At 40.2% G+C, this 230,686-nt stretch carries 223 protein-coding genes, 2 tRNA genes, 1 other RNA gene and 7 pseudogenes (2 of these 233 only partly in view); 112 read left to right on the forward strand and 121 right to left on the reverse strand.

Annotated elements, in window-relative coordinates; all coding sequences use genetic code 11:
- A protein-coding gene (locus P3L56_RS17235) for a PAAR domain-containing protein (protein WP_131680186.1) crosses the window boundary here: on the forward strand, nt 1-178 show its 3' portion. The gene continues 86 nt to the left of window position 1, outside the view; the window shows 178 of its 264 coding nt (coding positions 87-264); the start codon falls outside the window, past its left edge; its stop codon occupies nt 176-178.
- Nucleotides 175-1,299: a hypothetical protein gene (locus P3L56_RS17240; protein WP_048606201.1), complete on the forward strand. Its 1,125-nt coding sequence runs from the start codon at nt 175-177 to the stop codon at nt 1,297-1,299. The genes P3L56_RS17235 and P3L56_RS17240 overlap by 4 nt, the downstream gene beginning before the upstream one ends.
- Before the next feature lie 341 nt (nt 1,300-1,640).
- Here the strand turns inward: P3L56_RS17240 and P3L56_RS17245 are convergent.
- Nucleotides 1,641-1,717, reverse strand: a tRNA-Ile gene (locus tag P3L56_RS17245).
- A gap of 361 nt (nt 1,718-2,078) precedes the next feature.
- Here P3L56_RS17245 and P3L56_RS17250 point away from each other — a divergent pair.
- On the forward strand, nt 2,079-3,149 hold the full coding sequence (locus P3L56_RS17250; protein WP_233102470.1) for a dihydrodipicolinate reductase: 1,071 nt from the start codon (nt 2,079-2,081) through the stop codon (nt 3,147-3,149).
- Nucleotides 3,150-3,209: 60 nt separating this feature from the next.
- Here the strand turns inward: P3L56_RS17250 and P3L56_RS17255 are convergent, their stop codons facing one another.
- Nucleotides 3,210-3,806 (reverse strand): GNAT family N-acetyltransferase, encoded by a 597-nt coding sequence (locus P3L56_RS17255; RefSeq protein WP_042846161.1) that lies wholly within the window; start codon nt 3,804-3,806, stop codon nt 3,210-3,212.
- A 242-nt stretch (nt 3,807-4,048) separates the two neighbouring features.
- Here P3L56_RS17255 and P3L56_RS17260 point away from each other — a divergent pair, with 242 nt between their 5' ends.
- The 3 genes from P3L56_RS17260 to P3L56_RS17270 all read left to right on the forward strand — a co-directional run bounded on the left by P3L56_RS17260 (nt 4,049) and on the right by P3L56_RS17270 (nt 7,688).
- Entirely contained in the window at nt 4,049-6,070 is a 2,022-nt protein-coding gene (locus tag P3L56_RS17260) for an NADPH-dependent 2,4-dienoyl-CoA reductase (RefSeq protein ID WP_042846162.1), read from the forward strand.
- A 150-nt stretch (nt 6,071-6,220) separates the two neighbouring features.
- Entirely contained in the window at nt 6,221-7,138 is a 918-nt protein-coding gene (folE2, locus tag P3L56_RS17265) for a GTP cyclohydrolase FolE2 (RefSeq protein WP_042846163.1), read from the forward strand.
- The gene (locus P3L56_RS17270) at nt 7,128-7,688 is read left to right on the forward strand and encodes a carbonate dehydratase (RefSeq protein WP_042846165.1); all 561 of its coding nucleotides are present in this window, start codon (nt 7,128-7,130) and stop codon (nt 7,686-7,688) included. Before folE2 ends, P3L56_RS17270 begins: the two co-directional genes overlap by 11 nt.
- Before the next feature lie 77 nt (nt 7,689-7,765).
- Here P3L56_RS17270 and sstT read toward each other — a convergent pair whose 3' ends face one another.
- Together sstT and P3L56_RS17280 are read right to left on the reverse strand one after the other, a co-directional pair.
- Nucleotides 7,766-9,019 carry a serine/threonine transporter SstT gene (sstT, locus tag P3L56_RS17275; protein ID WP_166685146.1) on the reverse strand — a complete coding sequence of 418 codons (1,254 nt, stop codon included), beginning with the start codon at nt 9,017-9,019 and terminating at the stop codon, nt 7,766-7,768.
- 265 nt (nt 9,020-9,284) lie between these two features.
- A complete protein-coding gene (locus P3L56_RS17280) occupies nt 9,285-10,244 on the reverse strand; it encodes a TerC family protein (RefSeq protein WP_042846168.1) in 960 nt (319 codons plus the stop codon).
- Between the two features lie 614 nt (nt 10,245-10,858).
- Here P3L56_RS17280 and P3L56_RS17285 point away from each other — a divergent pair.
- From P3L56_RS17285 to P3L56_RS17305, 5 genes are all read left to right on the forward strand, one after another.
- Nucleotides 10,859-11,527, forward strand: coding sequence for a DedA family protein (locus P3L56_RS17285; RefSeq protein WP_042846170.1), 669 nt, complete (start codon nt 10,859-10,861; stop codon nt 11,525-11,527).
- A 236-nt stretch (nt 11,528-11,763) separates the two neighbouring features.
- Complete coding sequence (locus P3L56_RS17290; protein ID WP_042846171.1) at nt 11,764-12,069, forward strand: YqjD family protein; 306 nt, start codon at nt 11,764-11,766, stop codon at nt 12,067-12,069.
- Between the two features lie 6 nt (nt 12,070-12,075).
- Nucleotides 12,076-12,483: a phage holin family protein gene (locus tag P3L56_RS17295; RefSeq protein ID WP_042846173.1), complete on the forward strand. Its 408-nt coding sequence runs from the start codon at nt 12,076-12,078 to the stop codon at nt 12,481-12,483.
- On the forward strand, nt 12,470-12,769 hold the full coding sequence (locus tag P3L56_RS17300) for a YqjK-like family protein (RefSeq protein WP_042846174.1): 300 nt from the start codon (nt 12,470-12,472) through the stop codon (nt 12,767-12,769). Before P3L56_RS17295 ends, P3L56_RS17300 begins: the two co-directional genes overlap by 14 nt.
- A gap of 255 nt (nt 12,770-13,024) precedes the next feature.
- Nucleotides 13,025-13,420 carry a DoxX family protein gene (locus P3L56_RS17305; RefSeq protein ID WP_129466423.1) on the forward strand — a complete coding sequence of 132 codons (396 nt, stop codon included), beginning with the start codon at nt 13,025-13,027 and terminating at the stop codon, nt 13,418-13,420.
- A gap of 233 nt (nt 13,421-13,653) precedes the next feature.
- Here the strand turns inward: P3L56_RS17305 and P3L56_RS17310 are convergent, their stop codons facing one another.
- The gene (locus tag P3L56_RS17310) at nt 13,654-14,547 is read right to left on the reverse strand and encodes a LysR family transcriptional regulator (RefSeq protein ID WP_042846177.1); all 894 of its coding nucleotides are present in this window, start codon (nt 14,545-14,547) and stop codon (nt 13,654-13,656) included.
- 123 nt (nt 14,548-14,670) lie between these two features.
- Here P3L56_RS17310 and P3L56_RS17315 point away from each other — a divergent pair, with 123 nt between their 5' ends.
- From P3L56_RS17315 to dagF, 10 genes are all read left to right on the forward strand, one after another.
- On the forward strand, nt 14,671-15,378 hold the full coding sequence (locus P3L56_RS17315) for a pirin family protein (protein ID WP_071548610.1): 708 nt from the start codon (nt 14,671-14,673) through the stop codon (nt 15,376-15,378).
- Nucleotides 15,379-15,593: 215 nt separating this feature from the next.
- Nucleotides 15,594-17,531: a BglG family transcription antiterminator gene (locus P3L56_RS17320; protein WP_129466424.1), complete on the forward strand. Its 1,938-nt coding sequence runs from the start codon at nt 15,594-15,596 to the stop codon at nt 17,529-17,531.
- 483 nt (nt 17,532-18,014) lie between these two features.
- On the forward strand, nt 18,015-18,353 hold the full coding sequence (locus P3L56_RS17325) for a transcriptional antiterminator (RefSeq protein ID WP_042846182.1): 339 nt from the start codon (nt 18,015-18,017) through the stop codon (nt 18,351-18,353).
- A gap of 32 nt (nt 18,354-18,385) precedes the next feature.
- Nucleotides 18,386-18,751 carry an SFCGS family glycine-rich protein gene (locus P3L56_RS17330; RefSeq protein WP_042846184.1) on the forward strand — a complete coding sequence of 122 codons (366 nt, stop codon included), beginning with the start codon at nt 18,386-18,388 and terminating at the stop codon, nt 18,749-18,751.
- Complete coding sequence (locus P3L56_RS17335) at nt 18,751-19,047, forward strand: DUF4312 family protein (protein WP_042846186.1); 297 nt, start codon at nt 18,751-18,753, stop codon at nt 19,045-19,047. Before P3L56_RS17330 ends, P3L56_RS17335 begins: the two co-directional genes overlap by 1 nt.
- 26 nt (nt 19,048-19,073) lie before the next feature.
- Nucleotides 19,074-19,865 carry a DUF4311 domain-containing protein gene (locus P3L56_RS17340; RefSeq protein ID WP_042846187.1) on the forward strand — a complete coding sequence of 264 codons (792 nt, stop codon included), beginning with the start codon at nt 19,074-19,076 and terminating at the stop codon, nt 19,863-19,865.
- 2 nt (nt 19,866-19,867) lie between these two features.
- A complete protein-coding gene (locus P3L56_RS17345) occupies nt 19,868-20,518 on the forward strand; it encodes a DUF4310 family protein (RefSeq protein WP_042846188.1) in 651 nt (216 codons plus the stop codon).
- A gap of 218 nt (nt 20,519-20,736) precedes the next feature.
- Complete coding sequence (locus P3L56_RS17350) at nt 20,737-21,876, forward strand: amidohydrolase/deacetylase family metallohydrolase (protein WP_210855543.1); 1,140 nt, start codon at nt 20,737-20,739, stop codon at nt 21,874-21,876.
- Nucleotides 21,860-22,972 carry a DgaE family pyridoxal phosphate-dependent ammonia lyase gene (locus P3L56_RS17355; protein WP_166685147.1) on the forward strand — a complete coding sequence of 371 codons (1,113 nt, stop codon included), beginning with the start codon at nt 21,860-21,862 and terminating at the stop codon, nt 22,970-22,972. Before P3L56_RS17350 ends, P3L56_RS17355 begins: the two co-directional genes overlap by 17 nt.
- Nucleotide 22,973: 1 nt before the next feature.
- The gene (gene dagF, locus P3L56_RS17360) at nt 22,974-23,714 is read left to right on the forward strand and encodes a 2-dehydro-3-deoxy-phosphogluconate aldolase (RefSeq protein ID WP_042846191.1); all 741 of its coding nucleotides are present in this window, start codon (nt 22,974-22,976) and stop codon (nt 23,712-23,714) included.
- Between the two features lie 133 nt (nt 23,715-23,847).
- On the opposite strand, the gene P3L56_RS17365 is transcribed toward dagF, so the two are convergent.
- The 3 genes from P3L56_RS17365 to rsmI all read right to left on the reverse strand — a co-directional run bounded on the left by P3L56_RS17365 (nt 23,848) and on the right by rsmI (nt 26,758).
- On the reverse strand, nt 23,848-24,924 hold the full coding sequence (locus P3L56_RS17365; RefSeq protein ID WP_166685148.1) for a 4Fe-4S binding protein: 1,077 nt from the start codon (nt 24,922-24,924) through the stop codon (nt 23,848-23,850).
- A 492-nt stretch (nt 24,925-25,416) separates the two neighbouring features.
- An RNA gene (gene rnpB / locus P3L56_RS17370) (RNase P RNA component class A) lies at nt 25,417-25,790 on the reverse strand.
- Between the two features lie 95 nt (nt 25,791-25,885).
- Nucleotides 25,886-26,758: a 16S rRNA (cytidine(1402)-2'-O)-methyltransferase gene (rsmI, locus tag P3L56_RS17375; protein ID WP_042846193.1), complete on the reverse strand. Its 873-nt coding sequence runs from the start codon at nt 26,756-26,758 to the stop codon at nt 25,886-25,888.
- 61 nt (nt 26,759-26,819) lie between these two features.
- Between rsmI and P3L56_RS17380 the strand changes: the two genes are divergently transcribed.
- The 4 genes from P3L56_RS17380 (at nt 26,820) to dolP (ending at nt 30,405) form a co-directional block, all read left to right on the forward strand.
- The gene (locus P3L56_RS17380; RefSeq protein ID WP_198860914.1) at nt 26,820-28,526 is read left to right on the forward strand and encodes a penicillin-binding protein activator; all 1,707 of its coding nucleotides are present in this window, start codon (nt 26,820-26,822) and stop codon (nt 28,524-28,526) included.
- 46 nt (nt 28,527-28,572) lie between these two features.
- Complete coding sequence (locus P3L56_RS17385; protein ID WP_042846196.1) at nt 28,573-28,947, forward strand: YraN family protein; 375 nt, start codon at nt 28,573-28,575, stop codon at nt 28,945-28,947.
- 282 nt (nt 28,948-29,229) lie between these two features.
- Nucleotides 29,230-29,820 carry a DnaA initiator-associating protein DiaA gene (diaA, locus tag P3L56_RS17390; RefSeq protein ID WP_004908326.1) on the forward strand — a complete coding sequence of 197 codons (591 nt, stop codon included), beginning with the start codon at nt 29,230-29,232 and terminating at the stop codon, nt 29,818-29,820.
- A gap of 9 nt (nt 29,821-29,829) precedes the next feature.
- Complete coding sequence (gene dolP / locus P3L56_RS17395; RefSeq protein WP_042846198.1) at nt 29,830-30,405, forward strand: division/outer membrane stress-associated lipid-binding lipoprotein; 576 nt, start codon at nt 29,830-29,832, stop codon at nt 30,403-30,405.
- 63 nt (nt 30,406-30,468) lie between these two features.
- Here dolP and mtgA read toward each other — a convergent pair whose 3' ends face one another.
- From mtgA to arcB, 3 genes are all read right to left on the reverse strand, one after another.
- Nucleotides 30,469-31,191 carry a monofunctional biosynthetic peptidoglycan transglycosylase gene (gene mtgA / locus P3L56_RS17400; protein WP_071548612.1) on the reverse strand — a complete coding sequence of 241 codons (723 nt, stop codon included), beginning with the start codon at nt 31,189-31,191 and terminating at the stop codon, nt 30,469-30,471.
- A gap of 8 nt (nt 31,192-31,199) precedes the next feature.
- Entirely contained in the window at nt 31,200-31,850 is a 651-nt protein-coding gene (elbB, locus tag P3L56_RS17405; protein WP_198860915.1) for an isoprenoid biosynthesis glyoxalase ElbB, read from the reverse strand.
- 232 nt (nt 31,851-32,082) lie between these two features.
- The gene (gene arcB, locus P3L56_RS17410) at nt 32,083-34,428 is read right to left on the reverse strand and encodes an aerobic respiration two-component sensor histidine kinase ArcB (RefSeq protein WP_042846202.1); all 2,346 of its coding nucleotides are present in this window, start codon (nt 34,426-34,428) and stop codon (nt 32,083-32,085) included.
- 300 nt (nt 34,429-34,728) lie between these two features.
- Here arcB and P3L56_RS17415 point away from each other — a divergent pair, with 300 nt between their 5' ends.
- The gene (locus P3L56_RS17415) at nt 34,729-36,135 is read left to right on the forward strand and encodes an FAD-dependent oxidoreductase (protein ID WP_042846203.1); all 1,407 of its coding nucleotides are present in this window, start codon (nt 34,729-34,731) and stop codon (nt 36,133-36,135) included.
- 99 nt (nt 36,136-36,234) lie between these two features.
- Here P3L56_RS17415 and sspB read toward each other — a convergent pair whose 3' ends face one another.
- The 5 genes from sspB to zapE all read right to left on the reverse strand — a co-directional run bounded on the left by sspB (nt 36,235) and on the right by zapE (nt 40,210).
- Nucleotides 36,235-36,726 carry a ClpXP protease specificity-enhancing factor gene (gene sspB, locus P3L56_RS17420; protein WP_042846406.1) on the reverse strand — a complete coding sequence of 164 codons (492 nt, stop codon included), beginning with the start codon at nt 36,724-36,726 and terminating at the stop codon, nt 36,235-36,237.
- Between the two features lie 5 nt (nt 36,727-36,731).
- A complete protein-coding gene (gene sspA / locus P3L56_RS17425) occupies nt 36,732-37,385 on the reverse strand; it encodes a stringent starvation protein SspA (protein ID WP_042846204.1) in 654 nt (217 codons plus the stop codon).
- A gap of 537 nt (nt 37,386-37,922) precedes the next feature.
- Nucleotides 37,923-38,315 carry a 30S ribosomal protein S9 gene (gene rpsI / locus P3L56_RS17430; protein ID WP_272686150.1) on the reverse strand — a complete coding sequence of 131 codons (393 nt, stop codon included), beginning with the start codon at nt 38,313-38,315 and terminating at the stop codon, nt 37,923-37,925.
- Between the two features lie 14 nt (nt 38,316-38,329).
- A complete protein-coding gene (gene rplM, locus P3L56_RS17435; RefSeq protein ID WP_004258237.1) occupies nt 38,330-38,758 on the reverse strand; it encodes a 50S ribosomal protein L13 in 429 nt (142 codons plus the stop codon).
- Nucleotides 38,759-39,079: 321 nt separating this feature from the next.
- Complete coding sequence (gene zapE / locus P3L56_RS17440) at nt 39,080-40,210, reverse strand: cell division protein ZapE (protein WP_198860916.1); 1,131 nt, start codon at nt 40,208-40,210, stop codon at nt 39,080-39,082.
- A 341-nt stretch (nt 40,211-40,551) separates the two neighbouring features.
- Here zapE and zapG point away from each other — a divergent pair, with 341 nt between their 5' ends.
- From zapG to degS, 3 genes are all read left to right on the forward strand, one after another.
- Nucleotides 40,552-40,956, forward strand: coding sequence for a Z-ring associated protein ZapG (zapG, locus tag P3L56_RS17445; protein WP_042846206.1), 405 nt, complete (start codon nt 40,552-40,554; stop codon nt 40,954-40,956).
- A gap of 373 nt (nt 40,957-41,329) precedes the next feature.
- Nucleotides 41,330-42,724, forward strand: a complete 1,395-nt coding sequence (locus P3L56_RS17450) for a Do family serine endopeptidase (RefSeq protein WP_042846207.1) — start codon at nt 41,330-41,332, stop codon at nt 42,722-42,724.
- A gap of 116 nt (nt 42,725-42,840) precedes the next feature.
- Nucleotides 42,841-43,905: an outer membrane-stress sensor serine endopeptidase DegS gene (gene degS, locus P3L56_RS17455; protein ID WP_042846208.1), complete on the forward strand. Its 1,065-nt coding sequence runs from the start codon at nt 42,841-42,843 to the stop codon at nt 43,903-43,905.
- Nucleotides 43,906-44,012: 107 nt separating this feature from the next.
- Here degS and murA read toward each other — a convergent pair whose 3' ends face one another.
- From murA to mlaF, 7 genes are all read right to left on the reverse strand, one after another.
- Nucleotides 44,013-45,275 (reverse strand): UDP-N-acetylglucosamine 1-carboxyvinyltransferase, encoded by a 1,263-nt coding sequence (gene murA / locus P3L56_RS17460; protein WP_042846209.1) that lies wholly within the window; start codon nt 45,273-45,275, stop codon nt 44,013-44,015.
- A gap of 52 nt (nt 45,276-45,327) precedes the next feature.
- Nucleotides 45,328-45,582 carry a BolA family iron metabolism protein IbaG gene (gene ibaG, locus P3L56_RS17465; protein WP_042846210.1) on the reverse strand — a complete coding sequence of 85 codons (255 nt, stop codon included), beginning with the start codon at nt 45,580-45,582 and terminating at the stop codon, nt 45,328-45,330.
- 218 nt (nt 45,583-45,800) lie between these two features.
- Nucleotides 45,801-46,091 carry a lipid asymmetry maintenance protein MlaB gene (gene mlaB, locus P3L56_RS17470; RefSeq protein ID WP_042846211.1) on the reverse strand — a complete coding sequence of 97 codons (291 nt, stop codon included), beginning with the start codon at nt 46,089-46,091 and terminating at the stop codon, nt 45,801-45,803.
- Between the two features lies 1 nt (nt 46,092).
- Complete coding sequence (mlaC, locus tag P3L56_RS17475) at nt 46,093-46,722, reverse strand: phospholipid-binding protein MlaC (protein ID WP_042846213.1); 630 nt, start codon at nt 46,720-46,722, stop codon at nt 46,093-46,095.
- A gap of 35 nt (nt 46,723-46,757) precedes the next feature.
- A complete protein-coding gene (gene mlaD / locus P3L56_RS17480; RefSeq protein WP_042846214.1) occupies nt 46,758-47,255 on the reverse strand; it encodes an outer membrane lipid asymmetry maintenance protein MlaD in 498 nt (165 codons plus the stop codon).
- Between the two features lie 3 nt (nt 47,256-47,258).
- Complete coding sequence (gene mlaE, locus P3L56_RS17485) at nt 47,259-48,041, reverse strand: lipid asymmetry maintenance ABC transporter permease subunit MlaE (RefSeq protein ID WP_042846216.1); 783 nt, start codon at nt 48,039-48,041, stop codon at nt 47,259-47,261.
- A gap of 6 nt (nt 48,042-48,047) precedes the next feature.
- The gene (mlaF, locus tag P3L56_RS17490) at nt 48,048-48,851 is read right to left on the reverse strand and encodes a phospholipid ABC transporter ATP-binding protein MlaF (protein WP_042846218.1); all 804 of its coding nucleotides are present in this window, start codon (nt 48,849-48,851) and stop codon (nt 48,048-48,050) included.
- A gap of 477 nt (nt 48,852-49,328) precedes the next feature.
- Between mlaF and kdsD the strand changes: the two genes are divergently transcribed.
- The 11 genes from kdsD (at nt 49,329) to rnk (ending at nt 56,972) form a co-directional block, all read left to right on the forward strand.
- Nucleotides 49,329-50,297 (forward strand): arabinose-5-phosphate isomerase KdsD, encoded by a 969-nt coding sequence (kdsD, locus tag P3L56_RS17495; protein ID WP_042846220.1) that lies wholly within the window; start codon nt 49,329-49,331, stop codon nt 50,295-50,297.
- Nucleotides 50,298-50,311: 14 nt separating this feature from the next.
- A complete protein-coding gene (gene kdsC / locus P3L56_RS17500; RefSeq protein WP_042846222.1) occupies nt 50,312-50,872 on the forward strand; it encodes a 3-deoxy-manno-octulosonate-8-phosphatase KdsC in 561 nt (186 codons plus the stop codon).
- Nucleotides 50,873-50,888: 16 nt separating this feature from the next.
- Nucleotides 50,889-51,464 (forward strand): LPS export ABC transporter periplasmic protein LptC, encoded by a 576-nt coding sequence (gene lptC / locus P3L56_RS17505; protein ID WP_042846223.1) that lies wholly within the window; start codon nt 50,889-50,891, stop codon nt 51,462-51,464.
- 1 nt (nt 51,465) lies between these two features.
- Nucleotides 51,466-52,029, forward strand: a complete 564-nt coding sequence (lptA, locus tag P3L56_RS17510) for a lipopolysaccharide ABC transporter substrate-binding protein LptA (RefSeq protein ID WP_042846225.1) — start codon at nt 51,466-51,468, stop codon at nt 52,027-52,029.
- Between the two features lie 5 nt (nt 52,030-52,034).
- Nucleotides 52,035-52,760, forward strand: coding sequence for an LPS export ABC transporter ATP-binding protein (lptB, locus tag P3L56_RS17515; RefSeq protein WP_042846227.1), 726 nt, complete (start codon nt 52,035-52,037; stop codon nt 52,758-52,760).
- A gap of 43 nt (nt 52,761-52,803) precedes the next feature.
- The gene (rpoN, locus tag P3L56_RS17520) at nt 52,804-54,249 is read left to right on the forward strand and encodes an RNA polymerase factor sigma-54 (protein WP_129466429.1); all 1,446 of its coding nucleotides are present in this window, start codon (nt 52,804-52,806) and stop codon (nt 54,247-54,249) included.
- Between the two features lie 22 nt (nt 54,250-54,271).
- A complete protein-coding gene (gene hpf / locus P3L56_RS17525) occupies nt 54,272-54,559 on the forward strand; it encodes a ribosome hibernation promoting factor (protein ID WP_042846231.1) in 288 nt (95 codons plus the stop codon).
- A gap of 93 nt (nt 54,560-54,652) precedes the next feature.
- Nucleotides 54,653-55,120, forward strand: coding sequence for a PTS IIA-like nitrogen regulatory protein PtsN (ptsN, locus tag P3L56_RS17530; protein WP_042846232.1), 468 nt, complete (start codon nt 54,653-54,655; stop codon nt 55,118-55,120).
- Between the two features lie 117 nt (nt 55,121-55,237).
- Nucleotides 55,238-56,089: an RNase adapter RapZ gene (rapZ, locus tag P3L56_RS17535; RefSeq protein WP_042846233.1), complete on the forward strand. Its 852-nt coding sequence runs from the start codon at nt 55,238-55,240 to the stop codon at nt 56,087-56,089.
- The gene (gene npr / locus P3L56_RS17540) at nt 56,090-56,362 is read left to right on the forward strand and encodes a PTS phosphocarrier protein NPr (RefSeq protein ID WP_042846234.1); all 273 of its coding nucleotides are present in this window, start codon (nt 56,090-56,092) and stop codon (nt 56,360-56,362) included.
- 199 nt (nt 56,363-56,561) lie between these two features.
- Entirely contained in the window at nt 56,562-56,972 is a 411-nt protein-coding gene (gene rnk, locus P3L56_RS17545; RefSeq protein ID WP_042846235.1) for a nucleoside diphosphate kinase regulator, read from the forward strand.
- Between the two features lie 339 nt (nt 56,973-57,311).
- Here rnk and pmbA read toward each other — a convergent pair whose 3' ends face one another.
- Nucleotides 57,312-58,652: a metalloprotease PmbA gene (gene pmbA / locus P3L56_RS17550; RefSeq protein ID WP_210789379.1), complete on the reverse strand. Its 1,341-nt coding sequence runs from the start codon at nt 58,650-58,652 to the stop codon at nt 57,312-57,314.
- Nucleotides 58,653-58,833: 181 nt separating this feature from the next.
- On the opposite strand from pmbA, the gene yjgA reads away from it, so the two are divergent.
- The 4 genes from yjgA to P3L56_RS17570 all read left to right on the forward strand — a co-directional run bounded on the left by yjgA (nt 58,834) and on the right by P3L56_RS17570 (nt 61,775).
- Nucleotides 58,834-59,379 carry a ribosome biogenesis factor YjgA gene (gene yjgA, locus P3L56_RS17555; RefSeq protein ID WP_042846237.1) on the forward strand — a complete coding sequence of 182 codons (546 nt, stop codon included), beginning with the start codon at nt 58,834-58,836 and terminating at the stop codon, nt 59,377-59,379.
- Nucleotides 59,380-59,546: 167 nt separating this feature from the next.
- On the forward strand, nt 59,547-59,780 hold the full coding sequence (locus P3L56_RS17560) for a hypothetical protein (protein WP_042846238.1): 234 nt from the start codon (nt 59,547-59,549) through the stop codon (nt 59,778-59,780).
- Complete coding sequence (locus tag P3L56_RS17565; protein ID WP_198860917.1) at nt 59,777-60,097, forward strand: low molecular weight protein tyrosine phosphatase family protein; 321 nt, start codon at nt 59,777-59,779, stop codon at nt 60,095-60,097. Before P3L56_RS17560 ends, P3L56_RS17565 begins: the two co-directional genes overlap by 4 nt.
- An 88-nt stretch (nt 60,098-60,185) precedes the next feature.
- On the forward strand, nt 60,186-61,775 hold the full coding sequence (locus P3L56_RS17570; protein ID WP_233102471.1) for a hypothetical protein: 1,590 nt from the start codon (nt 60,186-60,188) through the stop codon (nt 61,773-61,775).
- Between the two features lie 45 nt (nt 61,776-61,820).
- On the opposite strand, the gene P3L56_RS17575 is transcribed toward P3L56_RS17570, so the two are convergent.
- From P3L56_RS17575 to P3L56_RS17625, 11 genes are all read right to left on the reverse strand, one after another.
- The gene (locus P3L56_RS17575; RefSeq protein WP_173424814.1) at nt 61,821-62,408 is read right to left on the reverse strand and encodes an RBBP9/YdeN family alpha/beta hydrolase; all 588 of its coding nucleotides are present in this window, start codon (nt 62,406-62,408) and stop codon (nt 61,821-61,823) included.
- 59 nt (nt 62,409-62,467) lie between these two features.
- Nucleotides 62,468-62,755: a barstar family protein gene (locus P3L56_RS17580; protein ID WP_198861465.1), complete on the reverse strand. Its 288-nt coding sequence runs from the start codon at nt 62,753-62,755 to the stop codon at nt 62,468-62,470.
- A gap of 15 nt (nt 62,756-62,770) precedes the next feature.
- The gene (locus P3L56_RS17585; RefSeq protein WP_042846243.1) at nt 62,771-63,259 is read right to left on the reverse strand and encodes a ribonuclease domain-containing protein; all 489 of its coding nucleotides are present in this window, start codon (nt 63,257-63,259) and stop codon (nt 62,771-62,773) included.
- Between the two features lie 101 nt (nt 63,260-63,360).
- Nucleotides 63,361-64,806 carry a metalloprotease TldD gene (tldD, locus tag P3L56_RS17590; RefSeq protein ID WP_071548617.1) on the reverse strand — a complete coding sequence of 482 codons (1,446 nt, stop codon included), beginning with the start codon at nt 64,804-64,806 and terminating at the stop codon, nt 63,361-63,363.
- Between the two features lie 5 nt (nt 64,807-64,811).
- Nucleotides 64,812-65,663 (reverse strand): deaminated glutathione amidase, encoded by an 852-nt coding sequence (nit1, locus tag P3L56_RS17595; RefSeq protein WP_048606184.1) that lies wholly within the window; start codon nt 65,661-65,663, stop codon nt 64,812-64,814.
- Nucleotides 65,663-69,454 carry an AsmA2 domain-containing protein YhdP gene (gene yhdP, locus P3L56_RS17600; RefSeq protein ID WP_198860918.1) on the reverse strand — a complete coding sequence of 1,264 codons (3,792 nt, stop codon included), beginning with the start codon at nt 69,452-69,454 and terminating at the stop codon, nt 65,663-65,665. The genes nit1 and yhdP overlap by 1 nt, the downstream gene beginning before the upstream one ends.
- Nucleotides 69,455-69,478: 24 nt before the next feature.
- Nucleotides 69,479-70,948 carry a ribonuclease G gene (gene rng / locus P3L56_RS17605; protein WP_042846247.1) on the reverse strand — a complete coding sequence of 490 codons (1,470 nt, stop codon included), beginning with the start codon at nt 70,946-70,948 and terminating at the stop codon, nt 69,479-69,481.
- A complete protein-coding gene (locus P3L56_RS17610) occupies nt 70,945-71,532 on the reverse strand; it encodes a Maf family protein (RefSeq protein ID WP_166685155.1) in 588 nt (195 codons plus the stop codon). The genes rng and P3L56_RS17610 overlap by 4 nt, the downstream gene beginning before the upstream one ends.
- Before the next feature lie 36 nt (nt 71,533-71,568).
- Nucleotides 71,569-72,057, reverse strand: coding sequence for a rod shape-determining protein MreD (mreD, locus tag P3L56_RS17615; protein WP_042846252.1), 489 nt, complete (start codon nt 72,055-72,057; stop codon nt 71,569-71,571).
- Nucleotides 72,058-72,094: 37 nt separating this feature from the next.
- On the reverse strand, nt 72,095-73,063 hold the full coding sequence (gene mreC, locus P3L56_RS17620; protein ID WP_042846254.1) for a rod shape-determining protein MreC: 969 nt from the start codon (nt 73,061-73,063) through the stop codon (nt 72,095-72,097).
- Nucleotides 73,064-73,144: 81 nt separating this feature from the next.
- On the reverse strand, nt 73,145-74,188 hold the full coding sequence (locus P3L56_RS17625) for a rod shape-determining protein (protein ID WP_004908213.1): 1,044 nt from the start codon (nt 74,186-74,188) through the stop codon (nt 73,145-73,147).
- A 604-nt stretch (nt 74,189-74,792) separates the two neighbouring features.
- Between P3L56_RS17625 and P3L56_RS17630 the strand changes: the two genes are divergently transcribed.
- From P3L56_RS17630 to accC, 4 genes are all read left to right on the forward strand, one after another.
- Nucleotides 74,793-75,773 carry an oxidoreductase gene (locus tag P3L56_RS17630; protein WP_042846256.1) on the forward strand — a complete coding sequence of 327 codons (981 nt, stop codon included), beginning with the start codon at nt 74,793-74,795 and terminating at the stop codon, nt 75,771-75,773.
- Between the two features lie 233 nt (nt 75,774-76,006).
- A complete protein-coding gene (gene aroQ / locus P3L56_RS17635) occupies nt 76,007-76,471 on the forward strand; it encodes a type II 3-dehydroquinate dehydratase (RefSeq protein WP_042846258.1) in 465 nt (154 codons plus the stop codon).
- A gap of 18 nt (nt 76,472-76,489) precedes the next feature.
- Entirely contained in the window at nt 76,490-76,960 is a 471-nt protein-coding gene (gene accB / locus P3L56_RS17640) for an acetyl-CoA carboxylase biotin carboxyl carrier protein (RefSeq protein WP_129466435.1), read from the forward strand.
- Between the two features lie 12 nt (nt 76,961-76,972).
- Entirely contained in the window at nt 76,973-78,319 is a 1,347-nt protein-coding gene (accC, locus tag P3L56_RS17645; RefSeq protein ID WP_042846261.1) for an acetyl-CoA carboxylase biotin carboxylase subunit, read from the forward strand.
- Between the two features lie 75 nt (nt 78,320-78,394).
- On the opposite strand, the gene P3L56_RS17650 is transcribed toward accC, so the two are convergent.
- The 4 genes from P3L56_RS17650 to P3L56_RS17665 are packed head-to-tail and all read right to left on the reverse strand — an operon-like array spanning nt 78,395 to nt 83,646.
- A complete protein-coding gene (locus P3L56_RS17650) occupies nt 78,395-79,645 on the reverse strand; it encodes an anaerobic sulfatase maturase (protein ID WP_198860919.1) in 1,251 nt (416 codons plus the stop codon).
- Nucleotides 79,646-79,676: 31 nt separating this feature from the next.
- Nucleotides 79,677-80,393 (reverse strand): GntR family transcriptional regulator, encoded by a 717-nt coding sequence (locus tag P3L56_RS17655; RefSeq protein WP_048606178.1) that lies wholly within the window; start codon nt 80,391-80,393, stop codon nt 79,677-79,679.
- 48 nt (nt 80,394-80,441) lie between these two features.
- Nucleotides 80,442-82,211 carry a sulfatase gene (locus tag P3L56_RS17660; protein ID WP_042846263.1) on the reverse strand — a complete coding sequence of 590 codons (1,770 nt, stop codon included), beginning with the start codon at nt 82,209-82,211 and terminating at the stop codon, nt 80,442-80,444.
- 13 nt (nt 82,212-82,224) lie between these two features.
- Entirely contained in the window at nt 82,225-83,646 is a 1,422-nt protein-coding gene (locus P3L56_RS17665; protein WP_042846264.1) for a PTS transporter subunit EIIC, read from the reverse strand.
- A 149-nt stretch (nt 83,647-83,795) separates the two neighbouring features.
- Between P3L56_RS17665 and P3L56_RS17670 the strand changes: the two genes are divergently transcribed.
- From P3L56_RS17670 to P3L56_RS17770, 21 genes are all read left to right on the forward strand, one after another.
- Nucleotides 83,796-84,152, forward strand: a complete 357-nt coding sequence (locus P3L56_RS17670) for a YidH family protein (protein ID WP_042846266.1) — start codon at nt 83,796-83,798, stop codon at nt 84,150-84,152.
- Nucleotides 84,153-84,160: 8 nt separating this feature from the next.
- The gene (locus P3L56_RS17675; RefSeq protein ID WP_042846268.1) at nt 84,161-84,460 is read left to right on the forward strand and encodes a DUF202 domain-containing protein; all 300 of its coding nucleotides are present in this window, start codon (nt 84,161-84,163) and stop codon (nt 84,458-84,460) included.
- Nucleotides 84,461-84,604: 144 nt separating this feature from the next.
- Nucleotides 84,605-84,847 (forward strand): YhdT family protein, encoded by a 243-nt coding sequence (locus P3L56_RS17680; protein WP_042846269.1) that lies wholly within the window; start codon nt 84,605-84,607, stop codon nt 84,845-84,847.
- Complete coding sequence (gene panF / locus P3L56_RS17685) at nt 84,837-86,291, forward strand: sodium/pantothenate symporter (protein ID WP_042846270.1); 1,455 nt, start codon at nt 84,837-84,839, stop codon at nt 86,289-86,291. Before P3L56_RS17680 ends, panF begins: the two co-directional genes overlap by 11 nt.
- Nucleotides 86,292-86,312: 21 nt before the next feature.
- Entirely contained in the window at nt 86,313-87,197 is an 885-nt protein-coding gene (gene prmA / locus P3L56_RS17690) for a 50S ribosomal protein L11 methyltransferase (protein WP_042846272.1), read from the forward strand.
- Between the two features lie 317 nt (nt 87,198-87,514).
- Entirely contained in the window at nt 87,515-88,498 is a 984-nt protein-coding gene (gene dusB / locus P3L56_RS17695; protein WP_004908195.1) for a tRNA dihydrouridine synthase DusB, read from the forward strand.
- 7 nt (nt 88,499-88,505) lie between these two features.
- Complete coding sequence (gene fis / locus P3L56_RS17700; RefSeq protein WP_004258438.1) at nt 88,506-88,802, forward strand: DNA-binding transcriptional regulator Fis; 297 nt, start codon at nt 88,506-88,508, stop codon at nt 88,800-88,802.
- Nucleotides 88,803-90,287: 1,485 nt separating this feature from the next.
- Entirely contained in the window at nt 90,288-90,626 is a 339-nt protein-coding gene (locus P3L56_RS17705; protein ID WP_042846274.1) for a helix-turn-helix domain-containing protein, read from the forward strand.
- A 90-nt stretch (nt 90,627-90,716) separates the two neighbouring features.
- Nucleotides 90,717-91,238, forward strand: coding sequence for a fimbrial protein (locus tag P3L56_RS17710; RefSeq protein WP_042846276.1), 522 nt, complete (start codon nt 90,717-90,719; stop codon nt 91,236-91,238).
- A 65-nt stretch (nt 91,239-91,303) separates the two neighbouring features.
- Entirely contained in the window at nt 91,304-91,831 is a 528-nt protein-coding gene (locus P3L56_RS17715; RefSeq protein WP_155405707.1) for a fimbrial protein, read from the forward strand.
- Nucleotides 91,832-91,901: 70 nt separating this feature from the next.
- Nucleotides 91,902-94,469: an outer membrane usher protein gene (locus tag P3L56_RS17720; RefSeq protein WP_198860920.1), complete on the forward strand. Its 2,568-nt coding sequence runs from the start codon at nt 91,902-91,904 to the stop codon at nt 94,467-94,469.
- Nucleotides 94,470-94,650: 181 nt separating this feature from the next.
- Complete coding sequence (locus tag P3L56_RS17725) at nt 94,651-95,436, forward strand: fimbria/pilus periplasmic chaperone (protein WP_198860921.1); 786 nt, start codon at nt 94,651-94,653, stop codon at nt 95,434-95,436.
- 50 nt (nt 95,437-95,486) lie between these two features.
- A complete protein-coding gene (locus P3L56_RS17730) occupies nt 95,487-96,098 on the forward strand; it encodes a fimbrial protein (protein ID WP_129466439.1) in 612 nt (203 codons plus the stop codon).
- Between the two features lie 16 nt (nt 96,099-96,114).
- Entirely contained in the window at nt 96,115-96,273 is a 159-nt protein-coding gene (locus tag P3L56_RS17735; RefSeq protein WP_247605635.1) for a hypothetical protein, read from the forward strand.
- Nucleotides 96,274-96,283: 10 nt separating this feature from the next.
- On the forward strand, nt 96,284-96,640 hold the full coding sequence (locus P3L56_RS17740; protein ID WP_272670726.1) for a fimbrial protein: 357 nt from the start codon (nt 96,284-96,286) through the stop codon (nt 96,638-96,640).
- A gap of 9 nt (nt 96,641-96,649) precedes the next feature.
- The gene (locus P3L56_RS17745; protein ID WP_129466440.1) at nt 96,650-97,150 is read left to right on the forward strand and encodes a fimbrial protein; all 501 of its coding nucleotides are present in this window, start codon (nt 96,650-96,652) and stop codon (nt 97,148-97,150) included.
- Between the two features lie 10 nt (nt 97,151-97,160).
- Nucleotides 97,161-97,658, forward strand: a complete 498-nt coding sequence (locus P3L56_RS17750; RefSeq protein WP_042846282.1) for a fimbrial protein — start codon at nt 97,161-97,163, stop codon at nt 97,656-97,658.
- Nucleotides 97,659-97,666: 8 nt separating this feature from the next.
- Entirely contained in the window at nt 97,667-98,185 is a 519-nt protein-coding gene (locus P3L56_RS17755) for a fimbrial protein (RefSeq protein ID WP_042846284.1), read from the forward strand.
- A 19-nt stretch (nt 98,186-98,204) separates the two neighbouring features.
- Entirely contained in the window at nt 98,205-98,735 is a 531-nt protein-coding gene (locus P3L56_RS17760) for a fimbrial protein (RefSeq protein ID WP_129466441.1), read from the forward strand.
- Nucleotides 98,736-98,769: 34 nt separating this feature from the next.
- Nucleotides 98,770-99,759: a hypothetical protein gene (locus tag P3L56_RS17765; protein ID WP_181468764.1), complete on the forward strand. Its 990-nt coding sequence runs from the start codon at nt 98,770-98,772 to the stop codon at nt 99,757-99,759.
- A gap of 381 nt (nt 99,760-100,140) precedes the next feature.
- A complete protein-coding gene (locus P3L56_RS17770; protein WP_129466443.1) occupies nt 100,141-100,632 on the forward strand; it encodes a nucleoside deaminase in 492 nt (163 codons plus the stop codon).
- 125 nt (nt 100,633-100,757) lie between these two features.
- On the opposite strand, the gene P3L56_RS17775 is transcribed toward P3L56_RS17770, so the two are convergent.
- The 7 genes from P3L56_RS17775 to P3L56_RS17805 form a co-directional block, all read right to left on the reverse strand.
- Nucleotides 100,758-102,305: a methyl-accepting chemotaxis protein gene (locus tag P3L56_RS17775; protein WP_129466444.1), complete on the reverse strand. Its 1,548-nt coding sequence runs from the start codon at nt 102,303-102,305 to the stop codon at nt 100,758-100,760.
- A gap of 370 nt (nt 102,306-102,675) precedes the next feature.
- Nucleotides 102,676-103,923 carry an aromatic amino acid transporter gene (locus P3L56_RS17780; RefSeq protein ID WP_042846290.1) on the reverse strand — a complete coding sequence of 416 codons (1,248 nt, stop codon included), beginning with the start codon at nt 103,921-103,923 and terminating at the stop codon, nt 102,676-102,678.
- Nucleotides 103,924-103,986: 63 nt separating this feature from the next.
- Nucleotides 103,987-105,390: a tryptophanase gene (locus P3L56_RS17785; protein WP_042846291.1), complete on the reverse strand. Its 1,404-nt coding sequence runs from the start codon at nt 105,388-105,390 to the stop codon at nt 103,987-103,989.
- Nucleotides 105,391-105,933: 543 nt separating this feature from the next.
- Entirely contained in the window at nt 105,934-106,590 is a 657-nt protein-coding gene (locus P3L56_RS17790; RefSeq protein ID WP_042846292.1) for a DUF799 domain-containing protein, read from the reverse strand.
- On the reverse strand, nt 106,587-106,940 hold the full coding sequence (locus tag P3L56_RS17795) for a DUF4810 domain-containing protein (RefSeq protein ID WP_173424815.1): 354 nt from the start codon (nt 106,938-106,940) through the stop codon (nt 106,587-106,589). The genes P3L56_RS17790 and P3L56_RS17795 overlap by 4 nt, the downstream gene beginning before the upstream one ends.
- A 9-nt stretch (nt 106,941-106,949) precedes the next feature.
- A complete protein-coding gene (locus tag P3L56_RS17800; RefSeq protein ID WP_042846294.1) occupies nt 106,950-107,624 on the reverse strand; it encodes a CsgG/HfaB family protein in 675 nt (224 codons plus the stop codon).
- A gap of 428 nt (nt 107,625-108,052) precedes the next feature.
- Nucleotides 108,053-108,367 carry an ArsR/SmtB family transcription factor gene (locus P3L56_RS17805; protein WP_000349485.1) on the reverse strand — a complete coding sequence of 105 codons (315 nt, stop codon included), beginning with the start codon at nt 108,365-108,367 and terminating at the stop codon, nt 108,053-108,055.
- A 111-nt stretch (nt 108,368-108,478) separates the two neighbouring features.
- On the opposite strand from P3L56_RS17805, the gene P3L56_RS17810 reads away from it, so the two are divergent.
- Together P3L56_RS17810 and P3L56_RS17815 are read left to right on the forward strand one after the other, a co-directional pair.
- A complete protein-coding gene (locus tag P3L56_RS17810) occupies nt 108,479-109,513 on the forward strand; it encodes a permease (protein WP_029396327.1) in 1,035 nt (344 codons plus the stop codon).
- Between the two features lie 12 nt (nt 109,514-109,525).
- The gene (locus P3L56_RS17815) at nt 109,526-110,803 is read left to right on the forward strand and encodes an ISL3 family transposase (protein ID WP_000610829.1); all 1,278 of its coding nucleotides are present in this window, start codon (nt 109,526-109,528) and stop codon (nt 110,801-110,803) included.
- 405 nt (nt 110,804-111,208) lie between these two features.
- Here the strand turns inward: P3L56_RS17815 and P3L56_RS17820 are convergent, their stop codons facing one another.
- Both P3L56_RS17820 and P3L56_RS17825 read right to left on the reverse strand, forming a co-directional pair.
- The gene (locus tag P3L56_RS17820; RefSeq protein WP_210831763.1) at nt 111,209-112,339 is read right to left on the reverse strand and encodes a hypothetical protein; all 1,131 of its coding nucleotides are present in this window, start codon (nt 112,337-112,339) and stop codon (nt 111,209-111,211) included.
- Nucleotides 112,336-113,589 carry a hypothetical protein gene (locus tag P3L56_RS17825; RefSeq protein WP_048606127.1) on the reverse strand — a complete coding sequence of 418 codons (1,254 nt, stop codon included), beginning with the start codon at nt 113,587-113,589 and terminating at the stop codon, nt 112,336-112,338. Before P3L56_RS17825 ends, P3L56_RS17820 begins: the two co-directional genes overlap by 4 nt.
- 272 nt (nt 113,590-113,861) lie before the next feature.
- On the opposite strand from P3L56_RS17825, the gene P3L56_RS17830 reads away from it, so the two are divergent.
- Nucleotides 113,862-114,581 (forward strand): UTRA domain-containing protein, encoded by a 720-nt coding sequence (locus P3L56_RS17830; RefSeq protein WP_042846298.1) that lies wholly within the window; start codon nt 113,862-113,864, stop codon nt 114,579-114,581.
- An 85-nt stretch (nt 114,582-114,666) separates the two neighbouring features.
- On the opposite strand, the gene P3L56_RS17835 is transcribed toward P3L56_RS17830, so the two are convergent.
- The 7 genes from P3L56_RS17835 to hutU all read right to left on the reverse strand — a co-directional run bounded on the left by P3L56_RS17835 (nt 114,667) and on the right by hutU (nt 124,002).
- Nucleotides 114,667-116,349 carry an electron transfer flavoprotein-ubiquinone oxidoreductase gene (locus P3L56_RS17835; protein ID WP_210831764.1) on the reverse strand — a complete coding sequence of 561 codons (1,683 nt, stop codon included), beginning with the start codon at nt 116,347-116,349 and terminating at the stop codon, nt 114,667-114,669.
- A gap of 10 nt (nt 116,350-116,359) precedes the next feature.
- Nucleotides 116,360-117,310, reverse strand: a complete 951-nt coding sequence (locus tag P3L56_RS17840) for an electron transfer flavoprotein subunit alpha/FixB family protein (protein WP_048606123.1) — start codon at nt 117,308-117,310, stop codon at nt 116,360-116,362.
- 15 nt (nt 117,311-117,325) lie between these two features.
- Entirely contained in the window at nt 117,326-118,081 is a 756-nt protein-coding gene (locus P3L56_RS17845; protein ID WP_042846303.1) for an electron transfer flavoprotein subunit beta/FixA family protein, read from the reverse strand.
- 161 nt (nt 118,082-118,242) lie between these two features.
- Entirely contained in the window at nt 118,243-119,682 is a 1,440-nt protein-coding gene (locus P3L56_RS17850; RefSeq protein WP_042846304.1) for a purine-cytosine permease family protein, read from the reverse strand.
- A 274-nt stretch (nt 119,683-119,956) separates the two neighbouring features.
- The gene (locus tag P3L56_RS17855) at nt 119,957-121,096 is read right to left on the reverse strand and encodes an acyl-CoA dehydrogenase family protein (protein ID WP_042846305.1); all 1,140 of its coding nucleotides are present in this window, start codon (nt 121,094-121,096) and stop codon (nt 119,957-119,959) included.
- Nucleotides 121,093-122,277, reverse strand: a complete 1,185-nt coding sequence (locus tag P3L56_RS17860; protein ID WP_042846307.1) for a CaiB/BaiF CoA transferase family protein — start codon at nt 122,275-122,277, stop codon at nt 121,093-121,095. Before P3L56_RS17860 ends, P3L56_RS17855 begins: the two co-directional genes overlap by 4 nt.
- Nucleotides 122,278-122,334: 57 nt before the next feature.
- A complete protein-coding gene (hutU, locus tag P3L56_RS17865) occupies nt 122,335-124,002 on the reverse strand; it encodes a urocanate hydratase (protein WP_042846308.1) in 1,668 nt (555 codons plus the stop codon).
- 568 nt (nt 124,003-124,570) lie between these two features.
- On the opposite strand from hutU, the gene P3L56_RS17870 reads away from it, so the two are divergent.
- The gene (locus P3L56_RS17870; RefSeq protein WP_272686297.1) at nt 124,571-125,470 is read left to right on the forward strand and encodes a hypothetical protein; all 900 of its coding nucleotides are present in this window, start codon (nt 124,571-124,573) and stop codon (nt 125,468-125,470) included.
- A gap of 72 nt (nt 125,471-125,542) precedes the next feature.
- On the opposite strand, the gene livF is transcribed toward P3L56_RS17870, so the two are convergent.
- The 5 genes from livF to P3L56_RS17895 form a co-directional block, all read right to left on the reverse strand.
- A complete protein-coding gene (gene livF / locus P3L56_RS17875; protein ID WP_042846311.1) occupies nt 125,543-126,244 on the reverse strand; it encodes a high-affinity branched-chain amino acid ABC transporter ATP-binding protein LivF in 702 nt (233 codons plus the stop codon).
- Nucleotides 126,244-127,023, reverse strand: coding sequence for a high-affinity branched-chain amino acid ABC transporter ATP-binding protein LivG (livG, locus tag P3L56_RS17880; protein ID WP_048606117.1), 780 nt, complete (start codon nt 127,021-127,023; stop codon nt 126,244-126,246). Before livG ends, livF begins: the two co-directional genes overlap by 1 nt.
- Nucleotides 127,020-128,291, reverse strand: coding sequence for a high-affinity branched-chain amino acid ABC transporter permease LivM (locus tag P3L56_RS17885; protein ID WP_042846314.1), 1,272 nt, complete (start codon nt 128,289-128,291; stop codon nt 127,020-127,022). Before P3L56_RS17885 ends, livG begins: the two co-directional genes overlap by 4 nt.
- Nucleotides 128,288-129,214 (reverse strand): high-affinity branched-chain amino acid ABC transporter permease LivH, encoded by a 927-nt coding sequence (gene livH / locus P3L56_RS17890; RefSeq protein ID WP_042846319.1) that lies wholly within the window; start codon nt 129,212-129,214, stop codon nt 128,288-128,290. The genes P3L56_RS17885 and livH overlap by 4 nt, the downstream gene beginning before the upstream one ends.
- Before the next feature lie 102 nt (nt 129,215-129,316).
- Nucleotides 129,317-130,426, reverse strand: coding sequence for a branched-chain amino acid ABC transporter substrate-binding protein (locus P3L56_RS17895; RefSeq protein WP_042846321.1), 1,110 nt, complete (start codon nt 130,424-130,426; stop codon nt 129,317-129,319).
- A 379-nt stretch (nt 130,427-130,805) separates the two neighbouring features.
- Between P3L56_RS17895 and panM the strand changes: the two genes are divergently transcribed.
- Both panM and P3L56_RS17905 read left to right on the forward strand, forming a co-directional pair.
- A complete protein-coding gene (panM, locus tag P3L56_RS17900; protein ID WP_042846322.1) occupies nt 130,806-131,231 on the forward strand; it encodes an aspartate 1-decarboxylase autocleavage activator PanM in 426 nt (141 codons plus the stop codon).
- A complete protein-coding gene (locus P3L56_RS17905; RefSeq protein WP_048606112.1) occupies nt 131,218-131,604 on the forward strand; it encodes a VOC family protein in 387 nt (128 codons plus the stop codon). Before panM ends, P3L56_RS17905 begins: the two co-directional genes overlap by 14 nt.
- 131 nt (nt 131,605-131,735) lie before the next feature.
- Here P3L56_RS17905 and rpoH read toward each other — a convergent pair whose 3' ends face one another.
- The 4 genes from rpoH to ftsY form a co-directional block, all read right to left on the reverse strand.
- Nucleotides 131,736-132,611, reverse strand: a complete 876-nt coding sequence (rpoH, locus tag P3L56_RS17910) for an RNA polymerase sigma factor RpoH (RefSeq protein WP_042846326.1) — start codon at nt 132,609-132,611, stop codon at nt 131,736-131,738.
- A 256-nt stretch (nt 132,612-132,867) separates the two neighbouring features.
- Complete coding sequence (gene ftsX, locus P3L56_RS17915; RefSeq protein WP_042846328.1) at nt 132,868-133,845, reverse strand: permease-like cell division protein FtsX; 978 nt, start codon at nt 133,843-133,845, stop codon at nt 132,868-132,870.
- Complete coding sequence (gene ftsE, locus P3L56_RS17920; RefSeq protein ID WP_042846331.1) at nt 133,838-134,503, reverse strand: cell division ATP-binding protein FtsE; 666 nt, start codon at nt 134,501-134,503, stop codon at nt 133,838-133,840. The genes ftsX and ftsE overlap by 8 nt, the downstream gene beginning before the upstream one ends.
- Before the next feature lie 6 nt (nt 134,504-134,509).
- On the reverse strand, nt 134,510-136,615 hold the full coding sequence (gene ftsY, locus P3L56_RS17925) for a signal recognition particle-docking protein FtsY (RefSeq protein WP_210831614.1): 2,106 nt from the start codon (nt 136,613-136,615) through the stop codon (nt 134,510-134,512).
- A gap of 276 nt (nt 136,616-136,891) precedes the next feature.
- Here ftsY and rsmD point away from each other — a divergent pair, with 276 nt between their 5' ends.
- Nucleotides 136,892-137,473: a 16S rRNA (guanine(966)-N(2))-methyltransferase gene (gene rsmD / locus P3L56_RS17930; protein WP_048606105.1), complete on the forward strand. Its 582-nt coding sequence runs from the start codon at nt 136,892-136,894 to the stop codon at nt 137,471-137,473.
- Between the two features lie 10 nt (nt 137,474-137,483).
- Nucleotides 137,484-137,780: a DUF1145 family protein gene (locus P3L56_RS17935; RefSeq protein ID WP_042846336.1), complete on the forward strand. Its 297-nt coding sequence runs from the start codon at nt 137,484-137,486 to the stop codon at nt 137,778-137,780.
- A 4-nt stretch (nt 137,781-137,784) separates the two neighbouring features.
- Here the strand turns inward: P3L56_RS17935 and P3L56_RS17940 are convergent, their stop codons facing one another.
- Nucleotides 137,785-138,135, reverse strand: coding sequence for a DUF2500 family protein (locus P3L56_RS17940; RefSeq protein WP_042846338.1), 351 nt, complete (start codon nt 138,133-138,135; stop codon nt 137,785-137,787).
- A gap of 120 nt (nt 138,136-138,255) precedes the next feature.
- On the opposite strand from P3L56_RS17940, the gene P3L56_RS17945 reads away from it, so the two are divergent.
- From P3L56_RS17945 to P3L56_RS17955, 3 genes are all read left to right on the forward strand, one after another.
- Entirely contained in the window at nt 138,256-138,885 is a 630-nt protein-coding gene (locus P3L56_RS17945; RefSeq protein WP_042846339.1) for a lysoplasmalogenase, read from the forward strand.
- Between the two features lie 152 nt (nt 138,886-139,037).
- A complete protein-coding gene (locus P3L56_RS17950) occupies nt 139,038-141,410 on the forward strand; it encodes a zinc/cadmium/mercury/lead-transporting ATPase (RefSeq protein ID WP_071548626.1) in 2,373 nt (790 codons plus the stop codon).
- Nucleotides 141,411-141,620: 210 nt separating this feature from the next.
- Complete coding sequence (locus P3L56_RS17955) at nt 141,621-142,580, forward strand: Rpn family recombination-promoting nuclease/putative transposase (protein WP_048606102.1); 960 nt, start codon at nt 141,621-141,623, stop codon at nt 142,578-142,580.
- A 59-nt stretch (nt 142,581-142,639) separates the two neighbouring features.
- Here P3L56_RS17955 and tusA read toward each other — a convergent pair whose 3' ends face one another.
- The gene (gene tusA / locus P3L56_RS17960) at nt 142,640-142,894 is read right to left on the reverse strand and encodes a sulfurtransferase TusA (protein ID WP_042846344.1); all 255 of its coding nucleotides are present in this window, start codon (nt 142,892-142,894) and stop codon (nt 142,640-142,642) included.
- A gap of 168 nt (nt 142,895-143,062) precedes the next feature.
- Between tusA and P3L56_RS17965 the strand changes: the two genes are divergently transcribed.
- Complete coding sequence (locus P3L56_RS17965; protein ID WP_048606101.1) at nt 143,063-143,731, forward strand: 7-cyano-7-deazaguanine/7-aminomethyl-7-deazaguanine transporter; 669 nt, start codon at nt 143,063-143,065, stop codon at nt 143,729-143,731.
- A 318-nt stretch (nt 143,732-144,049) separates the two neighbouring features.
- Here P3L56_RS17965 and glpC read toward each other — a convergent pair whose 3' ends face one another.
- The 3 genes from glpC to glpA are packed head-to-tail and all read right to left on the reverse strand — an operon-like array spanning nt 144,050 to nt 148,183.
- Entirely contained in the window at nt 144,050-145,243 is a 1,194-nt protein-coding gene (gene glpC / locus P3L56_RS17970) for an anaerobic glycerol-3-phosphate dehydrogenase subunit GlpC (RefSeq protein ID WP_048606099.1), read from the reverse strand.
- Entirely contained in the window at nt 145,240-146,535 is a 1,296-nt protein-coding gene (glpB, locus tag P3L56_RS17975; protein WP_272686047.1) for a glycerol-3-phosphate dehydrogenase subunit GlpB, read from the reverse strand. Before glpB ends, glpC begins: the two co-directional genes overlap by 4 nt.
- Nucleotides 146,525-148,183, reverse strand: coding sequence for an anaerobic glycerol-3-phosphate dehydrogenase subunit A (gene glpA / locus P3L56_RS17980; RefSeq protein WP_042846352.1), 1,659 nt, complete (start codon nt 148,181-148,183; stop codon nt 146,525-146,527). The genes glpB and glpA overlap by 11 nt, the downstream gene beginning before the upstream one ends.
- 439 nt (nt 148,184-148,622) lie before the next feature.
- Here glpA and glpT point away from each other — a divergent pair, with 439 nt between their 5' ends.
- Nucleotides 148,623-149,972: a glycerol-3-phosphate transporter gene (gene glpT, locus P3L56_RS17985; protein ID WP_166684949.1), complete on the forward strand. Its 1,350-nt coding sequence runs from the start codon at nt 148,623-148,625 to the stop codon at nt 149,970-149,972.
- 104 nt (nt 149,973-150,076) lie between these two features.
- Nucleotides 150,077-151,144, forward strand: a complete 1,068-nt coding sequence (gene glpQ / locus P3L56_RS17990; protein WP_166684950.1) for a glycerophosphodiester phosphodiesterase — start codon at nt 150,077-150,079, stop codon at nt 151,142-151,144.
- A 67-nt stretch (nt 151,145-151,211) separates the two neighbouring features.
- Here glpQ and epmA read toward each other — a convergent pair whose 3' ends face one another.
- On the reverse strand, nt 151,212-152,189 hold the full coding sequence (gene epmA, locus P3L56_RS17995) for an elongation factor P--(R)-beta-lysine ligase (protein ID WP_042846358.1): 978 nt from the start codon (nt 152,187-152,189) through the stop codon (nt 151,212-151,214).
- Nucleotides 152,190-153,010: 821 nt separating this feature from the next.
- Between epmA and frdA the strand changes: the two genes are divergently transcribed.
- The 5 genes from frdA (at nt 153,011) to P3L56_RS18020 (ending at nt 157,076) form a co-directional block, all read left to right on the forward strand.
- Nucleotides 153,011-154,807, forward strand: coding sequence for a fumarate reductase (quinol) flavoprotein subunit (gene frdA / locus P3L56_RS18000; protein WP_129466454.1), 1,797 nt, complete (start codon nt 153,011-153,013; stop codon nt 154,805-154,807).
- Complete coding sequence (locus P3L56_RS18005; protein ID WP_004258616.1) at nt 154,800-155,534, forward strand: succinate dehydrogenase/fumarate reductase iron-sulfur subunit; 735 nt, start codon at nt 154,800-154,802, stop codon at nt 155,532-155,534. Before frdA ends, P3L56_RS18005 begins: the two co-directional genes overlap by 8 nt.
- 14 nt (nt 155,535-155,548) lie before the next feature.
- Nucleotides 155,549-155,944, forward strand: a complete 396-nt coding sequence (gene frdC, locus P3L56_RS18010) for a fumarate reductase subunit FrdC (protein ID WP_042846360.1) — start codon at nt 155,549-155,551, stop codon at nt 155,942-155,944.
- Nucleotides 155,945-155,959: 15 nt separating this feature from the next.
- A complete protein-coding gene (frdD, locus tag P3L56_RS18015; protein WP_042846361.1) occupies nt 155,960-156,313 on the forward strand; it encodes a fumarate reductase subunit FrdD in 354 nt (117 codons plus the stop codon).
- A 364-nt stretch (nt 156,314-156,677) separates the two neighbouring features.
- Nucleotides 156,678-157,076, forward strand: coding sequence for a hypothetical protein (locus P3L56_RS18020; RefSeq protein ID WP_198860930.1), 399 nt, complete (start codon nt 156,678-156,680; stop codon nt 157,074-157,076).
- A gap of 57 nt (nt 157,077-157,133) precedes the next feature.
- Here P3L56_RS18020 and tetR read toward each other — a convergent pair whose 3' ends face one another.
- Nucleotides 157,134-157,736 (reverse strand): tetracycline resistance transcriptional repressor TetR, encoded by a 603-nt coding sequence (gene tetR / locus P3L56_RS18025; protein ID WP_000113092.1) that lies wholly within the window; start codon nt 157,734-157,736, stop codon nt 157,134-157,136.
- An 80-nt stretch (nt 157,737-157,816) separates the two neighbouring features.
- Here tetR and tet(59) point away from each other — a divergent pair, with 80 nt between their 5' ends.
- From tet(59) to P3L56_RS18050, 5 genes are all read left to right on the forward strand, one after another.
- Nucleotides 157,817-159,019, forward strand: coding sequence for a tetracycline efflux MFS transporter Tet(59) (gene tet(59) / locus P3L56_RS18030; protein ID WP_042846365.1), 1,203 nt, complete (start codon nt 157,817-157,819; stop codon nt 159,017-159,019).
- 79 nt (nt 159,020-159,098) lie between these two features.
- A complete protein-coding gene (locus tag P3L56_RS18035) occupies nt 159,099-159,680 on the forward strand; it encodes a TetR/AcrR family transcriptional regulator (RefSeq protein WP_129466456.1) in 582 nt (193 codons plus the stop codon).
- A gap of 227 nt (nt 159,681-159,907) precedes the next feature.
- A complete protein-coding gene (locus P3L56_RS18040; protein ID WP_166684952.1) occupies nt 159,908-162,055 on the forward strand; it encodes a TonB-dependent siderophore receptor in 2,148 nt (715 codons plus the stop codon).
- An 18-nt stretch (nt 162,056-162,073) separates the two neighbouring features.
- Nucleotides 162,074-163,207, forward strand: a complete 1,134-nt coding sequence (locus P3L56_RS18045) for an ABC transporter substrate-binding protein (RefSeq protein ID WP_080750897.1) — start codon at nt 162,074-162,076, stop codon at nt 163,205-163,207.
- Nucleotides 163,207-164,322: a hypothetical protein gene (locus P3L56_RS18050; protein WP_129466457.1), complete on the forward strand. Its 1,116-nt coding sequence runs from the start codon at nt 163,207-163,209 to the stop codon at nt 164,320-164,322. The genes P3L56_RS18045 and P3L56_RS18050 overlap by 1 nt, the downstream gene beginning before the upstream one ends.
- A 96-nt stretch (nt 164,323-164,418) precedes the next feature.
- Here P3L56_RS18050 and sugE read toward each other — a convergent pair whose 3' ends face one another.
- A complete protein-coding gene (sugE, locus tag P3L56_RS18055) occupies nt 164,419-164,733 on the reverse strand; it encodes a quaternary ammonium compound efflux SMR transporter SugE (RefSeq protein WP_125890504.1) in 315 nt (104 codons plus the stop codon).
- A gap of 268 nt (nt 164,734-165,001) precedes the next feature.
- Here sugE and P3L56_RS18060 point away from each other — a divergent pair, with 268 nt between their 5' ends.
- From P3L56_RS18060 to P3L56_RS18070, 3 genes are all read left to right on the forward strand, one after another.
- Nucleotides 165,002-165,910, forward strand: a complete 909-nt coding sequence (locus P3L56_RS18060) for an EamA family transporter (protein WP_042846373.1) — start codon at nt 165,002-165,004, stop codon at nt 165,908-165,910.
- A 361-nt stretch (nt 165,911-166,271) separates the two neighbouring features.
- Nucleotides 166,272-168,365, forward strand: coding sequence for a pyruvate/proton symporter CstA (cstA, locus tag P3L56_RS18065; RefSeq protein WP_094301223.1), 2,094 nt, complete (start codon nt 166,272-166,274; stop codon nt 168,363-168,365).
- A gap of 121 nt (nt 168,366-168,486) precedes the next feature.
- Nucleotides 168,487-168,684, forward strand: coding sequence for a YbdD/YjiX family protein (locus tag P3L56_RS18070; RefSeq protein WP_004258665.1), 198 nt, complete (start codon nt 168,487-168,489; stop codon nt 168,682-168,684).
- Between the two features lie 84 nt (nt 168,685-168,768).
- Here the strand turns inward: P3L56_RS18070 and efp are convergent, their stop codons facing one another.
- Nucleotides 168,769-169,335 carry an elongation factor P gene (gene efp, locus P3L56_RS18075; protein ID WP_042846375.1) on the reverse strand — a complete coding sequence of 189 codons (567 nt, stop codon included), beginning with the start codon at nt 169,333-169,335 and terminating at the stop codon, nt 168,769-168,771.
- 43 nt (nt 169,336-169,378) lie between these two features.
- Here efp and epmB point away from each other — a divergent pair, with 43 nt between their 5' ends.
- Complete coding sequence (epmB, locus tag P3L56_RS18080; RefSeq protein ID WP_166684954.1) at nt 169,379-170,407, forward strand: EF-P beta-lysylation protein EpmB; 1,029 nt, start codon at nt 169,379-169,381, stop codon at nt 170,405-170,407.
- A 47-nt stretch (nt 170,408-170,454) separates the two neighbouring features.
- On the opposite strand, the gene P3L56_RS18085 is transcribed toward epmB, so the two are convergent.
- The 8 genes and pseudogenes from P3L56_RS18085 to P3L56_RS18120 all read right to left on the reverse strand — a co-directional run bounded on the left by P3L56_RS18085 (nt 170,455) and on the right by P3L56_RS18120 (nt 176,239).
- The gene (locus tag P3L56_RS18085) at nt 170,455-170,799 is read right to left on the reverse strand and encodes a DUF4156 domain-containing protein (protein WP_042846381.1); all 345 of its coding nucleotides are present in this window, start codon (nt 170,797-170,799) and stop codon (nt 170,455-170,457) included.
- 418 nt (nt 170,800-171,217) lie between these two features.
- Nucleotides 171,218-171,397: pseudogene (locus P3L56_RS18090) on the reverse strand (transposase); the annotation flags it as partial.
- Nucleotides 171,398-171,723: 326 nt separating this feature from the next.
- Nucleotides 171,724-171,981 carry a colicin E3-like toxin immunity protein gene (locus P3L56_RS18095; protein ID WP_166696485.1) on the reverse strand — a complete coding sequence of 86 codons (258 nt, stop codon included), beginning with the start codon at nt 171,979-171,981 and terminating at the stop codon, nt 171,724-171,726.
- Between the two features lie 9 nt (nt 171,982-171,990).
- A pseudogene (locus P3L56_RS18100) lies at nt 171,991-172,287 on the reverse strand (colicin E3/pyocin S6 family cytotoxin); the annotation flags it as partial.
- Between the two features lie 89 nt (nt 172,288-172,376).
- A pseudogene (locus P3L56_RS18105) lies at nt 172,377-173,327 on the reverse strand (hypothetical protein); the annotation flags it as partial.
- 244 nt (nt 173,328-173,571) lie between these two features.
- Nucleotides 173,572-175,215: a chaperonin GroEL gene (groL, locus tag P3L56_RS18110; RefSeq protein WP_042846383.1), complete on the reverse strand. Its 1,644-nt coding sequence runs from the start codon at nt 175,213-175,215 to the stop codon at nt 173,572-173,574.
- Between the two features lie 51 nt (nt 175,216-175,266).
- Nucleotides 175,267-175,560, reverse strand: a complete 294-nt coding sequence (locus P3L56_RS18115; RefSeq protein WP_042846384.1) for a co-chaperone GroES — start codon at nt 175,558-175,560, stop codon at nt 175,267-175,269.
- A 163-nt stretch (nt 175,561-175,723) separates the two neighbouring features.
- Complete coding sequence (locus P3L56_RS18120) at nt 175,724-176,239, reverse strand: FxsA family protein (RefSeq protein WP_048606085.1); 516 nt, start codon at nt 176,237-176,239, stop codon at nt 175,724-175,726.
- A 440-nt stretch (nt 176,240-176,679) separates the two neighbouring features.
- On the opposite strand from P3L56_RS18120, the gene aspA reads away from it, so the two are divergent.
- From aspA to P3L56_RS22645, 7 genes and pseudogenes are all read left to right on the forward strand, one after another.
- Nucleotides 176,680-178,104, forward strand: coding sequence for an aspartate ammonia-lyase (gene aspA, locus P3L56_RS18125; protein WP_042846386.1), 1,425 nt, complete (start codon nt 176,680-176,682; stop codon nt 178,102-178,104).
- 144 nt (nt 178,105-178,248) lie between these two features.
- Nucleotides 178,249-179,571, forward strand: coding sequence for an anaerobic C4-dicarboxylate transporter (locus P3L56_RS18130; RefSeq protein WP_048606083.1), 1,323 nt, complete (start codon nt 178,249-178,251; stop codon nt 179,569-179,571).
- Between the two features lie 673 nt (nt 179,572-180,244).
- Nucleotides 180,245-180,538 (forward strand): helix-turn-helix domain-containing protein, encoded by a 294-nt coding sequence (locus P3L56_RS18135; RefSeq protein ID WP_042846388.1) that lies wholly within the window; start codon nt 180,245-180,247, stop codon nt 180,536-180,538.
- Between the two features lie 273 nt (nt 180,539-180,811).
- Complete coding sequence (dicD, locus tag P3L56_RS18140) at nt 180,812-181,384, forward strand: division control transcriptional repressor DicD (protein WP_409076827.1); 573 nt, start codon at nt 180,812-180,814, stop codon at nt 181,382-181,384.
- A 126-nt stretch (nt 181,385-181,510) separates the two neighbouring features.
- A tRNA-Phe gene (locus P3L56_RS18145) sits at nt 181,511-181,586 on the forward strand.
- Nucleotides 181,587-181,775: 189 nt separating this feature from the next.
- Nucleotides 181,776-182,629, forward strand: a pseudogene (locus P3L56_RS18150) (tyrosine-type recombinase/integrase); the annotation flags it as partial.
- A gap of 40 nt (nt 182,630-182,669) precedes the next feature.
- A pseudogene (locus P3L56_RS22645) lies at nt 182,670-182,987 on the forward strand (molybdopterin-guanine dinucleotide biosynthesis protein MobC); the annotation flags it as partial.
- A 298-nt stretch (nt 182,988-183,285) separates the two neighbouring features.
- Here P3L56_RS22645 and P3L56_RS18155 read toward each other — a convergent pair.
- The 3 genes and pseudogenes from P3L56_RS18155 to P3L56_RS18165 all read right to left on the reverse strand — a co-directional run bounded on the left by P3L56_RS18155 (nt 183,286) and on the right by P3L56_RS18165 (nt 186,168).
- On the reverse strand, nt 183,286-184,389 hold the full coding sequence (locus P3L56_RS18155; RefSeq protein WP_198860932.1) for a hypothetical protein: 1,104 nt from the start codon (nt 184,387-184,389) through the stop codon (nt 183,286-183,288).
- A 107-nt stretch (nt 184,390-184,496) separates the two neighbouring features.
- Nucleotides 184,497-184,818 (reverse strand): annotated as a pseudogene (locus P3L56_RS18160) (hypothetical protein).
- 609 nt (nt 184,819-185,427) lie between these two features.
- Nucleotides 185,428-186,168, reverse strand: a complete 741-nt coding sequence (locus tag P3L56_RS18165; protein ID WP_166684963.1) for an SDR family oxidoreductase — start codon at nt 186,166-186,168, stop codon at nt 185,428-185,430.
- Nucleotides 186,169-186,342: 174 nt separating this feature from the next.
- On the opposite strand from P3L56_RS18165, the pseudogene P3L56_RS18170 reads away from it, so the two are divergent.
- Nucleotides 186,343-186,981, forward strand: a pseudogene (locus P3L56_RS18170) (integrase core domain-containing protein); the annotation flags it as partial.
- A 293-nt stretch (nt 186,982-187,274) separates the two neighbouring features.
- Here the strand turns inward: P3L56_RS18170 and P3L56_RS18175 are convergent.
- The 8 genes from P3L56_RS18175 to P3L56_RS18210 all read right to left on the reverse strand — a co-directional run bounded on the left by P3L56_RS18175 (nt 187,275) and on the right by P3L56_RS18210 (nt 194,536).
- Nucleotides 187,275-188,369 carry a hypothetical protein gene (locus P3L56_RS18175; RefSeq protein WP_166684964.1) on the reverse strand — a complete coding sequence of 365 codons (1,095 nt, stop codon included), beginning with the start codon at nt 188,367-188,369 and terminating at the stop codon, nt 187,275-187,277.
- A gap of 31 nt (nt 188,370-188,400) precedes the next feature.
- On the reverse strand, nt 188,401-188,928 hold the full coding sequence (locus P3L56_RS18180) for a fimbrial protein (RefSeq protein ID WP_233102472.1): 528 nt from the start codon (nt 188,926-188,928) through the stop codon (nt 188,401-188,403).
- A gap of 17 nt (nt 188,929-188,945) precedes the next feature.
- Nucleotides 188,946-189,572 carry a fimbrial protein gene (locus tag P3L56_RS18185; protein WP_166684965.1) on the reverse strand — a complete coding sequence of 209 codons (627 nt, stop codon included), beginning with the start codon at nt 189,570-189,572 and terminating at the stop codon, nt 188,946-188,948.
- Between the two features lie 33 nt (nt 189,573-189,605).
- Nucleotides 189,606-190,346 carry a fimbria/pilus periplasmic chaperone gene (locus P3L56_RS18190; RefSeq protein WP_166684966.1) on the reverse strand — a complete coding sequence of 247 codons (741 nt, stop codon included), beginning with the start codon at nt 190,344-190,346 and terminating at the stop codon, nt 189,606-189,608.
- Between the two features lie 69 nt (nt 190,347-190,415).
- Nucleotides 190,416-192,947 carry an outer membrane usher protein gene (locus P3L56_RS18195; RefSeq protein WP_272686046.1) on the reverse strand — a complete coding sequence of 844 codons (2,532 nt, stop codon included), beginning with the start codon at nt 192,945-192,947 and terminating at the stop codon, nt 190,416-190,418.
- A 31-nt stretch (nt 192,948-192,978) separates the two neighbouring features.
- On the reverse strand, nt 192,979-193,509 hold the full coding sequence (locus P3L56_RS18200) for a fimbrial protein (RefSeq protein ID WP_198860934.1): 531 nt from the start codon (nt 193,507-193,509) through the stop codon (nt 192,979-192,981).
- 70 nt (nt 193,510-193,579) lie between these two features.
- Nucleotides 193,580-194,113: a fimbrial protein gene (locus P3L56_RS18205; RefSeq protein WP_198860935.1), complete on the reverse strand. Its 534-nt coding sequence runs from the start codon at nt 194,111-194,113 to the stop codon at nt 193,580-193,582.
- Nucleotides 194,114-194,218: 105 nt separating this feature from the next.
- The gene (locus P3L56_RS18210; RefSeq protein ID WP_210856087.1) at nt 194,219-194,536 is read right to left on the reverse strand and encodes a helix-turn-helix domain-containing protein; all 318 of its coding nucleotides are present in this window, start codon (nt 194,534-194,536) and stop codon (nt 194,219-194,221) included.
- A gap of 1,239 nt (nt 194,537-195,775) precedes the next feature.
- Here P3L56_RS18210 and P3L56_RS18215 point away from each other — a divergent pair.
- Nucleotides 195,776-196,093, forward strand: a complete 318-nt coding sequence (locus P3L56_RS18215) for an MGMT family protein (protein ID WP_042845448.1) — start codon at nt 195,776-195,778, stop codon at nt 196,091-196,093.
- A 147-nt stretch (nt 196,094-196,240) separates the two neighbouring features.
- On the opposite strand, the gene P3L56_RS18220 is transcribed toward P3L56_RS18215, so the two are convergent.
- Entirely contained in the window at nt 196,241-197,812 is a 1,572-nt protein-coding gene (locus P3L56_RS18220; RefSeq protein WP_042845449.1) for an AbgT family transporter, read from the reverse strand.
- A gap of 457 nt (nt 197,813-198,269) precedes the next feature.
- Between P3L56_RS18220 and P3L56_RS18225 the strand changes: the two genes are divergently transcribed.
- Nucleotides 198,270-198,650, forward strand: a complete 381-nt coding sequence (locus P3L56_RS18225) for a DUF1992 domain-containing protein (protein WP_042845917.1) — start codon at nt 198,270-198,272, stop codon at nt 198,648-198,650.
- A 192-nt stretch (nt 198,651-198,842) separates the two neighbouring features.
- Entirely contained in the window at nt 198,843-199,250 is a 408-nt protein-coding gene (locus P3L56_RS18230; protein ID WP_048606024.1) for a DUF2628 domain-containing protein, read from the forward strand.
- A 101-nt stretch (nt 199,251-199,351) separates the two neighbouring features.
- Here the strand turns inward: P3L56_RS18230 and P3L56_RS18235 are convergent, their stop codons facing one another.
- The 18 genes from P3L56_RS18235 to P3L56_RS18320 all read right to left on the reverse strand — a co-directional run bounded on the left by P3L56_RS18235 (nt 199,352) and on the right by P3L56_RS18320 (nt 214,569).
- Nucleotides 199,352-200,053 carry an AraC family transcriptional regulator gene (locus tag P3L56_RS18235; RefSeq protein WP_166684970.1) on the reverse strand — a complete coding sequence of 234 codons (702 nt, stop codon included), beginning with the start codon at nt 200,051-200,053 and terminating at the stop codon, nt 199,352-199,354.
- Between the two features lie 177 nt (nt 200,054-200,230).
- A complete protein-coding gene (locus P3L56_RS18240) occupies nt 200,231-200,566 on the reverse strand; it encodes a tRNA-binding protein (protein WP_042845453.1) in 336 nt (111 codons plus the stop codon).
- A gap of 205 nt (nt 200,567-200,771) precedes the next feature.
- Nucleotides 200,772-201,098 (reverse strand): DMT family transporter, encoded by a 327-nt coding sequence (locus P3L56_RS18245; protein WP_042845455.1) that lies wholly within the window; start codon nt 201,096-201,098, stop codon nt 200,772-200,774.
- 21 nt (nt 201,099-201,119) lie between these two features.
- Nucleotides 201,120-201,536, reverse strand: a complete 417-nt coding sequence (locus P3L56_RS18250) for a DMT family transporter (RefSeq protein WP_042845457.1) — start codon at nt 201,534-201,536, stop codon at nt 201,120-201,122.
- Nucleotides 201,537-201,598: 62 nt separating this feature from the next.
- Entirely contained in the window at nt 201,599-202,261 is a 663-nt protein-coding gene (locus P3L56_RS18255; protein WP_253941463.1) for a hypothetical protein, read from the reverse strand.
- A 41-nt stretch (nt 202,262-202,302) separates the two neighbouring features.
- Entirely contained in the window at nt 202,303-202,947 is a 645-nt protein-coding gene (gene pduL, locus P3L56_RS18260; protein ID WP_048606020.1) for a phosphate propanoyltransferase, read from the reverse strand.
- A complete protein-coding gene (locus P3L56_RS18265; RefSeq protein ID WP_042845463.1) occupies nt 202,944-203,381 on the reverse strand; it encodes a BMC domain-containing protein in 438 nt (145 codons plus the stop codon). Before P3L56_RS18265 ends, pduL begins: the two co-directional genes overlap by 4 nt.
- Nucleotides 203,382-203,402: 21 nt before the next feature.
- Complete coding sequence (cutD, locus tag P3L56_RS18270; protein WP_042845465.1) at nt 203,403-204,353, reverse strand: choline TMA-lyase-activating enzyme; 951 nt, start codon at nt 204,351-204,353, stop codon at nt 203,403-203,405.
- 78 nt (nt 204,354-204,431) lie between these two features.
- Nucleotides 204,432-207,863, reverse strand: a complete 3,432-nt coding sequence (gene cutC / locus P3L56_RS18275) for a choline trimethylamine-lyase (RefSeq protein ID WP_048606016.1) — start codon at nt 207,861-207,863, stop codon at nt 204,432-204,434.
- Nucleotides 207,864-207,920: 57 nt separating this feature from the next.
- On the reverse strand, nt 207,921-209,051 hold the full coding sequence (locus P3L56_RS18280; protein WP_210831790.1) for a 1-propanol dehydrogenase PduQ: 1,131 nt from the start codon (nt 209,049-209,051) through the stop codon (nt 207,921-207,923).
- Nucleotides 209,052-209,058: 7 nt separating this feature from the next.
- Entirely contained in the window at nt 209,059-209,316 is a 258-nt protein-coding gene (locus P3L56_RS18285; RefSeq protein WP_004259057.1) for a EutN/CcmL family microcompartment protein, read from the reverse strand.
- 26 nt (nt 209,317-209,342) lie between these two features.
- Nucleotides 209,343-210,977 carry an acetaldehyde dehydrogenase (acetylating) gene (locus tag P3L56_RS18290; RefSeq protein WP_272686045.1) on the reverse strand — a complete coding sequence of 545 codons (1,635 nt, stop codon included), beginning with the start codon at nt 210,975-210,977 and terminating at the stop codon, nt 209,343-209,345.
- A gap of 68 nt (nt 210,978-211,045) precedes the next feature.
- The gene (locus P3L56_RS18295; protein WP_004259063.1) at nt 211,046-211,324 is read right to left on the reverse strand and encodes a BMC domain-containing protein; all 279 of its coding nucleotides are present in this window, start codon (nt 211,322-211,324) and stop codon (nt 211,046-211,048) included.
- 15 nt (nt 211,325-211,339) lie between these two features.
- Nucleotides 211,340-211,624, reverse strand: a complete 285-nt coding sequence (locus P3L56_RS18300) for a BMC domain-containing protein (RefSeq protein ID WP_042845468.1) — start codon at nt 211,622-211,624, stop codon at nt 211,340-211,342.
- Nucleotides 211,625-211,644: 20 nt separating this feature from the next.
- On the reverse strand, nt 211,645-211,923 hold the full coding sequence (locus tag P3L56_RS18305; protein ID WP_004249182.1) for a BMC domain-containing protein: 279 nt from the start codon (nt 211,921-211,923) through the stop codon (nt 211,645-211,647).
- Between the two features lie 657 nt (nt 211,924-212,580).
- The gene (locus P3L56_RS18310) at nt 212,581-213,099 is read right to left on the reverse strand and encodes a FidL-like protein (RefSeq protein ID WP_042845470.1); all 519 of its coding nucleotides are present in this window, start codon (nt 213,097-213,099) and stop codon (nt 212,581-212,583) included.
- Nucleotides 213,096-213,938, reverse strand: a complete 843-nt coding sequence (locus tag P3L56_RS18315) for a transcriptional regulator (RefSeq protein ID WP_166684972.1) — start codon at nt 213,936-213,938, stop codon at nt 213,096-213,098. The genes P3L56_RS18310 and P3L56_RS18315 overlap by 4 nt, the downstream gene beginning before the upstream one ends.
- Nucleotides 213,939-213,990: 52 nt before the next feature.
- Nucleotides 213,991-214,569 carry a TetR/AcrR family transcriptional regulator gene (locus tag P3L56_RS18320; RefSeq protein ID WP_042845473.1) on the reverse strand — a complete coding sequence of 193 codons (579 nt, stop codon included), beginning with the start codon at nt 214,567-214,569 and terminating at the stop codon, nt 213,991-213,993.
- Between the two features lie 308 nt (nt 214,570-214,877).
- Here P3L56_RS18320 and P3L56_RS18325 point away from each other — a divergent pair, with 308 nt between their 5' ends.
- Nucleotides 214,878-215,438: an NADPH-dependent FMN reductase gene (locus P3L56_RS18325; RefSeq protein WP_042845475.1), complete on the forward strand. Its 561-nt coding sequence runs from the start codon at nt 214,878-214,880 to the stop codon at nt 215,436-215,438.
- An 80-nt stretch (nt 215,439-215,518) separates the two neighbouring features.
- Here P3L56_RS18325 and potD read toward each other — a convergent pair whose 3' ends face one another.
- The 4 genes from potD to potA all read right to left on the reverse strand — a co-directional run bounded on the left by potD (nt 215,519) and on the right by potA (nt 219,477).
- The gene (potD, locus tag P3L56_RS18330; RefSeq protein WP_042845476.1) at nt 215,519-216,568 is read right to left on the reverse strand and encodes a spermidine/putrescine ABC transporter substrate-binding protein PotD; all 1,050 of its coding nucleotides are present in this window, start codon (nt 216,566-216,568) and stop codon (nt 215,519-215,521) included.
- Between the two features lie 167 nt (nt 216,569-216,735).
- Nucleotides 216,736-217,521 (reverse strand): spermidine/putrescine ABC transporter permease PotC, encoded by a 786-nt coding sequence (gene potC / locus P3L56_RS18335; protein WP_042845477.1) that lies wholly within the window; start codon nt 217,519-217,521, stop codon nt 216,736-216,738.
- Nucleotides 217,518-218,381 (reverse strand): spermidine/putrescine ABC transporter permease PotB, encoded by an 864-nt coding sequence (potB, locus tag P3L56_RS18340; protein ID WP_042845478.1) that lies wholly within the window; start codon nt 218,379-218,381, stop codon nt 217,518-217,520. Before potB ends, potC begins: the two co-directional genes overlap by 4 nt.
- Nucleotides 218,368-219,477 (reverse strand): spermidine/putrescine ABC transporter ATP-binding protein PotA, encoded by a 1,110-nt coding sequence (potA, locus tag P3L56_RS18345; protein WP_042845479.1) that lies wholly within the window; start codon nt 219,475-219,477, stop codon nt 218,368-218,370. The genes potB and potA overlap by 14 nt, the downstream gene beginning before the upstream one ends.
- Nucleotides 219,478-220,356: 879 nt before the next feature.
- Here potA and P3L56_RS18350 point away from each other — a divergent pair.
- A complete protein-coding gene (locus P3L56_RS18350; protein WP_272686044.1) occupies nt 220,357-222,003 on the forward strand; it encodes a fumarate hydratase in 1,647 nt (548 codons plus the stop codon).
- Between the two features lie 108 nt (nt 222,004-222,111).
- Here the strand turns inward: P3L56_RS18350 and P3L56_RS18355 are convergent, their stop codons facing one another.
- The 6 genes from P3L56_RS18355 to P3L56_RS18380 form a co-directional block, all read right to left on the reverse strand.
- A complete protein-coding gene (locus P3L56_RS18355; protein ID WP_166684973.1) occupies nt 222,112-223,077 on the reverse strand; it encodes a fimbrial protein in 966 nt (321 codons plus the stop codon).
- A 14-nt stretch (nt 223,078-223,091) separates the two neighbouring features.
- The gene (locus tag P3L56_RS18360) at nt 223,092-223,568 is read right to left on the reverse strand and encodes a fimbrial protein (RefSeq protein WP_226619077.1); all 477 of its coding nucleotides are present in this window, start codon (nt 223,566-223,568) and stop codon (nt 223,092-223,094) included.
- Between the two features lie 85 nt (nt 223,569-223,653).
- The gene (locus tag P3L56_RS18365; protein ID WP_210831895.1) at nt 223,654-224,382 is read right to left on the reverse strand and encodes a molecular chaperone; all 729 of its coding nucleotides are present in this window, start codon (nt 224,380-224,382) and stop codon (nt 223,654-223,656) included.
- Nucleotides 224,383-224,393: 11 nt separating this feature from the next.
- Entirely contained in the window at nt 224,394-226,889 is a 2,496-nt protein-coding gene (locus tag P3L56_RS18370) for a fimbria/pilus outer membrane usher protein (protein ID WP_129466463.1), read from the reverse strand.
- A gap of 82 nt (nt 226,890-226,971) precedes the next feature.
- Nucleotides 226,972-227,529, reverse strand: coding sequence for a fimbrial protein (locus P3L56_RS18375; protein ID WP_042845487.1), 558 nt, complete (start codon nt 227,527-227,529; stop codon nt 226,972-226,974).
- A gap of 237 nt (nt 227,530-227,766) precedes the next feature.
- Nucleotides 227,767-228,009: a helix-turn-helix domain-containing protein gene (locus P3L56_RS18380; RefSeq protein WP_042845488.1), complete on the reverse strand. Its 243-nt coding sequence runs from the start codon at nt 228,007-228,009 to the stop codon at nt 227,767-227,769.
- A gap of 1,275 nt (nt 228,010-229,284) precedes the next feature.
- Between P3L56_RS18380 and P3L56_RS18385 the strand changes: the two genes are divergently transcribed.
- Together P3L56_RS18385 and P3L56_RS18390 are read left to right on the forward strand one after the other, a co-directional pair.
- The gene (locus P3L56_RS18385; protein ID WP_210831805.1) at nt 229,285-230,295 is read left to right on the forward strand and encodes a nitrilase family protein; all 1,011 of its coding nucleotides are present in this window, start codon (nt 229,285-229,287) and stop codon (nt 230,293-230,295) included.
- A gap of 85 nt (nt 230,296-230,380) precedes the next feature.
- On the forward strand, nt 230,381-230,686 hold the 5' end (the start) of the coding sequence (locus tag P3L56_RS18390; RefSeq protein WP_166696478.1) for a LysR family transcriptional regulator. It continues 612 nt past the right edge of the window; 306 of the gene's 918 nt are visible here — the first part of the coding sequence; it begins with the start codon at nt 230,381-230,383; the stop codon falls past the right edge of the window.

Consider the following 230,686-nt stretch of genomic DNA (forward strand, 5'->3'; position numbering starts at 1 on the left):
GATAGCTTTAGTGGGAGATAAAGTCAATTGCCCTAAAAAAGGGCACGGCGTTAATGCGATTTTACCCGGCTCTACGCGCATTACGATATCGGGTCGTCAAGCGGCACTGAATGGTTTTCAAACTGAATGCGGTTGTACGCTCATTGCTAGTCTATCATCGTCTGGCGAACAATCATGATGAACTGGAGAGTCCCACAATTAGAGCACCCGCCTGCCCCCAAGTCTCCTCGATTATTGCTTTGGTTATTCATTATGGTGATTGTTGGTGCAATCGGATTTGGACTGAGTCTTTATTTATCCACAAATGAAATGCTATCACCAACTACTAGCAATACAATGTTGATGATTGTATTCGTCATTTGCCCTACGCTGTTGGTGGGGTTTATTCGATTTTTTATTTATTCACTGGCATCTTATCGCCATCAGCAGTTTACCAATATGTTAGATGACGCCCACAATGAGTGGCGTTATTGGGCGGGTCAGCACATTGGATTATTAACGCATTCACGATTAACTCAAATCGATGAAGAGAAAAAAGAAAGTGTTCCTTTATCTTCATTACCAATCAATAAAGATAATATATTGACACTAAACGCCTTGAAATCGCTTTCTTCATGGAAAAAGCAAGAAATAATAATACAAAAATTGCTTGCACCCATTGCTGAATATTACCATCAACATTCTCTCTCCCAACCTATTACCCTATATTGGCAAGCTGAAGATAATGAGCCTAATTGGCAGGAACTGATTGAGCAGGAAGCTGCTCGCCTATCATTGCCACTTGAATCTGTTGAAATATTACCATACATGTCTCTCAGTGAATGGCTATTGGCAATGTATGAAAACTCCTTTGAACCTAAGTTATACGCTATTTTAGCATTTCAATTAGACTCAACGGCGAGTGAAGAAGCCGCGAGTCTATTACTCGCCCCTCAAGGATTCTACGAGAGTCTAAGAGCACCTATCAAAGCGAAGCTATTACGCCCGATATCCACCGAGGTAAAATCCTTCGATGATGCATTGAAAGCACAATGTGAATTTCAATTACCGGGTCACCAATTAAATTCAGTGTGGCATAGCGGGGTCACAGATAAAAACAAAAGCCAATGTATTGAAAGCTATGTACAACAAGATATTCATTGTCTCTTAAACCAATTTTATGATGCCGATGCCTTTTTCGGTACGAGTGGGATTGCTCGGCATAGCACAATCTTGTCATTGGTCAGCGATAATCACGAAAACCAACTAATTGTATGCCAAGAAAACGATAACTTATTGTTACAACAAGTAATATGTTAATAAATGAATAAGAGGTGCCTGTTATGAGTGATAAAATTATTCATGCCATTGAGTGCTAGGCTAACCACCCTACATGGTTTAGTTCCCACCCTATTGGATGCCAATACAAAAACAAATAAAAGCCAATACATTTATTTGGATCATAATACAGGTATAGTCAACCTATCCAAAAATAAGACTGGCGTTCTGGTAATTTCTAGGGAAGACGAAACGGATCGGATTATGTCTACTGAAGAAGTCAGCGTGGATGTATTGAATTAGATAACTTGAGTCATTCTGACCCAAAATCAGGTAAAAACAAAAAGGAGTTAGATGATTAACACCTAACTCCTTGATAAATTTGGTGGCCCCTACTGGACTTGAACCAGTGACCAATCGATTATGAGTCGACTGCTCTAACCAACTGAGCTAAGGGGCCAAAGTGGAAAGGATTATACGTGCAGTTTTCTCTTAGGTCTAGTGTTTCAAAACTGTATGGCGAAATTGTGTTCAAATCAATCGCATCACTTATAATTCAAAGTGATAGCATCACCAAAAACTATCATTCTTTCATACTTGCCATAAAGCCTCGTTTATTTTGTCATTTTTAATTCAACCAATGCTCATAGTATCCATGACATTAAAAATCAATCTATATCAAATTAAAAATATAAACCACAGCATAAACACAATCAGGCTTATTAAACATTCTTCCCCCAATCATTTGATATAGAACAACAATTTTCTCATCAAGATCTCACAATATGATTTATAGATAATTCGCTGATAGGACAAAAATGATGAAAAAAGTACGTGCAGTTCAATATGGTTGCGGGAAAATGGGTAAATACCTAATCCGTTACTTACAAGAACATGGCGCTGAAGTTGTGGCAGCTTTTGATATCAATGAAGCTGTAATCGGCAAAGATATAGGCGAAATTGCAGGAACCGCACTAACCGGAGTCAAAGTCCAAGCACTCCATGAAGCAGATAAAACACTCGAAACCTTAAAACCTGATGTTGGGATCATTGCCACACTGAGCACGATGGCTGATTTAGAAGATGCATTTTCCTTATTTGCCCGCCACGGTGTTAATGCAATTTCAACTGGAGAGGAAGCGCTTTACCCTTGGAATTCATCACCAGAAATAACCCAAAAACTTGATACATTGGCCAAAGAAAATAATTGTACCTTAGCAGGGAGTGGCTACCCAGATATGTATTGGGGAGTGTTGATCGACACCTTAGCAGGTTCAATGCATAAATTAGTAAAAGTTAAAGGCTCTAGTTGCTATAACGTTGAAGATTACGGTATTGCCTTAGCTGTTGGTCATGGCGCAGGGTTAACTGTTAATGAATTTAATCAACAAATCGGTAACTACAATGATTTACCATATGACGTTATCTCACAAAAAATTGAAAGCGGTGAATATGCACCTCCGTACATGTGGACGCAAAATGGTTGGTTATGTAGCCGCCTAGGGTTAACCATTACAAGCCAAATTCAGCGCTGTGTTCCACAAATCGCCAAACAAGATACCTATTCAGACACCTTAAAAATGACCGTCAAAAAAGGGGATGTACTCGGTTTATCTGCTGTTGTGATCACCGAAACAGCAGAAGGCGTTACCCTTGAAACAGAATGTATTGGTAAAATTTTGACCGCTGATGAATGTGATAAAAATAGTTGGCAATTAATTGGTGAGCCAGATACGTCTATTGAAGTGAATAACCCAGCGACAGTTGAGTTAACTTGTGCCAATTTAGTCAACCGCATCCCTGCACTGATTAATAGCCCTGCGGGATATACTACGACGGAAAAAATGCCAAATAACGTCTATATGACCAAACCAATGCACGAATATTTATAAGCCTATTTAGCCCACCCCAAAACACAGTGGTGGGCTTTTTGGCCGATTTAATGGCAATCGTTAACGGGGCTTGACCATTTGCCACTCTAAATGCCGTTTTATCGCGGGCCATTCTGACTCAATAATGCTGTAAATACAGCTATCACGCAGTTCCCCTGTACGAGTGAGCATATGGTTTCTGAGGACCCCATCAAGTTTTGCTCCCAGACGTTCAATCGCTCTGCGACTTTGTTGATTTAAAAAGTGCGTTCTTAACTCCACAGCAACACAATTTAATTGTTCAAAAGCATACTGTAATAACAGGTATTTAGCCTCAGTATTAATCGCTGTACGCTGCACTTCTTTACCGTACCATGTCGCGCCAATTTCAACTCGCCTAACCACACTATCAATACGCAGATAGGAAGTCATACCAACTGCATTACCTGTTTTTTTATCAATAACAACAAAAGGCAACATTTCTTTTTGTTGAAACCGCTTAAGACGGTTATCCACATCTTTAGCGACATTTTCAGGTTCAGGGACAGAGGTATACCATAACTTATGTAGCCCATCCTTTTGGATCATAGCAGACAACGCTTGATCGTATTGATGAGATAAAAACTCCAAGCGAACGTGTGAACCTTCTAAAGTGATAGTTTGGCAAATTTCTTTCATAGGCTGTGAGTTCCTGACAAGTAAATGTTGATTGTGCGTGAATATTAATTTGAATGTTATTGATAATTTATTTTTATGACAAAATAATAAATTTCTCCGCTATATTTAGATTAACTCCGCACTTTTAATTAAAAGTCATGATAAAAATCACAAAAAATTAACATTATTACCAATTCATCATCCCATTAGGCTACAGTTAACTCATCTGACCTGTTAATAGAGCCCGAAATGGGAGTATAATAATGAGCAATTTTCCACACCTTTTTACCCCTCTAGATTTAGGCCATACCGTTCTAAAAAATAGAATATTAATGGGCTCAATGCATACTGGGCTCGAAGAGCATCCTGAAGGAAGTGAAAGACTCGCACATTTTTATCGTTTACGTGCAGAAAATGGGGTCAGTCTTATTATTACTGGGGGAATAGCGCCAAGCCCAGAAGGGGCACTAACTGCTCATGGGGCTGTACTCAATAACCAAGAGCAGCTCCCCTTCCATCAGCATATTACAAACGAAGTTCATCAAGCAGGCGGAAAAATTGCTTTACAAATCCTACATGCAGGCCGTTATGGCTTGCACCCCGCATTAGTTGCCCCCAGTGCTATTCAAGCTGAAATTATTCCATTTCCCCCTAAAGCACTGACATCTGATGAAGTAAAAAAAACCATACAAGATTTTGTCACTACTGCAAAATTAGCCCAACGAGCGGGATATGATGGCGTTGAAATCATGGGTTCTGAAGGTTACTTAATCAACCAGTTTATTACCAAGCGCACTAACCATAGGGACGATGAGTGGGGAGGAAGCTATGCAAACCGCATTCGTTTTCCCATTGAAATTGTTCGTCAAGTACGAGAAGCCGTTGGGGATAATTTTATTATTATTTACCGGCTTTCCATGCTTGATCTCGTCGAGGATGGCTCCACTTGGGAAGAAATAGAGTTACTAGCAAAACAAATTGAGCTTGCCGGCGCGAGCTTAATTAATACAGGGATTGGTTGGCATGAAGCCAGAGTTCCCACAATTGCAACTCAAGTCCCTCGCAGTGCATTTAGCTGGGTTACTCAAAAGTTAATGGGTAAAGTTAATATTCCATTGATCACAACTAACCGTATCAATGACCCGTATGTAGCTGAGCAAATTATCGCTAATCAACAAGCGGATATGGTTTCCATGGCTCGACCTTTTCTTGCTGACGAGTCATTTGTTCGCAAAGCTGCAGAAAACCGAGCAGATGAAATAAACACCTGCATTGGCTGTAATCAAGCCTGTCTAGACCTCATTTTTAGCGGAAAATTAGCCAGTTGCCTAGTTAACCCTCAAGCCGTCAGGGAGTTTGATTATCCTAACGAAAAAGCCACGATTAGCAAATCAGTGGCAATAGTCGGTGCAGGCCCCGCAGGGCTTTCTTGTGCTATTTATGCCGCTAAACGTGGGCATCGAGTCACCCTATTTGAAAAATCTAATCATATTGGTGGGCAATTTAACCTCGCAAAGCAAATTCCCGGTAAAGAAGAATTCCATGAAACAATCCGTTATTTTTGCCGACAGCTACAATTATTGAATGTGGATGTACGCCTTGAACAGCAAGCCGATGTAGACAACTTGTCAGGCTTTGATGATGTGATTATTGCAACGGGTGTTGTACCACGCCAAATTCAGCTTGAGGGGATAGACCATCATAAGGTCATTTCCTATATAGATGTTATTACCCAACAACGCCCTGTAGGGAAAAATGTCGCTATCATTGGTGCTGGGGGGATTGGTTTTGATGTCGCAGAGCTATTAACCCAAACAGGAAAAAGTAGCAGTTTAGATACTTCGTTATTTAACGAAGAATGGAATATTGATACTTCAATTCACTCTAAAGGTGGTATATACCCTCCACAAAAACGGCCAATAGAGCCTGCTCGTCACCTCTATTTATTGCAACGTAAAAATAGTAAAGTTGGCGCTAATTTAGGGAAAACAACTGGTTGGGTACATCGTTTGTCTCTTATGAAGCGCGGTGTAAAAATGTTGAATGGCGTTGAATACATGCGAGTTGATGACAACGGGCTACATATTCGTTATCAAGATAAAATACAGTGCCTTCCCGTTGATAATGTCATTCTTTGCGCAGGGCAAGAACCTTATCGCCCGTTGAAAATACAGTTAGCAAAACTCGGCATTAATGCGCATGTTATTGGTGGTGCAGATATAGCAGCAGAACTCGATGCACGCCGAGCCATCGAGCAAGGCATGAAAATAGCTTACCAACTTTAACTTCTTCCCCCTTGTGCTAAGCCATTAGCTTAAGGGGCTTTTCTGTGCCCCAACTTTAAGCTCAACCTGACTATCTACTCTTATCTGACTTTAATAACTCAAATTGTTATGTTATAACATCTCATTGTTTCATGGATAATTTGAGGCTTTATGACACTTTCAACTGAATTACCCTCTTCTGTTTTGCCTGACGCACAAGCACAAAATGACACTCACAGTAATATCAAGCTTGACTGGGTTGGAATGACAGGGATTGCTTTGCCCATTGAAATTGAAAGCCGCCCAGTTAATGCGACTATCGATATTGGCGTTGATCTACAAGGGCAAAAAGGGGTCCACATGTCTCGTCTCTATCAAATATTGGATGGCCTAACACAAAATGAACTGACGCCAGATTTAATAAAGCAAACATTAGAACAAGTATTATTGTCGCATCAAACTATTTCATCGAAGGCTCATATCCGATTTTATGGTGATATTTTATTATCGCGCCGTTCGTTAGTATCAGCTCAATTTGGTTGGAAAGCCTATCCGTTTGAGATTTCAGCATCATTTGATAAGTCATTATCCCTTTATTTGAAAGTCGGAGTCCCCTATTCATCAACTTGCCCAAGCTCTGCCGCACTCAGCAGCCAAGTTATGCAACAACAGTTTGCGATTGATTTTGATGATACAGAACAAACATTAACTCAATCTCAAGTCCTTGATTGGTTAATTAAACAAGGGGTCCCAGCAATACCACACAGTCAACGCAGTTGGGCATGGGTAACCATCAAGCTAAAAACAACTTATAAAGAGCTTCCTATTATTGAGTTAATCAACCAAATCGAAAATATTCTTTCCACCCCAGTACAAACGGTGGTGAAACGTAAAGATGAACAAGCTTTTGCTATTGTTAATGGGCAGAACTTGATGTTTTGTGAAGATGCCGCTCGTAAACTAGTGAATGCCTTTCGCCATCAATGCCAATTTGACGAAGCGACGATCCACATTGATCACCAAGAAAGCTTACATGCCCATAATGCGATTGCCCACACACAATGGAAACGGAGTCTGTATGTTGCGTAAAAACCCATCGGGGCACTCGCCTGTTGTATCGGAAAAAGCATATATTGACCCTACCGCCATTATCTGCGGTAAAGTGATTATTGAAGATTATGTTTACGTTGGTCCATATGCCGTGATCCGTGCTGATGAACTCAATGAAAATGCAGATATGTCCCCCATCGTGATCGGCTCACACTCAAATATTCAAGATGGGGTGGTAATTCACTCAAAAAGTGGCGCGGGTGTACAAATTGGCTCACACACATCGATTGCGCACCGAGCAATTGTCCATGGCCCTTGTGAAATTGCTGAGCGCGTGTTTATTGGCTTTAATAGCGTTTTATTTAACTGCAAAATTGGTAAAAACAGTGTGATCCGCTATAACGCAGTCGTCGATGGCTTAACACTGCCGGATGGTTTATATATTCCGTCATGCATACATGTGAACGCATACAGTGATTTATCGGCATTCAACCAAGTTGATCACGCTTCATTGCAATTCTCTGAAGAGGTCGCAACTACGAACATTCAACTTGTTGAAGGCTACCGTCGTCTACGTAATGAGTTTTAAATCTATAAGCTGTTAAAACAATAAGGGTAGAGTTTGCTTTCGCAGCCTCCACCCTATTTATCTAAATTCAGGAACACTTAATCACGATGAGATAACTGCGCTTCTGAATTTGCCAGTCTATCATCTTCGGCTAAGCAGACTGCAGCTGTGAAAAGGACATCAGTTGAAGAGTTAAGCCCCGTTTCCACTGAGTCTTGCAATACCCCAATCATCACACCAACAGCAACGACTTGCATGGCAACTTCATTCGAAATCCCAAACATGTTACATGCTAATGGGATAAGCAATAACGACCCGCCAGCAACCCCAGAAGCACCGCAAGCACAGACAGCAGCAACAACACTCAGCAACAGAGCTGTTGGAATATCAACAGGGATACCGAGTGTATGTACAGCGGCTAAAGTCAATACAGTGATTGTCACTGCAGCACCCGCCATATTAATGGTTGCACCTAATGGGATCGAAACAGAATAGGTATCTTCGTGAAGGTTCATACGGCGACACATTGCCATATTAACAGGTATATTGGCCGCAGAACTACGCGTAAAGAAGGCAGTTACACCACTTTCACGCAGGCAGGCAAATACCAAGGGGAATGGGTTACGCCTAATTTTCCAATAAACAATCAATGGGTTAACAACAAGTGCCACAACTAACATACAACCAACTAATACCGCTAGGACATGGATATAACCTTTTAAGGTTTCAAAACCAGTTGTTGCGATGGTAGAAGCGACCAAACCAAAAATCCCCACTGGTGCTAAACGGATCACAACGCGTACTAACTGAGTCACCGCATTAGAGAAATCATGCACTAAATTCTTTGTTGTATCGTTGGCATGACGCAATGCAATACCAAGCCCAATCGCCCATGCCAAAATACCAATATAGTTACCTTTAATTAATGCATCGATAGGGTTAGCAAAGATATTGATCAGTAAGCCTTTTAAAACTTCAGCAATATTACTTGGGGGGTTTAATTGAGAGTCTCCCACCACTAAAACTAAGTTAGATGGGAAAATGAAAGAACCAATGACTGCGACAACCGCGGCAAAAAAAGTCCCCAAGATATACAGAACCAGTATCGGTTTTATATTGGTTTTTTGCCCTTGACGATGATTCGCAATTGACGACATGACTAATACCCAGACCAGCACGGGAGCGACTGCTTTCAACGCGCTAACAAATAGGTCGCCTAGTAGGGCAACATTTTTCGCCGCTGAAGGCCATAACCATGCCAGTAAGATACCTGCGATCAAACCAACCAGTATCTGCTTGACTAGACTACCTTGGCTAATTACTCGCCATAACCCTGTTTTATTTGTATCCATAGTAGACCTATATTAGTTATCTTTATTAGGAATTAAATGTGTTTGCACAGCAAGTATAAGGAATAATAGTCGCCTGAAAAGGCAATTATTCAAAATATACACAATGATTGACTTTATTTAACAAACATTTTACACATCTGTGATCTCAATAGAGTTTTGTTTCTTAAAGTAGAATAGAGAATTTTAAAATGAGTGAATACTTTCAGAAGGTTAAACAAAAAAAGCCCCCAACTTTCCAGCGGAGGCTTCAACTAAAACCACTAAATTAACTTTTGGCTTCGTTTCGTTTATTAACAATTGTATTAATAATTAACGTTATAACTAGTATGGACGCAATAACCCCAAGAGAAATAGCCGTTGGAATATGAAAAATATCAATTAACAGCATTTTTATACCGATAAAGCTTAAAATGACCGCTAAACCGTATTTGAGCATTGAGAACTTTTCTGCCACACCAGCTAATAAAAAGTACATCGCACGTAGCCCTAAAATAGCAAATAGGTTCGATGTTAAGACAATGAACGGGTCAGTTGTTACCGCAAAAATAGCGGGTATGCTATCAACCGCAAATATCACATCACTAATTTCAACTAAAATTAGCACTAAAATTAATGGGGTTGCGAACAATATCCCATTCTTTTTAATAAAGAATTTTTCCCCATGTAATTCATCGGTCATACGTAAATGTGAGCGCACCCATTTGACCAGAGGTTTATCCGTAATAGGGGAATCGTCCTCTTTAGCAAATGCCATTTTAAGCCCGGTAAATAATAAAAACAGGCCAAATACATATAAAATCCAGCTAAATTGCGTAACTAACCAACTACCAGCAAAAATCATAATCGTACGCAATACGATGGCACCCAGTACACCGTACACAAGGACACGACGTTGTAAATTTGCTGGAATAGCAAAATAACTAAAGAGCATTAACCAGACAAATACATTATCTATCGCTAATGCTTTTTCTAATAAATAACCGGTTAAAAATGCGATAGTTTGGTTATCAGCAAACTCACGCCCCACGTTATCATTAAGATACCACCAAAACCCTGCGGCAAAGAGTAATGAAAGTGTCACCCATACAATACTCCAAGCAGCCGCTTGCTTCATCGACATGGCTTGGCCTTTATGTTTTCCCTGCCAAAACAAATCGATAAGTAACATGAGTAAAATAATAACTGCAAAACTACCCCATAAAACAGGGTTACCGACTGAATGCATTTTCCTATCCCTTAAAAACAAAAAACGGCTGATATCCAGAAGACATCAGCCGCTTAAAATTGTTTAACCTCAAGGAGTTATCTATTGGTTGTAAATTATGAGCAAACCTCGCCTTCTGGCAAGGTCTCACTTACAACACAAATTACCTGAGATTAGGAAACTGTGGTGCTCGGCTACCGGGTGTAATTTGTACACCGTAATGACGATAAACCGACAAGAAGAAGTTACTCCCCTTTGCTATGGCGATAAGATACGGTAAATAATCTTAAAATGCAATAATTAGCAACGAGGGTTTTATCACTCTTTTTTCACATTAAAAAATGAAAGAACAATCATATTTCACATTTATCATCTAAAAAATAGGTTAAAAGCGGGTTTTAAGCACTTTAAACCTGTATACAATGAGCGATAAATTGTAAAAATAAGCCAAAACTTAAATGAATTCTAAAAATAAGCTTAAAATTTACTGTTTAGTTATTTTCTGTTTTGTTAAAGTGAGCGTGCTTTACACTAACAGCCTGAGGAAACAACACTTTCACTTTGGCATTCACTTAATCCATTTCTCCCTGCCCAACAACAAGTTTGTTGCTGTTATTGCCGTTTAGGAAACATTAATGGAATTAGTTAAAGAACTTTTTTTTGCCCTTTGGCACCAAGATTATGTCACCCTGTCTAACCCCGCGTTAGTCTGGTCGATTTACTTCATGCTGTTCGCTATCTTGTTTCTTGAAAACGGGGTTTTGCCTGCGGCTTTTTTACCTGGCGATAGCTTATTGATTCTAGTCGGTGTGCTCATCGCTAAAGGTACGCTAAGTTATCCACTGACGATCGCAATTTTAACTGCCGGGGCAAGCTTAGGCTGCTGGGTTGGTTATATACAAGGGCGATGGTTAGGGAATACACGCTTAGTTAAAGGGTGGCTTGCACATTTACCAGAACACTACCACCAGCGCGCATATGGGCTTTTCCATCGCCATGGCCTCGCTGCATTATTAGTTGGCCGTTTTTTAGCCTTCGTCAGAACATTATTACCCACCATCGCGGGCCTTGCAGGTTTGCAGAATGGCCGTTTCCAAGTCTTTAACTGGCTAAGTGGTCTACTATGGGTTCTGATTTTAACCGCTATTGGCTATGGGTTTGGTAAAAGCCCTATTTTCCTGCAGTATGAACATCATATTATGAATGTCTTGATGTTAATCCCTGTGGGTCTGCTGATTATAGGTTTAATCGGTAGTATTGCTGTTGTTGTAAAGAAAAAACTCTCAAGCAAAAAAGCAAACTAAATCTACGATGGGGGTCTATTGGCCCCCATATTTTTAGTTTTACTTTTATTTACCCTCTGTTAATTTATCAAAGAGTTACCTCCTTAACTCCTTGATAAAAAACTATTCTTAATCATTTCATTATGTAAATTTTCCTTTGTTACATGCACTTGGCCTAAATAATCCATTGCACTTAGTACAAAAAAAGCTATTGTTAATACAGCAATTACGATTTTTCTATTAACAGGAGGTTGTACATGTCAGCTAACCATTCATCAGAAGACTTACGTGCGGAATTACGGGCTTTAGCAGATTCTCTGGAAGCGGTACTCAATGATACCGGTGAAAAATCGAAAGAAGAGATTGAAAGCCTAAAATCCAAGGCGAAAGATGCATTGTGTTCATCACGCGCTAAACTCAGCCAAACCACTGAGCGGATCACAGAACAAACCAAGGAAATCGCGGGACGAGCGGATAACTATGTGAAAGAAAACCCGTGGACAGGCATCGGTATTGGTGCAGCCGTCGGGGTTGTTCTTGGCGTATTACTCGCTAAACGTTAATCGTATATGGAACAAAACCAACAACGTCAGGGCCCCGGGAAAGGGGTCCTTGAAATATTGCAACGTATCGCAAGTATCACTGTGAATGTTGTTGAAACTCGTCTTCAGCTTATTGCCGTTGAGCTTGAAGAGGAGAAAATCAACTTTATTCAACTATTACTGTTAGTTGGGCTAGCTCTCCTATTTACTGCTTTTGGTTTGATGTGTTTAATCGGTTTAATCTTTTGGTCAGTCGACCCCGTCTATCGCTATCAAGCACTGGCAATGACAACAGGGAGTCTGATCATACTCGCTATTATTTTTGCCCTTTGGGCATTAAAAAAAGCGAAGCAATCAACGTTATTGGGTTCTACTCGAGAGCAGTTAAGCCAAGATGCTAATGCTTTAGCGGGAAAGGATAATGAGCAGAAATAAGCGCCAATTATTAGCCACCAAAAAACAAATGTTAATCAAAAGGATTGAGCAGCAACGGAGTGACCTTGCTGCTTCTTCTAAAGATTGGCTACAAACCACTGAACGCTACGACCGCACATGGAAATTTTTTATTACCTTCCGCCCTCTGTTTATTGCCGCAACAGGAATACTGTCAATCTACTCATTGAAAAAGCCTCAAAAACTTTTACGGTTAGGTAAAAAAGCACTCACAATTTGGAGTTTGGCTCGAACAGTACAAAGCACCCTCAACGCAAGTAAAAAATAATCCTCTATTTTGAAATCAATTAATCGCTATAGGTTAATAAAATCCCCCTTTCCTGAAATCAACTCCAACAATTTATTTATTATTCAATTTTTTTGTACTTGTTTGTTAATAAGCTTTGCTTTTTATTGAATAAATAAATCACTACTATAAGCACATCAAATGTTTTCTTACCTATTAGTGCTGAAAACAACACTACAAAGCGACATATATCGCAATTTAATAGAATTTAATAGCTTATTAGTCTGGAGAGTCTTGATGAAAAATTTAGAAAGTGGTGCGATATTATTGGCTCGTATCATGATGCCAATCCTATTTATTGTCGCTGGGTACGGGAAACTAGGTGATGCTTATGCAGGAACACAACAATATATGCAAGCAATGGGCGTCCCTGGGTTTTTATTACCTTTAACCATTTTATTAGAATTTGGCGGCGGCTTAGCAATCCTATTTGGTTTCTTAACCAGAACTGTTGCCTTGTTTACAGCAGGCTTTACTGTACTAACAGCATTGCTGTTCCACATTGACTTTAGTGTTGCACCAAACAGCCTAATGTTTATGAAGAACTTCACGATTGCGGGCGGCTTCTTACTGTTAGCAGTCACTGGCCCGGGTAAATTTAGTATCGACCATTTATTAAATAAAAAATGGTAACTTCGATTTCATTATCACCCTTGTGAATTTATTTGATTTTTTTGTCCAATTTATACCTCCTTCGGGAGGTATTTTTTTGTCTAAAATAAAGGTATTGAATCAGTGAAGAGAAAATCACTTAGTTGAGGTGTCCTCGGTAGGCAGCAAATTGAGTCATCCCGTGAGCATACATAAGTATGTGACTCGGGTGACTCAATGAAGCCAACACCCCTACGGCTCAAAATATAACGAGTTTACACCCTAAATAATTTGGGGATTTCTCGGAGACACCACGACTTAGCCTCCCCCATACTATCTCTGCGCCACGCCATAATAATATTCGTCTCATGACTAAATTCAGCCCCGACAACTTTTAAGCGCCCTTCTCGAATATCTTGTTCAACCATTGGATATGGCATAGTTGCCACCCCTAACCCTGCCAGCAATGCATTTCGTTTATCTTCAATTGTCGATACTGTTAATCGCTGCTGTTTATCCAATAATTGTACGGTGATCACTGGGCGTTCTCGCGCAGTATCTGCAACCGCGATCCCTCGATATTTCACTCGTACCGCATCTGAAAGCGGCTCGGGTTCTTGATGAATAGGATGATCAGGGCTCGCAACATAAATATGGTTAATGGTATATAACGATTTCGAGTTAATTTCAGATGAAGAACGAAAATGCATATCAGGGGCAATCACAATATCCGCTTTACCACTTTCAAGGCGTTCCCATGCCCCTGCTAACACCTCAGTAATTAATGATAATTGTGTTTCTGATTTCTCAGCCAAACGTTCAACCAGAGGAAATAATGACTGAGCTGGAATTAATGCTTCACACACTATTGTCAGGTGTGTTTCCCACCCTTTTGCTAAGGCCTCAGCATCCGAAGTCAATTTATCGGCCGCCTCAAGTAGAATCCGTCCTCTATCCAGCAACATTCTACCGACATTGGTAAATTTGGTTCTATGTCCTGAACGGTCGAATAAAATGACATCGAGCTCTTCTTCTAATTTTTGCATGGTATAACTAAGCGCGGAAGGTACTCGACCTAACTCTTCTGCCGCTGCTGCAAAGCTACCACGCCGGTCGATTGCATCCATCACCCTTAATGATTCAAGCGTTAATGCTCTCTCTTTACTCATGACGTATCTCTTTCAGGAAATTTGAATAAAGGAAACAGATTAACTGGCTAACAATTCAACGTCCAGCTATTTATTATAACAATATAGTATTAATTTATTAATTTTAGCTGAGGGGCAACCATTATGATGACACTTAGACCCGCTAACCATTGTGGAAAAGCAGACTATGGTTGGCTACAAGCGCGTTACGCCTTCTCATTTGGCCACTACTTTGACCCTGACTTTATGGGTTTTAAAACCCTACGAGTGTTAAATCAAGAAGTTATTGCGCCACAAAACGCCTTACAACCTAGAATGTACCCTCATGTTGATATATTAAACATTATTCTTAAAGGGCATGCGCAATACCGTGATAGTCAAGGTAATACAATACAAGCCAGTGAAGGGGAATGTGTGCGTTTCTCACCCCGTTCAGACCTCAGCTATAGCGAGCAAAACATTTGCCCACAAACACCATTAACTCGCTTACAGCTTTGGTTAAATGCTTGCCCGCAACAAGAATCGCTTCCGTTACAAAAAATAGCGATTCAACAGGATGAAAACAAACTCATTGCGTCACCTGATGGTCAAAATCAAAGCATTCAATTACGTCAACAAATTTGGATAAACCATATCCATCTGGAGCCCCAAGAATCAGCTTCCATGACATTAAAAGGTAACAATGCATTCCTGCAATCCATACATGGCGGCGCAACTATACGCAGTCAGCAAGGTGAGAGTTTAATTATGGGCTGTAATGATGGCGTTTTTATCCAAAATGATAATGAAATCGTTATTACAGCAGATAAATATTTTCGAGGGTTATTGATTGACCTCGGCGACCAAAGCTAAACCGTTTTTTATAGCTATCTCAACATCATATTCTTTCCTTTAAGACTCAATTTTTTTCAATATCATGATTAAATTTGCGAACGGATTCGCAAATTTAATCATTTACATGTCCTACATATTGACACCCTTATGATAGAGTCCTGCCATTAGAGAGAAAGAAAATACGTTCTTTTCTAACTCAAATACTTTTTGATTTTGATTTTAAAGGTGTTTTAGTGGCCCTATTTACGCAGCAGCGACACAACCAAATTTTTGCACAAATACTCAATGAGGTCGTTCCTCAAGATGAGCTAGCAAAACTTTGCTCAGTTTCAACACGAACCATTCGTTCAGATATCAATGAAATCAATGAATTGATTCAGGAATATAGCGCACACATTGTGTATGAGCGTGGTCATGGTTATCGGTTAAAAATTGAGGATGAAGCCCTGTTTGCCACTTTCACCAAGCAAACTGAAGAGGAAAATAGCATTCCTCGTACGAGCAAAGAACGCATTGACGCCTTGCTTCTCAAATTACTAATGCAATCCCTGCCAGTAAAGCTTGATGATATCGCTGAAGAATGGTTTATCAGTCGAGGTACTTTACAGCAAGACATGGGAGCGGTCAGGGAACAATTACATAAATATCAAATTTCATTAGAAAGTATTCCCCATCAAGGTATTCGGTTAAATGGTAGTGAATGGGCCGTTCGTGCTTGCATGACCGAAACGTTATGGCGCCGATATTCCGCACAGTTAACCCCAGACTTAACGTCTTTCCGCCCTGATTGCCTTGATAATTTAGACCTAACATATATTGACAAAGTCCTACATAACAGTATGAATCGGTTCGATATTCGTATTAGCAATGAAGGCCATTTGTACCTTGTTTTTAATTGTGCTGTAACTATTTTGCGTATTACTCGCGGCCATGAACTAACGACAACGGTAAAAAATGATGATAGCGAAGAAGTGATCCGCAAGGCATGTGATGAAATATCGAAAGGCCTAATTTACTTTCTTGGTAATGACCTTTCAGGGGCTGAGCTCAGTTACCTACACGATCAAATCATAGCTCAACGCATTAGCAATCAAGACCCGAGCAGCCAAAAAGTAGGGAGCCACAATGAATTATCCGAATATATTTTAAACTATATCAACGAGTTATATAACTACGATTTGCGTAATGATGAAAAACTTAAAAAAGACCTCAACACTCATCTTGCTGCGCTAATCACCCGCCTGCAATACCATATTTCTACGCCAAATCCATTACTCTCTGATATTAAACAATATTATCCTTTTGCTTACGATGTCACCTTAAGTGCTTTAACGAGTGCAAGTAAGCAATTACTTCCCCACCCTATTAACGAAGACGAATTAGGTTATTTAGCCGTACATATTGGGGTTAGCCTTGAGCGAAATTACGGTGCAGGTTCAATTCGCCAGACCGAGGTACTCGTAGTCACTGATGCAGGGAACTCAACCTTCCGAGTCGTTGAATCAAAAATTATGCGTGAATTTCCACAACTTAAATTTAGTCGCGGCTTAACACTGCAAGAATATGAATCGCTAAATGAAGTTACGGAAGATTTTGTCATTACTACAGTTCGTGTTTCGGAAAAAAATAAACCCGTCATCAAAATCGCGCCTTTTCCTACACCTTACCAGCTAGAGCAAGTGGGCCGCCTTGCCATGGTAGACCAAACACGCCCCTACATCATTGAACGCTTCTTTGATGAACGCTTTTTTATGGTCGTTAACGAAAAAATTAGCCAAGCAGAGTTATTTCAAACCGTGTGCCATAAATTACAACGGGAAGGTTATGTCACTTCAGATTTCTATCCTTCTTTGCAAGAACGCGAATCCATTGTTTCCACATTACTTGGGGAAGGGATTGCACTGCCGCATTCATTAGGGTTATTGGCGAATAAAACCGTCGTTGCCACTGTCGTTGCTCCACAAGGTATTGAATGGAATAAAGAAACGAAAGAAAACGCTTATGTCATTTTTCTATTGGCTATCAGCAAAGCGGATTATGAAGAAGCCATGGCAATCTATGATTTATTCGTCACCTTTGTGAAGGAAAAAACCACTCGCCGCCTAATAGGCGTCAAAAACTTTAATGAATTCCAAGTGATCGCTAAAGATAGCCTAGCGCGAATTCTTTAGGTTAAGAGCAACTTCCACTTAGTAATGGAAAAATGATGATTGATGGTTTTTACGTGATCCTAACCACAACTCCACCAAATGTTTTCCTATCCAAAACTGGTGATTTTACACGCTAAATGGCTAAGTGGAAGTCATTATCAGATACATTAGATGGCTTCCATTTAGAGTTTCCACTTTACCCTCCAATTCTATTTTCCATTTCCACTTGTTTATAAAAAACCATATCTATTTGATAGATATAAAATTTTAAAGAAAACCCCATAATTTAATTATTCAACAATAGTTGATAAACATCCGTTTTTTCCACTTATTTTCCAAATGGTCTAAAAAACGAACCATTCTTGTAAGTTCTAACTTCCAAATAATTTCCACTTATAAGTGGAAATTATTTGCCTGCAAAAATGGGTATGGACGTATTAAGGTATTAAGCATGAAGGAACAGAGTGGTCTAACTTGCAATATTACTTTGGATTTTAAATAGTTATGAGTGAATCAGTTGTAGTTTTTAAGATGTTAGAACATAACCTCGATATCGATGAGGTGACACAAAAACTGCTGGCAGTGATTACTGACTGGCTCAAGCAGGAGGACTGCTACACTACAGATGTACAACAACAAATGTTGCAATCTCACTTACGAGCCATGGTGGCAAGAGCAAAAACGGGTGAAGCCTTACCAGAAATCGATATCAGCCTGTTTGACGAAATATCAGCACATTCAATTGCACTAGCACAACGCGTTGTCGACACGTTACCCGGCTTGGCACAAGAAGAGACCTATTTACTCTCTGTTCACTTTGAAGTCGCTCGCGCGAATGATTAATTTTTAACATTGTAGAATTTGGAGAATATTTTATGAAACAGATGGTTGTTGTTATCGGAGATCGCTTAGGTAAAGGCCAAAAAGTGGCTGCAGGTGTGGAAGCTGCGGGTGGTAAAGCCATTGTCGTTCCTGGTGTTGCTGCGGATATGAAACTCGGTGACGTTATGAATGCAGAGCAAGCCGATTTAGGTATCTCTTTTTGTGGTAGCGGCGGCGCAGGCGCTATTACCGCTCAAACTAAATATGGTTACAAAGCTCGTTATGGGATGCGTTCTATCGAAGAGGGAGAGACCGCCATTGCGGATGGTTGCAACGTGCTAGGTTTTGGTTTTATGGACAAGGAAGAGTTAGGTGAGCGCTTAGTTAAAGCTTTTAATAAAAAATACGGCAACGCTTAATGAAAAAATCTATCGAAACGGTTGTACGGGTAACAGGGCAAGGCGATACCAAACAAAAAGCCATTGCTGACGCCTTAAATTCAATTCAAAAAACCGTACTGAAAAACAATACAGATATCATCCTGCGGATAGAACCAAAGGATGTTGAGGTTGTTAGTGCTCACTCACAATCGCGAACAGAAAAGTTTCTTTTTATCTTTTTGCCACGCAAGCGTGAACATTTTCGTGTTGTACTCGACGTTTCGCTGGATGTCACCTTACTTTCTGTCAACGAAATACCATTTACAGAACAATAATAGCAATCAGGTCTGGAGTTAATTCCATGAGTGAAACTGCATCTTTTTTAGAAATATTGGGCATGTCCCTAATTATCGGTGGGCTCTGCGGCTTCGGTTTAGGAGCCGGGGCAGCGCGGATGTTCCACGCACCAACCGTACAAGGTATGGGGGCATTTCGTACTTTGGGTGAACTTAACGCCTGTGAAGGCGACCCAGCTTCACACTTTTCTTTCGGCTTAGGGTTCTTCTTTAACGCATGGGCTTCATCTGTTGCAGCTGGTGCATTTACCCAAGATGTCGACCACCGCATCATCCCAAACTGGGGCGCGGCCGCATTGTTAACCAAAAACCGCAGCGTAGCAGACACACTGCATAACCCGAAAAAGATGGCGATTGCTTGTGCCATTATCGGTGCGGTCGTGGTTGCGTTCTTAAATACCACCGCCTCTGCTGTTCCAGCGGCATTACAAACCACGGCGGTCAATGTATTAGTCCCCGCCGCTAACTTACTCGTCAACACCGTAATGCCAGTCATTTTCTGGTTAGCTGCGATGGATGCGGGCCGTCGTTCCGGTTTCTGGGCCACCCTATTTGGAGGCTGCGCACAGTTAATTATGGGTAACGCTATCCCTGGTTTAGTTTTAGGTATCTTGATTGGTAAAGGTGTTGATGACAACGGTTGGAACCGTATCACTCGTACTATGATGATCACTGTCGTGTTGTTGTTTGTATTAAGTGGTTTCTTCCGTGAGTTTGACCTGAAGATGATCACCTCCTTCAACCTAGATAAACCATTATGGCTTGAATACGTCCACGGACTGCTAAGCGGGAAATAATCATGACAACTGAAATTAACAAACAAGATTTTTGGTACGCTGAATGGTCCTTCCCAATCTTTGTTGGGCTGTTATCCGCAGGGATCTTTGCAGGTACTCACATGTATGTCGTCTATGGCTTCGGAGCGTTTAACGAAGTGGCCTTCGTAGCCATGCTGCGTGCAGGGTTAGATACTGGTGTTTACGGTGCAGTAGCAGCTTTCGGTGCTAGCTTCCTATTCGCTCGGATCATTGAAGGCTCATTAGTCGGTATCTTAGATATCGGTGGCGCATTACAAACGGGGATTGGTCTAGGTGTTCCTGCTCTATTCTTAGCCGCGGGCTGGGATATTTTAGTGACCAACTTCTGGATGTCACTGCTTACGGGTTTACTCCTTGGCGTGTTAATCGGTCTGTTAATCGTATTTGCACGTAAATTCACAATTGCCCAAGCCAACTCAACCTTCGGGGCTGATGTCATGATGGGTGCAGGTAACACATCAGGTCGATTCCTTGGGCCATTGATTATCCTTGCTGCAATGGCTGCATCCATCCCAATTGGTATTGGTTCTTTAATCGGCGCATTGGTTTTCTATGTATGGCAAAAACCTGTTGCAGGCGGTGCAATTTTAGGTGCGATGTTATTCGGTTATTTCTTCCCAATCGCCGCTTAATCCACATTCTCTCGGAACATAGGTTAACGAAAACGCTACGGTTTATATCATTTAGAACAAACAGTTAGACATACTCTAAATAATTCAAATTGCAGCAAACGACGATATCCCTAGGAGCATACACCAGTATGTGACTAGGGTAGTGAAACAACAGGCAATAACGCTGCGGTTTGAAGTATGACGAGTATGACAAGCATCGAGTATGAAGAAGGCAACTTATGTACACTCTAATCATCAAACAAGCTAAACGTATCGATGGTGCAATTATCGATATTCTTATCAAAGATGGAAAAATCGACGCCGCAGGTCCAGAGCTGGCCAACAATCAACAAGCAGACAAAGTTATTGACCTGAAAGGAAAATGCTATGTAAGTGCGGGGTGGATCGACTCTCACGCACATTGTTTTGTTGAATCGCCTATCTACTTCGATGACCCCGACTTAGCAGGTGCTGCGAGTGGAGTCACCTCACTGGTTGATGCAGGTAGTGTAGGCGCTGATGATGTTGATAAATTTTATCAACTCACCCAAAAATCGAAAACCAATGTCTTTTCTTTATTGAATATCTCTCGTATTGGCATCATTGCACAAAATGAATTGTCAGATATGAACAATATCAATGAAACTTGCTTCCAAGAGGCCATTGAGCGCCATAATGGCTTCATTGTTGGTATGAAAGCGCGTATGAGCAAAAGCGTGGTGGGTGAAAACGGAATTACCCCTTTAATCAAAGCAAAAGAAATGCAGAAAAAACATCATCTCCCGCTAATGGTGCATATTGGTAATAACCCCCCAAATATTGATGAAGTTGCCGATTTACTCACCCGTGGGGATATCATTACTCACTGCTTTAATGGCAAGCCAAATAAAATTTTAGGTGATGATGGCTACCTAAAACCCTCAATTGCCAGAGCACTGGCGCGTGGTGTTATTTTAGACGTTGGTCATGGCGGCGAAAGCTTTAGCTTTAAAGTTGCAGAGCAAGCCATGCGTATTGGGACTTATCCAGACATCATCAGTTCAGATATCTATCACCGAAACCGCGTAAATGGGCCAGTGTATAGCCTTGCTTTTGTAATGACGAAATTCCTCTGCATGGGCTTTAGTGCTGAGCAAGTTTTACGTTGTGTCACAGAAAAAGCTGCTGACTTGCTGTCACTTCCAGCGAAAGGCTATCTAAAACCGGGCTTCGATGCAGATATTACGCTATTTGATTTAAAAGAAGAACCGACTGAACTCACTGATGCAGAAGGTGAACATCGCATAGGGACTCACCGCTTTGTTCCTATTGCCGCAATTGTCGGTGGAAAACATATTATTCATGCAGAAGGCGAATCTGAACATGCAATCAATCTATGATAAATATCAGTTAAAACACGTTATTAATGCTTCTGGCCGTATGACTGCCCTTGGTGTATCGACCCCAACACCTGAAGTGGTTGAGCGAGTGGCTTATGGGTTAAATCACTATTTTGAAATTAAAGATTTAGTCAATAAAACAGGCGAATACATTGCAAGTTTATTAGATGTTGAAGCTGCAGTTGTGGTGTCTTGTGCATCTGCCGGTATTGCCCAAGCTGTTGCCGCGGTGATCGTGCAAGACGACGATGATTTACTACTCAACCTGCATTCATCCGACAAAGTGGTTCCTCGCGAAATTATTTTACCTAAAGGCCATAATGTTAACTTTGGCGCCCCCGTCGACACCATGGTGACACTCGGCGGAGGTAAAGTCATTGAAGCTGGTTTTGCTAATGAATGCAGTGCTGCACAACTTGCGGCAAAAATCACCCCTCAAACCGCAGCCATCTTATATATCAAATCACATCATACCGTACAAAAAAGCATGTTAACTGTGGAGCAAGCGGCCAAAGTCGCTCATGACCACCAGCTACCGCTGATTATTGATGCTGCGGCAGAAGAGGAATTAACGGCTTATTATCACACTGGTGGCGATATTGTTATTTACAGTGGTGCCAAAGCTATTGAAGGCCCAACCAGCGGTCTCGTTATTGGTAAAAAACAATATATCGAGTGGGTTAAACGCCAAAGCCAAGGTATCGGCCGAGCAATGAAAGTCGGTAAAGAAGGTATTTTAGGGCTCACACTTGCTATCGAACAATATCTGAGTGCCACAAAAGAAACTGGCGCTGAAATGGTTAATCGAATGAGTAAATTTATCAGTGACCTAAATGATATCAACGGCATCTCTGCACAAGTGGTATGGGATGGCGCAGGACGCGATATTGCACGTACTGAAATTAGCTTCGATGAAAATGTTATTGGCAAAACGACCTATCAGATTATGGCTGAGTTGAAACAGGGGAATACCGCCATTTATTTCCGTGAATACAAAGCTAATGAAGGAAAAGTTGAAGCGGATATCCGTAGTGTAAGCAATGAACAACTTGATGTCATTTCAAAGAATATTCGTTTGCTAGTAGAAGGATTTTAAAATGAAATTGTCACCGAATTTTTACCGTGACCGTGTCTGTTTAAATGTGTTGGCTGGTAGCCACCAAAATGCTAAAGACATTTATGTCGCAGCGGAAACCTTTGTCGTTGTCGGTGTATTATCCAAAAATTACCCTGACTTAGAAAGTGCCATAGCTGATATGCGCATCTACGCGCAAGAGACGGATAATGCGTTATCGGTTGGTCTTGGGGCTGGCGATCCAAACCAATCAACCATGGTGTCTTTAATTTCACAGGAAATTCAACCACAGCATGTAAATCAAGTATTTACAGGTGCTCCCATTAGCCGAGCCTTATTAGGCCAAACCGAGACCTTCGTTAACGCATTAATCTCACCGACAGGTACGGTTGGCATGGTAAAAATCTCTACAGGCCCATTAAGCTCACAAGCCCCAGATGGCATTGTCCCCATTGAAACCGCAATCATGATGCTTAAAGATATGGGCGCTGACTCTGTTAAGTTCTTTAATATGAAAGGGTTAAAATATATTGAAGAATATAAAGCCATTGCTAAAGCTTGTGCTGAATTTGATTTTTCTTTAGAGCCTACTGGCGGTATTGATTTAGATAACTTTGCGGAAATTTTGCAAATAGCCCTTGATGCAGGCGTGAAGAAAATCATTCCTCATATTTATAGCTCAATCATTGATAAAAATACGGGCAATACTCGCCCAGAAGAAGTTCGTCAATTATTGCAGATGGTTAAGCAAGCGGTTAATTGATGCGTTAAAGCAGTAAAAAGAAGTCGGAAAATAAATATAAGCGAGATGTTATAAAAAACAGTCATTGTGACAAATGACAAAACAACAAATGCCCCACTCATCTAGTATGTAGTGGGGCTTTTTTCATTATATATTAATGACCTATCATTCGTGCATTCGGTATAATATGAAACCAATAATTATCGGGGACAGGGCTATCCCACACACCAAAGTAAGCAGCAACCCCGATGGCACTAAATAACATTCCCAGAGTTAAAACTAACATAATTACCCCAGACAATGGGATTTGGCGTTTTTTTCTTGGCACTTGTAATGAAAAATTTAGGGTTGAAGAAACAGGGCAGGACTCCACGCACGTCATACACCCTGTACATTCCACCGTTCTTACCTTAATGAGCTTGTCGACTGGAATACGCGACGGGCAGTTCTTGGCACATTTTCCGCAATCAATGCAGCTTTCCACATCTCGACGAATTTTTACGGGGGAAAATAACGAAAATAGCCCCAACAATGCACCATAAGGGCACAAATAACGGCACCAAGCATTGCGAATAAACAAACTAATCACCACAAGAACAATAACACTCACCAAGGTAACACCGCTAATGTAGCGAAAGAAATCGAGCATTTTAACATCAATGATGATCCCATAAGGCGACATCATAAAATACTGGATCATCTGTGCAGGCATGGATAATGCTATATAGAGAAAAAAAGCTAATAGTAAATATTTTAAGCCTTTTAGAGGAATATCTAACCATTTAGGTAAATCGATTTGGTTTTGATAACGAAACAGTTTTTGTCCTATTTTCCCCGTGTATTCAGAAATTGTCCCTATTGGGCACATCCACGAACAAAAGGCTTTTTTCAATAATAAGCTAATAATTATGAAAGAAACCAAAAGAAACATTGAGGCCGCATGGATTACCGGAAAACTGCCTGTTTCTAATGTGTATTTTAAATTCATTAACCCAGCAATAGGTAGCCAACCCTCAATCCCACCCGGACGAGGAAGATAAAGCGTTGCCCCACCAGTTTCGTAGTAACGAACCCAGTAATAGAAAGTAATACCGATATAAAGGTTTATCGCCAAGAGTGTGAATTGTACAACTTTCCGCCAAGTTGATGCGTTCCGCCAATCATTCCAAGGAAGCTTTCCCCCTGTCGTACCGGGGCGGCGTTGATACCTTATACGTGGTTTTTTGGTCATATACGCCCATCTCTTTAACATGCATTTTAAATACCATTATTGTATTTACATATTCAGAAAACATATTGATTTGCATCAGGGGGTTGTGACGTTGATGGTTTGATACAACAAAATGGTGAAGGTTGACCAGAAAAATAGAAATAGAAAAATATTATCGTTGGTTTTTTCTAAATAATTCGAGTTGTGCCAAGGCGGCAAAATGAGGAAATCCCTAGGAGCATACAAAAGTATGTGACTAGGGTTGACGAGTGACGCCAACACAGGCACAACTTGAAGTATGACGAAAAAAAGGAGCATACAAAAGTATGTGACTCGAGTTGACGAGCAACGCCAACATAGGGCAGCTTAAAGCACTACAAACTGAGATTTTTTCTAAATAGTTAGTGCTGTAACAAGGCAGCGATGTGAAGACAGCACGGGGAGCATACAAAAGTATGTGACCCGTGTAGCTGAATGAAGCTAACGCCGTGACAGCGCTAAGTATGACGAAAAAATGGGAGTTGGCCGATAAGCCGGGTTCTGTCGTGGACAACCATTCATCTAGGCCAGCACTTGCGCACTGGCTCCAGCAACCTACCCGAGTTCAATGCGGGCCGCACCATATGAACCCCTATTTGGTCTTGCTCCGGGTGGAGTTTACCGTGCCACGAACTGTTGCCAGTCGCGCGGTGCGCTCTTACCGCACCCTTTCACCCTTACCTGATCCTGTAAACAGGCCATCGGCGGTTTGCTCTCTGTTGCACTAGTCGTAGGCTTGCGCCTCCCAGACGTTATCTGGCACCCTGCCCTATGGAGCCCGGACTTTCCTCCCCTTTACCCGTCTCCCGAAGGGACAACGATAAAGCAGCGGTTGTCTGGCCAACTCCGCGGCGAATTATAGGCACTTTGTTGTAGCTTGTACAGACTCTAGCACTTGCAATTTACCACTTATATTAATGTAACCGTTTTATTTGCCTAAAAATCATTCATTGCTTTGATTATCAAGCATCAATTTATACAACATATTTTTCTTTAACCCATAAATTTCGGCTGTAATCGCTGCCGCTTTTTTAGGGGGAAGCTCTTTTTGTAATAAATTTAACGTGCGAACCACATCAGGGGAAATAGCCGAATCATCCTCTGGCTTCTTATAGCCTTCAACAATTAACACCATTTCGCCGCGATGGCGGTTTTCATCCTCTTTTACCCACGCCAACAATTCACCTACTGGACGGCCTTCAATTGACTCCCACGTTTTAGTCAATTCCCGAGCTAAAACAACATGACGTTCTGGTCCCCAGACTTCTACCATATCTGCTAAACTATCTAACAAACGGTGGGTTGACTCATAGAAAATCAGTGTCCGAGTTTCTTGTTCAAGTGATTGTAAAACGTCTTTACGGCCTTTTGTTTTAGCAGGTAAAAAACCTTCATAACAAAAACGGTCTGAAGGCAAACCGGCAGCAGACAGCGCAGTAATCGCTGCACAGGCGCCGGGTAAAGGCACAACACGGATACCAGCCTCACGACAACGATTGACTAAATGATAACCTGGATCATTAATTAAAGGTGTACCTGCATCAGAGACTAATGCGATACTATCGCCTTGTTGAAGTTTGCTAATTAATTGATCTGCCTTTTGCTGTTCATTATGATCATGTAGAGCGAACAGTCGTGCATTAATCGCAAAATTCTGTAAAAGAATGCCTGAATGCCGAGTGTCCTCTGCCGCAATAAGGTCAACATGTTTAAGAACATCCAACGCACGTTGCGTGATATCACCCATATTACCAATTGGGGTTGGGACGATATACAGCGTGGATGCCATAACCACAGCTTGATTAGGTTGGTTCATTGTTTCATCCGAATAGCCGGTTTAAAATTAAGCAATTGAAAAATACACCATTGGATACAGTATGCGTCCTTCAATTTTTTTGCATTTGAAAAAAGGGTTAATCTGCACAGCAATGCTATCTATATTTGCATTGTCAGGGTGCCAAATGGTATCGGATTACTTCCCGTCCACCCAAAAAACACCTGAGCAAAGTACGTCTGATGTCAGCAGCTACCAAGCCATCATTGATGCTGCTCAAGGCAAGCCCTCAATGGAAGCCCTGCGAGCTTATATTAGCCAAGAGCCTTTATTAAAAACAGCTGCTGAGCGCCAAGCCAATATTGATGGCCTCTGGAAGATGTTAACACAGTTAACGCCAGAACAAGTCCACGGAATTGAGGCTGATGAATATATTCTCCAAGGTTGGGTCGATCTTTTAGATATTTATCAAAACAACCAAGATGACCCTGATGCGCTACGCACCGGTTTCAACGACTGGAAAATGCGTTATTCAAATAACCCAGGGGCCACAATTCCCCCGACCCAGTTGCTCCAAACAATGTTACCGCGTGTTGGCACAACCCCGAAAATAGCCCTATTTTTACCGATGAGTGGGCAAGGTCAGGTTTTCGGTCAAGCCATCATGCAAGGGTTTATGGATGCTCAAAAAGGGCTCCCGCAAACCACATCTCTTCCGGCTAACACAGCGAACGCTCAAAGTAGCGGTAATGATATACTCGACCAAATTTATGCAGAAGTCGCAGCGACTACGGGTGAAGCGCCTGCCACCACCGATAATGACTTGGTAACCTCCGCTTTACGTATTGATGCTACTCCGACAAATACACAAACGATCAAAGTCTTTGATACCACCAATCAACAAATGCCTCAACTGCTTGAACAAGCTAAAAATGAAGGCTTTAACCTTGTTGTCGGGCCGCTGCTGAAAACAGATGTAAATGTGATAGCACAAATGGGTGCTCCTGTTAGCGTTCTTGCGCTTAACGAACTCGATAGCAACCAATTACAACCTCGTCCAAACCTCTGTTATTTTTCGTTATCTCCAGAAGATGAAGCGCAAAATGCAGCCGCTTATATGAGGTCTGAAGGCAAACAAATGCCTCTCGTATTAGTGCCAGCAAATGCCTTTGGCGATAGAATTGCCAAAGCCTTCGCTAAAGGTTGGCAAGAGAAAGGCGGCTCGACCGTGTTAATGCAAACCTTTGGTTCAGTACCTTCGCTAAAAGAATCCATTAACCGCGGTGCTGGTATCCGTATGACTGGAACACCTGTTAATACAGGGGAAACAGTTAGCCCACAATTAAGCCCTCAAATTGAAGATTCAACAGGTGCTATTGATGGTGTTTATATTGTGGCGACACGTGACGAGCTGACGCTTATCAAACCGATGATAGAAATGGCAATTAGCACCCGTTCACGTCCAGCACTTTATACGAGCTCACGTAGTAACCAAGCAGGTTCAGGGGCTGATTACCGCTTCGAAATGGACGGTGTTAAGTTCAGCGAGGTCCCTTTATTAGCTGGTGCAAACAATAGTTTACGCAAACAGGCTCAACAAAAGTTAAATAATGACTACTCACTATTTCGCTTATATGCAATGGGTGTTGATGCATGGTCATTAGCTAATAATTTCGATAAATTACAGCAACCAGAACAATTACGTATTAATGGTGCATCCGGAGTACTCACAACAACACCTAATTGTGTTGTTTTCCGCGAATTACCTTGGTTACAGTTCAAGCAAGGGAAGATCCTTCCTGCTCAATAGGGTATAAACAAGTCATCGAGAAGGTGACTTTTCAGACAAGGACGTCATGAAAACAATCCAGAAACCCTTAAAATGGTTAACAGGTCGGTACTATGAACACCAAGTACTCACTTTCCTGAAACAACAAGGGCTAACGTTTGTCGAACGTAATGCAAGAAATCGAGCCGGTGAGATCGATTTAATAATGCGCGATAATACTGGTTGGGTATTTATCGAGGTACGTTTTCGTAAAAATGGTGATTACGGTAATGCACTTTTATCAGTAAACTGGCATAAACGTAGAAAATTATTAGCCGCTGCAAAATTATGGCTTGCGCAAAGGCAAGAAAGTTTCGATACCAGCTCGTGCCGTTTTGATATCTGCGCAATAACGGGTAACCAATTTGAATGGATACAAAACGCATTTAACGAAGATGGCTAGTATTCGTAATCTGAATGACAAATAAGCTACCTGAATAAATTAGCGAGTATAATCAACAACGCTACAAATATTACTTTTCGTTGTAGCAAGGCGGCAAGAGTGTAGCCAACACCGCTACAGCATGTGATATGACGGGATTACCCTAAATAATTCGTGTTGTAGCAAGGCGGCAAGTAAGCTAATCCCTATGAGCATACATAAGTATGTGATTAGGGTTAGCGAGCGTAGCCAATACCGCTACAGCACGAAGTATGACGGGTAAATTTTGATAGGAAAAAACCAGTGCTAGACCGTATAAAAGTTTGTTTCACTGAAAGTATTCAAACTCAAATAGCAGCTGCTGAAGCGCTGCCGGATGCTATATCCAGAGCTGCAATGATGATGGTTCAATCATTGCTAAATGGTAACAAAATTTTATGTTGTGGTAATGGTGCTTCTGCTGCCACAGCACAACGTTTCGCCGCGAGTATGATCCACCGTTTCGAAACTGAACGTCCTAGCCTGCCTGCATTGGCACTTAATACCGATAATGCTGTATTAACCGCTATCTCAGGCAGCAAACAACCGTCCGAAATTTATGCTAAACAAGTTAGGGCATTGGGGCAGCATGGTGATGTTCTAATGGCAATATCTACTCATGGTAATAGCAGTGATATAATTAAAGCTGTTGAAGCGGCGGTAACGCGAGATATGACCATTGTCGCTCTCACTGGCTATGACGGTGGAGAGCTCGCAGGGTTACTTGGCCCACAAGATGTTGAAATTAGGATCCCATCTCAAAGAAGTGTTCGTATCCAAGAAGTTCATTTACTTACTGTAAATTGTCTGTGCGACCTCATAGATAATACCCTTTTCCCTCATCAGGACGATTAAGGAGACAAAATGCGATTAATACCAGTTTTTGCCATAATCATGAGTACTATTCTTTTACAAGGTTGTATTGGTGCTGCTGTTGTCGGCTCTGCTGCTGTTGCAACGAAAAGCGCTACAGATCCTCGCACAGTTGGTCAGCAAGTTGACGATGGCACCTTAGAAGCACGTGTTAGTGGACAACTTAATAAAGATAAGGAAATAACAGGTAAAGCACGCATTATCGCGACTGCGTATAAAGGAAATGTGTTATTAACGGGGCAAAGCCCTGACATGGCTTGGGCTGAGCGTGCGAAACAAATCGCCTCGAATGTTGAAGGAACTACTGCTGTTTATAATGAGGTTCGTAGTGGTGAACCTGTTGATTTAGGCACAGCCTCAAAAGACACTTGGTTAACAACCAAAGTAAAATCCAAAATTCTTGCCAGTGACAGTGTTAAATCGGGCAGTGTAAAAGTCATCACAGAAAATGGTGAAGTCTTTTTATTGGGGGTATTAACAAGGCAAGAAGGTGATGCAGCAGCAAAAATTGCGAGCGAAACAGACGGTGTTCGCCGAGTAACCACAGCATTCACTTATCTCAATTAATCATAAACAATAATATATTGGTATAAAAATAAAAGCCATGAGTTAAAAACCATGGCTTTTATCTTATTCCGAAGCCAATTGGTTTATTTTCAGAAAATTCTTACCGCCTAATAAGCGCATCTGATTCAAGATCCACGCTTGCCTTTTTAAAACATAAGAAGAGGGTGATTTTACGCTATACCTATGAGGATTAGGTAAAACTGCTGCTAATAATGCAGCTTCATTCATTGTAAGCTTGCTAGCAGGCTTATTAAAGAATTTATTTGCAGCCTCTTCTACCCCAAAAACCCCCTCTCCGAACTCAGCAACATTCAAATAAACAGTAAGTATTCTTTTTTTAGACCAGAAGAGCTCCATAACTGGAGTCATTGCTGTTTCAAACCCCTTTCTTATCCAGCTTCTTCCATCCCATAACCATACGTTTTTTACAGTTTGTTGAGAAATGGTAGATGCCCCTCTGACTGACTGTTTATTGATCATATTATGTTGATAAGCCCTCTCAATTGCATCAAGATCAAAACCCCAGTGATGAGGGAAATTTTGATCTTCAGCGGCAATTACAGCCAAATAAACATACGGAGAAATACGATTTTCATCTACCCATTTAGAATGAGATACATAAGAAAAGTTTAAGTTTAACCATGCGGTAATTTGTCTTTCTGCCATTACTGCTGAAAATGGCACTGGTACATATTTAAAAAGAATGACGGAAAAAAGCCACACCACAAGTAATGAAATTGTGATCTTCTTTAACCAGTGCCACAATCTAGAAACAAAAGTTAGCATTTAAATAATCACGCCATTTCCAATAATTTCTTAACGAGCTTGTTAATACCTATATTTGCTTCAGAAATTGATTGAGCCAGCATATAAGCAGGTGTTGTAACAACTCGATTAACCTCATCAACTACAATGTCATCTACAGTACATTTGACGTGCTTCCCTCCCATGCTCTCTATCTGAGCAATCGTTTCACTATCATCACCAATAGTTAGTTCTACTGATGTATTTAACATTTTAGGAAGCATGACAGGAGCAATACACATCAGCCCTAGCGGCTTTTTCTGCTGATGCATTTCTCGTACTAAACTTAATAGTTCTTTATTAATTTCACACTCACTTCCTTTAACTGCGAAATTACATAAGTTTTTTGCAGCACCAAAACCACCAGGAATTATGAGGGCATCTAGCTTTGATGCATCAGCTGACGACAAAGGCGATATTTTCCCACGAGTAATACGAGAAGATTCTTCTAATTGGTTACGTTTCTCTGATTTTTCTTCACCAGTTATATGATTAATAACAGTAGGTTGATTATCATCAGGAGCGAAAAAATGAACTTCAGCATTATTTTGACTCAAAGCCAACATAGTTAATACAGACTCATGGATCTCGCTTCCATCAAAAACACCACAGCCACTTAAAATAACCGCAATTGATTTCATATCTTCCTCCATTTGTAGTAAATTATCTCTCAAGCGCTAAAGGGTAGAAACATCAATCTTCATCACAGATTTTAATGAATCTTGTAACAGATTCGCTAAATTTTGGTATCTTGATGTTGCCCTTTACGGTGATATACCTAATTTAATGATTTGCCAAGAACAAAAAATACATGCAGATCAACGATTTCCCTGGTGTTGGCGCAGTATTCGCGCACCCCAACTTCGGTTGGGGTTATTTTTTTGTACGCTCATCAACCCAGTTTCTTAAAGTTTCTATATCTGCTTTCCAGTCTTGTTTTAATTCATCAACCCATTCCTGAACATTATCCCACCATGCTGGTAAATCAGGAGATTGAATTTGCTGTGCGATTTTCTGTAAATTCTTTAAACCAACAGAGCCAGCGGCACCTTTAATTTTATGGGCCTCTTCAACAATACCTTTTTGGTCCTTAGCCACCATATTCGAATCAAGAATAGCTAAATAACCCGGCAACATTTTTTCAAAAACATCTAACCCATCATAAATCAGTTTGGGGCCGACTAATTCAATGTATTGCTCTAACATGTCACAATCTAATATAGACTCATCAACTTGTGATGTGACATCGCGGTTTTCAACTTCCTCATTTTGGGAAGTATGCTCCCCCCAAAATTGTTCTATAACTTGAGTTAAAGCAGGAACCGACAACGGTTTACTCAATACGCCATCCATTCCCGCATCAAAATATTCTTTTTTATCCTTAAGGACATTTGCCGTTAAGGCTATTAATGGCGGTAAATCTTCTTTGTCATACTGTTGTTTAAGCTGCCTAGAAATATCTAAACCTGTCATATCTGGTAATTGAATGTCTAATAACACTAAATCATATTCACCGGGAGCAAACATTGCTAATGCATCTTTACCATTCATCGCTACATCAACTGTATTGCCAAGGTTTTCTAATACAGAACACGCAACAACAACATTGAGTTCAATGTCTTCCACTAATAAAATATGCAAGGCTGGTAGTGGGTAATCATCATCACTGTCTTGATGTTCAGCGACTTCTTCTTCAACCACAGGCGCTGTAATTGATAAAGTAAAAGTAGAACCTTGGCCTATTTCACTCTCAACCTGTATGTCGCCCCCCATATTTTGTGCTAACCGACGTGATACAGAAAGACCAATCCCCGTCCCTGTTGCAGGTTTACCACCAGCAGAATCTGTTACTTGATAGTACATCGCAAAGATTTTATCTAACTCATCCTGAGGTATGCCAATACCACTGTCTTTTACCCTAAAAAAGATTTTGTTTTCAGGCTCTTGCCAAATACTTACTTTGACCTCACCTTGTTGCGTGAACTTAACCGCATTCCCAATTAAATTCCATAATACCTGCCGTAAACGCGTCCCATCAGTTAACACCGTTTTTGGCAAAGTAGGTGCCACATCCATAACAAATTTAAGCCCTTTGGGCTGAACTAATAACCCACTTAGATTCTCTAAATCATTCACAAACTCAGGTAATGCGACGGGTTGGTTATCTAGTTGGACTTTACGACGCTCAATTTTATCCATCTCAATGACATCATTAAAAATATTCCCTAATGTCACTGCACTGACATGAATCGTTTTTAAATAGCTAGATTGTTCTGAAGTTAAATTCGTATCGAGTAAAATACGACTAAGACCAACGATGCCATTAAGCGGCGTACGAAGCTCGTGGCTTATCGTTGAGATAAAGGTAGTCTTTTCCCTGCTCGCGTTCTCTAACGCCTCCTGGTAGCGTTTACGCTCTGTTATATCGCGACCAAAGCCCATAAGGCCATGTCGTTTACCTACTCGGTCATAAAATGGGACTTTTCGTAACTCAAAACAGGCTTTTCTGCCATCAGGGTAAACCAGCCACTGTTCATAAGTGAGGGAAACATTATGGCGGAAAACTTTTTCATCAGTCTCCATTACTTTAGATGCAATTTCGACATCATAAATATCTAGAGGTGTTAACCCAACTAAGTGTTTTTCACTTTTACCAGTCAACAGTTCCATTGCTCTGTTACAACCTGAAAACTCGTTATTTTCGTTGCGGTAATAAACTAAATCCGGTGATGCATCAAGGAATGAGCGCAGCAACACCGATTGTTGTTCAAGTTCAACCTGTGTTTGCTCTCGATATTTCATTTCTTGTTTGAGTTGTTCAAGCAGTTCCAAGTGCGCTCTTTCAGCTTTTTCGCGCTCTTGTATTTCAAGATTTAGTTGCTCAATATTGCCATGTAATTGAATGTTTAATTCCGCATCGCGCTTACGCATGACTTCAAGTTTATCGACCATGCGCGACAAACGTTGCCGCGACTCTTCTAACTGCTCAACAACAACCGAAAGAAAATAAACCGCTAAAGGGGTAATGATTAAGCCAAAGAAAATCGACCCGACCATATCGAGGCTATCAACATGCCCTCGCAAAAAGATTGTCACGGCCATCTGCATTATCATGGCAAGAACAACCAGCGCGGATGCTAGTAATAGTGAAAACCGCACCAGCCCTAGTTTCATCATCAAATCGACATAGTATTGCGCAAGGCCGCGAAGTACTTTCATAACCACCCCTTAGTTAAATTCTCTTTGAATCATATATCAAACAGGACAGTTTCGGATGTTTATTAATACAAAATGTCGATCCTGCTCATTCAATAGCCATTTTTTATTATTAATGATAAATAACAATCAGGAATTTTCTTTGCTTCTACTCGGGTAAAAACTCATTCTGAGTAAATCTTAATCACAATCAATTGAAAAACAAAATATTAATGCTGTTTATCTTTAAATATGGGCGATAAACTTAAAAGAAAACGCCAAGTTTTACCAAGTGAAATCAGACAAAGTTCATTAAGGAACACCATGAATTCTAACAGTTTCAACCTACAACGCCGCGAGCCACACAAAAAAGCACTGGCAACCCGTAAAATAGAGTTTGTTGAAATTTATGAGCCTGATAACGTTTCTGATATTCAACAACAATCAAGTCGTTGTCTGTCTTGTGGTAGCCCTTTTTGTGAATGGAAGTGCCCTTTACATAACCCAATCTCTAGTTGGCTTAAACTTGCAGCTGAAGGGCGTATCATTGAAGCCGCTGAATTGTCCCATCACACCAATAGTTTACCCGAAATATGTGGCCGTGTTTGCCCCCAAGATAAGTTATGCGAAGTCGCTTGTGTACTACATGACGACCATGGTGCAGTGACTATTGGCCACATTGAACGCTATATTAATGATACTGCCTTTGCATTAGGCTGGCGCCCCGACCTTTCTCATGTTTCTCCAGTCAATAAGCGTGTTGCTATTATTGGGGCTGGCCCCGCTGGGCTAGCTTGTGCCGATGTTCTTGTTCGTAATGGTGTCGAGGCTATCGTTTTTGATAAACATCCCGAGATTGGGGGACTACTGACATTTGGTATCCCAGCATTTAAGTTAGAAAAACACGTTATGATGCAGCGACATGAAATTTTGGCAGAAATGGGGGTACAGTTTCAGCTTAATACTGAAATAGGTGTTGACCTCTCGTTAGATGCGCTTCTTAGCACCTATGACGCTATTTTTATTGCTACAGGTGCCTATCAGTCAATTAAAGGGAACCTCTCAACTGAATCAATTCAAGGCGTGTATGAGGCTCTGCCCTATTTAATCGCGAATACCCGTCATTTAATGGCACTACCTGCATCTACAGACCAACCCTACATTGATTTACATAAAAAACGCGTGGTTGTTTTAGGTGGGGGGGATACCGCGATGGATTGCACTCGGAGTGCTATTCGTCAAGGCGCTGCACAGGTTAATTGTGTCTATCGTAGAGATAAAGCAAGCATGCCCGGGTCGCAAAAAGAAATAACGAATGCATTAGACGAAGGTGTTCAATTTTATTTTAATACCCAAGCGACCAAAGTAGCCACCAATGAAAATGGTCAGATTACTGGCATTTATGCTTCTCGAACCCAAAAAGGTGAACTCAAAGATGGGCGTTATCAAGTAGAACTCATTGAAAATTCAAATACTTTTATCGAAGCTGATGTGGTTATTGTTGCTTTTGGTTTTCACCCATACACTCAATCTTGGTTAGCAGAGCAAGATGTTAAGCATAATCAGCACGGTCATATCTTAGCTAGTCATCATACGGGTTTTCCATACCAAACATCCAATCAAAAGATATTTGCAGGGGGAGATGCCATTAGGGGTTCTGACCTTGTAGTCACTGCGATTGCTGATGGCCGCGGAGCAGCTGAAGGAATTTTGCTTTTTCTCGGTGTTTAATTACCGAATAATACTTTAAAGAAAAGAAAAACAGAGGGATTATCCCCTCTGTTGATCGTTATTACTTGATTTCTAAAGTAATGAAAACTGATAAGCCTGTTATTTGACAACTCTTAGTGCAGGTCTACCTTTCGGAGGCCTAGGTGGCTCATCACCTGATGGTTCTTGCGAACTTTCATCAGGAAGGTCAGCTTCATGAACTAAAGTAATATTATCTTCTGGTTCTTCAATATCTTCGACCCCTGAGGATAACTCTGCATCATAAGCAGTCTCAGGTTCAAACATCATACCAGCCCCATTTTCACGTGCATATACCGCCATAATTGCTGACATTGGAACATACACTTGACGCGGCACACCACCAAAACGGGCATTGAAACGCACTTCTTCGTTGGTGATTTCGAAATTACCGACGGCTCGAGGCGCTACATTCAAAACAATTTGCCCATCCCGAGCAAACTCCATAGGAACGTTTACATCGGGAACGGTGACATCAACCACCAAATGCGGAGTCATATCGTTATCAAGTAACCACTCGTAGTGGGCACGTAACAAATAAGGACGACGTGGTGACATTGGTGTCATTTCCATCATTTTTAGCCTCTTCTAATAGGCTGTCTAGACTCGCGCATTTCTTTTTCAGCATCCGTCAATGACGCGCTGAATCCGTCACGGTCAAAAACGCGATCCATATAAAAATGTAAGTATTTGCTGATTGATGGGTTAATTTCAATACCGAGTACAGGTAAGCGCCACAGCAATGGAGCCAAATAGCAATCGACGATGCTAAATTCTTCGCTCATGAAGAAGTCCATTTCAGCAAAAACAGGAGAAACTGCGATCAGCTCTTCAGATAATTGACGGCGGGCATTTGCAGCTTCTTGTGCCGTGCCTTTCTCAATTTTGTCCATCAATGAATACCAGTCATTTTTAATGCGATACATTAATTGACGGCTTGTACCACGTGCAACTGGATAAACAGGCATTAATGGTGGATGAGGAAAACGCTCATCAAGGTATTCCATGATAATATGTGGGTCATAAAGCGTTAGATCACGATCAACCAACGTTGGAACGCTATGGTATGGGTTGAGGTCAATCAAATCTTTATGTTGCTGACCAGGTTCAACATATTCAATTTGAACACTAACTCCTTTTTCAGCCAGAACAATACGTACCTGATGGCTAAAAATGTCAGTTGGGCTAGAGAACAATGTCATTACCGAACGTTTATTAGGAGCGACAGCCATTAAAACCTCCAAAATACAAAATGGACGAAATGTAATTAAGTATTTAATTACCGATTACCCATTTTAAAATCCCCAGTGTCCGTCTTTCATTTATCCATACTGAAAGCCAACACAACCCTCCCGCACAATAAAGGCGAGAAATCCGAAATAAAAAACAGGCACATATTCTAACAGATTTTGTACAGCTTAGGGGGGAAGCATCGAAAAAATCATAAGTATATTTCAATGACAGGTTAAATCACAAAAAAAATAGTTTCATTAACTAAAAATATACTTATATATGGATTTAAATCCTTGGAGTTGAATCCATACTTTGGTTATTTAATAATAAATAAATGAACTAAATAACACCCAACTAATAATAATTTTAAATTCTAAACTAAATAATTCTTTTTTCTACAAATTATATCAATTTCTTTTTAATCGCTATATTTAATCAAGTATTACCAATATTAATTAATCAAAAACAACAGACAATAAAAAAACCCGCCATAAAGGCGGGTTTTTTCATTAATTTCATGCCCAAAGGGCAATAAATTAACGTTTGGAGAACTGCGGACGACGACGTGCTTTGCGCAGACCCACTTTTTTACGTTCAACAGAACGCGCATCACGGGTAACAAAACCAGCTTTACGCAGATCAGAACGAAGATTCTCGTCGTAAGCCATCAGTGCACGTGTAATACCGTGACGGATTGCGCCTGCTTGACCTGAAATACCACCACCTTTAACAGTGATGTACAGATCCAGTTTTTCTAACATTTCAACCAGCTCTAACGGCTGACGAACAACCATGCGCGCAGTTTCGCGACCAAAGTATTGTTCCAGTGTACGTTGATTGATTGTGATGTTACCGCTACCCGGCTTAATAAAGACACGAGCAGATGAGCTTTTGCGGCGACCAGTGCCGTAGTATTGATTTTCAGCCATTGCTATAATCCCGATTAAATGTCAAGAACTTGCGGTTGTTGAGCCGCGTGGTTGTGCTCATTACCTGCGTAAACTTTCAGTTTACGGTACATTGCACGACCCAGAGGTCCTTTTGGCAACATGCCTTTAACCGCGATTTCAAGCACACGCTCAGGACTGCGAGCAATCATTTCTTCGAAAGTTGCTTGCTTGATTCCACCTACATGGCCAGTGTGGCGATAGTAGATTTTGTCTTCGCGTTTATTGCCGGTAACAGCAATTTTCTCTGCATTCAGAACGATGATGTAATCACCAGTATCCACGTGCGGAGTGTATTCCGCTTTATGCTTACCGCGTAAACGGCTAGCAATTTCAGTTGCAAGACGGCCTAAAGTTTTGCCATCTGCATCAACAACATACCAGTCGCGTTTTACGGTCTCTGGTTTAGCTGTAAAAGTTTTCATTAAAACTTACCCAATATTGAAGTTACACGTTGGTGAACACTCATGTTCATAAGCTTTCTGAGGTTCACACGACTCTTTGTCCAGTAAACCTACCCCTTCGAGCAGCCTAACTGGCATTAATGCATTATTTTTTGGGAAATAAAAAACAATGCTGTAACGTGGGGTCGCAAGATTATAGAGAAGTCAGCAACAAAAATCGACCCCAAATGCATTTTTTTTACGTTTATTCGAATAAACACCCTAATTTGTACTTAAATTGTGCATTCCAAGGCGTTTGCTCGATAAAATACCAATGGTTTATCGACTTAAGGGTTTGTCTACTTAAGCCAAATGTGGAATTTTAAGGTATTCTTCACTTTGCATTTCTTGTAAACGGGACAAACAACGTTGGTATTCAAACGCCAGTAATTGCCCTTGATAAAGCGATTCCATCGGTACTGCTGCATTAATAATTAATTTAACTTTACGCTCATAAAACTCATCAATTAAGGCCAAAAACCTGCGAGCGGAGTTTTCATCGTTCGTACCCATGGCGGGTACATTATATAACAAGATAGTATGGTAACAGTTCGATAAATAGATATAGTCGTTTTGGCTACGAGGCTCTTCGCAAAGCACCTTAAACTCTATTGCTAAAACCCCTTCCGCGGTACGGATCGCCTGCATTTTGCGGTGATTAACTTCTAACACCGGTGATTGTTCACCTTGCTTCCCGGCCAATTTAACAAAAACGTCATCCAAATGTTGACGATTTTCACTATTAATTGGCGACAAGAATAGGTGAGCTTGAGTTAGAGTCCGTAAGCGATAGTCAATCCCTGCATCGACGTTCATTACATCGCAATACTTTTTAATTTGCTCGATCGCAGGTAAAAAACGAGCACGCTGCAAACCATTACGATACAAATCATCAGGAATAATATTCGAGGTAGCCACTAACGTTATACCCCGAGCAAATAACCCCTCAAGTAAAGTACCTAAAATCATTGCATCAGTAATATCAGAGACAAAAAACTCATCAAAGCACAACACGTCAGTGTGTTTTTTAAATTCATCGGCAATAATATCTAACGGGTTTTCTTGCCCCTGTAACGCCATTAAATCTTCTTGTACTTTTTTCATAAAACGATGAAAATGCAAACGAAGTTTACGTGTTCCTGGTAAACTTTCGTAAAACATATCCATTAGCCATGTTTTTCCACGACCCACTCCCCCCCACATATATAACCCTTGTACAGGCACTATCGATGTAGCCGGAGCTTTGCCTAATAAGCGGCTAAAACGTTGCTTTAAACCAGAAGGTTTTTCACTAGGAACAATTGAAGGTGCATTAACGAGGTTCTGATAAATTTTATCTAGGCGTTCGACAGCAAGCTTTTGTACGTCATCAGGCTGATAATTCCCATCAGCTAACGCTTGTTGATAACGCATTGTAGGGCTCATTGGTGACATTAACTGAATAATCCTTAAAAATTTCGGTTTTTTTACCGTTATTTGATATACACTGCCTTTATTATAACCAGATTCAGTTATCATTTAACTTTCGGTTAACGAATCGATATAGAGTAAGGAAATTCAACTTAAGATTCTACCTTTAAGTTCTGAATAACTTTAGTTTAGCTAGTTCAAGTTTTGTGGGTTTTCTCATCACTTAATTGTCAAATTACAATATGTTGAAATGCTTTACTTGACGCTTACATGCAACTTGAATTATTTAAGGTATAGTAACGGTAACGACACTTAATTTCTGCGAACATTGAATCTGTGAACATTGAAGTAATGAAGGAGTCAGCATGACCTGGGAGTATGCATTAATAGGATTAATTGTTGGTTTTATCATCGGCGCACTAGTTGTCCGTTATGGTAACCCAAAACTTCGCCAACAAAAAACAGCGCAAGCTGAGTTAGACAAAAAAAGCACTGAACTTGAAGAGTACCGTAAAGAGCTTGTTAGCCATTTTGCTCGCAGCGCAGAACTATTGGATAAAATGGCGCGTGACTACCGTCAACTGTATCAACACATGGCACAAAGTTCGTCTGAATTGATGCCTGATATGCCTGCACAAGATAACCCATTTAACTATCGCTTAACGGAGTCTGAGGCAGATAACGACCAAGCACCAGTTAAAATGCCACCAAGAGATTACTCTGATGGCGCATCAGGCTTGTTCCGCCCTCTTGAAGAGAAAGAAAAGTAATTTTCTTCATTTATCACCAGTAAGTGCCACTTACTGGTGATTCCTTATAACATTCACTGAATTTTATTATTCCACCTGTATCTTCTGCTTTTAAATACTCATTTAATAAATCTGAACAAAATTTCCATCTAAATGTAACTTAATGATTTATTTAGCAACTGTATAGAAGTTAAAGTTTCACTTAAGTTGCATGTAAATAGATGTAAAAGAATGGATATTCGCTACCCGTAAAGGGAACTTTTGCGCATAATCTATAGTCATAGTCTTCAGTAAAATTGAATCTGATACCAACCAATATCTCAACTCATTGTGTTACTCCCAAAAATGTATCCACAGTGAATTGATAATTATTTTTGAGAGAATCGACTAAATTATGAAAAGAAAAAACTTTTTTCTTACCGCTGTAGCAATGAGCCTAGGGTTATCATTAGCCGCTATTCCTGCCGTTAGCAGTGCAGCATTACCCGCTTCATTACCCGTAACAGCACAAAGTCAAAATTTACCAAGCCTAGCCCCAATGCTTGAAAAAGTATTACCCGCAGTGGTCAATATTCATGTATCAGGGACTCGTGTACAAAATCAACAAATCCCTGAAGAGCTAAAATTCTTTTTTGGCCCAAATGTTCCATCACAACAACAAAGCGTGCGCCCATTTGAAGGGCTTGGTTCCGGTGTAATTATTGATGCAGAACAAGGGTATATTTTAACTAATAACCATGTAATTGATGGTGCGGACAAAATTCAAATCCAATTAAATGATGGCCGTGAAATCGCGGTAAAATTGATTGGTAAAGACCCACAAACAGATATCGCATTACTGAAAATCACGAATAACAAAGATATTAAAAACTTAACGGCTGTTAGCATTGCAGATTCAGATAAACTACGTGTTGGTGATTTTGCTGTCGCAGTTGGTAACCCATTTGGGTTAGGCCAAACGGCAACTTCAGGGATTATCTCAGCATTAGGTCGTAGTGGATTAAATCTTGAAGGTTTGGAAAACTTTATCCAAACAGATGCCTCAATTAACCGTGGTAACTCAGGTGGTGCATTAGTTAACCTAAATGGTGAGCTAATCGGTATTAATACTGCAATATTAGCCCCTGGTGGCGGTAATATCGGTATCGGTTTTGCTATCCCAAGTAATATGGCTAAAAACCTAAGTGAACAACTGATTAAACATGGGGAAGTTAAACGCGGTATTTTAGGAATTAAAGGTACGGAGATGAACTCCGATATCGCAAAAGCATTTAACATTGATGCACAACGCGGTGCCTTTGTAAGTGAAGTTATTCCTAAATCATCTGCTGCTAAAGCGGGTATTAAATCTGGTGACGTCTTAGTCTCAGTTGATGGTAAACGTATTAACAGTTTCGCTGAGTTGAGAGCTAAAATTGGTACTAGCCAAATAGGTAAAGAAATTACCATTGGCTTAATCCGCTCTGGTAAACCAATTGATGTCAAAGTGGTATTAGAGAACGATGAAGGTACGGCAACTAAAGCAGAAAAACTAAGTGAATCCTTATTAGGTGCAACTATTTCTAATGCAATTATCAGTAATACCAAAGGTGTCCAAGTAGATAGCGTGGCTCCAAAATCACCTGCGGCTGCAATTGGCCTAATGAAAGGTGACTTAATCTTTGGTGTCAATGACTCACGTGTGGAGACCATTGACCAATTCCGTAAAATTATTGACGGTAAGCCACCAGTGCTAGCAATGAAAGTATTGCGTGATGGGGAAACCTTGTATCTATTAATGAAAAATTAATTTATTAAACTCCATCTTAAAATCAATAAAACAGGTACAGTATCACTCTGCTGTGCCTGTTTTTTTATGTTATGCTCAAGGGTACGTTGAAAAAATAACTGAATGTTCGATATTTTATGGTTAAGAAGCTAACTTTATCCGTCATGCTTGGCCTGTTAACTGCATTGATTATTATCGTTGCGGTTCCTTCGTTGCGTCCTCAAGGCTTAGCTGACTTACTGTATGGTAAAACAAATAGCGAACCCGTCAGTTATAATAAAGCTGTGCGCCGTGCGGCTCCAGCTGTAGTGTATGTGTATAGTAGTTCCAAGGGCAGTTTTTCCCAATCTGGTCGTGAACTAAAATCTCTCGGTTCTGGCGTAATCATGAGCCCAAATGGCTATATCATTACGAATAAACATGTTGTTGATAACCCAGACCAAATCCTTGTAGCCTTACAAGATGGCGCTATCTTTGATGCCTTGTTAGTCGGTTCGGATTCATTAACTGACCTCGCAGTGCTTAAGATAGACGCAGACAACCTGCCTGTAATCCCCATTAACACCAAGCGTGTTACCCATGTTGGTGACGTCGTTCTTGCTATTGGTAACCCCTATAATATTGGTCAAACCGTCACCCAAGGTATTATTAGCGCAACTGGCCGTGTAGGGCTAAGCTCAACACGCCGACAAAACTTCCTACAAACTGATGCTTCAATTAATTCAGGTAACTCAGGTGGTGCATTAATCAATACTGAAGGGGAATTAGTTGGTATTAACACGCTTTCATTTACCGCAGGCCAAGGTATTAGCTCTGAAGGGCTAAGTTTTGCTATTCCAACGGCACTAGCGACTAAAATCATGGATAAACTAATCCGTGATGGTCGGGTGATCCGTGGTTACATTGGGATCACCGCCCGCGAACTACCACAAATTAGGTCAAACAATAATAATATCAATCAAATACAAGGTTTACGTGTTTTCCAAGTGGCTCCGAATGGGCCTGCCGCCAAAGCGGGGATTTTGCAAGGTGATATTGTTTTATCCGTTGATGGTAAGCCTGCCATTTCGGCGGCAGAAACCATGGATTTAGTGGCTGAAATTCGCCCCGGAAGTAAAGCCGCAGTACAAATATTACGGGATGGCGAAGTCAAAAATATTGATGTTATTATTGAGGAAATCCCTGAAGGCCAAGCGGGTTAATTTATTCATTCTCTTTGTAATAAAAAAGGTTGTTCCATTCGAAGAACAACCTTTTTTGGGTTTAACTAAGTCAATAGGTTTACTACCGACCTGTGCTAACAATATGACTAATCGTCAGAATGTACTCGCTGAATATCGGCACCTAAACCACGTAATTTATCTTCAATGTGCTCATAGCCGCGGTCAATATGGTAGATACGGTCAACCGTCGTAGTCCCCTCGGCTATACAACCCGCAATAACTAAACTTGCTGAAGCGCGTAAATCTGTTGCCATCACTTGGGCGCTGGTCAGTTTTTCAACGCCATGACACAACACAGTATTACTTTCAATTTCAGCATGAGCGCCCATTCGGATCAACTCTGGAATATGCATGAAACGGTTTTCAAAAATCGTTTCGGTGATCATCCCTGCACCATCAGCAACAAGGTTGAGCAAACTAAATTGTGCCTGCATATCCGTTGGGAAACCTGGGTGTGGTGCTGTACGTAAAGTAACTGCTTTCGGGCGTTTACCTTCCATATCTAAGCTAATCCAGTCATCCCCTAATTCGATTTTCGCACCAGCTTCACGTAATTTAGCTAATACAGCATCAAGTGTATCTGGGCGTGCATTACGACAAATCACTTTCCCACGAGAAACTGCGGCGGCGATTAAAAATGTCCCTGTTTCGATACGATCAGGTAGAACTTGGTAGACACCGCCACCTAAGCGCTTAACCCCCTCAATCACAATACGGTCAGTACCTGCACCTGTAATTTTGGCACCAAGGGTATTAAGGAAATTAGCAGTATCTTCAATTTCTGGCTCACGAGCCGCATTTTCAATCGTTGTCGTACCTTCAGCCAACGTTGCTGCTGTCATAATAGAAACAGTCGCACCCACACTGACTTTGTCCATCACAATGCATGCGCCTTTCAAACGGCCGTCTACTGTTGCTTTTACATAACCATCTTCTAGAACAATATTTGCGCCTAATTGTTCTAAACCAGAGATATGTAAATCAACAGGGCGCGCACCGATAGCACAACCACCTGGTAAAGAAACTTCACCATGACCAAAACGCGCGACTAATGGTGCCAATGCCCAAATAGAAGCACGCATCGTTTTAACCAAATCATAAGGTGCACAATAAGTTGTCACAGTGCTGGCATCGACATACACAGAACCATTACGCTTAACTTTCGTACCAAGCTGATTCAGTAATTTAATGGTGGTATCAATGTCCCTTAAATGAGGGACATTCTGAATTTCTACTGGCTCTTCAGCCAATAAAGCAGCGAACAAGATTGGTAATGCCGCATTTTTTGCGCCAGATATAGTCACCTCACCCTCTAACCGGGTTGGCCCTTTAACTAAAAACTTATCCATTCAAGTGTTCTCGTATGTCGAATTTTACAGGCTGTTCGCTTAGGCTTTGAAATCAAAGACCACTAAGTTTACGATCGCGCTCCCATTGCGCAGGGGTGTACGCTTTAATTGATAAAGCATGAATGCGGTTATCCGCAATATACTCCATCAAAGGCGCATAAATTGCTTGCTGTTGCTTAACACGGCTCATGCCGTCAAACATGTCACCGACGGCAATAACCTGAAAGTGGCTGCCATCACCAGTAACAATAGCCTCATCCAGAGACAGCTTATCCATCAATACTTGCTTAATTTCGTTGGTATCCATAATGACTCAATTTTATTAATTATTTGTGATTTATAATATTACCCTAACTCACCATGTTTCGTTGCCTATATCAAAACATCGTAATCGGAGCAGTCAAGGCAAGACCCTATCCTAAAGGATTAAGCTTAACACTTAAACCAAAGAAAACGCCTCTCGAGCTGAAAAGCACATAGAGGCGCTTATTTTTACATAACTTGACTTAGTTTAGGACATTTAACCTAACTCGCAATCACCGTTTGAACCCCATATAGTTCAATCAATGTTTTCAAGTTCTCACTAATACCAGTAATACTCAGCGAGCGGTTCTTAGCTTGGAACTCGCCTTTTAAACGAACTAGCATCGCAAGACCTGCAGAGTCAACATGTGTTAAACCGGATACATTGATATTACCTATGCTTTCTAGTAATACCGTCTTTTTATCCCAAAACACCATTAAAGAATCGCGGTCTAACGTCCCCGTTAGATGCAATGTCATTTCTGTTTGTTCCCATGCTAACGGGTGGCTCATATTACTTTTTCTCTTCTAAAGTAATCGGGGCTTTTGCGCTAGCTTCTAACTGTTTTGTTAGGCCATCAACGCCTTGCTTACGTAAAATATCACCCCATTCATTTTGTTTGGTGGTGATCATGCTCACGCCTTCTGCAATCATGTCGTACGCTTGCCAGTAACCTGTTTTACTATTTTTACGCCATTGGAAATCTAGACGTACAGGTGGGCGACCATTGGTGTCAACGATTGTTACACGGATAGCAACAATGTTTTTATCCCCGATAGGTTGCTCTGGTGCAATCTGATAAGTTTGCCCATGATACATCGCTAATGCCTGGCCATAAACCTGTTCTAGATAAGCTTCGAATGCTTTGAAGTAAGCTTCACGCTGCGCTGGGGTTGCACCTTTATAGTAGGTGCCTAACACTAAAGCGCCCGCATATTTAATTTGAACATAAGGCAAAAGCTCTTCACGAACAATCGTTCTTAAATACTCAGGATCTTGCTTAATTTTCGGCTGTTCTGCTTTTAATCGATTAAAAGTTTTCGCTGCCGCTTCATCCATTAATTTATAAGGGTTGGTTTGGTCTACCGCCATAGCAAATGGAGCAATAACAAGCATGGCAACCATCATTAAACGTTTAAACATAATTAATTCCTTTACTATTCAAAGAGAGCTTCAAATTACTCTGTCGCTGGCTCTGTACCTTGACTATCACCACTCTTATACAAGAACTGTCCGATGAGATCCTCTAGCACCATGGCAGGCTTAGTGTCTTCTAGACGCCCGCCATTTTTCAATATTGCAATACCTAACTCTTCATCATCTGGGCCAATATTCATTGCGATATATTGCTCCCCTAGTAACCCAGAAGTACGAATTGAAAGTGAGCTAGAGTCAGGAATATTGTCGTACTCGCTCAATAAATCAATTTTAACTTCGGGAATATAGTTTTTTTTGTCTAAAGTGATACTGGCAACTCGACCAATAACCACCCCACCGACTTTAATTGGTGAGCCTTCTTTTAAACCTCCAATGTTTTCAAAAGAGGCAGAGATTTGGTAGGTAGATTGGCTCCCAATCGACTTCAAATCAGCAACTTTTAAACACAAAAAAATGATTGCGGCTATCGCCAGCAACATAAAACAACCCACCCATATTTCACTTTTTTTACTTTGCATGACTTAGTTCCCAAACATCAGTGCGGTAAGTACGAAATCCAGTCCTAAAACAGACAATGATGCATGCACAACGGTTCGTGTTGTTGCTTGACTTATCCCTTCAGAAGTGGGGATTGCATCATAGCCATTAAATAGCGCTATCCAAGTTACTGTTAAAGCAAAAACTAAGCTTTTAATCACACAGTTAACCAAATCTAGCCGCCAATCAATTGAGGATTGCATTGACGCCCAGAAAAAACCTTCATCGATACCCTTCCAATCAACACCAACCAATGCGCCGCCTAAGATACCGACAGCAACAAAAATCAGTGATAACAATGGCATACTAATAAAACCAGCCCAAAAACGCGGAGCAATGACTCGCCTTAAAGGGTCAACTGCCATCATTTCAAGGCTAGAGATTTGTTCAGTTGCTTTCATTAGACCAATTTCGGCCGTTAATGCTGACCCTGCCCGCCCAGCAAATAATAGAGCTGTCACAACAGGACCAAGTTCACGTAATAGGGAAAGCGCCACCATCATCCCTAAGCTTGCCTCTGCACTAAATGTTGTCAGGACAAGGTAACCTTGTAACCCAAGAACCATTCCAATAAACAAACCTGAAACAGCAACTATCAGTAAAGACTGTACGCCAATGGCATACAATTGTTTCATCAATAATGGCCACTGTTTACGAAACTCTGGTTTGCCAAGTAAAGCGCGAAACAGCATATAACCAGCTCGACCAAACGCAGAAAAAATATCAATCCATCGGCGTCCGAAGGCTGCGATCGCCTTTATTATCATCTTATTTTACCCTAATAAATCAGCCAGATAATCATTGGCGGGAAAACGGAATGGTACCGGACCATCGGCAATACCATCAAGGAATTGCCGCACACGGGGATCTCGATTTTCACGTAATTCATCCCCTGAGCCATGTGCAATAACATGCTGCTGCGCAACAATATATGCTTTATCAGCGATGCTCAACACTTCTGGAACATCATGGGATACAACGACACATGTTACCCCAAGTGCTTGATTAAGCTCATCGATCAGTTTGACTAAAACCCCCATTGTTATCGGATCTTGCCCCACAAAAGGTTCATCAAACATAATTAAATCAGGATCAAGAGCAATTGCCCGAGCTAAAGCCGCACGTCGCGCCATACCACCAGATAACTCAGACGGCATTAGCTTTGCTGCGCCACGTAACCCGACGGCTTCTAATTTCATCATTACCGTAGTATGAATCAAAGATTCCGATAAATTAGTATGTTCACGCAGTGGAAAAGCGACGTTATTAAATACGTCCATATCCGTAAATAAAGCACCTGACTGGAATAACATGCTCATTTTTTTACGTGATTGGTACAGCTTTGAACGTGACAAACTAGGAATGTTGTCACCATCAAACCAAATTTCACCTTCATTTGGTCTTAATTGACCACCAATCAAGCGCAGCAGTGTGGTTTTACCGATCCCTGATGGCCCCATAATCGCCGTAATTTTCCCACGAGGAACTGTTAGGTTAATATTTTCAAATATTTTCCGACTTCCTCGAGTAAAGGACATGTTCCGAACTTCAATTAAGTTGTCTGTCTGTGCTTGCATTGTTAAATAACTCGTTATACATCGTGCTTGAATATTTTTTATCCGTTCAGATGTTACCGAAAGATAAACTGAAAATCGTCAAATATCACAACCAAATAGAATTTATAGTATTATAGCGTCGAAAATGTGACTTTTAGTGTTACAACTGTATATTTATATAAATGAAACAGGCTATAAACAATAGTATTTACTTATAATCAGTAAAAATTATCAGTAAAAACAGCAGACAGCTCTTAGAATTCCGTAATTTATTGTACTTAAGAATACGCGAATTTACCCATGTTTTTTTGGTCCAAGATGCTATGGGATCTCACTTTACATACCAATTAAACATCGTCTCGCAATGAAATAACAATTAGACGCAAAACTATCCTTAAAGATAGCTTAACAGACAAAATACTTACTGATACTAAGTATTCGTTATACAATTTAATTCCGCTTATCCGATTAACTTAAAAGCTACGCATGGAACTAGAAATGTCAAACTTCGATTTTCAGAAAGTAGGTAAAGAAGTTCTCCATATCGAACACGAAGGTATAAAAAACCTTGAGCAATACATCAATACAGACTTTGACCGCGCTTGCCAGCTTATTTTTGGCTGTGAAGGGAAAGTCGTCGTTATGGGGATGGGAAAATCGGGGCATATTGGCCGTAAAATTGCCGCTACACTCGCAAGTACAGGGACACCTTCGTTTTTTGTTCACCCCGGAGAGGCCAGCCATGGTGACCTCGGGATGATTACCCATAAAGATGTCGTGTTAGCTATTTCCAACTCCGGTGAATCAGGGGAGATTTTAGCTTTACTTCCTGTTTTAAAAAGAATTAAGGTTCCCTTAATCTGTATGACCAACAACCCTGATAGTAATATGGGGAAATATGCTGATGTCCATTTGTGTATAAAAGTGCCACAAGAAGCGTGCCCTCTAGGACTTGCACCAACCACGAGTACGACTGCAACACTGGTCATGGGTGATGCACTCGCGATAGCCTTGTTAACCGCTCGAGGTTTTACAGCTAATGACTTTGCACTTTCTCACCCAGGCGGCGCACTAGGGCGCAAACTTTTACTCTTAGTTCGTGATTTAATGAATACGGGTGATGATATCCCCCATATTCCTAAAAGCGCGTCTTTGCGTGAGGCTTTAGTCGAAATTACACGCAAAAAACTTGGAATGACCGTTATTTGTGATGACAACATGAATATTGAAGGCATTTTCACTGATGGGGATTTACGCCGTATATTTGATATGGGTATTGACTTAAATAATGCTAAAATTGCCGACTTGATGACCCCTGGAGGTATCCGCGTTTCTCCAAATCTGTTGGCTGTTGAAGCCCTTAATTTAATGCAATCTAAACATGTTACATCTTTATTAGTTGCCGATGGTAATCAATTAGTGGGTGTGCTACATATGCATGATTTGCTTCAAGCGGGTGTTGTATAACATAAGGAAATACAATGAGTTCGGGAAATATAGAAACCTGCTATGGCCCTGTTGCCAACGCCATACTCACAAAAGCAGCAAAAGTGAAATTACTGATCTGCGATGTGGATGGTGTAATGTCTGATGGTTTGATTTATATGGGAAATAATGGCGAAGAGCTTAAAGCTTTTAATGTTCGTGATGGCTATGGTATCCGCTGCCTATTAACATCAAATATTGAAGTTGCCATTATCACAGGTAGAAAAGCCAAACTCCTTGAAGATAGAGCACAAACACTAGGCATTACATATCTTTACCAAGGGCAAAGCGATAAGCTTTTGGCGTATCAGCAACTGTTAGATACACTACAACTATCAGATGAACAAATAGCTTATATTGGGGACGATCTGATCGACTGGCCAGTTATGGCAAAAGTAGGCTTATCTGTCGCCGTAGCGGATGCACATCCGTTGTTACTGCCAAAAGCTGATTACATCACCCGACTTGGTGGTGGCAAAGGTGCAGTCCGCGAACTTTGTGACCTTATTCTTCTTTCTCAAGGTAAATTGGAAGAAGCGAAAGGTTTATCAATATAACGAATAGATTAAATTCATGAGCAATGCGAAGAAGTGGTTAATCATTATTTTATCCTTGATTGCATTAGGGCTTATTGGCTGGAACTTAGCCGGTAATGATGCTATTAACCCAGAGGATAAAGTAATTAATGATGGGCAACCTAATTATCAAACTGATGATTCGGTGACTTTTGTCTATAATCCAGCGGGAAATTTAGCTTATAAGCTCGTATCAGATAAAATAGATAACTACACTGAAGGGAAAATCACTTGGTTTTCAAAACCTGTTTTAACCACTTATAACGAGGCAGGTCAGCCTACATGGACGGTCAAAGCCTTCAAAGCCAGATTAACAAACGATAGAATTCTCTATCTATATAGTGATGTTCAGGTCGATAGCTTAACTAAAGAGTCACAGATCCAACGAATTACAACTGAAAGTGCAGTTGTCAATTTGACAACACAAGACGTTTCATCTGACGATAAAGTGACCATTATTGGACACGGTCTAAATTCAACGGGCTTGAAAATGAAGGGGAACCTCCGTACAAGAACGGCTGAATTAATCGAAGATGTAAAAACTCATTATGTGTTACAACCAGAAGAGCATTAAAATGAATCAAGTAACTAAGAAGCGTTTTATTCAAGGGGCTGTTGCCAGTGCAATGTTAGCTCTTAGCCTACCTGCGGTAGCACTGAAAAGCGATACACAGCAGCCAATGACGATTAATTCGGTCAAACAATCTCTTGATTTAGAAAAAAACGTCACCACCTTTACAGATGACGTGATCATTAAACAAGGCTCAATTGATATTCGAGCCAATAAAGTGGTTGTGACTCGTCCAAGCAGTGACTCTGATAAAATAATTGTTGAAGCGTTTGGTAGCCCAGTCACGTTTTATCAATTACAAGATGATGGTAAACCAATTAAAGGGCATGCAAGTAAGGCACGCTATGAGGTTGATAAGCAGCTCGTTACACTAACGGGTAATGCATACCTCGAGCAATTAGATAGCAATATCCAAGGTGATAAAATCACCTATTTGGTGCCGACGCAACAAATGGAAGCATTTAGTGATAAGGGCAAACGCGTAACAACCGTGTTACTCCCAGCACAATTGCAAGAAAAAGGCCCAGCGGCGAAAAATTCATCAGCAACTACGAGTAAGAGTAAATAATCGTTATGGCGACACTAACCGCGGAAAATCTGGCAAAAGCCTATAAAAAACGCAAGGTTGTTGAAGATGTAAGCCTTGAAGTTAAATCAGGCGAAATTGTTGGCTTACTAGGGCCAAATGGTGCTGGTAAAACAACAACCTTTTATATGGTGGTCGGCATTGTTCAGCGGGATGCAGGCAAAATTTTGATTGATGGCGAAGACATCAGCCTCCTACCGCTACATGAACGTGCGCGTCGCGGTATTGGCTACCTTCCTCAGGAAGCCTCTATTTTCCGTCGCCTAAGCGTTTATGATAACCTGATGGCTGTATTAGAGATCCGCGAAGATTTGAATTCACAGCAACGTAAACAGCGAGCTGAAGAACTGATGGAAGAATTCAGTATCACCCATCTTCGTGACAGCCTAGGGCAGTCTCTATCAGGAGGTGAGCGCCGTCGTGTAGAAATAGCGCGTGCACTGGCAGCGAACCCCAAATTTATTTTATTAGATGAGCCCTTCGCTGGGGTTGACCCAATTTCAGTGCTCGATATCAAAAAGATTATTCAGCACTTAAGGGATTATGGCCTTGGCGTTCTAATTACAGACCATAACGTACGCGAAACATTAGATGTCTGCGAAAGAGCTTACATTGTGAGCCAAGGGCACCTGATTGCTCATGGTACGCCAACCATGATCTTAGAAAATGAACAAGTGAAACGGGTATACTTAGGTGAAGGTTTCCGGTTATAAATTACGTGTCAGCTTTCTTTTTCAAGGAGAATAAAACACTTTCATGAAGCAAAGTTTGCAGCTTAGAGTTAGTCAACAACTTGCAATGACACCCCAATTGCAGCAGGCTATTCGCCTGTTGCAACTGTCTACACTTGAGCTGCAACAAGAAATCCAACTAGCGTTAGAAACTAACCCGCTTCTTGAACAAGAAGAATTAAATTCTGAAACCGAATCTATTGAATCTCTGAGTGATAATACTGACAGCAGTGAACTTGATACCAAAGACGCACTTGAAAACCAAGACATGCCTAATGAGCTTCCTTTGGATGCTGATTGGGATGAAATCTACACAGCGGGTACGCCTTCAGGCACCACTAATGATTACAGTTATGATGAATTACCCGTTTATCAAGGTGAAACCACACAGACTTTACAAGATTACCTAATATGGCAGTCTGAGCTGACGCCCTTTACTGATACAGACCGTGCGATAGCCACCTCAATTATTGATTCAATTGATGATTCAGGTTATCTCACCACTACAATTTCTGATATACATGAAGGAATTGCTAACCCTGAAATTAGCTTAGAAGAAGTTGTCGCTGTTTTAAAACGAATTCAACATTTCGACCCATTAGGCGTCGCCGCTCAAGATTTAAAAGAATGTTTACTGATTCAGCTTTCGTTATACCCCAAAGAAACCAACGGGCTACAAGAAGCCAAACTAATTATTAGCAACCACATTGATTTGCTTGCAAATCGTGACTTTAGGCAACTCAGTAAATTAACGCGTCTAAAAGAAGATGCGTTAAAAACCGCCATCGATTTGATCTTAACGCTTAACCCTAAACCAGGCCAATCCATTAATACTGGGGAATCAGAATACGTAATTCCTGATGTTTTAGTGAAAAAAATAGCAGGACACTGGCAAGTTGAGCTAAATACAGATAGCATCCCTAAACTGAGTATTAATAATCATTATGCTTCTATGGCTAATAATTCAGCGAATGAGGATGACACACAGTATATTCGTAGCCATCTTCAAGAAGCAAAATGGTTAATAAAAAGCCTAGAAAGCCGTCATGAAACACTATTAAAAGTGGCGACTTGTATTGTGGAACAGCAACAAGAATTCTTTGAGCTGGGTGAAGAGTATATGAAACCAATGATATTGGCTGATATTGCCTATCAGGTCGATATGCACGAATCAACCATCTCTCGAGTGACAACTCAAAAGTTTCTCCATAGCCCGCGAGGCATTTTTGAGTTGAAATATTTTTTCTCCAGCCATGTCAGTACGGATACAGGTGGCGAAGCCTCCTCAACCGCAATTCGAGCGTTGGTGAAAAAATTGGTTGCTGCAGAAAACCCTGCAAAACCATTGAGTGACAGTAAATTGACGAGTATGCTGGCCGAACAAGGCATTCAAGTGGCTCGTAGAACTGTCGCTAAGTATCGTGAATCGTTATCTATTCCGCCCTCAAACCAGCGTAAGCAACTGGTTTAATTGATAAAATAAGGAAGGTTGTATGGAATTTCAGATTACTGGACACAATATTGAAGTTACTCCAGCATTGCGCGAAACTGTTGAGAAAAAACTCAAAAAATTAGAGCAATTGTTTGATCGTATTAATAGTATCCAAGTTGTCTTGAAAGTTGAAAAGGTTCAGCAAATTGCTGAAGCAACCGTGCAAGTCAATGGAGCGGATCTCCATGCATCAGCGGAAGAAAACGACATGTACGCAGCTATCGACTTACTTGTCGATAAACTGTCGCGCCAATTAACTAAGCACAAAGAAAAACTGAGACAACACTAATACATTTATCCGGCTAGCAACTGAGCCGATGAATGTTTCGAACCAGATGGTGGCATACACCATCTGGTTTTGTAGTCCTAAGTGAACAATAAAATGAATAGTGATATAGAAATCCAGTTAAGCGTTGTTTTATCATCAGCCTGTACACGTAATAATGTTGTGTGCACGAGTAAAAAAAGAGCCTTAGAAATTATTAGTGAGCTGGCTGCCGTTGAATTGGAATTACCTGAAAATACGGTATTTGAAGCATTATTAACCAGAGAAAAAGTAGGAACGACAGGTATTGGCGGTGGAATTGCCATTCCTCATGGAAAGCTAAGCGAAGGTGATAGCGCACGCGCTGTCGGTGTATTTTTACACTTAGAGGAACCAATTGCTTTTGATGCAATTGATAATCAGCCTGTAGACCTGCTTTTCGCGTTACTGGTGCCATCTGACCAATGTAAAACGCACCTACATACATTGTCACTTATCGCTAAAAAACTAGCAGATAAAACATTGTGCAAGCGCTTACGCAGCGCACAAAGCGATGATGAGCTATACAGTATAATTATAGAGTAAATGATAAATTATGTTTCTTGTCATAGCTAAATGATATTATTATGATTTCTAATGTAGAAATGGCAAGATACCGCTTATCAAGAAACACATCATTAGGAAACAAAAGGGAGTAAGCTCATGGTGCTGATGATTGTCAGCGGCCGTTCCGGTTCGGGAAAATCCGTTGCCTTACGTGCGCTGGAAGATATGGGTTTCTATTGTGTGGATAACCTACCGGTTGTATTACTACCGGAGCTAGCTAATTCATTGGCTGATCGTAATATTTCAGCAGCAGTGAGCATTGACGTGCGTAATATGCCCGACAATCCAGAAATCTTCGAAGAGGCTATTGATAAACTACCATCAAGCTTCTCTCCTCAGCTATTGTTTCTGGATGCCGATCGCAACACTCTTATTCGCCGTTACAGTGATACTCGCAGGTTGCATCCTCTTTCGAGTAAAAACCTTTCTCTTGAAAGCGCGATAGATGAAGAAAATGAATTGCTAGAGCCACTGCGCTCTCGAGCAGACTTAGTTATTGATACCTCTGAGATGTCAGTTCATGAGTTAGCTGAGATGCTAAGAACACGTTTAATGGGCAAACGTGAGCGTGAGCTAACCATGGTGTTTGAGTCTTTTGGCTTCAAGCACGGTATTCCTATCGATGCTGACTATGTGTTTGACGTGCGCTTTTTACCAAACCCACACTGGGACCCCAAATTGCGCCCAATGACAGGTCTTGACCGCCCTGTTGCCGCATTTTTAGATAGGCATACTGAAGTGCATAACTTTATTTATCAGACTCGTAGCTACTTGGAGTTATGGTTACCTATGCTCGAAACCAATAACCGCAGTTATTTGACCGTGGCGATTGGCTGTACGGGCGGTAAACACCGTTCTGTTTATGTTGCAGAGCAACTTGCCGATTATTTCCGTTCCCGTGGCAAAAATGTACAATCTCGCCACAGAACACTGGAAAAACGTAAATAAATGGCAGTAAAAGCCACTATTACACTAAAAAATCGGCTCGGTATGCATGCAAGGCCGGCTATGTTACTCTATGATTTAGTTAAACAATTTAACTCAAAGGTTATTTTGCGTAATAATAGCCAAATTGAGGCTGAGGCCGATAGCGTTATTGCGATGTTGATGTTAGACTCGGAACAAGGTAGTAAGATTGATATTGAGGTTAGCGGCCCCGATGAAAATCAGGCTTTATCCGCAATTATTAACCTGTTCGAAAGCGGGTTTGATGAAATTTGAGAAACAATAGTCAAGCTAAGCTGTAACAATAAAATTTCAATCTGCGTATTTTTACAAAGGCAGGCTTAGAGATCGTGATCGCGATCTCTTCCCTTTAAAGCGTATAGCGCCTAATATTTTAAACAAATTTATTTACAGCGACACCCCCTACCTTTTGGGTGGGGGGTGTTTGCTTTGTACGTCTCTATTGGAGTGTGGTATGACAAAGCCAACAATTATTATCAATGATTTAGATGCTGAACGCTTGGATGCACTGATGGAACAGCCGGCTTATGCGGGCACACCTGTTGCAGAAGCACTCAATGATGAACTTGACCGTGCGGATATTCTTAGCCCACAAGAAATCCCAGCAGATGTCGTCACAATGAACAGTACCGTTCGCTTTTTAGATTTAATCAGTAATGAAGAGCATACGCGTACACTCGTTTACCCGGCTTCCTTAAAAGATAGCGCTGAACAATTATCAGTAATGGCGCCTATCGGTGCTGCACTGTTAGGTTTACATGTTAATGATGAAATCAGCTGGGAATTACCTAACGGCGTGCAAACTCGAGTTCGAGTACTAGAAATCGTTTATCAGCCAGAAGCAGCCGGTGAATTTCATCGTTAATGTTTATGGCAATAGAATTAAGGGGAGTTTAGCGGAACACACTGTTGGCTAAAGCCTCTGACCTATTCAAGCACTCATCTGAGTGCTTTTTTTGTACTGACTACTTTGCAGAGCAAGTTACACTTGTAACCCCCCTTTCCTACTTTAACCACTAAACCTATATAGCTAAACAGTGATAAAAATAGGCGCTGAGAATAGCCACTGCAATATGACACGCTGATGCTATTCAAATAATAAATTTAAAATCAACTAATTAACAGAATTCTTTATACTAAAATAAAACGCCTAATAAAATATATTAGGCGTTTTATTGTCAAACCGTTAGTAATAAGAGGCGTGTTACTCCCCAGCAATGCTCATTTCGGGGATCAAGACTGAACCACACTGAATATTGCTACGAGTTTCGATATCATCCGCAATAGTCACTATATTTGCCCACATATCTTTTAGATTACCGGCGATAGTGATCTCGCTTACAGGATATTGGATTTCCCCATTTTCTACCCAAAAACCTGAAGCACCACGCGAATAATCACCGGTAATGCCGCTCACACCTTGCCCCATTAACTCGGTCACGATTAAGCCTGTCCCCATTTGCTTGAGTAGCCCATCAAAAGAAAGACCTTGCCCTGCTATGCGCCAGTTATGAATTCCCCCCGCATGCCCGGTACTTTGTAAGCCCAGTTTTCTTGCTGAATAGCTAGTCAGCAACCAAGTTTGCAGAACGCCATCTTCCACAATATTGCGCTCAACGGTGCGTACCCCTTCACTATCAAATGGCGAAGAGGCTAACCCACCAATTAAATGCGGCTGCTCATTAATGGTTAACCAACTAGGAAGAATCTGCTTTCCTAGGCTGTCTAACAAAAATGACGACTTACGATAAATGCTACTGCCACTAATCGCCCCAACGAGGTGACCAAATAACCCTGTGGCGACTTCTGCAGCAAAAATCACGGGAGCCTTCATTGTTGGTAATTTTCTTGGTGATAAACGTGACAATGTGCGACGGGCGCATTCTTGACCTACCCATTCAGGGGATTGCAGTGCATCTATGCTACGGCCAATCGTATAAGCGTAATCCCGTTCCATCTGACCATTTTGTTCCGCAATTACACAGCTAGACATCGAATAACGGCTCGAACAATAGCTTTGCAGCATACCATGGGAATTACCAAATACACGGACACCGTAGTGACCATTAAAACTTCCACCTTCGGTATTTACAATGCGTGAGTCTGCATTTAGCGCTGACATTTCTGCCACAGAGGCTAAGCGAATAGCTTCTTCAGGTGAAAATTCAGTAGCTTGAAATAGCTTGAGATCAGGTGCATCAAAGGCCAATAATGACTTTTCAGCAGGTCCCGCACATAAATCTTCCGAGGTAAAACTTGCGATATCAATTGCTGCCTGTACGGTACGCTCAATCGCTTCAGGGCTTAAATCGGTTGAAGACGCGCTCCCTTTGCGTTGTTGATGATAAACGGTGATCCCTAATGCGCCATCACTGTTAAATTCAACATTTTCAACTTCACCTTGACGAGTGCTTACACTGATCCCTGTACTTTTATTCACTGCCACTTCAGCAGCATCGCAACGTGTTTGTGCAAATTCTAATGCGCGTGCGACCGCTTCTTCGAGTTTTTTACGTTGTTCAGTGACTTGTTCAGTTATACTCATGCAATTAATCCAATAATGTGGGGAAAAGTGATTTTCTACCCTAACAAGCAAATGCTAGGTAGTCATAAAGGGGTTTTCCCAGTTACAATAGATAATAGTCAAATGTTAACACTCACAACGCAGTAAATCATGCTAATTACTCGTAATTACATTACTGTGTTTGGTAAAAAGGAAAATTGATATGGCCAAACAGCCTGATGACTGGCTGGATGATATCCCAGCGCCGCAAGACGAAGAAGAAGAGGAAATCATTTGGGTCAGTAAAAGCGAAATCAAACGCGATGCTGAGATCCTCAAAAAACTGGGTGCTGAGCTAGTTGATTTAAGTAAAAGCGAATTAGAGCGCATCCCATTAGATACTCAACTCCTTGAAGCAATTGAGCTTGCTCAAAAAATTAAGCGTGAGGGACGCCGCCGTCAATTACAACTTATTGGCAAATTACTGCGTTCACGAGAAGTTGAGCCGATTACCGAGGCGCTAGATAAACTTAAAAATCGTCATAACCAGCAGATCGTGATCTTACATAAAATAGAAGATCTACGCACCCGCTTGTTAGAAGGCGGTGATGAAGTGATTGAAGATGTTGTTGCGCTTTTCCCGAGTACTGATAGGCAACAACTGCGTGCATTAGTCCGTAATGCTAAAAAAGAACGCGAAACCAATAAACCACCAAAAGCGTTTCGCCAAATATTTCAATATTTGAAAGAGCAATCTGAAATTTCTTAACCCCTTTTCCCCTAGCCTACCTTATAGCTAGGGGAAATTAAGCAATAGTCTGAAAGTCCCTTCCTTGCTATTGATAGCGTGCCGAATGCCACGTATTATCCCCCTGTTAGTCATACTCTGACCCGTATTATCGCGGCTGCTGAACCACGATAAATAATGAGGAAGATATGGATAATACCCGAGATAGAGCATGGCGCAGAGCCAAAGCTCGCATCAATAAATCACGTGATCAACTTAACGCACGCTTAGTTGACTGTTATACCCCAGAAAAAAACTGGAAACAAATGTACGGTCGAAGTGAAAAAATGGTCCGTGCAGCTCAACTAGGCATGGCTTACCCGCAAGTTAGTCGTAGCCAACTTGTACGTAACAGCCTTGAAGAGATACAAAATAACCAGTGAATATTCTATTCATTTGCAGTAAAAATCAATGGCGTAGTCCAACCGCTGAACAGATCTGGCGCAACCATGAGAGTTGGGTCACCCGTTCAGCGGGAACAAGCCGTAATGCAAGGTGCCCTGTAAATGCGGATTTGATCCGCTGGGCAGATATGATTTTTGTCATGGAACAAAAACATAAAAACCGCTTACAAGCTGATTTTTCACGCTTACTTGAATACAAGCCACTTCATATTCTTGATATCCCTGACAATTATCAATATATGGACCCTGAATTGGTTCAAATATTACAAGACACTGTTCCGAGCTATCTTTCTTAGTAGCGTAAACTTAGCCAATTATTTTTTTGCAAGTTTTGCACTATTTCAACAATATATTATGAATATAATCAATGAAATGGTTGATATTATGAAAAAATGGTTGTCCTCAATTTTTGGCCAAAAACAATCTGGTTACCCATGTGTATGGGATACAAATAAGCCGTCGATTTACCAACAATTACTCCCGTGGCAAGAGCAACTTTCTCCCTTACCTGAATCCCTCTCTGAACTTCCTAATACACCAAGTGTGGATGATAACCAAGTTCGCTGGGCAAATGGGGCAGAAGATGGGGTATTAGGGCATCATGGCGGCTTCGGTAACAGTGAAACCGATATACATGAACTCTATTCGCTATTAAAGGCAGCTGTTGAAAAAGGGGATAAACCTTCTGTTAATCAATTTTATCAATATGTGGCTCAAAACACGCCAATTTCTTATGTTGATGATTTAATTGAGCTTATCGTCAAGAAACAAGACTTGCCTGCCGCTAAATTAGCCGAATTTACCGACTGGCTGTTACACAATAGCCCCGATAAAAATACAGTGAAGCTGGCAATTGCCTTTTGTGTATTTTTTCCTAGCCACGAGCGGCTAAACACGCTGTATACCCTTGCAGCACACGATGAATTTACCCTTTATGCTATCTTTCCCATTCACACCATCATTGAGTCACCTGAAGAATATGAAGTAATGTGGATAAAAATGGCTAAGCGAGTTGAAGGTTGGGGACGAGTGCAGCTTATTGAACGCCTGCCCGAACAGTTAAGTGAAGAAACGCGGCAGTGGATACTCACTGACGGTTATATGAATCAGGTAATGATTGAATACACAGCTTGGCAATGTGCGACTTACTGTCACCTTGCAGATGAACTTGAGACATTGAGCAATATAACATTGCTAACCGCGGCGACTCATATCATCCAAGCTCTACTCGATGGTGGTCCAGCCCGTGATATCCATGATTATGAAGATGCACCACGCTGCTGCTTAAATTATTTACAGCAAGTCAAAAAGCATGATTATTCATTAGAATACTATTTTACTGTTCAAGGAATTCTTGAGTTCTTCCAAAAACATAATAACCAATATGACAACAGTTCTGACATTATTTCATTAGCACAATTAATTTTAGATAATCCATATTGGGATACCTTAATCAATCATGGTCTAAACAGTCATGACAGTTCACTATTTCGCCAAGCCACTTATGTTGCAAAGTCACGCAAACAAGACGTTTTTCCATACCTCTATGAAAAACAATATACTCAACCAGAAAGCAATCTATGGTATGAGTTAATGCAAACTGATGATATTGAAAAAGTTAAGCAAGTAGCTGCACTCGCTGAAGAGCAGTTTGTTTTAGATGAAATTGCTACAGGCCCTCGTGATGACTTAGGAATTGGGTCCAATTACCTGCCACACGGTCAACTGGATTTTATTCTACAAGAACTGCATCGCTTTCCAGGTATTGGCTTCCCACTCATTCAGTGCGCTTTGCAAAGCCCCGTTGTACGTAACCGTAATATGGCGTTAAAGGCTTTATTCAGTTGGAAAAGAGAAACATGGCCGGAAGGTTTAGAGGCATTTTTAGCTAATTGCTACGAGGTTGAACCAAATCAGGAAACTAAACAACGATTTGATTCATTGCTAAAAGGCTTGCCATTTGATGACACCTAATTAGGTTAGCAAAGCAAGCACAACACCGTCTGCTTTGCTTTCCCTTTAGCTGAAATGGCGTTTGATTGTCTCTAATAGCGTTGGAAACTTTGTATAACCTTCCCTATCAAGGAAATGGCCTGCATTTTGCTCAAAAATCACCTGCGTTTTTAACAGTTCCGCCAGCGCTTTTGATGACTGAGGTGACACTATTTCATCATTGGTTGATATGATTGAAACACGTTTATCAGCCACACCAATCAATGAAGCGTAATTGAGCGGGCTGGTAGTATGACTGCGCAGTTCAGGAAGCGTCTGCTGCTCTTCATCAAAACCCGACACTAAAATATAGCCGGCAACAGCTTGGTTTTGGCTATCAATAAATTGTAATGCCGTCACACAACCAAGGCTATGACCAATAAAGATAGTATTCTCATCAATATCAAAAGGTAAGCTTTGCAATTTTTGCTGCCATTTTAGCGGATCAGGTGATAATGGCTCAGGCATAGCAGGAACATGAACAAAAGCGCCCAAATTTTCAAGTTCAGATTTTAGCCACGGAAACCAATTCTTTTTAGGTGAAGCAGTATAACCATGCACAATAACAAATTTTTTGTTTTGCAGTGGTAATGGTGTTGATGTGAAATCACTCATTCTAAAATCCCTATCAACTCAGTTATCTTACTTAAACTTTACCATGAGTAATGGGTAGATCAGTTAGAGCTTTTTGTTATATCTAAAGCAAAAATAAACTCTTCTTCCCACATATCTTGCGCATCATTCATAACGTCAATAATGTCTGAAAATTGAATACGCTGTTCAGATGTCATATGTGAAAATGTAATCGTTACAGGTAATTCAATACCTGCGGAAACCATGTCCCATAAGGCATCAAGGTTATATCCAAACCAATCTGGTAACGAAAATTGCTGGACAAACTGATGATAAAAATCGTCAAATGTATTAATGTGCCTAAAGTCAAAACTGACATTTTTACTCATCATTCGCCCCTTGTCTTATTTTACTTGTTTAAAGCTTTTATAATGATCTTGGGTGATAAAAATCATCCCATCTGACGAGTATAACAAACGGTCAGCCCCTCGATGCCCACAACGGTAATTAATATCGGCTTCAAACCACTGGCGTTCTTGTGCAATAGGTAACCTTTTCTCACGATTAGAAAAACGATCTCCCCCGATTGCCCTGCCGGGTAGAACCTCGCAGAGATTACCTTTTTTCGCATTCCACCCTGCTTCACGTGCCTGTTTTTTCGTCATATAAAAGGCTGGAAGCTTTTGGTATTTTTCCATAAAACTGACTACATTATCTTGCGCAGTGAGTTTATCGATGGTTTGCGGAGCTTCCTTTGGCGTTATCGCTTCACGAGAAGGCGGGTTATTTTGAGTCGCCGGTGGTTCCGGTGCCGTTTTGTCCCCGCCATTAAAATAGAGGCTAATCACAATCAAAATAGCCATTAACACTACGGATAAAAGACGTTTATTCATAACACCTCTGTTATTTTGTGCTTTGCAAAGACACAATCGCCCCAGTCACAATAGCGTCACTAGGGCGAACAAAGCCTATTTTATATTATAGTCCTGAAAAATTACGCGGTACCACCAACGGTAAGTTTATCCAGTTTTAATGTGGGTTGACCGACACCAACAGGGACACTTTGCCCTTCTTTACCGCAAACCCCAACACCTTTATCAAGGGCTAAGTCATTACCGACCATTGAGATTTGTTGCATAGCCTCAACACCAGAGCCAATTAATGTCGCCCCTTTCACTGGAGAAGTAATTTTCCCATTTTCAATCAGATAAGCTTCTGATGTAGAAAATACAAATTTACCCGAGGTAATATCCACCTGACCACCACCAAAGTTCGGTGCATAGATACCTTTGTCAACACTCGCAATAATTTCTTCAGGTGTTGAAGACCCCGCTAACATATAGGTGTTAGTCATTCGAGGCATTGGTAAGTGCGCATAAGACTCACGACGTGCATTGCCCGTTGGAGAGACTCCCATCAGGCGTGCATTCAGTTTATCTTGAATATAATTACGCAAAATACCATTTTCTATTAGAACGTTATACTGACCCGGTACACCTTCGTCATCGATTGCAAGAGAGCCACGACGACCAACAAGAGTGCCATCATCTACAACAGTACACAGTGACGACGCCACCTGCTCACCAATTTGGCCAGAAAAAACAGAGGTACCACGGCGATTAAAGTCACCTTCTAAGCCATGCCCTACCGCTTCGTGCAGTAAGACACCCGGCCAGCCAGCGCCAAGAACAACAGGCATCATACCCGCTGGTGCGGCAACCGCAGATAAATTCACCAAGGCCATACGCACAGCTTCACGTGCATATTGCTCAGCAACAACTTGCCCTTGATGGATCTCCAAGAAGTACTCATAGCCATAACGGCCACCACCACCACTTGCGCCACGCTCACGTTTACCATCATGCTCAACAAGTACACTGACCGATAGACGAACTAGCGGACGAATATCTGCTGCCAGTGTACCGTCTGTTGCAGCCACCAGCACTTGCTCATAAACCCCCGTTAAACTTGCATTGACTTCAATTACACGAGGATCTTCTGCACGAGCGACCTGATCTACACGGTGCAACAAATCAATTTTTTGCTCTCGAGATAGGCTCTGTAGCGGGTCGGTTACTGAATACAGTTTTTTATACTCAACACCCGTTAAAATTTGTGATTTGCCAGAGCCCTGTTCATTGACAATGCTGCGTGCCGCTTTCGCACTTTGTGCCAGCGCTTGCAGTGAAATTTGGTCAGCGTAAGCAAAACCTGTTTTTTCACCACTCACTGCTCTGACTCCAACACCTTGGTCAATATTGTAAGAGCCATCTTTAATGATCCTATCTTCAAGAACCCACGACTCATGGAAACTTGACTGGAAGAAGAGATCTGCGTAATCCAGATGGCGTTCAGATAACATCCCTAAGATGTCATACAGATTTTCTTGTTCAAGGCGATTGGCGGCCAGCAAATGTTCGCTGACAGAAACTAAACTCATATTCGTTACTCTTTGGTTTCTTTTTTAATTAATGATGTCAGTTGCGGCCTAAAGCGGTTATGTTTTACCACTCTGATTTGCTCACGCATGACACCTAAGCTGTCCGTTTTTATATTCAAGACGGTAGATGCGACCGCATCCACATTCTTTTTGATAACTTTACCCCAACCATCGACTGCGAGGCTATGCCCCCATGTGCGACGTGTACCATGAACCCCAACTTGGGCTGGTGCTAGAATGTAGCACTGGTTTTCAATCGCACGAGCACGTAACAGAGGTTCCCAATGCGCCTGACCGGTATAACGAGTAAATGCCGCTGGAACTGAAATAATTTCAGCGCCTTGCTCACGTAACGCTTGGAACAAACCAGGGAAACGCAAATCATAACAAATCGTCATGCCAAGGCGACCCACCGGGGTATCAACAACCGTAATATGTTCGCCACGTTGATAAATTACGGATTCGTTATAATTACCTTGCTCATCTTCAATGTTCACATCAAACATATGAATTTTATCGTAGCGTGCTTTAATATTTCCTTCGGAATCAAATAATAAACTACTGCTGGTAATACGCTCAGGGTCTTCACGGCTAATCAATGGCATAGACCCAACTAAAATCCAAACATTATAACGCTTAGCCATTGCAATGACGGCATCTTGAAGCGGGCCTTTCCCCTGAACTTCAGCTTGTTTACGGTAAGCCGCTGCATCTGCAAATAATAATGCATTCTCAGGTGTCAGTACTAACTTAACAGTGTCAGGTAACTGTTTGATTTGTTGCTCTATTTGTGCCAAATTGTGTTTAGTATTATTTCCGCTACATAACTGCAAAAGTGCAACATTACCATTTTTCATTACTCTTGAGTCTCCTTCAGTTGGCGTAATACTTCATCAATTTTTGGCTCGTCCAAGCTACCTGTCACGCGATAACGAATAACAGAAACTTTACTCCATAATGGACCGAGCACTTTTGTCGCTGCGAAAACAGCAGCGCCTGCAAAAGGGTTTAACACAAATGCGGTTGCTACACCTACTGTAGCAGAAATTTCAGGAGTGATGACCGCTTCTAAGTTAATTTGCCGTTTAACGAGGTTGATTTCCCCACTCAGCGCAATATCTGCGACCAACCCATCAACATAAGTATTTTTGGATGCCATCACACCATTATGAATAGTGGCATCACCTTTAATAGAGTCAAAATTAAAGTCATCACTGAACGTATCGCGAAAATCGAGTTGTAACTTACGCAATAACGCATCAAAACTCACTAGACGTAGAATTTGCCCAGCTCGACCTCCGCCCATTTGTGCTATTGCACCTTTACCTAATTTCGCTGACAACTTACCATTTAAGGTAGCAATATCCGGTGACCATGGAAGGTTCGCCCAGTCTAAATCGAATTGTATGGTATAAGGTGATTCAATAATGGGCACTAATATCCCGAAATAGGCTGCTGTTTCATCAAATGCGCCCCCCGTCAGAGAACCCGCGATTTCTGTTTTATTACCGTTCTGACTGTGCCAAATTGCATCTAATTTTAACTGTGTCGCACTATTATTTAATGTACCACCCGTTAAGCGTAGTGAGTGCCCCATAGGCTGAATATTGGCGCTGATTTCCCCCAATTTCTGCCCTGCAACCCAGCACTCTTTACAATTAAAGTGCAATTGTGGCCATTGGCTGAAATCAAACTGAGCAGGCCCCGCTAAGCTATCTTGATTACCTGCAAGTGAACTTGGGTTGTAATACAAATAATCAATAGCGACCTGCCATGGTTGATTAGCAAAAATTTGTAGTGACCCTTTTAAATTTTCGCTATCAATGTTGACTTGCTGCTCTGCACGCTGCAAATCATAGGTAAAATTGACATTTTTCCAATCTTGCCCGCCAAGGTTAATTGTTGGAATATGGATATCAAGTGATTCAGGTAAACGGATACTCATATCCCCTTGGCCGCGATTAGATGACATTAATAGCCCTGCAAGGCTCTGCCAATTCTCATCGGTCATAGGCGGTAAATCCACCGCAAAAACTGACTGTTTTGGTAACTCTGGGAGCTTATTTTGCCATGGTGCAACATGCGCTTTTAATAACTTTAATGGCTCATCACCCAAACTCCACAGCGTGTTAAAACCAAGACGCTTGCCAATATCACCACCTACCGTCAATTGCTCTGTTGTTCCTTTAGCTTGTACATTTATTTCCCCAAGCTCAGCCAGTAATTGGTTATTCAATGCAGGTAACTGGCTTTTGAGTTGTTTTAAGCCCGCGGTGACATCAATTTGTAAACCGACCTGTTGTTTCGCCGACTCGGGTATTGTGATAGCAACATGGCTTTTCCAATCACTATTACCAGAAACCCGTTGTTTTATTTCCTCAGGTAGCATTGATAACTTATTCAGTGCCCAATTCCCCGCAATATCAACGTTTACCTGATAATCTTTAGCCCCGTCTGATGTGTTAAAATCTACGGAAATAGGTTGACCAAACCACTGCCCCTGGAGTTTCTCACCTCGTAAGTCACCATTATTAAAGACGAAACTTCCTGTGAGAGAAGAAATTGTGCTATCAATCGGCTGAATGAATAAATCATTTTTATTAAGGTTAACGCTTCCTGTTGCTACGACATCTTTCCCGGCCACCAGTGGGATAGATAGCCCCAACTGGCCATTCACCGTACCCCCTATTTGTAACTCTTCTAGAGTGTCACCAATTGAGTGCTTCATCGGCGTATGGGTAAAATATTGTTGGATTTGTTTTCCAGTTCCACTGACATCAGCATTGATATACAGCATTTCTTTCGTGTAATCAGGGATATTGGCATCAAGGTTAGTTGCAGTCGCATCGCCGAGTTTGACGCTTGGCACATGCATGAATAACCCAGCACGCTTAAAGTCCAAATCGATATCTAAATCCAATAAGGCTGGCCATTCATGATCGTACTCAAACGTTGCATCACGTAACGGGACATAAACTTGGAATTGACCATCATTATTATCATAAGGGAAATTTGCTGGGTCACCTTTATATACTAAGGTTGCATTATCCACCTTTCCTGCAATAACCGCCTTTGTTAGGTAATCAGCAACATCTTGCCCCATCAGTTTTTGTGGAAAATAACGCCATGCGTCTCCCGCATCATCCAAACGTAAGCCAGCTAAAATAGCTAAATCTGCATAATTCCCTTTCTTCGCTTTGGCATAACGAAACTCCCCGTTTGCCCAAAGTGATTTGGCTTGTACATCTAAAGATGGGCTCCAGAGCTTAAACTCACTGTCATTATCCAACCAATAAAGCTGCCCATTAGCCGTTTTTATCTCAAAAGGAGCTTTAAATTCGTCACGATAATCCACCTGACTATCTTGTAAGCTAACTGAGGCTCCCCCACTTTGCATGCTACCCGCTAAGACACCCGAAAAATGATTAATCGAAGGAAGCGCTTTCCATTTTTTCCAGCTAACATCCTGCCAATCCATACTAATTTGCATGTGTTCTGGCATATTCTGTGTGAGATCAAGGGCAAACTCACTGACGACACCCGTTGGTTGGCGATGCTGCCAATCCTGTACCATCTCGGGCGTTAGAAATGAAAAAGTGGGTAATACTTCACTTAAGCGTTCTAATTCAATATTTTTTGCTCGTATACGCCAGTGGTCGTTATCCTGATATTTTTTTGAAGCGGGTAAATACAAAACAGAAACATTACCTTGCGGCCAAATATATTCATTGGTTTTCAACGTATCAAGTTCAGGGATATTAAATAGCCAGCCATTCCCCTGCCTTTTCATGCGTAGCAATAAATCATTCACTTGCAGGTTTTGCGATAAACTGCCGGTTCCCCAGTTAGCTTCCCCTTGACGCAATTGAACTAGCCCACTTTCAATTTGCTGGTTTTTCAAGCTAATCCATGAAGAGAGGCTAAAGTTAGCATCTCGTAATGACGTGTTTTCTCGTAGCCAGCGACTAAGCCAAGGTTGCATATCAATATTATCGGCTTGCAGGTAAAAAATACCGTCACTTAAGACACCGTTTTTATCCGATACGTCTAATTTAACTTGCAAATAACCATGTTGTTTATTGATTGTTTCGAGGCTGACAAAACCTTGAGCCCTATGACGTTCATTTTCATTTAGCCAAGAGAGTTCAGGTAAAATTAGGGTGGTTTTTTGCCCTGAGGGCGTGAGAAAAGTTAACTGACTTTCTTTTAAGATAAAGTGGTCGAATTGACGTAAAAACAATTCTTCAATGCTGTCTAATGACTCCCCCTCAGAGGAACCTTCGAAATTAAAAGGGACCTTATAATCGACATTGAGCTGATAGAAGGTTAAATCACGAAAGCGCCAACGCAACGATAATATTGAACTCCAAATATCTAATTCGACGTCAATCACGCTCGCGGTTATATCTGTGGTTTCATTTTGTAATTCCACATTAGATAACATGAAGGTTGGGCCAAAATACTGCCAAGCCCCTTCAATTTTGCCAATTTGCACTGTGACATCATTATTTTTTTCAATGTAAGCAATGATATCTTGGCGGTAGCTATCAATATTCGGCAAGAGGAAACGCAAGCCTGTCAGCACTAGTGCGCACAGCAATAAGATAACCGCAGTGGTTACTAGTACTACACGTGGTAGTCGTTTCACTCATTTCTCCTTCAAACAATAATGCTACATCATGACAACATCAAAACGTTCCTGACTGTATAGCGGTTCAATCTGGACTTTAACCTGCTTACCAACAAAAATTTCAACTTCGGCAAGTGCGTGAGATTCGTCCCCTTTAAGTACATCCACAACCGCTTGAGATGCATAAACAAGAAACCTATCTGCATCGATAGTGCGATGAACTCGGACTATTTCCCGTAAAATTTCATAGCACACAGTTTCTACTGACTTAACTGTACCTCGACCTTGGCAAGTTGGGCAATCATCACACAAAACATGTTCAAGGCTCTCTCTTGTCCGTTTACGCGTCATTTCGACTAAACCAAGCTGAGAAAAGCCATTAATGGTCGTTTTAACTTTATCTTTAACCAGTGCTTGTTCTAATGATGCTAACACACGGCGGCGATGTTCTGGATCAACCATATCGATAAAATCGATAATAATTATACCACCAAGGTTTCGTAAACGAAGTTGCCTTGCTATTGCTTGAGTAGCTTCAATATTAGTATTGAAAATGGTTTCTTCTAGGTTACGATGCCCAACAAACGCCCCAGTATTAATATCAATGGTCGTCATCGCTTCAGTTTGATCGATAATTAAATAACCACCTGATTTTAACTCGACCTTTCTATCCATCGCGCGTTGGATTTCATTTTCGACATCAAACAAATCAAAAATGGGTTGATTCCCCTGATAGAGTTCCAATTTTGCCGTCATTTCAGGTACGTATTCTGCAATAAACTCTTGTAATTGAGTATAAGTCAAACGGGAATCAACGCGAATACGATCAAGATGAGCACCTGCAAAATCACGAATAATACGAAAAGCGAGAGCCAGTTCACCGTAGATTTTAGTCCGAGTAACATTACGTTTTTTACGCTCAATCACTTTAGCCCAAAGCCGTTTTAGGAAGGCGGCATCTTGTTTAACTTCTTCCTCGCCCACCCCTTCCGCTGCGGTACGGATAATAAAACCGCCATTTTCATCACAATATTGAGAAACGCACTGTTTTAGCCGTTCTCTTTCTTCTTCACTTTCAATGCGTTGTGAAACACCAACATGGGATGCCCCAGGCATAAAAACCAAATAGCGCGATGGCAATGTAATATCTGTCGTCAAACGAGCCCCCTTGGTTCCTAGAGGGTCCTTAACAACTTGGACAATCAAGTCCTGCCCTTGTTTTACTAATTCAGCAATGTCTCTGACATGAAAGTTTTTTTGCTCATCGCCAGCAATACATTCAGTGTGCGGCATAATATCAGAGGCATGCAAAAAGGCAGCTTTATCTAGACCAATATCAACAAAGGCCGCCTGCATACCGGGTAACACGCGGCTCACACGGCCTTTGTAAATATTCCCTACTAGCCCTCTTTTGGCTTCCCGTTCAACATGTATTTCTTGTAAGATCCCACCATCAATATAAGCAACACGCGTTTCAGATGGTGTAATATTTACTAATAGTTCCGCAGTCATGACTTCCCCTTACCATCACCTAACGCTAAAAATCGCTGAATGAGTTCATCTGTTTCAACCAGTGGTAAACCAACAACTCCATGGTAACTACCGTTAATTTTCCGTATAAAACGCCCACCAATTCCTTGTATTGCATATGCTCCCGCCTTATCCATAGGCTCGCCTGACTGTATATAATCCCGTATTTCAAGTAAAGATAACTCGCGAAAGGTCACATCTGTCACAATCAGTGACTGTATAGTCTGTTGGCGGTTAGATAATGCGATACCCGTCATTACTTGGTGTGTTTTCCCCGATAGCGCGCTTAGCATGGCTTCCGCATGTTTGTCATCTTGAGGTTTTTCCAATATTTCCCCATCAAGCACCACAATCGTATCTGCACCTAATACCGGACAATCTTCAGGGGCAATTGCAACACCAGCCAATGATTTATCGCGCGCAAGGCGTTGGACATAATCTTGAGGGGACTCACCCTGCTGCCACTGTTCTTCTACCTCTGGGCGTAAAATCTCAAAGGTATAGTTAAGTTGCTGAACTAGTTCACGCCTACGGGGTGAGCCAGATGCAAGATAAATTAAATTCATAAACTGTATTCCCTGTCAGAACGGATACCTAAAGCCTTAACACACTGAAAATTGTCGGCGAATTTTTCGTAGAAGCAAAAATAGCCATGGCCACAGAATACCATTCACTAGGCTATTCCAGAATACTTGTGGGTGAAATAATACTTGTGAAGACAGAAACTCAGCCCAAAAAACAGCTAAATCCTGAATGACTGTCAGTAACATAATCACTAAAGCTTGCTGCCACAGAGCCATATTACGCAATAACTGGTGCTTATAAGCAACAAGATAGCAAATTATACTAAAAGAAAGGGCATGAACCCCCAGAGCAGAACCTTGAATGGAATCAACGATAATTCCCAAAATAAAACTTGTGCCTACGCTAACACGATGCGGCAATGCCATGACCCAATAAGTGAGGATCAATAATAACCATGTAGGGCGGTAAAAACTTAGTTGTTCAGGCCAAGGCATGACTTGCAAAATTAAGGCAATAAAAAAAGATAACCAAATGATGGCTCGCCCGTTACCACGATACTCATCCATTCTATTTTCCCCTCCTCACCATACTCAATTCCCCTCTCTATGGTTCTGATACTGGAGACATTGACGGCGGCAGTGGAGGCCCCTGAATTTCACTTGGATTAGGTAATACTTGAGGCAGTACTTTCATTAAGCGTTCATTAGCCGCACGATATACCTCTGACGGCTTTAACGGAGTTTTAGGGTCGTTATCATTTCCCCATAAAAGGAGCAGATAACGTAAACGTTGTAGTTCTGCACTCGGCTTGGCACTAATAATCGTATAAGCGCGTTGTGTATCGTGTTTAACCGCAGAAACAACGGCAACTGGGTAACCTTCAGGGAAACGCCCCCCTAACCCAGAAGTCACTAATACATCCCCTATGCGAATATCGGTATTTTCAGGTAATGGCTCTAATTGTATGTCATCCGTACAACCAGACCCAGCAGCAATAACACGCACATCATTTCGTAGTACTTGTACGGGCAATGCATGAGTTGTATCACAAATGAGTAAAACACGACTATTGAAGTTGCTGACGCCGACAACTTGGCCTACAACACCTTTATCACTAATAACAGGCTGCCCTTCGTAAACCCCTTCGTTACTGCCTTTATCTATCACAACTTGGTCGCGATATGGTGTATTCGCCCCTGAGATAACTTGCGTTACCATCATGTGTTCATCTTGACGAAGTGGCGAACCTAGCAACTCTCTTAAACGTGCATTTTCTTGTTTAAGTTGCTCTAGTAAAAGATTATCCGCTTTTTTCAGCAACAATTCTTGACGTAATGCCCTGTTTTCAAACTGTAATTGTTCGCGAGAGGTGAAACTTTCAGAGATGTTATCCAAAAATTGACGTGGCCCATTTGCTAAAAAATAGAATGGGCTAACCGCCGTGTCTAAGTAGGTACGGATTTTATTGAAAGGCTCAAATCGATGGTCAATCACCACCAGCACAAGTGCAATGATTACCGCAAAAATAATGCGTAACTGTAGGGATGGACCTCGCCTAAAAATTGGCTTCATGTGTGGCTAAGTTTCGCTAATGTCAGAGGATCAAAAATAGTCAAAGCAGCTAGGGTTTACTAGCTGCTTATAGCTGGCCATTTAGTCTTCGCTAAACAGGTCACCACCGTGCATATCGATCATTTCTAATGCTTTCCCGCCACCACGAGCGACGCAAGTTAGCGGATCTTCTGCAACAATAACTGGGATACCAGTCTCTTCCATCAATAAGCGATCTAAATTACGAAGCAGCGCGCCACCACCAGTTAATACCATACCGCGCTCTGAGATATCAGATGCTAGTTCAGGTGGGCACTGTTCAAGCGCTAGCATTACCGCGCTGACAATCCCAGTCAGTGGCTCTTGTAATGCTTCTAAAATTTCATTTGAATTCATTTTGAAACCACGAGGTACGCCCTCTGCAAGGTTACGACCACGGACTTCAATTTCATAAACTTCATCCGTTGGGAATGCAGAGCCAATCCCGTGTTTAATACGTTCTGCGGTTGCCTCACCAATCAGTGAACCGTAATTACGGCGCACATAGTTAATGATGGACTCATCAAAACGGTCACCACCAATACGTACTGAAGATGAATAAACAACACCATTTAAAGAAATAACCGCCACTTCAGTGGTACCACCACCGATATCAACAACCATAGAACCCGTTGCTTCAGATACAGGTAAACCTGCGCCAATTGCTGCTGCCATTGGTTCTTCAATTAAGAATACTTCACGTGCCCCTGCACTCAGTGCGGATTCACGGATAGCTTTACGTTCAACTTGCGTTGCCCCAACTGGTACACAAACTAATACTCGTGGACTTGGACGTAAAAAACTGTTGCTATGAACTTGTTTGATGAAGTGTTGTAACATTTTTTCTGTCAGGAAGAAGTCGGCGATTACGCCATCTTTCATTGGTCTGATTGCAGAAATATTACCAGGTGTACGTCCCAGCATCTGCTTGGCTTCACCACCGACCGCCGCAACACTTTTTGGCGAACCGGAGCGGTCTTGACGAATAGCAACTACAGAGGGTTCATTTAATTTGACGCCTTGTCCTTTAACATAAATAAGGGTATTGGCCGTACCCAAGTCAATAGACAAGTCATTAGAAAACATGCCACGAAATTTTTTAAACATAATGAAAGAGTTATCCTGCAAGCTGGGGACGAATATAAACCCGTCTACTCTACCAACCACTTGAAGCTGCCTCAAGGCGTTAATGGGCGACTTCTAAAAATATGGTTAATTCATCTATTATCACGTACTGTACTGTACATGCTTCTCATCAAAACGAAGCAGATAAAAGCCCCAAAAATAGATATTTATTTTACTTTTTCCATCATTAGATGAAATTACGTAAAAAAACCTATTCTTTGGCTGTTATATACTCCATTGTTTGTATTCCCAGTGTGACAAGTAATTATGACTACAAGTTCAAATAATATTGATATCTTTTTATTATTGCTACTCACTGGTTATTTTCACTACAAATTAGATGAATTTCACGAGTGTTAGCTCTATTATCTACCAAAAATAAGGCAAATTTGTATCAGTACGCAAAATGAATTAGTCGCGATGCGTTATTTTGCATGATAAAAGCCTATGTATGCCAGAAAAAAATAAATTTTTACAAAATAATTACATTATTAATAGCTTAAGAACCGTTATTACGTCAATGAAATACCGTTAAATTTTCGGCATTTTTACATGACATATTTAATCATTTTACTAGGAGTGAACGATGAAAGCTCTCGTCCTAAATCAAGCAGATGAAAAAATTGTCGCAAATATTCAATCTCTGACAACAGAAATGCTGCCAGCCGGAGACATTATAGTCGATATTCACTGGTCAACGTTAAATTATAAAGATGCTTTGGCCATTTGTGGGAAAGCAGGCGTAGTACGCCAGTATCCGATGGTCCCTGGTATTGATTTTTCAGGGGTAGTCCACCACAGTGAAGACCCAAGGTTTCAAGTTGGTCAGCATGTGTTATTAACAGGGTGGGGAGTCGGTGAAACTCATTGGGGCGGGTTAGCCTCCCAAGCGAGAGTTCCTGCGAAGTATTTAACCCCATTACCTGAAAATCTATCCTTGAAGCAAGCCATGGTCATTGGTACGGCAGGCTTCACTGCCATGCTATGTGTTAATGCGTTAGAAGAAGCAGGCATCACTCCAGATAAAGGCGAAGTGATTGTTAGTGGGGCAAGTGGTGGCGTAGGGAGCACTGCCGTGCAATTACTCTCCCTTTTAGGCTATGACGTTGTCGCAATTTCAGGGCGCGAAGAGAATAACGCTTACTTGCAAAGCTTAGGGGCTAAAAGGGTATTACCTCGCAGCGATTTCACCCACGCGGCCAAACCATTAGATAAACAACTGTGGGCTGGCGCCATTGATACTGTAGGCGGGGAATTGCTAGCCAATCTTCTTGCTCAAACCAATTACAACGGGGCAGTAGCAGCTTGTGGTTTAGCCGGTGGATTTAACTTACCAACCAGTGTGATGCCTTTTATCTTACGTAATGTGCGTTTACAAGGCGTTGATTCTGTTTACTACCCAGCGGCAAACCGCCCTAAAGTGTGGGAACGGCTTTCTCAAATACTACCAGCCTCATTCTATGAACACGTCAGTTCAGAGATTAAACTGGAAGATTCTGCTGAATTTGCACAAAAACTCTTAAAAAATGAAGTAACAGGGCGTACCCTTGTCAATCTACGCACCTAATCACAAATTTGCTGCGGTATTCTCCAAAAATAAGGATTACCGCACAATTCACAAAATAAATTCGGGTAATTTCTCTGATAAGACCAGTATTTTGCTGCTAAATGCCACGAAATAATTATAATGGCTCCCCTTGTCAGCCAAAAAAACATTTATTTTTATGATAAATGATGACAAACCCTCAACATCGGGTTATGTTGTCGGGCTATTGATATATCGTCGGAGTTAGCAGCATAATGACAGAAGATATTCACATTTTGCTCCTGAATGGGCCAAACCTGAACCTGCTAGGAACGCGTGAGCCAGGTACCTATGGCAGCAAAACCCTATCAGACATTGTTTCCAAACTGACGCAGGAAGCCAATGAGTTAGGGGTAAAATTGAGCCATTTTCAGTCAAATGCAGAACATGAGTTAATCGATAAAATTCATGCTTCCCGCAATGATGTTGATTTTATTCTAATCAACCCGGCTGCATTCACACATACCAGTGTAGCTCTGCGTGATGCGTTACTGGCAGTTTGTCTTCCATTTATCGAGATCCATATCTCGAATGTGCATGCCAGAGAACCATTTCGCCAACATTCTTATTTATCCGACCAAGCTGTCGGTGTAATTTGTGGTCTAGGCGCGGATGGCTACAGTTTTGCTTTGCAGGCTGCAGTTAACCGTGTGCGTCTAATTAATTCAATCCAAATATAAGAGTACGGAATCATATCCATGGATATTCGTAAAATTAAAAAGCTGATCGAGCTGGTCGAAGAGTCTGGCATTTCTGAACTGGAAATTTCTGAAGGTGAAGAGTCAGTACGTATCAGCCGCATTTCTGCCGCTTCTCAGGCTATGGCAGCACCGCAACAATATTACTCAGCACCTGTCGCACAACAGCCTGCATTAGCAAATGCTGTTGCTCCATCAGAAGCAATGGCTGCACCAGCGGCTCCAGCTGCAGTTGCAGGTCACCAAGTCCGTTCACCAATGGTAGGGACTTTCTACCGTGCACCAAGCCCAGAAGCAAAACCGTTTGTTGAAGTTGGCCAAACTGTCAGCGTTGGTGATCCTCTTTGCATCGTTGAAGCGATGAAAATGATGAACCAAATAGAAGCAGATAAAGCAGGCGTAGTTAAAGCTATTCTGCTGCAAAACGGTGATGCAGTAGAATTTGACGAGCCACTAGTTGTTATCGAATAACGAGGCGTCTCCATGCTGGAAAAAATTGTTATCGCTAACCGTGGGGAAATCGCACTACGTATTTTGCGTGCCTGTAAAGAACTTGGCATCAAAACTGTAGCGGTTCACTCAACGGCTGATAGCGATCTAAAACACGTGTTGCTGGCTGATGAAACCATTTGTATCGGTCCTGCAGCATCCGCGAAAAGTTACTTAAATATCCCTGCGATTATTTCAGCAGCGGAAATTTCAGGCGCGCAAGCGATCCACCCGGGATATGGTTTCTTGGCTGAAAACGCTGATTTCGCAGAACAAGTTGAAAACTCAGGCTTTATTTTTATCGGTCCAAAAGCTGAAACCATCCGCCTAATGGGCGACAAAGTTTCTGCTATTAACGCGATGAAAAAAGCAGGTGTTCCTTGCGTTCCGGGTTCAGATGGCCCGCTAGGCAATGATGCAGAAAAGAATAAATCCATCGCAAAACGTATTGGCTACCCTGTAATCATCAAAGCATCAGGTGGTGGTGGTGGTCGTGGTATGCGTGTGGTTCGTAACGAAAAAGATTTAGAATCATCGATTAACCTCACACGCGCAGAAGCCAAATCTGCATTCAATAATGACATGGTTTACATGGAAAAATTCCTTGAAAACCCACGTCATATTGAAATTCAAGTGATGGCGGATGGTCAGGGTCACGCTGTTTACTTAGCAGAGCGTGATTGTTCAATGCAACGCCGTCACCAAAAAGTGGTAGAAGAAGCTCCAGCACCAGGTATCACGCCTGAAATTCGCCGTAATATCGGTGAGCGCTGTGCAAATGCATGTATTGAAATTGGTTATCGCGGTGCGGGTACCTTCGAATTCTTATTCGAAAACGGTGAATTCTATTTCATCGAGATGAATACCCGTATTCAAGTTGAACATCCAGTTACTGAAATGATTACTGGTGTCGACTTAATTAAAGAACAGTTACGTGTCGCATCTGGTTTACCGCTATCTGTAAAACAAGAAGACATTATTGTTCACGGTCATGCTGTTGAGTGCCGTATTAACGCTGAAGACCCGAATACATTCATTCCAAGTCCAGGTAAAATCACCCGTTTCCACTCTCCTGGTGGTTTTGGTGTGCGTTGGGAGTCGCATATTTACGCAGGTTATACTGTACCTCCTTATTACGACTCAATGATTGGTAAATTAATTACTTACGGTGAAACTCGTGAAATTGCCATTTCTCGTATGAAAAATGCATTAAACGAGCTGATCGTCGATGGTATTAAAACCAATATTGAATTGCACCAGATGATTATGAATGATGAAAACTTCCAAAAAGGTGGGACTAATATCCACTATCTGGAGAAAAAACTGGGTATTTCTGAATAATTTTTTGAAATAGCCCGTTTTATTTATCGTCAAAAAATACCGCGAAGCTCAGCTGCGCGGTATTTTTTATTGAATTTAATTAATATGGCGAATTGGGATTGTATTTTCGATAGGTGCAGCACGCTGGAATAAGTGTAAATTATCCATCACCGAGGCTGGGGGGCGACGAAAACGTAGCTCATTCGCCATATATTGCATATAGGGGTCAATGTGGCTAAAAATTGCCTTATAACCCTCACATAAATGATTATGCCATTTATTCTCAACTTTTTCTGTCCTATGCTTTGGGCATCCCCCATGACAAGCAAACTTAAATTCACATTTTTGGCACAATGAAGAAAGGTTGAGTTTTTGTTGGCCAAAACGTTGCTGCTGCTTACTATAAACTAGCTTATTGAGAGGCTTACTTAATAAATTACCCAGTTTAAATTCGGGATAGACAAAATGGTCGCAACTATAAATATCCCCATTTTGCTCAGCCACTAAACCGTATCCACACGCCGGCTGCATAACACAAAAACTAGGCATATCACCAGACCAAGCCGCAAGCGAGTTATCAAACAACTGGACAAAGACCTTCCCAACATCTTTTCTTACCCAAATATCAAAGACTTTATTAATAAAATCGCCGTATTGCTTCCCTGTTATTGACCATGAGGTTAGCGTTTTCTCTCCCGCTTCTTGTGGGTAGCTCAAATGTTGAAATTTACTATTGTTCATTTCATATTCGACAACAGGAATAAACTGCAAGTAATTAGCTTGAAGTTCTTCGGTAATAAAACGGTAGATTTCTTCTGGATATTTTGCCGTCTCATTATTAAGCACCGTCAAAATATTAAAATCAATTTGATACTCTTTGAGTAGGCGAATTGCATTGATAACTTTATCAAAAACCGAATTACCTGAATTGGATTTTCGATAAATATCATGTAGCCATTGTGGGCCATCAAGGGAAATTCCGACTAAGAAATGATGTTCTTTTAAAAACTTAGCCCATTCAGCGGTTAACAATACCCCATTTGTTTGTATGCTATTGTAGATTTGCTTTCCTTTTCCATACCGCTTTTGGTATTGGATCACTCGTTGGAAAAAATCCATCCCCGCCATTAACGGTTCACCCCCTTGCCAAGTAAAATCAATTTCATGGCTTGGTGATAATTCAATGTACTGACGAATATATTCACGTAATGTATTGTCGTCCATACATTTTAATTTTTTACTATTAAAATCAGTTTGGTGTTCTTTTTCTAGATAAAAGCAGTAATCACACTTTAAATTGCACTGATAACTTGTTGGCTTAGCCATTATGTGAAACGCTTTTTTCATAGTAACCTCTTAAGTTTTGGCAACGGACATCTTAGCTGCCATTCACTTTATACTCGTAATAGTTGCTTAAATAACTACCTTCCATATATAAAATGGCTTCATTATCTTTGTTGTAGTCAATACGGCAACGAGAAAATATGGGGGTTTTCTCATCGATATCTAATAATTCCATTTCTTGTTTTGTTGGAACAAGTGCTGATAATTTTTCAGTATAATGGTTTGAATTTAGCCCTTTGGATTCTAAAAAAAGATAAATAGACTCTTCTAAATCCTCTGCTGTAATGCTTTCAATACAAGGTGGAAAATAAAAACAATTGTATTGAATCGGTTTATTTCCTTTTGTAATAACCCTTTCCACTTTGGTCAGGACTGAGCCTTCCGGCAATTTCATAATTTCACTGATATCTTTATTTGCCGCAACTTTGTTTATCGAAATAATATTACGTTTTACTCTTTGTGTTGCAGCCCCCAATACTTGGGTATGGATTGTTGCATAGGCTTTTTTAGAATTTCGAATAACGAGAGTGCCAACCCCTCGAGATCGCTTTACATACCCTTCTTTTTCTAATTCCGAAAGTGCCCTTCTTGCCGTGATCCTGCTGATCCCAAACATTTCTTGAAATTCAGCTTCTGTCGGAAAAGTATCGTTTTTCCTATATTCACCTTTATTTAGCTTATCGACTAAAATATCATACACTTGCGCGTATAACGGTTTTGAATGCGTACTATAATCTAGTTGTTTTTTCATATATTAATCACAATTACCCGATGTTAGCCCACCGGGTAATGCTCTTATTTATTTTAATCGCATTTCCAGAGCTACCCGGTATAAAAGCTCATTATGGTTTTCTACTGGAAAATTATCAATAATGAAATCAACTAGCTGTTTTTGTGTTAACCCACCTTCTAATTGTTTGATAAACCTGTCCTTTATCGTCTTTAAATGACGGGTTTCGATATATTGTAATAATGACATCGCACCATATTTAACTTCCTGCGTGAGCGGATATTGGTCAAATGCAGTTTTCGCTGCCCCAGCCTGCTTATGCTCTTGTTCAATTTGCTCAAGGGAAACTGGTTGCTCTTTCGATAAACCATAACGAGCATACAACTCTTCAGGAGCATCATTTTGTAACATCATTAAACGAATATTTTCGAGTAAGCGCTGTTCTATTGCCACATTGAGGATTGGTGACGTTTGTGCCGGGTCTTGCTTAACATGGTATAAGCGATGTCCAAAACGGTCTGAGTCTGTTGTCATCACACTCGTTGCAGGGATTTTTAATACTGAGCAACCTTGTGTGAAATCAAACCCCTCATATAACTCTGTTCCTTGTAACTCTTTAGGCGTAAACCGCCGGTTTATACGTGTTGGCATCAAAGTATAATCATGAAGCCCCTCGGTTCCTTGAACAACAGGAGAGCGCATATAAACATACTCACCATCTGTGATATTAATCTGACAGCCATGGTAGCCAAACAGCGCATATTCGCGAATAGGTTCATCTTTAGCAAGCCCAGCTAATATGCTTTTTCCTTGCATATTTTTAGGGATTGGTGCATTAAAATAATCAAGTAACGTAGCCGGTATATCAATAGTTTGAGCCAACATCTGCCTTGATACCCCATTGGTATCCAAATCAGGGTGGCAAATAAAAAATGGTGTATTCGCGATTTCGTTATAAAGTGGCATGATATTTTTCCCCCACCAATCATGTTCACCTAATAAGAAACCGTGATCCGTATTTACAATTAATAGCGTATCTTCCCATAAATTGTATTTATCAAATATATCAAGAACCTGACCAACATATGCATCGACCATCGTTACTAGTGCTTGATAAAAACCACGGATCACTTTTTGCCTAGACTCATCCTCAGTGACAAAATAATACGGCGGCCAGCCATCAAAATGAGCATTGGATAAACCATAAAGTTGTAGGTATTTTTCAGGTACATAAAACGGTTCATGAGGATCAAAACACTCGAGCTGTAAAAACCAATTATCATCCGAGTGATTAGTTTCAATAAATTCAATACCGTGACTAATTGTTTGTACCAGTGGATGATCTTTTTCATCCTGCATATATTGCTGATTAATCAGGTGCTGGGTACGACTGGCTATTTTACGCTGTTTATTTTCATCAGGTTCACCTGATTCATAATGAACAACTGGCTTATTCACAACACCTTTCCAGTTATCCCCCTCTTGCCCCCGAATAAATTCATATGTTGAGAAACGCGAGTGGTAGGTTGCACCGCCATCTCGCCAGTAATGTTTGTGATCCGTAACTAAATGAGTATGAATACCTTGTTTTTTCAGTATTTCAGGCATCGACTCATCAAATGGCTCAATCGGGCCCCAGCTACGATGAAGGAAATTATATCTCCCGGTATGCAATTCTCTCCTTGCAGGCATACAAGGCATACTGCCAACATAAAAATTATCAAACTTCAGTGCGCGTTTACGTAATCGCTCAAAATTAGGAGTAATGGTTGTTTGGCAGCCATAAGCCGACAACATATGTTTATTCAATGAATCAAACATTAACATTACAGCTTTCATTGTTATTTCCTTTTTACTGGTACTTTCTGATACGTCCAACAACATAAGTCAATACGAAAGCAATACTCGCACCGACTAACCAACTAAAAATGTATTGGAGATATTTACCATCCGCTATCAGTGGTAGTGCGGATAGCCCTGCGGCTCCGACCCCATTGGCTGTTACATCCAATAAGACGATCATCATTCCCCCAAAACCAGCACCTATCGATCCTGTGATAAATGCAAAGCCTGCTGGGATGTTTACCCCAAAGATAGTCGGTTCACCTACGGCTAAAATACTGGTCGGGATAGCCCCTTTAGCGACACGTTTCATTACCGGATCTTTTGTCATTATCAAGACGGCAATTGCAGCGCCGACCATACCGGAATTACTCATGATTTGAATCGCAAATAACTGCGAACTTCCTGTTGCTTGAATTAATTCTAAATGGATAGGAATTAACCCTTGGTGTAAACCAAGAGAAATTAAAAATGGGAATAAAGAAGATAAGATAAAACCAGCCGCTAAGCCACCATGCTGTAAAATTCCGGACAATGAGCCTAAAATACCATTAGATACAACGCCAGCTACTGGCATAATACCAAATAGCAAAAGCGCAGTCATAATGATGATTGTCAACGTTGGGGTTGCAATAACATCTATCATACTCGGGATATAGCGGCGTAACCGCTTTTCTAACCAACAGCTAATCCAAACCGCAAAAATAACCCCAATTAACCCACCTTGTCCCGGAGTTAGTCCCAAAATAGCAACTTGAGGCGCAATCGTAATTGCCCCTAAAATCCCCCCTAAGATTTCAGTTCCCTTAAACTCTTTAGCAGCAAAAATACCGGTGAATACAGCTAGTAAGCTAAACAAGCCACTCGCAATAATCCCCATAATAGTACTTATTTCTAACAACCCTTGTTGTTGCAAAACCACTTGGGCTGCTGACATATTAGCGGTTGCTTGAATTCCCTGAGCTAGCGCCTCGGCATGTGCCGAGTTAACAATAATGTTATTGATCCCCATTAAAGTACCAGCAGCAATTAAGCCGGGTAATAATGGAACAAAAATATTCGCTATACTTCTTAGCACGGCTTTAACTGGCGTTTTTTTCTTCGCTTTATTTCTAGCGATTTCAGCTTTAGCTAATACATCGCTTTCAGGTTTATCATCCTGCAATACAGTGCTTTCAGAGTCCCCGTTAGATAGTAGTTGATTAATTGCGTCAGCAATATTGTTACATTTTCCCGGTCCGACAATCACTTGCAATGTTTCATCACTCACCACTCCTAGCACGCCAGGTAGTGCTTTCAAACCTGCAATATCCGCCTTTTCTTCATTTTTTAATGTCATTCTCACTCGAGTCATACAATTTGTGACGTGAATGAAATTTTCAGAACCGCCTGATAATTCTATAATTTTTTTTGATATTTTATCGAGATCCATAGATCCTCTCTTACGGTATAGTAAGGCAAAATGCTTTGTTATATTGTTATAACATTTAGATTAATATATCATCAGAAAAAGAAAGCCCACACTTACATTAATGTTTTGTGATTTTCTTCTCACTTTTTCTAAAAAAGATAGGAATTCCAATGACGATAAAAAAAGAAAACTGGAAAATACTTGGGAAAGCGCCGGATTACCGATTCACATTAGCTAACGAAAGAACATTTTTAGCCTGGATTAGAACAGCGTTGGCTTTTTTAGCTGGTGCAATTGCCATCGAACAACTATTTCAATCTATCGAATTTCCATGGATAAAAATGGCACTGGCATTAGTGCTCGCTGTGGCGGGTGGGCTGACTGCGGCGATGGCATTGTATCGCTGGAAACAAAACGAATTAGCAATGCGGCAAGATAAACCCCTTCAATACACTTCTTTTTTATTGTTAATTACATTGTTTATCATGACCGCAGCCTCTTTCGCACTCTTATATATTTTATTATAGGCAGTGCGATGCGAGACCCCGGACTACAACCAGAAAGAACACAGCAAGCTTGGAGCCGAACGCTACTCGTTTTAGCACTAAATATATTGCTATTTCTGCGTTCTGGGTTACTCAATCATTCATACCTAATGCTAACCGCAGCTGCGGCTGGCGCATTATTATTTTTGATCATTACATTCAAAAGACATAATGCATCTACCTCCCCTAAAATAGGATTAAAAATAAACAATTCTATATTCTTATTTTTTGCGTCATACACCCTTATTTTTATGTCTTTTATGCTGGTTATTAAGATTTTATCTACTTAATTTGACTTTATCTCTCAATATTTAACTAAGTTCATCTTAAATAAATCACTGCCTTTAATCGCTTTTCTCTGAATTTTTCACACTCCACTCCCAGATTATCGTACAATCCCCGATTATTTTTGTGAGAATGAGGAGGAATAACGGATGGACAAACGTTTTCTTCAATCAAATAAAGAGGCCCGTTGGTCACTCTATTTAACGATAGCCTATATGATAGGCTGGGTTATTTGTGCATACCTTCCTAGCAATACGATGGGAGTTACTGGGTTACCATTATGGTTTGAATGGTCATGCCTAATTTTGCCCGTCATCTTTATTCTACTGTGTATTATGATGGTTAAGCTCATATTCAAAGATATCTCTCTGGAGGAGAATGATGCAGATTGAAGTTCTCCTACCATTAATCGGTTACCTTGCCCTCGTCTTTCTGTTATCAATTTATGCCTATAAAAAGCGGAAAACAGGCGAATTTCTGAATGAGTATTTCTTAGGTAATCGTTCCATGGGCGGTTTCGTCCTTGCAATGACAATTACCGCAACCTATATCAGTGCGAGTTCATTTATTGGAGGCCCTGGAGCCGCCTATAAATATGGTCTAGGTTGGGTACTTTTAGCGATGATCCAGCTACCGGCAATCTGGCTTTCCCTTGGCGTACTGGGTAAGAAATTTGCTATTTTAGCGCGCCGCTATAATGCAGTGACCCTTAACGATATGCTCTACGCTCGCTATCAAAGCCGCTTCTTAGTTTGGTTTGCAAGTGTTAGCCTACTCATTGCTTTTTTTGGCGCCATGACAGTGCAATTTATTGGCGGCGCAAGGCTATTAGAAACGGCAGCTGGTATCCCATATACCTATGGTTTGATAATTTTTGGGGTATCTATCGCCCTCTATACAGCTATTGGTGGCTTCAGAGCCAGCGTATTGAATGATGCATTGCAAGGGCTAGTCATGCTTATCGGGACAGTGATCCTACTTGTTGCCATCATTTACCATGCTGGTGGGCTCCCTACAGCCATCGAAAAAATGCATGCCATTGACCCTAAATTAGTGTCGCCCGAAGGGGCTGACGATATTCTGAGTGGGCCTTTCTTAGCTTCTTTTTGGGTTCTAGTCTGTTTTGGCGTGATTGGTTTACCCCACACCGCGGTGCGTTGTATTTCATACAAGGACAGCAAAGCTGTTCACCGAGGAATTATTTTAGGCACTATCGTGATGGCAATATTGATGTTTGGTATGCACTTTGCGGGTGCATTAGGGCGCGCAATTTTGCCTGATCTGACCATCCCTGACCAAGTGATACCAACATTGATGGTACAAGTCCTTCCTCCATTTGCCGCTGGGATTTTCTTAGCAGCACCGATGGCAGCAATTATGTCGACTATTAATGCTCAGCTCTTGCAGTCCTCAGCCACTATCGTAAAAGATATTTACCTCAATGCAGTGCCCACGCAAATTAAAAATGAGAAAAAACTGGCTCGGATCTCTAGCTGTTCTAGTTTGATCTTAGGGGCTTTGCTTTTGATCGCTGCGTGGAACCCACCTCAAATGATTATTTGGCTGAATTTATTAGCGTTTGGTGGTCTTGAAGCGGTTTTCTTGTGGCCATTAGTTCTTGGGCTATATTGGGAAAAAGCCAATGGTACAGGGGCAATTTGCGGTATGGTTGTCGGTGGCGTATGTTATGCCATTTTTGCTTCCTTTAAGATAGAACTTATGGGCTTTCACGCTATCGTTCCATCGCTAATTTTCAGCCTCATAGCCTTCTTGATAGGTAACTTTTTTGGCAAAAATCCAGTACAATTGCCCACAATTAAGACATCAACAAATTAGATTTTAACATAAGAGATAAATATGCCTTGGATACAGATCCGCATCAACTCAACAGGTCCACAAGCAGAAGCTCTTGGCGATGAACTCATCGAAACTGGGGCGGTATCCGTCACTTTTCAAGATAGCCATGATACCCCTGTTTTTGAGCCCCTACCTGGAGAAACTCGTCTTTGGGGTGATACTGACGTCATTGGTTTATATGATGCAGAAACCGACATGAAATGGGTGGTTTCTCAATTGGAAAATAGCCCTCTTCTTGGAACTGGGTTCATTCATAAAATCGAACAATTAGAAGATAAAGACTGGGAAAGAGAATGGATGGATAACTTCCACCCAATGCGCTTTGGTGAGCGTTTATGGATCTGCCCAAGTTGGCGCGATGTTCCGGACCCAACTGCCGTTAATGTCATGTTAGACCCAGGCTTAGCCTTCGGAACAGGGACCCACCCAACAACATCACTGTGTCTTCAATGGTTAGATAGCCTTGATCTCGAAGGGAAAACGGTAATCGACTTCGGATGCGGTTCGGGCATTTTGGCGATCGCAGCATTGAAACTAGGTGCCGCTCATGCCATTGGTATCGATATCGACCCTCAAGCTATTACTGCAAGTCGCGATAATGCGCAACGTAACGGCGTTTCCGAGCGTTTATCTCTCTACTTATCGAAAGACCAACCGGAAGCGCTACAAGCTGATGTCGTAGTTGCTAACATCCTTGCTGGCCCTCTACGTGAATTAGCCCCAATGATAAGCGTATTGCCTCGTGCAGGTGGTTTACTGGGTCTTTCTGGGGTATTAGCCACTCAAGCAGAAGGGGTTGCTGATGCTTATCGACCCATGTTTGAAATTGACCCTGTGGCTGAAAAAGATGAGTGGTGCCGTATTACCGGTGTCAAGCACTTTTGATGGCTTTTTTTATCAAAATTAGGGAATAATTCCTTTGAAAATAACGCCAGAATAGATTATCTTATAGCTCAAATATTGCTCAATAGCTGGTGATAATCTGTTCTGCACGAGATTTGAACAACGCAACAGTTATTTTAATAAATCGTTATCGAGTACGCTTAACTATTTGTTAAATATAACTAATTTTTTAGTTGCTAGAATGCAAGATAAAAAAATTAGTGATAAATAACCGTTTGCTCAAAGTTTGTCCTTTCATATCTCGTAAAAAATGCGTAATATACGCGCCCTTGCAGTCACAGTATGGCCCCCATTTAGTTATGCGAATCGGACAATATCAGTTGAGAAACTGTCTTATTGCTGCCCCAATGGCTGGCATTACAGATAAACCTTTTAGGTCACTCTGTTATGACATGGGCGCAGGTATGACGGTATCAGAAATGCTTTCTTCTAACCCTCAGGTTTGGAAGACAGACAAGTCTAGGCTCAGAATGGTTCATCGTGATGAACTTGGGGTACGTTCCGTTCAAATAGCTGGCAATGATCCCGATGAGATGGCTGCTGCTGCTCAAATTAATGTTGAGAGTGGCGCTCAAATTATCGATATCAATATGGGCTGTCCAGCTAAAAAAGTGAATCGTAAGCTTGCAGGTTCTGCACTGCTACGTTATCCAGAAATCGTTAAGTCGATTCTAGAAGGTGTCGTAAAAGCAGTGGATGTACCTGTTACTCTTAAGATCCGCACAGGTTGGTCACCTGAAGAGCGAAACTGCATAGAAATTGCCAAATTGGCCGAAGATTGCGGCATTCAAGCACTCACCATTCACGGCAGAACTAGAGCCTGTCTGTTTAATGGGGAAGCTGAATATGACAATATTCGGGCAGTTAAGCAGACTGTTACCATTCCGGTTATTGCCAATGGCGACATTACTGACCCGCTAAAAGCCAGGGCTGTTTTGGACTACACAGGGGCTGATGCCTTGATGGTAGGACGAGCGGCTCAGGGAAGACCATGGATCTTCCGGGAAATCCAGCATTATCTGGACACAGGTGAAATATTGCCACCGATGCCAATGGCAGAGGTACAACGCATTATGCTAGCGCATGTACAGGAATTGCACGACTTTTATGGTCAAGGCAAAGGAGCCCGTATAGCGCGCAAACATGTTTCTTGGTACTTAAAGGAACATGCACCTGATGACCAGTTTCGGCGCTCATTCAACACCATTGAGGATGCCAGCGAACAGCTGGAGGTGTTGGAAGCATTTTTTGAAAATTTTTGCGTAAATAAAGATAAGAGCTGACAGAACTATGTTCGAACAACGCGTAAATTCTGACGTACTAACCGTTGCTACTGTAAATTCACAAGATCAAGTAACTCAAAAACCGTTACGTGATTCAGTCAAGCAAGCACTGAAGAACTATTTTGCTCAATTAAATAATCAAGATGTTAACGATTTATATGAGCTGGTATTGGCTGAGGTAGAACAGCCTTTGTTGGACATGGTTATGCAATATACCCGTGGAAACCAGACCCGTGCAGCCCTGATGATGGGTATCAACCGCGGTACTCTGCGTAAGAAACTGAAAAAATACGGCATGAACTAATCCTAGTCGGTTAATGCAGTGTTTTTACAGGCACCTTCTATATTTTAGAAGGTGCCTTTTTGTTTAAATGACTGGGCACCAGAAACGCCACAGTACTGCGACGCATGCGGCTAGTATATTTTACTCTTCTATTGCAGGTATTTAGTATTTCTCATTAAATACACAAAATGTACTGCTCTAGACTAACCTAGCTTTACTCCCTACCAGTTAAATTACCATTCCCCCCAATGCCCTTTCAATCCCTAAAAGTCCCTATAAACTTATACTTCACTCACCTATTTTATTAGATAACCTATTTTATTCCCTGTTAACCCTAGGTTGATTTAACTTAAATATAATAAATTTAAATAGCCTCAATAAATCACATCATCTAAAATATAATAATAAATACTATATTCAGTAAATAAAATTCACAGTGCGCTTACCATCACAGCAAACACATCAAAAAATTTAATTATTAATAATAAGCTATTAAAACAGAAGGAAATTTAATATTTAAAGTACTCAGTCATTATTAATAGTTTGCTAAAACACAAAAAATATTAATCACTCACTGAGTTTAAAAAATTATTATTTCACCACTCTTCAAATAGTAAATAAAACTATAGCCCAACCTAATAACCCTTGTTCAACTTACATAAGTCTACGCTGATTAAAAATCACATAACTGACTAACACCCTTCCATTTGACTTTATATAATAAATTCTGAACTCATTGTTATACAAGAATTTAAATTATTTTATTAGTAAAGATAGCATTTATTACAGTACCTACTTTTCATAATAGGTCAATGTCATTTCCTGATGTATATACAGATTTATATACCTTAAAAAGAATTAGTTGAACAAGAAAAAACAATGAACAACTTATTGAGGAAAAACTGAATGAAAATTATTACCATAGCGGTTTACTCATAGGATATTTGGTGATGTTAAGTACCTATGCGTTTATTATTATCTGATAATTATGTTAGTTAATATTTATTTTTCACTCACAATGAGAGTTTTCTTTACTTAAACTAAACCCCATGATATTTAAGTATTTTTCACTATATATACCACGTTTTGATTACTCATATTATGTGTTTTCTTTGCTTTTTACGCACTTAAACGTTACAAATAAAGATAAAGTATGAAAAAATGTTAATATCGAGTTAATATTCTGTTTTTATCTTTAGAATTGCTTTTTTGTATCGTCATTGATTTATCAATTTTTGATAAATTAAAAAACACACATCTCGCAGAAAATCACAACACATTGATTTATATATAATTATAAAAACTGTAAAAAGTGTAAATTTATGGTTATTCATTAAAAACTTCAAATTAGTGAGTTTGCTTTTAAATTTCTCACTCTTTATAATTGTAGGAAATCAAGGCAACGATGAATATTATTAGCTTTCTCTTTAATTAAAGAACTAATATTAATAATAAGTTACTAATTTATTAATTTAAATTAGTAGTTTTCTTTTGGAAAATAGTTGTATGAACTTACAAGAACATAAAGATGCTCCAAGTGAGAATTCTGCCAATTGTTTTTCTTCTTATTGTGGAGTTGTAATAAAAAGAATAAGAAAAGAAACTGGTATTACTGGAGCTCAATTAGCAACAAAATTAAATATTTCACAACAGCAAATGTCTCGCTATGAAAGAGGTGTCAATAAGCTAACAGTCGATATGTTATTTAATATCTCAGTAGCTTTAAACATCTCATTTGAAAGTTTAATCAAGAACATTATTATTGAAATAAACAAATCAAATTATGATGACGTGGTAACTTTAAGAAAAAGCATCACGGCATCTGATACCATCTACTTTTATTAAGTAACTTTATTAAGTTTAATAATTAAAGTGGCTTTAAACATTTTCAAACAAAAACACATCAAATATTTATTATGATTCTCTGAGGAATATATGAATAAAGTTATTTTTGCAGTTTTAGTATCGAGTGCAATGAGCGCTTCTGTATTAGCCGCTGATATGGGGCACGGTAAAGTTACATTTAAAGGAGCTATTATTACAGCACCTTGTTCAATATCGCCTAATTCTATCGATCAAACTATTGAGTTAGGACAAATTGCAGATTCAACATTAATGGGCGGAGGTAGATCAACCCCACGTACATTTGATGTTTCATTAGAAAACTGCAAATCCGAAAACTTAAAAAGTGGAGTCCAATTGACTTTCAGTGGTGCAGCTGCAGCATTTGATACAACAAATAAGACATTAGGACTTGTCGGTACAGCTTCCGGAGCAGGTGTTCAAATTACTAACCCAGCTGGCCAAGTAATCACACTGGGCAAACCCTCTCCATTCCAAATAATCCAAAATGGCAGCAACACTCTACGTTTTGCCGCATATTTGATTGGTGATGGTGATAAAGCAAAAACAGGTGAATTTAGCTCTATAGCTGACTTTACACTGAACTACGAGTAAACGAATAAATGGCCTGATGAGATAAGGATATCGCTCAGGCTTTTAAAATTCGGTGAGAGGTACGCATGATAAATAAAATGAGAATTATCAAAGGTACATTTGGATTGCATTGTATCGTCTTGGCCTTTTCAGCGAATGCTGGAGCGAGCATCAAAATGCAAGGCTCTATTATTGAAACAGCTTGTTCTATTGATGTTGGAAGCCGAAATCAAACTATTGATATGGGAAGTTTACCTTTAGCCGCCATTCATAGAGATGGCCAAGGACCTGCTCGTACTTTTCATATTCGTTTAGTTAATTGTGTTTTAGCTCGGCAAAACCCCGCTAAGCCAAATTGGCAATACTTTCAAGTCACCTTTGACGGCTCACAATCGCAAGGGTTATTTCAAGTAGATGGCCAGGCGAGCGGTGTTGGACTACAGATTCAACGCGAAGACGGTGAAATTGCCATCCCAGGAAAAAGTTTATCGCACCAAACACTTTCAATTGGTGAACGCGACCTGTCATACAATTTACGGTTAGTAGCAAATAAAAATGCGTTGATAGCAGGGCAATACTCTAGCCACATACGTTTTAAATTAGATTACGAATAGACCGCATAAGTCGTTGTTCATTTCGGTTATTAAATAAACATCATAGATAAAAATAAGAGAAGGTGGGGCAATGACCTCGGATTTCATTCGCACCCCGTTACTTGGGTGGTTTCATCCAAGTGTAGTGGGGCTATGTATTACACTGGTAGTAAGCTTTGCTGGGCAGGCGAAAGAGATTGAGTTTAATACCGATATTTTGGATGTAAACGACCGAGCTAACATTGACTTGAGCCAGTTTTCAAAATCCGGTTATTTAATGCCAGGTGAATATAGTTTTGCTATTTATGTGAATAAGCAGACGTTACCAGAACAACCTATTTATTACTACACCTCGCCTATAGATGAAGGTGATAGTTTAGTGTGCTTAACGCCAAGTATTGTCGAACAATTTGGTCTGAAACCCGAGGTGATGAGCAAACTGTCATGGTGGCATGAAGGAGAATGTTTGTCACTTGATAGCTTAAAGGGAACCGATGTTAAAGCTGATTTAGCTAGTTCAACATTATATATCAATATGCCGCAAGCATATTTGGAATATACCGCTGAAAATTGGGACCCTCCTGCACGTTGGGAAGATGGCGTATCAGGGATGGTCTTTGATTATAACGTCAATACACAAGTATCACAGCAAACACGCGGTGGCGAGCAAACTAATTACAACACCAGTGGAAATGGCGTAGTTGGAGTAAACCTAGGCGCATGGCGTGCTCGTGCTGATTGGCAAATGCGATTAGATAAACAACAAAGCCAAAGCGTAACACATTCGTTAGATTGGTCTCGTTATTATATTTACCGAGCCATTAAATCTTTGGGTGCAAAATTAACCTTAGGTGAAGATTATCTGGTGTCAGATATTTTCGATAGCTTCCGATTTACGGGAATGAGTTTAATTACCGATATTAATATGCTCCCTCCTAATTTAAGAGGGTATGCTCCTGAAATTACTGGGGTTGCCACTAGTAACGCGACAGTAATAGTGAGCCAGCAAGGCCGTATTATTTATCAAACACAAGTTGCGGCTGGTCCCTTTCGTATTCAGGACTTAAATGATGCCATGTCAGGTGAATTAAATGTTGAAGTTAAAGAACAAGATGGCTCAATCCAAACTTTCACAATAAATACAGCTACGGTCCCTTACCTAACTCGTCCGGGGCAATTACGTTACAAGTTAGCAGTAGGACGTCCTACTGATTGGCAACACCATGTAAATGGTGAAACTTTTGCGAGCGGTGAGTTTTCTTGGGGAGTCAACAACGGTTGGTCATTATTTGGTGGCGCAATTGGCGCTGAAAATTATGCTTCTGCAGCACTCGGTATCGGACGTGATTTAATGATGTTTGGAGCATTATCGTTCGATATTACACATGCACGCTCTAATTTAAAAGGAATGACTGATGTTGGAAATAAAACCTATAAAGGCAACTCATACCGTCTAAGTTATTCAAAACACTTTGATGCTTATAACAGCCAAGTAACCTTTGCAGGTTATCGTTTCGCGGAAAAAGGTTTTATGAGTATGTCAGAGTACTTAAATGCGCAAATGAGTGGGGTTCAGCAATATAGCAGCAAAGAAATGTATACCGTTTCATATAACCAACAATTTCCGAGTGTCGGATTAAGTGCATATCTTAATTATTATCACCAAACCTATTGGGATCAGCCAGATAATGACCGCTATAGCCTATCTATAGCCAAGTATTTTGACATGGATAAGCTAAAAAATTTAAGCATTAACCTGACGGCGTATCGTAATAGTTATCAAAATACGAACGATGATGGGGTATATGTCTCTTTATCAGTGCCATGGGGAAATTCTGGTTCTCTCAATATGAATAGTAGTTGGAATAAAAATGATAACACTCAAAGGATCGGGTATTACGACCGTTTGGATGAGCGCAGTAATTACCAACTAAGCACAGGGATTTCTCGTACTGGTGCTTTAGTCAGTGGTTTTTATTCTCATCAAGGTGATATTGCATCATTAAATGCAAATGCTACTTATCAACAAAACCGCTACCGCTCTGCTGGACTGTCTTTACAAGGTGGGATCACCGCAATACGAGACGGTGTTGTATTCCACAGAAATAACCAAATGGGGGGAACACGTATTTTTGTCGATACTGATGGCATAGCTGGCATTCCCTTACGAGGGTACGGTGCAACAGTTGACTCTAATCGTTTTGGGCAAGCAATCTTAACTGATGTGAATAGCTATTACCGTAATCAAGTGAGCGTAGACTTAAATGCCCTACCCAATGATGCACAAGTAACACAATCGGTTAAACAAGGAACATTAACGGAAGGTGCTATAGGTTATCGTCAATTTGAAGTCGTTGCTGGTGCAAGTGCCATGGCCATATTACGGCTCGCTGATAACAGTTACCCACCGTTTGGTGCTTTGGTATTTAATCGACGAGGCCAACAGATAGGAATGATTGGTGATGAAGGAAGCGCCTATTTAACTGGATTAAACCCAAATGATATTTTGCAGATACGTTGGGATGAGAGAACTCAATGTGAAGTGACATTACCGGAAACTTTACCAACAGGAGAAGCATTGTTTTCTAGCTGGTTATTACCGTGTCTCTCTGCTGGTAATAAAAACTCAATCAACACAACCTTCGAGGAAATGAATTGAGTAAATACCAATACAATTACAGGCACTTTTTTCATCAAATATGAAATTGTCAATTCAAGACAGCCTACTTTTCTAGTAAATCAATGCGAATGAATAATTTTATTCGTTCGATATTTATGAATGCAGCGTAAATAAAAGACACTGCTTTTACAGAATGAGAAAATAAATAATGAAATTATTAATGACAAATAAATTATGCCATAAATTATTTGGCTCGGTATTACCCTATTCTTCTATTTGGTTATTAGGAAGCATACTCAGCATAATTGGAGTATCTCCAGTTCAAGCTGCAATAGCACTAGATAGAACACGGGCTATTATTACAGAAAATGATAAATCAATTAGCCTAAACATCAGTAACGAAAATAAACAACTGCCTTATTTAGCGCAAGGGTGGATTGAAAATGAAAAAGGGGAAAAGATCAGCGAACCATTTACAGTTCTTCCCCCAGTTCAGCGACTAGAGCCTAGCGCTAAGAGTCAGGTGAAAATACAATCACTTCCTGGCACAGCTGTGTTACCACAAGACAGAGAGTCGGTGTTTTACTTTAACTTGCGTGAGATCCCACCTAAAAGTGATAAGCCAAACACGTTACAACTCGCATTACAAACACGAATTAAATTGTTCTATCGCCCGAAAACGATTATTCCGACACGTGAACAAATGAACACCCCGTGGCAAGAAAAGCTGACATTAACGCGCAAAGATAACCAATATACAGTGACCAACCCAACGCCTTACTACGTCACTATAGTAGATGCAGCACCGAGCACAGAAGGTAAAACCGTTGATGGCTTTGAACCTATTATGATTGCCCCCAAAAGTAGTCAAACGATAAGTGGAGCAGCTGATGCATTGGGTAACAAGCCAGTTTTAACTTATATCAATGATTACGGCGGGCGCCCGGTACTATCTTTCCAGTGTCAATCTCAGCGTTGTTATGTCGTCCCTTCACAAAAACCTTAAAACGAGACGATATCAATCGCAATTACTGTGTTTGAGTAGGAGAAATCACCATGAATATAGTACTGGAATTAGAACGATATCGTCATGCGTTAGGAGGGATGCTGCTAGTGTTACTAGCCACTACTGTTAACGCCACGGAATTGGACAAAGTGGATAATTGGGATGTAGATGGGGCAAATGGCACTCTATATGTTCACGGAGCTTTAACTGAAAGTGCTTGCCGATTAGCGATGACTTCTGCAAATCAAACAATCGACCTAGGTACAATCGGGACGGGGCAACTTCAGCAAGTCGGGCAATCAGGCCCCCCCATAGCTGTCGTGTTACGTTTGGAAGATTGTTTAAGTGGGGAAAGCCGTAATCGAAACCAATTGGGTGACTTACTTTGGAGCCCCGATATGCCTGCAATGAAAATCCGTTTTTTAGCACCAGCTGATAAACAAAATCCATCTTTAGCGGCAGTTATTGGAGCAAAAGGAATAGCATTAGAATTCAGTGATGCAACTCACTCTCCCATTGCATTAGGGCAGTATAGCTTGCCTCATTTAGTATCACCTGGGCAAAATCAGTTAACGTATTACGTGACTCCAGTGAGAACAACCATGGGGTTAAATGCAGGCGCCTACTCCGCCTTAATTCGATTTCAATTGAATTATGATTAACAGAAAGGCAATGCACATGTCATTAAAAAACAAACAAGAATTCCGCCTTGCCATATTCAAAGGGATGATGGTAATTGGAATATTGTCAGGAGTACTTAATCAAACACAGGCAGATACTGCAAATTTAAATTTAAAACTAACAATTATTACACCCCCCCCAGTGCACCATCAGTAATGGTGATGAAATAACGGTTTCATTTGGGCAAGTTCAACAGGGGTTAATAGATGGCGTCAGCTATAAACGTACTCCAATTGACTATAGGTTAGCGTGTACTAGTGTTGCAACAAATGCTTTGAAAATGTCACTTTCTTGGAGTGCGGTGACTTTCAATGGGTTATCAGCTATTCAAACCAATCGTACTAATTTAGGAATAGCAATATACCAAGATGCAACTCGATTAAGTAATGGAGACAGCCTAAATTTCAACCTACTTGGCGCTCATCCCGCATTGTATGCCGTACCAGTCAAACCGACAGGCACTATGTTATCAGACGCGGGGGCATTTTCTGGTGCCATGACCATGACCTTAAATTATCAATAGGATGAAAAAATGAGGGCAAAAATCCACAGCTGGTTATACATGTTTATCACATTCAATATAGTGTCATTTCCAGCATCAGCCGCGTTTACGGTGAATTTTAATGGTACGTTAGTTGTCACACCGCCAGAATGTACAGTTAATGGAGGTTCAACAACCGATGTACAATTTGGCGATGTACATGAAACATTGATTAATAATAGCAGTTATAAACGCACGCCAATTATGTATGCATTAAATTGCACACAGGTATACAACAACGCGCTAAAAATGACCTTAACGTGGAATGCCATCACGTTAAATGGCCAAAATGTAGTGCGCACTAATCGAAGTAATTTAGGAATAGCTATTTATCAAGATAATACTCGCTTGAATAATGGAACATCATTGAACTTCACCTATGGTGGGAGCATGCCCGCATTGTATGCCGTCCCAGTAAAACCAACAGGAACAGTACTCACTGACGGTGGTGAATTTAATGGTGTATTAACGATGGTTGTTGATTACCGCTGAGGAAATCTTTATGAAATTAAATCGGTGCTTAAAGTCAATTTTAACTTTCGTTATTCTGATTAATTCTGGTATGGCATTCGGTATCGGAGCTAATTTATCCGGAAACCTAATAGTAACACCTCCAGAATGTATTTTAAATAATGGACAACAGCAGGCTGTGCATTTTAACGATATTTTATTAACGCGTATCGATGGAATTAACTACCAGCAGACATTGGTATTTAAATTGACATGCACACAGTTGGCGAAGAATGCAATTAAACTTACGATTCAAGGTGATGTAACTAGTTTTAATAGCAATGGAGCGCTCAAAACTAGTCACTCTAAACTGGGTATAGCATTTTATCTAAATGATGTACGCCAAGCAATTAATGAGACTATAAACGTGAATTATACTGCATTACCTACAATTAAAGTGGCCCCCATAAAAAATCTAACTGCGAGCTACAGTAATACGGATGGAGGTGCATTTACTGCGTTAGCAACCCTGAAAGTAGATTATCAATGAGGGACATAATGGGAACATTATTACAAAAAATTTGCTTCTTACGTAACGGGCTAGGAGTAATACTCCTCACTATTGTCTCATGGAACTCACAAGCTAATTGGCTATTTGATGGGACATTGATTATTCCGCCAGTCTGTCAGTTAGGACATGAAGACCCGATCAGAGTTTCTTTTGGGAAGGTGGGAGTGCGAAAAGTTGATGGGCATTTATTTAAGCAAAATATTCCTTATCAACTTAATTGCCAAGGAGATTTAAATCAACCTTGGGATATCACTTTATCTTTTAATGCGACTTTAGCAGGTTCAGGATTTGATAATGCAACATTGCGTACATCTAGCTTACTGAATGTAAACAAGCTAGGCATCCAAATACAAAAAGATGGTGTACCGCTGGAGTTAAATAAGGCATTTGCTATTGATACAGGGCATTTACCAGTACTATCTGCAGTTCCGATTAAGCGAACTGGCGTTGATTTAGTGGGAGATGATTTTACAGCACAAGGTACATTAGCGATTGCATTTCAATAAATACACCATGGACTAAGAGATGAAAATACAACTAGGCCGCTGGCTTCCTTGGGTAATATTAAGTATATCATTCCCAACATTTGCAGATGACGTACTTTTTGATGGCACGCTGGTAGAGGATGCCTGCGAAGTATACCCAGGGGATGAAAATATTGAACTCGATTTTGGGACTGTAATTGATGAATATCTATATCTCAATACACGTACGAATAGTCAGCCTTTTACTATTCGCTTAATTAATTGTGATTTGGTATTAGGAAAAGAAGTTCAAGTTACCTTTACAGGTAATGAAAGCACAACTTTACCTGGATTATTAGCTTTAAATAATGTAAGTCACGCAAAAGGTATTGCTGTGGGATTAGAATCAGCTAATGGTACGCCAATAAAACTGAACAAAATGAAAGGTCACATTCAAGGATTGCATTCTGGTAATGGTAATAATTTGAATTTTAAAGCATATATTCAAGGTGAGCCTAAAGCACTACAAGAAAAAAATATTATTCTGGGTGATTTCGTAGCTACAACTACTTTTACACTAGAATATGAATAAAATTTTTTTATAAAGATAAATATGGAAAGCAATAATGAATAGACTATTATTTCTGTTTTTTTTATTTTCAGGGCAATGCTTATCGGAAGAACTTACCGAATTGCCTGCAGGCAGTTCATTTATTTACCCTAAACAAATATCAACAAAATGGCTTCATTACACACTTTCAAATTGTATTGGCCCAAGCAATCCACATGCAAACTGTAGAGATAATAATGATATTGTTTTAGATGGTGAAATTGAAATAACGATACGCCTTACTCAGGGTACTTTAAACCAAGCTATTAATAATAGAATTAATGCGACAAATAATTCAACCACTATTTCTCGTCAAGGTAAATTTGACTGGGTAGGAGGTGGATATGGTCTGAGGATTGAATGGACTGAAACAGTACCGGGTTTAATCTGTACACCAAATGATAATGCTAGTTATCAAAAATGTCTAAGTCGATATTTGGGAAATACGTATACTGTGAAACATAACTTTATGACTTCACAAGGTGCAGCTGTGTGGAAACATTTAAGTAAATATCCGCTATGCAATAGAGGCATTCTCTTTCAAAACCAGTTATCTACAACAGGTGTTTCTGATATTTATTCGACAGATTTTGAATCAACATGCACAAAAGGAGGGCCAAATGATATAACTCCTCCAGAATTAGAAGATTCTGCAGTGTGTAGCTTAAATAGTCAAAACTTAAATTTAAATTACTCATCAACAAACTTTAATGTTACTGGCCTCACTCAAAATGTAAATTTAATGATTTCGTGTACCTCGGGTAGTGCAAAAAATTACAAACTTAAGTTGACGGGAAGTAATGTAACAAACGGTCGTCTTAATTTTGGTAATGGAGTTTCTGCCCAAGTATCATTGAATGGTACACAAGTTCAAGCTAATGGAATGGGGATCCAATTAGATAACTTAACGAGTAAATCGATTCCAGTAAGTGCGACTCTAATGGGATCTGCTTCGTCTGCTGGAGTCAGCAATGCAACGGGGGTTTTAATATTGGAGGCTCTATAAATAAAAAGTTTTTGAATTCATGTAACTTTAAAAAATAACAGTTAGTCTTAATCTTTTTTCAATAATAGGTGAGCATAAAACATTAATTAATGTGTAAACACCCCAATCACCTTAGACTAAATGATTTTTATTAATAATCTCATGAGCTATTGTGCTAATAAGATTAGCTTATTAGCATAAACTACTGATTCATCAATGGCTTTTAATATATCAAAAGTTTAAATCAGTATTTGTCTATAAAGGAGCCATCAAAAATGGACAATTAAATTATTATAATTTCATTAAGATAATTTAAAATCAAGAAACGACAAATATAAATAGCATTAACATGTTAATATGTAAATAGAATGAAATAAACTAGCTCGATAAAGGAATATAAATATGGTCATTAATTCGAAAAAAGAAGTTCATCAGCACGAATTGGATATTCAATTTATGACGAGAACTTTAGCTGTTGCAACTGATGCTGCTAAAAAAGGCAATGAACCTTTTGGGGCAATATTAGTGAAAGCTAACCAAATTGTGATGATAGGAGAAAACCATATTCATACCGAGAGCGACCCCACCTATCATGCAGAAATAGGTCTTATACGAAAGTTTTGTTCAGAGCATAAAATTACAGACTTGTCAGAGTATACTCTTTATACTAGCTGTGAACCTTGCTGCATGTGTTCGGGAGCAATGGTTTGGAGCCAATTAGGACGAATGGTTTATAGCCTTTCACATGATGAATTAGCTGAAATTGCGGGCTTTAATATCATGCTCGGCAGTGATGAAATATTCGCAAAAAGCCCATTTAAGCCCACTGTAGTTAAAGGTATTTTAAAAGAACACGCGACTACGATTTATAAACAATATTTTAAACGAAGCTAATAATATTAGGCCTACTGCTGACTTATAATAATAATCTTAGCTCCTAAATACTGTGCTTTTGTGAGCCCTCATTGTAATGCAGTGAGGGCTTTTTATTCTCTACAAAATGGCGCAATCTCACCTTACTATGCAGATAAATTAAACTGTTGCACAGACTGCTGTAGCTCTTGAGTTTGCTGGCTTAATGAATTAGCTGCCGTAGCAACTTGTTCAACTAAAGACGCATTTTGCTGGGTAACGCTATCCATCTGCGTAATAGCGACACCGACTTGTGCTATCCCTTTACTTTGCTCCTCTGAAGCTACCGTAATTTGCTTCATAATAGCAGTGACCTCGTTAATACCTCGCAGGATACTTTCCATCGTTTTTCCCATCTCATTAACTAGCCCCGTTCCTTTTTCCACACAAGCACCTGAACTAGCAATTAACTTTTCAATCTCCATAGCGGCATCTGCACTGTGACTTGCCAATTTACGAACTTCAGCCGCAACCACCATAAAACCTCGACCATGCACACCAGCACGAGCCGCTTCAATAGATGCATTCAAAGCTAAGATATTTGTTTGAAAACTAATGTCATTCATCATGCTGATGATATCTGAGATTTTTTGTGAACTTTGTGAAATTTCACTCATCGTTGTAACGACAGAGTAAACAATTTCATTGCCTTTATTCGCAACCACAGAAGCTTCGCTAGCTAAATGGTTTGCGTGAAGTGTATTTTCCATATTCAACTGAACTGCGGCGGTGATTTGTTCCATACTCGCAGCGGTTTCTTCTAAGGCAGCCGCTTGTTCTTCAGTACGCGATGAAAGGTCATTATTACCATTAGAAATCTCACTCGCCCCCAGATAAATATTCTCACTTCCTTGCCTGATCGAGCCTACTGATTCATGCAGATCTTTTCTCATTTCTTCAAGGATCGGAAATAATCTCCCCACACAGTTGTTACCAAACGGTAGCACTGGCTGGCTTAAATTCCCTTTTGCAATTTCAATAAAGTGCTGTCTCAACACCCCTAATGGCTTTTGCATCATAGTCGCCATATAGCGATCCGTAAAAATGAGCATCAATATTCCTAGTATTGCCGTAATAATCATGACGATACGCGTAATATCCATCACATTATCAACATGTTGCCGAGTATGACTAATCAATGCATCAGCCGTCTGATTAAACTTTTGAATTGAAGCACCAAAAGCGCGGCTCAAAGCAGGAGTAATGTTGTGAGCATGGGCTAAATATTTATTCGGATCATTGTCCATGCTTAGCATAAGTTGAGGTGTTACCCCATCATCGAATAGCGCCTGCCAACTATAAATTACCTGCTCTGATATTTCAGGGTCCATTGGTCCTGGAGAGATAGACTTCATCTGTTCTAAATATTTTTCCATATTCGACAGAGCCTCTTTTACAGGGGCATAATCTACTGTTTTTCCTTCACTTTTACTTTCCATTACCCGAGTCAGTCGTGTGACAAATCGAAAATATTGATCGTTTCCCTGACTAAGTACTGTCATTTGCTGGACTAATTGTCTATCGATATCATTTCCATCTGCAATACGTGATAGTGACCAACCACTGTAAACATTTGTCCCCCCCAAAATCAGGCATAAAATACTTAATAATACGAAGACCGCAGTACGAATTGAGTAATCGCGAAGTTTCTGCATAGAATTTCTCTTTCGGTGAGATAAAATGACGATATTTAACTTTATCGGCGATAAAGAGAATAATTTTAGGGTTAACTGAAGTAGATAATCACAAAATCAGGCCGAGACTAAGTAAAAACACTTATAATTCAAAGGGGTTACTATTTGGTTATGAGAATTATCGAATATCGATATTGGAATTTAATTCCAGAAACTTGATACAAGTCTCAAAATAATACAATCATTGAAAAAACAAACTGATATAAGAAATTATTTATTTTTGCATAAAAAGAGTTAGTGAATAATATTAAAATTACATACAGTTATAAAAAAGGCACAGCAAACCCTCACTGTACCTTTGCAGTTATTCTACAACTTGTATTTTGAAAAATTAACGGTATATCGGTAACAAATTAAACTGCGCTAACAATTGGCAAATAATGCCAACGACTCCAAAGGCGATAACGGCATAGATTAGCCCTTTTCCGCCCCATACTTTGAATCTAGAATCAGGGAAACGCTCTCTTACTTTTAATGCCATAACTGCCGGGCAAATAATCGCCCAGATACATGCGGCCATACCTGCATATGCAATTGCAATGAGAAAACCATTTGGGAATAACATGCAAAGAACAAGTGGTGGCAAGAAGCATAATAAGGCGGATTTCATTCTACCTGATGGGTTATCTTTAAAGTTTAATGAAGCAAGAATATAATCAAACAACCCAATAGCAACACCTAAAAATGAACAAAATACTGCACTTATTGAAAACCATAGTAAGAATGTCGCAATATTCTTACTATTGAGGACCGCATAAAGCGACTCAATAAACGCATCTAAATTACCACCTTTATTAATAATTGTTAAAAATTCTGTTCTTGGTAAATTCCCCATTGTTCCTAAGATCCATAAGAAATAAAGAACAAGGGCTAATACACACCCAATCACACAGCTTTTAACCACTTTCCTTTCATTTTCATGATACAATTTATATAAGCTGCATACATTGCCATGATAACCAAAAGAAGTAATTGCATATGGAATAATAATAAAGATAAAGGGCAATAGTGATGTGTTTCCACCTTCAACTGGTGATGTTAATAACAAATCTGTTTTTACAATGAAAAATAACCCTGAGAAAGCCAAAATAAATAAAACTATTTTAATAAATAAAAATAAAGATGTTAACCGGCTTGCTCCTACCCCACTCCACCAAATACTTGCTCCTAATATCAATGTAAATACAATAAATATTAATCTTAAATTAACATTATAGCCATAAATAGCTGCAGCCTCTTTTATGACTGATCCTGCTGCTGATATATAGGCGTAAATTAATATATAAAGAACAAATATTAGTGCTATATTAGCAATATAGCATGCCCACTTTGGTAATAATTCTTTAGAAATAAAAAAATAATTCGTTCCCGCCCCATACTTAGATATACATTCTAAAATATAAATTCCTGAATGAAACATGAAGAAACAAACGATTAATAAAACAACTACAGAGTTAATAAACCAAGCTCCTGCCATAATAGTTGGCAAGCTAAACATCCCTGCCCCTATCATTGCACCGCCTAGCACAAAACCCCCTACCAATATGGAGGGTTCTTTTTTGGCTGCCAAATTATTCATGGTGTTCACCTTAAGAATAAGGATAAGGTTCCCGCATTGCACGGGAACCATAAGAGCGACCTATTATTTGATTGGTTTTAATCTTGCAGTAAAGTGCCTTAATACTGGAGGTTCATATTCAAAATCAAGCCCTTTCAAAGTAGCAAATTTGTCTTTTAACCCAATCAGAGCATCTGCAATGTAATCCATGTGGTCGTTGGTATAAACGCGTCTTGCAATAGTTAACCGCATAAACTCCATATCTGCATGTTTTTGTTTGCCTGTTTCGGGATCGCGCCCTAATAAGAATGAGCCTATTTCAACCGCACGAACACCAGATTCTAAATATAATGCATTAATAACCGCTTGTGCTGGGAACTGGTCGCCAGGAATATGCGGTACTAGTTTCTTACAATCCACAAATACCGCATGACCACCAGTAGGGTATTGAATTGAAATCCCTCCCTCACGTAAACGGTCTCCTAAATATTTAACTTGACCGATACGATAGTGTAAATATTCTTCCCCAGCCCCTTCTTCAAGGCCTTGAACCATGGCAGCCATATCACGACCAGCAAGACCGCCATAAGTAACAAACCCTTCCATTGGTACACAGCGCTGTCTAGCTAACGTAAATATCTTTTCATCATTCTTAATACAAACTAATCCACCAATATTCAATAATGGGTCTTTCTTAGCTGACATAGTTAATGCATCAGCATATTTGTACATATCCAGAATAATTTCTTTAATTGTTGAATTTTTATATTTAGGATCACGTTCTTTTATAAAATACGCATTTTCACAGAAACGCGCTGAATCCATAACAACAAAGATATTATGTTGTTTTGCTATTTCATAGACTTCTTTTAAGTTAGCCATTGATACTGGCTGGCCGCCGGCACTATTACAAGTAATAGTAGATACAATCGCCACAACATTTTCAGCGCCATGTTGTGCAATGTTATCCTTTAATTTTTGAATATCAAAGTTACCTTTCCAGTCATCATAGGTATCTGAGTCATAAGCTTTTTCTGTAACAATATTAACTGCTTTACAGCCATTTAATTCAACATGAGCAGCGGTAGTATCAAAGTGGAAATTAGAAATAAAGACAGGTTTTTTAGCACCACCTTGTTCCTGTTTTACTTTCAATAATACAGGAAATAACATGTTTTCAGCACCACGACCTTGGTGAGCAGGGATCACATAGTCATAATCGAACATCTCTTTAACTTTATCTTTTAAATCATAATAGTTACGAGATCCTGCATAGGCTTCATCACCAGTGATCATTGCTGCCCATTGATGATCACTCATGGCATTAGTACCTGAGTCGGTCAATAAATCAATATACACAGCACTGCTTGGTAGCAAGAATGGATTGTATCCAGCTTCTTTTAACGCAGCTTCACGCTCTTCTCTACTTGGAATACGGATATTTTCTACCATTTTAATACGGAATGGTTCTACAATTCTTTTAGCCATGATAATACCTTTAATTTTTCATTAAATAATAAATACAAAGGATCGTACTTATAAAAAATAAGCTATAACGAAACTTTTAGTTTAGAAAAACAAAAAAGGTTATTTATTTGGGAAAAAGAAGGCTAAAGAAATATCAATATTGAACCATTTCTTCATATAGAAGAAATGCCTTGATATGAGAGACTTGCTTAACGAAAACATACTATGACTCCTATCAAAAAGGAATTAGTACAACCAACAGCATCATATATATAACAGTTAAAAATATAAAGTAATAGAGATTGTCATATAATTATACCTATATCACATAATCATTAGATAATGCTAAGACAAATTGACTCAAGTCACACATTTAATTTTATTCGTTATTTTTTATAAGCTTGTAAATATTAAAACATAAAAAAAACAAAAAATAATTATTATTCATATCTGTAATTTAATAATTATAAAGAGTAATTTGGCTTTATTTAAATAACGCTTAACAAAAATAAAATGGGTAAAGTATGATTAGAATACTTTACCCATGATTCAAATAATTAACAATTACTGAGCATCTTTCCCATATTTAGGAGATCTAGGCCCATATAATATACCATTAGGCGTACCTGCAGATAATAACCTTGCACTTGTTATACCTGCAATTGTGTAACTTTTATCTGTCATGGTATCAACAATTTGATTAACAACCGCCGAAACTAAAACACCAATAATGCCATTGGAAGAAGAGTTATTTTCAGCACTCGATGCAGATGCCGAACCGCTCCATAATAATGCCCCTGTCCTCGCATCAACAAGTTTTGCATCCGCTGTGACACGTGTATCACTGGAAATAACCTGATAGCTAGTACCGTACTCTGTTATATTAAGGTATAACACAGCATCATTACCGAAAATTTCTCGGGTTTTGGCGGGCGGAACAGATTGGATATCCCCTGCGTTTATTAAACCATTTTGCTTAAATGTTTCTTCCACTACCGCTACAGGAAAAACATAGTAGCCAGCCTCCGCTAAAGGCAGGGCTGTTTGTGATAATAAACCATGACTAGCCTGTACTTCTGGAGAGCTATTCTGAGGTAATAACACTAAAATGCTTTTTGGCTTACTTTGATTAAACGCAGTATAATCAACTTTTGTTGGCTGTGCACAACCAGTTAATAACCAAGCCATCACCAGCCCGCTGAGTATGAATAAACGCCTCATTTTGCTTTCCCTTTATTTTTCATTAGAAAATCCATATACGCCGCAGATTCTGGATATAATTCTTTTTCAGCGTTGAACTCTTGCATTGCAAGGTCGATGGCTCCGGTTGTGGAATACAATAACCCTAAATGGGCGTGTAACCCCGGAGGGGTAGCAAGACCGTTTGCCTTACTCATTTCAAGGTTTTTTTTCAATGCTTGAATTTGTTCTTGAGGGCCAGTATCTGTTTGCTGGTAATATTGATAAATTGTAGTTTGATAACCATCCCAGTTATATAATGGTTTTGGCTCGTTAGCACAACCATTTAATAAAATGGCTCCAGCAAAAATAAGAAGTAATTTAAATTTCATCATATTCCCTTATTTAGCTGGCTGCCATGCACCACTTTCAATACCAACTACGAGATCATTCACAGCTTCCCTTATTGCTAAATCTAGCACCTTACCGTTTAGCGTAGAGTCATAACTTGCAGTTCCACCAAAACCGACAATTTCCCTATTTGATAATTCATACTCGCCTGCTCCCTGAGCTGAGAATACCACCTCGGAAGTTTGGACATTCACAACATTTAAATTAACTTTTGCATATGCGACTTGTGATTTACCACGGCCTAAAATACCAAATAGTTGTCTATCACCGACTTCTTTTCGACCAAATTCAGTGACATCACCGGTAATAACATATGTTGCGCCTTTTAATTGCTGGGACTGGCCTTTAATTCCAGCTTCTTCTTTTAACTCTTGCATATTAGCCCGGTCTAATACATTAAAGCGCCCAGTTTGCTGAAGATGCGTCATTAAAATTGTTTTTGATTGATTACCTAAGCGGTCAACGCCATCTGAAAAAATGCCATTCATATAACTCGAACGGTTATCAAATTTGCCAATTGATATTGGGCTTTTAGGACCCGAGTAATTAGTATTATAAGTCGCAACTTTCTCTACTGCTAAAGAACGGGAAGATTCCTTTGCACAACCACTTAATAATGCACTAGCAATAAAAATAGATGCGATGCTGATTTTAGATATATTCATTTAGCTGTCTCAATTAAAATTTAATTAGAATTAATTATTGCAGCTTTATTTTGCATCAAATATAAAACAGGGTCTAGTCAATATCACCTATTCAGTGATTTTATCTTTATTTCTATTTCATCCAATTGATAATATTCATAAAGTAACTCAGGTTTATTAGATGAAATCAACTGTTTGATTAAAAAATGGAGGTAACATAAATTATTTAATCAGTAATCTTTAATGATGTAATATTTCATATCATCACTATTAGGGTATCCGGAATTTCTGGTTGATAAAATGTCAAAGATGTAAAGAAGAAAATCTTTCTCAGCGGATTATCTGATTGATCCTCTTCAGCCTACTCTACTGCCAATTTTCTGTTTCCACCTTCGCCTGAGTCTTCATAGCGATGCTGACTAGGGAGGACAGCGAGAGCTGGGCAAGCGTCAAAGCGGTTCTGGTTCATGCGCAATCCGGACACCTGCACAACATTCCTCTTGTAAGAAACCGATCAAATTCTCTAGGTGCCCATACTCGGGTATACAGACAATCGTGCGGCTATGTTTCTCCTGCCGGATCAGCCCTACCTTGGCCATGCGCGCAAGGTGATGTGATAGCGTCGAAGCAGGAATACCCAGCCCCTTCTGGATATCTCCGACCGAAGCCCCATCATGGCCAGCTTTGACCAGAAAGCGGAACACGGACAGTCGGTGACTATTCCCTAGCTCAGCTAAGCTGGCTGCAACCTTTTCGTGATCCATAGCACGCCCCAATAATTCGATGTTTCTAGAATTATAGTTGACAGGTCGGATAAACGCAAGTAGACTGCGTACATCATTTCGATAAAACTAGAAATATAGGAGTAATATTGAATGTCACCTCAACTCCAAGACGCTCTAGGCATGTTCGCCTTTCTCGCTATCGAGCTATCGGTTTTATTCATTGGCATTAGCTTGCTGGTCGGAGTTCTTCAACGTCACATCCCACCATCCAAGGTGGAAGCGTTACTGACTTCCAGTGGGAAGCGAGGCTATTTTCTTGCTGCTGGTTTAGGAGCTATAACGCCCTTCTGTAGTTGCTCGACTATCCCCATGTTGAAAGGGTTGATTCAGGCACGGGCCGGTTTTGGGCCGATGATGGTGTTTCTTTTCACATCTCCGTTGCTGAATCCTATCGTCGTCGGCCTGCTGGTTGCCACGTTTGGATGGACACTTACTGCTATCTATGTGCTCGCCGCTTTGGTGGTCGCGGTAGGTGCCGGATGGCTGCTTCACACGCTTGGCTTCGAGCGTTATGTGCGCCGGACGGCGACACAAGAGAGCAGTGGATGTAGTTCATCAGCAAGCCCGTGCAGTGCTACATCGACCGCATCGAGTTGCGGCACCAACAGCTGCGACACCACTCCGAAGACGGCTTCTTGCGGGGCTGATAGGAAGACAACAGTCTCTACGTCTAGCGAATGCTGTGACAGTCAACCCACTGTCACGGTTAAGAAAGAAGGGAAGTACAATGGTGTGTGGCGGGAAGCTTGGTCGGACTTTATCGATGTGTTGCCTTACCTGCTCATCGCTATTGCGATTGGCAGCGTGATCTATGGTTTCATGCCCACTGACTTATTGGAGCAGTATGCAGGCCCAGATAATCCCTTTGCCATTCCAGTTGCCGCTGTCATCGGCGTGCCGTTGTATATTCGCGCTGAAGCCGTCATACCTCTGGCAGCGGCTCTGATGGCCAAAGGCGTGGGTGCCGGGACGGTGCTTGCGTTGATCATCGGCAGTGCCGGAGCCAGCCTGACTGAGCTCATTCTGTTGCGCTCTTTGTTCACGCTGAAGCTTTTAGCGGCGTTTTTAGCAGTCATTTTTGCTATGGCGATGATTGCCGGTTACGCCACCTACCTGTTTTTCTGATCAAGGCGGGAGATGATTAATTCGTTAAGCCTTCCTGGTTACCAGTTGGTGGATTCTGATGAGCAGAATGAAGACATACATTTTCGGCTTGAAGCACCTACACCAGTAGCCTGCGAGGGGTGCTGCGTGCAGGGTGAGTTCGTGCGGTTCGGCAAGCGTGATGTTCCCTATCGTGACCTGCCCATCCACGGCAAGCGGGTCACCCTCTGGGTAGTTCGTCGCCGGTACACCTGCCGGGCCTGCAAGACCACCTTCAGGCCCCAGCTACCGGAGATGGTGGACGGCTTCCGCATGACGCTGCGGTTGCATGAGTACGTGGAGAAGGAAGCCTTCAATCACCCCTACGCCTACGTGGCTGATACCACGGGCCTGGACGAGAAGACGGTACGCGACATTTTCAACGCCCGCGCCGAATTCCTGGGGCGCTGGCACCGCTTCGAGACGCCCCGCATTCTCGGCATTGACGAGTTGTACCTGAACAAGCGCTACCGCTGCATCCTGACCAACATCGAGGAGAGGACCCTGCTCGACCTGCTGGCCACCCGCCGTCAGGACGTGGTGACCAACTACCTGATGAAGATGAAAGACCGGCAGAAGGTCAAGATCGTCAGCATGGACATGTGGAATCCCTACCGAGCAGCGGTCAAGGCGGTGCTGCCACAGGCCCGCATCGTGGTCGATAAGTTCCATGTGGTGCGCATGGCCAACGATGCCCTGGAGAAGGTGCGCAAGGGCCTCAGGAAGGAGCTGATGCCCTCCCAGAGCCGAACCCTCAAGGGTGACCGGAAAATCCTGCTGAAACGCGCTCACGAAGTCTCAAACCGGGAACGCCTCATCATGGAGACCTGGACCGGCGCATTCCCACAACTGCTGGCCGCCTACGAGCACAAGGAACGTTTCTACGGCATCTGGGACGCTACCACACGGCCCCAGGCAGAAGCCGCCCTGGACGAGTGGATAGCCACCATCCCGAAGGGCCAGAAGGAAGTCTGGAGCGATCTGGTCAGGGCTGTAGGCAACTGGCGCGAAGAGATCATGACCTACTTCGAGACGGACATGCCCGTCACCAACGCTTACACGGAGTCCATCAACCGACTGGCCAAGGACAAGAACCGTGAAGGACGTGGTTACTCCTTCGAGGTGATGCGGGCACGAATGCTCTACACCACGAAGCACAAGAAGAAGGCCCCGACCGCGAAGGTCTCTCCGTTCTACAAGAAAACCATCGGTTACGGACTGCCGGACTTCGCAGAGGAACTCAACTACGGGGTCGATCTATCAACCATCTGATAATGGTATCAGGTTGGTGGGGTAAAGGTGCCCCATCAACCATTAAATCCGTATACCCCACTATTATTCTATCCCAATAAAAACATCCAACTGAATTATTCTAAATTATCTACCATTTATATAGCCAAATGGTAGATAATAATATAACCAATCACTGTTGTTTATTTTTCACTCAAATAGTAGATTATTATAAACATGCAGCTAACCAAAGTATAAAAAACAATCACATTCTATATATCGTTAGCTTATTTCCTTGTCGTACATCATAGCTCTTTTAATTTAACCCAATATATTACTTTATTGGTAGGGTTTGTATGAATTTGCAATAGATCATGACCAAAAAAGGATAAGAGGAATCTTATCCTTTTTTATTAACTATATTATTAATAATATATTACAATAGCATTAATGTACTGATTGATAAGAAACAGATGCACCTTTTTCTATGGTGCTTTCATCTGAATAAATACTGCCTATATCAATAAAAGACTGGTCGCTATCATTATAGACTTTGTTATACAGTGATAATTCCGGACGATGACGCAGCGTTTTTGTCGTTAAATCCATCATTAGATATTGCTGAGAACCCCTAACCCACTCTGAAACAATGACACCTTTATGACCAACTTTTAGCTCATGCATATTATTATAACCATTTTCGGCGATCAGTTCGAAAGTCCCATTGGTATGAAATTGCATTAAAGAAAATAACCGGCGAGAAGGCTCTTGAGCAATAACAAAAATATCACCATTGAGGTTTTGTGCTGCTTCATTGATGCGAACAGGTAACCATTTACTACTAACCACCTGTTTCGTTGGTATATCCATAATAACCTCAAGTGACCCCATCTGATTACCGTAGCTGTACCACATCACCACTTTATCTCGATACGTTGCATAGGAAAAATTTGAATTACCTTCAATTTCCTCAGGAAATAACGACTTGGCTAAATTTCTCACATTCATAAAGTGTTCCCAAGTTATACCTTTATCTTGGCTGATAAAGATATTCTCATTACTCGCAACAATATATGCAGGTAGGCCTTTAGATTGGTAGATTTTCCCCGTGATCAACGCAGAGAATAACTCTCCAGATTTATCTTGCCAAGGTATTAACTCACTGATTGAGAAATCAATTAAATTAATTTTTCGGTAGCCATCTCTTAAAATAATTAAACACTCTTTTCTTTCACAGACTGCATTGTAAAAACTATCATCAGCACGAGTAATAAAACGCACACCTTGGTTATCTGCAAACAAAACTTGATAGCTATACTCACTAAAATTTGTATAGTTGTTATACAACGAATAATAGTAACTTTGGTTATTACTTTTTTGAGCAATAATCAACATGCCATTCTCAGCAGGAAAAGTAGTCGCCCAGTCATAATTTGCGATAACAGGCCCATTTTCATTATGTTTTTCCCACTGCCAATCAACTGTACCATCACGCACAAATACGAATACAATAAAAATAAAACTTAGCGAAAAAGCCAACGTTAATAAGATAAAATGCCTGCTGAGAAATGGATTCATGACCGAACCTCCGTGACATAATCAGTTTTGCCTTGCTGTCGACGTAAATGCTTCAATAAATACTGAGCTTGATAATACGCATTACCGCGCTTAGATATTTTAAAATAGACCGCCACACACAAACCGATAAGAAAACTAATTCCCAACACAATTGAAACTGCAAAACTGATATATAACCCACCCGTATCAACAAGATTTATCCAATCCCAGTAGTCCCAGTACCCTCCTTTTTCCATAGTTTCAGCAATAGATAGTCCGAGAGCCATTAATACTAAGAAAATAAGAATCAAACCAGTGAATCCCCATAAGCCGTAATAAAACCCTCGTTCTTGGGGCGCACCTTTACCAATAAGGCTATATGCTAAACCATCTTGATGATTGTAGATGCCAAAGACGACTTGCTCTTTTGAGTTCTCTTGGAGATTTTTATGATAAACCTCAAGCTCATCCCCTTGAGCGATAAACAAACTATGGTTATTAAAGAGTGGCTCATTCGCCGACACTAAGACATCCAGATGTTCTTTATTTATTTGTAAGCTGATTTGATTAAGCTTTTGTTCTGTATCTCCTGCTGCAATGGTGACACTGAGGTTAGCAGTAATATTGGTTTTACCACGCGTAGAAGATAAAGAGGTTTGCTCTATGCCAATATTAGTGGCTTTATGTAATTTGGCAGGCTTAGTTTTCGTTTTTTTTATACCTAAAATATCAATTTGCTGGTCTTGGCCATTAGTTTTATATTGTTCATCAATGACTAAATCCAGTGCCTTCAAAATTAATTTACGCTTCGAACTTAAAATATGTTTTATTTCTGCAAGCACTAACACAAATAATACAATACCAGTAAAAGCTGCGCAGCCTAACACTGCCACAAGTATTATCATTAAAAAATTATCATCAGCTTCAATAAAACAGTAATACACTGCAGGTATTAGTGCCATTAAAAACAATGAAATTAAAAATTGTATTCCAAGCTTACGAGTAAAACCGACCGTTCTATCTGGCTCTAAGCGTCCTTTGGTTTCATGGTATACCCAGTTAACCCAATAACTGCCATCATTCATCTGTTCTGCACAAATAATCAGTACATCGCCCTTTTTCAACCTATCCAAAAATATTTGGCTGTTTTTAAAGTCATCTTGATTGAAAAAAAACACTTTATCTGATGCTAACAACCTCACCATACCTATCGGGGTGACATTTTTATAATCACACTGTGTTAAAGTCGTTTGAAAATACTGAACGCCCATAAATGATGCCTATTTGTTATAGTAAATTTAACATTATGATATTAAATAAAGGTATATTGCCCTAGAAAAACTTACACTATAATAAAATAATTCAGACAATGACGAGCATCTGTAAATAACAATTACTCGGGGCCTTCCCCTATAAATAGGCGACTCCTACTAGTAAAGCCAATAATTACTGATAAACTTGCATTCAATACAAAATTGGTGGGTAAAATGTAGCAAGAGCGCCATTTTCTCCCTTCTTCTAACAATAATTTTGAATAAAAGCGATGACATCACAACCTGCATACAAGCAAATTCAGTCTTACATTTTACGCAGTATTGATTTAGGGGTTTTTAAGCCAGAAACTCAAATCCCTACCGAACTTGAACTCTGTGCACAGTTCAATGTAAGCCGTATGACGGTAAATAAAGCTATTTCAGAATTAAGTCAGAAAGGTATCCTAAATCGTATTGCAGGAAAGGGCACTTTTGTTGCAACTCAAAAACATGAGCTTCCTGTTACCAAGGCGTTTGATATTTTTGATGAAATATCTGTAAGTGGTAATAAATATAGTGGTCACCAGTTGCAACTGAAAGTCATCCTTGCTTCCGCAGAAATTGCATTACAACTTGGTATTACAGAAGGAAGTGAAGTCGGATATTGTAAAGTGCTCCACTTTGAAAATGATATCCCTTTAATGTTAGAAGAACGCTACGTGAACCATGCTATTGCACCTGAATTTGTAAAACAAAAATACGGCGATACGGAAACACCAAGCGGCTATTTACAACGCCATTTTCCTGTTAGTGAAATGGAACATACCATTGAAGCGGCACTTGCGACAAAATCAATTGCACAATCGTTATCAGTAAAAGAAAATTCCCCTTGTTTACAACTCAGTCGACGCACTTGGACTGGCAATACATTAATTAGCTACGTCAACATGACCTCTGCAGGCTCTCGTTATAAATTAAAATTACATACCCGTATTGATAATAATCTATAAAAAAATGGGGCAATAATGCCCCAAAACGACTGATAAAAATAAAAAAACATCAAGCACATCTACATCACAAACAATAATTTCCCCCTTACATTCCTTGGTAAATTGGCCCCTCTCCCCCTTGTGGTGCAGTCCAAGTTATATTTTGTAATGGGTCTTTAATATCGCAAGCCTTACAATGTAGGCAGTTTTGCGCATTAATTTGCAGTTTTTCTTGGTTAATTTCCCCCAAGACTTCATATACGCCTGCGGGGCAATAACGCGTTTCTGGAGCCGCATATTTAGCTAAATTAATTTGGATTGGCACTGTGATATCCGCCAATTTTAAATGGCAAGGCTGGTCTTCTTCATGGTTAGTATTTGATAAAAATACAGATGAAGCCTTATCAAAAGTCAGCACACCATCCGGTTTTGGATATATTATTGGTTGAAATTTACTCGCTTCTTTTATATTTTCATGATCAGCTTGCTTGAGCTTCAGTGTCCAAGGGCTTTTCCCCTTCAACAGTAGCTGTTCAGCCCCAAATAACATTGAGCCAATAACTAACCCTTTTTTCATATATGGCTTAAAATTGCGTGTTTGATAAAGTTCTTGATATAGCCAACTATCCTCAAATAGCTGGCGAAATAATGATTTAAATCGCGAATAATCTACCGTTTCATGATGTAAAGAACCAAACAATGCCTCAGCTGCTAATGACCCACTTTTAACTGCACAATGAGTTCCTTTTATGCGTGCAGCATTTAAAAAGCCTGCATCATCACCAATTAATGCACCACCAGGAAAACTTAGCTCAGGTAATGCAGCAAGGCCTCCTGCTACCATACTTCTTGCTCCGTAGCTAATCCGTTTACCACCAGACAAAAAACCACTAAAAGCAGGATGCGTTTTTAAACGCTGAAACTCTTCAAAGGGAGATAAATATGGGTTTTCATAATTCAGACCAACAACTAATCCAACAGCCACGAGGTCTTCACCGTAATGGTAAGCAAAACCACCTCCATAAGTGTGATTATCTAATGGCCACCCTACTGAATGGATCACAACCCCTGGCTGATGCTGTTCTTTTGGGATCTGCCAAATTTCTTTGATCCCTAACCCATAAGTTTGCTTACCGCTGTTTGCAGCTAAATCAAAACGTTCAATTAATTGTTTACCTAGTTGCCCCCGACACCCTTCGGCAAAAAAGGTCATTTTAGCAACTAAATTCATCCCAGCTTGGTACATCGCGGTGGGCGAGCCAGCTTTATCTAATCCCATATCCCCTGTCGTCACGCCAATCACGCTTCCTGCGTCATCAAATAGCACCTCAGTAGCCGCAAACCCAGCGAAAACATCTACACCTAACGCCTCTGCTTCAACCGCCAAAGCCGCGCTAACTTGACCTAGACTCCCAATTAAATTGCCATTATTTTTTAAACTACTTGGTAATAAAGATAATGGTAACTGATTGAATTTATTTTCTTTTAGCCATAAAAAACGGTCTTGGGTTACTGCAGTTAAAGGGGTTGTTACCTTTTGCTGCCAATCTGGTAGTAATTCATCTAAAGCGCGAGGGTCAATTACGGCTCCTGATAAAATATGCGCCCCTATTTCTACCCCTTTATCAATTAAACAAACGGAGAGCTCAGCCCCTTTTTCTGCGGCTAGCTGTTTTAAACGAATTGCTGCCGATAACCCTGCAGGCCCACCACCGACAATCAGGACATCGAACTCCATCGATTCCCGCTCGGGAGCCTCGTTTATATTCTCAATGTTGTCGATAGCCATATGCCCTCTCTTACGCCAATGCTTTATCAAATTCAGGTAAGATCTCAAATAGATCGCCAACAATGCCATAATCCGCCACTTGGAAAATAGGCGCGTCAGGATCGCTATTAATGGCGACGATCACTTTACTTTCTTTCATACCTGCAACATGTTGAATTGCGCCAGAAATTCCAACTGCGATATACAAATCGGGCGCCACAATTTTCCCTGTTTGCCCAACCTGATAATCGTTAGGAACATAACCGGCATCGACTGCCGCGCGCGAAGCCCCTACTGCGGCACCCAGTTTGTCAGCAATGGTTTCTAATAAAGCGAAATTCTCACCAGAACTTAAACCGCGACCACCAGAAATCACGACTTTAGCGGAACTCAATTCTGCACGGCTTACTTGCGTTAACGATTGGCTCTTTAATAGTGCTCGCTGGGGGAGTTGTGCAAGGGTAACATTTTCAATTTGAGCGCTATTTTGTGTTTCTTTTGCGCCAGAAAATGCAGAGCTTCGCACGGTGATCACGACTTGTTGACCATTATTCTGCACTGTTGCCAATGCATTCCCCGCATAAATAGGACGAATGAATGTTTGTGAGTCAATGACTTGAGTAATATCTGAAATTTGAGCAACACCTAGTGTTGCGGCGACACGCGGAGCAATATTTTTCCCAAATGTTGTCGCAGGAAACAACAAATGTGTATAGCCTTTAGCAACCGCAACAATCGCACTGGTGATTGGCTCAGCTAATTGCCCTTCAAGCTCATCAGATTGAATTTCTAGAACTTTATTAACACCTTTGATGCTCGCAGCTAATTGAGCAACTGAAGCTGTCTGGCTCCCAGCAACGAATAAGTGTAGTTCACCACCAGCAGCAAGAATTTCATGAGCAGCGGTAATATTATGATAAGTTGATGATTTTATTGTTTGATTATCATGTTCGACAATCACTAACACTGATGTTTGGCTCATATTCATTTCCCTCTGTTAAATCACTTCTTTCGCTTGCAGTTCACTGACTAATGCGGTTGCACTACTTAGTAATGTACATTGCCCAACACGCTTTTTCGGCTCACTGACCTTGAGCGTTTTAACTTGCCCCAATGGTGAAAAATTCATATCAGCAATATCAATGATATCTAGAGGTTTTTTCTTTGCTTTCATAATATTAGGTAAAGTTGCATAGCGAGGTTCATTTAACCGTAAGTCTGTTGTCACGACTGCTGGCAATGGCATTTCTAACGTTTCTAACCCCCCATCAATTTCCCGTGTCACTTGCAGTGTTCCACCGTCGATTTTAATTTGTGAAGCAAATGTCGCTTGTGGGTAATCTAATAATGCCGATAACATTTGACCTGTTTGGTTACAGTCATCATCAATTGCCTGTTTACCTAACAAAATCAGGTCAGCTTGTTCTTTATCGACAATTTGTTGTAGTAAGCGAGCAATATCCAACGGCTCTAACGCTAACTCTGCGGGTCGCTGAATTAAAATGGCGCGGTCGGCACCAATTGCCATCGCACTACGCAGCGTTTCTTGGTAACTAATATCCCCCACAGAAACAGCGATCACTTCAGTCGCTTTGCCGGATTCTTTTAAACGTACTGCTTCTTCTACAGCAATTTCATCAAATGGGTTAATTGCCATTTTGACATTAGCCAATTCCACCCCAGAGCCATCAGCTTTAACTCTCACTTTAACGTTATGGTCAATCACTCGCTTCACTGCGACTAAAATTTTCATCGTAACTCCTATCCAATTCTTCAACGATTGGCTTATATAAAGAGGATTCAAAATCGTTTTTAGGTTGAGAGAAGCCCTAGCAGTGAAAAATTCACTACTATTGGCTTGCTCAATTATCTTTTAAATAAATCTGTTAATAATTAAATAAGGGGTATTTCACATTATTTTGTTGTAGGTAATATCAATTTATCAGCAACAGACATTGGCCATTTTTTTATCGCGATATAATAAATAATACTGGTTGCAACTAAACCGACAATCCATGAAATATCAACACCACCCAGTTTTTCAACTAAAGGACCGGTATAGAAACCTGTTGAAATAAAAGGTAATTGGATCAATACCCCAACAACATAGGTCACGATCCCTACTTTATTCCAGCGACCATAACGGCCATCAGGGTTTGCAAGTTCAGGTACATCGTAGCGACCTTTTGTCACCCAATAATAATCCACTAGGTTTATCGCACTCCAAGGAGTGAAAAATGCCAGTAAAAATAATAAGAAAGAAGAGAACAGTTTTAGAAAAGAATGTTGCCCTGCCAACCCTAAAGCTGTCGAAAAACTCACCATCAGAATAATGAAAAATAACCGCTGCCCACGAGAAATTTGGCTTTTACCACGGAAGCCACACCAAATCGCAGCCATCGACATAAAACTACCGTAAGCATTTAGAGCCGTTATTGTGACCTTACCAAAGAAAATACTGATATATAACAACGCCGCAATTAACCCTGTACTACCTAAGCCCACAATATAAGCAACTTCATTACCCGCAAATTTATTCCCTGCAAGGGCCGCCGCAAATACACCTAAAATCATAGAGGCTTGCGTACCAATAACAGTCCCTGCACCTACTGCCATAAATGCTTTAATTGTTGGCGTTTTTGTCGGTAAATAACGCGAGTAGTCCGCAACATAAGGACCAAATGCAATTTGCCAAGATGCTGATAATGACATGGCTAATAAAAAGTGCGTCCAATCAAAATGACGATTTTCCAGTAATACCGAAACATCATTCATATAAAACAGACGGAAAAATAGATAAAAGAACGTAATCACTCCAATCACGCTCGCTGCTTTTCCGAGAATATGAATAATTCGGTAGCCACAAATGGTGATCCCAATAATCACAGCACCAAATATTAAAATCCCCATCCAGTCACTTACATGCATAAGCTGACCAACCGCTTGCCCCGCTAATACCGTGCCACTGGCAGAGAACCCAACATACATCATGCATACTAATAAAATAGGGATAACGGCACCGTATACCCCAAACTGCACACGGCTAGAAATCATTTGTGGTAACCCCAGCTTTGGCCCTTGCACTGCATGCAAAGCCATTACTGAACCACCTAGCAATTGGCCAATAAATAAGCCGATTAATGACCAGAACACGTCCCCACCAAGTACTACAGCTAATGCACCGGTTACAATTGCTGTTATCTGCAAATTAGAACCGAACCAAAGTGTAAATTGACTCGATAAGGTGCCATGGCGTTCAGACTCAGGAATGTAATCGATGGAACGAGCTTCGATTAGTGGTACATTCTCCTGCCGACTTTTTTGCCCTGTCGCGATGTCGTTTGATACTGTCATGGTAACTCCTCTTTAAGCAAGGCTGGCCTAAAGAATGAACCAATTAATCGTAATGAACCCGCAATAACTACAATCGTAAGGTACAGTTATTAACCATTACGCTGGATGATGTTTTATCTATTATTCACCCACAGTAACTAATTGAAATACATTCTTAAACCTGATTGTTGTTGTGTTTTAATTCCATGATCCTGTTGTCAGGTAGTGCTCCTATGCTGCCTTATGAACGAGTAGCCGCCTGTCCCGCCTACTCGCTCATTATTTTTAAAATAAATTAAATCGCATCTAAAACCGCACGAGAAATAATGATCTTTTGGATCTCCGAAGTACCTTCAAAAATCCGTAAAATTCGTGCATCACGTACATAACGTTCTAATGGAAGGTCACGAATATAGCCATACCCACCATGAAGCTGTAATGCAGCATCAGTCACGAAACCAGCACATTCAGCAGCAAATAATTTTGCTGTGGCTGACTGCAAGCTAAAGCGCTCTCCTGAATCACGTAACTCAGCGGCGCGCCATGTCAACATACGTGCAGCTTCAAGTTGCGTGTGCATATCGGCGATACGCCATTGTGTCCCTTGGTATGCAGCTAATGGTTTTTTACCAATTTGACGTTCTTTGACCCAACCTAAAGCACTTTCCATCGCTGCCCGAGCAATACCGAGCGAGGTTGCTGCCACTTCGACACGGCCTTTATCTAGTACTTCCATTGCCGTATGAAACCCTTTATTTTCCTCACCTAATAAGGCAGATTCAGGTAGCCAACAATTTAAAGCTAATTCATAAATCGTACTGCCACGTAGCCCCATGGTTTTCTCTGGCTGTGAAAAGGCTACGCCTTCTGTGCCTTTTGGGATCATAAAAGCGCTGATCCCGCGGGCTCCTGCCTCAACATCTGTTTTGGCATACAACACGATAAAATCGGCTTCTTTAGCATTGGTAATATAGTGTTTGTTACCTCGGATACGCCAGCCGCTGTTTTCACGTGTAGCGACTGTTCGCATATCGGCTGGGTTAGAGCCAGCAGCTGGTTCTGTTAAACCGAATGCTCCTAACATTTCACCTGTTGCCGCTTTCGGTAGCCAATATGCTTTTTGTTCTTCCGTTCCCCCCACTAAAATTGAATCTGTTGCTAGGAAATGGGCTGTTAATGCAGATGAGGTAGATGCACAAGCTGCCGCCACAGCCTCAACAACCCTACTCATCGCAATACTACCAATACCAAAACCACCATACTGTTCAGGTAAATTAATCCCCCAGCACCCCATTTCTCCCAACGCTTGTAGACTTTCAGCACAGAACGTTTCGGTTTCATCATAGCGTTGTGCATTAGGTTGCAAAATGTCGTGACATACTTTTTCTACTGCATCAACAATTGCCTGTTCAGTTTCATTAATTTCAAAGCTCATAACATTGTCTCCGCATTTTTAGTTGTTGTTTTCGCTGGCTTATAAATAGCATTTGCCTCACCTAATACAGGGGCTCGTAATGTTGAATGTGGCTTATTACCATTGAAAAAAACGGGCTGAGAAATCAACGGGGTACCACCATCATTTAAATAAGTGAGTACTTGACGTACTTGTGCATGCTCGCTCTGTGTTGCTTGCTGTAAATCATGGATTGGTGAAGCCGGTACCCCTGCGTTTAACAATAAATCACACACTTCTTCAACGGTTTTTTGGCAAGTCCAGCTTTCGATCTCTTTTCTTAAATCCGCTTGGTGTTGCGTTCTGGTGGGGTCATCAAAATAGCGGGGGTCCTGACAAAGCTCAGTTTTCCCCATGCACTCGCAAAAACGTTGAAATAGTTTTTCACTGGCAATCGCTATTACCACTAAACCATCTTTTGCATGGTAAGTATCAAATGGCGTAGAAACAGGATGGCGATTCCCAACTAAACTTGGTGCTTTATTATGAGCAAATAAGTTTGAAAGCCCGGTTAATTGCATACTCAGTAACACATCAACCATAGCAACATCAATGTATTGTGCCGCCTCATTGTGTCGTTCTCGGGCAAATAACGCGCTGCTGATCGCCCATGAAGCAAACATACCAGCACAGACATCTCCGATAGATTCGCCACTACGCGTTGGCCCCGTTTCAGGGAACCCTGTGACACTCATTAAACCTGACATCGCTTGTGCCACAATGTCATACGCGGGGTAACTTGCTAATGGGCTGTTTTGACCAAACCCTGAAATACTGGCATAGATTAATTTAGGGTTATGATTTTTTAAGCTATCAAAATCAATACCGAGCCTTTTAGTAACACCGGGGCGGAAGTTTTCAACAACAACATCGCTTTCTTTAACTAATCGAAAAAGAATAGCGCGGTCTTCATCCGCTTTAAGATCCAGCTCAATGCTACGTTTCCCACGATTAATCAAGCCGTAATAAACGCTTTCACCATCAATAAAAGGCCCTAAATGGCGGCTATCATCACCATGATTAGGCACTTCAATTTTAATGACTTCAGCACCAAGATCAGCCATCATACCGGTGCAATAAGGACCCGCTAATACACGGCTTAAATCGATCACTTTGATCCCTGCCAGTGGCCCTTGTTTTTTCTGAATTGATGCAGCATTCATACTGAATTCCTTATTATTCCAGAATGTTGCCGGCTCAACAGTCGCCGGCAAACAACATTACTTAACCATTGGCAAATTAAGCCCTTGCTGTTTGGCGCAGTTAATTGCAATGTCATAACCTGCATCCGCATGGCGCATAACCCCCGTTGCTGGGTCATTATGTAAGACACGAGCTAAACGCTTATCGGCAGCATCTGTTCCATCACAGACAATGACTACGCCTGAATGCTGAGAAAAGCCCATACCCACACCACCACCATGGTGTAAGCTAACCCATGTAGCGCCTCCCGCAGTATTTAATAATGCGTTCAATAGCGGCCAGTCAGAAACGGCATCAGAACCATCTTTCATTGATTCTGTTTCACGGTGCGGGCTTGCCACTGAACCTGAATCTAAATGATCACGCCCAATCACAATAGGTCCTTTTAATTCGCCACTTTTCACCATTTCATTAAAAGCTCGGCCTAACCTTTCTCTATCTTTTAACCCTACCCAACAGATGCGTGCTGGCAGACCTTGAAAAGCAATGCGCTCACGGGCCATGTCTAGCCAATTATGTAAGTGCTTGTCGTCAGGCAATAACTCTTTGACTTTTTGATCGGTTTTATAAATATCTTCGGGGTCTCCCGATAAAGCGACCCAACGGAATGGACCGATCCCTTCACAAAATAATGGTCGAATATAAGCAGGAACAAACCCAGGAAAATCAAAGGCATTACTGATACCTTCATCCTTAGCCATTTGTCGAATATTGTTACCATAGTCAAAAGCGGCAGAGCCACGTTTTTGCATTGTCAACATGGCATCCACTTGAACCGCCATACTTTTCTTAGCAGCTTTCGTGACCTCAGTTGGAGCGGTTTCTTGTTTTTCTCGCCATTGATTTAATGACCAGCCTTGAGGTAAATAGCCATGAACAGGGTCATGAGCACTCGTTTGGTCAGTCACAGAATCAGGGGTTATATTGCGCTTGACTAACTCACTGTAAATATCTGCGGCGTTACCTAATAGCCCCACAGATACCGGCTTACCTGTCGCTTTTGCTTCTTCAATGTATTGCAATGCTTCATCGAGTGAAGTGGCTTTTTTATCCACATAACGGGTTCTTAAACGGAAGTCGATACGGCTTTCATCACATTCAACCGCAATCATGCTAAAACCGGCCATCGTCGCGGCTAAAGGTTGCGCTCCTCCCATTCCACCGAGCCCTCCCGTTAAAATCCAACGGCCCGCAGCATTGCCATCAAAATGTTGTTTTGCAAGTGAAACAAAAGTCTCATAGGTACCTTGAACTATCCCCTGAGAACCAATATAGATCCATGAACCCGCGGTCATCTGCCCATACATCATCAAACCTTTGCGATCTAACTCATTAAAGTGCTCCCAATTCGCCCAATGTGGAACAATATTTGAGTTGGCAATTAGTACACGTGGAGCATCTGGATGAGTAGGAAATACTCCGACAGGTTTACCTGACTGAACTAACAAGGTTTGGTCGTCTTCCAATGTTTTTAATACTTCTAAAATTTTGTCATAACATTCCCAATCACGGGCTGCACGACCGATACCACCATAAACCACTAAGCTTTGAGGGTGCTCAGCAACATCGGGGTCTAAATTATTTTGGATCATCCGGTACGCGGCTTCAGTCAGCCAGCTTTTACAGGCTTTTTCACTGCCTCGTGGAGCGCGGATCACTCGAGTTAAGTCTGTACGGTTTTGCATGGTTGTATCCCCTATCATCCATTTTCAATTAACTTTAAATTAACAATTTTCTACGGTGATAATCTACGAGATACCTTGTTAGCGACAATTCACCTTTATTTTCAGGTCAGTTAACTGATTTAAAATCAATACATTAAATCAATATCAACGTGCTCGAGACTATCTATTCATTGAAATCATTTATCTTGCATTCAAATATATATACATTTAATTCACAAAGTATATACATTTAAATTTGAATTTTTATACGAACAGTGGAAAAAGGGGAGTCAGAAAAGTTATACAACAACAAGTAGCTCTCTGTTTCTATGGAAAAAGTTGTATATACATTTAATTTTATACATAGAAACAAGCAAATAGCTGAAATGGGAGATACTTCACATTCCGTAAAAATAGAAAAATGAACAGATAACACGGCTAGAACTCACTCTAATGAGATAAGCTCTTCACAAAACAGGTCACTTATAAAAGATAAATACCAAATTAATAGTTATCTATTTTTGCAATACATTAAATTTAGGGTGGGATAATCTACCCTAAATTTAAATATATTACTAAGTGACCCTTTATGACTAAAATTACTAAGAATATTGTCTATTCCCCCGAAAATACTCACTGTATAAAAAATAACAGCTCGAATAAAAAATCACTCCCAAGTTCTATTCACAGAATTAAAATAGCGTTAGGATCAATTTTAGAATCATTCAGGTTATCAATAATAAATAAAAGAAAACAGACATTAAATAATAAAAGTAAAATTATTTCCCTTAAGCAATACTTTAAGAATCTTAGTAAATATAAAAAAGAAATTATTCATGATAAAAATTCAACTTCAATTATATTAAAAACTAAAATAGAAAGATTTACTCCAAATAGTGATGATAAAACGACATCTACCGCTCTGGGTCACATTCTTGAATCTGATGGATTTACTTTTGATAGGGAACTATCTGATAAATTCAACAAAGATTTCAATAGAATGAATGTTTATTTACACACCCCATATCGCCAAGAAAACACAGTAAATATTAAAGATGCAAGAGTTCTTACTGCAAAATTCGGTTCAGAAAACGCACAAATAATATCACAAATCACTCATCAAGGCTTTCTTGCCGACCCGCTCACTCGTTTACATAAAATAAACAAAGATGATAATTATATTATAGGAAATAACGCTATAGATACAATCCCAAATGATGAATCAATTGATGATATGAGAACTAGTTTTACGATTAAAGAAACAGAAAATGGCGATTGTATCATTACGGCTAATAAAAAATTTAAATATATAAATGTAACTACTAGTTTTGGTCGTGAATTGCCAAACTTATTAATCTCAGTCGAAAGAAAAACCTATTTAACTAAACGTGACGACGGCACACTTGAATTAATGAATAATAATAATGGTGTTTTAAAACATATTAATGATAATAAAGATAAGCTTAAAATTACTATTATAAAAAAATAATACAGAAAGCATTGGTATTAAATACTTCGAGCTATTACACTCCCACAGCCCGAAGTATTTAATATATTCTCACTAACCGCCTAAATAAGCATTTCTGACAGCCTCATTGGCTAACAAGGCTTTTCCACTGTCTTCCAGGACAATACGCCCATTTTCCAGTACATACCCGCGATCAGCGAGTTTCAAAGCTTGATTAGCATTTTGCTCAACAAGGAAAATGGTCATGCCTTCTTCCCGTAGCTGTTGAATCGTATCAAAAATTTGCATAATAATAATCGGAGCCAACCCTAGTGACGGCTCATCGAGTAACAACAATTCAGGCTGACTCATTAAAGCACGCCCTATGGCAAGCATTTGTTGTTCCCCACCTGACATCGTCCCCGAGCGTTGGTTTCGACGTTCATAGAGCCTTGGAAATAGCGTATATACTCGTTCAATACGTTCTTGATACTCTTGGCGATTAGCGAAAAATCCCCCCATGGCGAGGTTTTCTTCTACCGTCATACGAGAAAATACACGCCGCCCTTCTGGCACTAATGCAATATCTTCACGCATAATTTTCGATGTAGGTAATTGAGTAATATCCACACCTCGGTAGATAACTTGGCCTTCAGATGCTCGAGGGTCGCCACACAAGGTGCTTAATAAGGTTGTTTTCCCTGCACCATTAGCACCAATTAGGGTCACAATTTCACCCTTTTGAATATTTAAGCTGATCCCATGCAGTGCTTGTATCTTCCCATAGTGAGTAGAAACTTTTTTAAACTCTAACATCAGTAAGCTTCCCCCAAATAGGCCTTAATCACATCTGGATGTTGGCGAATTTCATTTGGTGTACCATTGGCTAATGGCGTACCTTGATTCACAACATAAATACGGTCTGAAATCCCCATCACTAATTTCATATCATGTTCAATTAATAAGATAGAAACATTATGATGGCTGCGTAATTCAGCAATTAATTCATCTAAGTCATTAGTTTCTTTAGGGTTAAGTCCTGCTGCGGGTTCGTCTAACATCAAAATTTCAGGGCGAGTCACCATACAGCGTGCGATCTCTAAACGTCGTTGTTGCCCATACGCTAAATTACCTGCTTGCCGATTAGCAAACGGTAATAGGTCAACTCGCTCCAACCATTTTACCGCATTATCAAGAGCTTCTGACTCTGCACGGCGAAAACCTGGAGTCTTTAAAAGACCAGAAAAAATACCACTTTTCAAATGTTGGTGTTGCGCAACAAGTAGGTTCTCAATGACAGTCATTTCTTTGAACAACCGCACGTGTTGAAAAGTTCGGATAACCCCTAAACGCGCGATAGCTTGCCCTGATAGGCCTTCAAGGTGTTTATCATGGTATAAGATAGTGCCACTAGTCGGCTTATAAAAGCCAGTTAAGCAGTTAAAAATGGTTGTTTTCCCTGCGCCGTTAGGCCCAATTAAGGACACTATTTCACCCTGATTAATCCCTAGTTCGACATCATTAACCGCAAGTAAGCCACCAAAACGCATGGTTAAGCCACTGACCTGTAATAAAGGGGAAGTTAATTGACTCATGCGCCCTCCCCTTCAGGTACTTTTTTAACCTGCATTTGTCGACGTTTCATTGGTAATAAGCCTTGTGGCCGCCAAATCATCATCAATACCATCAATGCCCCCAATAACAACATGCTGTATTGGTTAAGGTCACGCATCATTTCCCTTGATACAACTAAGATAATAGCGGCTAAAATCACCGATGTTTGCGAGCCCATTCCCCCAAGTACAACAATAGCCAGTACAAATGCAGACTCAACAAAGGTAAATGACTCTGGGCTAATAAACCCTTGTCTTGCGGCAAATAATGTCCCCGCAAACCCCGCAAAAGCGGCACTAATAGTAAAAGCGGTTAATTTAATTCGCGTTGGACTCAAGCCTAGTGAGCGACATGCAATTTCATCTTCACGCAACGCTTCCCACGCACGGCCTAACGGCATTCGAAGCAGCCGATTAATGATAAACAGCGTCAATACAACTAGCAGTAGCGCGACAAAATAGAGAAAAATAATCCGATCACCAGGGCTATAATCTAACCCAAAAAAGTTATGGAATGTGTCCCATCCCTCTTTTGCTGTACGGCTAAACTCAAGACCAAACAATGTAGGTTTAGGTAACTGGCTAATCCCATTCGGCCCACCTGTGATCTCAGTATTATTGAGTAATAAAATACGCACAATTTCCCCAAAACCGAGCGTCACAATCGCAAGATAGTCACCTCTTAATCTCAGAACAGGGAAGCCTAGTAAAAAACCGGCTAATGCCGCGGTTAACCCTGCAATCGGTAAACTTTCCCAGAAACCAAAACCATAGTAATGATTTAATAACCCGAAAGTATAAGCGCCGATCGCATAGAAGCCTGCATAACCTAAAACCAGTAAACCAGAAAGGCCAACAACAACGTTTAACCCCAACCCTAACATCACATAAATTAGTGTTAAAGTCGCAATATCAACACTTCCACGTGAAACTAGAAATGGCCAAATAATTGCAGCAATAATGATTATGACCGCTAAGATTTTCTGTTTTGTTGTGGAACCATCAAAATCAGGAATAGACCAAGCTTTCTTAGGAACGCCTTTCCATACTTTACTTAACGTTGGGCGGACAAGCTGGTACACAAAAATGACGACAATCCCTGCAAGAATCCAATTCCAACGAACAGAATCCCCCATTGTGACAACTAGTTTTGTTCCATCAAGTGTAAGTTGCATCCCCATCATAAATAACGCCAGCACAAAAAAAGTGGCTGAGGCTACAATGGCGTTAATCCAATTTTCTTTTCTCATACTTTTTCGACCTCCGGGCGTCCCAGAATGCCGGTAGGCATGATTAATAACACACCGATTAATAAACCAAATGACACGACATCTTTGTATTCAGTGCTCAAATATGCAGAAGTCATCGCTTCAGCCACACCAAGAATTAAACCACCTAGCATGGCGCCAGGAATACTGCCTATTCCACCTAATACTGCTGCCGTAAAGGCTTTCATCCCAGCCATAAAGCCAATATATGGGTTAATAACACCATAAAATTGCCCCAACAAAACACCGGCTACTGCGGCCATTGCGGCGCCAATAACAAAAGTTAACGAAATGACTCGGTCGGTATTAATGCCAAGTAAACTCGCCATTTTTAAGTCTTCAGCACAAGCACGACAGGCTCTTCCCATCTTTGAATAACGAATAAATACGGTTAACGCCAGCATCGCTAGCAGTGTTACCACCCATATTGTTAACTGCATTTTCGTAACTGTTGCTGCAAAACCATCACTTTCACCGAGCACCCATTGCCCTGTAATTAGGCTTGGTAACGCTAAGTCCCGTGAACCTTGTGACAAACTGACATAGTTTTGTAGAAAAATAGACATCCCGATCGCCGAGATCAATGCAATTAAACGTTTAGAATGACGTACAGGCCGATAAGCAACACGCTCAATACTCCAACCATAAGCACTGGAAACAACGATCGCGGCAACAAATGCCGCAGCGACTAAGATCCAGCCAACGTCAATCCCAAGCATCATTAAGCCTGCGATCACAATAAAAGAAACATAGCTGCCTATCATATACACTTCGCCATGAGCAAAGTTAATCATACCAATGATGCCGTACACCATGGTATAACCTATAGCGATGAGTGCGTAGGTGCTGCCAAGAGTCAATCCATTAAGGAATTGCTGAATAAAATAAAGAATTTGATCTGACATAAGACTATCCTTTCGAACTGCTTGTCCTATATAGAGAACAGAAGCCGGAAGAAAGTGACTCTCTTCCGGTTCTTATTCACTACTTTGGAACACGACTCGCGACTATTTTACAGAGGTGGAAGTCCCATCTTTGTGCCATTCAAATACACCAAACTCGAAACCTTTCAAGTCCCCGTTTGGCTGCCAGCTTAGCGTTCCCATTACAGTTTCAACTGGATTTGCTTTCAAATCTTTGACTAAATCTTCAGGCTCAACACTACCTGTACGCTCCATTGCCGTAGTTAAACCTTGGATAGCAGCATAAGTTGTCCACACAAATGGCCCTGTTGGATCTTCTTTTTTCGCTTTAATTGCATCAACAATAGGTTGGTTAGTGGCAACTTGGTCATAGCGCTTTGGTAATGTGACTAGCATCCCTTCCGAAGCATCACCAGCGATATTCGATAATGACGAGTTACCAACACCTTCAGGCCCCATAAAACGGATGTTTAGACCAGATTGCTTCGCTTGGCGTAAAATTTGCCCCATTTCTGGGTAATAACCACCGAAGTATACAAAATCTACGTTTTCTTTTTTCAGCTTCGCCACTAATGCTGAAAAATCTTTGTCACCAGCGGTAACCCCTTCAAACATCACTTCTTTTACACCAGCTTTATTGAGGTTTTCACGAACAGAGCGCGCTAAACCTTCACCATACTGCTGTTTATCGTGTACCACAGCGATACGAGTTGGCTTAACCTCATCTAAAATATATTTAACTGCGGTAGGCCCTTGGTCAGAGTCTAAACCCGTCGTACGCAATACCATTTGGTAACCACGGGTAGTGAGGTCGGCGTTCGTTGCCGCAGGGGTGATCATAATCACGCCTTCATCTTCATAGATATCCGATGCAGGCTGAGTAGAAGAAGAGCACAGATGACCAATAACATGGCGAATACCATCATTGATTACTTTATTGGCAACTGCAACTGCTTGCTTCGGGTCACAAGCGTCATCGTATTCAACTGCAACTAGTGTATTACCATTAATGCCACCTTTTGCATTAATATCTGCAATAGCTTGACGCGCTCCTGTAAATTCCATATCACCATATTGAGCCACTGGCCCTGACATTGCGCCAACAACCGCAATTTTAATTTCCTTTGCCCATCCCGCAGAGCTGAATGCCATCGCGATACAGCCCGCTAATAATGCTTTATTCATATTCTTCATTTTATCGTCCCCGTCTTCATGGTTCTGAGTGTTTGTATTTGATTTGTAGTAGATTATTATGGTTGACAGGTACAATGCCTGATATTTCAAAATACAGCGAATAAGGCTATATATTTCATAACATTAAACAAGATAATTATGCTAAATAGCAAATGGATATGGTAGGTAATTACATTAGATGCAGAATAAAAAACTAATGTGTTTAAGTGGTTTTTATGTAAATACCAGTGTTATATTCTAGTTAAATTTAAATTAATCCGAGCTAAACTCGGAAAATTAAGTCGTACCAAATTTTTCTCTCTAAAACCCAAAAATCAGTTGTAGATCACTCTGGCAGGATCAGTGACTGCAACCCTTACAGGGAAACGGACAAAACATCATGAGACTCACTATTATCCCTTTGGTCATTCCTACTGAACAGCAATACCTAGACTTACATAAAATCTGGCCTGACCAGAGCCAACATGAACTTACTGAAATACTTAAAACTGGGGAACAGTTTTATGCTGCTCGCTTTAATGAAAGGTTACTTGCAGCCGCTAAAGTGAGCGTTGACCATCATCATGCCATTATTCGTGATTTTTGTGTTCGTGAGGCGACTCGTCGCAGAGGTGTTGGCTTATATTTAATGCAAGAAATTTTCCGAGCTCATCCTGATGTAGAACACTGGCAGTTCAATTTCAGTCATGTTTTGCCACAAGAAAAACAACACATGCAATTATTTTTAACCGCCTGCGGGTTTAATGCGACAATACAACCAGACGTATGGGAAAAACAGATAGGCTACCTACATGAAGTTAAATAAAATCCATCATGTTGCGATCATCGCCTCAAATTTTGAAGTCAGTAAAGATTTTTACTGCCGTATTTTAGGTTTAAACTTACTAGCACAATACTACCGTGCTGAAAGCCATTCATGGAAAGCAGACTTAGCTTTTGGGGAACATTATCAAATTGAATTATTCAGTTTTATTGATCCACCAGCAAGGTTGAGCTACCCCGAAGCAGCAGGGCTTCGCCACCTTGCTTTTAGTGTTGATAACTTAGATAAATGGGTCGCTTATTTAGCAAAACAAGGGGTGACTTGTGAAGAAATACGGATTGACCCTTACACTCAAAAAAGATTCACGTTTTTTGCTGACCCTGATGGCCTTCCATTAGAGTTGTATAGCGACTAAGAGTAGGTTGTTTGCCTATTTATAAGGCCAGAAATAAAAACAGAATATAAGATGTGATTATCTGCATTTATACTCCATTTTATTGAAGACAAATGCAGATAATTATTTACCGCAGTTTATTTAACAACAAATTACATCTCGTCGTCATCTTCTTCCATGGCTAAACGCAGTTTTTTCATGGCATTTTTTTCTAACTGACGAACACGCTCAGCTGATACACCGTACTTATCAGCCAGTTCTTGCAACGTCGTTTTGTTGTCATCATCAAGCCAGCGTGCCCGAATAATGTCTTGGCTGCGCTCATCTAAGGAATCTAATGCATCAGATAGCCGATCAGTCGCGTGACTTTCCCAGTTATCATCTTCAATGGAACCTGCAAAATCCGATGATTTATCCTGCAAAAATAAGACTGGCGCAATTGGACCGCCGAAATCACCGCTATCGTCGTCATCTGACATATCAAATGCCATATCCTGTGCGGCCATGCGAGATTCCATTTCGCGGACATCTTTCGTGCTTACTCCAAGTTCTTCAGCAACCATATCCACTTCTTCTTGATTAAACCAACCAAGACGCTTTTTATTTTTTCTTAGATTAAAGAATAGCTTACGCTGAGATTTAGTTGTTGCAACTTTTACGATACGCCAATTGCGTAACACATATTCATGAATTTCTGCTTTGATCCAGTGAACCGCAAAGGAAACTAAGCGAACACCAACCTCAGGATTAAAACGACGCACCGCTTTCATCAAGCCGATATTTCCTTCCTGAATTAAATCCGCTTGCGGCAAACCATACCCCGCATAACTACGAGCAACATGAATAACAAAGCGCAAATGCGACAAAATAAGTTGCTTGGCAGCATCCAGATCACCGTGGTAATGCAGCCGTTCAGCAAGTTCCTTTTCTTCCTCAGCGGTAAGCATCGGGTAAGCATTAGCCGCCCTAACATAGGCTTCAATACTTCCTTGTGGAACAAGAGCTAAGGATTGCATATCTTTGGTCATTCAGATCCTCTATAAACAAAATGGAAAACAGATTGGTTTGATGTCGATAACCGTATTGGTTAATCATGAAGTAAACATAGAGTTTAGCAGTTTAACGGCATTAAATAAATTATATACAGGAATTGTTAACAGTAGGTCAATATAAGACAAAACAATCCAGACTAAGTTCACTTTTAAAATAAAGACCTAATAAAATCAAGGGCTAATAAGCATTCATTACCCATAGCCCTCGATAAAAGCCACTAAAAACAATCTATTACTCTGGTGTAAAATGACGTAAATGTTGAAGTGTCGCCAACCATGCTGCAACCCAACCTACCATTGCAGATAATAAGAGGATCAATAATGACTCTTCCCACAATAGCCCTTCAATATTAAATTGAGTCCCAAACACACTTGCGACTTGCGCAACACCAGCCGATAACTGCCAAACCAGTAAGAAGGTCATAATTAAGGAGATTATGGCGCCTAAAGCCCCTAAAAAAAGCCCCCCATTTAAAAATGGCCGCATGATAAAACCATCAGTTGCGCCGATCAACTTCATCACATTGATCGTATCTCGTCGAGCAAAAATATTTAGCCGCACACTGTTACCAATTACAAGGAACAATGACACAATCATTAAAATACCAATCACGGAAGCAATGCTCCCCACCAAATTGGTTAATGATGCTAAACGCGCAAACCAGCTATCATCCATGCGAACTTCTTCAATACCATTCACTTGACTGACCCGGTCTCGAAGTGTGGTCAGTACCGTTGACCCTTCAAAGTCAATTTTTGGCGTTATGATCGCCACCGCAGGCAATGGGTTTTCTTCAAGCATATCAAGTGCGGTACTAAAACCAGACCAGCTACGAAATTCGCTCATTGCTTGGTCCCTTGAAAGGTAATTAACGTTTTCCACACCTTCAAGAGCCTGTAATTGAGTCACCACATTTTGACCACCTTGTTCATCAAGAGATTTATCCAGATAAACTGTGAGTTGTGGTGTTGGATACCACTGTGCTGCTGCTTGTGAGACGTTTTTCCACACAATATAACAAAGGCTTGGTAAAGCGAGTGAAATCGCTATCACCATCACCGTTAAAAAGGTGGCTAAAGGTTGCCTAAGCATATCGGCAAGTGCATTAAGCCATGAATAACGCCATTGCTCACGCCACCCGCCCTTTAGTGCTTTACTTTTCGATTGCATGGTGCGTTCTGGCCTGCCTTTACGGACATTCTTAGCCATGTTGACCTCCAAGCATGCGGCCTTCACTAAGTGTAAGAACACGATAGTTACGACGTTCAATCAATGCAATATCGTGTGTTGCCATTAATACCGTCACGCCAACGCGGTTAAACTCTTCAAATAAACGCATAATACCTTCCGATAGCTCGCCATCAAGGTTACCGGTTGGTTCATCCGCGAGTAACATCGTTGGTTTGTTCACCACGGCTCGTGCAATACCCACTCGCTGCTGTTCCCCACCAGATAATTGGATAGGGAAATTTTTCGCTTTATCCAATAACCCAACTTTATCCAATGCAGCAGAAACGCGCCTACGAATATCTTCTGTACTCGCCCCAGAGATAATCAATGGCATCGCTACGTTATCATAAACAGTTCGATCAAATAGCAGGTGGTGATCCTGAAAAATCATGCCGATCTGCCTGCGCAGAAATGGGATCTCCCGATTCTTCAAGCGGCTAATATCGTGACCATTAAACAAAATGTGGCCCGCACTTGGGCGCTCAATGCCACATATTAGTTTAAGTAACGTACTTTTACCTGCGCCTGAGTGGCCTGTTAAAAATGCCATTTCCCCAGGTTGAATATGAAAATCAACCCCTTGGAGAGCTTGGCGGCCACCGCGATAAGCTTTACTAACGTGTTCAAAGCGGATCATCGAAAATTATTCCTCTCGGGCAAATAGAGCCTCGATAAAGTCATCTGCTTTAAATGGACGTAAATCTTCAATACCTTCACCAATACCAATGTAACGAATTGGAATACCAAATTGGTCTGCAATAGAGAAAATTACCCCACCTTTTGCTGTGCCATCGAGCTTAGTCAATGTGATACCAGTCAAACCAACAGCTTCATCAAAAAGTTTGGCCTGACTTACCGCGTTTTGTCCAGTACTCGCATCTAGCGTTAACATAATTTCATGCGGTGCGTTTTCATCCAATTTTTTCATCACGCGAACAATTTTCTTCAGTTCTTCCATTAAGTGTGATTTATTTTGTAAACGCCCTGCAGTATCAGCAATTAAGACATCAGCACCTTTAGCTTGCGCTGATTGAATTGCATCAAAAATAACTGAGGCTGGGTCTGCACCGGTGTGTTGAGCAACCACAGGGATTTTATTACGTTCACCCCACACTTGGAGTTGTTCAACCGCTGCGGCACGGAAAGTATCCCCCGCAGCTAACATGACGCTTTTCCCTTCCGACTGGTATTGACGTGCTAATTTACCAATCGTGGTTGTTTTACCCACTCCATTAACCCCAACCATTAGAATAACATAGGGTTTTTTATCTTCGATCTCGAGTGGTTTATCCACTTTCGCTAAAATATCAGACATTTCCTCACGCAATTTGCCATATAAAGCCTCAGCATCTTTCAGGTCTTTACGGCTAGCATGCGCGGTGAGGTTATTAATAATTTTACGAGTGGTATCTACACCAACATCTGCAATTAATAATTGTTCTTCAAGTTCATCAAATAGGTCATCATCAATTTTCTTACCAGAAAATAACCCCAAAAAGCCTGAACCTAAATTTTGACGGGTCTTCAATAACCCTTTCTTTAGCCTAGCAAAGAAACCCTCTTTTTTGGGTTTTTCTTGTTCTGTTGGCGAATTATTTTTTTCTTCTTCTAAACGTAAGCGCTCGGCTTCGGCTTCTTGGCGTTCACGTTCTGCTTGCTCTTCCGCTAACCGTGCTGCTTCAGCTTCTTGGCGCTCACGCTCTGCTTGTTCTTCCGCTAACCGTGCCGCTTCGGCTTCTTGGCGTTCACGTTCTGCTTGTTCTTCCGCTAATCGTGCCGCTTCAGCTTCTTGGCGTTCACGCTCTGCTTGTTCTTCCGCTAACCGTGCCGCTTCGGCTTCTTGGCGTTCACGTTCTGCTTGTTCTTCCGCTAATCGTGCCGCTTCAGCTTCTTGGCGTTCACGCTCTGCTTGCTCTTCCGCTAACCGTGCCGCTTCGGCTTCTTGGCGCTCACGTTCTGCTTGTTCTTCTGCTAACCGTGCCGCTTCAGCTTCTTGGCGTTCACGCTCTGCTTGCTCTTCCGCTAACCGTGCTGCTTCGGCTTCTTGGCGCTCACGCTCTGCTTGTTCTTCCGCTAACCGTGCTGCTTCGGCTTCTTGACGTTCACGCTCTGCTTGCTCTTCCGCTAACCGTGCCGCTTCGGCTTCTTGGCGCTCACGTTCTGCTTGTTCTTCTGCTAACCGTGCCGCTTCAGCTTCTTGGCGTTCACGCTCTGCTTGTTCTTCCGCTGCTTTAATCGTCGCTAAATCAGCTTGACGCTGTTGTTCTAAAGCCTCTTCTGCAGCCTGAATAGCGGCTAATTCTGCTTGGCGCTGGCGCTCCATTTCGACTTCAGCCACACGCATTGCCTCAGCTTCCAAACGCTCACGCTCCGCCTGCTCTGCTATGAGCCGTGCTTCTTCTGCCTTTTGGCGTTCAAGTTCTGCTTGTTCTTGGGCTGCCTGAATCGCCGCTATTTGTGCTTCACGCTCTTTTTCTGCTTGCTCAGTTGCTGTTTCAATTGCAGCTTGCTGTTCCTCATACTGACGCTGAGCTTCATCTTCAGCCGCTTTAATGGCAGCCTGCTCGGCTTGATGTTGTCGTTCTGCTTCTGCGGTTGCGATATCTATTGCAACTTCTTGCTCTTGCTGCTGTTTTTCAGCTTCGTCAGCCGTATTTGTTTGTTGATGGTCTGTTTTCTGAGTATCTTCTTCATTTTTACGACCAAACCCCAACCATGAAAAGAACCCTTTTTTCTTGTCTTTAGCCATTTGCCACTACACTCCTCGCGGTAAAAATATGGCACTCGATAATTAAATCGCGATAAAATTACATCCAGTCTACCATTTCATCGCTCAGCAACACATATCTGAAAGAAAAATCCTGAAAATTTAATCTAAATTTGGGTGTTAAAACTGTGAAAATAAAACGCTATAATTGAAATCCAACCAATAAGGAATAACAACACTGCAACTTATCGTCTGACAGGTATACAATAGTAACAATCAATTTTAAGTACATAAACCAGCTAAGTAGCAATAAATATTATGGCAAAAAAACCACAATCAGCCCCTTTAGGGCAAATTCGAATTATTGGTGGAAAATGGCGAGGTAGAAAACTACCTGTTCGCGATAGTGAAGGCTTACGCCCAACAACAGATAGAATAAAAGAAACCTTATTTAACTGGTTAATGCCTGTTATTCGTGATGCTCGCTGCTTAGATTGCTTTGCAGGAAGCGGGGCTTTAGGCTTTGAGGCTCTTTCTCGCTTTGCCCAGACTGTAACCTTTATTGAGCTTGATAAACAAAACGCACAGCTATTAGCCGAAAATAAAACCCGCTTGCAAGCCGATAATGCCTCTGTTGTCAATAATAATACCCTTAATATACTAAACCAATCAGGGGCCCCTTTTGATGTGGTTTTTATTGACCCACCATTTCGAAAAGGGTTACTTAATGAAACCATTCAATTATTAGAAAAAAACCAATGGTTAGCAGAGGAAAGCTGGGTATACATTGAGTCAGAAGCGGAGTCACCACTTACTGACATTCCAGCGAATTGGCAACTTCACCGCGAAAAAATAGCTGGGCAAGTTGCTTATCGTCTTTTCATCCGAACTTTACTTTAGGGAAAAAAACATGTTTATTAACATTGGACGCCTGCTGATGATTTGTGTTTGGGGCTTTATGGTATTTAACCTTATTCACCCATTCCCTAAGCCACTGAAATACTTTATGGATATTGCAATGGTGTTTATGGTTTTCATGCATGCACTGCAAACTATCTTTCTTAAAGCGACCCTCCCTAAAGGGGAGAAAATCTCAGGTTTAGTTCAACTACGAATTTTCTTTTTTGGGGTTTTTGAAATGCTAGCTATGCAGAAAAAAACCAAAGCCGCGTTGGAAGAAGCAAAGAAAAAACAGTCCGGCCAATAAGGCCCTAGGCTGGCTCAAAACGAACAAACCGCGTACCTTGCATAATAAGTTTACCTTCGCGGCCTAACTCAACGTCTTGGTATTGTTCTTCCGTTACAATAGTTTTGATTATTTCACCACTTGATAGCGTTTTGAAATAAATTTCATAACGAAAAGTTTCTGGAGAGACAACATCTCGCTCTCTAGAACGCATGTTAGGGTAAGGGTAATCTTTTTTATTATCGACTTTAACTAAATAAGTCACAGGCAAAGAGTTATCATTAATTTCATTTTGCTTGCGTTGGTCAAAAAAGCGCTTTGTTGCTAAAACAGCAATGATCGCAAGAACGATAATCAGTAATATTGGCTTATTCATAATGTGAATTTTGTTTAAAAAGTCAGTAACTGTAGTTTATCTTATTTATATAAATAGGACACGTTATCTAAGTAACCTAATCACTGTAGTTTCACTCATTGAACTTATAAGGATATGTGTATGATTAGTTGGCCATTCCTCGCTGTACTCTTTTCCGGTTGGTTGTATGTCGATGCAGCCTATCGAGGACCAGGGTGGCAACGTTGGTTATTTCGCCCTATTACACTGCTACTCTTACTACTCTGGGGGTGGAGTTCTGAGGATTTAAATATTCAAAACTACCTGATTTTAGCAGGCCTATTAGTTTCTCTAGTAGCGGATCTTTCTCGCATGTTATCTAGTGAACGCTTACTAACTTCAGTCGCATTGATGTTCTTGAGTTACCTGATTTATACCATTAGCTTTGGGATGCAATTAAATTTTGGCCTATTCTTACCTTGGCTAGCTGTCCCTCTGATTATTGCAGCCGTTACTCTTGTTTTCATTTGGGGAAAGCTCGAAAATCTACAGGCTATTGTTTTTGCGTCGTTAATCATGTGTATGATTATGGCATGGGTCGCAGGTGACCAGTACTTTGGGCTAGCTCGTGAATATAATTTTTCCATTATGATAGGGGCATCACTACTGTTCTTATCTAACTGTGTTTGGCTAATAGCACATTTCCGTATTCCATTTAAAGCCTCAAAAGCCGTTGTTGCCGCGCTCTATTTTATTGGACAATTCTTCATTGTTCGTGCCATTTATCTGTAACAACAACTCATTCAAGTCTCACGCCAATTGATAAAAAATGCTATTTGAGAATTTTATCAATTGGCACCTCTCTTTTAGTTTGACTCTGGAGTAGACTCCAAAGTGTAAGCTTATCTGCAATGATAGAATATCTTGTTTGATAAGGGGCACTTATGCACACACATACACATAAAGATACCCATGCGCATACGAGCAGTTGCTGCTCAAGCAATAGCAGCTGTTCATCCTCTATTGCGAATAACAGCAAAAAAGTTAGTAATGACTCACATACTCATGAACATAATAATGTGAAGGAATATCCTGACGATGACGAAGAATCTCATCAGCATTCTTCACATCAACACACAAGTCATGACCACCAACACGGCACCAGCTGTGGGCTTAACACACAAACAATTAACGACGTTGAACCAACTCTAGAAGCGAAACAACGCTTTAGTTGGATCATCCGTGGTATGGATTGCCCAAGTTGTGCAAATAAAATTGAAACCGCAGTAAGACAAATTAGTGAAGTTAAACAAGCTAAGGTGTTGTTTGCCACAGAAAAATTAGTTGTTGATGCAAATACTGACATCAGCACGGCAGTACGTTCTACTGTTGAAGCTGCGGGTTATGAATTACTTGAAGTTGGTAATAACAGTGCTGCGTCCCTTGCTCCTCAACAGAGTTTATTGAGTGAAGCTAAACCCGTCATTATCTTAGCCATTTTAATGGCCATTAGTTGGGGAATTGAGTCTTTCAATCCGCAAATTGGTAACATTGCTTTTATTTTAACTACCCTTTTTGGGCTATACCCTATTGCCCGTAAATCGTTACGTTTAATTCGTACAGGCTCCCCCTTTGCTATTGAAACATTAATGACCGTTGCAGCTGTCGGTGCAATATTCATTCAAGCAACTGAAGAAGCCGCGATGGTTATCTTGCTCTTCATGTTAGGTGAAATGCTGGAATCATATTCTGCAGGTAGAGCACGACGCGGTGTTAGCGCATTAATGGCTTTAGTGCCAGAAGATGCGGTCTTAATCAAAGATGGGGAAAAATCCACTATCCCTGTTGCGCAATTACGACCAGGCGACATTATTGAAATAGCCCCAGGTGGTCGTCTACCAACAGATGCTGTTTTGGTTTCGGGTTTTGCTAGCTTCGATGAAAGTGCACTAACAGGGGAGTCCGTTCCGGTTGAACGCAATGTTGGTGAGAAAGTTGCGGCGGGTTGTTTGTCTGTTGATAGAGCTGTTCAAATGGAAGTGGTGTCAGAACAGGGGCAAAATGCTATCGACCGCATTTTACAACTGATCGAGGAAGCAGAAGAACGCCGAGCACCTATAGAACGTTTTATTGACCGCTTTAGTCGTATATACACGCCAATCATTATGTTGATTTCAGCGTTAGTGATTGTCATTCCACCTATTTTCTTTGGTGCATTGTGGGAAACGTGGATATATCGAGGCTTAACATTGCTGTTGATCGGTTGTCCATGTGCTTTAGTCATCTCAACCCCAGCAGCTATAACCTCGGCACTCGCCACTGCAACTCGTCGTGGAGCATTAATTAAAGGTGGTGCAGCACTTGAGCAACTAGGTACTATAACAACAATTGCTTTGGACAAAACAGGTACACTGACAGAAGGTAAGCCTCATGTCACTAACTTAGTGCCAGCAGAAGGCATGACTGAAGGTGAATTAGTGCAAATTACCGCTTCTGTAGAAGTTGGCTCTCACCATCCTCTCGCCAAAGCTGTAGTTAATAAAGCAGAAGAATTATCTTTAACAGTTCTAGAAGCTCAAGAGCGCAAAGCATTAGCAGGGAAAGGGGTTGAAGGTTTCCTTAACAACAAGCATATTCTTGTTAGCGCACCGAATCGCCTTGATATCCCGTTAAATAGTGAGTGGCAAGGTAAAGTTGAAGCCCTAGAGGCCGAAGGGAAAACTGTCGTTGTCACGCTTGAAGATAGCCGTGTCATCGGTTTAACCGCTTTGCAAGATACGCTGCGTAATGATGCAACTGATGCAATGCATATGCTTAAAGCGCTTAATGTGAACGCCGTGATGCTAACCGGTGATAACCCACGCGCTGCTAGTGCAATTGCAAATCAGTTAGGTATGGAATACCGAGCAGGGCTATTGCCAGAAGATAAAGTCACTGCAGTCATGGAGCTTAACCGTAACCATAGTACCATGATGGTCGGCGATGGCATCAATGATGCGCCAGCAATGAAAGCGTCAAGCATTGGGGTGGCTATGGGAAGCGGAACTGATGTGGCTCTTGAAACCGCGGATGCGGCGTTAACCCACAACCGCTTAACCGGATTAGCTGAAATCATTGCGTTATCCCGTGCGACACGAAAAATCATTCGTGAAAACATCGCTATCGCACTTGGGTTAAAAGGTGTTTTCTTAGTAACCAGTTTATTAGGGATCACTGGGCTTTGGGTTGCAGTACTGGCCGACTCAGGTGCAACTGCACTGGTCACTGCAAATGCTGTACGGTTACTTCGAGTAAAATTACCTCAAGTGAAAAAATAGTGTTTCATCAACTAATCAAAGCGCCCTTAGGGGCGTTTTTCTTTTGTAGAAGAAAAAATAACTCTAACCATTACAATATGTTAATTGCCATCTTGACTAAAGATTTAGGACTAACTTCACCCCCATTCCATCCCAAACCCCGCTAGAATATCCCCTGAAAATAAGTCATGGTCATCACATTTTGGGAAGGCTAATTATGGGAAGGTTAATATGGTAAAAAGTCACAGCTCAACACCTCATGACTCTGCATTTAAAGGCTTTATGTCTAAAATTGAGAACGCTCGTGATTTTTTTGATATTCACCTACCAATGCATATTAAACAGTTATGTAATTTTGATACCTTGGCCATCACCAATTCTTCATTTATTGATAAGCAACTTCGCTCTCGGTTATCAGATGTTTTATACACTGTGGAAACACTACAAGGCGAAGGCTATCTTTATATGCTAGTTGAGCATCAATCAACACCTGATAAATTTATGGGATGGAGGATGATGTATTATGCATTTTCAGCAATGAATCAGCACTTACAACAAGGTCATCGTCATTTACCCTTAGTCGTCCCTATCTTGTTCTACCATGGGAAAGTCACTCCCTACCCGTATTCACAGCCATGGACCCATTGCTTTCCTTGGCCTGACATAGCCAATGATTTATATAGCCAACCATTTCCTGTCGTTGATATTACCGTTATTGATGACAATGAACTGGTGAATCACCGCAAGGTTGCCGTGATGGAATTAGCAATGAAGCATAAAGATTTACGAGAAAATGTTGAGAAAGTGACTACACTATTAGCTCAAGCGATGAACAATAATTATCATAACAATGATGACATTATCACAATTTTCAATTACTTATTTCTTACAATGGATTCACCTCATTTTAAAATTGTTGTCAGTCAACTTATCAATCAAATTGAAAATAACCAAGAGGCAATTATGAACATTGCACAACGCTTAAAAAATCAAGGAATGCAAGAAGGAATTGATATTGGTGTAAACCGAGGAATTGATATTGGTGTAAACCGAGGAATTGACATCGGTACAAATAGAAAACAACATGAAGTTGCCCTTAAAGGCTTAGAACTCGGGGCCAGTATTGAACTAATTAGCCAACTTACTGGGTTAAGCTACCAAGAAATATTGGACTTACAGCATACTTCATAAGTTAAATTTCAGTGATATTCTCAATCCCTGCCTTATGGCAGGAATTGGCATACTTAATATTACAACCCGCCCGCCTTTTTACGCAATAAATAACGGTAAGGTGTCGTTTCAGCTTCAACAGCCAATAATTCATGTTCCATAAAGCGGCAGAAACCTGGGATATCGCGGGTTGTTGCAGGGTCGTCAGCAATAATTAACAATGTTTCACCCTCTGCCATATTACGGACTGTTTTACGCACTAACATAACAGGCTCAGGGCAACGTAAGCCAAGTGTGTCAAGGGTTTTGCTCGCATTTGCAAATAAGTCAGACATAAAAACGCTTCTACTCAAAGTAATCAATGAGCCAATTATATAATAAAATTGCTCGCGATGAGTGAACAGTTTTGCTTTTGTTGCGCAACAAGCGTATGATGCGCAATTCCCGATTTAGGGATGTATTTCATGGGTTCCCTCACCCCATTGCGACTAAAAAGGTACAATATGTTTGATTTTACTGTGCGGCAAAAAGCCACCGCCTTAATCTGGCTATCTTTATTTCATGTACTAATTATCACTTCAAGTAATTACCTAGTGCAGTTGCCAATTAATATTTTGGGCTTCCATACCACTTGGGGTGCATTTACTTTTCCATTTATTTTTCTTGCTACAGACCTAACCGTTCGTATTTATGGCGCACCACTTGCCCGTAGAATTATTACTGCTGTAATGTTACCTGCATTACTGATTTCATACGTTATTTCAGCGTTATTTTTCCAAGGTGAATGGCAAGGTTTTGCATCTTTATTTGAATTTAACTTATTCGTTGCGCGTATTGCTGCAGCAAGCTTTATGGCTTATGTCCTTGGGCAAATATTAGATGTTGGTGTATTCAACCGGTTACGGCAAAATGCACGCTGGTATGTAGCGCCTGCTTGTGCCATGTTTTTTGGTAACCTGATTGATACTATTGCATTCTTCTTTATTGCATTTTTCCGCAGTAGCGACCCATTTATGGCCGCAAATTGGGTTGAAATTGCTTTGGTTGATTATGTCTTTAAACTACTTATTTGTATGCTGTTTTTCTTACCTGCTTATGGGGTTCTATTAAACCTAATCTTAAAGTACTTCTTTAATAATGCAGATAAAAAGCAATTAATTCGTCAACATTGAAAATAAAAAAGGAGATAGCTAAATGCTATCTCCAAAAGGGTTAAACTGAGCTAAAACAAAGAATAACACCCCTACAATTCAATAAATTCCGTGAATATTCCGTATAATTTTTAATCATTGAATATTCTCAATATTTCAATTCACAGTTAAATCACCAACGAAGCCAACACCACACAAGCCTCATCCCTCTTAATTCTCCAAATAATTCGTGTTGTGGCTAGGCGGCAAATGAGCGAAACCCTAGGGGCATACACAAGTATATGACTAGGGGTCGCGAATAAAGCTAACAACGCCACAGCGCGAAGTATGACGAGAATTTTATAATGCGCGTGCTAAGAGCGAAATAGGATGCTCACACTTTTTGCTTGTCGACATTTCAATCTGCCATTTACATGTTTCACAGTCAGTGATCACCATATCGACACCACTGTCTTCAATTTGGCGGAACAGGCCTGCCCCAATACCTTGAGAAACTTCATAGTTTTCTTTTTTAAAACCATAAGTCCCAGCAATACCGCAACACTGTGAATCCAGTACAATCAACTCAACACCGGGTACTCGTTTAATCAGCTCTAATGTGTAGGAAGTCCAGCCCATTTTTTCCATATGACAAGGTGTATGATAGGCTACTTTTAATGGGGTATGTTTCAACTTAAGTTCACGCCCCTCTTCCAGTAGGCGATAAATATAGCGTGTTGCCAGCTCAATATTGTCACGCATCTTAGAAGTATCAACATCAAGAACATGGGTATATTCATCGCGAATAGTAAACGTACAGGTGGAGGATGTTGCAACGACTGGAATATGCTTTTCAAGGATAGTTTCTTGCAATGATTCCAAATTCACATTAGCTTGGCGTTTCGCTTGTTTCATAAAGCCATTAGCAATCAATGCGACACCGCAGCATTTTTCACGTTTAAGAAGCTGTACCCCAATGTTCATACCATTAAACACTTTAATCAGGTCTTTACCTAATTGAGGATGGTTGTAATTTACATAGCAACCATGAAAAAATGCCACCTGTTCTTCAAATTTTGCTTGCTCCGCAGCCTGTTTGGAATACCAACGACGGAAAGTCCCAAAAGAGTATTTTGGTAACTCGCGACGATGGTCGATTTTCAATGCCTTATCTAATATTTGGCGTACAGGTTTCAGGCCAGTGATCGTATTCACAACAGGTGCAAATGGCGTTGATAACGACCCCATTAAATCAGTATGGCTGAGGATAGCATCCCGGATTTTCGGTTTTTGCTGGCTATAAGTGTTGCGCGCACGTGCAATAATGTCACCAATTTTAACATCTGAAGGGCAAGCAACCTCACAACGCTTACAGTTAGTACAATATTTCAGCGCTTCATCATAAAGCATTGGGTCTTTTAAGCGTAAACGCTCGCCATCTGGACCTGCTTGTTTTGGCCCTGGGTACAATGGATTAACTTTTGCAACAGGGCAATAAGTAGTACACACCGTGCATTTAATACAGCTTTCAAAGCTCGTATCGAGAATACTCATTGTGCCACCTCCGCCTGCATGGCTTCATTTTTACTTATTTCTCCAATAATTTCATTTGCAGCAAATAATGCGCTAATCATTGAAACCCCAGCGCCACATCCTTGGGTTAGTGGATCAAAACCACCTAATACAGCACCAACAACATAAAGGTTGTTAATGGTCACGCCCCCTTTTTGAGCACGCAATTTACCATCTGTTTTTACACCAAAGGCCATATATGGCTGAGAGGCAAAAAACTGTTTATTTGTCCATTTGGCACGTTCAGAAATATCACACAAATCTAATTCCATAAGTGGCTCATAAACGCGGTCAAACTCAGCTACCAAGCCATTATTAAAAAAGCTGCCGGTGGCTAAAACAAAGTGTTTTGCTTTTAAAGATATATCGCCGTGATTGCGTGTTTGAATAGATTCAACTCTTCCATTAATACAATTCACTGAAGTTACCTTGTCCCCAGGCATAACAATACCGCCTTGACGACGAAATTGACGTAATAAGCATTCATGCAAGCGAATCCCCAACAAGGATGGTGGCAATGTTGGCAATAAATACAGGGGCTTACCTAACCTTCTTTGTAGCTCTAATACTGGTTCCTCACTATCAAGACCTATGCAAGCGGGCAAAAATACGGCTTCCGCATCAACAACTAAAGGCGAAATCTCCTCAATAATTTGCGTCATATTTTCGGTTCTATCTAACCAACGAGCAACATTGACGGCTCGAAATTCGCTTGGGTTTTCTCTTAAACGATCCAATAGTGGCAAGTGCACATAATGGGCGCTTGCTGATAGCCCTTCACGCTGCAATTCATCAGCTACCATCTGTGGTTGAAAATCCAAAAAACCTTCAATCCCCACAACCGCAATTTTGCCTATATCCATTTTTTGATGTAAAGAAGCTGTAGGAACAACCTCAGGGCTTAACCACGTCATACGCTTATGACCCAATGGTGTGATGCGATAATGATTTTCTTCACAAGAGCCTTTTAAACGAATACCAGTTTGTTGCAGGATAGACTCTGCCATTTGCGCTAATACAGCAACTTGCGCCTCCCCTATCAGACTATAAGGGTGTGTTGGCGCTTGTGCTTTCAGTGCGCTTAACATCGATAAGGGTTTTTCAGCGACTTGTCCATCAGGTAAATGGGTTAATAAATCGAGTGAACCGGAGGAAAAATGTAAGGCATTTTGCCCTGCGCTCACAATGGCGCATGACAAACCTGATTGAGTGAGGCGAATACCACAAAGTAACCCAGCAAGGCCTCCCCCCATAACAACAGCATCATATTTCATTATCCGCCTCCTCCTTCTGAGGTGCTTTAGCCAGCGTTGCCTCATTCATACCGCACAAACCGTGATAAACCCAACTGGTAAACTCGCTTTCACGTAATGCATCACCCCACGCAATTGGACGAATGCCTTTCCAACGTTCATTTAAGAAATGACCTAGCTGTTGCTCAGTTTCATGGGGCGTTGTGACATTAAAGCGATTTAACAGCCCTGCGGCACGACAGGCGCATAATTCTCCTTGGCAAGTTCCCATTCCCACACGAGTACGGCGTCGTAAATCAAGTAGATTATTTACTGTTAGTGAATTAACAGCATAACGAACTTCGCCAGCAGTCACCGCCTCACATTCACAAACTAAACTTTTATCTAACCTATCAGTGCTTAAAATCGCAGAAGCACGATCTCCATGACGATAAACTGCAGAGCCGCGAATAGGAGCTGGAATTGAAACAACATTGCGTAATGCTTCTTCCGCGCTATGTTGTGAGCCTGGAAGCGCCGCTTCAGCAGTCGTACACTTCTCATTATGACCTAACTTTTCACAAACCTTATCGGTAGCCCATTCAGCCATCAACCGATAAGTCATTAATTTACCGCCAGTAATAGTGATAAACCCTTCCAAGCCATCACGTTTTGCATGGTCTAACAATACGATCCCTCGGCTTACATTACGCCCTGAAGGGTCATCATCACTAGCAACTAATGGGCGAACGCCTGCATAAGCACGCAAAATGCGCGTTTTCGCCAGTGCGGGGGATAACATAGAGCCTTCGCGGATCAAAATATCCACTTCTTCAGGCGTGACATACATGTTATCAATTTGGTCATATTCAATATGAGTTGAGGTGGTGCCGATCAAGGAAATAGTATCACCAGGCACAAGAATATCGGCGTCCGCAGGCTTGCGGCAACGGTTTATTACCATATTGTTTAATCGATGACCTAAAATCAATAAAGCCCCTTTTGCGGGGAACATTTTAATTTTTAGATCGCCATATTCTGCAATTTTTTGCCCCCAAATTCCCCCCGCATTAACAACAATTTCCGCATAAATATCGTATTGTTTTTTTGCTTGATGGTCATAAACGGTAACACCGCGCACAGTATCCCCGTTACGAATGAGGCCAATAACCTCATGATAAGTTAATACCTTAGCGCCATGCTCTCTAGCATCAAGCATATTCGCTGCGGTTAAACGAAATGGGTCAACAGTTCCATCTGGTACACGAACTGCCCCAATAAGCTGAGGGTTAACTGAAGGTTCAAGACGGATGGCTTGAGCAGGGTCAATTGCTGTTGCATCGATTCCGGCTGCTTGGCAGGCTGTAATAAACTTTTGCTGATAGTCTAAACTATCCTCAGGTAACGTAATGAACAAACCATCTGTGCGCTCAATACAATGATGCGCAATGCGTTTCAATATTTTGTTTTCTTCAATACATTCTTTAGCTGATTCACTGTCCGTTACTGCATAACGTGCACCGCTATGTAGTAAACCGTGGTTACGTCCTGTCGCCCCCGTTGCAATATCATGCCGCTCAAGTAAAACCGTTCTTAGACCTCGGCGAGCGCAGTCACGAGCGACTCCTGCACCTGTTGCGCCACCACCAATTATGATGACATCCGTTTCAGTCACAGATGAGCCATTCATGTCGCATTCCTCACATTAATAAACATTTCTATAATCAGTACAAGTATAGATTCTATTTTTATAATCTATTACTAAATATAGACCAGAAATGCGACCAATGTTTGATAAGGAACAAAAACGAAAGTGATTGGTACATTTTTAGCGTTGAAAACAACAAATACGTGATGTAAATCACAAAATAATTAACAATTATGGTTCCATTCTATTCACAAATGTCATTTACTATGCAACTTCATAAACAAAATCAATAATTGTGCGTTGGATTACAGATAAATTGTTTTCTAACGACTACAATTTAGAGCAATTAAGAAAATAAAAACTCTTAAATTACTCGATTATTTTCGTTTTTGTTACTTCACCAATAATAAACACTCAATGATTTTCTTAAAAAGAGAAGGAATGAGTGAATAAATAATTTAGCATGCCATCGGAGGCGTATATGTTAAGCATTTTTAAACCAGCACCTCACATACAGAGGCTGCCAGCTGACAAGATAGACCCTGTCTATCGTAAGCTTCGCTGGCAGATCTTCATGGGTATTTTCTTTGGTTACGCAGCGTATTATCTAGTCCGAAAGAACTTTGCGTTAGCGATGCCATATCTTGTTGAACAGGGTTTTTCAAAAGGTGACCTTGGTTTCGCATTATCCGGTATTTCAATTGCCTACGGCTTTTCTAAATTTATCATGGGGTCATTCTCTGACCGTGCAAACCCGCGCTATTTCTTACCCGCAGGTCTGATCCTCGCCTCTTTAGTCATGTTAGTTATGGGCTTTGTACCATGGGCAACTTCTAGCATCATGGTCATGTTCGTTCTATTGTTCCTTTGTGGTTGGTTCCAAGGTATGGGTTGGCCTCCATGTGGGCGTACAATGGTTCACTGGTGGTCACAAAAAGAACGCGGTGGTATCGTTTCTGTTTGGAACTGTGCCCACAACGTTGGTGGTGGTATCCCGCCATTGCTATTCATGTTAGGTATGGCATGGTTTAACGACTGGAAAGCTGCTCTGTATATGCCTGCATTGGCTGCTATCCTTGTTGCGATTATCGCATTTGCATTAATGCGCGATACACCACAATCTTGTGGTCTTCCACCTATCGAAGAATACAAAAACGACTATCCAACAGACTACAAAGAGTCTGATGAACATGAGTTAACCGCAAAAGAAATCTTTATGAAGTATGTCTTCCCTAACAAATTGTTATGGATGATTGCGATTGCCAACGTATTTGTTTACTTATTACGTTACGGTGTTTTGGACTGGTCTCCGACTTATCTGCGTGAAGTAAAACACTTCGCTATGGATAAATCTTCATGGGCCTACTTCTTATATGAATACGCAGGTATCCCAGGAACACTTCTGTGTGGTTGGATGTCGGATAAAGTTTTCCGCGGTAACCGTGGTGCAACAGGTGTGTTCTTTATGACCTTAGTAACCATCGCAACTATCGTATTCTGGATGAACCCAGCGGGTAACCCAAATATTGATATGGCCTGTATGTTGGTCATCGGTTTCTTAATTTATGGCCCGGTGATGTTAATTGGTTTACACGCACTTGAACTGGCTCCGAAAAAAGCGGCAGGTACAGCAGCAGGCTTTACTGGCTTGTTCGGTTACCTCGGGGGTTCAGTTGCGGCAAGTGCTATCGTCGGTTACACCGTTGACTTCTTCGGTTGGGACGGTGGCTTCGCTGTCATGATTGGTGGTTCAGCATTAGCGGTTGTTCTACTGTTTATCGTGATGTTAAGCGAAAGCAAACATAAACGTGAATTAGCAAACTCACAATAAGCATTCATCAAATGTTCATTGTTAATCGCTAGACTCGTGGGCTATATCAAAAAATGATGTAGCCCATTTTTTTTATCCAATTAAAGTGCCAAGGAGATATAATCATGAACTTTCCATTAAAAACATTGGTGGCAAGTATGGTTTTAGTGATGTCAGTGTCTGCCGTAGCTCAAGCTTCAGGTAAAGTCGTCATTGCACATCGTGGTGCAAGTGGTTATTTACCCGAACATACTCTACCCGCTAAAGCAATGGCTTACGCACAAGGTGCAGACTTTCTTGAACAAGATTTAGTCATGACAAAGGATAACGAGCTTGTGGTGTTACACGACCACTATCTTGATCGGGTTACAGATGTTGCCGAACGTTTTCCAAATCGTGCTCGCAAAGATGGCCGTTACTATGCGATAGACTTTACGCTGGATGAAATTAAATCGCTTAAATTCACTGAAGGGTTTGATATTGTTGATGGCAAGAAAGTCCAGAGTTACCCGAATCGTTTCCCAATGGGTAAATCAGACTTTCGTGTTCATACATTTCAAGAAGAAATTGAGTTTGTTCAGGGCTTGAACAAATCCACAGGTAAAAATATTGGTATTTACCCAGAAATTAAAGCACCTTGGTTCCATCAACAAGAAGGGAAAGATATCACTAAAAAAACACTAGAGGTGCTAAAAGCATATGGCTATACCAACAAAGACTCTAATGTTTACCTACAATCGTTTGACCCAAATGATCTAAAACGGATTAAAAACACATTGATGCCTGAAATGGGGATGGATCTTAAGTTAATTCAGTTGATCGCTTACACGGACTGGAATGAAACTCAAGAACAAAAACCAGATGGTACTTGGGTTAACTATAATTACGACTGGATGATGAAACCTGGTGCAATGAAAGAAATTGCCACATACGCTGATGGTATTGGCCCTGATTACCATATGCTAATCGATGAAGAGTCTACCCCAACTAATATCAAAGTGAATGATATGGTAAAAGAAGCCCATGAAAACAAAATGGCAGTTCACCCATTCACCATTCGTGTCGACAAGCTACCTAAATATGCAAAAGATGGGCAGCAGCTTTATGACATCATCTATAACCAAGCAAATGTTGATGGTGCCTTTACCGACTTCCCTGATTTAGGCGTTAAATTTCTAGAACAACAAAAATAGCTTTTATTGGTTGTAAAACAATAATGCAGCCATCTGGCTGCATTATTAGAAACGGTTTATTTCGCTGTTACGCAATAGTAACGGGGAACGCGATGACATCGCTAATCTTTTCTGCATTTAATGCCATCATGATTAACCTATCAACCCCAACAGCAACGCCTGAGCAATCAGGTAAGCCGTGCTCAAGCGCTGACAATAAATGCTCATCAATAGGCTGAATAGCTAACCCCATTGCCGCACGCTTACGGTTATCTTGCTCAAAGCGTTGGCGCTGTTCACTGGCATCGGTTAATTCATGGAAGCCATTCGCTAATTCCATCCCTTTGTAATACACCTCAAAACGCTCTGCTACCCGGTGATCTTCTGTGCTAATCACAGCTAACGAAGCTTGAGTCGCCGGAAAATGATAAACCACTGCCGGCCTTTCTTTACCAATATGAGGTTCAACCCCCATGGTAAATAACAACTGCAATAAGGTATCTTTATCTTCTTCGTTATCAGCGATATTGCTTAAATCTAAGCGTGCAGCGACTTCTCGTAACTCACTTTTCTCTGCTGAAAGTGGGTCAATATCCAGATAACGTAAAAATGCTTGCTGATAAGAAAGCAGCTCGGCACTTTCGCATTCTAAAACCTGTTGTAATAAGTCATCAACTTCATTGATTAAACGGTACATATCGAAATGTGGGCGATACCATTCAAGCATGGTAAATTCAGGGTTATGGTGCCTCCCCGCCTCTTCATTTCTAAAGCTTCGACCTAATTGATAGATAGGCCCACTACCCGCAGCGAGTAAGCGTTTCATATGATATTCAGGGCTTGTCATCAAATATAAATTCAGCCCCTGTGCGGCTCCAGGGCCAACAAAACGCGTTTCAAATGGAACAAGATGAATGTCAGTTACAGTTGCCTGACTCATTGCTGGTGTTTCGACCTCAAGTACACAGCGATCAGTAAAAAAACGCCTGATTTCCGCAATAATTTTTGCGCGCTGTAGCAGGTTAGCGATGGGGGCGGTTGGCTGCCAGTTCGCTATATCACTCATGAAGATAACTCCAAAATAAACTTAGTCGTGCAGTGTACCCACCTCACCTGCAACACACAATGAATTTACACTGATAAAGCATAATTATCTGGGTAAAAAAACATGATTGCTTACGGGCCGTGTTAGACACTAAAGGTGAGTAAAGAGATGCTGATTATCACCTGCTTTACACGATTAGGCAAAGTCTTTACTTTTTAGTAGAAATGGTACCGCTTGTACTAGAATGAACAAAAGAATAAAAAGAACACAAAACATGATTATTTCTTATGTTATGTGACACAACTGTTAATAAAAAAACGAAACGATTCGCTTTCTCAACTTATTTTAGAAATTAAACAATAAAATAAAATTTATCTGCAAAATAAATAGTGAAGCCGCTCGCAAATAAATATTCAATATGAATTAAAATATTCAGCGATAATAACAATATTATTCACTTAAAGTTGATAAAACCCGAGTATTCTACTTGGTTTTATATACTATAATAGTATGTAAATTTAATGATAATTATTTGAAATTCCTTTTTATTCACTGTTAACAAACTAAAAAAACATAAAATGTAAAAACAATTTATAAAAAGAAGATCAAGATCACACTTTATTGCTAATTTTGGCTAAAACCCCCCTCTATATCAAATTTATCTTGGGGACTATTCGTTATAATTCACAGCATGATAAGTCATTATTAGCTATTATATTATTTACTATTAAAAAACAGATATTTTGTCGTTTAGCCCAAAGTTAAATGACAAATGACATAGCTAATTATCAAAAGTATTTAAAAGAATTTATCAATTTACACTTGAACAATGGAGAAGCGCAGTGCAAACCTTCAATGCCGATTTAGCGATTATCGGGGCCGGGGGCGCAGGCTTACGTGCAGCAATTGCTGCCGCTGAAGCAAATCCCAATATCAAGATTGCTCTGGTCTCAAAAGTATACCCAATGCGTAGCCACACAGTGGCCGCAGAGGGGGGATCAGCTGCAGTTACTCAGGCTCATGACTCCTATGACTATCATTTTAATGATACTGTTGCTGGTGGGGACTGGCTGTGTGAGCAAGATGTCGTCGATTATTTCGTCGAACATTGCCCTACAGAAATGACCCAACTAGAACTATGGGGTTGCCCGTGGAGCCGTAAACCAGATGGTTCAGTTAACGTCCGCCGCTTTGGTGGGATGAAAATTGAACGTACATGGTTTGCTGCCGATAAAACCGGCTTCCACATGCTCCATACGTTATTCCAGACATCATTAAAATATCCGCAAATTCAACGTTTTGACGAGCATTTTGTTCTAGATATCATTGTCGATGAAGGTCAAGCTCGTGGCCTTGTTGCACTTAACATGATGGAAGGCACCAAAGTTCAAATCCGTGCGAACTCTATCGTTATGGCAACAGGTGGGGCTGGTCGTGTTTATCGTTACAATACCAACGGTGGTATCGTAACAGGCGATGGTATGGGGATGGCATTTCGCCATGGGGTTCCACTACGAGACATGGAATTCGTGCAATATCACCCAACGGGTCTGCCAGGTTCAGGTATCTTAATGACCGAAGGTTGCCGTGGTGAAGGTGGTATCCTTGTTAATAAAGATGGCTACCGTTACTTGCAAGATTATGGAATGGGGCCAGAAACACCGCTCGGCAAGCCTGAAAATAAATATATGGAACTGGGCCCTCGTGACAAAGTTTCTCAAGCCTTCTGGCACGAATGGCGTGCAGGTCGCACCATTAGCACACACCGTGGTGATGTTGTGTATCTGGATCTTCGCCACCTTGGTGCAGAAAAACTGCATGAGCGTTTACCATTTATTTGTGAATTGGCGAAAGCCTACGTGGGTGTTGACCCAGTCACAGACCCTATTCCTGTTCGCCCAACGGCTCACTACACCATGGGTGGTATCGAAACAGATCAAAATACTGAAACCCGCATTAAAGGCCTGTTTGCAGTGGGTGAATGTTCGTCTGTCGGCTTACACGGCGCAAACCGTTTAGGCTCTAACTCACTCGCTGAGCTAGTAGTATTTGGTCGCTTAGCCGGTGAACAAGCTGCCCGCCATGCTGCTGAGGCAACGCCAGCCAATGCAAATGCTATCGAAGCCCGTACTCGTGATATCGAAGCTGACCTCAGCAAACTCATGAACCAAAAAGGGAAAGAGAGCTGGTCGAAAATCCGTGATGAAATGGGAATTTCGATGGAAGAAGGCTGCGGTATCTACCGTACTCCTGAATTAATGCAAAAAACGGTTGATAAGATTGCTGAACTGAAAGAACGCTTCAAAAATGTCGAAATTACCGACCATAGCAGCGTCTTTAATACTGACCTACTGTACACCATTGAATTAGGCTTTGGCCTTGATGTGGCGGAATGTATGGCTCACTCTGCAATCAACCGTAAAGAATCACGTGGTGCACACCAACGTTTAGATGAAGGCTGTACTGAGCGTGATGATGTGAATTTCCTTAAACATACTTTGGCATTCTATAACCCTGAGGGCTCCCCTCGTTTAGAATACAGTGATGTGAAAATCACGAAATCTCAGCCAGCTAAACGTGTTTACGGTGCCGAAGCTGAAGCTCAAGATAAGGCGAAGAAGGAGCAAGCTAATGGATGATATGAAACACCTAAAAATGGAGATCATGCGTTACAATCCGGAAACGGATAGTGAACCCCATTTGGTGACGTATGATGTCCCTTACGATGAGCAAACTTCTTTGTTAGATGCGTTAGGCTATATCAAAGATAACCTTGCTCCAGACCTGTCTTATCGTTGGTCTTGTCGTATGGCTATCTGTGGTTCTTGTGGCATGATGGTAGATAAAGTCCCTAAACTGGCTTGTAAAACCTTCCTGCGTGAATACCCACAAGGTATGAAAGTTGAGCCGTTAGGTAACTTCCCAATCGAGCGTGACCTTGTTGTTGATATGACTCACTTTATTGAGCGTTTAGAAGCAATCAAACCCTATATTATTGGGAATGATCGCAAACCATCTGAAGGCCCAAATAAACAAACGCCTGCACAGATGGCTAAATACCATCAGTTCTCAGGTTGTATCAACTGTGGTCTGTGCTATGCAGCTTGCCCACAATTTGGACTGAACCCAGAGTTCATCGGACCAGCCGCGATCACATTGGCAGAGCGCTACAATTTAGATAACCGAGACCATGGTGCGAAAGAGCGCATGACCTTGTTAAATGGTGACAACGGTGTCTGGAGCTGTACGTTTGTAGGCTACTGCTCTGAAGTCTGTCCTAAGCATGTCGACCCTGCAGGCGCTATCCAGCAAGGTAAAGTTGCCAGTGCGCAAGACTTTGTTATCGCCATGCTGAAGCCACGATAAGGAGAATTGAAGTCATGACTACGAAACGTAAACCCTATGTCAGAGAAATGAAGGGCGACTGGTGGCAAAAGCTCGGTTTTTACCGCTTTTACATCATGCGTGAAAGCACCTCCGTTCTTCAGGTCTGGTTCAGTATTTTAGTCCTGTATGGGGTGTTTGCGCTTAAAAGCGGTCCTGAGTCTTGGGCTGGCTTTGTTGGTTTTTTAAGTAACCCAATTATTCTTATTATTAACATCATTACGTTAGCTGCAACGCTGCTACATACCACAACGTGGTTCAACCTTGCACCTAAAGCTGTCAGTATTATTGTTAAAGATAAGAAAATGTCTGATGAGCCTATCGTTAAAGGCTTTTGGGCTGTCACGATTGTCGTCACTGCGGCAATTTTAGCTATCGCATTGTTATTTTAATCGAAGGAGAATCTGATGAATCTAACGCCTAAACGTTCCGATGAGCCGATTTTCTGGGGGTTATTTGGTGCTGGTGGTATGTGGAGTGCTGTAATTGGCCCCGCAATTATCATCCTGTTAGGGATTTTAATTCCACTGGGTGTCGCACCAGAAATGCTTAGCTATGAACGCATTATGGCATTTTGCCAAAGCTTTATCGGCCGCGTTTTCTTATTACTGATGATTATTCTGCCAGTATGGTGTGGTATGCACCGTATTCACCATACACTGCACGATTTTAAAATCCATGTCCCTGCAACTAAATGGGTTTTCTATGGCGGCTCAGCGATCATTAGTGTGATCGCAGTTATCGGTGTTTTCACTCTGTAATTGCGAACCTAACAAAATATACATACCCCATTAGCTATTGAGTAATGGGGTATTTTTTATTTAAATAGTGGTATTTTTAAATCATAGATGAATATATTTATCCATCGCTTATAAACAAGAAAACCTTCTATTTTTACGCCAATACACCCTTTTAGCCACCTTAAACTGCATAATTCCCAAGCTAAAAAACATTCAGAATAACCTGAAGTTAAATCAAAACCTTACTTGCTATGATCAATAATACCTTTTAGAAAAGTCATTAATTATCAAATATCAATGTATTAATCATACCCCTCTAAGAATAAAGGATAGCATTCACACATTCTTTATTTTTATCAATATTCTTATGTTAAGAGAAATTTAAATGGAATTTAAAACTCTATTTGTTGCACTATTAATTTCGAGTGCATTCGTATTACCCGCACAGGCTGACTCCTTTTCTGTTAAAAAAGAATCTTCCAACCAAATGCCAACCGAAACAGAGTTGTATAATGACTGCATAAAATCCAATACTTACAGTTACTTACCAACCCCTGGTGAATCCCAGTCTTCCGTAAATAAAAAACGTGCGAAAAGAAAAGCAGCCGTAGAGAAAAAATGTAAATGTGTGGCTCCACGCGAATATAAGCTGTTAAAAGATATAGTAGGAAATGACCTCAATTCTTTTACGGCAAAAATGCAAGCCGATGAACAACTCGCGATGGCAACAGCTAAAAAATTGGTAGAACAAAAACGCCAAATTGAAAAACAATGTTCTAAATAAATCCACCACTCGCACAAATCCCCCCTATTGTGCGAGCCTAAAAACACAGACACCTTATCACTGCTTTTCGAAACCATTAATCAATGCTTCTAAACCAAATAAAAAAGCCTCTGTGCCATCATCTTGATCCATAATTTGCAAAGCATCTTTTAATAGTCGAGGCATCGTATCATCTGCTATTTGTTGCCTATCATTAAGTGCTGCGATATGTTCTTGCTGCTCTAACACAGAACCTAACGTAAAATGACCAACCGCGCTTATGGCATATAACCCACATTTCAATGAAAAACCATTGTCCACCATAAACTGCAACTGCATTTCTACGGTGTCATATTGGTCTGAACTCGGGCGAGTCCCTAAATGCACTTTTGCGCCATCACGGTAACTTAATAATGCATCACGAAAGCTCAATGCATTATTACGTAAAAATTGTTGCCACGTTTCCCCAACTGCGGGTAATGAATGGCGATGATTGCGCTTTAGCATTTCAACAGATAATGCATCCAACAATGTGCGCTTGTTCTTCACATGCCAATATAGTGTAGGCTGCTCTACGCCCAGTTTTTGAGCTAGTTTTCGCGTTGTCAGCCCTTCCATTCCCACTTCATTTAGCAACTCTAATGCCACTGTGATGATGGTTTCTTTATCTAATCGCGCCATACTGCCCTCTCTTTTTTTCTATTGACACTCTATCACTGATAGGGATATATTCCAACTCTATCAATGATAGAGAAAAAACGATGAATAAATTTGCGATCACCGCTTTAACGATCACCGCCCTAGATGCTATGGGGATCGGCTTGATCATGCCTGTATTGCCTACATTGTTACGTGAATACGTGTCGGCTGAAAATTTAGCAAATCATTACGGTATCCTGCTGGCACTGTATGCCATCATGCAGGTTTTTTTTGCTCCTCTACTTGGCAAATGGTCTGATAAATTCGGGCGCCGACCAATATTACTACTATCTCTTGCAGGCGCTGCTGTGGATTACACTTTGCTTGCATTATCTAGCTCACTTTGGATGCTATACGTTGGGCGATTAATTTCTGGAGTTACTGGCGCAACAGGTGCGGTCGCCGCTTCTGTTATTGCTGACAATACTGCTTCACAAGAGCGTACTAAGTGGTTTGGACGCTTAGGGGCGGCTTTTGGTATCGGGTTAATCGCTGGCCCTGCAATTGGCGGCTTTACAGGGCAATTCTCAGCTCACCTTCCTTTTATTATTGCTGCCATTTTAAATGCGCTCTCTTTTTTAGTTATTATGTTGATATTTAAAGATAATAAAATCAAAAATACTGAAAAAAACACCACAGAAACAGCAGAAAATTCGCGACCTTTCCTGCAAGTGATCAAGCCAGTCATACTATTGTTATTTATCTTTTTTATGACTCAAATGATAGGGCAAATTCCAGCAACGACATGGGTGTTATTTACGGAACATCGTTTTCAATGGGGCAGTATGGAGGTCGGCCTATCTTTAGCGGGGTTAGGCATCATGCATGCCTTGTTCCAAGCATTTGTAGCGGGCGCAATCGCCAAGAAATTCAATGAAAAAGTGACGATTATTGTGGGCTTTGTTGTTGATGGAGCAGCATTCATTATTTTGTCATTATTGACAAAGGGTTGGATGATTTACCCTACATTAATCTTACTCGCCGGCGGCAGTATTGCGCTACCAGCCTTACAGGGGTTAATGTCAGCTCAAGTCAATCAAACTAACCAAGGTAAGCTACAAGGCGTTCTAGTCAGCTTAACCAATACGACGGGGGTGATCGGCCCATTATTATTTAGCTTTATTTTTGGTCAAACACTGGCAAGTTGGGATGGCTGGATATGGATGATTGGTGCGATAATGTATGTTTTATTGATTGTATTTATTTTATCTTTTTATAGAAGCACCAAAAAGATAGTTAAAATAGCGAAGCTACCAGCGAGCTAAGTTTTAGCATATCAATATTAAGTGCTATGATACCCCTATCAGATTTGCTTTTAGCACAAGATTTTAAGAGACAAACCCTATGACATTACCCCCTAAAAAACCAAGAACAAAACCTGCGGAAGAAAGGCTAGATGACCTAATGAATGCAGCGGAAAAACTGTTTCTTTCTAAAGGGTTTGTGAGTACCACCGTCAGCGAAATTGTTTTATCAGCTGATGTAGCAAAAGGGACCTTTTATCATTATTTTCAATCTAAAAATGATATCATGGAAGCCCTGCGCACACGCTATATGGACTGGTATTTAGGCCATATTCAAACGGCTTTAGATAGCCAAACAAGCGCCTGTGAAAAATTAAAAGCATGGTGCGAAAATAGCGTCAAATACTATGTCGAAAAACAAAATATTCACGACATGTTATTTCATGACGAATACCACGGCCGCAGCAATGATCATGAAACCCGTGCCGTTGAGCAGATTAAAACTATTTTAGCTTTTGGCGAACAAAACAAAGCATGGCCAGAGTTGCCTAAAGAATTGATGTCGACAATGATTTACCATTCGATGCATGCTGCGGTTGATAATTTATCGACTAGCACCGAATACAATCAACATAATTTAGGCCAAATCCTCTACCAGCGCTTTAGCCAACTTCTAAAATAATTTAGCCATCCATGCAGTGATACCTCGCTGCATTTCTCATATTTTTCCTTCTCTTACATTATCTATTTTTATTTAGATATCAAACTATTACTTAACTCCCTTTTTTATAGGCTCATTACACCTCATTATTTAAATGCAAATGATTATTAATTATATTGACCGACGGTCGGTTTGCGATCTATGCTAACGAAATTAAAATTTCACATTAACCCATTGGCTTGGATTGTATGAACAACTTTGTCTCCAAAAACAGTACCCTATCAACGGTTAGCATGCTCGTTTGTACGCTACTTTACTCAAACACTGCGTGTATGGCCGCTAAAACCGATGTATTGGTCGTCACTTCCAGTGAAAATAATAATGATTCTCCCAGAGGATATGCCAACAAAACACAATTCACGGCAACTAAAGGTTCTGCATCCTTATTGGAAACTCCACAATTTGTTTCAGTTATCAAACGTGAACAAATGGATACATTACCTTCAGAATCGATCAGCCAAGCCCTACGCTATAGCGCCGGAGTGACTAGTGAGAAATTTGGTGCGTTTGGTAACGGTATCGATTTTTCAAAAATTCGAGGGTTCGATGCTGACTATTATTTAGATGGGCTACGTGTCATAGGTAACAGCGGAATTTGGGGGCCACAAATCGATTCATGGACCTTAAATAGTATTGAAGCCGTTCATGGGCCTTCATCTGCACTGTATGGTCAAGGGGGAGCAGGTGGAGTCATCAATATGCAATCTCGCCGACCAAGTGCCAACGAATCACATCAAATTCAGTTCCAAAAAGGTAATTTTGATAACGATTCAATAAAATTTGATACAACAGGCGCATTAAATGATAGCGAAACTTTGCTTTATAGAATGGATGGGTTAGCGCTATCCACTGATTCGCAAATCAATTCTTCCAAGCAATCTCGCTATTTGCTCGCGCCATCCCTCACGTGGCAACCCAATGAAAAACTCAGTTTGACTGTCTTAAGCCAATACCAACGCGACCCCCATATTGGCCACTATAATACACTACCCGCTCAAGCGATTGGTTTATTACCGAATCGAAACGGAAAACTGGATTTTACACAAAACTACAGCGACCCTAGACATGAGCAATCTGAGCGAACTCAATGGTCTATCACTTCTTTGATCGACTATCAAATCACGCCATTTATTACTTTTAAACAAAATATACGCTATTCCGATGTTGATACGCATATTAAACGTGACTTCACTCGTGGTTTTTTAGCCAGCGATCAGCGACTCACAGCGGTTTATCAAGACTCGCCAAGCCATTCAAAAACTTGGGTTGCTGATAACCAACTCATTTATCAACTTGATACTGGCCCTATTCGTCATCAACTGCTCTTTGGTTTTGATTACCAAACTGGACAGCTCGATAAAGACTGGTGGGGATCACAAACTGTGAGCTTTGACCCATGGGTAAAACCTCATCACCCTGAGTTTAGGCCTTATCCGGTATCTCGCACATCAACAACTCAACGCTTTGATCGCTATGGTGTTTATCTACAAGATCAACTCAGTTGGCAACAATGGGATCTGCTACTTAGCGGTCGCTATGATTGGTCGTATCTCAATACCGATAATAACCTGACAAACACCACGCAAAAAAATGATACCTCCGCATGGAGCCAACGCGTTGGGCTAACATATTCCTTTGAAAGTGGGTTTTCACCGTGGGTTAGTGTATCTGACAGCTTTGACCCTGTTTTAGGTACCGATGCAGAGGGGAAACCCTTTATTCCAACTGAATCAAAACAAACAGAATTAGGGATAAAATACCAAAACCAATCTGGTGATTTGATGGTAAGCCTTGCCGCCTATGAGCTTGAGCAAAAAAATGTCACCACTCATAACCCACTAAACCCTGATTACTATAATCAAACGGGTAAAATTCGTTCTCGAGGCATCGATTTTGAAAGCCGGTTTGCTATTACTACTTCGCTAAATATGATGCTCAATTATGCCTATACGGATAACAAAATTACACAAAGCCAAGACCTTTCGGTGCTAAATAAGCACCCTGTTCAAGTTCCTAAACACAGCGGTTCTGCATGGGTAGATTACCGCTTTCATTCCCCTTATTTAGAAGGTGCGTTAGTCGGAGTAGGAGTACGTTATTTAGGTGCAACATGGGGTGACAATACCAACACCTTTAAAGTCCCTGCAGTCTGGCTAGGAGATGTTAGCGCTAGGTACCAAATGGATGCGCTTATCCCTGAATTAACAGGAATGGAACTCGGGGTCACCGTAAGTAACATTACCAATAACCCCTATGTTGCTAGCTGCACCAGTTCTACCTATTGCAGCATAGGTACCAATAGAACGTTATTTGCCACGCTCAATTACTATTTTTAATAGGTTAGTTAAACAGTTATGACCGTTTCCAAAAGGGACTTCATCAAAGCAGGGTTGGCGACCATGGCACTTACCTTAGTGTCATCCCCTTCCTTGGCAGAAAAAAAACGCAGCATCACAGATATCCTTGGGCGCTCCGTCGATTTTTCCAAAAAACCTGAACGCATCTATTTGGCTGATCCTTCACTAATTTTTCTTTACGCTGTGCTAAATAAGAAAAATTTTGTCGAAAAATTAGTCGCCATCCCAAGCAACTTCCGTTCCGCTGATTTGCGTAGTTATCAGCAGTATTGTAAGGCTTTCCCAGCTCTGCAAACTCTCCCTCACCTTCCCCCAATTGGCGGAGCTCAAGCCAATTTAGAAATAATTTTAACGCTAAAACCAGAGATGATTTTCACAACGACAGGGACATTTGCAGGGTTACAAGCGAATGGATTACTAGCGATATTACAACGTGCAAATATACCCGTGATTGCCCTCGATATGAGTATTGATCCTATCGGTAATACACCCAAAAGTGTTGCCATTATGGCAGAGGTTTTTCAACAGCAAGATAGCGCCAAACGTATTAATCAATTTATTAAAACGCAGTTGGAAATGGTCGAAAACCGTTTACGAGACGCAAAACCTAACATGCCTAGCGTCCTTCTGGAGCGAGCAGCGGGTTTTACTGACGAGTGTTGTTTCGCTTATGGAAATGGGAATTTTGCCCAATTTCTCACGTTCGCAGGCGGCGTAAATATTTCTGAACAATATATTCATGGGACTTATGGCATTCTTAATCAAGAAACCATTATCCATACCGAAGCGCAAATGGTGATTGTGACAGGAACGGATTGGAGTGGCTATAACCCAAAAGGTGGCTGGGTTGGATTAGGCCCGGGGGCTGATTTAGCCATTGCGAAGCAAAAGCTAAAACAACTAATGGTACGTAATGCATTTAAGACACTAAGTGCCGTGAAACGGCAACAGGTTCATGCCATTTGGCATACCTTTTATGACAGTCCTTTTGGCTTTATCGCAGTGTTAAAGTTCGCCAGTTGGCTCCACCCAACGTTATTCGCTGACCTTGATGCCGATAAGGTTTTTAAATCCTTCACTGAACAATTCTTACCCATCAAATGGGAAGAAGGCTATTGGGTTTCACTTTAATGAAAAAGGCTAATATGACCATGATTTATTCTCCTGATCCATTACGTCAACAAGTTGAAAAACAAAGTAATGGCCAACGCACCATTATTTATAGCCCCAAGGGGCAACCTAATTATGTTTTTATCGTTCCTCGTTTTAACTTAGAAGATATCGATAAACGTCTGGGCAATGGCCCCCACCCTGCATTTATTATCAATAACCATCTTATTGATGCCTTTTTCTATTCTTGCTACGCCGCCAGCTTACATGATGGCGAATTAGTGAGTCAGCCGAATCAAATACCTGCATGTAATTTTGATTTACTACAATTTCAATTATTAGCTAAACAAAGTGGCAAAGGCTGTCATGTCAGTAGCAATGCAGAATGGTGCGCCATTTCAGCATTAACCAATCAACATAATGGCATTGTTCAAGGCAATACCGATTATGGTCGTAATTATTATTCCCATAATGAATTCACTCCGCGAATAGATGGCCTTGCCACGGGTGATTTACATGGAACGCCAACAACCCGAACCAATGCACAGTGGGAAAACTGGCACCACAATAACCAACTAACAGGGATCAGCGATTTAGTCGGTAACCTTTGGGAATGGCAAACTGGCGTTCGGTTACATGCAGGGGAAATCCAAGTGATCCCAAATAATGATGCCGCCATCAACTTAGAGTGCTCATCAACAAATTGGCGTGCTATCAACATGACTACAGGTGAGTATATCCCGATAAACCATTCAACAAGTGCCAAATATGATTCACCTAACTCTAAAACTGATGGTAATGCAGGAACCCCGATCATTTCACAGAATATTTTGAATTTTAACGGCGAGCCAAGTGATTCCAGTTATCCCGCGGGTCTACTCGATAGCCCTTTTCGTTTACTTGATAGAACAAGCCAAGAGCAAATCCCTACTTTACTGAAAGTACTAGGCCTTGCTCCTTATAAAGCGAAACTAACAGATGACCAAATTTATCTACGCAACTACGGTAAGCGTGCCCTAATGCGTGGAGGTGCATGGTATTCACGAACTAGTGCAGGTATTGATTCCCTGTGCCTTAGCCACACTGAACACCATAAAAGTACGACGGTAGGAGCTAGAACAGCTTGGATACTCTAGTCTGTAAATTAATATTGCTAGCCCCTATAGGGGAACTAGCAATATATAACAATAATAAAGCAGGTAAGATGAAAACCACCCGCTTGTTTTAAATAGTTAACTCGACACTTTTAAGCCAATTAAACCCGTAATAATCAAAGCTAGGCTTAATAAACGGAACATATTCGCTGATTCACCCAGGAAAATAATCCCAACAATTGCAGTACCAACAGCACCTATACCCGTCCAAATTGCATAGGCAGTTCCTACTGGTAGGTCACGCATGGCGTAAGCTAATAACCCCATACTGGCGATAATCGCAATAATGGTAATAATACTGGGTGTTAAACGCGTGAAACCATGAGTGTATTTTAACCCTACAGCCCATACTACTTCTAATAAGCCTGCAAATAAAAGAATGATCCAAGCCACTTGGGTTACTCCCGTTAATTACTCGGGGCCGTCCCCATATTTGAATGACGTTTATTCAGGTCGTCCTGAATACGTGTGATGTGTGAATACATTATAAACCTTCGTTAGCGCTGACTCAAGCCACGAAAAATAACAAATAAGCGCAAATCAACCATAAAATTCAACATTTTTATACCGTTTTTTATTATTAAGCATCATAACCATCGCACTCAAAATTATACACATGTAAAGTAGATGTTTAATCTGGCAAGTTAATCGAGAAAATAGCATGAGTCTCAGAGACATCTTACTCGCCCTTTGTGTGGTGGTTATTTGGGGTGTTAACTTCGTTATCATTAAACTCGGCGTTACCGCACTTCCGCCGTTATTATTAGGTGCATTACGCTTCATGTTTGTGGCCTTCCCTGCTATTTTTATTTTTAAGCGCCCCAAAATTCCGCTCAAATTATTACTTCTCTATGGACTTACCATCAGCTTCGGTCAATTTGCCTTCTTATTTTGCGCGATTAGAGTGGGTATGCCTGCGGGTATAACCTCTGTCATATTGCAATCCCAAGCTTTCTTTACCCTATTACTTGGCGCAATAATTTTAAAAGAATCATTGCAACCGACTCACTTCATCGGCATGTTTATTGCCATAATAGGGTTAACCATATTAGCCAATGGGGCAACCGCTGGTGGATTAGATGATATACCGCTACTTGGGCTAGCCTTTACACTGATCGCGGGGCTTTCTTGGGCTTGCGGTAACATTACTAATAGGATCATTATGCAACATAAAGGGGCTGAAAAATGCAGTGCCTTGTCCTTAGTAAGTTGGAGCGCGCTAATCCCTATTATTCCATTCTTAATAAGTTCTTGGGTTTTAGAAGGGGAAGATGCCATCGTAGACGGACTTACTGGTTTTAATTGGTCCATATTTGGCGTTATTTTATATCTTGCTTATTTATCTACTTTTGTTGGCTATGGGCTATGGGGGATCTTACTTGGCCGCTATGAAGCGTGGCGAGTTGCGCCATTCTCTTTGCTCGTTCCTGTATTTGGTTTAAGCAGTAGTGCTTTATTCCTTGATGAACATATTAATGGCATACAAATCGCCGGGCTTATTTTAATTATGTTTGGCTTAATTATAACGCTTTTTGGTAAAAAAATTATTCTCAGCCTAAGGCATGCTTAAAGTAGCCGATTTAATTACCGAGAGTTTTATCTTTCGGTAATTAAATCCCCCCTCATAAAGTATTTTATTTCTGACTATTATTTAGTTCAAAAATCCACACTAAATAAAACTTATGGTTTAATTAAAAAAAATAGCAAGTCTTTAGCTTAAAATCCGATAAAATCCAGTCGCTAATGATAAATTAGTGAAGCTCACTGCAATTATAGAATTGTTCTCACAATTTCCAATAGGTGTCTCGTTTTAGCTACTTTTCCTTTAACTTAAATTAGCTATATCTTCCTTGTTCTACTTAAATAAATAGTGATTAAGTAACATTTAAATAGATAACAAAGCGCTGTTAACTGAATAAATGGGGATGGCTATGGGTAAACAATTAATTTGGATTGTACTCGCTTTACTTGGTGCATTTTCACTAGGTTATATTGCCTTAAATCGCGGTGAACAGATCAATGCTCTGTGGATTGTTGTTGCTGCAGTATGTATTTATCTCATTGCATACCGCTACTACGGGCTATTTATTGCGAAAAAAGTATTACAAGTCGATTCAACACGTATGACGCCTGCAATTCGTCATAATGATGGGCTCGACTACGTACCAACAGATAAAAAAGTATTATTTGGTCACCATTTTGCCGCTATTGCTGGAGCAGGCCCTCTTGTTGGTCCGGTTCTTGCTGCCCAAATGGGGTACTTACCGGGTATGCTCTGGTTGTTAGCAGGAGTAGTACTGGCAGGGGCTGTACAAGACTTTATGGTGTTATTTGTTTCGACGCGACGAGATGGGCGCTCTCTTGGAGAGTTAGTTAAGGAAGAAATGGGTAATACAGCAGGTGTGCTGGCATTAATTGCATGCTTTATGATCATGGTGATTATCTTAGCGGTACTGGCCATGATTGTCGTTAAAGCGCTAACCCATAGCCCATGGGGAACTTACACTGTTGCTTTCACTATCCCATTAGCCATTTTCATGGGGATTTATACTCGTTATATCCGTCCTGGGCGTATTGGCGAAGTATCGATTATTGGGTTAATTTTCCTTGTCTTTGCCATTATTTCTGGAGGATGGGTTGCTGAAAGTGAAACGTGGGCACCTTATTTTGATTATACTGGTGTCCAATTAACGTGGATGTTAGTGGGGTATGGCTTTGTTGCTGCGGTACTTCCTGTTTGGTTACTCCTTGCTCCACGAGACTACCTTTCTACCTTCTTAAAAATCGGTACTATTATTGGCCTTGCTATTGGTATTTTGATTTTAAATCCTAATCTACAAATGCCATCACTAACGAAATATATTGATGGTACAGGCCCCGTTTGGGCAGGGGATTTGTTCCCATTCTTATTTATCACTATTGCCTGTGGTGCTGTTTCTGGCTTCCATGCGCTGATTTCTTCAGGCACAACGCCGAAAATGTTAGCAAATGAAAACCAAGCCTGCTTTATCGGTTACGGCGGTATGTTAATGGAATCATTTGTTGCCATCATGGCGCTAGTCGCAGCTTGTGTGATTGACCCTGGTGTGTATTTTGCCATGAATAGTCCAATGGCAATGTTAGCCCCCGCCGGTACACAAGATGTTGTTGCCTCTGCGGCTCAAGTTGTAAGTAGTTGGGGTTTCCAAATTACGCCTGAGCAGTTAAATACAATAGCTCATGAAGTCGGTGAGAGCAGTATTATCTCACGGGCAGGAGGAGCACCGACGCTTGCTGTCGGAATGGCCTATATTTTACACGGTGCACTTGGTGGGTTGATGAATGTCGCCTTCTGGTACCACTTTGCTATTTTATTTGAGGCGTTATTTATTTTAACTGCAGTTGATGCAGGAACACGTGCCGCACGTTTTATGCTGCAAGACTTGCTTGGGGTGGTGTCACCGTCACTAAAACGAACAGACTCACTACCTGCAAACTTAATAGCAACCGCACTATGCGTACTGGCATGGGGATATTTCCTGCATCAAGGTGTTGTCGACCCTCTGGGCGGGATTAACACACTATGGCCACTATTCGGTATCGCAAACCAAATGCTAGCAGGTATGGCATTAATGCTCTGTGCTGTGGTACTGTTCAAAATGAAGCGTCAACGATACGCATGGGTTGCATTGATACCAACAGCTTGGTTATTGATTTGTACTATGACAGCTGGTTGGGAAAAAACCTTTAGTGAAGATGCCCGTGTTGGCTTCTTAGCTGTTGCAAATAAATTCCAAGCAATGATTGATAGTGGAAATATTCCAGTTCAGTACACCGAATCTCAACTCACGCAGTTGATTTTCAATAACCGTTTAGACGCTGGCTTAACTATTTTCTTTATGATTGTTGTGGTATTACTAGCTCTTTTCTCCATCCGCACTGCGTTGAAGGCCTTAAAATCTGACCAACCAACTGCGAATGAAGTACCCTACGAGCCAATGCCAGCCAACTATGAAGAAATCGTGGCAAATACACGACATCATTAATACACTGGAGATTGAGAGTTGAGCAGTTTTGTTTTAAATATTTAGTTTTTAAGTATTTATCAAGATTCACTCTCTTTCTCCAAAATAATTGAAGCTACAACACAAAATATGACGAGGATTTATGTTTGGAGAACTGGGAAAAGCAGCCCGCTACCTCGGCCAAGCGGCAAAAATGATGGTTGGCGTCCCTGACTATGACAACTATGTTGCTCACATGCAAAAAACGCATCCTGATCAAACGCCAATGACCTATGAAGAGTTTTTCAAAGAACGTCAAGACGCACGCTATGGTGGTAAAGGTGGGTTTAAGTGCTGTTAGCGACTTAAAATAGACAAAAAAGCCGAGGTCAGTTCACATCGACCACGGCTTTTTATTTTTAGCGATTCCGTATAGGATACGCTATTATTTTACGCGTGAAACGTATTCGCCTGAGCGAGTATCGACACGGATAACTTCACCGATCTGAACAAACAGCGGAACCTTAACAACTGCGCCAGTGCTCAGTGTCGCTGGTTTACCACCTGTACCAGCAGTATCACCTTTCAAGCCTGGGTCAGTATCGGTAATTTCTAACTCAACAAAGTTAGGTGGAGTTACCGCGATAGGACGACCGTCCCACAAAGTTAAAATACACTCTGCTTGGTCAACTAACCATTTGGCGTTATCGCCAACGGTTTTTTCGTCTGCTGCTAATTGTTCGAAAGTTTCGTTGTTCATGAAATGCCAGAACTCACCATCGGTATATAGGTAAGTTAAGTTCATATCCATGACATCAGCACCTTCAACGGAGTCAGTAGACTTAAATGTTTTTTCCAACAGCTTGTTAGAAATCAGTTTACGGATACGCACACGTGCAAATGCTTGACCTTTACCTGGTTTTACGAATTCACTTTCTAAAACGACACAAGGCTCGCCATCTAACATGATTTTAAGACCTGAGCGGAATTCATTGGTACTATAAGTAGCCATGGTGATCCTCTAATTTATAAACTAAAAATGGCATAGCCAAAAAATGGTCGATATTGTAACTCAAAATACCTCATCCAGAGAAGTCTGGATACAACAACTTGCTGAAGCAATCACTAATCCAGATGAATTGCTGCAAATGCTTAACTTAGAAAACCACCTTTTTTCGAAAGAAGGCAATGAAGCGCGTAAATTATTTCCTTTGCGTGTGCCAATGCCGTTTATCTCGCGGATGAAAAAAGGCGATCCACTAGACCCTCTGTTATTGCAAGTATTAACGGCAAAAGCAGAGTTTGATATACATCCAGGTTTTTCTACAGACCCGCTAGAAGAGCAAGATAACGCAATTCCCAGTTTGCTGCATAAATACCACAACCGCGCATTACTGCTGGTAAAAGGTGGTTGCGCAGTCAACTGTCGCTACTGTTTTCGCCGGCATTTTCCTTATGAAGATAACAAAGGAAATAAAAATAACTGGTTGATGGCTGTGGATTATATAAAAAACCACACCGAACTCAATGAAATCATCTTCTCAGGTGGTGACCCACTAATGGCAAAAGACCATGAACTCGACTGGTTAATTAGCCAACTAGAGGCAATCCCACATATAAAACGCCTTAGAATTCATACTCGTTTACCCGTTGTTATTCCAGAACGTATTACCGACACACTATGCAACAGACTTGCGCTTTCGCGGCTTCAAGTGATTATGGTTACACATATTAACCATGCAAATGAAATTGATAAACCATTAACTGCCGCCATGTTTAAACTGAAGTCATCAGGTGTTACCTTACTGAATCAAAGCGTATTATTACGCCAAGTTAATGACAATGTAAGCGCATTAGCTAATTTAAGTAATGCCTTATTTGACGCAGGGATTTTACCTTATTACTTACATGTATTGGATAAAGTCCAAGGAGCAGCACACTTTTTAGTCAGTGATTTAGAAGCTCGACAATTAATACAGCAGTTATTAAGTCAGGTATCCGGATACCTCGTACCAAAATTGGCACGGGAAATTGGCGGAGAGCCAAGCAAAACATTGCTTGACCTAAATTTAAGGCAGATTTAAAAAGCAAAACGCCCAAATTACTGTAATTTGGGCGCTATGAAATCATATTAGGGACATTTATATACTTGGCCAACCATTTTGCTATCTAGCGGAATAAAGCTAGATAATACTGTTTCACTTGGACTTGTTGCGCCAAAAATAACATTACCACCCATTGCAGCAGCTTTATTTCGCAAGTCATTCGCTGCACTGCGCATTGAGCTGGATTCATTATTCACACCGCTCAACCAGTTGCTTTGTGTCCCTGCAACCTGCCCCAGAAGCTGGCAATCACTTCCTGGTTGATTCTCAACAAAACGAACTTGTGAGCCTGCCGCAGTCAAATTAGTTGTTGTAGAACAACCCGCTAAAAGCAGTAATGCAGCAGCACCAATCAAGACTTTAATTCGCATGTTTTCCCTCATTTTTCATTGTGTTTTTTTTGCAACTGGTTTGAAAATCGTTTTAGTCCCAATACCATATTGATAGCAATATATCATGAAATATCTAGGAGGTGATTAACATACTGCGTCAAAATTACCGTGTAAATACCACAGTTCACCAGCCAAATAGAGTCTATCACAAAACAATCAAGACAACCGCCCTGTTGTTTATTTCTTCAAACCATTTTGCCTTACGCTAAATATAACCTTTTGATGGACCTTTACGCAAAAATAAGTTCGAATTAATTCTATGGTAATAATTCATTGGCAATCATAACCACCCGCATAGGAGGGTTTGCTCCATCCCTATAAGGGCTTATTACCGACTGAGTCTTAATGACGCTGCTTTCTCTTCGTTCAAGCTTGGTATCTTTGCTACTTTGACCTCCCCCTTGAAGAGGTCTATATGCTCTTTCGTACTGAGTTTATCTGTGATTAAATCTGGCTTTTCTTGCTCTCTGATATACTTCTGAATTGTCGCTTCGTTTAGCCCTACCGTACTTACATAGTAGCCTTCCTACCAAAATTTCCTATTACCAAATTTATATTTTAAATTCGCATGTCTATCACTAGATGGGTAAAGTACAAAAACATTTTTCCCAGCATACTCAGCTAAAAAATGAGCCAATTGTAGTGATCAATAAAATTTGGCTACTACAATTCATTCGACAGTTAAGATCTGTTAGCTTTACGTGTAAGACTGTGTTAAAGGTAATACAAATGCACAATTTAAATTACAGTCTCTTAGAGCAGTCTCAATGTTCTAGTCGCTTCTACAACCTCTACCGATTATTGCTAAGCATAATATGTTTAACAATAATCTGAACTCACTGAGTATTGATAAATCTATGATTCAATCTTCCAAACCAAACTCTTGGAATCTATTATGAAAAACTACCAGTTGTCCCGATAATCAAATGACACTTGATAATCGTATTTATCTAGCTCAATTTTATGGTTTAGATATTTTTGTAAATTAGAAACCCAAGCGGAGACCACATCAAAACTACCTGCATTAATAATATTTTCTTCTCGTGGATTAATAGTTTGTTCGATAACAGTATCATCATCCCCCAAGTCTACTGAATATTCATCACCAATAAAATCTTCCGTTTTTTTATCAAACCACTTCATATACACTCTTAATCCCATGATCTTTCCTTACAGGTATTTTTTAATATTACGTTTTGGATCAGCAGGTTTTATCTGTTTACCTGCTTTCGGGTCAAAAGCCCCAAGATGCTGACCATCACTGCTCCGGTAACCTTCTATTTCACCATGTTGATAGTCCCATTCATAGATTTTTCGCCCTTTATCTCCAATCCAACGTCTTCGTGTTCCAGACCCGCCTTGCTTAGGTGTTTTATCCTTACCTGATTTTAACAACCCCTTAATCTCTTCAGTGTTAGGTGCTGGATGGTAATCATGCCCCTTTTCTTTTACGCCTTTACGTTTTTTTCCGGTTCATCCTTAGCCTTGCCTTCTTTTCTCTTACTCGAAGAAACATAAATAGGTTTAACACCAATCTCCCAAGGGAATACAATGACTAATGGGCTTTGGCTTTTATCGAACTTAGAAAATGAAGGTGGGTCTAATGGTATATTATTAAATCGACTAATATCATTAACATTATCAGGTAGTTCTTTAAGCCTTTTAGGTGGAGAAACCGGATTACCAGCAAGCACATTAGGCTTACCAATTTGAATTTGCCTCTCTTTTGATTCATTAGGAACAGAATAACTAAATACACCTTTCTGATTTGTAGGCCTAGCTTCTACGACCATTGCTTTAATCGGTGTACTTATTGGTGATAACTCCAGCGTTTTAACACCATTATTGACTCGTTCAGCTGTTACTGCGAAAGTATCAACTGTTCCTTTACTTTTAGCAATATCACGCAGCTTATGTTCACTGGGGAGCCCAAGCGTTTTACCTATTGAAGTGAATGATGAATCGGTATTGCTCGTTAGATGATTAAAATCATGTTTAGAAAACCCATGTAGTGTATCTAATCCTGGCGATCCAGCAGGAGGGGAATGAGTTAATAGCCCAACCCCGATCCCTAAAGAACGCCCAATAATCGTTCCCAATGATTCAGATTTCGAACCTGCTATTGCACTTAAGTTGAATGAGGAAACAGGTGCTATATTACCGATTAATGAATTCGAAGGCTTTAATGTAGACATTGCTGCTGTAATTGCAGAATTAAAAACAGGTGAAATATTTAGTGGTGAATTACTGTTATTTCCTCGAGTCAAACTCTGAGTCACTGCATCATGCAACTTGACAGCATCTCTATACTGTTCATTATTCATTCCTGCATATTGCGCATAATTTTTAACATAAATTTTATTGGCAGTGTCCATGTCACCATTACGGTATGCATCCATCATTGCCTTGGCTTTTTTATTCTCAGTTAAATAAGGGCAATCCTGCTTGCCGCAAACTGGGCAAATATTTCTGTCTAATACCTCTTTAATATCGACTCTGTCCTTCATGATGATATCCTTGTAGTCTACTTTATCGCTGTAATTACATACAGAAATCCAAGTATAAAAACCTACATTCAACACTTCAAATGATATTGATTATCATTAAATGTACTCTTATAAGCATTTTTGTATAATGTGACTAATTCATTGGCAATAAAAAAACCGGCACCGCTAGTTAAACTAACGGTGCCGGTCTTATATCGGCTAGTAACAACCAACTAAGTTAGCTGTTACCTAAGCTTGATGTCTTTTACATCATGCCGCCCATTCCACCCATGCCGCCCATACCAGCAGCACCTAAGTCAGGTGCATCTGATTTTGGCAGTTCAGTGATCATCGCTTCTGTCGTGATCATTAAACCTGCGATAGATGCTGCAAATTGCAGAGCAGAACGCGTTACTTTAGTTGGGTCTAAGATACCCATATCGATCATATCGCCGTATGCATCAGTCGCTGCGTTATAACCTTCGTTGCCTTGGCCTGATTTAACTTTATTCACAACAACAGAGGCTTCTTCGCCTGCGTTAGTCACGATTTGGCGCATAGGTGATTCCATTGCGCGCAGAGCAACACGGATACCCACGGTTTGATCTTCGTTGTCGCCTTTTAAACCTTCCAGTTTAGCAGCAACACGAACCAGTGCAGTACCACCACCAGCTACAACACCTTCTTCAACAGCTGCGCGAGTTGCATGCAGAGCATCGTCAACGCGAGCACGTTTTTCTTTCATTTCAACTTCAGTTGCTGCACCAACTTTAATAACAGCAACACCGCCTGCTAATTTAGCAACACGCTCTTGTAATTTTTCACGGTCATAATCAGAAGAAGACTCTTCGATTTGCTGACGAATTTGAGCAACACGGCCTGAAATCGTCGCTTCATCACCAACACCATCAATAATGGTTGTAGTATCTTTGTTGATAACAATGCGTTTTGCTTGACCTAAGTCTTCTAACGTTGCTTTTTCTAGCTCCATACCGATCTCTTCAGAGATAACAGTACCGTTAGTCAGAACAGCGATATCCTGTAGCATTGCTTTACGACGATCACCAAAGCCAGGAGCTTTAACAGCCGCAACTTTAACAATACCACGCATCGTATTGACAACTAGTGTTGCCAGCGCTTCGCCTTCAACATCTTCTGCAATAATTAACAGTGGTTTGCTAGCTTTAGCTACGCCTTCTAATACCGGCAGTAATTCACGGATGTTAGAAACTTTTTTATCAACTAATAAAATAAATGGGTTTTCTAACTCAACAGCACCTGTTTCTGGTTTGTTGATGAAATAAGGGGACAGGTAACCGCGGTCAAACTGCATACCTTCAACCACATCCAATTCATCTTCTAGGCCTGTACCTTCTTCAACAGTGATAACGCCTTCTTTACCGACTTTATCCATTGCTTCTGCGATCAGTTTACCCACGGTTTCGTCGGAGTTTGCAGAAATAGTACCAACCTGTGCGATTGATTTAGAGTCTGAACATGGAACAGAAAGTGTTTTCAGCTCTTCAACTGCAGCAATAACGGCTTTATCGATACCACGTTTAAGATCCATTGGGTTCATACCCGCTGCAACGGCTTTTAAACCTTCAGTGATGATAGCTTGAGCCAAAACTGTTGCTGTAGTTGTACCGTCACCCGCAGCATCGTTAGCTTTAGAGGCAACTTCTTTCACCATCTGTGCACCCATGTTTTCGAATTTATCTTCTAATTCGATTTCACGTGCTACAGAAACACCATCTTTGGTGATAACTGGTGAGCCGAAAGATTTATCTAAAACTACATTACGGCCTTTAGGACCTAAAGTTACTTTTACTGCATCTGCCAGAACATTCACACCACGAAGCATTTTCGTACGTGCATCACTACCAAATTTAACGTCTTTAGCTGCCATTATCTCTTTCCTTCAAATTCTTTTCGTTAGTTGAGAAGTTTTAAGTGAAAATTACGCTTCAACAATTGCCAGAATGTCACTTTCAGACATGATCAGGACTTCTTCATTGTCGATTTTTTCAGCTTTCACACCATAACCGTCGTTAAAAATCACGATATCACCAACTTTCACATCCAGTGCTTTGATTTCACCATTTTCTAGGATGCGACCGTTGCCTACAGCAAGTACTTCACCACGAGTTGATTTAGCTGCAGCAGTACCAGTCAGAACGATCCCGCCAGCAGATTTTGATTCAACTTCTTTACGTTTAACGATAACACGGTCATGCAATGGACGAATTTTCATTAATAGTTCTCCTATAAATAAAGTCCACACTAGGTAAAAGGACGATACCAGTATGTCTCAAATAAACTAGTACCATGTTTGAGCAGATTGGGGCGAAACAGAGGGACTTCAAGGGGGGAGATAAAAAATTTTTCATTTTTATCTCCCTACAAAAAGAATGGATTTACGACTTGGGGCGGTCGTCTTTATCAGATGAGTCCGTTTTATCTGAGTTATCAATTGTAAAAGAAGGGTCATCTTGTTTACGTTGGAATTCCCCCTCAAAAGTGTCTCCATTTTGGTATTTCCCGCCCCCCGTTTGGCCAAAACCATTCCCCGGTTGATAAAAACGGATGTGAGGAATTAAACGCATTACAATGAGTTTTTGAATTGGCGGAAGTAACAACAATAAACCAATGAAGTCAGTAAAAAAGCCTGGAACGATAAGTAAAAAGCCAGCTAAAACCAACGCAACACTTTTGATCATTTCTGCTGCGGGACTTTCACCTGACACTAATTTTTGTTGGATTTGCAGTACATTTTTCATGCCTTGGTTCTTGACGAGTGAAACACCTAGACAAGAAGTTAGAACAACTAAAATCAAAGTCATTAATACGCCAACTTCGGACGCAACTCGCACAAAAATGACAGATTCAATGTAAACGAGAATACCTATCAGAATGAGTGGTAACCAGCGCACAAGTTCTCCTTTATTTCAATAAGCTATCAACTATTTTACGCCCCTTGGAAAACCTTTGTGAACTGTATCTAAGAGACAACTATCAATATTCGCTTTTTTCTTTAGTATAGCCATAATAATTGGGGCAGATATAACGCTTTTCAACTCACAGATTTTTCTCATTAATGATACTTATCTGTGATGAATGTCACACAACGTAAAATCTGTTGCATAAATCAAACTATATAGTGATCTAGGTTCAAGGCAGTACATGATTAAAAGCTTATCATCTACCCATAAATCAGTAGATCATAATGCTGACAACGTAGTAGTTGGTGTTAATCGCTTGTGAAGTTTTATTTCACAATATTAATCACCTGTGAATTTTGCTTTACGATATATTACTTTTTTTGCAAGCGCATAAACGGACAGTAAACTGTAATCTAATTAAGAAGGTTCTCATGTCAAACAATACTCGTATCGAAGAAGACCTGTTAGGTAAAAAAGAAGTTCCAGCTGATGCCTATTATGGTGTTCATACTCTGCGTGCGATTGAAAACTTTTATATCAGCGACCGCACTATTAACGATGTCCCAGAATTTATTCGAGGCATGGTTATGGTCAAAAAAGCGGCAGCTTTAGCCAATAAAGAACTGAAAACTATCCCACGTAATATCGCGGATACTATCATTAAAGCCTGTGATGTTGTATTAAATGAAGGCAAATGTATGGATCAGTTCCCTGTTGACGTATTCCAAGGTGGTGCGGGCACATCACTCAATATGAATACCAACGAAGTTCTGGCAAATATCGGTTTAGAGCTGATGGGCCATAAAAAAGGGGAATATGATTATTTAAACCCGAATGATCACCTTAATAAAAGCCAGTCAACTAACGATGCTTACCCTACAGGGTTCCGTATCGCAGTATATAACTCTGTACTGAAATTAATTGATTCTGTTGAATACCTGAAAAAAGGCTTTGAAGCTAAAGCTGAAGAATATAAAGACATTCTGAAAATGGGCCGTACCCAATTGCAGGATGCTGTTCCAATGACCGTTGGTCAAGAGTTCCATGCTTTCGCGACTCTTTTAAAAGAAGAAGAGAAAAATCTAAAACGTAGCATCGAATTACTGCTCGAAGTTAACTTAGGTGCAACTGCTATCGGTACTGGTCTGAATACCGCACCGGGCTATTCAGAAATAGCTGTTAAAAAATTAGCAGAGGTCACAGGCTTAGCTTGTGTACCAGCAGAAGACTTAATCGAAGCAACTTCAGACTGTGGTGCTTATATCACTGTACATGCAGGCCTAAAACGTCTGGCGATGAAACTGTCTAAGATTTGTAACGACTTACGTCTACTGTCTTCTGGGCCTCGTGCAGGTCTTAAAGAAATCAACTTACCTGAGTTACAAGCTGGTTCTTCTATCATGCCAGCAAAAGTTAACCCTGTTATCCCTGAAGTTGTTAACCAAGCTTGTTTCAAAGTCATCGGTAATGATATTTGCGTGACTATGGCTGCAGAAGCAGGTCAATTACAATTAAACGTAATGGAACCTGCAATCGGTCAAGCTATGTTCGAATCGATTTCCCTGATGAACAACGCCTGTCGTAATCTGCAAGAAAAATGCATTAGCGGCATTACAGTGAACAAAGAGATCTGTGAAGCGTTTGTATTTAACTCCATCGGTATCGTCACTTACCTGAACCCATTCATTGGTCACCATAATGGTGATATCGTCGGTAAGATTTGCGCAGAAACAGGTAAGAGCGTACGTGAAGTTGTTCTTGAACGTGGTTTACTAACAGAAGCTGAGCTGGATGATATTTTCTCTGTTGAGAACTTAAAACACCCTGCTTATAAAGCAAAACGTTTTGATGACTAAAAATTTATGTTTATCATAAATAATACTTAAAAATAAAGGCACGCCTCTCACCAGAAAGCGTGCCTTTTTTGATTCATACACACACAAAAAATTAACATAACAGTTTCATAATTTTAATTTTCATTTTGTCGAGGAGTAAACACTATGTTAGCCGTAGAATTTATTATTGTTCTGCTGGCCATCTTTTTGGGGGCCCGTTTAGGTGGGATAGGTATCGGCTTTGCCGGTGGCCTTGGGGTACTGGTACTCGCTGCAATTGGCGTGAAACCGGGTACGATTCCATTTGACGTTATCTCAATCATCATGGCTGTTATCGCCGCTATCTCAGCAATGCAAATTGCAGGGGGTTTAGATTACTTAGTTGCCCAAACAGAAAAATTACTGCGCCGCAACCCAAAATACATCACCATACTTGCCCCAATCGTCACCTATTTTCTGACCCTTTTTGCAGGAACTGGTAATATTTCTTTAGCGACATTACCTGTTATTGCAGAAGTCGCAAAAGAGCAAGGTGTTAAACCCTGTCGTCCACTTTCAACCGCGGTTGTTGCGGCACAGATTGGTATCACTGCATCACCAATTTCAGCCGCAGTGGTTTACATGGCATCAGTCATGGAAAACCCAGCAATGGTTGGCGCAGGAAATACTGTAAGTTACATCACGCTGCTGAGTATTTTATTACCGGCCACCTTCCTCGCTATCATTCTAATGTCATTCATCATTTCTTGGACATTTAATTCCAAGTTGTCTGATGACCCTATTTATCAAAAACGTTTAGCAGAAGGATTAGTCGAATTACGTGGAAGCCAAGTAAAAGAAATCAAAGCGGGTGCTAAATCTTCCGTCTTGTTATTCTTGTTTGGTGTTATCGGCGTTGTTTGTTATGCCATCATCAATAGCCCTAGCCTTGGTATTGTTGAAACACCATTAATGAACACCACTAACGCAATTTTAATTATCATGCTAACAGTGGCAACATTAATTACTGTACTATGCCGTGTAAACACCGATGCAATCTTGAATTCAAGTACCTTTAAAGCAGGTATGAGTGCATGTATTTGTATCTTAGGTGTGGCGTGGTTAGGTGATACTTTCGTACAGCACAACATTGACTGGATCAAAGCAACTGCAGGTGACTTAATCCACGAACATTCATGGATGTTAGCGGTAATTTTCTTCTTCTGCTCTGCACTACTTTATTCACAAGCTGCAACAGCAAAAGCACTGATGCCAATGGCATTAGCCTTGAATGTAAGCCCATTAACCGCTATTGCGTCATTCTCTGCGGTATCTGGTTTATTCATTCTACCAACTTACCCAACACTGGTTGCTGCGGTACAAATGGATGACACAGGGACAACACGCATTGGCCGTTTCGTCTTTAACCACCCATTCTTCATCCCAGGCACTATTGGTGTTGCATTAGCCGTTTCATTCGGCTTCCTGTTTGGTGGTATGATCCTGTAGTTTTACTAATCATAATTAAATACACTTAAAACCCGTTGCGATTTGCGCGGGTTTTTTATATCTATACACAACAGTATGTTATTCTCTCTTATCAAAATAAAGTTACATACGTGACTATAAAAATAATAGGTCTCTTATAGATTATCTATTATTTTTATTTAATATGTATAAAAAAAATACCAATATACATATTTAAAGTGCATTACCCTCTTATTTTAGTCGTTAAAATAAAAACTAATTATAATAATTTTACTGGCGTTACATTTATATTAATACTCTCAATATAAGTGTAACAAACAATGACTATTTACATAAAATGATAAATAAAAAAGACATTTTTACGCTAACTTAGCCACAAAATTAAATGCCAAAAACAAAGAAAAAACAACAATAAATTGAAGGTTAACTCCAAATTAATCAAAGATTACAAAACTAAATACCAACAAACCCATATCCTACACTCACCTACCGTGTATTGAATATAGAAACAACCTATTGAATCATTAAAACCAATTCGCCATAAATATTGGTAATAACTAATTAATCCTAGTTAAATAGACCGCGGAACTTATTACGATTACCTTTTATTAACCATCATCGTAATAGACGATAACAAAGAATATTTTTGATAATTAAATAGTGTACTATTTGTATCTATTTATTTGGAGGAGGAATGTTAAACGCTCAACGAAATGAAAATACTAATGTGACTATTTATATTGGAACATATTTAAAGCACCGCAGAAAAGCGGTTGGCTTAACGGGGGCGCAGTTAGCTTCCCGCTTAAATATTAGTCAACAGCAAGTTTCTCGTTATGAAAGAGGAAAAAATTCCATTACTATTCAAGGTCTTTTGGATATTTTACAAGCTCTTGAACTAAGAAAACACGATATAGATGATTTTATGAAAAATATTTTTCAGTTCTATTATATCGATGCTGCACTAGAAGCTAAGTTGATTAACTAATGTTTTAATATAAATTAAAAACAATCAGTCAATATCAGGGGGGTTCTCCCCCTCCTGTTGCCCACTTTTTCAGTTTATTTGCTCTCTTCTAATCGACTAAATCATTCCCCCTCATAAGCCCTAGCCATAACATGTGGGCGACTCACATTCTTAAGGCTGTATTATCTATTTTTCTCAATTGGTTGGGGGTAAAACAAACAGCTATAATTCAGAATTGAACATTGTTATGATGGGAGAAAATCAGACTTTACTGTGATGGAGTTAACAATGCCTATCCAACGTGACACTATTCTAAGTCATGCTTTAAACCAACTTGAAATCCAGGGTTTATCTGCATCCACAGAAAATTTACTGCATGAAATTGAATCTGATTTCTCTACTATACGCCAATTTTGGCCCGACGATGAAGCGCTTGTTTATGATTGCCTACGCTATCATGGTCAGCAAATTGAAGTGTGGCAGCGCCAAACACTCCTAGATGAATCATTAAACCCTCAGCAGAAGCTTATGGCCCGTTACCAGCAGTTATCCGAGAAAGTCCGTGAAGGGCGTTTCCCTGGCTGCTTGTTCATCTCTGCTTGTAATTATTACCCTGAATCAGAGCACCCTATTCACCAACTTAGCCGTCTGCAAAAAGAGAATTCCTTTAAATTTACCAAAGATTTGTTAGATGAGCTTGATATAGAGGACTCTGAGCTGGTTGCCAACCAAATGGAATTAGTACTAGAGGGTTGCTTGAACCGCTTGTTAGTTCAGCGAGATATTCAAGATGTTGAAATTGCTCAGCACTTATCCGAAGACATTTTAGCCATTGCTTTATGTCGTAAAAAAGGCGCCTTAAGTTAAAAAACCAACAACCGTTTATTAAACACACATCTTTTGCTGAAAAAGAAAACACTCAGTCGAAAAATATGTTTTTTTTATAAAAACTCATTGACGTAAACGGCTTAATACGGTTTAATGCGCCCCGTTGCCCGGATAGCTCAGTCGGTAGAGCAGGGGATTGAAAATCCCCGTGTCCTTGGTTCGATTCCGAGTCCGGGCACCACCTTATTATTAACAGACGTCAATAGACGTCTGTTTTCGTTTGTAGTGCCTGCTAAAATCGACACTCTCCCAAAATTTCAACTCCACAGAATTCTATTCGACTCTATCCCCCCCATAGTACGAGTACAATCGCGGGTACATATTAGTTCGATAGAATCTTGTACCCACTTTACCTCTCAGGAAGCTTGCTATGGCTCTGACTGATGCTAAAATTCGGGTCGAATCCTATAAATGAACCGATGGTGTAGGTTTACATTTATTGGTTCATACTAATGGTTCTAAGTACTGGCGATTGCGCTATCGCCACTTAGGTAAAGAGAAAACCTTAGCATTAGGTTTATATCCTGATGTCTCTTTATCTGAAGCAAGGCTTAAACGCGATGAAGCCAGAAAGCTGATTGCTGACGACATTGATCCCTGTGAGCAAAAACGCGAGACAAAAACAACCTCAGAAACTAATCTCTCCTTTGAAATCATCGCACGGCAATGGCATACCAGTAATAAAAAGTGGTCTGAATCACACAGTGAAAAGGTGTTAAAGAGTTTGCAGTCGCATGTCTTTCCTTATATTGGATTACGCAATATCACCCCCCTCAAAACACCTGATCTACTGATCCCTATCCGTGCAACAGAAAGTAAAGAGATTTATGAGATAGCTGCGCGTTTACAGCAACGTATCGCTGCTGTCATGCGCTATGCCGTGCAATCGGGTATTTGGTTATAATCACCATAAGGACTTTGACAACAGTACAGCGCCAACACCGTCCAGTTCTTAACCTTGACCGCCTACCTGAACTGATTATCTATATTGATGCTTATAAAGGGCAGCCTGTCACCCGTTTAGCTATGATGTTAAATTTATTAGTGTTTATTCGGCCAAGTGAACTCCGCTATGCTCGTTGGCCTGAGATCGATTTTGACAAAGCATTATCGACTATTCCTGCAGGGCGAAAGCCTATACCCGGTGTTAAGTTCTCACACAGAGGCGCTAAAATGCATACTCCGTATTTAGTTCCCCTTAGCCGCCAAGCAATCACTATTGTGCTTTAATAAATGTGGACACTTTGATAAAGAAATGTGTACCCCCTGTCGATATGAAACAAAAATCACTGGCTGGATGCTGGAGCATCATCTTGATAACCAACTCACACGGCTTATTCTGAAAAGAAAGGCGCTTATGGATGGGTTAGTTATACGTTGCTCAACGTCCTGCAGCAGCTATCAGTTATATTATCACCAACCATTTGTTGACCCGCACACAGCAACAATAGATGTGCGTTTTCTATATCGTACCCACCCCGCAGATGGAACGCGTGATTGAGCTGCTGTTCAATAGTGTGAAAACGCCATCGTTAACCGTCAGAACATCCTGCTGGAAGCGCGGCATCGTTATGTTTTCTGATTTGATACATAGATCAATTTAATCTAAAATATCTTTGTATCTGTCCCAATATGGTAACTCTACTTCAACTTTTTTATTGTTTATTGGGATTACCATTTTTCGTACACCATGCATTAAACTAGTTTTTATTGACAGATGAATCTTGGCCACCACCTCATTATCTATATGTATAAACCGCGGATAACAACATCAAAAAATTGCTACCACATTGCAAACCATGAATATAACATAATCATTTTGAATACCCTTTGCATATCACAAAAATAATCACAAACCATATTTAAAAAATAATTTTAATTTAAAATAATCTTATTATTTTCTTATCATTAAGTAGAATTTCAACAAAGCCGCCTTTTCCTCGTGTTATCCTTTCTTTTACTTCCTTTAGGATTTCATCTATTATATACTTCTCATTCTGATACGTATACTCCATAGGCATATTTACTATAAGTATTCTTTTATCTCCATATTCCTTTTCATGCTTTAAGTTTATTGCCCTTACAATTTTGTCAGGAAACATATCAAATTCCTTTTTCAAATCGTGCATATTTTTTACTGGCAAATATCCTTCAGGTGTGACTCTTTTTCTTATTGATAAGTAATGATGGTCATGTGCAGGCACAGCAGATGTTATTTCTAATATAATAGCAAATTTATCGTTAAATATTTTCGCGTCAAAATTATCTTTTTTAATACCTAACTGAATATATAAATTCTTAGGAATGTTTTTATATTCGACATATTTTATTATTGGAAGGCACTCCTCTCTCAGTGTTTTATTTCCTTCATACTTACTCGAAAAAAAGCCATCATCAGCATACATATACTCATAATACTCAGAAAAACTGGTAATACTCATATAATCATTAATTATTTTTTTAAATTCAGATAGTTTCATTATAGTACTGACTATAGAAATATCGAAAGTCTCTTTACTATAAGATTTTTCTCTTGGTGGATGCGTAGGTTCTATATACATGTTATAGGTAAAAACCATATAGCAATAATAGTGTGCCAATAAAGGATGCATGTGATTTTTAAAATTTTTATCATGATTATTGAAAGAGTATAGCTCATCGTCCTCCTTAATAAAAAAACAGTTCATCACATCATTTATGTTACTTTTAATAAAAGAGTTTATATCCATCAAAATATCTTTTTCATTTACTGAAAAACTATATATCCAATAAAAATTCTTAGCTATATTAATATCCTCATACTCCTGAAGGTAAACATCGACATCAAATTCACCTTTCACTTTCAACAAGATATCATTCATTTTCTTATTAAATTTTTTATAGTTATTCCATCCTAAAGTCGTATACGGCACTCCTTGAGAAAAATTAATAAATGTATGTGATTGTGTACTTTCCATATTTTCAAAAGTATTGATATCAATCATATTACCCTCTATAGAATTTAACTAGCCATAATTGTAAACATTCCAAAAAAATAACATTCATTTCTAAATGGTACTGAAAAAAATACTCCAAAATTAAAAACTTCCAATCAAATCCCCAACGTCACCATCAACATCATCGCATCTATCGGCGAAGGTTCAAACCCACCCGTAGATAAAATTCCCGTGCGTCATCAAACAACACATAAGCCAGCATCCCGCAAATGCCGATAGCATCAGCAATCTGAATCACACTTAGCCCAGCGTCACATACCAGAGCACTGCCAGCACTTTTGAATAATCGAAACTAACTAAAGTTCGTGATGCTCCAGTGACCTGATTTTTCATCGCCCGTAGTTTTAGCCAGTTGTCCATAGACTCCACGCTGCAACAGAATAAAGATAGTACATGTTCGGTGAGCTTACATGCGATTAATCAAAGCACTGCCGAATAATTTGAATAATAACTTGAAATATCCTCTATCAACCTAGTCATCTTTACAACTATCCGTAAGGATGACTATTATCATATTATTTTTAAACACAAATAAGCTAAATGAAAAAGCATATATAACAACAACCTCCCCACTCCACTATCGCTAATAAAACACCTTATGATCAAGATTAAAAATAAATTTAAACTACTCACCCTTATTTTTTGATTGAAAACATAATCTCTCTTAGCCTATTTTACTCTTCATATTTTAAAATATAGAATGACAATAATTAAATTAGTTAACACTTTACTCTGAGGCTATTGAGCTAACTTAACATATTACGTATAAATAAAAACCGTTTACTTTTTTAAAGACACCTTTAAACACTGCAAGCAAAAAAATCGGGGGAAATTTTTATCACTGCCCAGCATAATATTAAGTTCCCCCAATTCAACAAACTCTTTCTAAGGCATATAACTCCTCGTGAGAAAACGGTTACACTCACTGATTTAATCATCTCATCATCGGTTGTGTTACTCATAACGAGCTACCTTTAAATAGAAGAAGGCTGCACAATGGCAGCCCTGAATTATTACATTCAATCCTCAAGCAAACCCACCGTTGACTCGAATTACCTGTGAGTTAATCCAGCCACCTTCTTCGCTAACTAACATAGAAACAACATTAGCAATTTCTTCAGGTGTGCCAATTCGCTCTAATGGGCTTAATTTCGCAATTGTGTTAACCTGTTCAGCACTTTTCCCCTGATAGAATAACGCAGTCCCTGTCGGTCCTGGTGCAACAGCATTAACGGTTATATTTCGACCTCTTAGCTCATTTGCTAATACAGGAATTAACCCTTCGACACCAGCCTTAGAAGCAATGTAGGGGCCGTATGTGGGAAATGATTTTGCGATAACACTCGTCGTTAAAGCAATAATTCGTCCACCATCGATAACATTTTCAGCGGCATTGGCTAGGACAATAAAAGCCCCTCGAAGATTGGTGTTAATCACTTTATCAAAATCAGCCAATCCAGCGGGCGCTATTTTAGCTAATGGCATAATTCCCGCACTATGAACGACAACATCAATTTTTCCGATTAGGTACTTTGCCTCACTAAACAAACGAGCCACATCATATTCATTAGCCACATCAGCTTGAATTGTAATGGCATGCCCTCCCCTAGCTTTTATTGACCTTACCGTCTCTTCAGCGCTAGTCTTATTTCCAGAATAATGAATAATAACAATAAAACCATCATCAGATAATCTTTTCGCAATAGCACAACCAATACCACTGGATGCTCCCGTAACTAAAGCCAATTTACTACGTGTAGTACTCATTATAACGACCTCATCATAAGAAAAATGAGTTTACACTTTAGCAATGACATGGACTCTACAGTATTAAATTTGTGCTCCCTCCAAATTAACTACCATTTCTTCAATTAAATTGATCGACTTAAAAAATCACGTCCAACTTTACAGTTAGATTGCTGTCCTCATTCTGGTCTGGGCTTTCGACTACGATTTCAAGGTTATTATTTTAATAATAAACGAGCTTATCGCGTTTATTGCCGATTAGGATTAAACCTGAAACGGCGAGTTAAAAAAGTGCTTCCAAAACGTGAAAAAAGGTCATTAATGATTGAAAAAGTCCCGAATATTCAATGGGAATTGAATTTTATGCACGACAGTTTATATTTCGGCAAGCGCGTCATCCCCCTCAATATTATTGATGAAGGAACGCCTGAATGCTTGGCGATTGAGGTTGATACGTCATTACTACTCGACCGTATCATCATGATGCTGGCCGTTTAAAAACCGGAAGAGAGTTGTCGAAACAAATTCGAGTCGATAATGGTCTTGAATTAATCTCAGTTAATCTATTGAATTATTGTGAATAATAACCAAGTTATACTGTACCATATTCAACTAGGTAAACTGCAAAAATGGCTTTATTGAACGTTTTAATGATTCATTCAGTCGTAAGTTTTTAAATACGTATTTATTTGAATCGTTGAGCCAAATTAGATAATTAGCGTAGTATTAGCAGCAAGATTATAACAAAAACCGAACGCACAAAGTTTACATCACCTCCCACCAGAGGTCTATCGTAAACAGTTAGAAAACTCTAATTTGGTGTTTCTCAATTGATGAGAATTGGACATCAATATATCAATCATTCAACACGTTAGAAATAAAATGCGAGGTAACATTAACGGACACTGTTGCAAATAATAGAGAAGAGATTGAGTTTTTCCACTTTAAAGGATAATGCCGATATGTTCATACAATGAGCCTCAGCAATGATTTGACATGCCAACTAATTAAACTTTACAGCAATACTCTTACTCGTCCTTGAGTAAAATTGCCCAATTTTAATTATTCTAAATCAACCTATAACCTATTGACTATCATATTAAATGATTTTTTTATTTTTGAAGTTTTCATGAAATATCCATAATAATAATAACTGAATTTTCATAATTACCCGCTTCAACAGTTTCGGTATTTCCTTTTATTTCAGCGCTCATATTAATATTTATACCACTCTCCGACACTATTAATTTTGGTGATGACTGATTGTCAATTAATGTTGTAACATTAAAAGGACCAACTTTTACTATTCCATTATTTACCATCTGAAATGAAAGTGTTGTAGCCGCGGAACATTGAGCATAAATATTATCACTTCCTTTTTTTCCGATAAAATCATTAGTAGTAACATCACTAATTATTATTTCTTTAGGGACAATAACATCACAATTTACATCAGGAACATTGGGGTTGATTGCTAAAGGAGAATAACTGTGCCATGAAGCAGCACATGTATTTGTATATTTAGCTTCACCACAAGCAATAATTCGTGCTATTGGTTTAATAGACGCTGAAGTTGTAAAACCTCGAAAAGAACGTAATACATCTCCTCCTCCAAAATAAGACCATTCCCTTGGAGCGAGAGTTGTTCCACTCACTAGCAATGGGATATACCCCGATATCTCTGGCACTACAATAGATAATTGGGAAATAGAAGGGGAGCTTGGCATCAAGTCACGACAAGCACCATTAACTTCGATCCAGCCTGAATCATTAACAGCCCATTGAGGTGAGTTAAACCTCATGGTTTCATGTAAATCACTACCAGAAAAACCTGTAGTTCCCGTAATAGTGGCTACTGATGTTAAATAGCACTTACTACCGCCAGTGTTTCCTATAGGTTGTGTTCCTCTATCTAGATTAAATTGAATAACTCCGCCAGAAAACCTAAATTGACCAAATTTTACACCGACAGGACAATAACTACCGTTGGACCCAGAAGAAGGGCAACCTGTTGAATCTAAATTATAAGAATTATACGTTTCACTTGATAAAGCACCAACTTGATAAGTAGAGCCTGTCCCAACCCAATTAATTTCATTGGTTATAATTGGCATTGGTAACGAACCAGTTTCTGTATCAGTTCCATATATCCATTGTACAGCATTTGCTTGTAATGAAAAAAATATAAAAAATGAGCTTAAAAAACAAAAAAATATCTTCATAAAAACCTCGAAGTGATAAGACACCTAAATATTATTGGTACTCTACTTTTATTATCCCGCTTGAATCAAAAGGACCCAACTTTATTTCCTCCCCATCATTCAATACAGGAATTACGCTGAGTGAGGGCTTTTTAGAGTACATAAAGTTACGAGGCTGATTAGGTAATAATAATGTATTATCCGCTAGTATTTTTAAACCTAAATTAGGGTTTGATGTCCCTACTAAAGTAGTATCAAAATCTGAGCTACTACTTTCAAATATTAATTTCAAACTCGGATTACTTGAGGACTTATCACCACAATCTAAATTATAATTAATATTTCTAGCATAGCGTTCACTCGTAAATCCATTGAGATTCATTTCACCAAAATTAATTTCAATAGGAAGGTTAGGCCCTAAATCACCATAAACATCACAGCTTTTTTGAATAACATCAATTTTAATATTAACCGAAAATACTTCAGCTAAGCCAATTGAACTGTACAATAACAAGATCGCAGAAAAAACAAAGCTCATCAGATGATGAAATACTTTATTGCCTCTTATATAAATTATCATAGTTTTACCTTTCTGTATTAATCATACAGCATTTCAAAGGCAATCAATGCTGAGAAAGCACCGGGAATTAGTGGGCCAGAAGTTCTGACAGCAGTGACGTAATAAGTTAAACGGTTTTGTCCAGAAGCAATTAACATAGGATTGCTATCTTTTCCAATAGGTAACACTTGGCCTGCAACATTCATCACCTTTAACCCTAAACCTTGAGCACCATTAATACGAATAATATCAGTATATTGAGGTTCTGTGGGTGCAATAAATCTCACTTTTACGGCTGGCTGGGTGGTGCTCCAAACGGTATCGCCAGTTTGGCTATTTTGTAATTCAGTTTGAACTTCTAAGCAGTCTAGCAATTCGATTTGAAATGGAACTTGACGCTTCGATTGTTTAGATTGGTTTAAATCTGCAAAAGAAATATTACCAAGCGATATTGATTGATTGCTGGACTCCATGGCTAATCGGCAGGGGTTTTCAGTCAAGGAACCCGAAACATGGATAACGCCATGTTGGCCATCCACTTCCCAACCATCAGTCGGCCTAAATATATGGTGACTATTATCTGCAATTGCAGGTAATACTGCCGCTAAGTAAAACAAGCTTGCTATACATCCTTGATGAAGTCGATGATGTGCTCTTGAGGTCATGAATGCGTCTCCATTTAGCTTAAAATTGACTTATTATTTTGTTAGTGAATCTTGTGCAACAGAGCAAACTGTATTTTGACAGCTAAAGGTTAATTGTGGGCGCCCACCATAGTCATTGATATAAGTAATTACGGGGGTATTACCTAATTGGCTATTTGTCATGCCAATATTTTCCTCGCCAAATGGTGCAACCATGATAGGGTTAAAGGCTTTAGCATCAGTAGTTGCATTAGCACCAGCATTAATAATAGTCACATAATAAGGGGTTGGGTTTTTAATAAAAATGGTATCCCTCTTTTTTTCAAGTTGTAATTTTTCTTGCCATGGCGTACCATTTTTTTGTGGTGTAATAGTTTCTGGGCGATAAAATAATTTTATTTTTGTTTGTAATGCGATTTGTAATGTATTTGGTTTATCACTTTTAGGTGGTATTTCTCGCATATTAAAGTAAAACAAAGATTCCCTATCTTGTGGCAAATTTTTTATTGCCGGTAGAGATTCTATTTTCATTTGGCTTGATTTCCCTGGTTCTAATCGTTGAACAGGGGGTAATACAATTAGTGGTGATGTTATTTTTTTACTTTCTTCATTTTCAATCCAGCCTTGTGCAAGATAAGGCAGTTGCTTATTATTATTAGTAATATTTAAAGAGATAGATTTATTTTCGCCATCAAAGATGATCCTTGTTCTATCTAATGATACAGCAGCCTCTGCTATTTGAATCAGTCCCAGTAATCCTAAAAGACTACTGATTAGTGTGTATTTGATTTTCATTTAGTTATTACCTTTACTCTTTACTTATTTAAATAAAATGTTTTTTGTTTAAAATGATGAGTGAATTAGTCACTCATCATTTTTCGTATTCTTAATTGTCGGGCTACAAGGTAGCAGTAAATTATCGAGTACTTCTCTATTGTTTAATTCCATAGGAAAAGTAATTTTGCACGACATATTTTTCCCCCACGTTATATTCATGGTTTCTGAAGGATGAACACCACTGATATAAGTGTTACCTGCATCTCCTACAATTGCGACATTTTGCTTTTTATGGTTAGTTACCTGTGCACCTAATGGTGGGTGAGTACCATCATTTAACGTTATTATAGTCATTACTTTTTGGCCTGAAATTATCGAGAACGGACGGTAGCCAACCGCACCTTCCGTTAAGGTTGCTTGAACTACTGACTGCTGCGCATCAATATCATCCGGTAATTTATTTAAATCTATTTGCGCTTTGCTGCGATAGTAACTACTAACATCTGAGATCACTGCTTTCCCAAATCGATTTGATGTTACTGGAGAGCCAACACCCCTAATTGGTATATTTGGAACTCCATCTGTATCAAGCAGTAAACGAGCACCACCTAAATTACTTACGCGATGAGCAGCTGCACCTTCCGTTGTTAACGTAAAACCACCGGAAGAGGATAAGCCAAACGCACTGTATTGGTTATTTGAGTGGCTCGCATTTACTGACCAACGTGCAATATCTCCTTGATGAGAAACAAAGGCGCTCGCTGAACCACCTTTACGATTTGCGCCTGCACTTATTTGATAGTTTGTTCTATCGTCTAATAGGTCATAATATGAAACTCGATTTACAGTATCATAACGGTTTGTATTCATTGAATAACCAACGTTCGCACCATTACTTAATGGGAAAGACAATGACACATAAGCACTGTCATCTTTAACGCCATTATAAAAATTACGATTTGCCGATAAACTAACACTCACATTTTTTATTGAACCAATATCCATATATTTAGACAGCATTAAACTGTAGTAGTCATTATCCGGTCTATCCCAATAAGTCTGATGGTTATAATTTAAATATAGTGATAGCCCTAAATCTTGGAAATTCTTATTCATTGATATGGTATAGAGCTCTTTACTACCGTAATAACGCTCACCAGTTTTTTTAGCGTTAAGAAAGTCACTCATGCTCATATAATTTCGTTCAGAAAATCGATAACCTGCAAATTGTATTTGGCTATCGAATTCTTCAAATCGCTTAGAATAGTTAATTCGATATGAGCCACCACTTAATGTACTTTCGCCGGGTAAGCGGGCAATAGAGTGTGTGACATCAAATGAAAGCGCACCAAAAGCAAGTAAATCACGACCAAGCCCAATGGATAATGCATTATAGTTTTGGCTATTTAAGCTGCCACCAATTAAAGACCAGCCATTGTTAACACCCCAAGAAAATTCCCCAGCGATAAAATTCTCGCCTTCACTCTGACGATCTGTATTCGTCGGCTGACCTAAAGCAAATTTATATTGAATTTGTCCCGGTCTTGTTAAATAAGGTAAATTTGCGGTATCAACTTGAAATTCTTGGACGGAGCCATCTTGTTCTTTAACAGTAATATCTAGAGTTCCACTAATCGCATCACTTAAATCTTGAATACGAAAAGGACCAGGTGCAACTTGGGTCTCATAGAGTACACGCCCTTGTTGCTTCACGATAACGGTAGCATTAGTTTTTGCGATCCCTGTAATTTCGGGAGCGTAGCCCCGTAAATTTGGCGGCATCATACTCAATTCTGATTGAATACTGGCACCGATAAAGCGGAATCCATCAAAAATATTTGAGGTTAAATAATCCTCACCCAGCACTAATTTTGCCTTTAATGTTGATAAGGCTCTATAGGCATAGAAACGGTTCCACGTGAAGTCAGTTTGACTACTATCTTGGTTGCCCGTTGTATGGCTATAATGGCTTTGCCAATCAGCTCTAAACCGCCAAGCTCCTAAGTTTATACCGGCTACCCCATTACTATTTAATGAAGATGAATCAGGTCCATCATTATAGGAATGGGTGGTATTGGCATTGATATTATAATCAATGAGTAATGCTGAAATACCATTATCCCAACGAGAGGGTGGATCCCAATTGGGTGATGTATATTCCATATAAGCCTGAGGAATATTGATATAGAGTGACGAGGTTGCTAAATCACCTCGTATTAATAATCCAGGTAAGCTTTCTTGATTAAGACATTGGCCTTCATGCCACCATGTTAGTTTATTTAATGACTCTGAAGTTAGCCCTAGTTTATTGACCAGTTCTGGTGATAAACAAGCTTCGCTGCCTTTTGGATCATTTTTTGAGGTGTAATAAGGCACCTTAATTTCAGATATTTGTTCGCTATTAACCTTGAGTGTAAAGTTATAGACACCAGGCATAACATAGCCAGCACGAGAAAACTGGTTTAAGTCAATATTATTTTTGTCTTCTAAATCTAAAACGTCAGTATTAAATTCAATATGATCAGTCGCACTGGCTGCAGGTAAAATACCGATGAGTGTTAACCCAATGATAATACTCAACCATTTTAGTTGCGGGGTATAAATAGATAACGAAGACATAAAAAACATTCCTAAAGGCAATTAATTATTATTAGTAGTAATCAAGTTTGAAACGAATTGATGTTTGATATTTGCCTACACGCAATGGTGTTCGATCTGAAACAAGCCTTAACTGGTAACCCAAAATATGTTTTCCAGCCTGAATATTTTGTTGGGCAAGTTTTTTTCCTGGCAAAATAGCTATTCCATTTGCATCGACTAATGAAAGTGCAACACCGCGTGCTGTTCCTGATGTAGCAAACCAATCTCCATTAGCTAAACCATCAAAAGATATTTCAAATGTTTTCCAAGGTTCACCGGTATAAGAGGTTAACTTGCAACCAATTAAAGTAATAAAAAAAGGTTGTTCCTGACCTTGGCCTTGATTTCGTAATAATGAAATAGGTAAAGTACCCATATCAATAGATTGCTCATAAGATCCTGTATCAATAGCACACGCAGTATCCATAATGCTACCTTGCATAGTTAAATACATTGAATCTTTTGAATAAATATATTTAGAGTAGGGTAATAATAAAAAAATTAATAAAAGAAAGTTAATTCCTTTTTTCTTTATTTTCATATTTTGGTCATCATAATATGCACTACAAGTATTACTAACTTGCAGTGCAATAGCATATTAATAATACTTATTAGTTATAAGCTAATGTAAAGTTAGTTACTGCTTGGAATTTACCTGGGGTTACAGGAATAGATTCGTCATTAGCATCAAGCAATTCAAGACCAATTAATGATGCTTGGAATTTTAATGTATTATTTCCTTCAACATAATTTTGTTTAGCCGCAGAGTTAACCTTAATTTGAGAACCAGATGCATTCATAATTTTTACAGCTGCGCCGGTGGCATCACCGGTAATTTGAAGAAAGCCAGTACCTGTTCCAGCCTCAGTTCCTTTAAAAGTGACAGAGACTTGGTTATCACCTTTTAAATTACAACCTTCTAATTTAATTTGGAAAGATTGAGCGGATGATTCACCACCATTATCCAAAGTTATATTAGATACTTGACCTAATGGGACTTCTTGGTTTTCTTCACCTGGTGCGATAGAACATGGCGCTTCAATAATTGAACCTAAGAATGTCACTGTTCCACTTCCCGCATCTACTGCTAAAGCTGATGCACTCATAATACCTGAAACTAAAGTTGCTAAAATAACCTTTTTCATACATTCCTCATTGAGTTAATTTTGGTTGCTATATTTATAGCAATATTAATACAGCGATTAAATAAGTTATTTAATCGTTTAGTTTTATTTTGACAATAGTAAATTTTAATAAAAATAAACTGAATCTAATAAAGATATTTTTTCTTTCAAAACTAAAGCGTCATTTGAATCACTACTTCTTATTTCAGTCATTAATAACCTTAATAATCTTTCAAAAGACACATCAAGAACTGTTAATATTCTAAATAATGTATCTACACTTAACCTATTAACACCTCTTTCGTAACGTGACATCTGCTGTTGTGAAATATTCAGTTGTTTAGCTAATTCAACCCCTGAAATACCACTCTCTTTTCTTAGATTTCTTATTACTAATCCGCAATAAAAAGACAGTAGATTATTTTGGGTGTTATCCCCAATCATTTTATATTCCTATAAGATAGTAAGATATATATAACTAAAAGTTTTATATATAAATTTAATAATATTTTTTATTTCTAAGCTTACCTGCTCAATTGCCGACAATTATAAAGAGTGAAACTTTAAAATCAAATAACTAGAGTTGCCGATTTAAAGAGTATTCACTATTTTTACAATATTTACACACCATAATTAATTCAATAAAATTATGTAGATAGTAAAATTTGAGAATTATCTAAAAATTTAGACCATTCAACAATTGATGCATGCCTGTAGTTTTTAAAACTTGATTTACTTCAAAAAAAAGTTTTTTAAACTTTAATTAATAAATTTTAATAAATTCATTCAAATTGTAACAAATATCAGTACTAAAACGATGACTTTTACTCTTTTAAGGTGTTTTTTGATGAGGTGAGTGATCTTTGCTAAGTATAAATTATTATAAATCAGGTGCATAAACCACACCCTTATTTAGAGTTAAATCTATACAAAACAAGTTTAGAATGATGATTTCTAAATATACCATTATAAATAAAAAGAGGAACTTGGCTTTTTGATTCTGTCGCGTTAAAAACAAATAGCGTAATCTAGTCGTAGTTTTTTCAGAGTGAATCCATCGGGCACTGTTGCAAAATTTTGTAAGTAAATATTTCGAGACCTAAACTAACCTATTGATAAAGGTAATTATAGAACATAGGCATAACTAACAATATGAACAGCAGGGGAATATCATGAGAGACACACGGTTGTTCCACTATGTGCATTTAAACAATTTAGCATTAAACCTACTTAGTGGCACCGCAATGGCGACGGGTTTAGTTGAAGTCAATAACTAGAATGTGGACGACATGTCAAAAATGCCTTAGCAGAAAGTATTTGTCGACTTGTGATGCCTTCCGCAAATCAAAGTATCAATTTAGAAACTATTACAAAAGAAATAATGCAACAAGTTAGTCAAACAGGAGTACCTATTGCTATAGAGTTACACTTAAAAGATTGTCTGAGTAGTGAAAGTCAAGAGCACAACAAGCTGGGTAAATACCTCTCTTTTAGCTATTCTGTCTAACTTAAAGGTGCCTATCAAGTAGGTGGCTATTCACCTATCCCGCCCTTAATACTTATCCAACGCTTTACCTAAGTTTGGGTCATATTTGCCATTAAAACCTATTTAGAACAGAATAATGGCTAGTATCATCTTATAAGTTAGGTTAACAAACACTCATCGTAATTGAGACCATAACCATGAACAATGCGCCATCTTTTCGAGACATCATTTATAGCCTCATAGGAAGCATTCCTAAAGGTAGGGTCGTGACTTACGGAACGCTGGCGAAAATGGCGGGTTACCCAGCCCATGTACGCCAAGTTTGCCAAGCAATTCGAACCATTCCGGCGGGCAGTACTTTACCTTGCCACCGTATCATTAATGGTCAGGGGAAATTATCCGTTAAGGGCGAGTGCTATCTGCGCCATAAACAAGCACTGATAGATGAAGGTATTATTTTTGGTTTGAACGATAAGATAAAATTGAAAGACTATTTATGGGAAGGGCTTGATTAATTCCTAAATAAAAACCTACACGCTGAAATTCACATCCTCCTCACCATAAACTGACTGAACTGGCTAAGCCAAACGCGTATTGTAGCCTATCGCTTAAAAGTAAAAAGGTATAACCCTCTTTAAGACAGGTTATACCTAATAAAAAAACTAACTACCCGGAGTAAAATAAATTGGGGAGCCCGGTCCGACTGGAATACCTAATACAAATACCCAGACTATGAAGAATATTGACCATCCGATAAAAAAGATAATAGAGTATGGCAACATCATTGAAACCAATGTCCCTATACCTGCATCCTTTTTATATTTCACGACAATCGCCATAATCAACCCAAAATAGCTCATCATTGGGGTGATAATATTAGTGACTGAATCCCCAATACGATATGCCGCTTGGATAGTTTCTGGCGCATAACCCGCCAACATCAACATCGGTACGAAGATAGGCGCAGTAACAGCCCATTGAGCGGATGCAGAGCCAATCATTAAGTTAATAAATGCACAGATAAGAATAAAGCCAATAAATAGAACACCACCGTGAAGGTCGATACTATTTAAGAAGTTAGCACCTTTAACCGCAATAACTTGCCCAATGTTTGTCCAGCCAAAGAAAGCGACGAATTGTGCTGCAAAGAAAATAATAACAAGGTATAAACCAAGTGTACTCATTGCCCCTGCCATTGCGTCAACAATATCCTTATCTGAGCGCATGGTTTTGGCAATATAGCCGTACACAATCCCTGGAACCGCGAAAAAAACAAAGATAAAGACCACAATTCCTTTCAAGAAAGGAGAGTTACTAACTAACCCAGTATCTTGGTTACGTAATATTCCGTTTTCTGGTACTACCATTAACGCCAGAATCGCCGCCAATCCCCAAAAAGTCACAGAGGCCCAAAATAATGCTTTTTTCTCTAGTGGGGTGACATTTGCCGAAGCATAGAGGCTATTTTCATCCTCATCAACCGCACCACCGGTATAGGGACCGAGTTGCGGCTCAACAATTTTTTCAGTGATCAAATAACCTAAAATAGTAATTAAAAACGTACTGGCAAACATAAAGTACCAGTTTGCTTCTGCACCCACGATATACGTTGGGTCAATGATTTGTGCAGCCTGCTGAGTGATACCAGAAAGTAACGGGTCAACTGTACCCAATAATAAGTTTGCTGAATAGCCGCCTGAAACCCCAGCAAATGCAGCAGCAAGACCCGCTAAAGGGTGACGACCTAATGAATGGAAAATAATGGCAGCCAGTGGAATAAGAACCACATAGCCCAACTCTGCAGCGGTGTTTGACATGATCCCGGCAAACACAATCGCCATAGTGGTTAATTTTCGTGGAGCTTTGGTCACAACTAAGCGCATAGCGGCAGATAGTAAGCCTGCCCGTTCTGCAATCCCAACCCCTAATAGGGCGACAAGCACCGTCCCTAATGGTGCAAACCCTGTAAAGTTTGTGACAACATTGGCAATAATTTTTCGGATCCCTTCGGCATCCAATAGACTCACAATGTGAATAATACCATCTTCCGCGCGCCCTTTTGCGCCTTCTGGACGAGGATCAACCACACTGACACCAAAGTACTGACCAATTGCTGAAGAAACTAATAAAATGGCAATCAAAATAATAAATAAAATAACGGGATGTGGTAAAGCATTACCTAACCACTCTACCGTTCGCAAAAAACGGCTTCCCTCTTGCTTTTTTTGTTCCATATTTTCTCCTTATAAACAAGAAAAACGGACATTACACAATGTTTTTCTTTTTTGCTATTTACAAATAGATAATTGCAAATCAACAAAATTTATACAAATTAGACATAAGATTCATAAAAATCAGGAGTGCAATCACTTAATTAGCTATTAAAACTATTAATTTAATTAAACTAGAGATATAACACCAAAGAAAGCCTCGTAAATTAATTTCTATAAATGTGCTCAACATAACAATTTACACATTATTAATAACCATTTTTCATCATTTATCACTAAATATATATCAATTTTTAGCAGTTTTATTTTATATAAATAGTTAAACCTCCATTTATCAATGCTCGATAAAACCTTACTGATTATTCGTAATAACAACGCTAATGAAGCATAATATACCAGCCTTCATTCAGCGAATATGAAAGGCTATAATGGTATAAAATCAATTTTCGGGGTCACTATTATGTCAGTTATCGATCTTTGGGCTGAACGCCATATTCAAGAAGCGTTAAACAAAGGTGAACTATCGAGTTTAAAGGGAGAAGGTCAGCCGTTGCAGCTTGAAGATGATAGTTTGGTTCCACCAGAGCTTAAGGCTGGGTATCGGCTCTTGAAAAATTCGGGGTATTTACCCCCAGAATTACAGCAAAGAAAAGATGCTCTGACATTAAGTAATATGTTGCAAAGTCTTTCAACCGACGACCCCAATTATTCAAGCATTAGCAAACAACTTGCTTTACTTGAATTAAAACTTAGACAAGCCAATGTAAATACTGACTTCTTGCATGGTAATTACTCAAACTCTATTTCTGAGAAAATAACCAATAATTCAGAAACAAAGTAACTTTACGTAAATAGATTAGTAAATAGCCACTAGCCTTTTATCTTCTTAATATCTTTTCTATTTATAGCTTCTGCATACTGTATTAAGAAAGCTCTGCAATAGTCATATTAAGACTATTTCCCACTGTTTTTATATAAACATATAAGTATTATCAATCCCTATTTTATATTATATATCAACAAGGAATGGGAAATGGAACAAAAACAATACTCTAATAAATGGCAAAAACGTTTCGACTTTTTTGAAAAGTATGGCTCACCGAGTACACCTGAATTTAAAACTGCATTAAAAGCAGCGTCCTTTGGCGAGCGCCTTTTAATTAACATGAATTTTTTTGCTTTTTTCTTCGGTATTATTTACTTCCTAATATTAGGGCTTTGGAAGAAAGGTCTGGTGATGCTTGGTATTTCTATAGCGATAGGCCTTGTCTTAAATATTATTGATTTTATGGTAGGTGGAACTATCCCTAATGGTGCTTATACTGGGTTATCGGTAGGTATTTCAGTGATGTGGGCGATGGTTGCTAACTATGCTTACTATATTAAAGAAACTAAAGGGCTAGATGGTTGGAACCCATTCGAAGGGATACGCATGGTATAGCGGCAGAAAAATAAAATGGCGGCTTAAAAGTAGCTAATTTTTATCATCGTGTTGTGATAATTCGATTTCTAAATAGTTAACCTAAGCCGCTGAGTCGTAACCTACCGTAAGTGAAATTTCTGTATACGATATTCATTCGGCGTTTTACCATAAAATTTACGAAATGCATGACTAAATGCGGAATGTGAATCATAGCCGACTGTTAATGCGATTTGTTCTATCGGAATATTTTTTAGCAATAAGCTCCCCGCAGCTTCCATCCGTTTATGTAATAAAAACTGCATCGCCGTTAATTGTGTTTCAGCCTTTATTTTGCGTTGGAGCGTACTTATCGACATACAAAAAGCTGTCGCCATATCTTCACAGCTAATAGGGTGATGTAAGCGTAGTTCAACCCATTGAGAAACTTCATCAATCCATTTATTTTCAGGCTTTAGTTGAGCCAATAATAAGCGGGCAACCGTAAAATTATGTTCAGGTGCTTGCGGGAAACTTTGCAACCAATTCAAAAGACCGACAGCGGCAGGAGTCAAAGTGAACTGCGTCATTTTCTCACTCAATGCCCACTGAGCTGTGGCGGGCATTTCTAATACATAATTTTGATTGCCGACTTGCCCACTAAAAGCGTGATTAACACTTGGCGGGATCACTACCCCATTGCCTGCATTAAGTAAAAAATGTTGGCGATGCATATTGATTTCCATTTGCCCAGATAACGACAAAACGACTTGCCACTGCCCATCATGTTGATGAGAAATGACTTCGTCTGAATATTGGCGAAAATGAAGTTCAGGCAATAGCAAAAGGTCACACTCCTACTGATACAGATGATAGTAGTATAACCTTTTTACTGATAAATGGCAGCGATGGCGCCGACTATGCTAGGCGGCAAGCAAACGAGCCCCTAGGGGCATACAAAAGTATGTAACTAGGGCGAGTGAGCGAAGCCAACAACACGATAATACAAAGAATGACGAGCATTATGCTAAAAGCGCACCATTCGGTAGAGGCAGGTTAAATTCTGCAAGAACAATCGCCCCTGTTTCATCCGGTGCCCCCGTGATTAATACCTCGGATTTAATCCCTGCTATCCGTTTCACCTCAAAATTACAGACACATAGCACCTGCTTACCAATCAAATCTTCTGGTGTATAGTTGACGGTAATTTGTGCGCTGGAACGTTTAATTCCCAACTCGCCTAAATCCACGTCCATTACGTAAGCTGGCTTTTTAGCTTTACTATTCACTTCGGCACGAATAATCGTACCGACTCGCATTTCTACCCGAGTAAAATCATCCCACTCAATAATTTGCATAAATCTATTCCTGAATTAATTCACTTATCTTCTGTAAAGTAACATAGAACGGATTTAGCTTTTTATCGCTAGGCAATCATTTTATGTTGTAGAAGCATCAATAGCTTCGGTTACTTAAAAAAAAGCCCTCACACTAAAATGAAGGCAACGTAATGAGCAAAATAATAATAAAGTTCTGAGAGTAGCAATTAAACTAATGTATTAATTACATAGTGGAGAATGTATTCATAATTATCCCGCCAGAGATAATTAACCCCATCGCAAAGACAGCAGGAAAATCAGGCTTTTGTTTATATAACACCATAGAAACTAACGTTACACCGACAATCCCAAACCCACACCATAATGAGTAAGCGACTCCGACAGGGATATACCCCATTGCGCGAGTCAATGCAAAATAGCATAAGCAATATGCAATAATGACTAATACTGAAGGCCCCAACTTACTAAAGCTGTTGGTCTTTTTAATCATGGATGTGCCTGTTATTTCTGAGCCAATAGAAAGCGCTAACCATAAAAATCCAGTAAACATAATATTCCCCTTAAATTTAAATTAGTGAGCTGCTTTATTTTTTGCTGATAATAATGAAGCTTCAGCTTTAGGCTCTTCGGCTTCTTCATCAGAACCCATTTTGGAAAATAGATTCATAATTACAATACCACTTGCTATTACAGCCATGCCTATCATTGCGGCAGTATCTGGATGCTGACCATAAAATAACATGCCAAGAGTAGAAACCATTAATATCCCTGTTCCTGACCATGTTGCATAAGCTAAACCCACCGGAATATATTTAACAGCGCGAGAAAGTGAATAATAACAAATAACATACAGTACGACGATTAATGCCAATAATAACGATTTTGTCATTCCTTCACTATTATCAAACATTTTTAGCGTTGATGTTGCTGAGGTTTCAGAAATAATAACCGCCAACATCCAAAGCCATGATTTTGCTTTAGGGGACATAGATAATACTCCTACAATAAATAGAAAATTAAGATGATTTTTAATACGCTAAATTTATTTTATTATTTCAATGATTTTAAATAATCAATTGCAGAATCTGTTAATTTATTTTCATTCGCGCAATACCCCCTAGGGTTATTCATTACTTCTTTTAAAGTAATATAGCGACTTGGAGTTTCATTAGTTATTTCAGGTTTTAAATATTTAGAAATATCATGAGTTAGTAACTTTTTTTCAATTTCATTTAATGGAAAAAACTGAATGCCTAAGTTAATTGCTTTACTGATATTTTCTTTAATAAGATGATTATAATTTTCATTTTTATTTAAACCTAAGATATGGCTTAATTCACTTTCTGGGCAGCAATGGTATTTCAATGCCAATATAGGAATATTTTGTGATAGTGCGTGTAAAGTTAATTCACTTTCCTCACTAACAAATAAACCACTGGCAATTTCACCGACAACTTTTGCATCAATAAAAGGTAAAAATAAGCAGCTATAGCGGCTTAACTTATTTATTGATAACGTATTTTTGTCTATAACATGTCCTAGCTCAGCCCATTTCTCCATATTCGAAGACTGAAGCATTGATGCGGTGGCATAAAAGGAAAAACAAACAGAATCTAGCTGCGCTAACCTTTGGTAAATAGCTTGCTGATAGCCCTCAACCGGTGATAACACAACCAAAACTTGTCGTTTTAACTGACGTAAAACTTGTTGCACAATTTGCTCGATCAGTTTTTCGTTCATTTTGCCACCGTTCCTTAACCCGCAATAAATACGCTATCGTTATTACGTAAACCCGCAGCATTCGCTTCATCTGTATCAATATGAAATTCAAGAGAAAACCGCTCATCCACTCTCACGATAACCTCATCAAATACTAAGCTACGCTCACCCTCAGTACGGATATTTACCTTTTGCCCATTCACCACATTGAGTGACCTCGCATCCATCACACTCATATGAATATGACGCTGAGCACATATAACTTGCGACTCAAGGTTGACGTGCCCAGCAGGGCCAATCAATAAAGCGTTACCTGAGCCCGTTAAATCTCCTGACTCTCTCACTGGCGCTTTAATACCCAGTGCAAAACAATCCGCTTTGGACACTTCAAGTTGCGTTTTTGGGCGAACAGGCCCTAAGACTCTCACTTTGCTTATCGACCCTTTTGGCCCAACCACCATGACACATTCCTTGGCTGCAAATTGCCCTGGCTGCTTTAAATCTTTGAATGGTGTCAGTTGATATCCTTGACCAAACAACGCTTCAACATCTTGCTGTGACAGGTGAACATGACGATTTGAAATACCGACAGGAATTGCAATGTTCGGTTGTATTCCTTGAGCAAAGCTATTGGTTGAAAGACGGGATAAAATTTTGCCCATCAACTGCTCATTAATCATGATTTTTTACCTTTGCGTAGGTCATTTTTGGTCTCTTTTACACTGGTATCCTCTTTTACTTCAGGCGCAGTATGTTGAGGTTTTGCTTCAACCGTTTCACTTTCTGATGAACTTTGTCCTTTTTCTGTCTTTTCAATGCTTTTTTCTAATTCACCCTTTTTACTTTTCACCGTTAACAATTTAGCCGTCACACTTTCTTCTGGGCGAGCAATCACTAATGAGCCGACAAGCAGTTGGCTATTCGCTATCACGTCAATGCCATGATCAACCGCAGTGCGAACTGCACTAATTTCACCTTGAAAACAAACTGATACCAACCCAGAACCTATTTTCCGATAACCTATAATTTCTACACTAGCGGCTTTACATGCTGCATCTGCGGCTTGTATGGCGGATGTCAGCCCCCGAGTTTCAATCACACCTAAACTTTTCATCTGTCTCTCCTACTTTGTGACTTAGTGACGAACCAGTCGAATATCGAAATCGAATTGCTTAAAGAACGCTTCAAGTTGATCTAACTCTTCAGCACTATAGGTTGGGTCTTGTTTAACCGGGTAAATCATCTCTAACTTGTCGTATTTGCCACGACCCAACTGGTGATAAGGTAAAATATCGATGCGCTTTACATTGCCGCGTTTGGATAATTCCATCGCATAATTAATCGCACCAGTAATGGCATCAAATGAATCGTTGTATCCACGGACTAACGGCATACGAACGACGATGTTAGCGCCAAGTTCCACCAACCTTTCAAGATTACGGCGAACATTTTCATTCCCAATACCGAATAAGTTTTTATGCTGTACCGTATCGATATGTTTAATGTCATACAAAAATAGGTCGACAACTTCAGCTAGCTTTTCATAGTTGGCTAATGAGGTTGTTCCTTGTGTTTCTACGGCGGTGTTGATCATCATTTTTTTACACTCACGCAGTAGGGCAACAGCAAAGTCGGTTTGTAGGCTCATTTCGCCACCACCGATTGTTACACCACCACCGGAAGAGATATAAAAATCATAATCTTGCATAATGATTTCCATCATTTCGGCTACCGTGACATCTTTGCCCATAATGTCTAACGCACCGCCAATACACACTTCTTCGCATTTACGACAACCAATACAGTCAATACTGCGATTGACACGATGAATCTGTTCACCTTGTTCATTAATGGTTTTGTAATGGATACCGGTAGGGCAAACATCGACACACTTCCCACAATTCACACATTTGTCGTGAGAAAACATCACTTGAAACTGGCTACTTAGCCCTTCTGGATTAGCACACCATGGGCAGCGAATATTGCACCCTTTTAAGAAAATCAGCGTTCGAATGCCATCGCCATCATAAATTGAGTATTTTTGGATATTAAATATCCGACCTTTAATCTCTGCCGCGCTCATCATTACACCTCTAAAATCAGTTCAAATTTATTATTGTTATTATGAAACGGCAGGTATGAAGCCATACCTGCCAACGCTGGTTTAGAACTTCTCAATTACAGTACGGCTGATAATCTCATCTTGAACCTCTTTACAAAGCTCAACGAAATATGCGCTATAACCTGCAACACGAACGATTAAATCTCGGTATTTTTCAGGCTCTTGCTGTGCTTTTTTCAGCATTTCGTTATCTACATAACTAAACTGCATTTGCCCGTTACCTAAAATAGAGGCGGTTCTCAGTAACGTGATTAAGCCATGACGTCCTTCCGGTGTATCCAATAAGCCTTTTAAGAACTTAAAGTTATGCACCATACCGATGTTCATCGTCTCAACATTCATCTTGCTGATTGATTTGATGATGGCAGTAGGGCCTTGTTTGTCCGCACCTTGTGTTGGGCTGATACCATCCGAGAGTGGCATCCACGCTAAACGGCCGTTAGCACTTGCTGCGGTCAATTCACCAATTGGGGTATTGTTGGAAATGGATAAGGTTCCGTGACTCAATGTTGAATACAACATGTCATATTTACGGCACTCACGCTCTGTCCACTCGGTGATATCCAGCGCATATTGGTCAACATAGTCATCATCGTTACCAAACTTAGGCGCATTTAAGCAGTCACGACGTAATTCGTCATAGCCTTCAAAGTTTGCGAGTAAGCCATCGCGGATTTGCTCAAGCGTGTAGCGGCCCTCTTCATAAACCAATTTACGAATAGCAACAATGGAGTCAACATAGGTAGCAAGGCCTGAGAAAATCAGCCCAGGGCCGTGGTTGATCATCGCCCCGCCAGCTGCAACGTCCTTCCCTTTTTCCATACAACCTTCTACCAGTAAAGACATCAAGGGTTTTGGAGCTACATCGCGATGTACACGCTGGCTGATAACAGTCCCGATAGCCGATAAACGAACAATGTGGCCAATCTGTGCTTTTACTGCATTATCAAAGTCTTCGAAAGTTTTCAGCTCACGTAAGTCACCCGTATCTAAGCCTTGATAGCTATCAAATAACACCATGCGACCACGGTTTAGCACAAATTCAATCGCAATTGGCCACTGGGTATAACCTGTTGATGTCCATTGATAAATACGGCCTGATTTTTGTGGCTCTACACACCCCATTAAGCAGTAGTCACGCGCATCTTCAAAATCAAAGCCTTTACGTAGCATCATTTTGATGTGGGAATCATCGAAGTGACAGGCTGGGAAGCCCATACCGGCTTTCACCACATCAACGATTTTTTCCATGTATTTCTGTGGTGATTGGTTATGAATACGGCATGCCAGAGATGGCTGATACACTTTCACAAAGCGAACCGCATCCATTATTAAATAGGTCAAATCGTTACAAGCATCACCACCAGAACGTTTTTGTCCACCAACAGTTAAGTTGATAAATGGCTGATAACCTGCGAAGTATTTCGCACCTAGCTCACTCGACATCCACATTAACTCAGCACACTTGATGATAAATGCCTGCATCATCTCTAATGCTTGGTCTTCAGTTAAACGGCCTGTTTTGATGTCGTTTTCATACATTGGTAAGCAATATTGGTCGAGACGCCCTAAAGAAAGACCGGTTTGGTTTTCTTCAATTTCAAATAATGACTCAACCGTCCAAATGCTTTGTAATGCTTCTTGTAATGTCACCGGCGGGTTAGCAGGTACATTTTCATTCACTTGCGCGATAGTCAGTAATTCTTCACGGCGTTTTTGGTCTGATTCAAGTACGGCTAATTCACGCGCATGTGCAGCAATACGATGTGAATAAGCAACAACCCCTTCACAGGTTTCAATTGACGCTTTATAGAAATAAATGCGGTCAATGTCATCTGGGTTTTCCATGCTCAACTCAGCTAATTTCGCCTGAGCATCCGCTTTAATGCCATTCATTCCTTTGGTGAATAATAAAACGTCATAGCCTGGGCAGGTATCACCACCACCGTTGATTTGGTGATAAGACAAGTCACTGACAAATGTTTCACCACTGAATTCCCATACCCCCGCTTCACGGTATTGTGCTTCACAAATTTCATCCAGAGAGCGCCCTTCCCAGAACGGGGCAATTTCCTCGCGGATCACTTTTTTGTCTTCTTCTGAGATAACAAATGGGTCTTGTGGACGCGTGCTCATGGTATCGAGTTCTTCGACTACCCAACGCCATGCGATATCCGGTGAGAATGCACCCGCACGGGCTTTACCACATGGATGACCCACAATCAGCTCTTCGGGTTGAATTAGGATTGGTGCCGTTTCACAAGCTCGGCGGAACGCTTTCGCACGCAATAAAATTGGCGGTAAACCTGGGTTATTTTTGACAACTTCAGTGAAGGCGAGTGCGCGGTAGATAGACACACTTGGACGCGCTTCTAAGTAGCGATTGCGCAAGCGTTGTAAGCGGGGAGTTAAACCTTCCATAACTTTGAATTCAGTTTCCGCTTGTGCTGTTGGAGCAATATAATTCGCATTTGGCGCTGCGTATTGCGGCTGAACACTGTTTTTACCGCAATATAAACGGACTTTTAACCCATTATTGATAGCACTGATATTTTCATTAGCGGATAACATCATGCCAGACAACTCGTTAATGCAAACACGAGGATCATTCAGATAGATACCGTCTTTTAATGCATCGAACATTGGGTAGCCATCAACTTGCTTGGTTGAGCGAACTTCTGAAAGCTCAGCCAGTTTCAGCCATAAACTTTCTACAATTTCATAAGCTTGCGCCTGAGTTAAACGGCCTTGTTCAATATCGCGTTGGTAGAATGGATAAACGGCTTTATCAAATCCCATTGGATTAACCGCATAGCTGCCATTTTCTAAGTGCAAGATCAGCTGTAATAAATAAAAGGCTTGGCAAGCTTCCTTGAAGGTTTGCGCAGGTTTAGCAGGCACATTGCGCAAAATTGCTGCGCTTTCTTGCAGCTCCGCACGGCGATATTGGTTCGATTCGATTGCTGCCATGCTTTCAGCTTTCGTCGCTAAAGATTGCGCAAAGTGGATTGCTGCATCACACGCATAAATCGCAGAGCGGCAATTATTTGCCTCATCAATGCTATTGCGGCTCACTGCGCTACCAATATTTCTCACTTTATTTTCTAGCTGCGCTTTGATAGCTAAAAAGCCTACGTTTAATACTGCTAAGTAATCTGGCGCATCGACGTTACTGTCGCCTGCTAAAAAGGTATAAATACTGTGGCTATTAATTTCATTTTCAGTATGGAAAATAGCACCACGTGGGGTTGATGATTGGCTACCAATAATCAACTCGTCTTGCCCGATAAAGGCTGGAAAATGGCGGATAAACTCATAAAAACGTTGAGCAGGTTTAATCGCCTGCGGCGCACCGGATAATTGGTTACCCAATGCTTCTAAAATATTAGCTCGTTCAGTAATAATTGAACTGTTGCGGGCACTTAAGCGTTCAGCCAGCATTTTTACGCGTGGGGTCAAAGCATATTTATTCATGTTAGCCTATCCTGATGTTCTTTCTAGTTTGTTGTTCATCACATAAAGCGTTAACTGTTAAAAAGACTGTCTATACAGCGCTTCCAGTTGCACCTTGCTCACATCCCGTGGATTGGTCGGCGTGCAACTATCGCGCAGTGCTTGCCCAACCATTTCCCCTAAACGGGCGTTAAAATCGAATTCATTGATACCTGTTGCTTGAATGCCTTTTGGCAGGTTCATTTCATCTTTCAATACGTTGATCGCCACCATCAGGCTTTCAACGCCTTCACGTATTGATGACGCGGGTAAATCTAAATTTTTCGCAAGATTGGCGTAGCGTTTCGCTGCCTCAGTGTCACAACGGCCTTCTAAATCTGCATTGAAAGCAACCACTTGTGCCATTAACAGAGCGTTGGCGCGGCCATGTGGGATATGGAACACACCACCTAATGCATGAGCCAAACTGTGCGTTATCCCAAGGGAGGCATTAGTGAAAGCCATTCCTGCAATACATGACGCGTTGTGCATTTTTTCGCGAGCCACTAAATTGCTGCCTTCACGGTAGCAATCAATTAAATGACCAAAGACTAATTGCACGGCTTTTTCTGCCAATGCATCGGAAAAATCAGAAGCGGTACGCGAAACATACGCTTCCAATGCATGGCACAGCACATCCATTCCTGTATCCGCAGTAATAGAAGCTGGCACAGATTTCACTAGTGCGGGGTCTAAAATAGCTACATCTGGCAACATAAACTCATCAACCAAAACCAGTTTTTCAGACTGAGACTTGATCACGGAAAATGATGTCACTTCAGAGCCTGTTCCACTGGTGGTTGGAATAGCGATAAACTGCGGTTTAACTCGATTGGGGTCTTTTTTCGTGTGCCAAAGGGAGTAAATAACAGATTTCGCAGCATCAATCACCGACCCACCACCGAGTGCAATCACCACATCTGGGTATTGCCTATCCATTATTTTCATGCCGTTAACGATGGCTGAAATGTCTGGATCTGGCACAACATCATCGTAAATCGAAAAGGTGATGCCACTTTGGGTTAGCCTGCGAGTGACTTCATCAGCTAAGCCAAACTTCACCATCGCTTTGTCAGTGACGATAAATGCATGGTGAGCACTCATTTGTGAGATAAAATCCAATGCGTTAGCACCGAATTGGACTTTAGGTTTAATCAAAAACTGGTTCATGCTGTTTTTACTCCTTGGTATAAACCTTTTCCACAATGGCAACCACTGACATGGCTTTGTAATTGTCTTTATTCAAAGCGAAGTAAGCTTCAGCTAAAACAATGTCATTGATACCAGCACCAACACTGTCGACTGCCACATACGTTTTGTTTTTCAACGGTTCAAGGTCATCCCCTAGCTTTGTTACCATCAGTAAGTTACTGCCGCTAAGTTCTTGGCATTTCTGCGTTGCAACAACATGCCCGACTACCTTTGCAAGGATCATGGTTTATACCGCCTTATTCCAATGAGTTACTTATTTAGGCGTCCGAGAACGGCCTTGATGATCTGCTCAACATTTTCTTCACTGATATCACCGTGAGAAACGACAGCCTCAGTAACCGCAGCCGTTGTCACCGCACCGCCAAATCGGTCATCACCTATTGGATGGACAGCTACGGGTGATGTTGTCGCCGCAACAGGGTTACGGAAGCGGTTATCATCAAAAATACTGACTTGCGGTTGAGTTACCGTTGCTGACACCGCAGGTTGTGCAGTTGTACAAGGCTGAGTGGGTTGCCTTAAATCTTCAATTGAACGTACGCCATAACCCACTTTGCGGATGTTCAGTAGATTCATTGGCCCTACATTATCTGAGCTAGAACCCCCACCCACTGCGCCACACCCCAATGTTAATGCAGGCGTAATATTGGTGGTTGCCCCGATACCACCAAGCGCCGCTGGTGTGTTAATTAAAATGCGGTTAACGAGTTTTTCGAGAGAGAACTGGCGAATAACATCTTCGTTTTGAGTGTGAATAACCAAGGTATGGCCTAAGCCCTCGTTGGTCAGTAAGTCAACCACCCGATGACAAGCTGATTGCCAGTCTTCTTCGATATACATCCCTAAAATTGGGCACAATTTTTCACGGGAGTACGGGTTTTTAGGGGAAACGGTATCTTGTAATGCAATTAATACACGGGTATTCGCAGGGACAGCGAAACCTGCTCGTTGGCTTAAAGTAATCGCATCTTTACCTACCACTTCAGGGTTGATAGTGCCGTTCGCTCTAAGCAACATGGATGCCATACGCTTCGCTTCTTCTTCGTTCATGAAGTAAGCACCTTGGGCAAGGAGTTCACGATGGACTTCGTTATAGATACAACGCTCAACAATAATGGATTGTTCAGATGCGCAGATCACACCATTATCGAAAGTTTTACTGGTGATAATGTCACTGACTGCTTGCTTGATATTAGCACTACGTTCAATAAATGCAGGGCCATTACCCGGGCCGCCACTAATGGTTGGTGTGCCTGATGCATAGGCTGCACGTACCATGCCTTCACCACCCGTTGCCAAAATTAATGAAACGTCTTTGCTGTGCATCAGTTCTTTCGTTGCTTCAAGAGTCAACATAGTGACTGCATCAACGATACCTGCTGGTGCGCCCGCTTCTAGTGCGGCTTTTTTGACTATTTCTAACGTACGGAAACTGCATGCTTTAGCATTTGGATGAGGGGAGAAGACGATTGCGTTACCAGCCTTCAAGGCAATCAACGTTTTGTAGATGATGGTTGATGTCGGATTAGTAGAAGGTACTAACGCTGTGATAACACCAAGAGGTACCCCCACATCCATAACTTTGTTGACTTTGTCATCATTAATGATGCCAACGGTTTTTAGATCTTTGATGTGCTCATAAACACGCATTGAAGCGAAGGTATTCTTCAGGACTTTATCTTGCCACTTCCCAAACCCTGTCTCTTCATTGGCCATTTTTGCCAACTCTTCTGCATGAAGTGCAGACTCAATAGCAATGTGTTTAACAATACTGTCGATTTTTTCCTGCGAAAATGTCGCGAATTCTTTCTGCGCTTGTTTCGCGTTTCGAACTAGCTCTCTTGCTAGCTGTCTGGATTGCAGATCTTTGTCTAATGCAACCATGTCTTCCCCCGTATCGGAGTCAAAATTAACTCATTAACTTGTTGTTTTATTGATTTATTAGCCAATAATTACGCTTTGTGTTGCTGCGCAATTTTGCCAATATCGTTGTGTGGTCTTGCGATAACGCGTGAAGTCACCACTGTTCCGATACGTTTTGCAGCCTCAACACCGGATTCAACAGCAGCATTAACGGCACCCACATCACCTTTAACCATTGCTGTCACGAGCCCTGAACCAACATTTTCATAACCGATTAGCTCGACATTCGCCGCTTTGCACATCGCATCAGCCGCTTCAATACAAGCCACTAAACCTTTGGTTTCAATTAGACCAAGTGCTTCTTTCATAAGTGATTTCCTTTTTTATTCCGTGACTTTATACTGGGCGACGATTTTTTGAATATCGCTATGAGGACGCGCGATAACCAAAGATGTCACGACGGTGCCAACGCGAGAGGCGGATTCAACACCTGAATCCACTGCAGCTTTCACTGCACCTACATCGCCTTTGACCATGGCGGTAACTAACCCTGACCCAACATTTTCATAACCAATCAGCACAACGTTTGCGGCTTTGCACATCGAGTCTGCGGCTTCAATACAGGCCACTAACCCTTGAGTTTCAATAAGACCTAATGCGTCACCCATGTTTTTTCCTCCGGAAAAAGTTATGCTTTATGTTTAATAACAATTTTGTTGATGTCATTGTGTGGACGCGCAATCACCAAAGAGGTCACAACTTCCCCAACACGCTGAGCAGACTCAACACCGGAATCGACAGCCGCTTTAACCGCGCCTACATCCCCTTTAACCATTGCAGTTACCAAACCGGAACCGACATTTTCATAACCAATTAGCTCAACATTCGCCGCTTTGCACATGGCATCCGCTGCTTCGATGCAAGCCACCAAACCTTTAGTTTCAATAAGACCTAATGCATCACCCATTGTTATTTCCTCCGAGAAACCTTCTTTGTTTTTCTTTACCGCTGATAATTCAAATTGATGTGTCCGAGTACATATCCTTTGAAATATCGGGGTAATCATTTGCGCCAAGGGTGTCTGCGCGGTGATTTATTGAACGCAGCCTTTGGCTTCAAACTCACTATAGAGCCTAAAAAACAAAACAAAATATAAATCCATGAATGATTAATACTTAGTGCTTTGCTCTAAAAATTAGCGTGATTTATTTGATTTTTTATGTAATCTCACTGAAAAAACCAAAAATTCACGTTTCTATCTGGAGATGAAAAAAGGGCTAAAAGTTGATTTACGATTAATCAAAGGAATTGTTAACAAGATATTATTGAGCTGATAAGGCGGGGTAATTTAGGGAGTGATAACTGTGGAAGGGCTCACTTGCTTATAAGCTTAGCTAAGTATTTATTTGTGAGATAGCGATTGGGCAACTGCCAACTTCAATACCAACTTGGCTAATCTCATTCACGAAACCACTATGAGGAACCCTGCATAGGCATAATTAGTTTAAACTAAGTAAAGCTCCAATGAGCTATTGGATAAAACGCGGGGGAGCATCTCTATACGCATAAAATACCGAAAGAAAAGAGCCCATAGCGCCCTTTTCTTTAAGCTATTTTCAGACCATTAATCAAATTTACTGCCAGGTTTAAGTGTGCAGATATAAAGCGGGGAATTTATTGAGCTTAACAATAATGCTTTGTCATTGAGCTTTTGGGCATTAAGAAATAAACCGTCATGGCTATCTGACATCTCTCGCATAAAGTAATCGAAAATAACATCGGGGGATTCATCAATAGAAGATGCTCGTGATTCCCATTGGCTGATATTATAATGCCTTTCTGTTGGGGATACTCGTTGGGTAGTATAACTAAATTTTACGTAACGTTGTAAATATAGCCACCCTGCTTTGGAGTCTGTATAACCTTCCACAACAATCGAGCCCTTGCCATTAGAACCAAAATTGAAATGAATGTTGCCATTAACATTTTCATCTATCATATTTTCAAAGCGCATAATGCCTTTAGTCGAACAGACCATCAAACCATCTTGTTGATTTGAAAATAACACTGACTGAGTATAAACCGCTACTATGATAAATAGTAAACCACTCAGTAAGCATAATACCTTGCCTGAAATCTTCATGATGGATTCCATGAATAGTAGAAGTAATTATCACAATAACTAAATGGGTTATCTTCATTCACAGCACAATGGGCCAGAAAAACTCGCCCTAATCCATTCGTTTGTAACTTATCACCATAGAAAAAAACAAATCGCTCCTTTTCTATGCAGTCTAGTTTCAAGTTATTTCTTACCTTGTCAAAATTTTGTATATAGTTGAGGGCAACAGTGCCATTAATCATTTTCTCATTTGACAAGACATCGCAATTATTGTGTTCCAACACCGTCATACTAATTGGTGATGATGGTTGCTTGGATAGATAAGCCATCACGGCTAATAAAATTGAGCAAAGCAATAAGGCAGCACTAGCTAAATACCAACAAATTTCTTTTTTTTCTGGGGTTAATGAAGTAATAACTTGTGGTTCTTCAAGGGGATGTGGGGCTGAATTCGCAACAGAAGATAAAACGACCTCTGCGCCATCAATTTCATTAAGATTACTAATTAACTCAAGAGGGTTGATTTTAATATCATCAATTAATTCTAAGGAGACTTCAGAATTGAATTCTAATAAGCCTCTACCAACAGTAACGATAATATTTTCAATACCATATTGACGGAATGCTTTTCTTAAAATACTTAAGTATTGATTTAAATTACTGTTCGATGACACTAAGCCATTATCATCCCATACAGATTTCAATATATCGTCTCGGGATAAAACACCATTATGTTGTATAAAATAAAATAATAATGCATTAGCAGTGATAGACAATTGCGTGTCCACCTCACCTTCTTTCAAAGATAAAGTGCCATCAACTGCATCATATATAATGAAGGCATTGATTTTATATTTCACTATCGCCTCATGTGCTTATTATATTAATAAAATTACACTGCTGGTATTACCGTTACTCCTCAGGTAGTTTTTCAAATGATATTTGTGTCAACCGACTTACAATAGCAGCGCGTTCTTGTTGTAATAATGTTTCCCCTTCAGTCAATGACGAAAGCCATAACCCATCAGCGGCATACCTGACTAATGCCCCTAAATAACTATTATCAAATTCATCCCCATTTGCTAAATGGCCTAACACCCAATCTCGCCAACATTGACGTAATACCGGCTCTGTTGGCATAGCTAAAGATAGCAAAGCAAGTTGAAAACTTTCATCCGATTCTTTAAGTTCACCAATATAGTGCAAATATGCACGAGAGAAACGCCCATACGGATTCGGATCATTCTCCATAATCAAATGAATTCGCTCATCCATAATTCCCAATAATTGGAGAAACAACGCATGGATGAGTTCCTGTTTGCTTGGGAAGTGGTGCATCAACCCGCCTTTACTGACACCCGCTTCTCTTGCCACAGCATTAAGAGATAACGAAGAAATCCCTTCTCTACCAGCAATAATGCGAGCCGCTTTGAGTAACTCAACTTGGAGTTTGGCGGGATCTTTTTTTCTATGCTGTGCCGTTTTATTCATGAAACGAATGATACCGACCAGTCGGTATGTTTCATTTTGACTAAAATCAAGTAACTATGATTTGTCAGTGGGTAAATAGAAATACTGGAAGAGGACTCACAATATGCCATCGTAATAATTCATATCACTATAATTAATTTAAAAAATTCAATTTTTTTTGATATTTGTTTCACTTATTCTGTCGTTTTAATTTAACTTAAATTTTGCACCTGTTCATATTATGATGTTTAATAAAAGAAACAACGTTCTGACAAAATACAAATCATATGAAGTAATAATGATCAACTGTCGATAGAAGAGGTTTTATCATGTCAAATCAATATAGTATTGGTGTTATTGTTGGTAGCTTACGTGCAGATTCTTACAACTTAACCGTGGCTAAGGCCATTACCAAGTTGTTCCCAGCAAACTTTACCTTTAAGTTTATCAACATCGGTGACTTACCTCTCTACAACCAAGATGCAGACCAAAGTGTGCCAACTGTGGTCGCAAATTTTAAATCGCAGATTAAAGCTTGTGACGGAATTATTTTTGCTACCCCAGAATATAACCGCTCAATCCCTGGCGTGTTGAAAAATGCCATTGACCAAGGTTCCCGCCCTTGGGGTGATAATTCATGGGATGGCATTCCAGCAGGCATTTTAGGTGTTTCTATTGGTAATATCAGTACCGCGATAGCCCAACAGCACCTACGCAATAGCCTTGCATTCTTAAATATGCCTACCATGAACCAACCCGAATGTTACCTGAAATGGTATGACGGCATGGTGGATGAGCAGGGAAATATCTCACCAAAAAGCAAAGATTTCTTACAACCTTGGGCCGATACCTTTGCAAAGTTTGTGGCACATAATATTGTGAGTAAATAAGTGGGTTGGCAATATGCCGCCCATAAAAAAGGGCACTCAACCAGTGCCCTTTACATAAAATAAACCTAATAATCAGATTATTAACGGCCTGCTTTTAGCTTTTGGAAATACTCTTCATACAGAATATTGGTATTCCCGACATCGCTTTGCCACTCGCCTTTTTTCAGCACCTCTTCACTTGGGTAAAGGGATGGGTCGTTAGCAATTTCCGCAGGTAACATTTTCTTAGCTTCTAAATTTGGTGTTGGGTAACCAATAGATTCAGCAACTTGTGCCGCAATTTCAGGACGCAGTAAGAAATTAATTAGCTTATGGGCACCTTCAACGTTTTTTGCATTGGCTGGGATGGCTAAGCTATCCATCCAGAAAATCCCACCCTCTTTTGGCCATACGACCTCAATAGGTAGACCTGCTTGCCTTGCCACAAATGCAGAGCCATTCCATAACATACCCACATCCACTTCACCTTCGATAAATGGTGTCGCTGGGTTGTCAGAGTTAAAGGCTAAAATATTCGGACGAAGTTTTTGTAGCTCTTTATAAGCTTCTTCAATTTGTTTCGGGTCGGTCGTGTTCCCTGAATAGCCCAGTTTAGTCAACGCGACTTGGAATACTTCGCGCGCATCATCCATCATTAGTAGGCTATTTTTATACTCAGGTTTCCAAAAATCAGCCCACGAAGTCACCGAGCCTGGATCAACCGCTTCACCGTTAATCCCGATCCCCGTAGCGCCCCAAATATAAGGCACGGAATAATCGTTATTTGGATCGAATTCTTTATGAATTAAATTTGGATCAAGGTTTTTGAAATTACTTAATTTACTTTGATCGATCTTTTGCAGCATCCCTTCTTTGCTCATTTTGGCGATAAAGTAAGTAGATGGTACAACCAAATCATAAGCACCTTCTTTATAGGTCTTTAATTTGGTATACATACTTTCGTTTGATTCATAGGTGGAGTAAATTACCTTGATACCCGTTTCTTTGGTAAATTGCTCTAATAAACCGGGGGGAACATATTCTGTCCAGTTATAGAAATACAGTACGTCTTTATTATCGTCAGCGGCGGTTGCCGTGCCAATACTTGCAGCCATTAAGCCTGCCGCCAGTAGATAGGACCATTTTTTCATGACTGAGCTTCCCTCAACAACGTGTTTTTACCCCCGCATACCTCAAGCAATAACTTGAATTATTTAGGGTATGTATCTTATGGACTCAATTGGAGCCCACCCTCTCGCCTAATGGCACTAAAAAAGATGCTGCAATACAACAAAACACAGCACCATCGTTTAACTTATTACTTGGCTTTTTTTGAGTATTTATCCCGCATCACCCACTGACTTAAACAGACAAGCAATAGGGACATTATCAGCAACACGGTTGCCAATGCATTCACTTCAGGAGAAACACCCACTTTCACCATCGAATAAATTTTTAATGGCAAAATTTCATAACTCGGCCCCGTAACAAATGACGAAACCACCACATCATCCATCGATAATGTGAAACTCAGTAACCACCCAGCAACAACGGCAGGTAATGCTAAAGGCAGTATGATTTTACGTAAGATAGTAAATTCACCCGCACCGAGGTCACGTGCCGCTTCGAGCATCTTCACATCAAAGTCTTTGAGCCTTGCGTATACGGTAACAACCACAAACGGCAGGCAGAAAGTAATGTGAGAAAACAGCAATGACCAAAAGCCCAGTGAAACACCTAGTATCATAAATAGCACTAATAAGGAAATGGCCATCACGATATCGGGGGACATCATCACCACAAACAGCATTCCCCCCACAAAAGGCTTTCCTCTAAAACGGTAGCGAAACAAAGCAACCGCCGTTAATGTGCCAATAACTGTGGCAAAAGTTGCTGACAAGATAGCCATTGTCAACGAATGCCCTGCTGCTTCCAATAAGCTGTCATTATTACTGAGTAATTCATACCATTTTGTTGAAAACCCTTGCCACTGAATACCAAAACGAGATTCATTGAAAGAGTTAATAATCAAAATAATAATTGGAATATAAAGATAAGCGTAAATGATGGCCATAAAGCCACCACGCAAAGTACGTCCGATCATTCTTCATATGCCTTTTTATTCAGAAGCTTAGCCGCTCGATAATACACATACAGCAATAACCCCATCATCACAGTTAGGAAAATGCTGGTTGCTGCCCCGAATGGCCAATCACGAATATTCAAGAACTGGCTCTTAATCACATTACCAATTAACAGGTTTTTTGCTCCGCCCATTAAATCTGCAACATAAAATAACCCCATTGCAGGCAGCAGAACTAATAGACAGCCCGCAATAATCCCAGGCATCGTTAATGGAATGATAATTTTTACAAACCGCTGGAATTTATTCGCACCAAGATCCCTTGCCGCTTCTAAATATGATTTATCCAGTTTTTCGATACTTGAATAAAGCGGCATTACCATAAACGGCAGTAATATATAGATAAGCCCCAATATTACCGCTTCTGGCGTGTACATAATTCTCAAAGGTTTATCAACAATGCCAACCCAAAGTAAAAAGTCATTCAAGTACCCTTTGGTACTAAGAAAAACTTTCAAACCATAGATACGGATTAGTGAGTTAGTCCAAAAAGGTACAATCAACAAAAATAGCATCAGGGGTTGGATACGCTTTGGTAACTTAGCCAATATAAAAGCAAACGGGTACCCAATGACTAAGCAGAAGAAGGTCGCAATCAGCGCCATATTAAGCGAATGAAGCATCACTTCTGCATACATTGGGTCAGATAAGCGAATGTAGTTATCCCATGTGAAAACGAGGTCAACTAAATTAGTATCACTACGTGTCAAAAAACTGGTGCCAATAATCATGACATTTGGCAAAAAGACAAATAGGACTAACCAAGCAACGACACCGGTGATGATGACATTCTGCAAAATTTTATGTTTACGAATGATCATCCAGAACTACCTCCCAGCTTTCGACCCAAGTCACAGCAACTTTTTGGTTAAGGGAGTGGTCAACATCAGGGTCATCTTCATTGAAGAATTCGCTTACCATGATAATTTTGCCATCTTCCATCTCAACCACTGAGTCTAACGTCATGCCTTTGTAGTTACGCTCACGCACGTAGCCAATCAGCCCTGGGTAATTATCGGCATCATTCACTTCTTCAACTCGTAGGTCTTCTGGGCGTAATAACACATTAACATGCTGCCCTTCCTCGACAGAAAGTTCGGTGAAAATATCACATTCATGGCCTTCGACGTTGGCACGAATGCGTTTGTCATCAAGGCGATACAAGACTTTTGCATCGAAAATGTTAATTTCGCCAATAAATTGAGCAACAAATAAGTTTTTGGGCTCCTCATAAATTTCACGAGGCGTACCATCTTGCTCAATCTTCCCTTCACGCATAACGATGATCCGATCAGACATCGCTAAAGCTTCTTCTTGATCATGGGTAACAAAAATAAACGTGATCCCCAATTTCCGCTGAAGGGCTTTTAGCTCATTTTGCATTTGTTTGCGTAGTTTATAATCTAGCGCGGACAATGATTCATCCAGCAGCAAGACTTTCGGCCGATTAACAACGGCACGAGCAATTGCCACGCGCTGTTGTTGACCACCAGACAGTTGGTTGGGTCTACGCTCAGCAAAATCTTCCAATTGAACCATACGCAAGGCTTGGTCAACGCGCTTTTGAATTTCAGCCGCAGGTGTTTTCTGCATGCGTAAACCAAAGGCCACGTTTTCAAACACGGTCATATGAGGAAATAAAGCATAGCTTTGGAATACGGTATTCACAAAGCGCTGCTCTGCGGGAATATCCGTAATATCTTGACCATCAAGAATAATTTTCCCATCATCGACGTCTTCTAGCCCAGCAATAAGACGTAAAACCGTCGTTTTGCCACAACCTGAAGGCCCAAGAATGGTTAAAAACTCACCATTTTGAATAGTTAAGTCAAGTTCAGAAATAATTTGTTTGCCATCAAAACCTTTATTCAAAGATTTTAATTCGACGAGTGGTGTCAGAGAGGTTGTCTCAGTCATTTATTATACACTCTATCCCTAGGAATAATGCAGATAGAACCGCCACCGTTAAAGACTGTATAAGCTTGTCGGAGATATACTCTTCATCCTTCCCCAGCAAAGCCCAAAACCAGTAGCGCCATTTTATAGTTCATAAGCCCTGCATGATAAACACAGTTTTTGTAAATTGAAAGCCATTTTCGCCATTTCGTTTGCCTTTCATTATGAATTATCAATAAATAAATCAGATTTCTGATAAAAATAAGCAACATAGAGGTATATGCTATCAATTTATCGATATCTATAGATTTTCTTAGTATATTCACACGCTAAACTTAAGTTAAATTCAATGCTTTTCATATGCTTAAAATATCTAATAGGAAATAGAACTTAATTATGTAAATAATCATTTTCATTTATTTAAAACCCTTGGATTATAAATACCGTATGATTTTAAATCACATATTCCTGCAAAAAATAAAATGAAAATAAGCATTGAATTAACTGAATCGTTTTAATTGAAAAAATGTAGCCATAGCTATTTATCATGATTAAGCACTTAAATAGTCAATAATCGATAACATCTATAACAAATGGTTAAAACCTTAGTTATTAATAATATTATGTGATTTGAATCTAATTTTTATTAATCAATGACTTTTATCCCTATAAATTTAATCCGCGTCATATAATCTCATGCATCCCTTTGAATATAAGGGCCAAATTGATATAATATCAGCTTAAATTGTAACCTTTAGTAACTTGTTTTGTAAGCTTAGTTTTATTATTACACCTATAAATTTTACTTTGTGTCTTTCAAATTGAATTAATTAAGAATAAACATAAGCCTACGGGTGATTTTTTGGATATTCCACTGAAATTAATATGTGAGTGATCAAAATGGCTAATAAAGAGTTTTTTTATCAAGAACCATATCCTTTATCTGAGGATAAAACTGAATATACCCAAGTTTCTGATAAATATGTTTCTGTCGAGCAATTCGCGGGTAAACAAATTTTAAAAATAGAGCCTGAAGCACTAACACTTCTTGCTGAACGCGCAATTTATGAATCACAATTTTTTCTAAGGGCTGCTCATCAAAAGCAAGTTGCAGCTATATTGCATGACCCAGAAGCCAGTGAAAATGATAAATACGTAGCACTACAATTGCTGCGTAACGCTGATATCTCTGCAAAAGGCATTTTACCAAACTGCCAAGATACCGGAACAGTTGCTGTTGTTGGTAAAAAAGGCCAGCAAGTTTGGACGGGCTGCGATGACGAAGAATACCTCTCTCGAGGGATTTATAACGTATTCCAACATGAAAACCTACGTTTTTCTCAAAATGCCCCACTTGATATGTTCAATGAAGTCAACACAGGCACGAACCTACCTGCACAATTTGATATTTTTGCGACTACAGGTGATGAATACCACTTCCTGTTCGTCAACAAAGGCGGCGGCTCTGCTAATAAGTCAGCCCTTTACCAAGAAACCAAAGCAACGCTAACTCCTGCTAAATTAAAAGACTTCTTAATTGATAAAATACGTAATTTGGGGACAACCGCTTGCCCTCCATATCATATCGCATTCGTTATTGGCGGTACTTCTGCTGAAACTACGCTGAAAACAGCCAAATTGGCTTCTGCTAAATACTACGATAACTTACCGACAACAGGTAATGAGTACGGCCGTGCTTTCCGTGATATTGAGTTAGAAAATGAGTTATTAGAAGCCTCACGTCACCTTGGCTTTGGTGCACAATTTGGCGGTAAATATTTTGCTCATGATGTCCGTGTTATTCGCTTACCACGCCACGGAGCCTCTTGCCCAATCGGGTTAGCCATTTCATGCTCTGCTGACCGTAATATCAAGGCTAAGATCACTAAAGACGGTTTGTGGCTTGAAAAAATGGAACATAATCCAGCCCAATATATCCCTGAATCGATGCGTAACCAAACAGAAGGGAAAGTGGTTCATATCGACCTTAACCGTCCAATGAAAGATATTTTGGCCGAGCTAAGTAAACACCCTGTATCGACTCGAGTTTCCCTCAGTGGTCCACTCATTATTGCTCGTGATATTGCTCATACCAAGCTTAAAGAGCGTTTAGATAACGGCGAAGAGTTACCGCAATACTTTAAAGACCATATGGTGTACTACGCAGGGCCAGCGAAAAAACCAGAAGACATGGTCTCCGGTTCTTTAGGCCCAACAACAGGCAACCGCATGGACCCTTATGTAGATTTGTTTCAGTCCCATGGTGGTAGCATGTTGATGCTTGCAAAAGGTAATCGGACTCAATTAGTGACTGATGCGTGTAAAAAACATGGCGGTTTCTATTTAGGCAGTATCGGGGGCTCAGCTGCGATCCTCGCTCAAGAATATGTGAAAAGTTTAAATTGCCTTGAGTATCCAGAATTAGGAATGGAAGCGATTTGGAAAATGGAAGTTGAAGGGTTGCCAGCCTTTATTCTTGTGGATGACAAAGGAAATAATTTCTTTGAGCAAGTTCAAGATAAAAGCTGCCGTAAATGTGTTAAATAAGACTCTCTATACTAAGTAATGAATTACATTCACTTTCGTTAGTTTGTCTCTTTGTGCACCATAGAAAAAGAGCAGGTTCAAAGCCTGCTCTTTTCACATATATGCAAATTAATAGTAGTTAATACGAACAATAGTTGAGGCGTTAAATGCCCCTGTTTTCACTGAGCTAACTTTTTTAATCGACGCACTGTAGTCACGAGTTACAGATGTACTTCCTTGAGGCAAGCTCCCAAAAAATTGAAAGTAGTTAAATTTTATACGGTTACTTTTATCATCCATAATCGTTAGATTGGTTCCGTTTTTTAAATCAATCGCATATTCACCATTTAACGGATCGGTGGTTTCAAAATTAATATTCATGGAAAAATTATCGAGGCAGCCTCTTTTCACAGCTTGAACTTGAAAACTTTTTTTAAACTCTTTACCTTGGTTCAGCTCAGTGATCATCATCTGGCCAAAATCAATCTGCTGTGATTCAGGGTACACTTTTATATCCGCACCGCATTTTAAAAAACGAATCCCCCTTAGCCCCGATATTGCATATCGTAGGTTTTTCGCTCCCGGTGTCATGTTTATTCCTCCACTACCATCAAACTGGAAAACCGTAAACTGGTTATCTCCCTCATAATTACCTGATGGCGGAACTATACCCGTTACTTTAATATATAACGTGAAAGTGACTGTCACGGTAACGTTTTGCTTGCCGCTAATCGGAGGTGTGCCTAAATTCACTCTTTGTTTATCGCGCTCAAGTAATTCGCCTTGATAATTCGCTCCAAGTAATAAACCGGTGCCCAATTTTTGGGACGTCGGATTAAAATACATATGGACAACGTCAACCATATTTCCCAAAACATTATCGCAATATACCGTTACGGTCATTGGGTCTGATTGCCAAATAATGGTACCTGCCGGTGTATCAGAAGGAATAGCTAATTGCCCAACAGGTACTGGAGGCTTAATCACAACCCCTGTTCCTGCTTCTACACAATCTAAAGCAAATGTCTTTGGGCTTATAAAGATAAATAAAAATAAAAAGTAGAAACCATATTTTGTAATAAACTTGTGTATCATGATTTATACACCTTTTATAGGTAGGTAATATTCAAGGTAATCTGTGTTTTTATATTACCCACTGTTAATTCACTTCTTGAAAGATAACTCTCGAGCATGGAATAGATAGTAATTTGCTGGTTATCATCAAAATAAATCGGATAACTGCGATATTCACCATTTGGCACAATATTTCCATCTTTATCCATTAACCGAATACCATAACCATTTAAAATTGTTTTACCGCCAAATAAATTACGGTCTGTGCTGCTGGTTGGTTCTGAAATAAACATAAGCCGAACAACAGGGTCTCTATCATCACGGTCGCGTTTGGGAAAAATACAATCATCAAATTTTAATTTGATCTCATGCTTAGGGCTTCGATCCCCGATCTCATTAAAATAGTTCAGAGAAATTGGGCCAAGTTCAATATTTTGATCAATAGAGGAAAATGAGATTTTGCAAGGTAATGAAATAACATTCCCTGTAAAATTAAGGTCTCCTCTCATCATGCTACTGTCTGCGTAAGAATGATTTCCAACCAAAGACAACATGAAAAAACATATTGAAAAGTAACAATTTCTCATTTCTAAAATCCTATTGACTCTCTTTTGACAATTGGCATGTCGAAGCAGCACATCGATAAGTCAACATCTTCATACCGCCGTAATCATCCATGTACCCGGTGTACAATTGAGTAAACCCTTCGCTCGGCACGACAACACGTTCTTTCGAAAGAGGTGCCACCATAACACTTTCAAAACCGGGGAAATTTTTTCTATTGTTGTTACTTAAATAACCTAATGTCACATAATATTTTGTTGGGTTTTCAATGAGTAATTGATTACCTGTATGAGTATATTTCAATTCTTTTGCCCAAACCTTATCGCTATTATTTTCAATCTGAGGTGGGCGATAAAACATTTTCAAACGGCTTTGAATCGCAATTTGCACGACATTTTCTTTATCAGCGACAGGCGGAATTTCACGTACATTTAAATAAAATAGCGATTCTCTATCTTGGGGAAGTAAATTAACGCCTTCTGTTTTGATGATTTTAATTTGGTTTTTCGCATTTGGTTCAACCCGTTGCATAGGAGGGAGTACCGTAAAAGGTTCTGAAACCTTATTCCCTTTTTCATCTTCCATCCAAGACTGAGCTAAATATGGCATTGTTTTACTTTGATTATTAATAACCAAACTAATCGACTTATCTTTGCCCGGAAAAATAATTCGGGTACGGTCAATATTGATTGCTGCGGACGCAAATTGCATACCGACAAAAACGAGTGAAAGCCCTAAAGCTACTACATACTTTTTACTCATACATCATTCCTTTATTGGCAAGGGATCAGGACTTTCCCCTGATTTTTTTCGGCAATATTAGGTAAATTTAAACGACACTGATTCGCGCCACTGGCCCATTTAACAATGTAGTTTTCTTCTGGATTAACACCGGTCAAATAAGTCACCCCACTATCTGCGATGATGCCGACTTCCCTACCGGTATTCACTTCAATAACACTCGTCCCTAATGGTGGATAATTCCCATTACTCAAGCGAATAACCGCTAAAATACGTTTCCCTTGATTTGCCTTTATTTTTTGGTAACCAATCGAACCTTCAGTTAATGTTTTACCAATGATATTGTCATTAACATCAACATCATCTGGTAATGTATTCATATCGATATATACATCTGAATTGGAGAAACTGTTCAAACTTGTCGCCACTCCAATCCCGAAACGGTTCGTCACTGACTCGCCATTATCAATAGAAATACCAGCAACATTGTCACTATCAATCATAACTCGCGGCTCATTATTGGTTCCATTGCGGTGCATTGCTGCGCCGTATTTTGTGGCTGTCATCGAACCATACCAACTACCGCCAAATGCACGATAAGAATTAATATTTTCCGTCGCATTGACGTTTAATACGCCGTAAGGAGATGAATGCTGATAGCTACCGCTAATATTTGGCTCTGCGCGTCCAAGTTCATGTTGAGAACCGCCAACACGCATACTCCAATAGTTGTTATTCACATTCTCGCTATAGTACGCAACAGACTGCCCAAAACTGTGGTCATTATCAGCATATTGCGCGTCATAACTGATGGAGCTACCGCCTTCTAATGGGATAGAAAATGATAAATAAATTTGGTTATCATCTGTCGTTTCATATTTAATTTTATTAAGTGACAATGTCCCAGAAATATTTTTAATCTGCCCAACACTAAACAATTTACTGAAACTCATCCCAAAGTTAGTTGTAGATTCACTATTCCAAAATTGATGATGTGACGCATTAAAATAAATAGTTAAATCTAATGGGCTGATATATTGATTAAAAGATGCCGTATACACGTTTTTATCGCGTCTAAAGTCCAGCGCTCCATTAGCTGCATCAATATATTGCGGCATGGTTAAAAATTCTTTTTCAGAGAACTTATAGCCAGCGAATGTCACCTGGGAATTCGTAGACTCAAAGCGCTTAGAATAATTTAAACGATAGCTATTACCTGAATAAGAACCAAAATTATCTAAGTTTGCGTGTGTGCGAGTAATATCCAGTGAGATCGCACCAAACATATTCATATTTTGCCCAATACCAAGGTTTACAGCTTGGTAATTAGTATTATCAATAGTCGCTATTAATCCCCCAAAAAGAGAGGTATTTCCAAATAACCCATAGGATATCTCACCCGCAATAAACCGCGGGTCGACTTTCTGCGAGCGACCAAATGGATCGGACTGACCGACCGTAAATTTATACAGAAATTGCCCTTGGCGAGTTAAAAACGGCAATGATGCCGCAGTCACTTGATACGTCGTTTTTGACCCATCCTCTTCCTCGATAGTCACATCTAAGGTGCCTTGTACAGCTTCTGTAATATCTTGGATATTAAATGGCCCTGGAGCTACCCTTGCTTGCTTAATCACTCGCCCATTTTGTGAAACAATCACCATTGCATTTGTTTTTGCAATCCCTGTTACCTGTGGCGCATACCCACGCAAAGAAGGCGGTAACATGCGATTATCACTGAAAACAGAAGCACCAATAAAACGGAAACTATCAAATAGGTTTGTTTTTAAATAAGACTCCCCTAACAATACTTTCGCACCCATTTCTGGTAATGCACGAAAAGCATAAAGTTGGGTCCAATCGAAACGTTCGTTTGTTTTCCCTTGAGAACGATTATATTGATATTGATAGTCTGCACGAAAACGCCAAGCACCTAAATTGATACCAGTGGTACCATTACTACTGGCACTAAATGTTTCACTATTATTTTTAGGAGAGGAATAATTCGCAAATAGGTTATAGTCAAGAAAAGCCCCTGTAATGCCATTCTCCCATTGAGATGGTGGAACCCAATAAGGGTCGTCATACTCTAACCAAGCTTGAGGAATAGAAAATAAGATATTTTGATTCGCCTTGTCGAAGCGATATGTAATATCTAAATTTTTAGATAGTTCAACACACTGGCCATTATTATTTTGCAGAAGTTCTTCCTTAACCTTCTTTTTTAGTGCAAAAATATCTACCATTTCTGGTGTAATGCAGAGTGTTGAATTATCTTTACTCGTTTCAATAAACTTAATTAAGTGTTGACCAGATAACTTTCGGCCATTCAACGTAATATCTGTCAGATATTCACCGGCTGGAATAAAATCAGGGTTTGAGAACTGACTCAAGTCAATATTATCTCTGTCCTTTGCATCAATAATATTCATATTAAATTCCACAGCATTGGATATTTCTGAAATAGAAAATGCCAATACAATAGAAAATAATATTTTATTCATTTTAAAATGAGGCAATAAAGACATGGAGTTCCCTGCCAAAAAAATAAAAAGCAAATAACAAAGGAAAAATAACAGGCAAATACATGCCTGTTATTAAAAATATAAATTACAGGTAGTTTAAAGCGTAAGTTGCTTGAGAAATGATACTACCTGTTTCAACTTTGTCACCATTTGCTTCAACACGAGCACTGAATGCCAGTTTGTTTGGACCATCAGCTAATGGCATCTCAACACTTGTATCACCTACTTTCATTGTCGCACCATCAGCGTTGATTAAACGAACACCAACACCTTTAGAAGTACCTGTATTTGCTAATAATTCTTTAGCCGTAGTGTCCGGAGTACCTGTGAAAGTGACTTTAACTTTGCTAACCGCAGGGAAAACAACTTGGTCGTTAGAATCTTTAACTTCACCTAAGTCACAGTTTTCTAAAGCAATATTGTACTGAACGCTTTGGCTAAATTTATTACCGGTTTCTAATACTTTATTTGCAACTTGGCCGAGGTCTACATTGATTGTGCCATCACCAGGAAGTGAGCAAGGTGCATTGATAACTTTACCCGTAAAGTTAATAATCCCGCTACCTTGGTCTACTGGTGCTGCATTTGCAATGCCAAATGAAGATGCGATAATTGTAGCTAATGCAATTTTGGTTAATTTCATTTATATTTTCCTATAAAAAGACGACAGATGTACCAATCACCTAATAATCAAGATAATTATTAAGTTGATATTTTTTTGCTAAGAGTGTAATAAAAAAGCAGGCATTTACTATATACAATAAATATAGTAATACACCGTTATTAAAAATAATTATTTTTATGAAATGTGAATTTATCTTAATACATCCATACTAATGGATGATTATTTTAGCATTTATAATTAGACTAATTTTAATATTTATATATGATTATTTTCTTTATTTATAAATACATCATCAATGAAAAAACAAATCATCTCCGTCTCCAGCGCATTAGCGAGAACATGTAAATTTTCGATATTAATGTTACACTCCCCCCTTTCATAGCGTGAAATTTGTTGCTGGCTAACACCAACAAGATTTGCCAATTCAAAACCAGAAAGCCCCAAGTGCTTTCTTCTTTTTCTAATTTCTTTTCCTACTATTCTATTAACGTTTGTCATCAACGATAGCCCAAGATAACCTAAAATATTAAACGGCTAAACTATATAACAGATCAAAAACCTTTAGTATAATAAAATTTGTACTTACAAATGCAAATTAAAATAGAATAAATTAATTAAAACTCGTAATTTGAGTTAATTATAAATTTCAATATATAAAAGTAAAACTGTTTCTAACGATCAATTTAATCAATTCAAGTCAGTAAAACCTATCAATATTTGTTCATTTAAATTTAGCTTTATCACTAAAAAGAAAATCACCTAAATAATACAACTTCACCTTATTATTCATATGATATTTATAATCCTAACACGTTGATTTAAGTAAAATTAGACTATATTACAACCCATGATGGTAATATATAAAAATGAGACTCAAGTAACCTTACTTGATAGTTTCAGATGATTTTTAGGTATTTAATAATATAGCCATTGATTAATAAGTATTTTTATATAAAAAAATTATAAATTAATTTATTTTTTACATTGTTTTAGTTTATTTTAAAAAAACCATTGTCAGTGGTATTTTTATTTTTATCATTTTTTATAATGGAATTGATAGTCAATTTTCCATACTCCCATTAAGAGTGCGAAAGATAAAAAATCAGAGAATAGGTTAAAACATCTATTTTTGACTCATAAAAACTGTGTAATTCTCATTTAGCGAGTAATACTATTATCAAATAGTTAAATACCCCATTTTTTAGATTTAATAAATTAATATTGAAAAAATAACCTTTAAATAACAATCGGTTATATTTATTTCCAAATGTAACAAAATAAGAAATATTATTGCCAAAAGAGCTATAAAAAAACAATTTAACAAAAATAAAACATAATAATTATCACCTTAGCTGGTAAAAAGTGCATAAAATCGATGTTTATTCTTGTAAGATATCTCTTAAACAGTAAAAACCATTCATAAAACACAGAATATGGCTGCTCCTCAAAGCATTTTAGGGGAAATTCAGTGAGTCAATACTTAGAATAGCTATCACTTTCATCGTTTATTTATAAAATTCATAGCTTGGCAGAAAATATATTAGTCAATGGGTTAAACTAAGATCAATAACGCTATAAAGATATCAACACCAAGAAAAGTCTTTTTTTGAATACTATGCGAAATAATATATTTAAAAATATTTATTTATCGATATATATATTTGATAACAACTAAGGACACCCTTCCGATAACAAATAGTAATTGAACAAGAAAATAACTCATTATTTTTTGTGCGAATAACCTGCTTTGATCTCCTTAACCAAGGAGATTCTATGCAAACACAATCATTACTTCGCGTTGCAACAGTGCAATTCGAACATAAACCTGGCGACAAAGCTTATAACCTAGAGCGTATTCACCATTTCATTACCCAAGCCGCAAAACAAAAAGTAAAAATACTTGTTTTGCCTGAAATGTGCATAACTGGTTACTGGCATGTTCCTAAACTAGCTGCTCCTGCCGTTTATGCGCTCAGTGAAACACTACACGATAGCCCATCATTGTCCCTAATCCGCCAGCGGGCTAAAGAATTAGATATGCTCATCGGTGTCGGGTTAATTGAAAGAGGCTTAGATGGGCAATGCTACAATACTTGGGTTGCCTGCATGCCGGATGGGCAATACCATGCTCATCGAAAATTACATGCCTTTGAACACCCCGTTATCCATAGTGGAGATAGCTATACGGTATTCGATACCCCATGGGGGGTTAAAGTGGGGATCTTAATTTGCTGGGATAATAATTTGATAGAAAACCCGCGGACCAACGCACTGCTAGGTGCTGATATTATTCTTGCTCCCCATCAAACAGGAGGAACTCATTCAAGTAGCCCATATGGAATGAAACCACTCGACCTGAACCTTTGGGAAAATAGGCAAAATAACCCACAAGCATTATTTGATGCATTTCAAGGGGAACATGGGCGTGGATGGCTGATGCGCTGGCTACCTGCTAGAGCCCATGATAACGGTGTGTTTTACCTATTCAGTAATGGCGTAGGTTTAGATGATGATGAAATTCGTACTGGAAATGCGATGATAATTGACCCTTATGGGCGGATTATCAACGAAAGCTTAGCCATTGACGATGATATGGTCATTGCGGATCTTGACCTCAACTTACTGCCAACATCAAGTGGTCGACGTTGGCTAACGGGAAGACGGCCAGAACTTTACCGAATGATCAATGAAACAATAGGCAATGAAACGGATATTCGTCGTGTTCGTTTTGCTTGCCAGACACCACCTTCAGTGCCTAACCCAAGTAAAAGCACTAAACCATAAGACCGGAAACTCTATAGTATCTTATTAATAAGGTGGATATTATAGAGTTAATACATTTCAACTAAGAGGTGTGCAGCAAACCATAATGGATACTCGGCTTCTTCGTGCATTTATTACCCTCGCTGATACGGCAAACTATCGTGAAGCCGCGTCACGCCTCTGTATTAGCCAACCGGCTTTAACAAAGCAAATAAAATTATTAGAAAACCAATTAGGTATAATATTATTTCAGCGTGGTCGCCACGGTGCTGTACTCACCGAATCGGGCCAAGCATTATTACCTTATGCAAAACAAGCTATTAACCAAATAATGGAGTTGCTTAACCAAGCTATCGCTCTTGGAGAAAAACCACCATTGTCCTTAAATGTCGGCTTTGGGATTTCAACTTTT

This window comes from Providencia sp. PROV024 (genome assembly GCF_032709665.1).
Classification (GTDB): Bacteria; Pseudomonadota; Gammaproteobacteria; order Enterobacterales; family Enterobacteriaceae; genus Providencia; species Providencia huashanensis.

What these genes read in the sequence shown, in the direction of transcription:
- P3L56_RS18050 (WP_129466457.1), top strand. Translation starts at nt 163,207, where the DNA reads ATGAAAAAGGCTAATATGACCATGATTTATTCTCCTGATCCATTACGT.
- P3L56_RS17290 (WP_042846171.1), top strand. Translation starts at nt 11,764, where the DNA reads ATGTCAGCTAACCATTCATCAGAAGACTTACGTGCGGAATTACGGGCT.
- cutC (WP_048606016.1), bottom strand. Translation starts at nt 207,863, where the DNA reads ATGAATAAATATGCTTTGACCCCACGCGTAAAAATGCTGGCTGAACGC.
- P3L56_RS17710 (WP_042846276.1), top strand. Translation starts at nt 90,717, where the DNA reads ATGAATAAAGTTATTTTTGCAGTTTTAGTATCGAGTGCAATGAGCGCT.
- potB (WP_042845478.1), bottom strand. Translation starts at nt 218,381, where the DNA reads ATGATCATTCGTAAACATAAAATTTTGCAGAATGTCATCATCACCGGT.
- frdC (WP_042846360.1), top strand. Translation starts at nt 155,549, where the DNA reads ATGACTACGAAACGTAAACCCTATGTCAGAGAAATGAAGGGCGACTGG.
- P3L56_RS18040 (WP_166684952.1), top strand. Translation starts at nt 159,908, where the DNA reads ATGAACAACTTTGTCTCCAAAAACAGTACCCTATCAACGGTTAGCATG.
- P3L56_RS17625 (WP_004908213.1), bottom strand. Translation starts at nt 74,188, where the DNA reads ATGTTTAAAAAATTTCGTGGCATGTTTTCTAATGACTTGTCTATTGAC.
- mreD (WP_042846252.1), bottom strand. Translation starts at nt 72,057, where the DNA reads ATGGATGAGTATCGTGGTAACGGGCGAGCCATCATTTGGTTATCTTTT.
- P3L56_RS17315 (WP_071548610.1), top strand. Translation starts at nt 14,671, where the DNA reads ATGATGACACTTAGACCCGCTAACCATTGTGGAAAAGCAGACTATGGT.
- rng (WP_042846247.1), bottom strand. Translation starts at nt 70,948, where the DNA reads ATGACTGCGGAACTATTAGTAAATATTACACCATCTGAAACGCGTGTT.
- P3L56_RS18165 (WP_166684963.1), bottom strand. Translation starts at nt 186,168, where the DNA reads ATGAGTACTACACGTAGTAAATTGGCTTTAGTTACGGGAGCATCCAGT.
- P3L56_RS17835 (WP_210831764.1), bottom strand. Translation starts at nt 116,349, where the DNA reads ATGGCTATCGACAACATTGAGAATATAAACGAGGCTCCCGAGCGGGAA.
- P3L56_RS18115 (WP_042846384.1), bottom strand. Translation starts at nt 175,560, where the DNA reads ATGAAAATTCGTCCATTGCATGACCGTGTTATCGTTAAACGTAAAGAA.
- P3L56_RS18240 (WP_042845453.1), bottom strand. Translation starts at nt 200,566, where the DNA reads ATGCAAATTATTGAGTGGGATGATTTTACTCGGGTAGAAATGCGAGTC.
- P3L56_RS17945 (WP_042846339.1), top strand. Translation starts at nt 138,256, where the DNA reads ATGATTAGTTGGCCATTCCTCGCTGTACTCTTTTCCGGTTGGTTGTAT.
- kdsD (WP_042846220.1), top strand. Translation starts at nt 49,329, where the DNA reads ATGTCAAACTTCGATTTTCAGAAAGTAGGTAAAGAAGTTCTCCATATC.
- prmA (WP_042846272.1), top strand. Translation starts at nt 86,313, where the DNA reads ATGCCTTGGATACAGATCCGCATCAACTCAACAGGTCCACAAGCAGAA.
- P3L56_RS17775 (WP_129466444.1), bottom strand. Translation starts at nt 102,305, where the DNA reads ATGCAGAAACTTCGCGATTACTCAATTCGTACTGCGGTCTTCGTATTA.
- P3L56_RS18085 (WP_042846381.1), bottom strand. Translation starts at nt 170,799, where the DNA reads ATGCGAATTAAAGTCTTGATTGGTGCTGCTGCATTACTGCTTTTAGCG.
- P3L56_RS17415 (WP_042846203.1), top strand. Translation starts at nt 34,729, where the DNA reads ATGAATTCTAACAGTTTCAACCTACAACGCCGCGAGCCACACAAAAAA.
- P3L56_RS17330 (WP_042846184.1), top strand. Translation starts at nt 18,386, where the DNA reads ATGAAACAGATGGTTGTTGTTATCGGAGATCGCTTAGGTAAAGGCCAA.
- degS (WP_042846208.1), top strand. Translation starts at nt 42,841, where the DNA reads ATGGTTAAGAAGCTAACTTTATCCGTCATGCTTGGCCTGTTAACTGCA.
- P3L56_RS18220 (WP_042845449.1), bottom strand. Translation starts at nt 197,812, where the DNA reads ATGGAACAAAAAAAGCAAGAGGGAAGCCGTTTTTTGCGAACGGTAGAG.
- P3L56_RS18360 (WP_226619077.1), bottom strand. Translation starts at nt 223,568, where the DNA reads ATGATGAGAGGAGACCTTAATTTTACAGGGAATGTTATTTCATTACCT.
- rpoN (WP_129466429.1), top strand. Translation starts at nt 52,804, where the DNA reads ATGAAGCAAAGTTTGCAGCTTAGAGTTAGTCAACAACTTGCAATGACA.
- P3L56_RS18305 (WP_004249182.1), bottom strand. Translation starts at nt 211,923, where the DNA reads ATGGGTGATGCATTAGGTCTTATTGAAACTAAAGGTTTGGTGGCTTGC.
- P3L56_RS17780 (WP_042846290.1), bottom strand. Translation starts at nt 103,923, where the DNA reads ATGAATAATTTGGCAGCCAAAAAAGAACCCTCCATATTGGTAGGGGGT.
- P3L56_RS18380 (WP_042845488.1), bottom strand. Translation starts at nt 228,009, where the DNA reads ATGACAAACGTTAATAGAATAGTAGGAAAAGAAATTAGAAAAAGAAGA.
- P3L56_RS17630 (WP_042846256.1), top strand. Translation starts at nt 74,793, where the DNA reads ATGAAAGCTCTCGTCCTAAATCAAGCAGATGAAAAAATTGTCGCAAAT.
- P3L56_RS18215 (WP_042845448.1), top strand. Translation starts at nt 195,776, where the DNA reads ATGAACAATGCGCCATCTTTTCGAGACATCATTTATAGCCTCATAGGA.
- P3L56_RS17300 (WP_042846174.1), top strand. Translation starts at nt 12,470, where the DNA reads ATGAGCAGAAATAAGCGCCAATTATTAGCCACCAAAAAACAAATGTTA.
- tetR (WP_000113092.1), bottom strand. Translation starts at nt 157,736, where the DNA reads ATGGCGCGATTAGATAAAGAAACCATCATCACAGTGGCATTAGAGTTG.
- P3L56_RS17250 (WP_233102470.1), top strand. Translation starts at nt 2,079, where the DNA reads ATGAAAAAAGTACGTGCAGTTCAATATGGTTGCGGGAAAATGGGTAAA.
- P3L56_RS17260 (WP_042846162.1), top strand. Translation starts at nt 4,049, where the DNA reads ATGAGCAATTTTCCACACCTTTTTACCCCTCTAGATTTAGGCCATACC.
- ptsN (WP_042846232.1), top strand. Translation starts at nt 54,653, where the DNA reads ATGAATAGTGATATAGAAATCCAGTTAAGCGTTGTTTTATCATCAGCC.
- hpf (WP_042846231.1), top strand. Translation starts at nt 54,272, where the DNA reads ATGGAATTTCAGATTACTGGACACAATATTGAAGTTACTCCAGCATTG.
- npr (WP_042846234.1), top strand. Translation starts at nt 56,090, where the DNA reads ATGGCAGTAAAAGCCACTATTACACTAAAAAATCGGCTCGGTATGCAT.
- P3L56_RS17855 (WP_042846305.1), bottom strand. Translation starts at nt 121,096, where the DNA reads ATGAGCTTTGAAATTAATGAAACTGAACAGGCAATTGTTGATGCAGTA.
- livG (WP_048606117.1), bottom strand. Translation starts at nt 127,023, where the DNA reads ATGAGTCAATTAACTTCCCCTTTATTACAGGTCAGTGGCTTAACCATG.
- P3L56_RS18245 (WP_042845455.1), bottom strand. Translation starts at nt 201,098, where the DNA reads ATGTTTACTGGATTTTTATGGTTAGCGCTTTCTATTGGCTCAGAAATA.
- glpB (WP_272686047.1), bottom strand. Translation starts at nt 146,535, where the DNA reads ATGAAATATGATGCTGTTGTTATGGGGGGAGGCCTTGCTGGGTTACTT.
- P3L56_RS18230 (WP_048606024.1), top strand. Translation starts at nt 198,843, where the DNA reads ATGGAACAAAAACAATACTCTAATAAATGGCAAAAACGTTTCGACTTT.
- fis (WP_004258438.1), top strand. Translation starts at nt 88,506, where the DNA reads ATGTTCGAACAACGCGTAAATTCTGACGTACTAACCGTTGCTACTGTA.
- P3L56_RS18175 (WP_166684964.1), bottom strand. Translation starts at nt 188,369, where the DNA reads ATGAAGATATTTTTTTGTTTTTTAAGCTCATTTTTTATATTTTTTTCA.
- glpC (WP_048606099.1), bottom strand. Translation starts at nt 145,243, where the DNA reads ATGAGTATTCTCGATACGAGCTTTGAAAGCTGTATTAAATGCACGGTG.
- P3L56_RS17860 (WP_042846307.1), bottom strand. Translation starts at nt 122,277, where the DNA reads ATGAATGCTGCATCAATTCAGAAAAAACAAGGGCCACTGGCAGGGATC.
- P3L56_RS17745 (WP_129466440.1), top strand. Translation starts at nt 96,650, where the DNA reads ATGAGGGCAAAAATCCACAGCTGGTTATACATGTTTATCACATTCAAT.
- P3L56_RS17805 (WP_000349485.1), bottom strand. Translation starts at nt 108,367, where the DNA reads ATGGATCACGAAAAGGTTGCAGCCAGCTTAGCTGAGCTAGGGAATAGT.
- rapZ (WP_042846233.1), top strand. Translation starts at nt 55,238, where the DNA reads ATGGTGCTGATGATTGTCAGCGGCCGTTCCGGTTCGGGAAAATCCGTT.
- mreC (WP_042846254.1), bottom strand. Translation starts at nt 73,063, where the DNA reads ATGAAGCCAATTTTTAGGCGAGGTCCATCCCTACAGTTACGCATTATT.
- pduL (WP_048606020.1), bottom strand. Translation starts at nt 202,947, where the DNA reads ATGATTAATGAGCAGTTGATGGGCAAAATTTTATCCCGTCTTTCAACC.
- yjgA (WP_042846237.1), top strand. Translation starts at nt 58,834, where the DNA reads ATGGCCAAACAGCCTGATGACTGGCTGGATGATATCCCAGCGCCGCAA.
- P3L56_RS17785 (WP_042846291.1), bottom strand. Translation starts at nt 105,390, where the DNA reads ATGGCTAAAAGAATTGTAGAACCATTCCGTATTAAAATGGTAGAAAAT.
- P3L56_RS18325 (WP_042845475.1), top strand. Translation starts at nt 214,878, where the DNA reads ATGTCAAATCAATATAGTATTGGTGTTATTGTTGGTAGCTTACGTGCA.
- lptC (WP_042846223.1), top strand. Translation starts at nt 50,889, where the DNA reads ATGAGCAATGCGAAGAAGTGGTTAATCATTATTTTATCCTTGATTGCA.
- rsmI (WP_042846193.1), bottom strand. Translation starts at nt 26,758, where the DNA reads ATGAACCAACCTAATCAAGCTGTGGTTATGGCATCCACGCTGTATATC.
- P3L56_RS17240 (WP_048606201.1), top strand. Translation starts at nt 175, where the DNA reads ATGATGAACTGGAGAGTCCCACAATTAGAGCACCCGCCTGCCCCCAAG.
- P3L56_RS17340 (WP_042846187.1), top strand. Translation starts at nt 19,074, where the DNA reads ATGAGTGAAACTGCATCTTTTTTAGAAATATTGGGCATGTCCCTAATT.
- murA (WP_042846209.1), bottom strand. Translation starts at nt 45,275, where the DNA reads ATGGATAAGTTTTTAGTTAAAGGGCCAACCCGGTTAGAGGGTGAGGTG.
- P3L56_RS18020 (WP_198860930.1), top strand. Translation starts at nt 156,678, where the DNA reads ATGGAATTTAAAACTCTATTTGTTGCACTATTAATTTCGAGTGCATTC.
- P3L56_RS17870 (WP_272686297.1), top strand. Translation starts at nt 124,571, where the DNA reads ATGACTAAAATTACTAAGAATATTGTCTATTCCCCCGAAAATACTCAC.
- P3L56_RS17950 (WP_071548626.1), top strand. Translation starts at nt 139,038, where the DNA reads ATGCACACACATACACATAAAGATACCCATGCGCATACGAGCAGTTGC.
- frdD (WP_042846361.1), top strand. Translation starts at nt 155,960, where the DNA reads ATGAATCTAACGCCTAAACGTTCCGATGAGCCGATTTTCTGGGGGTTA.
- P3L56_RS17800 (WP_042846294.1), bottom strand. Translation starts at nt 107,624, where the DNA reads ATGAATATATCTAAAATCAGCATCGCATCTATTTTTATTGCTAGTGCA.
- tldD (WP_071548617.1), bottom strand. Translation starts at nt 64,806, where the DNA reads ATGAGTTTAGTTTCTGTCAGCGAACATTTGCTGGCCGCCAATCGCCTT.
- livF (WP_042846311.1), bottom strand. Translation starts at nt 126,244, where the DNA reads ATGTTAGAGTTTAAAAAAGTTTCTACTCACTATGGGAAGATACAAGCA.
- P3L56_RS17560 (WP_042846238.1), top strand. Translation starts at nt 59,547, where the DNA reads ATGGATAATACCCGAGATAGAGCATGGCGCAGAGCCAAAGCTCGCATC.
- P3L56_RS17810 (WP_029396327.1), top strand. Translation starts at nt 108,479, where the DNA reads ATGTCACCTCAACTCCAAGACGCTCTAGGCATGTTCGCCTTTCTCGCT.
- mlaC (WP_042846213.1), bottom strand. Translation starts at nt 46,722, where the DNA reads ATGTTTAAACGTTTAATGATGGTTGCCATGCTTGTTATTGCTCCATTT.
- P3L56_RS18045 (WP_080750897.1), top strand. Translation starts at nt 162,074, where the DNA reads ATGACCGTTTCCAAAAGGGACTTCATCAAAGCAGGGTTGGCGACCATG.
- P3L56_RS17765 (WP_181468764.1), top strand. Translation starts at nt 98,770, where the DNA reads ATGAATAGACTATTATTTCTGTTTTTTTTATTTTCAGGGCAATGCTTA.
- potC (WP_042845477.1), bottom strand. Translation starts at nt 217,521, where the DNA reads ATGATCGGACGTACTTTGCGTGGTGGCTTTATGGCCATCATTTACGCT.
- P3L56_RS17850 (WP_042846304.1), bottom strand. Translation starts at nt 119,682, where the DNA reads ATGACAGTATCAAACGACATCGCGACAGGGCAAAAAAGTCGGCAGGAG.
- P3L56_RS18300 (WP_042845468.1), bottom strand. Translation starts at nt 211,624, where the DNA reads ATGGGTGACGCATTAGGTCTTATTGAAACTCAAGGGTTAGTGGCCTGT.
- P3L56_RS18310 (WP_042845470.1), bottom strand. Translation starts at nt 213,099, where the DNA reads ATGAAGATTTCAGGCAAGGTATTATGCTTACTGAGTGGTTTACTATTT.
- P3L56_RS18130 (WP_048606083.1), top strand. Translation starts at nt 178,249, where the DNA reads ATGTTAGCCGTAGAATTTATTATTGTTCTGCTGGCCATCTTTTTGGGG.
- P3L56_RS17650 (WP_198860919.1), bottom strand. Translation starts at nt 79,645, where the DNA reads ATGAAAAAAGCGTTTCACATAATGGCTAAGCCAACAAGTTATCAGTGC.
- P3L56_RS18210 (WP_210856087.1), bottom strand. Translation starts at nt 194,536, where the DNA reads ATGATTGGGGATAACACCCAAAATAATCTACTGTCTTTTTATTGCGGA.
- P3L56_RS17755 (WP_042846284.1), top strand. Translation starts at nt 97,667, where the DNA reads ATGGGAACATTATTACAAAAAATTTGCTTCTTACGTAACGGGCTAGGA.
- P3L56_RS18060 (WP_042846373.1), top strand. Translation starts at nt 165,002, where the DNA reads ATGAGTCTCAGAGACATCTTACTCGCCCTTTGTGTGGTGGTTATTTGG.
- epmA (WP_042846358.1), bottom strand. Translation starts at nt 152,189, where the DNA reads ATGAGTGATATAGCGAACTGGCAGCCAACCGCCCCCATCGCTAACCTG.
- rpsI (WP_272686150.1), bottom strand. Translation starts at nt 38,315, where the DNA reads ATGGCTGAAAATCAATACTACGGCACTGGTCGCCGCAAAAGCTCATCT.
- P3L56_RS17965 (WP_048606101.1), top strand. Translation starts at nt 143,063, where the DNA reads ATGTTTGATTTTACTGTGCGGCAAAAAGCCACCGCCTTAATCTGGCTA.
- P3L56_RS18320 (WP_042845473.1), bottom strand. Translation starts at nt 214,569, where the DNA reads ATGAATAAAACGGCACAGCATAGAAAAAAAGATCCCGCCAAACTCCAA.
- P3L56_RS18155 (WP_198860932.1), bottom strand. Translation starts at nt 184,389, where the DNA reads ATGATTGATATCAATACTTTTGAAAATATGGAAAGTACACAATCACAT.
- P3L56_RS17735 (WP_247605635.1), top strand. Translation starts at nt 96,115, where the DNA reads ATGTCATTAAAAAACAAACAAGAATTCCGCCTTGCCATATTCAAAGGG.
- kdsC (WP_042846222.1), top strand. Translation starts at nt 50,312, where the DNA reads ATGAGTTCGGGAAATATAGAAACCTGCTATGGCCCTGTTGCCAACGCC.
- P3L56_RS17940 (WP_042846338.1), bottom strand. Translation starts at nt 138,135, where the DNA reads ATGAATAAGCCAATATTACTGATTATCGTTCTTGCGATCATTGCTGTT.
- P3L56_RS17760 (WP_129466441.1), top strand. Translation starts at nt 98,205, where the DNA reads ATGAAAATACAACTAGGCCGCTGGCTTCCTTGGGTAATATTAAGTATA.
- P3L56_RS17580 (WP_198861465.1), bottom strand. Translation starts at nt 62,755, where the DNA reads ATGAGTAAAAATGTCAGTTTTGACTTTAGGCACATTAATACATTTGAC.
- livH (WP_042846319.1), bottom strand. Translation starts at nt 129,214, where the DNA reads ATGTCAGATCAAATTCTTTATTTTATTCAGCAATTCCTTAATGGATTG.
- mlaE (WP_042846216.1), bottom strand. Translation starts at nt 48,041, where the DNA reads ATGATAATAAAGGCGATCGCAGCCTTCGGACGCCGATGGATTGATATT.
- hutU (WP_042846308.1), bottom strand. Translation starts at nt 124,002, where the DNA reads ATGCAAAACCGTACAGACTTAACTCGAGTGATCCGCGCTCCACGAGGC.
- P3L56_RS18250 (WP_042845457.1), bottom strand. Translation starts at nt 201,536, where the DNA reads ATGTCCCCTAAAGCAAAATCATGGCTTTGGATGTTGGCGGTTATTATT.
- P3L56_RS17310 (WP_042846177.1), bottom strand. Translation starts at nt 14,547, where the DNA reads ATGAGTAAAGAGAGAGCATTAACGCTTGAATCATTAAGGGTGATGGAT.
- P3L56_RS18295 (WP_004259063.1), bottom strand. Translation starts at nt 211,324, where the DNA reads ATGAAAGAAGCACTTGGTCTAATTGAAACCAAAGGTTTAGTGGCTTGT.
- dusB (WP_004908195.1), top strand. Translation starts at nt 87,515, where the DNA reads ATGCGAATCGGACAATATCAGTTGAGAAACTGTCTTATTGCTGCCCCA.
- epmB (WP_166684954.1), top strand. Translation starts at nt 169,379, where the DNA reads ATGGTCGATATTGTAACTCAAAATACCTCATCCAGAGAAGTCTGGATA.
- rsmD (WP_048606105.1), top strand. Translation starts at nt 136,892, where the DNA reads ATGGCAAAAAAACCACAATCAGCCCCTTTAGGGCAAATTCGAATTATT.
- P3L56_RS17660 (WP_042846263.1), bottom strand. Translation starts at nt 82,211, where the DNA reads ATGAAAGCTGTAATGTTAATGTTTGATTCATTGAATAAACATATGTTG.
- P3L56_RS17325 (WP_042846182.1), top strand. Translation starts at nt 18,015, where the DNA reads ATGAGTGAATCAGTTGTAGTTTTTAAGATGTTAGAACATAACCTCGAT.
- efp (WP_042846375.1), bottom strand. Translation starts at nt 169,335, where the DNA reads ATGGCTACTTATAGTACCAATGAATTCCGCTCAGGTCTTAAAATCATG.
- rplM (WP_004258237.1), bottom strand. Translation starts at nt 38,758, where the DNA reads ATGAAAACTTTTACAGCTAAACCAGAGACCGTAAAACGCGACTGGTAT.
- cutD (WP_042845465.1), bottom strand. Translation starts at nt 204,353, where the DNA reads ATGATGAGCGCGGCAGAGATTAAAGGTCGGATATTTAATATCCAAAAA.
- P3L56_RS17295 (WP_042846173.1), top strand. Translation starts at nt 12,076, where the DNA reads ATGGAACAAAACCAACAACGTCAGGGCCCCGGGAAAGGGGTCCTTGAA.
- aroQ (WP_042846258.1), top strand. Translation starts at nt 76,007, where the DNA reads ATGACAGAAGATATTCACATTTTGCTCCTGAATGGGCCAAACCTGAAC.
- P3L56_RS18005 (WP_004258616.1), top strand. Translation starts at nt 154,800, where the DNA reads ATGGATGATATGAAACACCTAAAAATGGAGATCATGCGTTACAATCCG.
- accB (WP_129466435.1), top strand. Translation starts at nt 76,490, where the DNA reads ATGGATATTCGTAAAATTAAAAAGCTGATCGAGCTGGTCGAAGAGTCT.
- P3L56_RS17585 (WP_042846243.1), bottom strand. Translation starts at nt 63,259, where the DNA reads ATGAATAAACGTCTTTTATCCGTAGTGTTAATGGCTATTTTGATTGTG.
- P3L56_RS18135 (WP_042846388.1), top strand. Translation starts at nt 180,245, where the DNA reads ATGTTAAACGCTCAACGAAATGAAAATACTAATGTGACTATTTATATT.
- P3L56_RS18265 (WP_042845463.1), bottom strand. Translation starts at nt 203,381, where the DNA reads ATGAAAAGTTTAGGTGTGATTGAAACTCGGGGGCTGACATCCGCCATA.
- P3L56_RS18350 (WP_272686044.1), top strand. Translation starts at nt 220,357, where the DNA reads ATGGCTAATAAAGAGTTTTTTTATCAAGAACCATATCCTTTATCTGAG.
- P3L56_RS17825 (WP_048606127.1), bottom strand. Translation starts at nt 113,589, where the DNA reads ATGGGCGTTCAGTATTTTCAAACGACTTTAACACAGTGTGATTATAAA.
- mtgA (WP_071548612.1), bottom strand. Translation starts at nt 31,191, where the DNA reads ATGCTAACTTTTGTTTCTAGATTGTGGCACTGGTTAAAGAAGATCACA.
- lptA (WP_042846225.1), top strand. Translation starts at nt 51,466, where the DNA reads ATGAATCAAGTAACTAAGAAGCGTTTTATTCAAGGGGCTGTTGCCAGT.
- mlaB (WP_042846211.1), bottom strand. Translation starts at nt 46,091, where the DNA reads ATGAGCCACCCGTTAGCATGGGAACAAACAGAAATGACATTGCATCTA.
- P3L56_RS17305 (WP_129466423.1), top strand. Translation starts at nt 13,025, where the DNA reads ATGAAAAATTTAGAAAGTGGTGCGATATTATTGGCTCGTATCATGATG.
- dagF (WP_042846191.1), top strand. Translation starts at nt 22,974, where the DNA reads ATGAAATTGTCACCGAATTTTTACCGTGACCGTGTCTGTTTAAATGTG.
- P3L56_RS17380 (WP_198860914.1), top strand. Translation starts at nt 26,820, where the DNA reads ATGCGTCCTTCAATTTTTTTGCATTTGAAAAAAGGGTTAATCTGCACA.
- P3L56_RS17715 (WP_155405707.1), top strand. Translation starts at nt 91,304, where the DNA reads ATGATAAATAAAATGAGAATTATCAAAGGTACATTTGGATTGCATTGT.
- P3L56_RS17895 (WP_042846321.1), bottom strand. Translation starts at nt 130,426, where the DNA reads ATGAAGAATATGAATAAAGCATTATTAGCGGGCTGTATCGCGATGGCA.
- sspA (WP_042846204.1), bottom strand. Translation starts at nt 37,385, where the DNA reads ATGGCTGTCGCTCCTAATAAACGTTCGGTAATGACATTGTTCTCTAGC.
- P3L56_RS17840 (WP_048606123.1), bottom strand. Translation starts at nt 117,310, where the DNA reads ATGAGCCAAACATCAGTGTTAGTGATTGTCGAACATGATAATCAAACA.
- folE2 (WP_042846163.1), top strand. Translation starts at nt 6,221, where the DNA reads ATGACACTTTCAACTGAATTACCCTCTTCTGTTTTGCCTGACGCACAA.
- P3L56_RS18355 (WP_166684973.1), bottom strand. Translation starts at nt 223,077, where the DNA reads ATGATACACAAGTTTATTACAAAATATGGTTTCTACTTTTTATTTTTA.
- nit1 (WP_048606184.1), bottom strand. Translation starts at nt 65,663, where the DNA reads ATGAAAAATGGTAATGTTGCACTTTTGCAGTTATGTAGCGGAAATAAT.
- P3L56_RS18185 (WP_166684965.1), bottom strand. Translation starts at nt 189,572, where the DNA reads ATGACCTCAAGAGCACATCATCGACTTCATCAAGGATGTATAGCAAGC.
- P3L56_RS17385 (WP_042846196.1), top strand. Translation starts at nt 28,573, where the DNA reads ATGAAAACAATCCAGAAACCCTTAAAATGGTTAACAGGTCGGTACTAT.
- P3L56_RS18195 (WP_272686046.1), bottom strand. Translation starts at nt 192,947, where the DNA reads ATGTCTTCGTTATCTATTTATACCCCGCAACTAAAATGGTTGAGTATT.
- P3L56_RS17830 (WP_042846298.1), top strand. Translation starts at nt 113,862, where the DNA reads ATGACATCACAACCTGCATACAAGCAAATTCAGTCTTACATTTTACGC.
- P3L56_RS18095 (WP_166696485.1), bottom strand. Translation starts at nt 171,981, where the DNA reads ATGGGATTAAGAGTGTATATGAAGTGGTTTGATAAAAAAACGGAAGAT.
- P3L56_RS17905 (WP_048606112.1), top strand. Translation starts at nt 131,218, where the DNA reads ATGAAGTTAAATAAAATCCATCATGTTGCGATCATCGCCTCAAATTTT.
- P3L56_RS17655 (WP_048606178.1), bottom strand. Translation starts at nt 80,393, where the DNA reads ATGAAAAAACAACTAGATTATAGTACGCATTCAAAACCGTTATACGCG.
- P3L56_RS18205 (WP_198860935.1), bottom strand. Translation starts at nt 194,113, where the DNA reads ATGAAAAAGGTTATTTTAGCAACTTTAGTTTCAGGTATTATGAGTGCA.
- glpA (WP_042846352.1), bottom strand. Translation starts at nt 148,183, where the DNA reads ATGAATGGCTCATCTGTGACTGAAACGGATGTCATCATAATTGGTGGT.
- P3L56_RS18225 (WP_042845917.1), top strand. Translation starts at nt 198,270, where the DNA reads ATGTCAGTTATCGATCTTTGGGCTGAACGCCATATTCAAGAAGCGTTA.
- P3L56_RS17845 (WP_042846303.1), bottom strand. Translation starts at nt 118,081, where the DNA reads ATGAAAATTTTAGTCGCAGTGAAGCGAGTGATTGACCATAACGTTAAA.
- P3L56_RS17665 (WP_042846264.1), bottom strand. Translation starts at nt 83,646, where the DNA reads ATGGATCTCGATAAAATATCAAAAAAAATTATAGAATTATCAGGCGGT.
- groL (WP_042846383.1), bottom strand. Translation starts at nt 175,215, where the DNA reads ATGGCAGCTAAAGACGTTAAATTTGGTAGTGATGCACGTACGAAAATG.
- potD (WP_042845476.1), bottom strand. Translation starts at nt 216,568, where the DNA reads ATGAAAAAATGGTCCTATCTACTGGCGGCAGGCTTAATGGCTGCAAGT.
- elbB (WP_198860915.1), bottom strand. Translation starts at nt 31,850, where the DNA reads ATGAAATCAATTGCGGTTATTTTAAGTGGCTGTGGTGTTTTTGATGGA.
- P3L56_RS17255 (WP_042846161.1), bottom strand. Translation starts at nt 3,806, where the DNA reads ATGAAAGAAATTTGCCAAACTATCACTTTAGAAGGTTCACACGTTCGC.
- P3L56_RS17935 (WP_042846336.1), top strand. Translation starts at nt 137,484, where the DNA reads ATGTTTATTAACATTGGACGCCTGCTGATGATTTGTGTTTGGGGCTTT.
- P3L56_RS18365 (WP_210831895.1), bottom strand. Translation starts at nt 224,382, where the DNA reads ATGAGTAAAAAGTATGTAGTAGCTTTAGGGCTTTCACTCGTTTTTGTC.
- cstA (WP_094301223.1), top strand. Translation starts at nt 166,272, where the DNA reads ATGGGTAAACAATTAATTTGGATTGTACTCGCTTTACTTGGTGCATTT.
- P3L56_RS17720 (WP_198860920.1), top strand. Translation starts at nt 91,902, where the DNA reads ATGACCTCGGATTTCATTCGCACCCCGTTACTTGGGTGGTTTCATCCA.
- P3L56_RS17570 (WP_233102471.1), top strand. Translation starts at nt 60,186, where the DNA reads ATGAAAAAATGGTTGTCCTCAATTTTTGGCCAAAAACAATCTGGTTAC.
- sspB (WP_042846406.1), bottom strand. Translation starts at nt 36,726, where the DNA reads ATGGAAATGACACCAATGTCACCACGTCGTCCTTATTTGTTACGTGCC.
- P3L56_RS17705 (WP_042846274.1), top strand. Translation starts at nt 90,288, where the DNA reads ATGAACTTACAAGAACATAAAGATGCTCCAAGTGAGAATTCTGCCAAT.
- P3L56_RS17955 (WP_048606102.1), top strand. Translation starts at nt 141,621, where the DNA reads ATGGTAAAAAGTCACAGCTCAACACCTCATGACTCTGCATTTAAAGGC.
- P3L56_RS17730 (WP_129466439.1), top strand. Translation starts at nt 95,487, where the DNA reads ATGAATATAGTACTGGAATTAGAACGATATCGTCATGCGTTAGGAGGG.
- P3L56_RS17280 (WP_042846168.1), bottom strand. Translation starts at nt 10,244, where the DNA reads ATGCATTCAGTCGGTAACCCTGTTTTATGGGGTAGTTTTGCAGTTATT.
- P3L56_RS17610 (WP_166685155.1), bottom strand. Translation starts at nt 71,532, where the DNA reads ATGAATTTAATTTATCTTGCATCTGGCTCACCCCGTAGGCGTGAACTA.
- P3L56_RS18370 (WP_129466463.1), bottom strand. Translation starts at nt 226,889, where the DNA reads ATGTCTTTATTGCCTCATTTTAAAATGAATAAAATATTATTTTCTATT.
- ftsX (WP_042846328.1), bottom strand. Translation starts at nt 133,845, where the DNA reads ATGGCTAAGAATGTCCGTAAAGGCAGGCCAGAACGCACCATGCAATCG.
- P3L56_RS18385 (WP_210831805.1), top strand. Translation starts at nt 229,285, where the DNA reads ATGCAAACACAATCATTACTTCGCGTTGCAACAGTGCAATTCGAACAT.
- P3L56_RS18285 (WP_004259057.1), bottom strand. Translation starts at nt 209,316, where the DNA reads ATGATCCTTGCAAAGGTAGTCGGGCATGTTGTTGCAACGCAGAAATGC.
- P3L56_RS17790 (WP_042846292.1), bottom strand. Translation starts at nt 106,590, where the DNA reads ATGAGGCGTTTATTCATACTCAGCGGGCTGGTGATGGCTTGGTTATTA.
- pmbA (WP_210789379.1), bottom strand. Translation starts at nt 58,652, where the DNA reads ATGAGTATAACTGAACAAGTCACTGAACAACGTAAAAAACTCGAAGAA.
- mlaF (WP_042846218.1), bottom strand. Translation starts at nt 48,851, where the DNA reads ATGCAAGCACAGACAGACAACTTAATTGAAGTTCGGAACATGTCCTTT.
- arcB (WP_042846202.1), bottom strand. Translation starts at nt 34,428, where the DNA reads ATGAAAGTACTTCGCGGCCTTGCGCAATACTATGTCGATTTGATGATG.
- P3L56_RS17575 (WP_173424814.1), bottom strand. Translation starts at nt 62,408, where the DNA reads ATGAGTGATTTCACATCAACACCATTACCACTGCAAAACAAAAAATTT.
- panM (WP_042846322.1), top strand. Translation starts at nt 130,806, where the DNA reads ATGAGACTCACTATTATCCCTTTGGTCATTCCTACTGAACAGCAATAC.
- P3L56_RS17450 (WP_042846207.1), top strand. Translation starts at nt 41,330, where the DNA reads ATGAAAAGAAAAAACTTTTTTCTTACCGCTGTAGCAATGAGCCTAGGG.
- P3L56_RS17285 (WP_042846170.1), top strand. Translation starts at nt 10,859, where the DNA reads ATGGAATTAGTTAAAGAACTTTTTTTTGCCCTTTGGCACCAAGATTAT.
- mlaD (WP_042846214.1), bottom strand. Translation starts at nt 47,255, where the DNA reads ATGCAAAGTAAAAAAAGTGAAATATGGGTGGGTTGTTTTATGTTGCTG.
- P3L56_RS18280 (WP_210831790.1), bottom strand. Translation starts at nt 209,051, where the DNA reads ATGAACCAGTTTTTGATTAAACCTAAAGTCCAATTCGGTGCTAACGCA.
- tusA (WP_042846344.1), bottom strand. Translation starts at nt 142,894, where the DNA reads ATGTCTGACTTATTTGCAAATGCGAGCAAAACCCTTGACACACTTGGC.
- P3L56_RS17820 (WP_210831763.1), bottom strand. Translation starts at nt 112,339, where the DNA reads ATGAATCCATTTCTCAGCAGGCATTTTATCTTATTAACGTTGGCTTTT.
- panF (WP_042846270.1), top strand. Translation starts at nt 84,837, where the DNA reads ATGCAGATTGAAGTTCTCCTACCATTAATCGGTTACCTTGCCCTCGTC.
- glpQ (WP_166684950.1), top strand. Translation starts at nt 150,077, where the DNA reads ATGAACTTTCCATTAAAAACATTGGTGGCAAGTATGGTTTTAGTGATG.
- P3L56_RS18290 (WP_272686045.1), bottom strand. Translation starts at nt 210,977, where the DNA reads ATGGTTGCATTAGACAAAGATCTGCAATCCAGACAGCTAGCAAGAGAG.
- P3L56_RS17335 (WP_042846186.1), top strand. Translation starts at nt 18,751, where the DNA reads ATGAAAAAATCTATCGAAACGGTTGTACGGGTAACAGGGCAAGGCGAT.
- glpT (WP_166684949.1), top strand. Translation starts at nt 148,623, where the DNA reads ATGTTAAGCATTTTTAAACCAGCACCTCACATACAGAGGCTGCCAGCT.
- P3L56_RS18190 (WP_166684966.1), bottom strand. Translation starts at nt 190,346, where the DNA reads ATGAAAATCAAATACACACTAATCAGTAGTCTTTTAGGATTACTGGGA.
- P3L56_RS18180 (WP_233102472.1), bottom strand. Translation starts at nt 188,928, where the DNA reads ATGATAATTTATATAAGAGGCAATAAAGTATTTCATCATCTGATGAGC.
- aspA (WP_042846386.1), top strand. Translation starts at nt 176,680, where the DNA reads ATGTCAAACAATACTCGTATCGAAGAAGACCTGTTAGGTAAAAAAGAA.
- P3L56_RS17770 (WP_129466443.1), top strand. Translation starts at nt 100,141, where the DNA reads ATGGTCATTAATTCGAAAAAAGAAGTTCATCAGCACGAATTGGATATT.
- P3L56_RS17815 (WP_000610829.1), top strand. Translation starts at nt 109,526, where the DNA reads ATGATTAATTCGTTAAGCCTTCCTGGTTACCAGTTGGTGGATTCTGAT.
- P3L56_RS17725 (WP_198860921.1), top strand. Translation starts at nt 94,651, where the DNA reads ATGACAAATAAATTATGCCATAAATTATTTGGCTCGGTATTACCCTAT.
- P3L56_RS17270 (WP_042846165.1), top strand. Translation starts at nt 7,128, where the DNA reads ATGTTGCGTAAAAACCCATCGGGGCACTCGCCTGTTGTATCGGAAAAA.
- P3L56_RS17795 (WP_173424815.1), bottom strand. Translation starts at nt 106,940, where the DNA reads ATGAAATTTAAATTACTTCTTATTTTTGCTGGAGCCATTTTATTAAAT.
- P3L56_RS17670 (WP_042846266.1), top strand. Translation starts at nt 83,796, where the DNA reads ATGACGATAAAAAAAGAAAACTGGAAAATACTTGGGAAAGCGCCGGAT.
- rpoH (WP_042846326.1), bottom strand. Translation starts at nt 132,611, where the DNA reads ATGACCAAAGATATGCAATCCTTAGCTCTTGTTCCACAAGGAAGTATT.
- potA (WP_042845479.1), bottom strand. Translation starts at nt 219,477, where the DNA reads ATGACTGAGACAACCTCTCTGACACCACTCGTCGAATTAAAATCTTTG.
- P3L56_RS17345 (WP_042846188.1), top strand. Translation starts at nt 19,868, where the DNA reads ATGACAACTGAAATTAACAAACAAGATTTTTGGTACGCTGAATGGTCC.
- sstT (WP_166685146.1), bottom strand. Translation starts at nt 9,019, where the DNA reads ATGGATACAAATAAAACAGGGTTATGGCGAGTAATTAGCCAAGGTAGT.
- ftsY (WP_210831614.1), bottom strand. Translation starts at nt 136,615, where the DNA reads ATGGCTAAAGACAAGAAAAAAGGGTTCTTTTCATGGTTGGGGTTTGGT.
- rnk (WP_042846235.1), top strand. Translation starts at nt 56,562, where the DNA reads ATGACAAAGCCAACAATTATTATCAATGATTTAGATGCTGAACGCTTG.
- zapE (WP_198860916.1), bottom strand. Translation starts at nt 40,210, where the DNA reads ATGTCACCAATGAGCCCTACAATGCGTTATCAACAAGCGTTAGCTGAT.
- P3L56_RS18375 (WP_042845487.1), bottom strand. Translation starts at nt 227,529, where the DNA reads ATGAAATTAACCAAAATTGCATTAGCTACAATTATCGCATCTTCATTT.
- P3L56_RS18200 (WP_198860934.1), bottom strand. Translation starts at nt 193,509, where the DNA reads ATGAAAATAAAGAAAAAAGGAATTAACTTTCTTTTATTAATTTTTTTA.
- P3L56_RS17350 (WP_210855543.1), top strand. Translation starts at nt 20,737, where the DNA reads ATGTACACTCTAATCATCAAACAAGCTAAACGTATCGATGGTGCAATT.
- P3L56_RS17750 (WP_042846282.1), top strand. Translation starts at nt 97,161, where the DNA reads ATGAAATTAAATCGGTGCTTAAAGTCAATTTTAACTTTCGTTATTCTG.
- accC (WP_042846261.1), top strand. Translation starts at nt 76,973, where the DNA reads ATGCTGGAAAAAATTGTTATCGCTAACCGTGGGGAAATCGCACTACGT.
- P3L56_RS17680 (WP_042846269.1), top strand. Translation starts at nt 84,605, where the DNA reads ATGGACAAACGTTTTCTTCAATCAAATAAAGAGGCCCGTTGGTCACTC.
- ibaG (WP_042846210.1), bottom strand. Translation starts at nt 45,582, where the DNA reads ATGGATACCAACGAAATTAAGCAAGTATTGATGGATAAGCTGTCTCTG.
- zapG (WP_042846206.1), top strand. Translation starts at nt 40,552, where the DNA reads ATGACCTGGGAGTATGCATTAATAGGATTAATTGTTGGTTTTATCATC.
- ftsE (WP_042846331.1), bottom strand. Translation starts at nt 134,503, where the DNA reads ATGATCCGCTTTGAACACGTTAGTAAAGCTTATCGCGGTGGCCGCCAA.
- P3L56_RS17885 (WP_042846314.1), bottom strand. Translation starts at nt 128,291, where the DNA reads ATGAGAAAAGAAAATTGGATTAACGCCATTGTAGCCTCAGCCACTTTT.
- P3L56_RS17675 (WP_042846268.1), top strand. Translation starts at nt 84,161, where the DNA reads ATGCGAGACCCCGGACTACAACCAGAAAGAACACAGCAAGCTTGGAGC.
- P3L56_RS17365 (WP_166685148.1), bottom strand. Translation starts at nt 24,924, where the DNA reads ATGACCAAAAAACCACGTATAAGGTATCAACGCCGCCCCGGTACGACA.
- P3L56_RS18070 (WP_004258665.1), top strand. Translation starts at nt 168,487, where the DNA reads ATGTTTGGAGAACTGGGAAAAGCAGCCCGCTACCTCGGCCAAGCGGCA.
- P3L56_RS17355 (WP_166685147.1), top strand. Translation starts at nt 21,860, where the DNA reads ATGCAATCAATCTATGATAAATATCAGTTAAAACACGTTATTAATGCT.
- dolP (WP_042846198.1), top strand. Translation starts at nt 29,830, where the DNA reads ATGCGATTAATACCAGTTTTTGCCATAATCATGAGTACTATTCTTTTA.
- P3L56_RS18035 (WP_129466456.1), top strand. Translation starts at nt 159,099, where the DNA reads ATGACATTACCCCCTAAAAAACCAAGAACAAAACCTGCGGAAGAAAGG.
- lptB (WP_042846227.1), top strand. Translation starts at nt 52,035, where the DNA reads ATGGCGACACTAACCGCGGAAAATCTGGCAAAAGCCTATAAAAAACGC.